The organism is Salegentibacter sp. BDJ18, assembly GCF_017579965.1.
In the GTDB taxonomy this organism is placed as follows: domain Bacteria; phylum Bacteroidota; class Bacteroidia; order Flavobacteriales; family Flavobacteriaceae; genus Salegentibacter.
In genome coordinates this window covers 287,717-518,402 of sequence record NZ_JAFLQX010000003.1, presented here as the reverse complement: position 1 = coordinate 518,402, position 230,686 = coordinate 287,717, and the positions used below count along the sequence as shown (strand labels likewise).

Genomic DNA, 230,686 nt, shown 5'->3' with positions numbered 1-230,686 from the left:
AAGATTTCTCAATCATACGCGCATAATCTTCCTTAAGCTGTTCTAATTCCTGCCTAAGACGGGAAATTTTATTTGTATTTGCACTAATTTGATTAGTAAGAAGGTTTGCTTGCTGGTTGGTTACTTTTATTAAATTCTCTGTGCTTCTAATTTGTTGATCCAGGTCTTCTACCTGGCTTAAAACTGAACGCTCTTTTTGTTTATTACTGCTTCGTAATTCATTTATGCGCGTAATTTCATTTCTAAGTTCTATCCGTTTTTTTTCAAGCGCCTCCCGGGTAGTTTGAGCTGATAGATTTCCCGCAGAAAGCAGTAAAAATATTAAGCAGAATAAGATGTTAGAAAATTTCTTAAACTTCATTATAGACTAATTTCTTCATAACCGGACGGAATATCAAAAGGAAAACTCAATTCTTCTCGATCAAATTCAAGAGAGCGGTATGTGAGTTCTATCCTGGTGCTGCTTCCAGCTTCATTAGCAATAATATTAATTTCTTCCGGAAAAATCTTTCCTTCTACTTCCTGAAAATCCGAATAAGTTACCGTTACACTTTTATTCTCCTGGGTTTGCGCCAGTTGCTGGGCAGCGGTTTTAAAATTTTTGGGATTCAACAGGAACATTTTCTTTATTAATCCTTCTTCAGCAGGCATAAATTGAAAGCCTTTGGCGGTTTGAGAGAATTCAAATTCTCCTTCCCTAAGATCGTAAATTGCCTGCCCTATTAGCAAATTTTGAAGTTTTTGAAAATCTAAAGGTGTCCCTAACAAATCACTTAGCAATCTAAAATCACCATCAAAATAAGTTTGACTCACTTTTTCGTAATAGCTCACTCGCGAAGGGGTAATGTAGGCTTTTGCCACCGGGAATCCCAGCACTGAAGCACTCATCCAAATCGCCTTATCTTTTTCCATTCTAAAACTAAGATTTACCGATTGGGTGCGTTCTTCGCTTTGATAAACCGTTCTTAATTTTCCGCTTAGGGTTTTAAAATCGGTTTCAGAATTATAATGACTTTCTATAATATTAGCGGCTTCGGCATTTTTAGTAGCAATCCCTTTTACTCCTTTTCGGCTTCCGCAGGAAACCACAAAAAGGCTTAACAATACCAATCCTAAAATCTTTCTATACATCTATTCAATTTCTTTAATTAATGCTTCGGCCTTCTTCAAAAATTCAACCGATTTTTCTTCTTCTCCCAGTGCTTCATGTGATTTGCTTAATTGGGTATAGAAGTCTACCTGCATTTTGGGACTATCTATTAAATAATCCAGGCCAAATGTAAGTATTTCTATGGCTTCCCGATATTCTTCCAGTTGATTTAAAGCAATTCCCTGTAATAAAAACAAAACAGGTTGTGCGGGAAATACTTCCAACATTTCCTTACTCAAATCCCGGGCCTCTTTATACTTTTCTAACTCTATTTGTAATAAAATAGTATTCTTAACTAACTGAAAATCTTCGGTACTTTCTGCCAGCCCAGCTTCAAAAAAATTAAGGGCCTCTTCAATTTCGCCTCTATTTAAATAATATTGTCCCAATTGGCCGTAGAGTTTTGGGGCGTTCTCACGTTCACTAAGCATTTTGCTTACCTCCATTAATTCCTCTTCAAATTCTGGATTATTATCTACAAAGAGCAGAAAATCGTTTAGTACTTTAAATTTAGATTCAGGATCTATTTCTTCACTTTCAAAAACAATTTTCATTGAATTTACAGCGTCTTCTGGTTCTTCCCTTTCCAGGTGAAATTTATAAAGTGCCAAATGTACAAGGCTTGATCCAGGATTTGCAGTTAATAATTCTTGTGCAATATTGTAAGCTTCTTCATTTTCCCCCAAATCACTGTAGATATAAATGAGGTTGAGATAATTCTGTTCGCTTTCAGGATTATTTCTAATACTTTCTTCCAGATTTTCTATTTGTGCCGCGGTATCACCGGTGCGGGCAAAAATTTGTCTTCGTAATTTATTTCGGTATGTGCTGGGGCCTTCCTGTTGGTCTAGTTCATCTATAGTTTGCAATGCCTCGTCATACTGCTGATTCAGTAAATAAATATTAGCAAGTTTTTCTTTATAATCACCGTCAAACTTTTGAAGTTTTACCAGGGTTTCTATAGCTGCATTATATTGCTTCGCCCTGGTGTAGCTTTTATAAAGTTCATTTAAAACATCTTCTCTTTCTGGGGCTAACTGATGGGCTTTTTCAAGGTTTGCAATCGCCTTATCATAATTCTCTAATTCATTATAATTTCTGGCCATTTCAAAATACACCACCGGATTACCAGGTTCTAACTTCTGGCATTCTTCTAATGCAAGTATAGCTTTTTCGTAATTTTCAATGCCTTTTTGTTTTAAAGCCTCAAAGAATTGCTCCTGAAATTCATCGGTTACATTTCCAAGATCATCCTGATTTACATCTTCAAGCACCACTTCTTTTTCCTGGGCAAAACTTTGTTGAAAGGAAAACAAGGCTCCTGAAAGCATAGCAATAATGAAGAAGTACTTTTTCATAAATTTTCAGGATAAAATTGAAATAAAGAGGTTGTTTGAAAAATCGGGTTTCATCAAGCTGAACTGGTTTCAGCTTCTAACATTTTTTGACGAACAATAAATTAGATCCTGAAATAAATTCAGGATGACGATTTTGAAAATTTTTCAAACAACTTCTTCAATAAGCTTATTCTAAAGTTGAATAATCACCAATGCTAATTTGGGTAAAGTTCCCGTCAAATTTCGCAAAATTACCTATCATCGCGTTATCCAGTTTTGCATTTCTCACTTCAGCAAAAGTTTGAATTAAACTATTCTTTACTTCAGCATCAGTAATTTTAGTTCCGTCGCCTACTGAAACATTAGGGCCAATTTTAGCATTTACCAGCTCTACATTTTCACCAATATAACAAGGTTCAGTAATTTCAGAATTAGTGATCTTTACAGAATCTGAAATCAATTTTTCACCATCCTGGTGAAGGAAATTCAGCATTCTGCCATTGGTTTCAACAGTTACATTTTTGTTTCCGCAATCCATCCATTCATCTACGGTTCCGGTTTTAAAGATCCTGTCTTCGGCCATCATTTTCTTGATACCGTCATTGATCTGGTATTCGCCGCCGTGCATCAGATTTTCATCAAGCACTTCTTCCAGCTTTTCTTTTAAAACAGCAATATCTTTAAAATAGTAAATACCAATTACCGCCTGGTCGCTTACATATTCCTTTGGTTTCTCCACCAATTCTATAATCTCGTTTTTCTCGTTAAGGTTTACCACCCCAAAAGCCTCAGGATTCGCTACTTTTTTGGTCCAAATTACCGCATCGGCATCTTTATCAAGTTTAAAATCAGCTTTTATCAAGGTATCGGCATAAGCTACAACTGCGGGGCCAGAAAGGGATTCCTTGGCACTCATAATAGCGTGCCCGGTTCCCAAAGGTTGATCCTGACGGTAAATAGAGGCTTTTGCATTTAAGCTTTTGGCCAGGCCTTCTAAACTTTCTACAATATCATCTCCAAAAAAGGCAGGATCGCCCAAAATAAAAGCGATCTCGTCTATTGGTTGGTCAAGAACCTTTGCAATATCTTCTACCAAACGATGCACGATTGGCTTTCCTGCTACAGGAATTAAAGGTTTTGGTATTGTTAACGTATGAGGACGAAGTCGTGAACCACGACCCGCCATAGGTACTATAATCTTCATTTATTTAGTTTTTGTGATCTTCAATCCTTGAAAATCGATATTCATATTAATTTTCCGCACAACCGGTGTTAACCGGTTAAATTATATTTTTATTTGTTTCCCGTGCTTCCAAAGCCACCTGCGCCACGAGTGGTTTCTTCCAGCGTATCGACTTCTTCCCAGGAAATATGTTCGTGTTTAGCAATCACCATTTGAGCAACACGCTCACCATTTTCTATGGTGAATTCTTCGTTAGATAAATTCACTAAAATCACCCCTATTTCTCCGCGGTAATCGGCATCTATGGTGCCGGGTGCGTTTAACACCGTGATTCCTTTTTTGGCGGCCAGGCCACTTCGTGGTCTAACTTGAGCTTCGTAACCTACCGGGAGTTCTATAAAAAGCCCGGTTTTAACGATGGTTCTTTCTAAAGGTTTTAACGTAACACTCTCAGAAATATTGGCTCTAAGGTCCATTCCTGCTGAAGCTTCCGTTTCGTAATGCGGCAGTTTATGTGCCGATTTATTGATGATCTTTACTTGCATAGTTAAGATTGTAAAATTTTAATAAGTTGTTTTCTTTCAGAAACATATACTGTTCCGAGAAAGACTATTAATAAGCTAATTCCTACGAAATAATTTCCGCGGAAAACATAAAATGAAAATACCGAAAATAAGACGGACAACACTAAGTAGCCTCCTATTTTTTTAAGGTTATATGGAATAGGATAATATTTTCTTCCGTAGAAATAAGAAAGCAGCATCATTACTCCGTAAGCAACCAAAGTTGCGATCGCAGAACCGGTATAGCTTATATACGGAATTAAAATAATATTGAGCGCAAGGGTAAATAGTGCACCTACTACTGAAATATAACCTCCAAACCGGGTACGATCAGTAATTTTATACCAAACGGAGAGATTATGGTAAATGCCCAGAAACAGATTTGCCAGTAAAATAAGTGGAACAATATGCATTGCCTCCCAGTAAGTACTATTCTGAATTAAAAGTTCTTTTAAAATATCTATAAAAACAATTACGGCTACGAGGATAAAACTTCCAAAAACCACGAAATACTTGGTGATAATCGCATAGGTTTCCTGGGCGTTTTTAGCTTCAGCGTGACTAAAGAAAAACGGTTCTATTCCCAGTCTAAAGGCCGTAGCAAAAAGCGTCATAAACAAGGCTAATTTATAGCAGGCCGCATAAGCACCAATCTCATCTCTGGCAATATCCTGCGGAAGCAGATAATCTAACATTATTCTATCAAAAACTTCGTTTATTGAAAAAGCAAGCCCGGCGATCAAGACCGGAAAAGCATAAGACATCATAGCTTTCCAGAGTTTGTTATTAAACCTGAAATCTATTTTAAAATAGAAAGGAAGCATCATTAACAGGGTAACACCGCTGGCCACCAGGTTGGAAATAAAAATATAACTGATCTCAAAATCTGGAATATAAATACTTTGGAAAACTGAATTTTTTAAAGCCAGATCTTCCAAAAACAGTAAAAAGAAAATATTTAACCCCAGGTTTATGCAAACATTTATAACCTTAATTACAGCAAAACGCATAGGTTTTTCAGCTGCTCGAAGCCAGGTAAACGGGATAATAACCAGGGCGTCCAAGAATAGTATCCAAATAACCAGTTGAATATATTTAACCGGGATATTCGCCATTTCAGCAATAAAATCCTGTGCTAAAAAAGCCACAGCGAAGAACACTAAAGAAGTCGTAACCAGAGACCAGCCCGAAGTGCTTAGAACCTCTTTCTTGTTCTTCATTTTATTGTAAAATCTAAAAAATGCGGTTTCCATCCCATAAGCAAGGATGACATTAAAAAACACAAAATAGGCGAAGATTATAGAAACTTCGCCATATTCTGCTTTTGGTAAAACGTGGGTATAAAGTGGTATTAATAAAACATTCAGCATACGCGGCAACACCGTGGCGAGGCCGTAAATAAATGTTTGCTGAAATAGTTTTTTAAAGGTACTCAACAGGAGAGAAAATTAGATTTTAGTTCTGTTCTTGGATTCCTGTTAACTTGTAATATTTGGTTTTCTCATTCTGAGAAAACACGAGAATGGCTTCATCGTCTTCAATCTCAAAAGGCATTTTTTCTGTTTTTTGTGGCACCCTATTTTTGTTTTCTTCAGCAGGATCAGAGCTCATAATATCCATACCATTGGTACCGAAATTAGCAATAAACAAGTTGGTTTGCTCGCTATCCTGAACCAGGGGAGATTTCATTCCTCTAAAATAAACACTTTTTAAATTCACTCGATTATCCTGAATAACGGCCACAGGAATGTGGAGATCTAACCCATTTTCACCCTGGGTATAATAAATATCCTGAAACTGTGCGGGTGCACGCTCCTGAAGTTCTTTATTGCTACCGCAACCTGTAATTAAAGTTAAAACAAATATACTGCTGAATAAAAAAAGTAGTTTTTTCATAATAGAAAGTTTGTTGTTTAAAAGTACAAAAACAAAACGCATACCAAATAAAAAACCCGTAGTTAACTTACGGGTTTTTAGAACGGAATTACTTCCGGAATATTATTTTTTGGTTTTATCCGTTCAATGCTTCAGCACCACCAACAATCTCCAGGATTTCATTGGTAATAGAAGCCTGTCTCGCTTTGTTGTAAGACAATTTAAGATCGTCTCTTAGCTCTTTGGCATTATCGGTTGCCTTGTGCATAGCCGTCATACGAGCGCCGTGTTCTGAAGCGAAAGAATCTCTTAATGCTTTAAACAATTGCATTTTTAGAGATTTAGGAATAAGCTCTTTTACGATTTCGATCTTTGATGGTTCGAAAAGATAATCCAACTGTTTTTCTTCTTCGGTATCAAATTGTTCAATGGGCAAAAATTGTTCGTGTTGTACAATTTGAGTAGCCGCATTCTTAAACTGGTTATACACCAATACGATTTTATCATATTTTTCGTCTAAGAACAACTGCATCAATTCTTCTGCGATTTCAGATACGTTTTCAAACGTTAGATCGTCGTAAATTTCGTTGTTATTCTTATATACTTCAAAGTCCTTTTTAAGAACATCGTTGGCTTTTTTACCTAAAGTATAAAGTGAAACATTTTTAGACTGGTAATCGTTTTTGGTTTTATACCTAACGCCTTTTACAATATTAGTATTAAAAGCACCTGCAAGACCTTTGTTAGATGAAATAGCAACAACCAATACGTTTTTTACCTCACGGTCTTCGGCGTATTTACTGCTGGTGTCATCATCCAGGGTTGCACTTAAATCCTGTAACAGCTGGGTTAATTTTTCAGAATAAGGTCTCATTTGCGTAATTGCATCCTGAGCCCTGCTCAACTTTGCCGCCGACACCATTTTCATGGCGCTGGTGATTTGCATCGTTGAAGATACTGAAGTAATCCTGCTACGTAATTCTTTTAAGTTTGCCATTTTATTTAGTATTGAGTATCGAGTATTTAGATTTTAGACAAAAATACTCGATACCTATAATTTATTTAAAGTTTAAATATGAACTTAAGTTTCTAACTACTCCAAGCTCAATACTCAATACTATTTTTTATACTTAGCTGAAAGCTCTTTTGCTACTGAAACTAAAGTATCTGTAACTTCATCGGTTAATTTACCGGCCTTTAGCGTATCTAAAACATCTCTATGCTTAGTATCTAAAAACTGTAAATAATCTCTTTCAAATTCTTTTACTTTCTCTACCGGCACATCCTTTAGCAAGTTTTTAGAACCTGCATAAATAATTGCGATTTGGTCTTCTACCGGGTAAGGATCGTTTTCTGCCTGTTTAAGGATTTCTACGTTACGCTTACCTTTTTGAATTACTCTTAAAGTTGTAGGATCAAGGTCTGAACCGAACTTAGCAAAAGCTTCTAATTCACGGTATTGTGCCTGGTCTAATTTTAAAGTACCGGCAACTTTTTTCATCGATTTAATTTGTGCTGAACCACCTACACGAGATACAGAAATACCAACATCAATCGCAGGACGAACCCCCGAGTTAAATAAATCTGAAGTAAGGAAAATCTGACCATCGGTAATCGAAATTACGTTGGTTGGGATATATGCTGAAACGTCTCCTGCCTGAGTTTCAATAATTGGAAGCGCGGTTAAAGAACCTCCTCCTTTTATTTTTCCTTTAAGAGAATCAGGAAGATCGTTCATATTTTGTGCAATATCATCATCATCAATAACCTTTGCTGCACGCTCTAATAATCTTGAGTGTAAAAAGAAAACGTCTCCAGGATATGCTTCACGACCCGGTGGGCGACGTAAAAGCAAAGATACCTCACGGTAAGCAACGGCTTGTTTAGAAAGATCATCGTAGATAATCAAAGCCGGGCGACCGGTATCTCTAAAATATTCCCCAATAGCTGCACCGGCAAATGGAGCATACACCTGCATTGGAGCAGGATCTGATGCGTTTGCAGCAACAATGGTAGTATAAGCTAAAGCTCCTTTATCTTCAAGTACTTTGGCAATACCTGCAACGGTTGATGCTTTTTGGCCAATCGCTACATATATACAATGTACAGGTTCTCCTGCATCGTAAAATTCTTTCTGATTAAGAATAGTGTCAATACAAACAGTAGTTTTACCGGTTTGACGGTCACCAATTACAAGCTCACGCTGCCCTCTACCTACCGGTACCATTGCATCAATAGACTTGATTCCTGTTTGTAAAGGTTCTGTTACCGGCTGACGGTAAATTACACCAGGCGCTTTACGCTCTAATGGCATTTGAAAAGTTTCCCCTTCAATATCACCTTTACCATCTATAGGTTGCCCTAAAGTATCTACTACACGACCAACAATACCTTCACCTACATTAATAGAAGCAATTCTTTCGGTTCTTTTTACTACAGATCCTTCTCTAACATCTTTAGAAGGTCCTAATAAAACCACACCTACATTGTCTTCCTCAAGGTTTAGTACCATTCCTTCAAGGCCGCTTTCAAATTGAACCAATTCTCCGTATTGCGCGTTGGCTAAACCATACACATTGGCGATACCGTCACCAACCGTAAGTACAGTTCCCACCTCGTCTAAAGAGGCTCCGCTTTCAAAACCTGATAATTGTTTCTTTAATATTGCTGATACTTCAGCAGGATTTACTTCTGCCATAATTATTTAAGATAAAATGCCACTATAATCTCGTGACTGTTTTTATTAAATTTTTCAAAGCCCATTATGGGCATTTTTATAAATAAGACCAAAAACGATTCGAGACTGCTTTTGGCCGACAAATTTTATATAGTAGAACTATATGAATTATCTTTTAATTCTCTTTTTAACCTATTGAGGTTTCGGGATACGCTGGCGTCATATTGTAAATCGCCAATTCTTAAAACAAAACCTCCTATAATATCTTTATTGATAACATTTTTAATCTTAGCGCCGGCTCCAGTTAATTCCTTTAGCTTGGCTAAAATCTTTTCTTCCAGCTCTGCTGTTAATGGAACTGCGGTAGTTACTATAGCTTCCTGAGACTTATTCAAGGTATTGTAACGTACTATATAATTTCTTGCTACAAGATCAAGAAGATTAATTCTTCCATTTTCAATAAGTACATCAAAGCTGCCCTGAGTAATTTCACCGGCATCTTTAAAGATTTCCTTTAAACTGGCTTTTTTAACCGATGAGTTTACAACCGGACTTTTAAGCATATCGGCAAGATCTGGACTACTTGCAATGGTTTGAGAAATTTGCTGCATATCTGTAAAAACAGTATCTGCTGTATTTTTCTCTTTTGCCAAGTCCAAAATTGCTTTGGCGTAACGTTGTGCTGCCCTGGTTCCTTTCATTACATCTTAGTTTAAGGTAGCGTCTTTCAACATCTTATCTATCATTTGATGTTGTTTCTCTTCGGTAGATAATTCTTTTCCAATTACTTTTTCAGCAATCTCAATAGAAAGTGTAGCTACCTGGTTTTTAATATCGGCCATTGCTGCACGCTTCTCCATCTCGATGTTTTCTTTAGCTTTGGCTACAATTTTATCTGCCTTTTCCTGGGCATCGCCTTCAGCTTCAGCAATCATCTTCTCCTTCAACTGGCGTGCTTCTTTAAGCATTTCGTCTCTTTCGGCACGAGCTTCCTGCAATAACTTTTCGTTATCTGCTTTAAGATTTTGCATCTCTTTACGCGCATCTTCAGCAGAAGCAAGGGCTTCGTTAATAGATTCTTCACGGGTTCTTACCGCACCAAGAATTGGCTTCCAGGCGAATTTGGCAAGAATAAGCATCAGCACTAAAAATACGATGGTTTGCCAAAATATTAAACCAACTTCTGGAGTAATTAAATCCATAATTCTTTATTTATATAATACCGTTAACATCATTTTTAAAAAAAAGCCCATTCGCAACCAACCGTTACGAATGGGTTTTTGAAATCTTCTTAGGTGGTCAATACACCTAAAAGCGCAGCTACAACTCCAAAAAGAGCAACACCCTCTACAAGTGCAGCAGCAATAATCATTGCAGTCTGGATTTTTCCAGAAGCTTCTGGTTGACGGGCAATAGCGTCCATTGCGGCACCGCCAATTTTACCAACGCCAATAGCGGCTCCAACAACTGCTAATCCAGCTCCTAAAGCTGCAAGACCTACGTGTAATAATTCCATAGTATAAAAATTAAAAATTAAAATTAATGATGTTCATGTTCCGCAACCGCCATCCCAATAAACAGGGCTGACAGCATTGTAAAAATAAACGCTTGAAGGAATGCTACTAACAATTCCAGTATTGTGATGAAAAGGGCAAAAGGAACCGAAATCCCGGCAACTCCAGCGCTTTCCAATATAAATATCAATCCAATTAAACTCAATATAATAATGTGACCCGCGGTGATGTTCGCAAATAAACGAATCATAAGTGCTACCGGCTTAATGATTAAACCAAGCACCTCTACCACCGCCAAAATTGGCTTCACAAAAGTAGGTATTCCCGGCATCCATAAAGTATGTTGCCAAAAATCTTTATTTCCGTTAATTAAAATTAAAGCAAGGGTAAAAAGACCTAAAGAAACGGTTACCGCGATATTTCCTGTTACGTTTGCTGCACCTGGCAACAAACCTAAAAGGTTAGTGATCCAAATAAAGAAGAACACTGTTAATAAAAACGGCATAAACTTCATATACTTCTTATCACCAATTTGAGGTCTTGCGATCTCATCGCGAACAAAAAGCACTAAAGTCTCTAATATATTATTGAAACCAGCAGGAGCTTTTTTATTCTTTTTGTGGTGACCGGCCAAACCGAAGAAGAAAATCAACATTAAAATAACCGTTAAAAACATAGCAGCTACGTTCTTGGTTATAGAAAAATCCCAGGGTTTACTGGCATTTAAAACGTTATGCTCTTCGTCAAACTCAACAGTTTCTGCACCTGCGTCTAATTTGTAAATATCTTCGTGATAATTTACAAAACGCATCCCATCTTTTTCTACCACGTGATGCCCTTCGGTATCGTGATGAAATTCACTAGACATAAAAGTTACAAAACCACCTTCCTCAGTAAAAAGAATTACCGGTAATGGCAATGTAAAAGAACTATCTCCTTCACCAAAGAAATGCCAGCCGTGAGAATCACCAATGTGGTGCATAATCATATCGGTAGGATTAAATTCTTTAGATTCTTCTGCCTCAGGATCTGCTTTGGCAAAAGCGTTAAAAGGAAGTAAGGCTAAGGCTAGTGTAAACGTCACTATAATCTTTAAAGATTTATGTGCTATCATAGTACCTGGTCTGCTTAAAATTATGGGCTCTAAATTCGGCTGCAAAGGTATACTTTTAATTTTTATTTGAAAGCACCCCAACTAAAATTTTAGCAAAAGCGTTATTTTTATCATTATAACTGATAAACAGTATTTTAAGTCTTGTTTATTAGTTTCACTGCGTACAGGGTCTCAAAGACCAAAAACAAAAAGTAAGGAATAAAAAAAGCAAGAACATTTACAAAGACTGCATTTACCTCGCTCAAGACTAATGGCAGCAAAAAAATTACCGCCGCTACCATTTTAAATAAGCTTAATCCCATAAATGCAAACCCCGTTTTATCGGTGAAATTCTTATAAACAAAAACCAGGCTTAAATAAATTAGAAATGTGGCCAGAAAATGAAAAAGATAAATACTAAAACTACTATAATAAAATTCTACTTCAAATACATACTGCTGTAATAGAAATTGAATAAGCCATAGTAAAATACTAAAAGGAAGCAATCTTCTTAGGAAAGCCAATAATTCATTTTTCATTTTTTTCGTCTTCTTCGCTCATTTTAATTACACTTCTATAAACCTGGTAAAGCGCTATAAAAACGCCCAACAAGGATAAGGATATAGTAAATGCCGAATATTTATTCGGAAATTTCCCGTCTAACCAGATCCCTAATAAAACACCCCCGGCAATAATAATTCCCATCTGGAAAGCTATATTCACAAAACCCAGGTATTTATTTAAATTATCATTTTTCATAATTTAAGCTGAAAAAATCTTAATTGATCGGTTGTGGGTATTCTTCTAAATTCTTTTGAATTTGTATAATTCTATAATTTTCTGATGAAATAGGCATTGATTCATTTTCAACTAAATAATCTTCATTTATTTGAAGTAATTCAGCAAAACCTTCTGCACGATTAAGATTTTCAAGGCCGTGTACCATTACAAACATCTCCTCTGGATTATAAACATCAATAGAAACTGAAAGATACTCGTAATTAATTTCTGAAATCGCTGTCTCTATCTTTTCTTTTAAGGCTGAAGCCGCTTCCTGTTCTGAAATATCAAACCTGTAAAGTAGTTTATAATTCTGCTGAAGACTATCGGTATTAAACTCCAAACCACTTAACTGGGGAATTGTTTTATTTAAAATTCCCTGGGCTTTTTTTCCTTCCTGGGTTTGCGGATAGGTTAAAGCCACGTGATTTAATGCATTTTTATAAGCTTCCAAACCTAAAAGTCTTCCGCTGGCCTGGGCTTTTAAAAGTTCAAGCTTTGCAACAATGGGATCTCCAGCAAATTCTGAAATATAGCGGTTTGTTTCAGCAATAACATTTTCAAAATTTTGTGCCTCAAAATTTCGGTAAAGTTCTGCATAAATTGCTTCCGGAGAATTTTCGTCTTCACTAATACTTTGGGGGTTCAAAATATAAGCTGCATAGCGGGAATTTGGGTAATTCTCCAAAATTTCCTGCTTCATTTCTTCAGCCTTAAAACCTTGATTTGTGGTTTGATAAATCTGATATAGATTATACATAGAAGGCAAAATAAGGCGCTCATCTGAAGACATTTCTAAGACAGCCTCCAATCTATCCTGGGCCATTTTATATTCCCTGAAATTCTCTTTATAAATTATTCCCAGTTGATAATACGCAAAATCCCTATCCCGGGTTAAAGTGTCCAACACCGCTAAATCTGTTGGAATTTGGTCTATATAGGTATAAGGATCAAGCCGCGGATCGTTGTCTAAAACCTGCTGTGAAAGCCCGGCTTCTTCTGCCACTGCATCTTCCCTTTCAAAACTAACTTCTGCCCATCGCCAATTATCAGCTAACGGCCTCTCTCCCCACTGATTCAAAAATTCCTGTCTCCCCTGTTGAACCCTCGCTTCACTATAAAAATAAAAAGTACGCGCAGAAGCTGGGGGCTGCCTGCTTTCTATGGCCGGTAAATTCACAGGCATAGTAGCTGCACTATTATCGGCTTCTAATTTAGCTCGTAAATCTGTGGTATAATTCTTAAAATAATCCAGTTGTTCAGCCGGCATTATGTGGCTTAATCGCAAGATGCTATCGTTTTTATAAGCTATGTCTTCATACTTAATAACATCTTCCAGGTTACCCCTTTTCTTTTTTATAGTTCTAAATTCTCTTAGTTTCGGATCCATTTCTGCCAGCGTACTATCAAAATATTTACTGGCGGCCAGATAATTGCTTCGATCAAAATTGATATTGGCCAGGATTTCATAATTAATAGAGCGTAAATAAATATCACTCGCAGGTTCACGCAGCGATTTTTTATAATATTCTACCGCAGTGTCTATTGAATCTAAACGATTGTAATATTCACCAATTTGGAAATAAATTTTATCTAAAAATGGTCGATTTTCGCGATCTTTTTCCAATTCACGAAACATTTCTCGTAATTGGTAATTATTGCCCTGCCCCATCTCAAAATTCCGGGCTTTTTGCACATAGGCATTAATCATATAAATTCTAGGGGATTTCCTGTTCAAATCTATCACTTCATCAAAAGCAGCGTTTGCTTCAGAAATTTCTCCCAAACGGTTATGAATCTGCCCAAGAATATAGAAATAGCGCCCTTTTTCTTCGTTATTTCCAGTAAATTCGGCTGCATTCTTTAACGGAACAACCGCGCTGTCTAAATGCCGTAGATTGATATAAGCCTGGGCCATAGTTGCACTGGCATCAGCAATATCCTGTTCTTCAAGATGTTCTAAATCCAGTATTTTTTTGAGATTATTTACTGCAAGACGGTTATTATCCAGGCGCATATGGGTTTTTTCTCGCCAAACCCGGGCGTGAATAATATTGTTACTGGCAGGATAACGCCTTAAAATATAATTGAAAGCTTCTAGCGCAGGAATAAAGCGTTGATCGAAATACCGGGCTTTTCCCAGTAATAAATAAGCTTCATCTATTTGCGGATTTCTTTCTTTCCCTTCTATCAGCATCGAGTGCCGCTGAATTGCTTTTACCGCTTTTTCTTCGGCGTAGCCAAAATTCTGATTTCTGATGCTATCTGGCAAAACGATATTCTCATCAATTTGCATACGCTCAATGGGTAGAATATCCCAGTAATTATCGGCGTAGTTTTGGTTAAGTTCCTCTTTACCCTGCTCCAGGCCTAAATTACCGTTATAGAGCGTATTATACTCTGTAGTAACGGCGTGCCAGTTTCGGTTTACAAAGGTGTTATTTTTGCGTGAACAGCCAGCGATGCTCCCAACCAGGAGCAGCAATAAAGTAAGTTTGGTAATTGTATTCAAAATTAACCGGTTCTCGATGGCTTTATAACTAAAAATCAGTTTGTTTAGTGTGCAAAAATACGCTTCTTTTTACAAACGCAAACCAATTTGCTATAGTTCTTCAGCCTGAGCCGCGCCTACTTCGCCAGAAAAATAACTTTCTAATTCGCTTAAAGTTGCTTCAGAAGTTTTAATATCTTTTACCGGTACACCTTTATCTAAAACCACAATTCGTTCACAAACTTCGGTCACGTGAATAAGATCGTGGCTGGAAATTAAGACGGTGGTTTCACGATTTTCGGTAAGATCTTTAATAATCTTTTTTAATCGAATTTGAGTTGTTGGATCTAAATTAGCAAAAGGCTCATCTAAAATCACCACTTTGGGATTTCCAATAAGCGCCGCAACAATTCCCACTTTTTTCTGATTTCCTTTAGAAAGGTCTCGTAAATATTTTCTACGACCAATAATTTCTCCGTGAAAAAAATCTTCAAAATTGGCTAAGAAAGCATCGATATCAGCTTTATTGGCGCCGCGTAAATCCCCTACGAAATAAAAATATTCTTCGGGAGTTAAATAGCCAATAAGGAAGCTTTCATCTATAAAAGAAGCGGTAAAAGGTTTCCAGTCTTCACTCTGGCTTACCGTGATCTCGTTATTAAAAATATTTCCCGTGGTTGGCTGAATTAAATCCAACAATAAACTGAAAAAAGTGGTTTTACCGGCACCATTGTTCCCAACCAGGCCAAAACTTTCTCCTGTTGGAATATCAAGATGATCTATATTTAGAACTTTTGTGCCGCCGTATATTTTACTAAGGTTTGTAGCAGTTATCATATTTATAAATTTTATTCGCCGGTTTGTTTAAAACCATTAATCATCGCGTATTTTCTTTTTTGGTAAACTCCGGCAATGTATTTCATTAAACTAGATCGCAATAGCAGACCCAGCACTCCCAAACCGGAAAGGCCAATTAAACCGGCTTCAAATCCTATGAAATAATCCAGAAGCCAGAAAATTAAAATTGGTAAAAACATTAAGGGTAGACCAACTATCCATTGAGCTGCGCCTGTGCCCTGGTAATTCATAAACGGACTTTTATCCAGGTCTATTCTCTTTTTATTAAAAGAGCCTGAATACAGCAAAATAGGAACATTTACGCCAATATTATATAAAGCGGCCACCATATTTATTAATAAGATATTCCAGCCAAAATAAATATAAGGCGTGCTTAAAATAGCCAGTATTATTACGCTAAAGCTAATTAACATTGCTTTGGAAGACAGGTAGTCTTTCAGGGGGATGTTTTGCGACATAATCATTGGGTAATAAGATGCATCCCACGAGGGCACAAATTGACCAAAATTGATCATAAAAATTCCGGTCATAAAAATACCTACAAAAACGTAAATAGCCATATGCTCGTACATATCGCTGGGATACACAAACAAACCGTAGCACAACAAAAGCAAAGACATATAAATTGTTGTTTTTGGCCTTTTATTTCTCCAAATTAGTTTTAAATCTAATTGAAGGAAAGGCGCAAGGGCTCCAAATTTTTTAGTCCAAACAAAATCTTTTGTATCGGCATCTTTTTGTTTTTCCTTTAAACCGGCATCGAGATAAAACTTGCTTTCCAGGTTAAGTTGGTTCCATTTATAAAAAGCAATTACCAAAATTATAGGTACAATAGCCAGGTAAGGGTTTAAAACCAGGTAATCCATCATTTTACCAAACCAGAAACTTATCTCAAAAACTTCAAAATATTCCAGTGCGCCCAAAATCACTACTAAAAGAATGGCGGGAATTAATGCTTTTAGATTATCGGTAAATTTCTTTTTAATAATAAAATTCAGAAAATTTATGCATTGGGTAATGGCAATCATCGCTACCATCCAACCCAGAATATTCCAGGTTCCATAATCACCTTTATAAATACAAAAAATTCCGAAGGGAATAATTATAAATAATGGCAAAAAGTTAAAAAAGGAATACATAGACTTAAGCAATACAAAATTCACCGCTTTTCGCCGTAGAATTGGCAAATTTAAAAGTGGTTTTATATCTAAAACCGGCAGTGTTTGCAGCATAAACCTAAAACCGAGTTCAAAAACCAGCCATAGTAAAACAAAACGGTTTACCATTTGAAAAGGATCCTGGTCTGGAAAAGTTTCCTGCAGCAAAGGATAAAGACCAATTCCCAAAGCGAGAAATGCGACAGAAAAATATAAAGCCAGGAAAATAAGCAGAACTTTTAATCCAATACTCTTCCCCACACTTGCAGAACGGAAAAAAGATTTCCATTCTAACCATAAAAACCGTTTAAACATAATTTAATAATTTAACCCATTACCGGGATTAAAAATGCTAACCCAAAATGATTAAATACCCGAAATAAACCACCAGTTTAATCAGGTTACGGGCATATTTACCTTACATGTATAGAAATTTAGGTATTTGTTACACTCTTTAATTTCACATACTTTGTATTTTTGCCAAAAATAAATTTTTGATGAGTCAGTTTTTTCCGTTAGAAATAAAAGAAGTTATTAGGGAAACCCCGCAGGCAGTGAGCTTGTCTTTTAATATTCCAGAGAACTTAAAAGAAGAGTTTAAGTTTGACGCGGGCCAATATATTACGATAAAAATAAAATTAGGCGACGAAGAATTAAGACGTGCTTATTCGCTTTGCTCGGCACCAAATTCAGGAGAATTCAAGGTTACCGTGAAAGAAGTTGAAGGCGGTAAATTTTCGGTAATTGCCAATAATAAACTTAATGCCGGCGATGTTTTGGAGGTTCACCCGCCAGAAGGGAAATTTATTTTAAAACCTACCGGTGAAGCTAGAAATTATGCAGCCTTTGCAGCAGGAAGCGGGATTACCCCGGTGCTTTCTATTATAAAAACTGTTTTAGCCGAAGAACCAAAAAGCCGGTTTGTGCTTACTTACGGAAATAAATCTCCAGAAGAAACTATATTTTTCAAGGAATTGCTGGAACTTCAGGCTAAATTCCCCGATAGACTTTTTATTGAATTTGTATATAGTCGTACCCGGGAAGACAATTCACATTTTGGAAGAATTGAAACCAGCACGGTGAATTTTGTGGTGAAAAACAAGTTTAAAGATCACGCCTTTGATGCATTTTACCTCTGTGGACCTGAAGAAATGATTAACCAGGTAAGCGATGTTTTAAAAGAAAACGGGGTTACCGAAGACAAAATTCTTTACGAACTTTTTACTTCTGAAGAAACGGGAGCTATAGAAACCAATGTAGAAGGCCAAACTGAACTTACCATTATGGTAGACGATGAGGAAACCACTTTCTCTATGGATACCAAAGAAACGGTTTTAGACGCCGCCTTAGAGCACGATTTAGACGTCCCTTATTCCTGCCAGGGCGGGATTTGCAGCAGTTGTATTGCCAGGATCGTAGAAGGAAAAGCCGAAATGCGTAAAAATCAAATTTTAACCGATGAAGAGATTGCAGAAGGCTTGATTCTTACCTGCCAGGCGCAACCGCTAACCCCAAAACTAAAGGTAGATTACGACGATGTATAGTTTCTTACCGGGAAAGTTTGAAAAGCTTACCTTGTAGGAACAAAAAATATTTATGCTGAAACTCAAAAATGTCTCCTTTGCCTATGCTGAAGAACCGGTTTTAAAGAATATCGGTTTTACACTGGAAAAAGGAGAAAACCTCTCTGTAATTGGGGAAAGCGGCTGTGGAAAAAGTACGTTACTAAAAATTATTTACGGCCTGCTGCATACCGATGGCAAGATTTTTTGGGGAGAAAAAGAACTTTTAGGCCCTAATTTCAACCTTGTGCCAGGCGAGCCGTTTATAAAATATCTTGCGCAGGATTTTGATTTAATGCTTCCTTTAAGTGTTGCTGATAATATTGGAAAATATCTCAGCAATCAATATCCTCAAAAAAAGAAAAAACGTATTAAAGAGCTGCTGGAAGTTGTGGAAATGACCGAGCTGGCCGATAAAAAAGCGAAACTCTTAAGCGGTGGCCAACAACAGCGCGTAGCTTTGGCAAGAGCACTGGCCAATGAACCCGAATTGCTTTTACTGGACGAACCTTTTAGCCATATAGATCATTTTAGAAAAAATAATTTACGCCGCAGACTTTTTGATTATTTAAAGGAAAACAATATCGCCTGCATTGTTGCCACCCACGATAGTACCGATGCACTTTCTTTTGCCGATAAAACCATTGTTTTAAAAAACACAAAAATTTACGCTGAAAATTCTCCTTCGGAATTATATCAAAATCCGCCCAATAAATATGTGGCTTCCCTTTTTGGTGATGTAAATGAGATAATGCTAAAGGAGCTGACTGAAGATGAAAGCAGCCGAAAAAAAGTAATTCTTTACCCTGAAGAAATTAAACTTACCCAAAAAGCCGGAATTAAAGCCGAAGTAAAAAAATCCTGGTTTAAAGGCGACACCTGGTTAATTGAAGTCCATTTAAACGGGAAAATCATTTATTTTAATCATTCGAAAGCTTTAAAGGAAGGGAAAAAGATAAGTCTAAAAGTTGCCGAAAAATTAATTAAATCAAGGTTGAAGTAGTTTAAGCTTCGCCACAAATACACGAATGTTTTTTGATCTTTTTTCCTTACTCTTTTTTGCTTTACTATCGTCATTACGAGCGACGCAGGAGCGCGGTAATCTTTAGAATGAGAGTTTGAGAGTTTCAGTTGAGCAGATTGCTTCAGTCGTGCCTTCTTCGCAATGACGAAGTATTCTTGGCTAAACATCTCATTCAACACCTCATTTTATAATTTTTAAAACACTTCCAAAATTTCAGCTGTTTTTCCATTAAAAATAATTTCCTCACCTGCTTTTTTATGCAGTAATAATTGCGCAATCGGGGAATTGGCGCCAATGGCAAAATATTCTTCGCCATCTACAATAATACGATCTGCCGGGATCGCAATAAAATAATTGGCCATATTGGTTTTTACCGCAGTTCCTAACTGAGCGGAACCGTTGTTAGTTCTGCTTTTTGCAATATTAATCGTATTTCTAAGATTTTTGAATTGCTGTAGCTGTTCGGCCAGTTTATTCCATTCCAGGTTTATCATTTCCCGACCGGTTTCATATTTATCGCCGGCACTACTTTTGGTTTCGTTTTCCAGATCGCTTTCAAGTCCGGCCATAGCAGCTTCAATACGCTTTATACGTTCTTCCACATAAGCTTCACAGGCTCTATAAAGTTTTTCTTTTATTGAATTCATAAATTATTCTCTTTTTGAAATATGAGAAGTTTGTAGAATCGTCATCCTGAATTTATTTCAGAGCTTGCTCCGATATTTTTTCGGAGATCTAAGCGTTTAATAATCTTCACAAATTAGAATCTGAAACCAGTTCAGATTGACGGTAATTTTTTTACTGATTTACTCTAAACTAAACTTCCCGTAATTCTGCATTTGCCTTACAATCCAGTTTTTTCTTTGATTTATATAATTACTGGCAGGATTTGCCCGGTATTCTCTAGGGTTCGGTAAAACAGCGGCAATAGCAGCAGCTTCGTATACAGAAAGATTTGCAGCCGATTTGTTAAACCAATGCTGCGCGGCTGCTTCTGCGCCGTAAATTCCGCGGCCCATTTCAATACTATTTAGATAAACTTCTAAAATTCTTTCTTTACTCCAAAAAGTTTCGATCAAAAAAGTGAAATATACCTCCAGGCCTTTTCTTAACCAATTTCTCCCCGGCCATAAAAATACATTCTTTGCGGTTTGTTGGGAAATTGTGCTGGCGCCACGTACCCGCTTTCCTTTCTGATTATCTTCAATGGCCTTTTCTATAGCTTCAATATCAAAACCGTTATGTTTTACGAAATTTTGATCTTCACTGGCAATAACGCCAAGTTGCAAATGCCGGGAAATATCTTGTCGTGGCACCCACGAATGCTGAATTTTCTCCTCAGGATTTTCAAAATATCGAATAGCCATTAACGGCGTAAACGGCACCGGAACCCATTTAAACAGCAATACAATAAAAAGCGAAAACAGGATTAAGCCACCCACCAGTTTTAGCAGAAATTTGAATATTTTTTTAATCATTTTATCAATTCTGAAAGTTCTTTCCCTACTAAACTACCAATAGCAACACCCATTCCCCCAAGGCGAACTCCGCAATAAACATTATCTGAAATTTGTTTAACGACCGGGTTTTTCTGCTTTCCAACGCCCATAATTCCGCTCCAGCGCTGGTCAATTTCAAAGGAAGTTTCCGGTAAAACGGTAGTTTTAAGCAATTCTTCCAGTTTCTGCTGAATAATTTCGGTTTGAGCGATTTCAGTGGTTTCTTCGGCTTTAAAATCCAGGTTTCTGCCACCACCAAAAAGAATGCGATCGTCAATATTCCTAAAATAATAATAGCCCTTATCTAAATGAAATGTGCCTTTGATCTCGAGATTTTTAATCGGTTTGGTGATCAACACCTGGGCGCGGGCGGGTTTTACCTGAGAAATTCCCAATTTTTCCGAAAAACCATTAGTAGCGATCAATAATTTATTTGCTGAAAAATCTAATTTATCGGTTTTAATCTTTACTGAGTCCCTTGTTTCTACAAATCCTTCAACTGTAATATTATTCAGGATTTTGATGCCAGCTTTTTGAACTTTATATAGTAAAGTTTCCATCATCTTGCCGGTATTTAACTGCCCTTCAAATTGATTAAAAATGAGTTTTTTGTGAATATTCTTAAAGTCAAAACTGTCTTTTTGAACACTAAAAACAGCGTCTCCAAATGTTGGTTTCAGCATTTTATTAAGCTGTGGTAAAGCCGCCCTACATTTTTCAAAAAGAGCTATATCCTGACTGGTAAAAAGTTCATAACCGCCATATTCTTTATAACGAATATTTTGATCTCCAAGATTCTTCCGAAGCAATTTTAAACCTTTTAAGCGTTTTTGCACTAATTGTAGCACTTCCTCTTCAGAATGTGAATTTAGATCGTCAAGAATCTCTGAAACACTTCCGAAACAGGCAAAACCGGCATTTTTTGTACTCGCGCCATTCGGTAGAATTCCGCGCTCCAAAATTAGAATTTTAGATTTTGGAAATCGTTCTTTTAAGCTTAGCGCACAATTTAAACCGGTGATTCCGCTGCCTATAATACAAAAATCTATATTTGAAAACCAGGTTTTGGTTTCCCAGTAAGAAAGGTTCATTGAAAGGATAATTTTCAATGAAAATACGAAATTAAAAAAGAGGCTGTTTGGTAAATTCTAATCAATCTAATTTGCGTTCGAAATATATTTAGATTTACAACTTGTTAGATTCTGAAATAATCCCGAAGCTTCGGGACAGAATGACGCCATAAGTCTTACAATAAAAAAGACCTCACAGGTTTTTGAAACCTGTGAGGTCTAATATTTAGATTTCTCCACGGAAAAACTAATCTTCCGCTTCCAATGGTTTCATTTTAAAATCTTCCATAAACTTGGTGGTGTAGTTCCCTTCAATATAATCGGGGTGATCCATAAGTTGCCTATGGAATGGAATAGTTGTTTTTACACCTTCTATCACAAACTCGTCTAATGCACGTTTCATTTTATTGATCGCTTCTTCCCTGGTTTGAGCAGTAGTGATCAATTTGGCGATCATAGAATCGTAGTTTGGCGGTATAATATAGCCGCTGTAAACGTGGGTATCTATTCGTACTCCGTGACCGCCGGGAGCGTGCAAATTCGTGATTTTTCCCGGTGAAGGTCTGAAACCGTTAAAAGGATCTTCAGCATTAATTCGGCATTCTATAGAGTGTAATTGTGGGAAATAATTCTTTCCAGAAATTGGCACTCCTGCCGCTACAAGAATTTGCTCTCTAATAAGATCGTAGTCTATTACCTGCTCGGTAATTGGGTGTTCTACCTGGATACGGGTATTCATCTCCATAAAGTAGAAGTTTCGGTGTTTATCTACCAAAAATTCTACGGTACCGGCACCTTCATACTTAATATATTCGGCAGCTTTTACTGCGGCTTCTCCCATTTTCTTCCGAAGGCTATCGGTCATAAAAGGAGATGGAGTTTCTTCGGTTAATTTTTGGTGACGGCGTTGTACCGAGCAATCCCTTTCTGAAAGGTGACAGGCTTTACCCGTGCTGTCTCCTACAATTTGAATTTCAATATGGCGAGGCTCTTCAATAAGCTTTTCCATATACATCCCGTCGTTTCCAAAAGCAGCGCCTGCTTCTTGGCGGGCAGAATCCCAGGCATCTTCAAGATTTTCTTCTTTCCAAACGGCTCGCATTCCTTTACCACCACCACCGGCGGTAGCTTTTAACATTACAGGGAAGCCTATTTCTTTCGCAAGTTTTTGGCATTCCTTAAAATCTTTCATCACCCCTTCTGATCCTGGAACACAAGGAACTCCCGCAGCTCTCATAGTGGCTTTTGCGGTAGCTTTATCTCCCATTTTCGCGATCATATCTGGTGAGGCACCGATAAATTTAATATCGTGTTCTTCACAGATTTTTGAGAATTTGGCATTTTCTGAAAGAAAACCGTAGCCGGGATGAATTGCATCTGCATTGGTAATTTCTGCAGCCGCAATAATATTTGAAATTTTTAAATAAGATAAATTACTGGGCGGCGGACCAATACATACGGCCTCGTCGGCAAACCTTACGTGAAGACTTTCAGCATCGGCAGTAGAATAAACCGCAACGGTGCTAATTCCCATTTCTTTACAGGTGCGAAGTATGCGCAATGCGATCTCGCCCCTGTTTGCAATCAATATTTTTTTAAACATACCTATTGTTTTTTTGGCCCGGGAAAAATTTCCCTTAAGCTAAATGGGCAGTAATTTATGATGGATCTACTAAAAATAATGGTTGGTCGAACTCTACAGGAGAAGAATCGTCTACCAATACTTTTACTATTTTCCCTGAAACTTCGCTTTCAATTTCATTGAAAAGTTTCATAGCCTCAATTACACAAAGCACATCACCTTCTTTAATTGAATCTCCTACTTCTACAAAAGTTGGCTTATCTGGAGAAGGTTTACGGTAGAATGTTCCAATTATAGGAGATTTTACGGTAATATAATTTGAATCTTCTCCTGCGGGTGCTTTTTGCTCTTCTTTACTCTGGGAATCACTTTCCTGAGAAGGAGCAGGTGCCTGTTGTTGAGGTTGCTGTTGAGGCTGTGGCTGTGCAGGCATTTGCTGCATTTGGCCGCCCATTGGCACATGTTGAACAATAGTTTCTTTCTCGTCTGAGCCTGTTTTAATGGTGATCTTTACATCGCCCGTTTCCAGTTTTACCTCGCTGGCACCAGATTTGGCCACAAACTTGATTAAATTCTGAATTTCTTTTAAATCCATAATAATAGGGTGTTGGTTTTTTTAAGAATTATATGCCCATTTTAAATAGGTCGCCCCCCAGGTGAAGCCGCCCCCAAATGAAGCAAAAACTAAATTATCTCCTTTTTTAAATTGCTTTTCGAAATCACTAAGCAATAAAGGCAAAGTAGCCGATGTAGTGTTTCCGTAGCGCTCAATATTCATAAGCACTTTTTTATCTTCAAGTCCCATACGGCTAGCCGTTGCTCCTACAATTCGTTTATTTGCCTGGTGCGCCACAAGCCAATCTACATCTTCATTGGTTAATTTATTGCGTTCCATAATATTAGCACTAACTTCTGCCATATTAGAAACTGCAAATTTAAAAACCGTTTTACCATCCTGTCTCACATAATGTAATTTATTGGCTACAGTCTCTGCCGATGGTGGCATTAAAGAGCCTCCAGCTTCAATTCTAAGGGAGTCTCTTCCAATAGAATCGCTTCTAAGAATTTCATCCTGCAAGCCAAAACCTTCTTCATTCGGTTCCATAAGTACTGCACCGGCGCCATCTCCAAAGATAATACACGTAGTTCTATCGGTATAATCAATAATAGAAGACATTTTATCGGCTCCAATTACCAATACTTTTTTATACCTCCCAGATTCTATATATGCTGATCCTGTAGACATAGCATATAAAAATCCTGAACATGCGGCTTGAAGATCGTAGGCAAAAGCATTTATAGCACCTATTTGGGTGGCAACGTGAACTGCGGTAGCAGCTACAGGTAGATCTGGGGTTACAGAAGCAAGAATAACAAGGTCTATCTCTTTTGGATCGAGATTAGATTTTTCTAATAAATCTTTAGCTGCTTCTATTCCTAAGTATGAAGTTCCTTTATTAGGGTCTTTAAGTATTCGGCGTTCTCGTATTCCGGTTCGGCTGAAGATCCATTCATCATTGGTCTCAACCATTTCTTCCAACATTTTGTTGGTTAACACATCTTCGGGCACATAGGCACCCACAGCGGTAATTGCTGCTGTGATTTTATTCATAGATTTGACTTTTAACCCCATTTACGTTCTAAAAAAACGTAAAAACTTAAAAAGAAAAGTACTAATTTTTCTTTGAACGGGGGTGCAAATTAAGGTCTTTTTAGCACTTATTCAACTTCAAACAAAAAACTCTCACGTGGGTGAGAGTTTTTATAAAAAGTTAAAGCTCTATGTTAAATTAAGCTTCTATTTCTTCGGTATTGTCAATTAATACCTGGCCTCGGTAATATAGTTTACCTTCATGCCAGTGCGCTCTGTGGTACAAATGCGCCTCTCCTGTTGTAGGATCTGTAGCTATTTTAGGTACCGAAGCTTTATAATGTGTCCTTCTTTTATCTCTTCTGGTTTTCGAGATTTTTCTCTTTGGATGTGCCATGGCTTGCTGTTATTTATCGTTTAATAAGTTTTTTAATTTATCCCAGCGAGGATCTATTTCATCCTCATCATTTTTATTCTCGTTATTATTAATACTTAATTCTTCAAGTTTATCAAGTACGTCAGATTCTAAAGTACCGTCTTCTACCCCGGGATGCACCCTTTTTAATGGTATGGACAAAACTATAAGTTCGTAAATATATTGCTGAATATTTACTTCAAATTCACCGTGTGGCAAAATAAGTAAATCTTCATTTTCGTCGTTAAATTCTTCCCCAAACTTAATTACCAAAAACAAACTGCCGTCTATAGGCTGATTGTATGGCTCGTTTGTAAGGTCACAATTTACGTTTACAGCACCCGAAGCTTTAAAAGTAAGCTCCATCATTGTTGTTTTCTTCTCTAACAACAAATCAACTTTAACATTGGCACTATTTAAATCGTCGTACTCAAAATGCTCAAAGAACTCATTATCAATATCGTATTCAAACTGGTGTTTTCCCAGCTTTAATCCCACAAAAGGAATTGTATACGCTGCTAATTTCCTCATCTCATCGTCAATTTCTTGCCCGGGCCGCTTCGGCTTAGGCGGGTGCAAATATATAAAAATTAATAAATTAGAGCGCTGTTATAAACAAATTTTTGTTTATAACTTTCTACCCTGTTTCTTTAAAGGGTTTTTGGTGAGTTCCTTATATTCTTCACGGCATTTATGAATTTCTATTGCTCGAAAAACAGCTTCTTTAAAAGAATTAATATTAGCCGAATTTGTTCCGGCTATTTCAAAAGCGGTACCGTGATCTGGCGAGGTTCTCACCTTACTTAAACCGGCGGTAAAATTCACCCCATTTCCAAAAGAAAGCGTTTTAAACGGAATTAAACCCTGGTCGTGATAAGAAGCCACCACTGCATCAAAATTTACGTAATTTTTTGAACCGAAAAAACTATCGGCTGAAAATGGGCCAAAAACCAAATCACCTTTATCACGTAATTTCTGAAGGGTAGGCTTTAAGATTTCTTCATCTTCTTTACCAATAACTCCATTATCTCCGCTATGCGGATTTATTCCTAAAACAGCAATTTTTGGTTTTTGCACCCTAAAATCCTGTTTTAAGGTTTCCTGAATTATGTTTAGTTTCTTTTCAATTAACTCTGGGGTAATTGTATTGGCAATATCTTTTAGGGCTACGTGATCTGTAAGTAAACCAATTTTCAAGGTGTCGGTAATCATAAACATAAGACTCTCCCCTTCAAGTTCCTTAGCTAAATAATCTGTATGGCCGGGAAAATTAAAATCAGCCGACTGAATACTGTGTTTATTGATAGGTGCCGTAACTAACACATCAATTTCATTTTCCTTAAGCGCTTTTGTTGCAGCCTGAAGTGATTTAAAAGCATATTCACCAATTTTAGGATCTTCTTCGCCAAAATTGATATTTATCCCTTCTTTCCAAACATTTACCACATTAATTTTTCCGTCTATAGCTTTTGAAGCCTCATCTATTCCCTGGTAGTTAAGGGAAAGATTAAAATGTTTCTTTAAAAAAGTGAGTACTTTGGTAGAAGCAAAGATTACCGGGGTACAGAAGTCTAACATCCGGGAATCATCAAAGGTTTTAAGCATTATTTCACTTCCAATTCCATTTAAATCTCCTATGCTTATTCCTAATTTCACCTTTTCTGCTTGCTTCATCTGCTTATAATTATTGGGAATATTTCTTGCTAATAAATTACCATTTTCAATCCAAAATTAAATCTGGATTTGTTCTGGGCTAATTCATTAAACTTCCCGTGTTTATTTATATTTTTACATCACAAATGTAAGAATAATCCAAAGATATGTTTACCGGAATTATTGAAGAAGTAGGAGAAGTTAGCCGTATAGAAACCGAAGGGGGAAATATGCATTTTCGCATTAAAGCAGCAATGACGCCCGAATTAAAAATAGACCAAAGTGTAGCGCATAACGGCGTTTGCTTAACCGTGGTATCTATTACAGATAATGAATTTACGGTAACTGCAGTGGCCGAAACACTGGAAAAAACGAATTTAAAGAATTTGGCTGAAGGCGCACCGGTAAACCTGGAACGTGGAATGAAGTTAGGTGACCGCTTAGACGGCCATATAGTACAGGGACACGTTGATCAAACCGCGATTTGCAAAAAAGCAGAAGAAAAAGACGGTAGTTGGGAATTTACTTTTGAATACGACCCAAATTTGCAAAATATTACGATTGAAAAAGGATCTATAACGGTAAATGGCGTGAGTTTAACTGTTGTAAATTCTAAGAAAAATGAATTTAGCGTGGCGATAATTCCTTATACGTACCAGCATACTACATTTAAAAACCTAACGGAAGGAGCTAGAGTTAACCTGGAGTTTGATGTTATTGGGAAATACGTTAAACGATTGCAGGATTTAAAGTAATTATTTCCTGTTTTTAATATGATGAATTCCAAGTGCTAACCCGGCAGCGATTAATGCAGAAATTCCAAAATCTATTGGGAGGCCCGGTGGCACAACTGGCCCTCCGCCATCATCCAGCATCTGAGGTTCCGGCATACTATGGGTCATTTGAGCCGATATTTCTCCCGACCCAAACATCAAAAAAAATATAAAAATAATTAAATATTTCTCCTTCATAATTCGTGCGTAATGTACTACATTAATAATATTCGCCAAAAATCTTTATGGGGGAGCAGATATCGTAAAAATCTGTAAGTTGGTTTTGTATGGGATATACATCATATAAAAATAATACAAATTTGCCATTCTTTAACTATTCCTAGAAATTAATCTGATTTTTCCTATTCGATTTTTACTCCAGGGCAAGTTATTTAACCTAGATTTTAATCCTTTTATCCCTGTATCCACTTTTCAACCTTTTCGAACAATTGTTTTTTCTGAAAAGGTTTGGCTAGATAATCATCCATACCAACCTCAGCACATTTTTGTCTTTCAGTAGCCATAAAGTTAGCTGTTAATGCTACAATAGGCGTTTTTAACCCCATTTCTTTTCTTAGAAATTTCGTAGTGTCATACCCATTTTTGACCGGCATTTGTACATCCATAAAAATCAGGTCATAAGTGCTTTTCCTCAAAAACGAAAGGGCTACTTCTCCATTAGAAGCAATATCTACTTCAAGACCTTTTCCTTTTAAAAGGGCCTTTACCAATCGCTGATTTAGTTCGCTATCTTCACAAATTAAGATTCTTCCTGAATACTTTTCTTCAAAATTATCTTTCGCATCTTCAACAAGCTGTTTTTTCTGAGTGGCTTTTTCAAAAGGAATTTCAACAATAAAATTGGTTCCTTTTCCTGGTTCACTCTTTACTTTAATTGTTCCTCCCTGTTTTTCTATAAGTTGCCTGGAAATATTAAGGCCTAAACCTGTACCTCCATACTTTTGAGATGTATTTGTATCTGCTTGCATAAAACGCTGAAAAACAGCATCTAATTTATTCTCCGGAATCCCAATCCCGGAATCTGAAACTTTAAATTTCAATATAATTTTACCAGCAGTTTCTTTGGTCACACTCAAAAATAATTTTACGCTTCCTTCTGAAGTAAATTTTATGGCATTGCCCAAAAGATTAATAAGTATTTGCGAAAGCCTGTTTTTATCTCCCACTAATAAAGCAGGAACATTAGATTCAATATGCGGTTCAAACCCAATTTTCTTTTGGTGCGCCTTCAAATGTAAAATTGAAAACACTCTATTTACGGCATCCCTAATATCAAAAACATCTTTATCTATTTGTAATAGGCCTGCATCCATTTTTGAAAGATCCAGGATATCATTTACAATAAATAGCAAGGAATCTCCTGCGATTTTTACCGCTTTTAAATAATTGGTTTTATGAGCGTCTTTTTCATTCTCCAGTAAAAGATCGGTAAATCCTAAAACTGCGTGAATTGGTGTTCTAATTTCATGACTAACATTTGCAATAAAGTTATCTTTCTGTTCATTGAGGCTTTCGGCCATTTCTTTGGCCTTTTCCAAAGAAATTCCTGCTTCAATTTCTTTAGTAATATCCTGTGAAATCTTTACCACTTTTATCACATTCCCATCCAGGTCCTGAATTGGATTATAAGACGCCTGTAAATAAAATTCAGATCCATCTTTATGGATTCTACGTACACGACCCGTTTTATATTCACATTTTCTTAAAGAATCCCATAGTTGCTTATTTTCAGCATAATCGGCCGGAGTAATAAACATATGATGATGACTCCCTAACAGTTCCTTTTCAGTATATCCTGAAATTTCTTCAAAATTTCGGTTTATAGAAATTATCCTTCCATCTGGTTTAAATTCTACAACTCCACTGGAGTTTTTAATCGCCTGCATTAAGGATCTATTCTCGCTTTCTTTGAGTTCGAGCTTCTTTTCTGTGCGTGCGATTCGTTTTTTGAGAATACTATTTAATTCCTTCCCAAGACTTTTATTCTTTTTCCTGGCTTCTATGAGGTGCATTGCCTGGTTGGTAAGTAATTTCAGAGCTTGTCTTTGCTGGGCATCAAGCGTTCTTGGTTTGCCATCTACAACGCAAACCGTCCCAATATTATGGCCATTTTCAGCCTTTAAAGGCATCCCGGCATAAAACCGAATTCCATTTTCTGAAGTAACGTGAGGATTGTCTTTTACCCTTTCATCTAAACGAGCATCAGAAATTTCAACCAGTTCATCCTGCTTAACAGTATATTGGCAGAATGTTTCTTCTAACGGTGTTTCACTACCATCAAGACCTACCTTGGCTTTATACCATTGTCTTTTATCGTCTATCATCGCAATAAAAGCAATGGGAACATCGCAAATTAAGGCAATAAGCTGTGCAAGCTCATTAAAATCTTTTTCGTAGGGTGTATCAAGAATATTATAGGAGAGCAGGGTTTTAAGCCTTTCTATTTCGTTATTTTCTTCAATTTTAGTGTTAATCATAGGGGGCATTATGGAGGGCTAAGGTATTAAAAAAGAACTCTCTGCAATTATGATTTTGGTAAGGTTTTGCTGAAATAATTTATAGAAAATTAGCTGGGGATTAAACTTCAGGTTTCCAACCAGGGGCGTATTCACGACCCCAAAGTTTCATGGCATCCCTGTCAAAAATTCTTCCGGTTTTATCGTTTATATCAAAGCCTCTACCCAATTGATCGGCAATATTGGTATAGTGTACCATGGTCATACTTATGTTTGCATCATCTATGGGCGCATTTAGTTTGGCTGTGCCGCGTATTCCATCAAAGAAATTAAGCATATGCGCTGTAGACATATCTCCTCCACCCCCTAAAGCTGTCCCGGCTTCATCAGATGCTGAATTGTATTCTTTAATTATTTCACCATTTCTATTGGTAAGTACATATTTCTCACGGTCTACAAATACGCCACCATCAGTGCCATAAATTATGGTACCGCGGCCGCCACCGTAGGTATCGTAGGCATTTCGGCTTTTACCATCCCACTGAATAACCTTATTGTCTGCAAACTTAAAAGTAGCCTCCATGGTATCGTACATTTCCCAGCCGTCATCTTTAAAATGTCGTTTTCCTGATTGTACATCGGTGCGTAGCGGGATTCCAACTTGTAATGCCCAACGTGCTACATCCATTTCGTGGGTTCCGTTATTTCCCGATTCGGCTGTACCATAATTATAACCATACCAGTGCCAGTTATAATCCCAGGTTTCTTCGGTATATTCTCTTCTTGGTGCTGGTCCCTGCCATAAATCCCAATCTAATCCCTGCGGAACAGGCGCTTTTTTCTGATTTGGCACCTCGCCACGTGCATTAGTATAAAATGCCACTGCTTTATAAACTTCACCAATCGCCCCGTCGTGAATATCTTTTATAATTTCAATCGTATGATTTGAAGAGCGTTGCTGATTCCCCATTTGCACCACTTTTCCATATTTCTTAGTAGCTTCTACTAACAGTTCATTTTCAAACATATTATGGCTGGAAGGTTTTTCAACATACACATGCTTCCCGGCTTTCATCGCCATAATAGAGCCCGGAGTGTGCCAATGATCTGGTGTAGCGTTAATAATGGCATCTACCTTTTTATCGTCAAAAACTTTACGAATATCGTTTTCAAGTTTTGGTTTGTAATCTATATGTTCTGAAAAACGCTCTAATGCATTTACCCGTTGACTTTCCATCACGTCGCATAAATACATGAGTTCTACATTAGAATCTTTGCGCGCAATAGGATCAAAATAAGCACCTAACCTTCTTCCCAAACCGGCTATAGCTACGTTAATCCTCTCGTTAGAACCTATAATTTTACGGTAGCTTTTAGCACTCATTGCCATTGCCGAACTTCCAACTGCAAGAGCAGTTCCGCCTAAAGCTGTTTTCTTTATAAAATCTCTTCTTGAATTCATATTTATTCTGCTTTGATCTTAATGTTTTTAAAACTCACTTTATTACCATGATCCTGAAGCAGGATATGGCCCTTGTCGGCTTCTCCAAAATTTGGCCAGTCTACATACTTGCTTTCAGAAACCAGCTGGCGGTACTCTTCACTTTTTCGTTCGTATTCCAGCACTTTCTCGCCATTTAACCAATGTTCTACTTTATTATCTTTTGAAACAATACGGGCGGTGTTCCATTCTCCTATTGGATTAACCGGTTTATCTGGATCGGCTTGAATTAAATCATATAAAGAAGCCATTGTTCTGCTTCCCTTATGGTTACCCAATTTGGCATCAGGATGACGTTCATCGTCAAGAATCTGGTATTCCAAACCTATTGAAGAACCGGGACCTTTATTTAGATCGGTATCCACAAAATATTTAATGCCGGAGTTGGCACCTTCGGTAATTTTAAAATCAACTTTTAATTCAAAATCGCCATAAAGTTCTTTGGTAACGATATCCCCACCGGCTTCAGATTCTCCGCCACCGCTTGCAAACACTGTAAGTACTCCATCTTCTATTTTCCATCCTTCTTCCGGAAATTCATCTAAACGTGCACCACGCCAACCTTCAGTGGTTTCACCATCCCATAACATTTCCCAGTCGTTATCTTTTTCATCTGTAGTTAAACTGTTTTTGGTTTTTACAGGTTCCAGGGGAGTTTCTTTGCTATATTTCTCTAAATCTTCGGTAAGAATTTTAATGTTTTTCCACATTACTTCGGTGCCTGCCTCAGCATCTTCGCCAATGCTGTGAACCTGTAGGGCAATAAAACCTTTTGAAGTTTTATCATCTATTAAATGCGAAGCGGGAACCCCATTTATCCAGGTTTTAATAGTGTCGCCAATGGCCTCAATTCTATAGGTATTCCATTCGTTTTGTTTAAAAGCCTGCTGAGCTTTAGAATTTTCGCCTAAGTCTACCAACCAGCCACGGCGCGCTTCATCATAAATACCACCGCTCCATGCACGGTCTGAGGGATCAATCTCCACCTGGTACCCATGCACCCGGCCATCCATATAATTGTCTAAACTATTGCTTCTAATTTGAATCCCGGAATTCATACTTGGATGGACTTTAAAATCCACCTCCAGAATAAAATCTTCGTAATCTTTATTGGTGGTAAGAAAGGTATTGGGCGTGTTATGTTGGGTAGTACCAATTATTGCTGAATTTTCAACCCGGTATTCGGCATCGCCACCTTTTTTAGTCCATCCATCCAGATTTTCTTCGTTAAATAATTGGGTCCAGGGTGTCTCATCTTTTTCTGAGTCGGCACAGCTTGTGAATGCCAATGCTGAAAACAAGAAAATAAAAAGATTTCTCATAAGGTAGGATTTAAAATATCTGTAAAATATACATAAATTATTAATCTCCAGCCAATTCATTAAAATAAAAGGCCAGCATACGCTACTGGTATGCCGGCCTTACTAAAAAAGGGGGTAATTTTTATTTATAAACCTTTACATAATCTATTAAAAACTGCTTCGGAAAAATAGAATCGTCAACTTCTGGCCCACCAAAATTACCGCCTACTGCAAGATTCAGTAAGAAATAAAACGGATGCCTGTATGGGTATGTTTCCTCATTCTTTTCTGAAGGAGAAAACGTATAGGTTTTTTCACCGTCAATATAAAAAGTGATCGCATCTTCAGTCCAATTCATTTTAAAAACACGAAACTTTGAAGTAGCGTTTTTAACCGGCGTGGTTTTAATATTTTCGGTATCACCGTGACTTGCAGGGGTGTGTAGTGCGTTATGGATAGTATCTGGTTGCCTGCCTACAAATTCCATAATATCAATTTCACCTGAAGCTGGCCAGCCTACTTCATTTATATTATTTCCTAACATCCAGATTGCAGGCCAAAGTCCGTGGCCATCGGGTAATTTTGCTCTAACCTCAACGGTACCGTATTGAAATTCAAATTTATCCTGCGTATTTACTTTTCCACTGTAATACTTATCACCAACCTTATCGGCGGTAAGGACTAAATTCCCGTCTTTTACCTCTACATAATCTTTGCTATAAATTTGGCGTTCGTTATTTCCCCAGCCGCAAAGATCGGGACAGCCGTCACCGGTTTCGTAGCTCCAGTTCTCCATATTTAGGGAATCACCTTCAAAATGTTCTTCCCAAATCAATTCCTGAGCAGAAACCTGCAAACCCGCCAATAAAACCGCGCTCAATATTATATTTTTTGTTTTCATCTTTATTTTTTTAAACTGAATGTAGCTTTTTGAAGATCTCTAGAATTTCCTCCTATAAAAACCTCAAATTCCCCGGCTTCAGCTTCCCATTTTCTATTGGCGTTATAAAACTGAAGCATTTCTTCATTAATTTCAAAAGTGACTGTTTTAGATTCCCCGGGAGCTAAACTTACCGCTTCAAACCCTTTAAGTTCCTTAACCGGGCGCGTAGTACTCGCTACAAGATCTCTTAAGTAAAGCTGAACAATTTCTTTTCCTTCTACGTCACCGGTATTTTTTAAAGTTATACTTGCCTGGATAGTTCCTTCTACCTCCATTTCTTCTGAAGAAAGTTGTAAATCTCCATATTCAAAATTGGTATAACTAAGTCCGAATCCGAAAGGATAAAGGGCATCTTTCTTTTCATCGGTGTATCCTGAATAAGTCACATGTGTGGGATTGGTTGGTCTTCCCGTACTTTTTTGATTATAATAAAGCGGTTCCTGGCCTACGGCACGTGGAAATGAAACCGGAAGTTTTCCTGAAGGATTGTAATCTCCCAGTAATACATCGGCAATTGCATTTCCGCTTTCTGAACCTAATTGCCAGGCTTCGACTATAGCCGGAATATTTTCTGAAGCCCAGGTAATTTCTAAAGGCCTACCGTTGATTAAAACCAAAACAATATTTCGATTCACCTTATAAATTTCTTCAAGTAATTCTTGCTGAACTCCGGCTAAACCAACTTCTACCTGACTTCTACCTTCACCGGTTTGAAATGCATCCTCACCAAGTGCCATAATTACCATATCGGCTTCTGAAGCGGTTTTAATAGCTTCCTCAAATCCAGATTTATCGGTTTTATTAATTTCCAAAGGCATTAAAAAACTTCGTTCTCCAACGCCAAGATCTGCGCCTTTCGCGTAAGTGACCTTTACATCTTCACTAATATTATTTTCTAAACCTTCTAAAAGCGAAATAGCTGAATTCGCTTCTCCCTGTGCTCTCCAGTTTCCTATTGGCGTATCTTTATCATCGGCCAATGGACCAATAACCGCAATATTTTGAACCGATTCTTTTATTGGGAGTAAGTTTTCTTCATTCTTCAACAACACAATAGATTTTTTAGCTACATCGCGAGCTACAGCTTTATGTTCTTCAAAAGATATCTGGTCTAAAAGATTGGCATTAGAATATAAATAAGGATCATCAAAAAGTCCGAGTTTAAATTTTACCCTTAGCACTCTTTTCACCGCATCATCTATATAATCTTCACTTACTTCTCCTTCTTCAACAAGGCTTACCAGGCTAGACTCGTAAGCGCCACCTTCCATATCCATATCACTACCGGCATTTAAGGCGATTTTAGCAGCTTCTTTTTTATCTTTTGCAACTCCGTGAGCAATCATTTCTGGAATAGAACCCCAATCTGAAACTACAAATCCGTTCCAGTCCCAATCTCGTTTAAGAATATCTCTTTGAAGGGTTTTATGACCGGTTGCAGGAATTCCGTCTATATCATTAAAAGCATTCATAAAAGTAGCCACTCCTGCATCGGCCGCTGCCTTAAATGGAGGAAGAATAGTATTATGCAATTCGTTCTCTCCAATGTGCACCGTATTATAATCCCTGCCTGCTTCACCAAAACCGTAACCTGCAAAATGCTTGGCTGTAGCGGCTATACTACGCGGATTTGCAAGATCTTCACTTTGATAGCCCTTTACTTTGGCTACCGCAACTTTGGAAGTTAAATAAGGATCTTCCCCAGAACCTTCCATAATTCTTCCCCAACGCGCATCTCGAGAAACATCTATCATAGGCGAAAAAGTCCAGTTCACCCCGTTAGCCGCAGATTCTAATGCTGCAATTTCTGCTGTTCTCTCCATTGCTTCAAGATCCCAACTTGCTGTTTCTGCCAGCGGCACAGGGAAAATTGTAGTATAGCCGTGAATTACATCATACCCGAACATTAAAGGAATTTGAAGTCGGGAGTTTTCCATTACCAGCTTTTGTGCTTCCCTGGTGGCATCTACCGAAAGTACATTAAGCATAGCGCCTACTTTTCCGGCTTTTAGATTTTCCTCCTTTTGTTTATTATTCATTTCAGAAGCAGGTCCCGTAAGATCCCAACTCCCGTTATATTGTACAAGTTGTCCTACTTTCTCTTCGAGGGTCATTAACGCTAAAACCGAATCTACTTTGGCTTCTACATTTTTAACCGAACTTTTTATAGTTGAATCCTGTGCTTTGACCATAAAACAGCCTAACAGGAAAAACCCTAATAAATTTAGTTTTTTCATAATTTGAAGTAATCTACCTCGGGAAAGACCCAGGAGGTTTAATTGGAAAATAAAATTTAATTGCGAGGCACAGCCCATCTAATAATTTGGGCAGGTCTCACCACTCCCGGCATTAAAGCGAGAACATACTATTAGCGAATAAAAAAACTGCCTGAAGTGTGTTTAAGAAGTTAAGTTTGTGACCTACAAACAAATAATCTTCAACCGTAAATTCAGAAAACAATAACAGTAATCAGGCAGTCTTATTATAAGTTTTGTTACTCTTGATAAACCCTTATGTAATCAATTTCCATGGAGCTTTCCTCAAATTCCGGATCAATTTCTCCGCCAAAAGTACCGCCCATCGCTACATTTAGAATAATAAAGAAGTCTTTATTAAATGGCGAATCGGGATTGTTCGCATAAGTATGATAAACTTCACCATCTACAAGAAACAGAATTCTTTCGGGAGACCACTCCATGGTATACGTATGGAATTCATCACTAACACCCTCAACTTCTATAGAGCCTCCATCTGCATTGCCACCAGAACGACCGGGATAATGAAGTGTGCCGTGAATTTCATTTTGCTGATTTCCCACGTGCTCCATAATATCTATCTCCCCGGTAGCAGGCCAGTCAACTTCTTCAAAATTAGCTCCCAGCATCCAAATTGCAGGCCAGGTACCGGCACCTTCAGGTAACTTAGCACGAGCTTCTACTCTTCCGTATTGAAATTCAAAATTGTCTTTTGTAGTTATTCTGGAAGACGAATAATCAAAGCCGTTGGTTTCTTCTGCCTTTGCAGTAATTACCAGGTTTCCATTTTCTATTATTACGTTATCCTCGGTATAATATTGAGATTCCTGGTTTCCCCAACCATTATTATTACCGATCTCAAAATTCCAGATACTGCTGTCTACAGGGCCATCGGTATCAAAATCCTGTTCCCAAACGAGGTTCTCATATTCGGTTTGAAATTCTTCAGGCTCTTCTTCTCCGCCTTGGGAAGTGGTGAATTTTAAATACCACGCCAAAGCAGGATCGTTACCCGGTATTACCCTAACATCCATTGTAGTTGGTGTAATATTAAGAACTTCGTAAGAACTTGAACCTACATAGTAGCTCATCGTTCCACCGCCAGCGATGTTAATTACCGTACCGGTAGTAGCATCTTCTGGCAATCCTGAAGTTGAAGGAGAAAGAGAAGCACTAAAGTCTCCAGTATTACTAAAATCAAGACACTGGTCTTCAGAACCATCTCCACCAAAATCACCGGTGTAAGCTACATTTACGAAGGTTAGCCCATTGTTATTGTAATTATAAACTATGTTATCATTTTCGTTCAGGCTAAACGTCATTTCATCGGTATAGAAACAAGAACTAACCTCTGCGCCAGCTTTTTCAAAAGGAGCAGCTGCGTAATATATAGGAGCCGTGAATCCTTCTCCAGCGCTTGGTCCCACACCCAAGTGAGCCGGCTGTGAAGCTGCTACATACCAGGTTTTTGAACTTCCGCCGGTAAGTAACTCCTTAGTTTCCGGATCGCTGAAATCACTAAAAACAGTTACGGTGGTGGTCATATTCGAGGAAGCTCCTCCTGTACCCGATGCCACAACTGTTACTGTATAATCATTTACACCGTTCTCGTTAAAACTATGGGTGGTTTCTCCAGAAGCAGAAACTTCTTCAAAACCATCGCCATAAATAAACTTGTAGGTCATGGCGTTATCGGCGCTGGCGCTAAAACTTACCGCTCCACTACCGTCGCCATTAGGCATCTCCTCAGTTTGCCCTACTACTGCAGCGGTAACACTAAGGTTAGAAGGTGTGGTAATATCACCTATATCATAATCGTCGTTGGAACAGGCGCTGAAAAAAACCAGCGAAAGTACCGCAAGACTTGTTTTAAATATATTTTTCATTTTTATGCTTTTTAATTACGAAAATAAATGTTGTTCACATAAACATTAACTCCTCCAGCTGGTAAACCAGAGTAAATAAGCTGTCCAATATTGGTCATCCCATCAAGGTTCTCAAATTCTGATAATGGAATATCCAAACTTACCCATTCATTCTGAGCAGGATTCTCTATAACAACTTCTGATTCGGAATCGTCTCCTCCTCCAAAAACACCATCAGGACCAAGATCCACCAACTTCACTCTAAAAACAGTAGCGTTATCGGTATAGAATTCGGTATGGAAATGCGTCATATTTGAAGCATCTATAGGACTGGCGATTGTTTCAATTCCAACGTAATCTAAGTTGAAATAATGTTTAGACAGTTTTCCGTCAAATTCTACTTCTTCATAGTCTGAAATAGACCAGCTAGTTCTCCAGGTATCAACTGCCACATCATCGGCAACATCACTAAAAAGTGAAATATATTCGGTTTGTACCTCGCCAATTGTTACATCATCAAAGTAAAAGCTAGTACCTTCACCAGGGCTGTTGAAGTCGTAGAATACGATCAAACGGTCATAACCTACACTTTCGTTAAAAGCGTCAAAAGTGCTTAGATCGAAAGAAAGTTCTTCCCATTGATTAGCAACCGTAGTATTTTGAGTTACCTCAACAAATACTGAAGGGTTTCCGTTATTGTCTGGTGCTGAATCTGAGTCTTCAAACTTCAACAGGATCGGCACTCCAGCTTCTGGAGACCAGGTTTTCATTTTAACCGTAGTTCCGTTCTCAAAACTTAGAGCTTCGTCCAGGTTTAAAGAAACCCCTGCCCATACTTCAGATCCATCTCCTTTAGAAAGTTCGGTAACTTTAGCACTGGTGTTTATTCCAGACATATCTGGGTTATCTATCACACCTGCGCCTGCGCCACCAAATCCGCCCCACGCATAGGTAAGGTTCTCAGATTCAAAATTTATAGGAAGTTTTAATGGTTCTAAAGTGGTTGTTTGAATATTATCGAAATAATACGTCTCATCATTTCCTGGAGTTCCATAGTTAAAGAATAGCACCAGTCTACCGTAATCAATGCTTGTATCTACCGCCGACATATCAAAAGTCAGGGTTTCCCAGGCATTGCCAACTGTAGTTTCTACAGTACTTTCAACAAAAAGATCGGCATCATCAAGATTTTCTATCTTAAAAATAACCGGAGTTCCGGCCGCCGGCGACCATACATCTACACTAATGTATTTATCTGAAGAAAAATCTATTGGCTCATCTAATCCAATAGTGGTTCCGGCCCATATTTCAGAACCTGCAGGTTTAGTATAAGAAGCTACTCTCGCACTGGTATTTATACCAGATGCATCTGGATTATCAATTACCGGTGCTCCTGTTCCTTCGCCTCCCCCAAAATTATTGAAAGTATAATTAAGCGTTTCTGATTCAAAATCTATAGGAAGGAAAAGCGGATCTGTAATACTGATTTCTTCAGTAACTTCAGTAGTCGCTACACCACCACTAAGGGCAACTACGCGAACATTGTAAGTACCTATACTACTGTAAGTATAAGAAACAGTTTCTCCCGGCATAAGAAGAGTTGCCTCTTCATCTTCGTTTTCACCAAAATAAACTTCGAACATTGCAGCATTTGTAGCGCTGGCTGAAACAGTTACCAAATAATTATTATTGGCATCTTTTACAATTTCAGTTTCCAAATTCTCTGGAGCAAGGAAAGAAACGGTTAAAGGCTGAATTCCTGAAGCCATTTTACCGTTAATATTAGTCCCGGTAACCTCTACTTCATATTCACCTTCTGCATAAACGTGTTCTACAGCTTCTCCTACTTTAATCCCTTCTGCAGGAGCAGAACCATCACCGAAATCTACGGTGTACACCGCAGCTCCTTCACCGGTTGGGGTAATCTCTACCAAACCGGAATTATCTTGAGTTATTTGAAATGTTGCACCCAAATTTGCCGGTGCCTGTACCTGCTCAAGATCTACAAGGGCATCGTCATCACTCTCGCAGCCAAAAAATGGGAGAGCAAGAAGGAATGCAAAAATTATTTTATAATGTCTTTTCATAATTCTAATGTTTTAGTATCCCGGATTTTGCTCCCAGTTACCCTGAGAAAATTCTATTTCTTCTAATGGAATAGGGAAAAGTTCGTTTTTCCCTGCAGTAAATCCTTCAATGTTATCTACGGCTCTGCCGGTTCTTACCAAATCAAAGAAACGGTGACCTTCGCCTACTAATTCTTTTCTTCTTTCTTCGTAGATAATTTCGGTAAGAGCATTTCCTGCGGCATCTACGCCATCTAATCCTGCTCTCTCACGAACTTCATTAAGGTAAGTTCTAGCCTCACTATCGTCTATCCCACCACGGTTCAGGGCTTCAGCAGCCATCAATAAAACATCGGCGTAACGAATAGAACGGTAATTATTAGGCTGGGTAAGGTTAGCATCACCTACATTATCGTTTTCTCTTGGAAGATATTTTCGGTTAAAATAACCGGTATGCTTGTAACCTTCAGCATAAGTTGCACCAGTTTCGGCTGCCCAGGCTTCTATATCTAAAATTGAAAGATCTCTACGAATATCATCTTCTGAAAACAAATCGTATGCTTCCTGGGTAGGAACATTAAAACTGAAACCAGGTTCAAAAACAGGACCCGAATAATTTCTTATTCCCTGGAAACCTACGGCAACATTACCTTCACTACATTGTAAACACCCAAAACCTGCTCCTTCCTCACCTGTATACTGTACTTCAAAAACAGATTCTTCGTTATTTTCGCCTTCCTGTTCAAAAAGTGTTTCAAAATCTGCTAAAGCATAAGGACCATTATTGATCAAATCTGTCAATACATCTGCAGCTTCATCAAATTCTTCCTGATACAAATGCGCTTTACCAAGTAAAGCCATTGCAGCTCCTTTGGTTGCGCGACCAGTTTCAGGTGCGGTATAATTAAGGTTTTCTATAGCAAATTGTAGATCGCTTTCAATTTGTGCGTAAACTTCTTCAGTAGAAGCTCTTGGTACAGAATTCTCGTCTCCCAACACAAAACGCTCATCTCCTTTTATTGGAATTGGTCCAAACCATTTTACCAATTCAAAAGTGAAATAAGCTCTTAAAAAGCGAACTTCAGCAATAATCATTTCGCGACCTTCAAAATCTGTTTTGTCCTGAAATTCCAGAACATAGTTTGCGCGTTGTACACCGGCAAAATTCCAATCCCAAACATCGTCCAGGTTATCGTTTACGGGAGTGTGCGTCATTTCATCTACTTGTTGAAAGCCTATAACGTCATTGGCGCTTTCACCTCCACTTAGTGTATTATCTGAAGCAATTTCACCCAGTAATACGTTTACGTAAGTAGATTGCAGAATATCATAAACGCCAATTAACGCGTTGTAATAATCTTCTTCAGAATTAAAATAATTCTCAGAATCTATATTGTATTCTTCGGTTTTTTCCAAATAATCTTCGCTGCAACCAAAACTGAAAGCCAGCAGGAGCAGAAGAAGCATTTTATTGAATATGTTGTTATATCTCTTCATTGTGCGATTTTTTAAAAGTTAAGGTTTAAACCTGCAAGGAAAATTCTTGGTACAGGGTAGAATCCGTAGTCAATTCCGCCACCAATAGCTTCACCGGTAGAGGCCGAAGGATCAAAACCTTTGTAGTTTGTAAAAGTGTAAAGGTTTTGTACCGAAGCATAAACTCTTAAGCGGTTTATACCTACCTGCTCTAAAAATGTTTCAGGAAGGCTATATCCCAACTGAACATTTTGAATTCTTGCGTAAGAAGCATCTTCTACATAAAAATCTGAGAAAGCAACATTAGAGGTAGCACCTGTAGTTACTCGAGGTACCTCATTACTGGTCCCCGGCCCTGTCCATCTTTCTAAATAATAAGCGTGACGGTTAACATTTGGCTGATTACGCTCGTAATTTCTTACCATATCGTTTCCTAAAGAAGCGTAGGTATATGCCGTGAAATCGAAATTTTTATAATTGAAATTAAGATTTAAGCCCATTGTAGCTGTAGGAATAGGATCGCCAATATTAGTACGGTCGTCTACATTTATCACTCCGTCCCCGTTTGTATCTACATAACGAATATCTCCTGGAGAAGCTGCTGCACCTAAAGTCTCCTGTGAAGGATGCGCATCTACTTCTGCCTGATTTTGGAAGATCCCGTCAGTTTCATATCCGTAGAAATAACCAATTGGGAAACCTTCCTGGAAACGTGCCGGTTGTGGTTGTCCCACACCAAACTGTCCGCCGGGAAGAAATTCGGTTCCATTTACCGCGGTTACTTCATTTCTTAAGAAAGTGGCATTGTAACCAATTCCAACGCGAATATCATCGCCAAAATTTTCTTTATAATTAATAGCAAATTCAAAACCTTCATTTCGGGTAGTTCCAGCATTTATAGTTGGAGCGCCAGATCCCGGTGCGCCACCACCAAAAATCCCCGAAACAGGAATTCCTGCTACCAAAAGATCTTTACGATCTTCTCTAAAAATATCGGCTGCAATATCAACTCTGTTATTAAAAAGCCTAAGATCTATACCAATGTTTGTTTTTTCGGCTTCTTCCCAGCCCGCCCCGGGATTTGCAATTCTACCTAAAGCGGTACCGTTTACTAAACTTCCATTTAAAACATAAGTAGCTTCACCATCTAATAATGATCGATAGAATTCTGCTCCACCGGCTTCATCATTACCAAGAATACCAAAACTTCCTCTTAATTTTAAGAATGAAATTACATTAGAATCTTCTAAGAAATCTTCTTCAGAAAGAATCCATCCAGCCGTTGCTGAGGGGAAATAACCTACACGGTTTTCGGGGCCAAATCTTGTAGAAGCATCTCTACGAAGCATACCAGAAACAAGGTATTTTCCTTGATAATCGTACTGTAGCCTTCCGAAGAAAGATAACTTTCTAATGTCATATTTATAAGCGCTATTGTTCAAACCATCGTTTGTTCCCGTAGTTAGACTAATATCAGCAAAGTCCCAGGAGTTATTAGGAACATCATACCCGGTAGCATATAAACCATCTCCCCAGTCTCTAATTACCGTCATCCCGGCAGTACCGGTTAAATGGTGTGTTTCATTAAAAGTATTCTCGTAAGTCCCAAAAAGGTCATAGGTATAAGAATTATCGTTAATTCGGTTTTGGTTTACCGTACTACGAACATTATTAAAAACCTTTCCCGGTCCATAATCTATAATTGGCGCAAAATCTTTTCCTTTTGAATTAGATAGACTGTAACCAATTCTGGAGGTGAAGGTCAATTCTTCTATCGGCGTATAATCCAGACTGAAGGAACCGTTGAATTTATTAAGATTATAGTCATTAAAAGTATTTTCAATTTGTGAAAGCGGATTAATAATCTCGTTTCCTAATCTTCCTTCCAAATCTTCCTGGTCGCGGCTAAATGTAGACGGAATATTCAAGGCGTTAAATAAAACAGAACCTAAGCCATTTTCGTTAATAGATCTGCGGTTTAGACTTGTATAAATTGAATTGGCGGTAAACTTAAATTCATCTGAAATATCTACCCCAATATTAAATCTCGCGGTGCTTCTTTGAAAATCAGATTTTTCAGCCCCAATTATTCCTTCCTGGTCAAGGTGTGAAACCCCAAAAGAGTAAGTAACTTTTTCGGAACCTCCATTTAAGGTAAGGTTATGACTCATAATTGGAGAAGTATCAAAAACCTCGTCCTGAAAATTTGTACCTCTACCTAAATCGCTAACATTGGGATAAGGCAAAGCCTGGCCATTGTTGGCATAACTTTCATTTAAAATTAAAGCATATTCTGTGGCATTCAATAGTGGTAATTTTCTTGAAGTTTCCTGCATTCCTACATAAGCATCATACTGTACGGTAGGAGCGGTATTCTTTTTACCAGATTTTGTAGTTACCAAAACCACCCCATTAGCTCCTGCGATACCATAAATTGCGGCTTGCGCATCTTTTAGGATAGAAATAGATTCAATATCGTTAGGGTTTATGGTGTTTAAATCGCCCTGGTAACCGTCTATAAGAATTAGCGGACCGTTCTCACTATTGGAAGCAATTCCACGAATATTTACATTAATTCCTGCTCCCGGTGCTCCAGAAGATGGAGTAACATTCACCCCGGCTGCAGTACCTTGCAGAGCCTGTTCAATTTTAATAGGATTAAGTTCTTCAATAGTTTCATTGGAAACCACAGAAACTGCACCAGTAATATCCTTACGCTGCTGGGTTCCATAACCAATTACTACCACTTCTTCTAAAGCAGCAGCATCTGTTTTTAATGTAACATCTATTACATTCTGATTTTCTCCCACAGTAACTTCCTGCGGAAGAAACCCCACATAAGAAAATACTAAAACGTCTCCGGCTGAAACGTTATTAATGGTGTAATTTCCATCAAAATCGGTAACCACTCCATTAGAAGTATTCTTTACAATAATATTTACACCCGGGAGTGGAAGTCCGGTATCAGCTTCATCTACCATTCCCGAAACAGAAAAGGTTTGTGCCTGCAAGGAAAAGGTTCCTATGCAAAACAAAATTAGTACGAGTATTTTATTCATTTGTTGATGATTTAAATTCGGAAATCAATGTATTAAGAAAGCATTAACAGCAATAATAAATCACCCTTACAAATAGTATACAGGAAAAATTATACGGGGAATTTTGAGAAATATGCATACAAAACCCACTAAAATCAATGAATACGCAGCCTATAATTATTTTAAGCTAAATATTGATTTTCTGTGGTTTATATAAAATGTTGTGGTAATGTTGAGGAAGAATGCGTTCATGTAAAGGCACTAAAACTTAAGGATGTATTCTACCAACCCCTGATCATGCTCTAAATCCATTTTCTTACGCAAACGATATCGTTTTATTTCTACACTTCTCACCGAAATATTAAGCAGTGGAGCGATCTCTTTTGAAGATAAATTGAGCCTTAAATAAGCACAAAGTTTAAGATCGTTAGAAGTTAGGTTAGGATGTTCTTTTTTTACCGATTGCAGGAAATCCTTATCGGCATTATCAAAAGCTTCTTTAAAAAGTTTCCAGTTATCTTTTTCGGCAATATTCTTATTAATAATAGAAATCACCTCCTGAATATCTTCCTTCTTATTGGCTTCTGCCAGTTTGTTTTTAAGCTGGGTAAGAAATTCATTCTTTTTAATAATATTCATTGTGGAGGCCGCTAATTCCCGGTTTTTAGAAGCCACATCAGATTCCAGTTTTTGATTTTGAAGTGTAATAATCTCCTGTTGCGATTCTAATTGCCGTATTTCCAGCTTCTTTTTATTCTGTTCCAATAATCTTTCCCGCTGTTTTCTGTAATATCCCGTGTAAATTTTATGCAAGATAAAAATGAGCAATAAGAAAAGTAAAATATAAACTACAATTGCTACCGTGGTGGCGTACCAGGGTAAAGCTATAGTGAATGCATAAGTGGCTATTTCACTTATACTGTTATTATATTTACCACGTACTTCAAATACATAATCTCCCGCCGGAAGATTTTCAAAAGTTGCGCTACCGTCGCGCTGCCACGTGCTCCAACCCGTACTAAAGCCTTTAATTCTATAACTATATACCGGTTTTGCAAGTTTGGAATAGACCGGTATACTAAATTCAAAATTGATATTATTAACCGAATTTGGTAATTCTAATTGATTAAGGTCTAACTTGTGACTTTTAAACTTCTCTTCCAACGCAGCAGTAGAAACCTTATTTATATTAAGTTGCTCCATAGAAGGCAAATCTAAAGGGGTAGAAAAAATAGTATAGCCGACATTAGAACCCACCAAATATTCACTTTCCCCAATGAGGGAAATATTTTCAAAACCCTTCGCAATACTCCTATATTCTAAGGGAATAGCTGCCGATTTTGCGCTTAACCTATCCTGAAAAGCATCTCGGGTAACATATAAAAGATTGTCTTCACCAAATCCCCACCAGGTATTATCGGGTAAAACGTGGGAAATTCCGCTAATTCTTTGCTCCTGAATTAAATTATTTAATTCATTTTCAAGGTTGAAGGTGTCAGTTTTTGATTCATATTTATAAATTTCATCTTCAGTAGAATAATAGATAGCGCCGTTAAACTGAAAGACTTTAAGCCCCATACCGCCATCGTAGGATACGCTGTAGTTTTCAAGGTCTAAAACTTCATTTACTTCAGCATTAATTTTCAATTTAAAAACTCCCTTATGATCGTGGCCCACCCAAAGAGTAGAATCGTTCTGTACCACTAAATTTCTCGAAGAAAGATCGAAATTTGCTAAATAAACGGGATCATTTTCAACATTTCCTTCTTCCCAAAAACTAATTCCGTCGTAATGCCCCTGCAGCAGTCCGTTTTTAAATTCCCTTATTTCCCAGACCCCGGGGCCATCAGAAATATGGGTTGCACTGTTCTCTTCAATTGCAAAAATTCCGCGGTCATGCCCTGCGTAAAGTTTACCTTTAATTTCATTAATACTCCATACCTGCCCGCTAGTGCCGGGAATGAGTTCATAAGTATTTGAAGTTCCAATTTTAAGATACAAACCCTGATTAGTACCTAAATACAAATTATCCCCAAATTGATGACTGCAATAAACCGTGCCTACTTTTCCCGAAATATCGGTGAATAACCTAAACGGACTTTTGCGATTAATAAGTACAAGCCCATTATCCAGCCCGCCCCAAATATTACCTGCTTTATCTTCTAAAATTGATAAAACCGTATTATTATTAATCACCGGTTGGAGCAATTGGTAGTTTTGTGAAGTTGCCAGGTTATAAACGTGCAGCCCATTACCAATACTTCCTAGAACAAGGGTTTGGTCTTCCAGCAATTTTGCGGTAAAAATACTTTCATTTAAAGGATAATCTTTAAACCGAAAAGGCTCCCAATTAGAATTTTCAATAGTGAAAAGTCCGTCATCACGGGTAACGGCAAGCATTTTATTTTCTTCAAAAGGAAATAGGCCTACAATAGGTTTGTCTTTAATTTTTGCATTAGAAATAACCTGTTCAATGCTTCCGTTGTCTATGGTGTAAAGTCCGTCTTCTGCAACCTGGTAGTAAAGTTTATTATTTACCTTAAATAAATTGGAGATAATATTACCGGCATTAATTGTATTAATTTCTTCGGTTTCCCGGTTATAGCTATAAAGCCGACGTAAACTTTGAAAAATAATATATTCTTCCAGCGCTTCAATATGCCAAAATTGTTCGCCGTCAAGGATTTTTTCGTCAGAAAGATTTTTTAGGCTGGTATAATTAAGTTCTCCTTTTTCGTCTGTGTCCCAATAACCAAAATCCATATAAGACCCGGTATAAATTGTTTTATCCTTGGCTAACACAGAGCGAACCGCACTGGCATTTGGCACCTTGTGTAAATTCCAATGTTCACCGTTAAAAGAGAGTAAGCCAAGGTTATTGGCTATATAAATATGATTATTATCTGCTTGCGTCATCATCCAGTTTTGATTGCCGGCATTGTAAATTCCGGGGTCAAAATTGGTAATTGGCGGCAGCTCCTGAGCAAACAGGCTAAAGCTAAAAAAGAAAAAGAGAGCAAGTAAACGCATAGTTTAGCAAAAAACGGAAATTACTAAATAATATGGGGTCTAACTAAATTTAAAATATAGAGGAATTTAGTAATTTTCAAGTATGAATCAATTTCACCTTTTCAATAGGGCATTCTGCTTATTGGTTTTCCTAAGCTTACAACAGCACTTATGTTCCCAGGAGTTGCAATTTAAGAAAGATACTGAGGGAGTGCTGTTGCTTGAAGATAGTAAGCCACGATATTTTTACCAGGTAAAAACAAAAAGCCTGGACGGTAAATATGGAAGAGCTAATTATATACATCCTTTATATAGCAATAATGGAAAAGTTCTTACGGAAGATTTTCCTCAAGATCATTTACATCATCACGGCATTTTTTGGTCCTGGCACCAGTTATATGCTGAAGGAAAACGCGTAGGCGATCCCTGGTTAAGTAAAGAGATTTATTGGGAAGCTGAAGTTATAGAAACCTTTGTAAACGAGAAAACCGCCACATTAAAATCTGAAATTAAATGGTTTGGCGCAACTGATAAAAAAGCTGTATTAAAAGAGCATCTTGAGCTGACTTACGAGCGATTTAATCAGGAAACCTATGCTCTGACTTTTAAAATAGAACTTACGGCTTTAAAAGATGGAGTTTCTATTGGAGGGTCTGAAGATGTAAAAGGCTACGGTGGGTTTTCACCCAGGTTAAAATTACCAGGAGATGTGGTTTTTGAATCTACAAACGGAATTGTCACCCCGCAAAACCTCCCGGTACAGGCCGGCACCTGGATTAACCTAAAAGGCAGCTTTAATAATTTAGGTAAAATTAGCGGAATTGTGATTATGGGTGAACCCGAAAAATCACCAAATTACCAGGGCTGGATTTTAAGAAGTGCCAACAGCATGCAAAATATGGCTTTTCCCGGGCGCGAACCAATAGCCATTAAAAACGGGGAAAAACTTGAATTTCGAAATCAAATTCTGGTGCATAAGAATTTAAGTATTTCTGAAATTGAAGATTACTATAAAAAATTCCAGGGAGGTAAATAAGATTCAAATTTTACCGTATAATTAAGAAAAGAATTATAACGGTACTAAGAAAATCGATCGCTTTTACTTTTAAAATTGTATTAAGCAGTTTATATTACCAACTTATCTAAAAGTTAAGTTATGAAAGAGCAGAAAGTGCTAAACTATATTGAAGAGGTAATAAAAAACGTACCCAATGATTGGTTGAAACTAACCACCCATAGATTAGATATTTATAATGAAAAATTGGCGAAAACTGAATTTCTTGAAAAGTTTGAAACCCTATTTGCTGCTAACAATGCTGAAACCTCATCACTTAAAGCATTACCCACTGCTTTCGATTATATTCGTTTAGGTCACCCCTTATCATCTGTTCTGGAATGGGGAATTGCTAAATTAAATAATCTCAAGCCCGAAAATATTATCAGTTTTTCTTCAAGAACGATGCCTGTTTTAGCGGTTTTAAGAAAAAATCTATTCGACAATAAAAATACACAGATCGTTTATACCAATTCGTTACCGGATTTTTTTGATACAGAAGCGCTAAAAAATGTGTACGGATATAATTTTGAATTAAAACAGGTAAAAAACGCTGAAGAGATTTCTGAATTTAACGGGAGCACTATATTTATTTCACAAAAAGAAGAAATTGGCAAAGTTGATCTGAACCCAAATATCGACTTTTGGCTTAATACTTATCCAAATACTGGAAGTATTTTACTGGTAAATGGCGAAGAAAATGAGTCGTATATTTCTGAAATACAACACGTAAGGAGAAGAGAAAGTATTGCTATGACCCCGGCAGATTCTTTTTCTGCTTTAAAGCAATTAGCAGGAAAACCTTCTTCTAACCACAACGACATTGAAAACAATAAAGCTAGTGTAATTGCGTCCATCCAAAAAATTACGGGAACAAATTCCAATGCGTTACTTGCCTCCTGCGGACTCTCAATGCAATATGCAATTATGATGGGACTTATTGATGAGGCCCAGGAGAAACATCCTGGAAAAACCATTAAAATTGTTGTTCCTCCAAATTGCTATGGTGGCACAAACGACCAGGCAAGACGGGTTGCTGCCAGCCTGGAAAATGTAGACATTGTAGATTTACCGGTAGACGGTGATAACGATATGGTACAAAGTACTGATATGGTTTTGGAGCAGGTTGCCAAAGAAGATGCCGTTCCTTATATTATTGCTGAAATCCCTACCAATCCCAGGGTTGAAGTTCCTAACCTGGAAAAATTAAGAGAGGCTTTAAGCAAAAAACGTAAAACCGCCAGTGGCGAAACGGCTATAGATCCTGTATTTATTTTGGATCAAACCTTTTGTCCTAACGTACAATTTTTAGCCGAAGATGGAATATTATCTTCTATTCGAACAATTTCATATGTTAGTGGATCTAAATTTCCAAGTGGCGGAAAATGTACTGCCGGTTACTGTGTTGCCAATCAAAAAGCTGAAAATTTATTGAGCAAAATAGATAAGCATCTTATACTTTGTGATAATGAAGCTACGACCCTTCAGGTTGAAATATTAGCAGAGCAATTACCCTCAATGAATCAAAGAATTGCAGATGCCTATAAGAATACACGTGAATTTGTAAACTTTATCAGGGAGACCTTACCTGCGGCGAAAATAAATTTTGTATCAGAAGAATTAGCTGAGCAAGGTTTTACTCCCTCTGTATTTTCATTAGATCTTCCTACAAAAGGAAATACCCACGAAGAGCGAGAAGTATATAAACGGGAATTAAATCAAAAGCTAATTAATATGATGATTAGTGAGATCCCTAACGAGAGTAAATATTGTGTAAGTTATGGACAGTTAAAAGGTTGTTACTGGACAATTCCTGCCACGTCTACCCAGGGAACAACTAAAGAAGCCGACAAAGATTATATAGCCCGGGTATCTGTCTCTCCAGATTTGGATCTTGAGCTTCATAAAAAAGTCTTTTTAGATTTCGTTGAGCAAATTTAGAATTAGGGGAGGTTTTTAAGACTTCCCTATTTTTTCTATTGTGAGTTAGCTAAAAACTGTGTATTTTCAATGGTTAAAGCGCCACGCTATAGGAAAACCGCTACGATGAAAAGAAGTACAATTTTACTAATTGTAGGCTTTGTTTTATTATGGAACTCCGGTTTTATAGGAGCTGAATATGGACTTCCTTATACCGGGCCTTTTACTTTAATCTTCCTAAGATATCTCGCAGTAACCGTATTATTATTGCTTTACCTTCTTTTCAGAAATAGATTGAAATGGGTAGGTTTTAAAGCGGTGTCCCTCAATATGCTTATTGGTTTCCTGGCGCATGGAGTATGGCTAACCTGCGTTTTACTTGCGCTTGCAGAAGAAGTGCCGGCTGGGATTGTAGCCCTCATCGTCGCATTGCAGCCATTAGCCACCGGTGCTCTCTCGGGTTATGTTACTAATGAAAAAACCAATAAATATCAATGGTGGGGATTAATATTAGGTTTTTTAGGTGTAGTATTAACCGTAGCTTTTAGAATAGATTTTAGCAATTCAAGTTCAATTTTTGGATATCTAATTCCTTTAGGATCTGTTATAGGAATCACTATTGCTACATTAATTCAGCGTAAAATGGAGATAAATGATAAGAACGAGAAACTACCACTAGACCAGACTCTTTTCTATCAAAGTCTGGCCACTATGCTGGCTTTAGCTATCCCTTCAATTTTTGTAGAAAAATTAGCTGTAGAATGGGTTTCTGAATTTACTTTTGCTATGATATGGCTCATTCTGGCTGTCTCCCTCGGCGCCTATATTCTCATGTGGCGGTTAATTGAACGACTTGACGCCACCCGGGTAGCGAGTTTATTTTACCTGGGGCCGCCGGTGACCATGCTCATGGCCTGGATAGCTTTTGGTGATACTATTAGGATTATGGATATTGTTGGCTTAAGCGTAGTATTTTTGGGTGTAATATTAACTTCCCGGTCAAACTAAAGTTTCACCAGCCTATATACCTCTCTCTTTATAAAATTGCTGAATAATTAAAATTCTCTTTCCACTAAAACACAACTCCGGTCTATTTTTTTAACTGAGAACCTTCTTTTTTCACTCATTAAATCTTCAAAAAAATTATTGCTTTTCCCATTCTTTTTAACTGAAAAATAATAAAGTGTGTATTTAACAATTATTTTATACTTTTATAAAAACTAAACACTTATGCATAGAAATTACTCAGTTCAGAATTGGTTACTCATTGTTTTTTGCAGCTTATGTACCGGCCAAATATTTGCTCAACTTGAGCTTAACGAAAAAGAATATTTTGAAACGCGGGGGCTCAATGTCCTTGTTTTTAGTAACGAGTATAACGGATTCTTTTTTGATGAGAAAAACGCAGGAATTGAACTAATTCATCACGGGATGAGAAGCAGTACCGGAGGTGCTGTAAGACTACAAAATACCCCCGAACAATGGGATCTCGTACCTTCACTTTTAGAACGAAAGGTAGATCGTAGTACCAATACCGTAGAAGTAACTACCAGGTATGAGCAATTAGAATTTACATCAAAAATCATTGTTAAACCCGAAGGAAAAAGAATAAATATTTCTGTTTATCTGGATGAACCTCTTCCTGAAAACCTGGAAGGAAAAGCAGGATTTAATTTAGAATTTCTCCCAGCTGCTTATTTTGAAAAATCCTACCTGGTAAATGGTAATCCCGGTATTTTTCCCCTTTACCCATCAGGTAATACTAAGATTAAACCCATTAGTGAAAAAGTACCGCAGTTTGCCGGGCATTCTACCCTGGACACCCGTGGGGAAGAAGAATTTATAGTACCCCAACCCCTTGCCAGTGGTAACACCATTATTCTGGCACCCGAAGATCCTTATCACCACGTAGAAATTACTTCAGAAACCGAAATTTCATTATTTGATGGAAGAAGCCTGGCTCAAAACGGCTGGTTTGTTACCCGCAGTATACTACCGGCAAATAAGACCGGAAAGGTGTTAGAATGGCATTTAGAAGCCAACACGGTATCCAACTGGTTACGCGATCCAAATATTGGCTTCTCCCAGGTAGGTTACCATCCAAGCCAGGAAAAGGTTGCCATTATAGAACTGGACGAAAATGATAATCAACTGCAAACTGCTTCCTTATATCAGGTAACTTCTGAGGGAAAAACAATCGAAAAATCTAGTAAAGAAGTGGCCGAATGGGGAAAACATTTTAGGTATAATTATGCTGAATTTGATTTTTCTGATATCACGGAAACCGGGATTTATTTTATTAAATATGGAGATCAAAAAACAAATACATTTCCTATTAGTGAGCAGGTTTATGAAACGGCCTGGCATCCAACCCTGGATGTATTTTTCCCCGTACAAATGGATCATATGAAGGTAAATGAAGCCTATAGAACATGGCACGGCAGACCATTTATGGATGATGCCATACAAGCCCCGCTGGATCAGGAACATTTTGATGGCTACAGTATGGGCTCTTCTACCGATACTAAATTTGAACCCTATGAACATATTCCCGGACTGGATGTAGGCGGATGGTTTGATGCAGGAGATTACGACATCCAAACGGGCACACATTGTCTCACTATTACCGATCTTGTTGCATCCTGGGAAGAATTTGGGCTGGAACGCGATCAAACCCATATTAATCAGGAAAATCGTTATGTAGATATTCATAGGCCTGATGGAAAAATAGATATCCTGCAGCAAATTGAACACGGCACCCTAAATCTTGTGGCTCAAATTAATAATATAGGGCATCCGGTACGTGGAATAGTGGTTCCTAACCTGCATCAGTACCATCATCTTGGAGATGCCTCTACAGAAACTGATAACCTACCCTACAATCCCGATTTGGAACCGTTTGAGAGCGATGGTTTGTCTAGCGGTACTTTAGATGATAGATGGGTTTTTACAGAGCGTTCTCCTTACCTGGATTACCGCACCGCCGGTGCATTAGCTGCAGCAAGCCGGGCGTTGAAAGATTACAATTCTTCTTTATCTAAAGAATGCATTGAATTAGCAAAGAAACTATGGGAGGAAAATGAAAATATGCCCACGCAGGAAGCCTCTTCCGGCTATTTTGCACGTTTTCTAAAGCTTAGTGAAATGAATGCTTCCAGGCAGCTTTACGTAAGTACTAAAGAGGAAAAATATGCCAAAGATTTTGAAGAAAAAATCTGGAAAGCGATGGATGAAAGTCTGGACAGAACCATAGATATTGCATTACATGCCGCGCCTCATATGGATGAGAAATTCAATAAAAAACTGAAAACTTATGTTCAAAAATATGTTGATGAAATTGACCAGTTAGAAAAAGACAATCCCTACGGTGTACCTATGTTTCGCAGACCGGGTTGGGGTGGAAATCACGGGATTATTGATTTTGCCATCGCAAATTACAGGGCGCATAAATTATATCCAGACCTGGTAGATAAAGAACATGTATTTAAGGGATTACATTATATTTTTGGAAGACATCCGCATTCTAATCTCTCTTTTGTTTCGGGAGTGGGGACAAAAACTAAAAAAGTTGCCTACGGTAGTAACCGGGCAGACTTCAGTTTTATTGCGGGAGGAATTGTACCGGGCATTTTATTGATGAATCCTGATTTTCCCGAAAATAAGGAAAACTGGCCTTTTTTCTGGGGCGAAAATGAATATATAGTAGATATTGGAGCAAGCTATATTTTTCTTGTTAATGCCACAAATGAACTCCTGAACGAAAAATAAGCTACTGATTCAAAAAGGAGGCTGTTAGTTAAAGTTAAACGGTCTCCTCTTTTTACTCCTATTATTCAAATGAATATTTAACTACTTATAATGTCCTAATATTCAGAATATAAACGCTTTGTTAGCTCTTCTTCCGTTTTTTCATTAATTTCAAAAGAAGAATAGCTTTTAGATTAAAATAAAGATCAAGAATTAAAAATTACCAACTAACCTATAGATCTTTTTCTATAGTTTATAGCCAAACTTCAACAATATGAAATCACTATTACTTTCCTTTCTAATTTGTTTTTCAATAACAACAATTTTTGCCCAAAACCAGGGAGACAGTTTAAAAATTAATGAGCAGGAATATCTTGAAATGCGCGGTCTCAACGTCATGCTTGCGCACGATTTTTATCCGGAAAGTCATCAGGGCGGTGTAGGAATTATTCAAAATGGAATTAGAGTTGCCACCAACGGAGATTTACGCCTGGAGCCTACCCCAGGGCAATGGCAACCGGTACCAAAAGTTGGGGAACGGGTTGTAAATAGGGAAAATAATAATATTAGTGTGAAAATGGCTTATCCCGATGAAGCCAAAAACCGAACAGGCTTTAATCCTATTGAATATCCCGATTTGGAATTTTCTTATAACCTGAAAATAATTCCGCAGGGAAAATCTTTTAAAATCGTAGTAGACCTGGATGAAGCTTTGCCTGAAGAATGGATTGGAAAAGTGGGAATGAATATCGAATTCTTCCCCGGTTACCTTTTCGGAAAATCCTATTATATGGATAATGAATTTGGTCTTTTTAACCGCCAGGCAAATGGCCCGGGATCTTATGATGATGACGATGAATATCAAATAAAGCCTATGGCTGCGGGAAAAGAATTGGTAATTGCCCCCGGGACGCCCAGGCAAACTTTAAAAATTGAAAACTTAAAAGAAAATAATTTAGAGTTAATAGATGGCCGTGCACAGCATAGTAATGGCTGGTTTGTGGTTAGGTCACTAGTACCTTCAGGAGCCACCAAAAATGCTATTGAATGGCTTATTACTCCAAACACCCTGGAAGATTATACATACGATCCCGTAGTTCAAATCTCCCAGGTGGGTTATCATCCCGCCCAGGAAAAAATTGCCGTGATAGAAACCGATAAAAATGATACTAACCTGAAAGAAGCGAAATTATTACGGATAAATAATGAAGGTGGTTTTACCGAGGTTCTTTCAGAAAATCCTTCAAATTGGGGGGAATTCCTCAGGTATAAATATTATCAGCTGGATTTTACCAAAATTAAAGAACCGGGAATGTATGTTGTAAAATACGGCGATTATACTACTGAAGCTTTTCAAATTAGCAAAGATGTTTATAAACGTGAGGTTTGGCAACCCACTTTAGAATATTTTTTACCGGTGCAAATGTGCCATATGTTGGTAAACGATAGATATAAAATATGGCATGGCCGTTGTCATTTAGACGATGCGAGAATGGCGCCGGTAGATACCAATCATTTTGATGGATACCTGCAAGGCCCTGAAACCCTTACCAATTTTGAACCTGGCGAACATGTACCGGGGCTAGATGCCGGTGGTTGGCACGATGCCGGAGATTACGATCTTAGAATAGAATCCCAGGCTTCTACCATCCACGGACTTTCACATATTTATGAGATTTTCCAGGAAGATTATGATAATACCACCATAAACCAGGAAACCAAAACCGTAGATATTTTACAACCCGACGGAAAGCCAGATTTTCTTCAGCAAATAGAACACGGCACCATACATATTGTAAATGGCTATAAATCTTTGGGCCGGTTTTATCGCGGGGTGATTGTGCCTACTTTAAATCAATATGTTTTGTTGGGCGACCCGGTAAACCATTCTGATGGTGAGATTTATAAAGAAACCAGTACTTCAAAAGAAATTCCGTTAGGCCAGGAAGGTGCGCCAGATGATCGCTGGGTGTTTACCGAAGAAAATCCGCGTAGGGAATTACAAAGTGCATCGGCCCTGGCTGCCACTTACAGGTCTCTAAAAGATTTTAATCCTGACCTGGCTGAAGATGCCCTGGAAATCGCAAAACAAACCTGGGAAACTACCTCTACAGATAATCCCGTGCACAAACTCAGCTTAAGTGTAGAACTTTTTAGAAGTACTTCTGACGCGAAATATGAAGATTTCATAAAAGAAAATACTAAAATTTTTGCTGAAAATATTGCGCAAACCGGCTGGGTTCTCGCACCCGTTTTTGATGAAATTCAGGATGAAAATTTCAGAAATAAAATAAAAGCTTCTGTAGAAGATTATTACCAGGAAGTAGAAAAATTAGGAGCACAAACTCCCTACGGAATGCCTTATGAACCCGATATTTGGGGTGCAGGATGGGGAATTCAGAATTTTGGGATGAAACAGTATTTTTTACATACCGCTTTTCCTGAAATCTTTCCGAAGAAATATATGCTAAACGCGCTCAATTTTGTTTTAGGGACGCATCCCGGTGTAAATACATCTTCTTTTGCATCAGGGGTGGGTTCTCGCTCCTTAACCCAGGCTTATGGAATGAACCGGGGCGATTTCTCTTTTACTCCTGGCGGAATTGGCTCAGGAACGGCATTAATTCGTCCTGATTTTCCTGAATTGCTGGAATGGCCTTTTCTTTGGCAACAAACCGAATATGTTTTAGGCGGTGGTACTACAGATTACCTGTTTTTAGTATTGGCAGCCGATAAATTATTAAACGAATAATTGGAAAACCCCACGGTAAAAAGCTTAGAACATTCAAATCTCAATTATCTAATAAATTACCTTTAAAGTGGTATTTTATAAATTATTTTCTGTCTCTATCTTAGCCTTGTCAAATTACTAATTGTAATAGCAGATTAGTTCAAAGAAGATTTGGTAGGGCTAACTTCTTAAATGTTTGATTTGGGGATTAACATTTATGAGTATCTAATTTCTAATACCATTAAAAAGTATTTGACGCAAAAACCTTCAGGATTTCCGTGGAGGTTTTTTCATTTATATAATTTTCTCTCACGAAACTTGAAAAGACTAAGGTAAATAAGGAAAATTCCTATATTTAATGTGATTAAACAATCGCACTTTATGCAAAAGGATTTCGAAAAAATCTCAGCTTACTGGCAGGAAATGTATTCCCGCCAGGTAAAAGAGTATCGGCCGTTTGAAATCTCTGAAGAATTTAAAAGATTTGCCGCTATTTTTGCCCCGGGAGACTCCTATTTATATATTGTAAACCTTCATAATTTTGGATTGGAATATGTTTCTAATTCGGTAGAACGTTTTGTAAATAAAAAGGCCGGAGAAATTACGCTACAGGATTTATTGCAAACCGTGATCCCCGAAGAAATTGAAATTATAAGCCTTAAGAGCAAAGTCATCAATAATTTTTATACCGAATTTCTTGATAAAGAAGATGTATTAAACTATAAAAATATGTTTTCTTATAGAATGAAAAATGCCTGTGGACAAACACGAACTATGTTGTACCAGGCATTCCCATTAAGTGTATTAGAAAATGGAACCCCAGAACATGTATTGTGCATTCCAACCGATGTTTCTCACCTTAAAGTGACCAGCACCAATACAGTTTCATTTATTCATATAAACGGCGGAAAATCTTATTATAATATAGATATTTCTAAAGGTACATTTGAGCCCGGCGAAAGTGCAGATACCTGTTTTTCAGAATTTCTCACCGAAAAAGAAAAAGCTATAGTTTGTAAATTATCCAGGGGCTTAAATGCTGAACAAATAGCCACCGAAATGAACCTCTCCCCGCACACCATTAAAACCCATAGAAGAAACGTACTACAAAAAAGCGGTTGCAGAAATACTACTGAACTTGTTGCCAAATGTCTTACTACCGGAATAATTTCCCCGGTATTGAGTTGAAAACAGTTTTACACAATTAATTTTTATATCAATAAAGTTCTCACAAACAGTTATTTAGTCTTATATTTATAAGGATATCTCAATATTACGATCCTTGATTCTGGAGAAAAAATTATTTTTAGCGCTTTTCTTTTTAGTGCTTTTTAGTCCATCAATTTATGGGCAAATCTTCGATTTTAGTAAACCCGATCCATACAAAAAGGTTTTTGTAAAAACCGATGATTTTGGCCTTTCTTACTTGAAAGAGCTAGAAGAATCTTTAGAGAAAATTGAATCAGATACTCTTAAGTTTGAAGTTTTAAACGATCTGGCTTATTACTGGCATACCAGGAACCTCAGCACTGCCCTGGAGTTTACCGAAAAAGGATTGGCACTTACTTTAGAAAATAATAATTCGCTTTGGAATGGAAGATTCCAAATCACCCAGGCTGCTATTCTATTGCGCCAGGAAAAATTAGATGAAGCAGAGGCAGTCCTCAAAGAAGCTGAAGCCAAAGTAACAGAAAGTGACCTTGCATTTCTTAATACACAATTAGGCTATGTTTACGAACGCCGTGGACAACTAGGAAGAGCTGCCGATTTTGCCCTCGAAACTTTGCGCCTGGGAGAAAAATTAAATAATAATAAAGCAATTGGAATTGCTTACAGCGATTTAAGCAATTTGTTTTGGAAGCAGGAAAAATATGAGGAAGGTTTGGAGTATGGCCTGAAATCACTTTCCTTTTTTGAAGAAAGAAATGTAGTAAATCTTGACTATGATTTTACGCTTTACGTGGTTGGAAATAATTATTTAAAACTTAAACAATACACCAAAGCAATGGAGTACTATACACGTTCTATAGAAATTGGTGAACGTTATGGTTTTTATAATAATCTAAGCGATGTTTACATTTCCCTTGTAGATCTTTATGCATTTTTGAATGAATTTAAAAGCGCTGAAGAAGCCGGTAAAAATGCCATAAAGTACGCCTATCTTCTTGATAATGCTTTTATGCTAATGCGTTCTTACCTTTCGGTTGGAGAGTTACAAATTCAGAACCAAAATTATCCTGCTGCAATAACTAATATTAAAAAATCTATCGAGGTGGCTACACCAAGCTTTGGAGATGGTTTCTTCTTAAGCAAAGCCTATAATAGTCTTGGGGAAGCTTATGCGAAAAATGAACAGTATCAGGAAGCGTATAAAGCATTTTCTGAATATGATTCCCTTAATAAAATTGTATTCACCGTAGAAGCAGATCAACGTATCTCTCAGTTAGAAACCGAATTTAATGTAGCTCAAAAGGAAAATACTATTCAACTTCAGGAAACAAGGTTATTACAACAGCAAACGAGTCAAAATCTTATTAGTCTAATTGCCGGCTTGTTGTTCCTGATTTTATTGGTGCTATTTGTTAGTTTTAGCAATAATCGAAAGAAAAATAAACTATTAAGAAAACAGAATAAGGAGAAAGAATTTTTACTAAAAGAAATTCATCACCGGGTAAAAAATAATCTTGAAGTGGTTTCCAGCCTTTTGGCTTTACAAACAGCACAAATTAAAGATCCTAATGTTGTGAGTGCGATGAAAGAGAGCCAGAACAGGGTATATTCTATGAGTATAATTCATCAGCGTTTATACCAGAATGATCATCTTTCTTCTATTGAAATGAAAGATTATTTCTTAAATCTTGGAAACCATATCCTGGATTCCTTTGGGGAAGAAGAACGTATTAAGATCAACTATAAAATGCCTGAATTGCATCTTGATGTAGACACTGCGGTGCCTTTGGGATTAATAGTAAACGAACTATTAACAAACAGCCTCAAATATGCTTTTCCGAATAATCAAGAAGGGGAGATTACTATAGATTTAGATAAAAAATCGGCTAACGAGTTGCAGCTGCTGGTAAAAGATAATGGTATTGGGCAAACCGAAGGTGAACCCGTTAAAGGAACCGGATTCGGAAAAACACTCATCGAGTTGCTTACCCGACAATTAGATGGGACGATGCAGGTAATTTATACTTCTGGCACTCAATATTTATTCAATTTTAAATCGCACAGGTTTCCTTGATTTGCCGTAGAAAAAATGTTTTAATTACTATTTGCTCATAGCATCATTTAATTTTTTGGTATCTACATATTGCTGAAAGGCACTAACTTTTCCATCTTTTAAAGTCCAAAGGTGAGCAACTTGTGCATTATAAGTTTTTCCGGTTTCTTTAACTTTAGCATTATATCGCAAGGTAGCCAATACCTGATTGTTGCTCATTTCATGTAGTTGGATGTCTTCAAGTTTGAAGTATTCGTGTTCTGCTCCAACTCTTGCAAAAACTCCATTTAAAATAGCCTCCGGACCTATATATGGGTTGCCATCGGCATAAGCATTACCTTCGGCTTCGTTCCATATAATTTCTTCGTCCATTGCTTCCAGAACAGATGGAATATCACCCTCGCCAAAAGACTTATAGAGCCCATCAATAATTCCTGTATTTTGATTTGTACTTTCAGGTTTCATTTCCACCCGGATGAGACGTATTGGCTTTGTCTTGCTAAGATTCACGACAGAATGCGGTGCTTCCGGTTCTTTGGTCATGGTGAGCGGAAAGCTTAATGGTTCCGGAAGTTTTTGAGTATTAAAAATAACCTTATCATTACTATCATAGTCAATAAAGTCGGCGGCTTCCTGGATATATAAAACGCTTGGCCATTTGTGATGGTGAAGCGGTTCTTTTTCTTCCGGAGCCAAATAAACTTCAAGTACCCTTACCTGGTCATTCTCTAATAATATTTTATGATTATTTGGAGCAGCTATCACAGCATCCAGTTCAGCTGGCCAATTAGCCGGATTACCTGTTTTATAATCTATTTTTTGACTTTCTTCGTATTCCTGTCCGAAAGCGGTAATGGTCGCTAAAAATACGGCCAGTAAAATAGCCTGGTTTTTAAGTGTTTTCATAATTAATATGTTTTAAATTCGGTAATTTTTCATTCAGAATAACTTCTTAGGGTTTCTCTTACGGGCCTGAACTGAATTCCTAAATCTGTTTTTGCGAGATCGTTTTTATAGACGACTTGTGCTTTTTCTTTGGGTTCTTTATGATTCAACATTTGGTGAATATCCCACACTTTATATGTTTCACTCGTTAAAAGATAATCTTTGCAGTGTAACCCATTTTTCGTGGCCGCCTGGTAGGTGGCATTAGCCACATCTTCAACATCTACCACGGCAAAAGGAACATTATTATCGTAGAGTCTTTGAATAAAATCATCTGGCGCTAATTTGTTTTTTATAAGAAATTGCAGGCCTGTAGAGGTGGAGTCTTCTCTATTAGACAAAGATTTGCCCATAACCATTACGGGGGAAACAGAACAAATTTCAAATGGAAGTTCTGGGTTGTCTGCGATGAATTTCTCAACGACTTGGTTGGCAATAAATTTGGCTTGAGAGTATGGATGGCTATCTTCACTGGTGTACCTGGCCTCTTTTTCATCAAAAGTATCGGAAAAGCTTTTGCCGCCTGCTGGCATTGGGAAATTGGTGTTCCAGGCTGCAACAGATGCAATAAAAACTACTTTTTCAATATTTGAAGTTTCTCTTATTGCTTCAAGAAAATTTTGGGTTCCTTTTATAGTAGGATCAAAAAGTTCAGCTTGCGGGTCTTTTACATCCAGTTGAAAGGGAGTGCCACTGTGAATTACGATCTCGCAATCTTTTATAAAATCTTTTAACGGATCCAGGTCTTCCAACTTAAAAGCCCTGATGTTGAGGTTTTCTGAATTTTGAAGATCAAAAAGATGCTGATATTTTTCGCTTTTATGAATATTAGTTACCGAGACTTTTACCTCGTAACCTTCTTCCAAAAATTTCCTGGTTATGTAGCTTCCAATAAAGCCTGAACCGCCTATAATTCCCACCGTTTTCATCATCATAGCATTTTAGTAAGTCATAACTGTATTAACAGTTAATTCCCCGTTCTTTCTTCTGAAGAACTTAATTCATTTCCCTGCTGGATATCCTTTATAATTTTTGAAACATCCCAGTAACCAAATTCTCTTACAATTTTCCCGTTAACAAACCGGGCAGTAATATGAGTGGGAATTTGATACACTTTATTATTTGTTTTATAAGTGCCCTCCCAAAGGCCCCAAAAGTTCACCCAGGTTTCGCCTTCATCGTTTACAATCATTTCATATTCTGACGCATCGTCTACAAAATCCCAGCTAGAAAATTGAGAGGCATCTTTCTTGTTTTCCGCTAAGAATTGTGTCAGGTTTTTTCCTTCTTCCTCTGTTACATTGTTCATTATTTTAGCGGTATCGGCATAATGCGCTACCATAGCGTCCCAATCTCTATCTTCATAATCTTCCAGTACTTGTTTGTAAGTCTCTATTTCGGGTGATTGCTGAGTGTAGCGTGTGGTTTGTTGGCTACAGGCTATAAATATGACTATTGTAACTCCTAATGACATTAACTCTTTCATGACTTTATATTTTTAATTATTCCAGGAAACCTATTATTTTACCTTGCTTTAAAGACCAGGAATGTTTAAATCTTGTATAGATATATTCACATTCTGATGCTTTGCGACCCTTCACTATTCCGGTTACCAAAACCTTATTTTTACCAGATACCTGAAAATTGAGGTCCTTAAATAGAATGCTTTGCCATTCATTTTTTATAATTCCGCTAAGCGTAATATTGTAATTGCTATTCTTTACACTTTCTATTTCATCCCAATCTATACTGTTCGTTAGTGCGGCAATTTCATTTGACGTTGCATTCTTATTTTGCAGAACTTCATAGAGTTGTTTTACCAAATCCTGATCAATATTCTCCTGCCCCATCAAGTAGTTTGAAGTAAACAAACCAATAAGTAATGAGATGAAATAGAGGTGTAAGATTTTCATAGCTGTTTATTTAATTAATTGGAGGTGTAAGCCAGATCTGGACGCATACGGCCTGTTTTAGATTCATATTTATGCACGTATTGCATGAGATCATTAAATAATTTCTCACCTTCTTCTCCCAGTAGTTTATCTGTTTCTTCAGAAGTTTTAGCATAAGATTGCGCATCTTTTGCTGAAATTACCACGAGATAATAATCTCCAGTACTTCCAAAACCATTGCGATAAATTCTAAAATATTGTTTAGCACCTTTTGTTTCGTAAAGAGATTGAATCTCCTTCATCTTGTTTCTAAGGTTTGCAACATTTTGTGGTGTCACGTGAAAGAAATGCCATTTCCTGTAATCTTCTCCCTCGGTATTTGTGGTAAGGCCGTTGGGCATATAAGACATATCGTTTATTAAATGCACCATATAATTGCGGTGGGTATCGTAGCATTTATCAAACCGACTAAATATGGCCCTGAAGTTTTCTTCTCCCATTTTTTCGGCTAAAGGCGCCATAGGATTTTTGTCAAAATCGGCCATACTATTAATGGGAGCAATAGTTAAATAGGTTCCTCCGTCAATACGCGCTGTAGTCCAGTCTGCATCTTTAAGATTGTGTTTCTTGCAGGCTTTAATAAAATCTTTGGTAACGGCTTCATATTCTTTTAGCATAGAAGGTTTTACCTGATCTTCGTGTATCCAGAATGCCTGAGTAGTGCTTCCATTTTGTGCCAATAATTCATTGGTGTTCAACAATACAATTGCTACAAAAAGGGCAATAAATTTTACGGTCTTCATAATTTCTTGATTTTAAATTAATTACAAGAACAATATACTACCGTAAAAAACTGAAATAAAGCAAGTTAGGATGAGCATGCTAAAAAACTGTCCTAAACGCCATTATTTTTGATCAAAGGTCTAAATGGTCTGCAGTCTTTTTAAAAGTTCTGGCCGTTTATCTTTGGCCATAGGAATAGCTTTTTTAGAAATAACCACGTGAGTGCCTGCTATTTCATCTATTCTGGAAAGGTTAATAATATAGGACCTATGGATTCTTAGGAAATGTTTTGGAGGAAGTTTTTTATCCATTTCTTTAAGGGTTGTGACCAGTAAATATTCTTTTTCAGCCGAAAAAATACGGCAGTAATTACGCTCTGCCACTATGTATTTAATAGCTTTAATATCTACCTTTACCATAGTATCCTGGTGCCTTACAAACAGGCAATCTTTGAGAATAAAAGTAGCATCTTCAACCTTATTTCCTGGCGAGGTGACGATATTACATTTTAACTGACTTATGGTGAGTTCTATACTTCGCTGCAGATCTAATTTTTTAAAGGGTTTAGATATAAAAGCAAAGGGATGGGTTTCTTTTGCCCTGTTGAAATTTGCTTCATCGGCATTTGCGGTAAGATAAATAATGGCAAGATTAGAATGCAAATCCTGCATTTTTTGGGCGGTTTCTATGCCATCTAATTCCCCTTTAAGCTGAATATCTATCAAGGCAATATCCAGGGGATTGTTTTTAATAAATCGCAAGGCGTCTTCTCCCTTCGGAATAATCCCAGAAACCTCATAGCCCATTTCGGTAAGCTGCAGTGAAATATTAGCTGCAATGATCATTTCATCCTCAACTATTAATATTTGTATGGGTTGAATCATTGACCACCAGTATTTACTCGATATTCGAGATTAAATGCTCCGCGGCTTGTCTCGAAATCAAATTGTATTTTTCAATCCTATTGCTTCGTGAGCTTGCTCTGAAGTAGTTTACTTTCTCACAAAATTATGCGATAGGTATAATTACCAGAATTGAATTAAGATTGTGCTTCTTTTAAATCTTTTCTAGCAAAAGGATATTTGTGTAGGTTTTGAGGGGGTAGGCCTTAATAAAAACTGGGGACAGGAAATTATTTCTATAATGGCATGATCTTAAAAGATCCTAAGTCTCTAATTTAGTAAAAAACTACTAAATACCGATTTTATTTTTTCTAGTTTTGACGTAAAATCATATAGACCAGCCTTTTCTTCAAATTAAAATGATTGATCGGAATAGAAAACATTACCTCTTTATAAAAGATTGGATGATAAAAATCAATCTATTAATTGTTAGACCAATTTAATCTAATAATTCTGTCTCTAAAACTAGTATTGTTTAAAGAATGAATTGCTAATTCTGAATTTTCCATATTATTCAATTGAACAAACGCGAAACCTCTTCCCTTTTTGCTTCTGTAATCCCTAGGGATATGTATTTTTTCGACTTGACCATATTCACTAAATAGATCTATCAATTCTTCTTTGGAAGTTTCATAATCTAAATTTTCAATATAAATATCCTTAACATCTATACTGCTATTTTTTGAGTTATTTTTGCTATCCTCGAAACTATTCTTTATTTGAGTAGTTCTATTCTGTTTTTGTGGTAATGAATCTTCCTGTTTACTATTATCACCCCAAATTCTCTTTAATATTAAGGTAGGAGCACTAGAATTATCTATAAGATTTAAAGTTTTCAAAAGATTAACATACATAGCACTTGAACTTAGATAGTAAACTGAATCCTTATTCAAGGTTTTTCGAATTGACGATGTATAGTCTCTATTAATTTTATTTGTTTTCCCTATATTATTAAGTACTTGAAATAACTCTCTCAAACCTTCTTCGCATTCTTTCGGTGTTCTAATTTTTAGTCTTTTAACATCTCTTTTTGAAATACCCTTTTTACTCGCAATTTGCGTTTTCTCCCTTTCATTTAATGCATTATATACGATGCCCTTAGTCATGGCATTCTCAATTATTCTTCTGTAATTATCCCAATCAAGAAGTTCTAAGTAATCATGTATCATCTGAGGGGACAATAAATCACCATTTTTACCTAACAATATTAAAAGCATTTCTTCCCTAGTGGGACTTAGGAATTCAAACGCCTCTATGTACCGCTGGTCCTCTTTTGAAAAAACTGATTCACTATATAGAACTATAGTAAACTGATTTGTTTCATTAATGATTTCGGGCTCTACTAAGTCATTCTGTTTCATTAAATGGTAAATTCTCCTTATACCTTCTCCCATCTCTCTCATATAACCAATCTCTTTTAATACTCTGGCTATTAAGGAATTTCTAGATTGGTGAACACCATCTAAACGTTTTAAATCTTTAACCCGAAGGTTGGATAATAATCCAACTGGAGATGTTACCTCCATTCTATCATTGAAAATTTTTATTTCAATATTTCGCCCTTCATTACTATAATCTCTATGAGCAATAGCATTTATTAGAGCTTCTCTACAAGCATCCTCAGGATACATTACCCTTTGTCTAAAAAGAGCATCTTTTGCAAATTTTGTTTCTACTAAATGAGGTTTTAGTAACTCCCAAGAATTACTTATTAATTCAATAATATTACCTCTTGCAATCTCATCATTAATTACATTATAATTTTTGCCAGTTAAAATTTCAGTACCATGTACCCTCATCACCCGAACTTCTGCTCTCGGATGCCACAAGCTTACATCTTTACCAAAAAGTAATAATGCACTCTTTCCAAGTTTTACTTGTTGAATATTCAGCTAAACCTAAGGTTTGCAAAACCTTTTCATTAGAAAACCCAGGAGCTACAGTTTCTCCCACACTTGCAATTAGCGATTCATCTAAGTTTTGTAAAGTGGCTCCATCTACAAATTTTCTATCATATTCCCGAGAGATTTGTTCTTGTCTCTCAAACCTTAATTGCTCAACAGAAACTGGAATAGTTTCTCTATCTGACCTTTGTAAACATCTACCATCACTAGTTAAATGAATATATTTTGTACTCTTATTGATTGAAAAAAGGATTACAACCTTAGAATCGATAGTTATACTTTTTGCTAGCACATTCGTTAGAGGTGTATCCTGATGTACATAATCATTATAGCTATTTATCATTCTTTCCAGGATTGGTTCTTTATAGTCCAAACCAGAAATTACGCCATTATCCTCTACACCAATTAAGAGATCGCCACCATCAGCATTAGCAAACCCTACTAAAGTCTTCCCGATATCTGAACCAATCTCTTTAGGAGTTCGCTTCATCTTAGAAGAAGGATGTCCTTTATAACCACTTTTAAACTCTCTAAAATGACTTTCTCCTAATTCAATTATATTTTTGATTTTTTCGGGTAAATGAAGTAGTTCCATATAACAACTATTTTTTTAAGATGGTATTTTTCCAAATTTAACAATTCCAGTAAAAATTGAATGATAAAACATACCTATTTTATTTGTTCCCTCATTCGTCCCCTAAAATAAAAAAACCCTACAAACGTACTGTCTGTAGAGTTTAAGATATCTATTCTGTGGTCCCACCTGGGCTCGAACCAGGGACCCCTTGATTATGAGAATTTTTTTGGGGTAATCAAACGGTTCAAATACACACATATATTATTGATTATCAGTATTTTAATAAATTTTGATATCAAATGAAATCAGGTGATTTCATCGAATTATGTGCAAATTATGTGCAAATTTTTTTAGTATATTTACCTGATGCAGACCAGTTTAACCCTCAGTTTGGACAAAAGAAGGAGTCGGAAAGATGGCAAATTTCCGGTTATAATTCGCCTTGGTCACTACCAAAAAACCACGTCAATAGCGACTGGACAAGCAATTCCGGAGGAATGCTGGGACGATAGAAAGAAAAAAATCAAGGGGTCCTTTAAAGGAACCGAAGCACTCTTTCATTTAAACAACCTTTTGCTTAAAGAATTAGTCCAATATCAAGATAAAATAAATCAGCTACGTGAGAGTGGAGAACTAGAATTCCTATCCATTAAACAATTAAAGAATCGTCTTGTAGGTAAAAATAAATACGATTCTTTCTATGAATTTGGTGAAGCAAAAGTGGTTGAGTTAAAAGCTACTAATCGATTTGGAACTGCAAAAAATTATCAGCATTTAATTAATGTCCTAAGAAAATTCACTAAAGGGAGAGATGTGAAATTTAATGAAGTTAACTATGAGTTTCTAGTCGATTTTGAACGGTATCACCTATCAAAACCCGGAAATAGCATAAATGGAGTAGCTTCTTATATGCGCACCCTGAAAGCCATATTTAACAGGGGAATTAAAGCAGGAATTATAAAGCGGGAGGCATATCCTTTTTACAATTATCAGATCAAAACAGTGCCTACTGCAAAAAGAGCGATAAAGCAGGAATCTGTTAAGAAAATATTGGAGATGAAGATTGATCCTTCGGACTTTATGGTTCACTACCGCAACTACTTCATTCTTTCTTATATGTTATTTGGAATGTCTTTTATTGATATGGCATTTCTAAAAGTAGAAAACATTAGGAATGGACGTATTCGATTTCAGCGAAAGAAAACTTCAAAACTTTATGATATTAAGATAACCGAACCCTTAAAGGAAATTCTTAATTTTTATACCAAAGATAAAAGTTCGGATGAGTTCATTTTACCCATTATCAAAAGGGAAAAAGTAGAGTTACAATACAAAGATGTTAAGGACGCTCTCCACCGTTACAATGATGGTTTAAAACGTCTAGCAAAACGTTGTGGCATTGACGAAAAACTAACCTCTTATGTTTCAAGACATAGCTTCGCTACTCACGCTATGTTGAAGAATATTCCACTTATAGCCATATCTGAAATGTTAGGACATAGTAAATTGAATACTACCCAGATTTATCTAAAATCTTTACCTTCGAATCTGATGGATGTGTACCAGGAAGAGTTGAATAAGTTTTAAATTTTCTTCGTAGTCAAATATAAATCAAACAAAAATGCAGTGTATTTATCCTAGCGTTTGCTTACTTTAAGTTAAGCAGAACCCTCGAATTAAGTATTTTCTCAACATTAATAAATGTAAAAATGATATTAATTGTTGAAAAAATCATACAAATAACTGTTAGTTAAAAGCTTTAAATTAGCTTTAAAAACCTCTATGAATAGATTTCTACTTTTCCTTATTTTAATTGTTTGTATTTCAAGTTGTAATATATCAAAAGATAAATCCCGGAATTCCTATAGTGTTTCCACGGAGCTAGTTTCCACATCAGGCAGAACTTCCGAAAAAAAGGACTCCAGCGTAATTTTGATTAATTCTGCTTCAGCTATTCATTTTAAAGCAAAAACTGATACTTTAATTGTTGATTTTGAATTACCTGAAACAGATCACGCTTATATTAATCTTGAAATTAATGATACTTATAAAGGCCGTTTTAAGGTAAAAAAAAGCCTCCCCTTAAAGTTCCCTTTAAACGATAGGACAGGTTTTCACGACATTTCCATATTTAAAGCTACTGAAGCCTCTAACGGCGCAGTTATTGTCAAAAAAATTGAAGCGTTTGAAATCGATAAATTAGATCTTCCCAAAAGGCCGGAAATTGAATTTATTGGAAATTCTATTACGTGTGGAATGGGTGCAGATATTCTAGAGATTCCTTGTGGTAATGGAGAGTGGTACGATCAGCATAACGCTTATATGGCTTATGGCCCCAGAATTGCGCGGGCACTAGATACTGATTTTAAACTGAATTGTGTTTCAGGAATGGGAATGTACCGAAACTGGAATGATGAAGACCAGCCAGTAATGCCTGATGTCTATGAGAATCTCTATTTAAATTCTGACTCGAAGGAAAAAGCAAATTTTGAAAATGCTCCTGATATAATTAGTATTGCCCTCGGTACTAATGATTTTTCGTTAGGAGATGGGGAGAAAAAGCGTACAGAATTTAACCGGGAGAAATTTACGACTGCTTATATTGACTTTGTTGAAATGCTTTTTTCAAAATACCCAAATGTAAAAATTGCTTTACTTGATAGTCCCATGCTTAACGCCGAACAGAAATCTATCCTTTCTGATGTTTTTAAGGAGATCAAAAATGAATTCTTAGAAAAGGAAATCACAATTTTTCAGTTTAAAAATATATCTCCAGGAGGTTGTACAGGGCACCCTGATATAGAAAACCATGAAGCAATGGCAAAACAACTTATTCCCTTTTTTAGAAATCTTTTAAAATCATAACGAATGCAGAAATTATTAATCCTTTTTAGCCTTTGCTTCCTATCTCAAGCGCCAGCTTTTGCAAATGTCAGTCTGCCAGGTGTTTTTGGAGATAATATGGTATTGCAACGTGAAGCCAATGTCAACATTTGGGGTTGGGCTAAACCAGGGGAAGAAATAGAAATAAGTTCTACCTGGAGTGATAAAATATACACCACCAAAGCCAATAAAAATGCTATGTGGAGCATAGAGATACAAACGAACGCAAAAAAAGGACCCCACCAATTAACTATTACCGGCTACAACCAGGTAAACCTAAAAAACCTTTTACTAGGTGAGCTGTGGCTAATTTCGGGGCAGTCTAATATGGAATGGAGTGCTTCAGCAGGGATAAACAATGCCGAAGCTGCTATTAGGAATTCGACAAACAAAAATATTCGGTTTTTTAGCGTTGACCACAGAACAGCCGATTCACCACAAATAGATTTAGAAGGGAATTGGGTAGAAAGTTCACCGGAAACGATGAAGTATTTTAGCGCAATAGGCTATTTTTTTGCTAAAAAATTACAGGAAGATTTAAATGTACCAATTGGAATTATAAATGCCAGTTGGGGAGGTACACCGGCCGAAGTATGGATGCCTGAAGTGTTATTTAATAAGAATAATACTTTAAAGAAGGCTGCTAAAATGCTAGAGGAAAATGAATGGGGACCAATAAAACCTGCTCTTTTATACAACGCTATGATTTACCCCATAAGTTCAATGAAAATTAAGGGAATACTTTGGTACCAGGGAGAATCTAATACCATAAATGCTGATTATTACGAGGAGATTTTTACCAGTTTGATTAAAAGCTGGAGAAGCAAATGGGAAGAAGATCTTCCTTTCTACTATGCTCAAATTGCTCCATATGATTATGGAGAGGGGTTTGCGGGGGTAAAGGTAAGGGACGCGCAACGAAAGGTTTTAAAATTATCAAAAACAGGAATGGTGATGACCAGTGATGTAGGAAATATTCACGACATCCATCCTCAAGATAAACTCACACCTGGAATAAGATTTGCCAACCTGGCTTTAGCTGAAGTTTACGGAAAAAAGATTAAAGCCCACGCCCCTCAGTTTGATTATATAACTACTGAAGGAAAAATAGTGAAAGTACATTTTAAGTATTCAGAAGGTTTAAAAATTGGTCGGGAAAATCCCGAATCTCAGTTTGAGATTGCCGGATCTGATAAAAAATTCTATCCTGCCAGAATGGAAATTAAAAACAATATAATTCATTTAAAAGCCAAAGCAGTTAAGAACCCTGTTTTTGTAAGGTACTCCTGGCAGAATACAGCAAGCTCCAATATTTTTAACGTAGCAGGCTTGCCAGCTTCAAGTTTTACAACACAGAATTAGTTTGGAAGAAGACTGTAGAAATCGTGCATATCATTTAATAATAATGGTTCATCCTTTGCTACAAAGTCTACAAAATCTTCTTCGCCATCCATTCCCGGGAGCGGTACGGTATAAGAATCTTCGTAGTTCTGCCAAAACATCATAAAACCAATATTCACATCATTATTCGTAAGTACCCCATAAAGGTTTTCAGAATAAAACTTCTCGGCAAGGCTGGTTTGGGAAGGAGTTACAAAATAGCCCGTTTCTGTAAGGGCAGCTACTTTTACCCTCTCTTTGGCAAGATCTGAAACTACTTGTAATTTTTGGTTGGCAGCATTTAAACCAGAACCATCCTGGGCAATAAGATCGCCATAATTATCCATTCCCAAAATATCTACATATTCATCGCCGGGGTATCTCTCCAGGTAAGCAGATTTGGTTAAGTAAGAATTATCGGGAGAAAATGCATAAAGTAGATTATGAACATTTTTTTCATTCTTTAAATAATCTACCGTAAAACGCCATACAGTTTTAAATTCTTCTGGGGTACTGTAAGCAGCCCCCCACCAGAAAAAGTTCTTTTCAAACTCGTGAAATGGTCGGAAAATAATGGGAGAAAGCGTACCGTCTTCTCCTATCATATTTAGAGAAACTTCAGCAACCTTATCCAGTTTTTGCTTATAGTAGTCGTGATTTGCACCACCGGGAAGAATACTTTTAAAAGCATTTTGCCTTTGAAATTCGGTCATTTCATCGGAATAAAAGGCCTCTCCCTCATAAGGTTCCCGAAGATGCCAGGTAAAAGCATTAATCATTCCGCTATTATAAGCGCGTAAAGCATTATTTATAATTATTTGCTCCTGCTGATAAAACCAGTTCTGTGCAGTACCATCGTTTTGATCATCGGTTATAAACATAAAGTCTGACCCCAACAAGCCAGGATCGCTTAGTGTAGTTTTTTTCATATCAGAAAAACCATCATTTCCATCAAAGAACGAGCTGAATGCATCCTGCTGGCCTACTATAAAATGATTATCTGAAACCGACTTTAGGTTATAAAATAAAGCAACCGTTTCAGCAGTAGCCGATGCATCTACCATATAACTTAGTGTTTCTTCCGGCGCAAAAGCATAAGTTTCTGGAGATTCTTCTTCAGGTTCTTCCGGAATTTCTTCTTCAGGGTTTCCCTGTTCCTCGTCTGGTTCGTTAATTATCTCATCATCCTTACTACAGGCTGTTAAAAGCACAAATACCAATAAAAAATAGCTAAGTTTTTTCATCTTTTTTCTTTTAAAAGCATCATTAGCGCCCTGGAATTATGGTAAGGTGCTTTCCACATGCTTAGTTTATCTTCTTGTATATAAGGTTTATTGGCCTGGTCTATTCTAAAAAACCATTCGCCATTTTGCCTGTCTATTAAATTGTTTTGGGTAAAATCCCAGATATCCAATATCGCAGCTTGGTATTTCTTATCTCCCGAAATATTAAAAGCATATTGTAAACCCAACATAGCTTCAACTTGTGGCCACCAGTGCCTGTCTAAGTCGGTTTCCCCGGTTTCTTCATTTTTTTCATTAATAACACCCTTGTTTTTTACATAAGCTTCTTTCAGAAAAGTATCTGCTACAAGAATTGCAGCCTCAGTAGTTTGAGTGATCAACAATGAATTCCCACTTGTTTTGGCAGCTTCAATTAGTAACCAGGCAGCTTCAATATCGTGACCGTAAGAAATTACCGCATTTTGCAATGCCCATTTTTCGTTGAAAAACAATCCGAAATGGCCGGTTTTATTATTTAAGAAAATTGATAAAAATAGGTTTATCAAATTCTCTAAAGCTTCTTTAACTTTGATATCACCAGTAATTTGCAATAAGGTGGTATACGCTTCCAGAATATGCAAGTGGGTATTCATTGTTTTTGGAGCGTTTTGATCCTTCTCACTAAGTCGCATATCCTCTATAGGTTTCCAATCTGCCTGAAAAGCTTCCAGGTAACCGTTATCAACTAAATCCCGCGCGTGTTTTTCAATAAACCGAAAAGTTTGCAATGCCTTTTCTTTGGCATTTTCCTCTCCTGATAACTTGTAGTATTCAGCATAAGAATAAATACTAAAAGCCTGAGCATAGATTTGTTTTCGAGTATTTACGGTATTTCCCAAATAATCTAATTCCCAGAAAAATCCCTTATTTAAATGATCATAAAAATTTGCTTCCAGGTAATTGTATGCACGATAAGCCAGAACTTTTAATTCAGGATCATTATTAAAGTTACATGCTGCAGAAAAGCTCCATAACAATCGGGTATTTAGAATAACACCTTTATTTGCCTTTTCAATCAAATTATTGAAGTGGTCCCTTTTTCCAACAAACCCGTTATGCATTTCATCTACACCATACTCCCTCCAATAAGATAGAATATTTTGAAGTTCAGCTTTTAGCTGATGTTGAAACTTTTCCGCTTCTACCTGCATTCTATTATCCTTCTGTAATTGTCTTATTACTTTCCACCTGCTGAAGAATTGCTTTAACAGATTCTAATGAAGTATATTTATCCTGCCTAGTATTCATCACATAATCCAACAATATCTCTACAGATGAAACTGCTACATGAGACCTGGTATCTGAAGAAGCATAATAAATAAATACTTTCCCATCATCGTCAGTAATCCAGCCGTTACCAAAAAGAACGTTGGGGACGTCCCCCACTGTTTCTTTATAATTCGGCGCCATAAAATAACCTGCAGGTTGGCAAATCACCTTATCAATATCCTGAAGATCAGTCATAAAAAGATATAGTGTATAGCGTAATCCTCCCGCAGTATTTCTTACACCATGGGCTAAATGCAGCCAGCCTTTTTCAGTTTTAATTGGTGCCGGACCTAAACCATTTTTCATTTCATAAACCGTATGATAAGCTTTTTGGTTAATGATCTTCTCATCTTCTAAAACCGGATTGGTAATATCGCGGATATAACCTAGTCCAATTCCACCTCCTTTTCCCACTTCAATAAAACCATCTTGCGGACGGGTATAGATTGCATATTTTCCGTTAACAAACTCAGGATGTAGCACAACATTACGTTGCTGTCCAGAGCTAGAAATAAGATCTGGTAACCTTTCCCAATGAATTAGGTCTTTTGTCCGAACTATTCCGGCATTTGCAACCGCAGCAGTAGTATCTTGAGGTGCATTGGTATCCTTTCTTTCTGTACAAAAAACACCGTAAACCCAACCATCTTCGTGTTTGGTTAAGCGCATATCATACACATTGGTATCGGGAATTTCAGTCTGTGGCAATTCAATAGGCTTTTTCCAAAACTTGAAATGATCTATTCCATTAGGACTTTCGGCAATAGCAAAGAAAGACTTGCGATCATTACCTTCTACTCTAACAGCTAAAAGATATTTTCCGCCCCATTTTATCGCACCTGGATTAAAGGTTGAATTTATCCCTATTCGCTCCAAGCCAAAAGGATTGGTAGCCGCATTAAAGTCGTACCGCCATTCCAGAGGAGCATGGGCTCCTGTTAAGACAGGGTTTTGATATCTAATAAATACTCCATTTGAATCATCTACCGGCATATTTGGAGTTTCAAGTAATTCTTGATGCTTTTGCCGAATTTTATCGTAACCAGGTATTTTACAGGTTGCTTGTTTTTTCTGCATAGGTTTAAACTTATTTTCTGGTAATATTTGGTTCATTCTTAATATAATCCCACCAATTTTTCTTCAGTATTATCACACATATAATGAGAATTACAATAGACACAATCATTGAAATATTTTTGTGCATTATTAAGTATAATGGAATAATCACTAAAAGGGTTTGAGCAAGTGTGCCTATCACTACATTAAACATATCACGCTTAAATGCTGTGTTCTTCTCGAACCCGGGTTCTGAAGCCTTAATTTTACTATAAATAGGTTTCCAGAAACCCCATGGTCTTGTCTGTTTATAGAAATTAATTAAAACTTGCTCATCAGTTGGAGGTGCCGAATAGGTTCCGATTATGCTTCCTGCAACTGAAATTAAAAGGATTATGGGGAAATAATATAAATCTAGCGTATCCGTAAAAATTGGAAAAATCAGTGCAGGAATAATCCCAGAGAGCATTCCCCAAAAATATCCCTCACCGTTAAACCTCCACCAGTGCCATTTGAGAACATTAGAAACTACGTAACTACCAAATAGAGCGGAAACTATCCATTGTAGAATTGAGTTGACATCCTGTACAAAAAAGCCTAGCACTATGCTTATTAATACAACAACAATTCCGCTGCTGTAATTCATTACTTTCACTTTTGATGATGAAGCTAGCGGATTTCTGTACTTTAAATAAATATCATTTACAAGATAAGCCTGGGCTGCATTTAAAGTTCCTGCAAATGTAGACATGAAAGCAGCTAATAAACCAGCTAATAAAAGTCCCAATAAACCTACAGGAACAAATTGTTGTATTGCAGCTGGAAGTACCTTTTCAAAATCAATAATTCCAGCAGTGGTTAAGTTTAATTCTTCGTAAAACAACAAACCTAATATTGAAAAACCGCCTACCATTAAATATCGTGTAGGAATTAAAGCCGCTATTGAAAAGGCGCTCATTTTGGCCGCTTCTAAAGGTGATTTTGTAGATAAAATTTTCTGCATATCATAATTCGGGGCGGGTCCAGCAATACTCGATAGAATTCCCTTAAACAACATAAGCATGAAAAATATTCCAAAAAGCGAATATCCATCTGAAGCTATCTTAGTATTAACTTCACTGATTATTCCAGACCAATCCATATTAAGTTCCCAACCAAAAAAGGGATTTGCCCATCCTTCGGGAACATTAAGTGTATTCTCGCCCATAGCTTGCCACGCAATTACTGCAATAGCAATAGAAGAAATTGTCATTATTGAATATTGCAATAAATCGGTCCAGACGATTCCAGACATACCACCTAAAACTGAATAGAAAACTGCAAAAAGAGTGAATATAGTTCCATAAAAATGAGGTATATAAGCCGGAGGAACATTAAATGGCACGTAGGCTGAAATAATTTCCCACGGGATAAATATTTCTACAAATTTTCCCAATCCAATAAATCCATAGGCTAGAAAACCAAGACAACTTAAAATAGCAAAAACTACAATAATTGTATGCGACCATCTCCCGCCACGTCCACTATCAAATCGAAACAAAATCCATTCTGCACCGGTAGTTACATTAGATCTTCTGAGCCATGCTGATAGGTAAACCATTAAAAAAACTTGATTAAACACAGGCCATAACCAAGGAATCCAAATACTTTTAAAACCATATACAAAGGTTAATGTAACTAACCACATAGTCCCGGAAATATCAAACATTCCAGAAGCATTAGAAAGACCCATCATGTACCAGGGCAGGTTTTTACCACCTAATAAATAATCATCTTTACTTCTTTGGGCCTTTTTTCTCAAGGCAAGGCCAATAACTATGGTACCAATTAGATATAATAGTATAATTAGGATATCAAGCTCCTGTAGCATTCTTTATTTTTTATTAGTAATCGATTTTTTTAACTTCAGGTAGAAATAATATTTCTTTCAATTCCTCGAAATCTTTAAAATCCTCTTTAGCAACATCTTCTTTAAATGAAGCAAAAAAATGATTGGGGCGCGCATTTCTCCATACTAGTACCCAAGATATTCCTGTGCCTTCAATTCCTGGATACAAAGCTTCTGTCCACCAATTTGGGTTTTCGCCGAATTTAGTATTACCAGTTTCGGTTAGCGCATAAGGCTTGTTTGAATTTCGTGCTTTATTTTTTAGTATCTCAATGTTGGAAATTAAACTTTTAGTAAAAGCTTCATCTCCATCGTGATTATAAACATCTACACCTATAATATCAACAAAATCGTCTCCCGGATAGTACGTATCAAATTCTTCCTTTGAACTCAGAGTGTTTGGTGAAAATGCGAATAATAAATTGTTAACCTTTTGTTTCTTTAGAAGACTATAAGTTTCCTTCCATAATTGCTTGTAAGCTTTTGGTGTAGTATTCTCTCCTCCCCACCAAAACCAAGAACCATTCATTTCGTGAAAAGGTCGAAAAACTATAGGTATATAGTCCCCTTTTTCATCTTGAAGCGATTTTAAAAAACTGGAAAGTCTCCCTATCCATAATTCATATTTTTTTCTTTGGTTTCCACCCTCTAGAATCGATGCTACAGCTGGAATTGAGTCCCATGAACTACCCCCAGAAAGCGGATTATTAAGATGCCAACTTATGGTAATCATACCCCCTTCTTTATGAATTTTCTTAATATGGTTTTTCATTAATTCAAAAGAAACTGTATCTAAATTGTGTGATCGTCCTAATTCAATATGTCCTACATCAAAGCCGTGTACCGCTGGAAATTTACCGGTTACTTTTTCTACATCGCTTTGTATTTTCCCGCCATCATCTTTCCAACCCACACCGTAGGCCGTTGCATCTTCGTGACCAAAAGCTATTCCTTGCTTCGAAATTTCCTCTATTTTTTTGTAGAGAATTTTGGTTCCTATCGTGGCTTTTTCATTTGCAGTATTAATATTGCTTAAATCAAGGTTTGAAGAGCTTCCGCAACTAATTACACTCAAATAGAGAAGAATAAGTATTACTGATATAAAAATTTTCTTCATTAGGATTTAATTTAAAGGCAAGAAAAATGACAAAATATTTTATTATTAAAAAAATGTTATTTTATATTTAACCTCAGTTTTTTATTAAAAACTATTTTGAAGCAGCTATTAATTATTAAAAATCAAAAATAGCACGATTGTTAATATCAAATTAATAGGATTTTGTCATTTAATGATGAAATTTTTTCCAATTCTAACAAAATCAAATTTATGACAAGAGATGTTCATCGAGAAATCACGCCTTTAGCTCCAGAAGATAGTTTTCTTGTTTTCGACCGAATTAAAGATGATTTTGACTTTCCCATTCATTTTCATCCCGAATATGAGCTAAATTTTATTTTGAATGGCAGAGGAGTTAGAAGAGTTATCGGTGACAGTCTTGAGGAAATTGAAAACATAGAATTAGTACTGGTAGGCCCCAACCTTCAACACGGCTGGGAACTTTATAATTGCACCAATGACAAAATTCACGAAATTACTATTCAGTTTCACGATGACTTATTTGATACTAGGTTGTTGAGCCGAAGAATTATGAAGCCTATTAAGGATATGTTTGAAAGATCTGCTCACGGTATTTTATTTTCAGAAAAAATCGCGAATGAAATTAAACCTAAAATTCTTCAGCTATCTAAAATTGATAGTATTGATTATTTTCTCGAGTTGATTTCTATTTTGCACGATTTAGCTACTTCTAGAAACCAACGTCTCTTATCTACATACACTTCTAATAACAAAGATTTTGAAAATAGTGAGCAGATAAGGATTATATACGATTATGTACAGGAAAATTATCATAATAAAATCTCCCTCGCTGAAATTTCTGAATTGGTAAATATGAGCCAGGTATCTTTCAACCGTTTTATTAAAAAAAGAACTGGGAAAACTTTTATTGAATATGTAAATGATACCAGAATAGGATATGCAGCCAGGTGGCTAATAGAAAAGGAGCTTAGCGTTGCAGAAATTGCTTTTAAATGCGGCTTCAATAACATTGCAAATTTCAACCGGGTCTTTAAAAAAAATAAAAATTGTACACCAAGCCAGTACCGGGAAGAATTCCGTGGAATAAAAAGAGTCCTCTAAACTATAAATAAAATGACAAAGAAAATCATCTTTTTCCTCTGTGCTATTCTAATCTTTAGCAGTCTTCAGGCACAACAAGACCAGTCCCCAGTTAAGCTCAACGGCCAGCTAAAAATTGAAGGCACACAGCTGCTTAATGAGAAGGACGTAACCATAGAACTTAAAGGCATGTCTTTATTTTGGAGCCAATGGCAGCCTCAATATTATAATTATGAAACTATAAAAAATCTGAAAGAAGACTGGGGAATAAATGTTGTAAGAGCAGCAATGGGCATAGAGCATGAAGGTTTTTTGAAAAACCCAGAACGAGAAAAACAGAAAGTCTACCGCGTCATTGATGCTGCTATTGAATTAGGGCTTTATGTTATTGTAGACTGGCATGACCATAATGCCGAAAACCATTTAGACGAAGCAAAGCGGTTTTTTAAAGAAACTGCAAAAAAATATGCAAATCACCCTAATATAATCTACGAATTATATAATGAACCTTTGGATGTTTCCTGGAATGAGGTTTTAAAACCTTATCATACTGAAATTATAAAAGAGATTAGAAAATTTGACAAAAACAATATTATCGTTTGTGGCACACCAAACTGGTCGCAGGATGTAGACTTAGCCGCAAAGAACCCAATAAAGGAAGATAATATTGCATATACCCTTCATTTTTATGCTGGTACACATCAGAAAGAATTGATGCTCAAAGCAGAAAAGGCAATAAAAGCAGGATTGCCCATTTTTGTGACTGAATTTGGCACAACAGAAGCAAATGGAGATGGTAAAGTCTATAAAGAAAATACCCAGAAATGGTTCGATTTTATGGATAGATATAACATATCTTGGTGTAACTGGTCTATCGCCGATAAAGATGAAGCCTCTGCCGCTTTAAAACCTGACTCCCTTCCAAAAGATATTGGGAAAAAAGAATCCTGGTCAGAGTCTGGTGCTTTCATTAGAACTATACTTACTACAACCGATCATTAATAGTTCAATTTTTAAGAAATTGTAATTAGATTTTAGCAATTTAATTGTTTCGAATTATTAATAACAAAATTTTGAATCGGTTTCCTTTGCACATTCATAATAAATGGAAAAATATTATTAGCAAATGATAAAATAATATTAACAGTAACTTAACTTTTAAGCTATTTTTGAGTATGCTAAAAAATTAGGTCTGATTTTATAGATGCCTCAATACAGGTCTATCAAAATCTCTAAAACCTTAATTGTTTAAACAATATTCAAACAATAGTCTTTATGTACAAAATTCTACTAAAACGATGGAGTGGTTTTATAAAATACCCTCCTCTTTTTTTAATCTTTTTTCTTGGGGTCTCATTTCAACAAATTCAAGCACAAGAAACAGTAAGCGGAACAGTTACCGATGAAAACGGAATGCCATTATTAGGCGTAAACGTTTTAGTAAAAAATACCAGTAACGGGACCACCACTGACTTTGACGGTAATTTTGAAATTAATACCGGTGAAAGCGCTACTTTAGTTTTTAGCTTCCTTGGTTTTATAAGCAAAGAGATTGAAGTTTCAGGTGGAGAACAATTAAGTGTTACTCTAAGCGAAGATTCGGAGAGTCTGGATGAAGTCTTGGTTATCGGTTATGGCTCTCAATTAAAAGAAGAAATTAGTGGTTCGGTCTCAAGAATCGATTCGGAATCCATTAAAAATATTCCGCAGGTTGGAGTGGATCAACTTATGCAGGGAAAAGCAGCCGGTGTAATGGTTACGCGCAATTCTGGTCAGCCAGGTAGTGCAGTTTCTGTAAAAATTAGGGGTGTAAATACTATTACGGGTTCAAGTGAGCCTCTATATATTATAGATGGCGTACCTGTTTCTGGAGATTCCAGAAATATTGCTACAAGTGGGCGTTCAACCGCCGATGGTGGTATTGGCGCAGGAACCGGAGCAACAGATGTTAGCCCCCTAGCTTCTATAAACCCTAATGATATTGAATCTATTAACATTTTAAAAGATGCCTCTGCCACCGCAATATACGGCTCCAGAGGGTCAAACGGGGTGGTTATTATTACAACTAAAAAAGGAAAAAAAGGGCAAGGAAGACTTACCTACAACACTTATGTTGGAGTTCAGGAACCTACAAATAAAATAGATGTTATGAATCTTCAGGAGTATGCCACCTTACAAAATACTATTGGAGAAATTTATGGATTAGATGAACAAGTTGAGTTTTTAAATCCAGAATTATTAGGGCCGGGCACAGACTGGCAAGCAGAAATTTTTGATAACGCCTTCCAGATGAATCACGAGCTTTCATTCTCCGGAGGATCAGAGAATATTAATTATTTCCTTTCAGCCTCCCATACTGATCAGGAAGGAACGGTGATTGGGTCCTCATTTGATAGAACAACGGTTCGAGCTAACGTAAATGCTACCGTAAACGACTGGATCAAAACAGGAATTACATTAACAGGTAGCCGCACGAACGATCAAATTACTTTAAATAATGCCAGTAATGGTATCATTTCCCTTTCCCTTTTAAATAATCCTGCCACTGCAGTTTATAATCCCGATGGTTCGTTTGCTGGACCTGTTACAGAACAGGAAATCGCTTACGGTATAAGAAACCCAATAGCAGAAGCATTAAATATAGATAATACTCTTACTAGAAACCGCTTTTTTGGTAACCTCTTCGCAGAATTCACGTTTCACGAAAACCTGACATTCCGAACAGAATTTGGTGGAGATTTCGGCAATAATATTAGTGATAGATTCCAACCAACATTTACATATGGAGCTTTGAATCGCGGAGAGAATCAATTAAATGTAAGAAGAGAAAATAATGATTTCTGGATCATAAAAAACCTCCTTACTTACAACAATACCTTTGGAGACAAGCATGATATTACCGCTTTGTTTGGACAGGAAGTGCAGGAGTCCAAATGGGAAGGTGTTATCGCCCAAGACGGAAATTTTGTAGGTAATGAAATGCCGGTTTTAGGAACAGGTAATGCTAACGATTTTACAGATCAATACAGGGGAAGTTCTGCTTTGGAGTCTTATTTCACACGTTTTATTTATTCATTTGATAATAAATATAATCTTACTGCATCTATACGTGCTGACGGCTCCTCAAAATTCGCTGAAGGAAACCGATGGGGATATTTCCCTTCAATTTCTGCATCGTGGAGATTATCCAACGAAGATTTTATGCAGGATTTTGATGCAATTCAAAACATCCGTCTTTATGGAGGTTACGGAGAAGTTGGAAACCAGGCTATCCCCAATTTTGCTTATGGGGTTAGGTTAAATACCATTAATACAGGCCTTGGAACTGGATTCGAATTCGCTAATTTTGAAAATCCTGAGCTTACCTGGGAATCCTCTACACAAACTAACTTAGGTTTAGATTTCTCCCTTTTTGATCAAAGGTTAAATACTACTGTAGAAGTCTATAATAAGGTTTCTCGTGACTTTCTGTATCAACTAGCAGTAACAGATTTTATTACCGGCGGAAATTCTCCAGGTGCTATTACTGCTCCCTGGGTTAACCTTGGAGAGATGGTAAATAGGGGTCTTGACCTTACAATTGCTTATAGTACTGCTCCACAAGCCGAACTTCAATGGAATTCCACCCTAACTTTCTCTCATTATAAGAATGAGGTAAACGAGTTGCTCGGAGATTTGACAATAAATGGGGACATAAGCCTAAATGACTCTAACCAAAATATAACGCTGACTAGAGTTGGTGAACCTGTAGGGATGTTCTATGGTTATAAAGTAGAAGGCTTATTTAGAACGACTGAAGATTTCCAGGGAGCGGCAATACAATTTGGAAGACCATTCGAAGATGCCCTTTTTGGCACTACTTGGTTGGGGGACATTAAATACCAGGATATTAATAACGATGGGTTAATAGATAATGATGACCGAACGGTTATTGGAAATCCTCATCCGGATTTTACCTTTGGTTTTCAAAATAGCCTTTCCTATAAAAATTTTGATCTCTCTGTTTTTCTACAAGGATCTTATGGTAATGATATTTTTAACGCAGTAGACAGGACTTTAACCGCGGCAAATCTTTACTATGTCAACCAATCACCTTCGGTTTTGGATTATTGGTCCATAGATAACCCAGATGCTTCTGCGCCGCGTCTAGCCAGAAATGATACCCCAAACATCAATATTTCTGATCGATATATTGAAGACGGCTCCTATTTAAGGATTCAAAATATAACCCTGGGCTACAATTTATCTTCAAATTTCGCAGAAAAAATAGGGCTAAACAACCTTAAAATTTACGGTAGTGTCCAAAACCTATACACCTTTACAAATTACTCTGGTTACGATCCCGAAGTTGGCGCCTATAATCAAAATGCCTTGTTACAGGGATTAGACAACGGGCGTTATCCATCGCCAAGGACATATACCCTTGGATTAAATGTTGAATTATAAAATTGAAGATGATGAAGAACCTTATAAATAAAAAATTAACTGTACTTTTTGCCGCAATCATATTATTCACTGCTTGTAGTGAAGATTTCCTGGATCGTCCGCCAGAAGATTCTTATAGTGCAGATACTTTTTACAATACCGAGGATCAGGTAACAAATTCTACGAACCATTTATATTCCAAACCATGGTTTAATTTTATATCGAATGTAGCCTGGGCTATTGGAGAATTAAGTTCTGGAAATGGTCGTACCTGGGATGCGAGGAACTCAGATTTTGTCAACTTCGCTATTACGGGCGAGCACGGTACACTAACGCAATCCTGGGAATCTTTATATGCCGTAATTGCACAGTCAAATACCCTTATAAACACCCTACCTAACGAAGTGGGGCCAGATGTTCCCCAGGAGGTTGTAGATAATGCGCTTGGAGAAGCCCGTTTCATAAGGGCTACAGCTTACTTTTATCTGGTAAGGATTTTTGGTTCTGTTCCAATTATAGCTGACAATACTGAATATGTCCTGGAGCCTGTAGTGCCTCGTAATCCAGTTGAGGACGTATATGAATTTATTAAACGTGATTATCAATTTGCAATTGATAATTTACAAGAAAAAACAAGAGGTTCTAATTATGAAAATAACGGAAGAGTCTCAAGTGGCTCAGCCAAAGCGATGCTAGCAAAAATATACCTCTACGAAGAGAACTATTCAGAAGCATACAGGCTAGCCAATGAGGTAATAAATTCTGGTGAATTCAAATTATATGGAGGTGATGCTGAGGATGGTGATCCTACCGGGAGTTACTATGATTTATTTTTGACTGCAAATGATAATAATCCAGAATCTATTTTCTCTCTGCAATGGTCAACTTCAGGACAGTATGCAGAAGGGAATGCTATACAATCCCTTTTTGCTCAGGCAGGTATTACTGGTTTTTCAGATGGGTGGTCTGCAATTGGACCTTCCATAGACCTCCAGGAAGCTTATGAAGATGAGGATTTACGCTACTATGCTACTATTATGGATCCGGGATCGTATTACCCTGATCTAAACGGAGGATATACGGTTTCAGAGAATGTCAATCATCAGGGTACAAATGTTGGGATTAAAAAATATGTCGTGGGAAATGCGGAAACTAATGGCGGTGGCCAAATGCAAAGTTACCCTAATAACACTTACATTATGCGTTATGCCGAGCTTTTACTCATTCATGCTGAAGCAGCATTGATGGGCGGAGGTTCAGTTGCCGAAGGAAAAGAATCATTAAATAAAGTAAGAAGAAGAGCTGGCCTCGAAAATATAGAAAACCCTACGATAGAAGATATATTTCAAGAAAGAAGGATTGAGCTAGCTTTTGAATTTGAGTTTTGGTATGATGTAGTTAGAAGGGGACCAGATTTCGCTCTAGATTTCTTAGCTCAAACTGAGCGAGGAACTTTTAATAATGATACGACACCACCTACTGTAACTTCTGAAATGTTTACTCCAAATATGGAAGATTTAACATTTCCGTACCCAAGTAATGAGACTCAAAATAATCCAGCTTTACTTGAGGCACCGGCACCCTATGATTTTGATGACGAACAATAATTTTAAAGACTAAATTATGTATATAAAAAATATAAAAATCGGTTCGCTTTCTTTCACGCTATTAATTTTACTTTTAGTAGTTACCTCTTGTAGTGACGAATTCGACACGCCAGATATTGAGAATAACAATGCGCCGCCTGTAATTACCAGTGTTAGCGAAGCAAGAGAAGATGTTCCAGTAACACAAGGTACTTTAGAAAACACCTATATTATAAGAGGTGAAAACCTAAGTTCTATAATAGGCATATATTTTAATGGGGAACGAGCAGGTTTCAATCCGGCCCTGGGCACAGATGAATTGGCTTTTGTTACAATACCAGAGACAGCTCCTTATGTTGGTCAGGATAACATTATGATGGTAGAAAACCTTAGTGGTACTACAGAATATGATTTTTCTTTATTGACGATCACTGATTTCACGGAGAGTACTACGGAGGAAGGTATAAAGACCGTAACACTTTTGGGTGGTGATTTTTCGGAAACATCCAATGTTATTTTCACATCAGGAACAGAAGAAGCTGGAAACCTGGTAGAAAGAGAAGCCGAAATTCTTTCAGTAACTGAATCCGAAGTTACCGTTGCCGTTCCATCTGGAATTGAACAGGCATTTATTAACATACAAACTTCAAGGGGGGCTTCCGCACAATCAGATTCTTATGGGTTTAGTTATTCAATTTACATAGACGATCTAAATCCAGATTGGGAAATGAGCCAATGGGGAGGTACTTTTGAACTTCAATCCGAAGAACAAGCTCTCGGACAGTATTCTATAAAAAGTGTTAGAGAAGCGTGGGCCGGATTAACATTCCTACCACCTAGCATTGCCTTTGATGAATACGAATCCATCACGGTTTCCTTGTACGGAACAGGAGACCCGGGAGATTCAGTTAATATTGCAATTAACGATTTCGCAGGACAGGTTACAGTAGAACTCATTCCTGGAGAATGGACCAAATACGTTATTCCGCTTTCGGAATTCTTCCCTAATGGAGGAGCACCTGCGGTAATTAATCGCATAGACTTTCAGGAATCTTCAGGCACTGGTAAAGCTCAGTATATTTTCTATATAGACGACTTTGGCTTCCTGTAGCCTTTAAAAAATGGGCTTTACTGAAATTAAATCTCTGTAAAGCCTATTAATGCTTTTGAATTTAAAACCCATAGAAATGATAAAAAAATACTACCTGGTTATTCTAGCTGTTATTGCAGGGTTGGTTTCCTGCGATAAGGACGATGAGATATACCCGCAACTCGGTGATGATCCAAGAAATTTAAGTGAAATTATAGGTGAGACACAGAATCTCTCAAGCCTTTACGGAGCTTTAGAAAGTTCTGGACTAGACTCAACACTTAGAAGTACGACCACCTACACCGTATTTGCTCCTAATAACAGTGCTTTTAATGAGGTTGAGATCTCAGGATTAAGTGAAACGGAATTAGAAAATATTTTACTTAATCATATTTTAAGTACTACTACTGCCGATTTCTCCTCCACTTTATCAACAGGCTATACTGCAACAATGGCTATAGGACCGGAAGAGAACAATCTAAGTTTATTTTTAAATACAGAGGGTGGTATATCTCTTAATGGAACTGCTTCGGTAATAGCAAACTCCTCAGATATAGGGTCTACGAATGGTGTTTTACATCAAATAAATGGTGTTCTTCCACCCCCCACTGTTTATGATCATACCCAGGCGAACCCTAATTTCTCAATGCTTTCGGAAGCTATTGAACTAGCTGGCCTTGATGAAGCTTTATCAACCACAGCTACTGATAATGAACTTTATCCATTTACGGTCTTTGCCCCTACAAATGCAGCTTTTGAAAATTTCATGATGCAGCTCAACGGAGCTTTTGGTTGGGAAAACCTTAGCGATATCCCTGCTGACATCCTGCAGGAGGTTTTAGAACATCATGTGGTTTCCGGAGCTAATACCTTATCAGCGGTAATCGCCGAAACCGAGCAAACAACTCTTCAAGGAGAAATTCTAACAATTAGTGCTGATGCAGTGATATCTGATGCTAGTTACACTAATACCAATTTTACCACGACCGATATCCAAGGAATAAATGGCGTTGTACACGGTGTAGATAAGGTGCTATTGCCAGAAGATGTGTTTCAACAAATTTTAGGAGCTACGCTTAACCTTAAAGAACGTAGTGAAGACAGGGGATATTCTTCCTTTCTAGCTGCCGTTGAAAAAGCTGGTTTAACCAGTATTTTAGAAGATGAAGAACAGGAATTAACAGCTTTTGTTCCAAATAACGATGCGTTTACAGCCTTGTTTGCACAAATCACAAATTTTGAAAGCTTGAATGATTTTGAATCTGAAGAAGAATTGGAAGCGCTTTCAAACCTTTTAATGTACCATTTACGTGAAGGTGTTTTAATGAGCAGCCAGCTTACCGATGGCGGGGAAATAAACACCTTGTTTGAAGAAGAAATTATAACTGCCGACTTAACTGGGGAAAATGCAAGGCTAAGACCCTCTTTTGAAGACGCTATACCCTCCGGAATTGTAAATTCCAACATAGGTGCAACAAATGGCTTAATTCACGAAATAAATAGAGTGCTTATTCCAAATAGCCTTGTTCCTGTTTTAGGAATACCTTCAGACGAAGGAGGAAAGTGCCCTGTTGGAGATGAAGAACTTGTTTTCTTCAACTGGGATGATAAAGGTATTTATTGGGGTAACGTAACCTCTGAAAATGACGCGTCTCTCAGCCCAGATGGAAGTAGCTATGGAAGAGCCAATTTTCAAACCGGTGGAACCGGTTGGCAGGATCTGTTCTGGAGAAATGATGATACTTTTTACGGCGCTGATGTGGTAAGCGATAACCTGGAGGATTATGTATTGAAGTTTGATATTAATGTAATAGAGCCTATTAGTGAAGGAATGTTTAGAATTAGGTTTAATGATTCAGACGGAGTAGATGCATTTTATGATTGGCAGCCTTGGAACGATACCGGGGAACCTTATACCACAGATGGTTGGGAAACTGTTGAAATCCCTCTTTCAGTGTTAGGTGTCCCAGATTTTAGTTTGGTAGATGCCGAATTTGGGATGGCTTTTGAAGGTGCCGATGTTTTACTGAATTTCGCTATAGATAATGTGCGTTTCGATACCCCGGGTTGTGGCGGGCCAGAGCCGGTAGCAAATAGTGAAGCTGTCTTTTTTGACTGGGATGGTAAGGATCCATACTGGGGAAATACAACTGTAGAGAATGATCCATCCATTAGCTTGGACGGAAGCAACTACGGAAGAACTAATTTCCAGACTGGGGGAACCGGCTGGCAAGATCTGTTTTGGAGAAATGATGATACCTTTTTTGGTGCAGACATGGTGGGTTCAAATTTAGATGATTACAACCTTAAGTTTGATATTTATACTTTGGAACCAATAAGTGAGGGAATGATAAGAATAAGGTTCAATGCTACATCAGGTGTTGATGCATTTTACGATTGGCAGCCCTGGAACGATACCGGTGAAGCTTTTGATACCGGTGGAAGCTGGACCACAGTCAGCATTCCCGCATCTGTATTAAACCAGCCTGATTTCAGCCTGGTAGATGCCGAATTTGGGATGGCCTTTGAAGGAGCCGATACACTTCTAAATTTTGCCATAGATAATGTGCGCTTTGAAGAACACTAAACCATACAAATTTAATTAGCCATATTCCCTGGGATCTTTTTTTCAGGGAATTTTTTTTAATCAAAAAAATCAATAATAATGATAAGAACAAACACTTATATTTTTTTAGCATTACTTTTAAGTTTAAACAGCTTTGCCCAAAAATCTGAAGACCTGGCAGATACCCCGCCAATGGGATGGAATACTTGGAATACCTTTGCCTGCGACATTAATGAAAACCTCATAAAAGAAACAGCCGATGCCATGGTGGCAAGCGGAATGAAAGATGCCGGGTACGAATATGTAATTATTGACGATTGCTGGCATGGAGAAAGGGATGAAAAAGGCTTTATTCAAGTGGATCCTGAACGCTTTCCCTCGGGAATGAAAGCACTAGCTGATTATGTTCACTCTAAAGGACTAAAATTAGGTATATATTCTGATGCCGGAACAGAAACCTGTGCGGGGGAACCAGGAAGTCGCGGTTACGAATACCAGGATGCCATTACTTATGCTGAATGGGGAATAGACTATTTAAAATATGACTGGTGTAATACTGAAAATATTAACCCAATTGGCGCCTATAGTACCATGAGGGATGCTTTATATTCTGCAGGAAGACCAATTCTTTTTGCGATGTGCGAGTGGGGCGATAATCAGCCCTGGGAATGGGCAGAAGATGTTGCACATACATGGAGAACAACTGGAGATATCTACAATTGCTGGGATTGTGAAGAAGATCATGGAGACTGGTCATCCTGGGGAGTCCTAAAAATTCTAGATATGCAGGAGGGACTGAGAAAATATGCCGGCCCCGGGCATTGGAATGATCCAGATATGATGGAGGTTGGTAATGGGATGACCACTAGTGAAGACCGTGCGCATTTCACTATGTGGAGCATGCTTGCAGCTCCTTTAATTGCAGGAAATGATTTGCGCGAAATGTCTCCTGAAACAGTAGATATTCTGACCAATGAAAAAATGATTGCTATCAACCAGGACTCTCTTGGAGTGCAGGCATTCAAATACAATACTGAAGATGGTCTGGAAACCTGGTTCAAGCCACTCTCCAACGGTGAATGGGCAGTAACTTTCCTGAATCGTGCTGATGAAGAAAAGAACGTTGAATTTGACTGGGAAAAACACAAAATTCAAGACCCTGATTTTGATTATGCTGTAGATTTCAACGAAACAACTTTTAAAGTTGAAGATATCTGGAGAGATAAAAATCTGAAGGATACAGACAAAAAATTAAAAGCACGAATTTCCGCACACGATGTGCTTACTTTTAGGCTTAGCCCAAAGGAATAGAATAAATATTATCAGTAAACTACTTCGTAGTAAGTTCACGAAGCATTAAGATTGGAAAATATAATTTAATTCTATCTAAAGGCAAGCCTCGGAGCACTTTATCTCGATTATCGAGTAAAAAAGAAGGGCACTTTCCCGTAAAGTATGTAAAATTAAAATAACAGGGGTTAGACTTTTTTAAAGTCTGACCCTTTTTTCATAGAACCTAAGGAACTGATTTAAGATTATACCCCAACTCCTGATAGGGTTTGACCGAATTATAGTGGCTTCCTTTAGGCACGTAACTTTTTTAATCAAAACAATAGAGGCTATTGGAAGTATTGGACTTATGGCTTATATCTTAGAGTCTAAATAACCATCGAATTCCGCTTCACACATTTTCTGTATGCCACGTTTCTGCAATTGTTTTAAAAAACCATGGCGCTCATCACCACTTTTTTGAACTACTTCAAAAATTCAACACTGAATAAATCTTCTTTATTCAAACTGTGTAACATTTAAAATTATACAAAGAATAACAGGGACGGCGCCCCCTGTTATTTTTCTATTTACACAGCTTATGAGATAGTCTAGGTAATTTATCTCATTTCCCTCAACCTATCCGCCACGTGACTTAAAGCTCTGTAATTATGGTACGTTGCTTTCCAAATATGACCTTTTTTTGCCGTTTTGGCATCTGGGGTTTTATCTATTCCCCATTCATACCAGCCTCCTTGCTCCTGGTCCATCATATATGTTTTAGTATAGCTCCACAATTCGTTAAAATATTTGCGATAATTAGTCTCGTCTTCAGGAAATTTTTCAGCCATAATCAATAAAGTGTTTAAGCCTTCTGCCTGTGCCCACCAATTCTTTTTATCATGCACAGTAGTAATTTCATCTTCGCCTTCAAAATAATAACCGCCATCATAAAAGCCACCTACTTCTTTATCCCAACCGGTTTCTAAACTATGATCAACCATTTTTTTCGCGGTTTGCAAGGTAAGGCTATCATTTTTCAGTCCTAAAGCTTCAGAAGCATCTAACATTAAAAAAGCAGTTTCCACATCGTGACCCGGAGAAATGTGATCTAAATAGTAATGCTTCTTAATTTCTTCTTTAGAGTTTTCTTTAAAGGATACTGGAGTCCAGTCCCGCTCAAAAAATAGGTTCATGTAATCATCGTCATTCACGATAGTATCCCGAATGATCAAAAGTAATTCTTCTAAACGCTCACCCACAAGATCATTAGGCCACACCCTGTACAATTCAGTAAATGCTTCCAATAAATGAATGGAACTGTTCTGATCTTTATAACCAATATCTGATGTCGAAGCCATTTCGGCAGTTCTTATAACTGGTGTACCATTCATTTCTAAATGCTGAAAATACCCTTTGAATTTCTTATCATGACTATGTTCTTCAAGCCACCTAAAGGTTTTCTTCGCTAAATCAAGTGCTTCTTCATTTCCAGAAGCGTCATAGTATGCTGCCAGACCGTAAATGGCAAAGGAATTTCCGTAGGCGGTTTTAGCTTCTCCTTTTTTAATAATAGGCTCTCCGCTTTTATTCACTAGGTTATGAAACCCGCCATTTTCTTCATCCCACATTATATCTCTCATAAACTCAAAACCATGGGCCGCATTCTTTAGATAAGAAGAATCTTCTTGATTTCGTTTTGAAGCTTTAGCGTTTGTCCAAATATGGCGCGCCTGAGTAACAACCATTTTATTATGCTCTTCACCTAGTTTAAAATCGTGCGTTACCTGACTGTAATACCCCCCGTCTTCTTTATCTATTACCAATGGATACCATTTTTTTAATAAATCTTTATCTGCAGCAGTTTCAAATTCAGCAATTAATGCCTGGTTTGAATTTTCTGTTTCTACTTCATTATTATCTTTTTTCGACTTATTTGAATTGCAGGCATACAAAAGACTAAAACAACTCACTAATAGGATAATTTTTTTCATTGTTAACTTTTAATATCGTTAAATTTCATTTTTGATAATTTAAAGATAAAAGAAAACCATTGCCTTATTCACTTTTGAAAAATTCATATAATGAATTGATAAAATAGTATAAATCCTTATTAACCTATCTCCATAGTTTTATAGCTAAATCTTATAAGAATGAAATTGAAAACATACACCTTTCTAATGTGTTGCTTTTTAACGAAAGTTTGTATTGCACAAAACCAGGGCGAAAGTTTAAGGATTAACGATGAGGAATACCTTGAAATGCGCGGATTAAATGTGATGCTTGCGCACGATTTTTATCCTGAAAGCCATCAGGGCGGGGTTGGAATTATTCAAAATGGAATTAGAGTCGCCACCAACGGAGATTTACGTCTGGAACCCACTCCCGGGCAATGGCAACCGGTACCAAAAGTTGGAGAACGGGTCGTGGACAGAGAAAAAAATATAATTAGCGTAAAAATGGCTTATCCCGATGAAGCCAAAAATAGAAAAGGATTTAATCCTATTGAATATCCCGACCTGGAGTTTTCTTATAATCTAAAAATTATTCCTCAGGGAAAATCCTTTAAGATTGTAGTCGATCTTGATGAAGCTTTGCCCCAAGAATGGATCGGCAAAGTAGGTATGAATATCGAATTCTTTCCTGGTTATCTTTTTGGAAAATCCTACTATATGGACAACGAATTTGGTCTTTTTAACCGGCAGGCAAACGGTCCGGGATCTTATGATGATGAAGGTGAATACCAAATAGCACCTATGGCCACGGGAAAAAAACTCGTTATTGCTCCTGGAACACCCAGGCAAACTTTAAAAATTGAAACCCTAAAAGAAAATAATTTAGAGTTAATAGATGGCCGTGCACAGCATAGCAATGGCTGGTTTGTGGTTAGGTCACTAGTACCTTCAGGAACCACCAAAAATGCTATTGAATGGCTTATTACTCCAAACACCCTGGAAGATTATACATACGATCCCGTAGTTCAAATTTCCCAGGTTGGTTATCACCCCGCTCAGGAAAAAATTGCCGTAATAGAAACCGATAAAAATGATACTAACCTGAAAGAGGCGAAATTGTTAAGGTTAAATAATGAAGGTGGTCTAACCGAGGTAATTTCAGAAGATCCTTCAATATGGGGTGAGTTTCTTAGATATAAATATTATCAGCTGGATTTTTCCAATATCAAAGATCCCGGAATGTATGTGATACAATATGGTGATTATATCACTGAAGCTTTTCAAATTAACGAAAATGTCTATAAGCGTGGTATATGGCAACCTACTTTAGAGTATTTCTTACCGGTGCAAATGTGCCATATGTTGGTAAATGATCGCTATAAAATCTGGCACGGGCGCTGCCATTTGGACGATGCCAGGATGGCACCGGTAGATACCAATCATTTTGACGGTTACCTGCAAGGCCATGAAACCCTTACCAATTTTGAACCTGGCGAACACGTACCGGGACTTGATGCCGGTGGTTGGCACGATGCCGGAGATTACGATCTTAGAATAGAATCCCAGGCTTCTACCATCCACGGACTTTCCCATATTTATGAGATTTTTCAGGAAGATTATGATAATACCACCATAAACCAAAAATCCAAAACCGTAGATATTTTACAACCCGATGGAAAGCCCGATTTTCTTCAGCAAATAGAACACGGCACCATACATATTGTAAATGGCTATAAATCTTTGGGCCGTTTTTATCGTGGGGTGATTGTGCCTACTTTAGATCAATATGTTTTGTTGGGAGACCCGGTAAACCACTCTGATGGAGAGATTTATAAAGAAACCAGTACTTCAAAAGAAATTCCGTTAGGCCAGGATGGCGCGCCAGATGATCGCTGGGTGTTTACCGAAGACAACCCGCATAGGGAATTACAAAGTGCAGCGGCCCTGGCTGCCACTTACAGGTCTCTAAAAGATTTTAATCCTGAACTTGCTGAAGATGCCCTGGAAATTGCTATAAAAACCTGGGAAACTACCACTTCAGATAATCCCGTCCACAAACTCAGTTTAAGTGTAGAACTTTTTAGAAGTACTGCTGAAGCGAAGTATGAATACTTTATAAAAGAAAATACTAAAATTTTTGCTGAAAATATTGCGCAAACTGGCTGGGTTCTGGCCCCAATTTTTAATAAAATTCAAGATGAAAATTTCAGAAATACTATAAAAGCTTCCGTCAAAGACTATTACCAGGAAGTAGAGAAATTAGGAGCGCAAACTCCATACGGAATGCCTTATGAACCCGATATTTGGGGTGCAGGATGGGGAATTCAGAATTTTGGGATGAAACAGTATTTCTTACATACCGCTTTTCCTGAAATCTTTCCGAAGAAATATATGCTAAACGCACTCAATTTTGTTTTAGGGACGCATCCCGGTGTAAATACGTCTTCTTTCGCATCAGGGGTTGGTTCTCGCTCCTTAACCCAGGCTTATGGAATGAACCGGGGCGATTTCTCTTTTACTCCTGGCGGAATTGGCTCGGGAACAGCATTAATTCGTCCCGATTTTCCTGAACTTTTAGAATGGCCATTCCTTTGGCAACAAACCGAATATGTTTTGGGAGGAGGTACTACAGATTACCTATTCTTAGTACTGGCGGCAGACAAGCTATTGAATAAATAAACTAAAAAATAAATTACATGAAATTCGCTGTTACGCTTATCAGTCTTATCTTTTTTAGCAATGTATTTAGCCAAAAAGCACCGGTGAACAAAAATGCCACCCAGGAAGCTAAGGAATTATTGCATTATATATATTCTTTAGACGATAATATACTATCCGGACAGCACAGCTATAATGAGGAACCTGATAAGTTTTATAATCACGTTGAAGCCATTACCGGAAAATTCCCTGCGGTTTGGGGAACTGATTTTTACTGGAACGGAGAAAACGATCCAGGAGAAAGGATTGTAGAGGCGGCTATCAAAAAACACCGGGAAGGAGCTATAATAACACTAATGTGGCATGTAGGAAGACCTCAGGATACTCCTCCATATGGCTGGGCTAATAGTGTACAAAACGAGATTAGCGATGCCGATTGGGAAGAGTTAGTAACTCCAGGCACTACACTTCACGAAAAGTGGTTGGATCAAATTGATAATGTTGCAGACCATCTAAAGAAACTTAAGGAAGCTAATGTTCCGGTTTTGTGGAGACCATACCATGAAATGAATGGTGTATGGTTTTGGTGGGGAAATAAAAGAGGTCCCGAAGGTTATCAAAAATTATGGAAACTAATGTACGAACGTTATACGAATCACCACAACCTAAATAATCTTATCTGGGTGTGGAATGCTAATGGTCCAAGGGATATACCACAAGACGAGGCTTTTGAATATCAGGAATTTTATCCTGGTCATGAATATGTTGACATCCTTGCCACTGATATTTATCACTTTGATTATGAGCAAAAAGATTATAGAGAGCTTTTAAAACTTGCAGACGGGAAGCCAATTGCTCTTGGCGAAGTGGGTCAATTACCTAAACCAAATATACTGGAAGCTCAACCGCAATGGAGTTGGTTTATGGTATGGTCAAATTGGTTACAGACCGCAAACTCAGAAGAAAAAGTAAAAGCTATTTATAATTTCGAAAAGACTATTTCAAGAGAAACAGATAAAAGGAAATAAAATCAAACAGCAATTCAAAAATTCAAATGAAAAAATGAAAAATCTATTTACCATCTTATTTATATTAATTGGGGCGCCTTCTATTCTTGCACAGGCCGAATTTACAACCTGGGGAAATATGACAGGCATCAGGGTCGACAATCAATTAATGGAATTTAATTCCAGCCTTGTTTTAATGAAATCTAATTGGGATAATGCTTGGATTACCAGAAAAGAAGGCCAAGATATAGATTTTAAAAGGAATCAGGGTATCAAAACATTCAGCTATCAAATGGATAGCATCAACTGGAAACAAACCATTAGCGATGTTGAAGAAGGAAAAGCTAATATAAAAGTTGAGTTCAGTTCTCCCGATTCTCTATATCTCAATGGGGCGTTTTTTCGAATAGAATTGCCTGAAGAGTTTGGAAAGGAAACTCAATTTGACTTTATAACTCCATCATCACTTTCAAGTAATGATCTTTCTGGAAATTTGGATGGTTTATATAATGCACCAGCCGAAGGTTTAGTGGTAAGTGTTCCTTCAAGAGAATTTGTAATTGATTTTAAACATCAAACTAAGGTTATAATCAGAAAAAATTCAGAAGGTTTTTATCAGTTAAATTTTGAGATTGCCTCGGGTGAAATTTCGCCAAAGAAAAACTACAGCAATACCTTTAGCATTAAAGCTACTGGAGAAATTGATAATTCAATTGTAGAACTAAAAGTTTTCCCTCAACAGGAAGGGAAGAAATTCGATGGAATTGGTGGTAATTTCAGGTTGCAAAACCCTGAGACAGATCCTCAGGTAATCGACTATAGCCTGAAAAATCTTAGAGTTGCCTGGTCACGAGTTGAAATGCCCTGGAGAGAATGGCATCCTGATTCAAGTAAAGATCCTATTGAAGAAGCCAGAAAAGGTAACCTTGATCCAAAGGTAGAAGCTGCTATGGAAATGGCGCAACGCCTGGCTAAAAAAGGAATCCCAGTAATTCTCGCTGCCTGGTTTGCTCCCCGTTGGGCAATAATCGGAGAACCTTCAAGCGGATTAGATATGAATGGAAATCGGGGTAATTTGCTCAACCTTCAAAAAAAGGAGAAAATTTATAATTCTCTTACTTCCTATATTAAATATCTTAAGCAAGAATATGGTGTAGAGACGGTTATGTTCTCTTTTAATGAAGCCGATTTAGGCATTGATGTTCGCCAAACAGAGGAAGATCACAATGAAATGATTAAAGAATTGGGAGCCTATTTTCGGGAAAATGGACTGAAAACTGAATTTTTACTGGGAGACACTGCTGATGCCAATGGCTGGGATTTTACAACCAAGGCTTCTACCGATCCTCAAAGCCGACCTTATATTGGTGGGGTTTCATTTCATTCCTGGCGTGGATGGACGGATGAGAACCTTCTAAGATGGTATGATATTTCAAACCGTGTAGATAAGCCACTCTTTATTGGGGAAGGGAGCATAGATGCTGGAGCATGGCGTTATCCTCAAATTTTGGAAGAACCTACCTATGCTTTAGATGAAATTGATGTCTATTTAAAGATATTAAACAAAGCCCAACCTTTAACAATACTACAATGGCAGCTTACCGCCGATTATTCACCGATGTCGGGCGGTGGTATTTTCGGGAATACTGAAGAAGAATTACATCCAACTCAAAGATTTTTTAATCTTCAGCAATTAGGTAATACGCCAAAAGGCCTTTACGCACTTCCCATCACCACTAGCAATGATGCTATAACTGCTGCTGCATACGGTGATAAAGAAAAAGGCATTTATGCTATTCACCTGGTAAATAAAGGTGCTACCCGAAAAGTAACAATAACAGGTTTACCTAAAGAAGTGAGCAAAATGAAGGTGTTCCTTACTAACAAAGAAAAATCAAACGAATTAATGGAAACATTATCGGTGCGAAATGGTTCGATTACATTGCAATTACAGGGAGCAGGATTTACAAGTTTGGTAACTGAGTAATTATATCTAAAAGTTTAAAGATTTCACATACCTATGAGCAGACTACTTCCTTTTCTTCTTTACTTCCATTTTGCGATAGTCCTTTGCAACGCACAGGGCTTTAAAAATCCCATTATTGAGGGGTTTCATCCAGATCCCAGTGTTTGTAAAGTCGGGGATGATTTTTATTTGGTAAATAGTAGTTTCGCCTATTTTCCAGGGGTACCAATTTTTCATAGTAAAGATTTAGTAAACTGGGAGCAAATAGGTCATTGTTTAACAAGGGAATCACAGCTTAATTTACAAAATGCAGGGATCTCAGAAGGTATATATGCTCCAACCATCCGTTACCATAAGGGTGTCTTCTATATGGTCTCTACAAATGTTTCCCATAAAGGTAATTTTTTAGTTTATACTGAAGACCCAAAAGGTGAATGGTCAGAACCAATATGGCTAGAACAAAAGGGAATAGACCCATCCCTCTTTTTCGAGGGGGGAAAATGCTATCTTACCGTAAATCCAGATAATCAAATATACCTCTCTGAAATAGATCCTAAAACAGGTGAGCAACTTTCAGAACCTATACCAATTTGGAGTGGTACCGGAGGAAGATATCCTGAAGCCCCTCATATCTATAAAAAGGACGATTGGTATTTCCTTTTATTATCGGAAGGAGGTACAGAATATGGACATACAGTAACCATAGCCCGCAGCAGAAATATTGAAGGACCATATGAACCTAATCCTAAAAATCCAATTTTAACCCATATCGGTGTAGAAACCCAAACAAGTCCAATTCAGGGGACCGGACACGGCGATTTTGTTCAGGCAGAGGACGGAAGTTGGTGGGTAGTTTTTCTGGGCTTCAGACCTCAATCAGGGAACCACCATATGCTAGGTAGGGAAACTTTTTTAGCTCCGGTATCTTGGAATAATGACAACTGGCCGGTAATTAATAAAAGTGGAACAGTTAGCCTTGATATGAACGTTCCAACTTTAGCATTACAACCATTTGAAGATTCAAAGGAGCCAGCAAATTTCACTAAAAAAGAACTCGGGCATAAATGGAATTACATTAGAAACCCTATTATGAATAATTATAGTATCAACGATGAGGAAGGATCTATAAACCTAAAAGTATCTCCCGTTTCTTTAAACGATAAGGGTTCACCAACTTTAATTGCACGACGCCAGGAACACATTAATTTCACTTCTATTGTAAAGTTGAATTTATTAGATGCAAGGAAAAAAGATGAAGCAGGAATAACAGTTTTTATGGATCATAAATCACACTACGACCTTTTTCTTAGACAAAAAAATAATTCTAAACAACAGCTAGTGCTACGCTATATTTTGGGAGAATTAAATCATGAAAAAGTTATAACTGAGCTTTCTAACGAAGAAGTTATTTACCTAAATGTTGGAGGTAGCAATGATTATTATGATTTTTCATATTCTCTTGATGGAAAAGAATATAATTTTATTGATAAAATGGATGTAAGATACTTAAGCTCTGAAACTGCAGGGGGATTTACAGGTATAATGCTAGGGATGTTTGCAGTCTCTGATGAGCATAAATCTAAAGGATTTGGGAAATTTTATGAATTTGATTATTCTTCTTCCGAAGAGTAAATCAAAAAAATACTGAATATGACCTATTGTCTCTATAATTAGACTAATTCTCCATTTTGATTCTACAATTTTTATAATCATAAGAATAAATCAGTAATTATTACTGATTTCTCAAGTTAAATATAACTTTTCCCAATGCTTCCGAAAAGTAATAAAGCCGAACACGGCTATGAAACCTGGCAAAAAAACCAGTTCTACTCTCCCCTCTTTTCTATCTTTAAACAATGGGTAAGAACGAGGTTGAAATGCAATGTATTTATTCATTTTCTATTCTTAGCATCAGTACCTTCTATGGTCAACCATAAATGGACCCCGTAGCTATTTGGTTCTAATTATTAATTTAAGACTAGTACCTTACGGTTAACGTCACTTTATGATCATATGCATAAAAAAGGCTCCAGTTTAGCTGGAGCCTTTACCCTGAATTTAACTTAATGGTTTAATTAATATCCTGGGTTTTGAGATAAATTTGGATTTATGTCAATTTGTTGTTGCGGAATGGGCATTAAATCTTTTCCCTCTGGAATGGCAATATCAAAACGATCTTGAATATACTCAATATGGTCACCAGAGCGTCTTAGAACCCACCAGAGTGAAAATTCACCGGCTAATTCGTGCCTATACTCTTCAAGTATTGAATTCATAAGTTCACCCTGGGGTGGTTGTTCCAATCCAGCTCGGTTTCGAACTCTCATTAAATATTCCATAGATTTTGAATCGTTGCCTATTTTATGGTAAGACTCAGCAAGGCTTAAAAGCACTTCCCCGTATCTCAAAAATATTAAGTTTTGACCTCCAAAAATATTAGGTCCTGACCAACCGTCTACAATAGGATTTCTCCATAATTTGACTGCATAATACCCTTCTCTCCCCGGAAGGCCGTCAATACCCGTCCAAGGATCTTCTTCTGTACCTAAGGTATTGATACCTCCAAAATTTTGCTGTATATTTTCATACATAGCAATATCTATAATGGGATCTGGATGTTCCTCCCCAGGTCCAATGAGAGTAGCAGGCCTTCTTTCGTCCCCATCTTCAAAGGAATTGTATAAAGCTTCAGTTGGAACTGCGTATCCCCCACCATTTCCAATTTCATTAGGCATCGTAAAAGATTGAATAAACGTTTTATTATCGTCACGTCCCCAACCTAGATCACCAGATTCGTCATATAGCTGAACTTCAAAAATTGATTCGTTATTATTTTGATTATCATTTGCATGAATAGCAAGAAAGTCGTCCTCAAGCGTATAATGTCCTTCTAACATTTCGAAGGCTTCAATTGCATTCTGATATTCTCCAAGCCACATATATGCACTCCCCATATAGGCATAAGCCGCTCCCTTAGTAATCCGACCAGTTTCTGATTCAGGATATTCCCAGGGCAAATATTCTGCTGCCATCTCCATATCCTCAATCACCTGACGAAAAACTTCTTCCTGTGTATTTCGAGGAGCTTCAGGGTTTTCTATCCGTTCAGCTGTTTGGGTTACAATTGGTACACCTCCAAAATTAGACGCCATAATAGAATATAGCACACCTCTTAAAGCTCTTGATTCTGAAATTAATCTATTACCATATTCAGCATCAATATCTCCTTCCTCAACCATTAAATTTATATTGTAAATAGCATTATTTGCTCTACCAATACCAATATAATTCTGAGTCCACATATTATTAAATGGCACAAAGGTTACAGGAATTTGAAAGGTTTGGAAAAATGCATCAGAGCCTATATTCTTAAAATCCTGAGTTAAGAAATTAGCCGGATAAAATACCGCCTTTGTTAAATATTCTACCGGCCCACCTTGAAAGGTATCATAAACACTTGTGACGACCGCTGATGCGGTTTCGGGATCATTAAATACTATTTCATCAGTTACTCCGTCATATTGCTGATCAATTAAATAATCATCAGAACAACCTAACATTGTTAGAAAAAGACAAATACTGGTTATTTTTAGCTTTTTTAAATTCATACTTTTAATTTTAGAATTGTAAATTAACACCTACTGTGAAAGTCTGAGGAGATGGATATGCGCCAAAATCTACTCCTCTTGATTGAACCCCTCCGTTACCATCAATATCAGTCACACTACCTATTTCAGGATCCATCCCGCTATAGCCGGTTAACGTGAGTAAATTCTGCCCACTAACGTATATCTTAGCATTTGTGAGACCTATGTTTTCTATGACATCAGGCGATAGGTTATAGGCGAGTTGGATGTTTCTTAGTCTTAAAAAAGAACCATCTTCGACAAAATGATCAGAAACCCGGTTATTCTGGTTCACATCCTCTACCACCGCTCTAGCGTAAGTATTAGATGGGTTTTCCGGGGTCCACCTATTTTCATAATACTCCTGACTTACGTTGGTGTAAGCACTGTTTATACCATAACCTCCGGCAGTTTCTTGCTCCACTCTGGTAAAGTTTAAAATGTCATTTCCATAAGAACCATAAAGGGCTATTCCAAGTTCGAAATTTTTATAAGAGCCATTGAAATTTACACCTCCATAAAAATCTGGAAAAGGGCTCCCGATAACTTCGCGGTCTGCCGCCGTTATTTCTCCATCATTATTTAAATCTACAAAACGCCTATCTCCGGGAGCGATAGGATTTGCCCCGGTGGATTCTTGATAAGTACCATCTGGTGCTTCAGCGTTTAATTCATCAATTTCTGCTTGTGTTTGAAAAATTCCGTTTGCCCTATATCCATAAAAGGTACCTACATTACCACCGACATAAGAGCGGGTGAAACCTAACCAATTGTCCACAAAATTTGGAACAAAGTTGGTCTCAAAAATCAAAAAATCTTGGTTTCTTGTTAGTGCTGTAATTTCATTTTCAATTTTTGTGAAATTCGCAGATAGATCAAATTGAAAATCTCCTTGATTCTTGCGATATCCTACGAGTAATTCAAGACCTCTATTTTCAACATTTCCGGCGTTTACAGTTCTTGAAGTAAATCCTGTTTGCGGTGGTGTTGTTTCCCTTAGCAAAAAGTCCTCTGCAGACTTATGAAAATAATCCACAGTAAAATAAAGCTGTCTATTAAATAATTCAGCATCAATACCTACATTCGTTTGAACTTGAGATTCCCAACCTAAATTAGGATTTCCCAAAGAGGCAGGAGCCAACCCGGAAACGGGTTGTCCACCAAAAACATATCCATTATTATCATTGGTGGGACCACCGGTATAAGAAGTAAAGAACTGGAAAGGCTCAATCCCTTGGCTATTTCCTGTTTCACCCCAACTTCCTCTTAATTTTAATAAGTCAAAAGTAGAGTTCTCCATAAATGCTTCTTCATCTATATTCCATCCAGCCGCTAAAGAGGGAAATGTTCCATATAAATTATTTTCTGAAAATTTATTTCCTACCCCATCCCTACGCAAGGTTGCCGTAAGGGTGTATCTATCTTTAAAAGTATAGTTGACTCTGCCGAAGGTACTTGCAAAAGTAGCCGTTCCCCAAGTACCAGATCTATTAGTTACTTCTTCGGCAGCAGCAAGATCTCGAATATCATCACTTAAAAACCCTCTTGATTCTACATAAACATTCTTAAACTTATTCTTTTGTGCAGAAACTCCAAGCAAGACTTCCACTCTATGGTCTTCAAATGTCTTTTTGTATTCTAATAAACCTTCAGCGAGATATTCATTAAAGGTGCTTTGGTTTATAGTATAGGTTGCTGAAGGATTATTATCAGCATTAGAATTACCACGATTATATCTTGGGAGGAAAGACCATCCAGCATAATTCTGAGATTGAAAACCAAATTTACCCGTGGCCTTGAATCCATCAAGGAAGGTATATTCCAAAGCAAGATTACCTAAAAGATTATTGGCACCATTATCATTGTCGTTTTGCAAGGCACTAGCCAAAACATTATTTGTGGTTGAAAGTAAACCAGTATCAGGAAAAGCGCCATAATTACCATTCCCGTCATAAGGTTGGTTAGTACCTGTTCGGTCATCAAGATACGGAACGTTTGTAAACAGCTTTGTAAATCCATAATAACCCTGAGATAAATTCTGATAACTCTCAGAATAAGCATATTTCATATCTGCTCTGGCGGTTAAATTATCCAGAATATCATAATCAGCATTTAACCCAATATTGTAGCGTTTATAAGAGGAGGTTAAAATAACGCCTTCTTCATCCACCATTCCGACACTCAGAGCAGCTCTAGCTTTTTCACCTCCACCCCGAATACTAATATTATGACCTTGCCTAAAACCTGTATCAAAAGCATAATCCTGCCAATTAATATTACGCAAGTCTCCCGGATTTCTCCATTCATCCAAAACTTGCTTATCTTGATTTTCGGCAATTTCGAGTGCAAATTCGGTAAATTGATTAACGTCTAACATACCAATTTGCTCCGGCTCCAGCTGAAACCCGGCCCAGGAATCGATACTAACCGTAACTCTATCCCTAAGACCTTTTTTGGTTTCAATAATAACAACCCCGGCATTTGCCCTAACTCCATATATTGCGGCAGCCGAAGCATCCTTTAATATCGACATGGACTTTATATCATTAGGATTTAAGAATGAAATATCCTGGGTAGGGAAACCATCCACAACATATAATGGATCGTTATTTCCAAAAGAACCTACACCTCTAATATTTACCGAGAGCCCAGCTCCTGGCCCTCCTGAATTTTGAGTTATTTGAACACCTGCAGCTTTACCTTGAAGTGCCTGACTAACAGAGGTAGCAGGAAACTTTTCAATATCTTCACTTGATACGGAACCCACAGCTCCTGTTAAATCTCTTTGGGTGGAACTCCCGTAAGCTACTAATACAACTTCTTCCAAGCCATTGGCATCATTTTCAAGAACAACATTAATGGTAGTTTGCTCATTTACTTCAACTACTTTTTCCTGCATTCCAACATAAGAAAAAACCAATTTATCATTAGAATTGACATTATCAATACTATAGTTGCCATCAAAATCTGTAGTTACCCCCGTAGTGGTTCCTTGAATCAAAATTGATACACTTGGCAATGGCATACCATTATTATCGGTGACCGTACCAGTAATAGTTTTAGTTTGAGCCATTACAATCTGTGTACACAACATCAATAATAACCCAAGAAGACCCTTGAATTTACTCATAATTTCACTTTTTATCTTATTATTTCTAAAATCAAAGCCAAAATTAGAGCACTTAATATGCTTTAGTTAATATTATTTTATCAATTTCTAATCAAATAATTTAAGAATTGATAATTTTTATCAAACAGAAAAGAAATATTGAAACAAAACCTGATAATGTTATGGACGGTCTGCAATACAATTCCATATATCATACAACCTTGATATGTTCAACGGGTTCGAATTACAAACACTTATTTATCATTTCAAGACATAATTTTATTACTCGAGTTTTCTTCTATTAAAATCTAGAATGATGGATGCTTTAAATTGGAAATGAAAAGATTTTATAAAACCGTTTGTAAAATGTAGTGAAATCGTATTACCAATATTGGAATAAATATCATGTCTTCTTCTCAAAATCTGCAGAAATTCTCCAAATTTCAATTTTTTTCATAGAAATTAACAGTTTAAGAAATTTCTATGAGATATGTCATTTGACCACAAATGATAGCTCTTACCGTTAGGTTTAAAATTAACCTATATGAAATTGCACTATTCGCAATCAAAATAAATTTTTTATATTTTTTATTCAATTATTGTCAGTTTTAATTAATTTTAAGTAGCTATTTGTCACTGATATAAATAATTTTTTAAAAAACAGGAAAATGGATCGGCAAGGTTCTTATATCAGAGTGGGAACTCAATATTACAAACTGGTAAAAACACCTAGTATTTCCGGCCAGGTTAATGAATCCCTTGTTTCCTGGAATATTGAAACCATTAGGCAGGATCACGGAAAAACTTATCTCGCCGGGATCCCTAAATACGATGGATTTACCTGTATCCCTGATCATATCAACTTTAAATATTCCCACTTTAATTTCTATAACACCTATGCCCCACTTAGTCATAAGCTACTTGATGGAGAATGTCCGATATCACTGGAATTTGTCCGGCATATCTTTGGCGATCACTATGAACTGGGCCTGGATTACCTGCAGCTCCTATTTATTAAGCCAACGCAGATCCTACCTATTCTGTGCCTGGTCTCCAGGGACCGCTCTACAGGAAAAAGTACTTTTTTGAAATGGTTGAAGAAAATATTCGAAAACAACCTTACCTATCTTACCAATGATAATTTTACCAGCCAGTTTAATTCTGATTGGGCAAATAAACTCCTGATATGTATCGATGAAGTCCTATTCAATAAAGAGGAGCTCACCGAACGGATCAAATATTTGAGTACCACCAATATTAATAAGCTAGAAGCTAAAGGGAAAGATAAACGGGAAGTAGAATTTTTTGGAAAGTTTGTGCTATGCAGTAACAATGAAGAGAATTTTATCAAGATAGACCATCACGAAACCCGGTTCTGGGTGCTAAAAGTTCCTGGGATCAAAAAAGAACAGACTTCATATTTAGAAATACTTACTGAAGAAATTCCGGCCTTCCTTTATTATCTGAAGCATCGAAAACTTCATTCTACTCATCAAACCAGGATGTGGTTTAGTGCCAGTCAAATTGAAACCCCGGCTTTGCGCAAACTGGTCCAGCATAATAAAAACCGGATCGAAAAAGAACTGGCCAATATTCTAATGATGGTGATGGAAAACCACGACCTGGAAACAATTGACTTTTGTCCGATGGATATTCTAAATGCGATCAGTAAAACCAGGCTTCGCACCGATCTTACCCAAATCCGGAAAATCCTAAAAAAGGACTGGAAACTCTCAAGCCAGCCTAATTCGAATAAATACCAAAGGTTTATCATCTGGGGAGATGGCAGCACTAACCTTACAGGTGCCAAGGGACGCTATTTTACTGTAAATAAAATGTTTCTGGTCGAAAATTTTCCAGAGCAATCAACATAGCCAAAAGCGAATTTCAGCGAAAAACGATGAATTGATGAGAAAATGATGACAGGCAATAGCTAGTGTTTGCTGGGGGTTCGGACTGCTGTCATCGTTTCATCAAAATCGAAGCTGCTTTTGAAAGAAAAAGGTTTTTAATACTTCTATTTTTTGATGATTGATGACAGAATACTATTAGCTCAGTGATAGCAATGGTTTCGGCTGTCATCAAATTGTCATCAAACTGTCATCAAAAAATAATGATGACATAAAATAGGCTTAAAAACACAGAACTATAAACAGGATCAATACACACTAAATAAATACTGATGAAAACAGGAAAATTAAGCTGTGAAAAAGCCCGCAACATTTGCATCGTCAAAAGCCTCGCAAAGTTGGGGCACTTTCCCAGCAGAACAACGGAAAAAGAAGCCTGGTTTCTGAGTCCCCTGCGGTCAGAAACGCAGGCCTCTTTTAAGGTTTCTAAACAACTCAACAGGTGGTATGACTTTGGAATAGGAGAAGGAGGTAATGTAATTGATCTAATATGCCTTATCGAAAATTGTGAGGTTAAAGAAGCTTTGCGCTTTTTAGATCAAGAATCCATCACACCTACTTACAGCTCACCAAATAACCACAGGCCTAAAAAAAGTAAAATTCAAATTACGGCTGTGAAACCATTAGACCATCCAGCCCTACTCTACTATTTGAAATTTCGAAAAATCAATGTAGCATTAGCCAAGCATTTTTGTAACGAGGTATGGTATCAATGGAAGGAGAAACAGTATTATGCCCTGGGACTTAAAAACAAACTTGGAGGCTGGGAACTTCGAAATAAATATTTTAAAAATTCTAGTAGTCCTAAGACTTTTTCTCTTGTTGAAAATGACTCCAAACAACTACTCATTACGGAAGGAATGTTTGATTTTCTATCCCTGGCTACCATTGATAAAGATTTAGTACAAAGTTCAGATAGTATCATTTTAAATTCCCTGGCTTTTATAAAGAGGATCGAAACTTTGATTCCAAAATATAAGCGGGTTTTACTCTTCCTGGATAATGATTTCGCTGGTGAAAAAGCAACAGCTTTGCTTTTAAACCAATATGACCATATCACCGATCGCAGTGATTTTTATAAAGATTATGTAGATCTCAATGAAAAATTAAAAGATGAAAAAGCCTGGAAAAAATAAGGAGCAAGGAGGTAAAAGTAAAATAAGCTGGGAAGAAGCTTTGACTAATACCAAGAAACAACACGATAAAATGTATGGCAGAATAGATCAAAAAGCTGAGCTGGAAAAGAAGGAGCTTAAACTATCTGTACCGACTTTGGAAGGGAATGCAAGATGTGTGCCTGTGGGCACAATCTTGATTGCTCCCGGTGGTCGCAATGAAAAAAAAGAGAGGTTTAAGGGGAAAAGTGAATGGATAAAATTCAGATGTTCTATATACGAAAAGAAGATTCTAAGGATCAAAGCAAAACAAAGCGGACTTACTTTAAGTGAGTTTTGTAGAAAGGCTGTGTATGAAAAAGAGATCAAGGAACGGCTTTCTGATGATCATATCGAGATCTATAAAACCCTCCATAAGTTTCATAATAACTTTAAATCTATCGGGAATATGTACCGACGGAAAAATCCTAAAATGACCAGGGAGGTTTACGAACTGGCCAATTTGATCAAAGCTCATCTTGAAAAATTGAGAAGATGATCGGGAAAGGAAAAGCGATATCGCATACCCAGGCTTCGATGGCCTATGGCTGGAACCAGGAGAAAGATGCCGAGGTGGTCTATTCGCAAAATATTACCGGGGACACGCCTAAGGAAGTAACGGCAGAATTTAAACTTACCCAGGAACTTAATGAAAACTGTGAAAAGAATACACTCGCTTTTGTATTAAGCCCTACTATAGATGATGGTAAACATTTGGAGAAGAAAGAGCTGTCCAGGATCTGTGATCAATTTATGAAACAGATGAACTTGAAAGACCGGCAAGCCATTGCCTTTATTCACCGGGATAAAGCGCATAAGCATATTCACCTTTATGTAAATCGTATTGATTTTAAAGGGGTAGCCTACAATGATAGCTTTATTGGAAAACGAAGTCAACTGGCTGCAGAGAAAGTAGCTGAGAAAATGCAGCTGACTACCGTGAAACAAGTGCAATGGGAAAAGCAGCATAATCTTTCTGCTATTCGTTCTGAAATCAAAAGGCGGCACGATCTGACGATGCAGCAGTTTAAACCAAGAACGTTCCAGGATTATATAAAGGGAATGGAAACGAATGGCGTGAAGGTGATTCCCTCGATCAATAAAGCGAATAAGCTGCAGGGCTTTCGGTTTGAGTTTGATAATTATAATCTCAAAGGTAGCGAAGTACATCGCTCGATGACGGGAGGCTATATTGGAAAATCCCTGGCTTCAGAAAAGAGTATGTCTAGCTTCCTAAAGGAAAATACCCAGCTCAAACTTGCCGGGAAAACGGTAGAGCTTTCTACCGGGATGGCTAAGGCAATAGCAAAACAGGTGATCAAAAAAATAATCTCTAAAGGTATGGATGCCGGGATGGGATTCTAAAAATTCGTATTATGGCAAAATTAGAACAACTTAGTGAACTGCTGGTTTCAGAAATCAGCCAGTTTGAAAAGACGGTGCAAAGACTGGAGAAAATTCAACAAGAAAAGATCGGTCTCGATAGTGAAGCTTTTGAAAAGCAGCTCTTAGAGCACCAGGAGAAAATGAAAAAGGATCTTTCTCAATACGCTACAGAAATGAAAGAACTTGGTGGAAAACTTGAAGAAGCCAAGGCCTATCCGATTTGGGTATTGATTGTTTTTGGAGTTTCCATTGTGCTTAACGCAGTTTTAATAGTAATGGTTTTTCGAGACTTTGCGGGATAGTTTCTCTTACTTAGCCTCACAAATTCTTAGCTTATAAAAATATAGTTTGGTTTAATGGCGAGATATAAGATTGACTATCACTTTGATCATCATTTCTTTATCGCCTGGAGAGTGTTTTACGGTTTGATTTTACCCGGTACCCACTGAAATAATCCCGTGTAAATTATAGTAATATAAATTTCTTGAAACCTTTCTTACTATACTTTTTAACTGTCAAGTAATCCTTGACAGTTGAACTCTCCTCCAATTGTTGAAGCAAGTAATCTGGACTAACATCAAAAAAATAAGAGCCCACGCCGTTGTATATGCTAAACGCATTTAGTGAGTGTGATTTTCAACCTCACCTTGCGGGTGTACAAGCACCCTCATTGTTAATTATTTTATTTTTTTCTATTCAATTCCTTCAAATAAGCTTCTGCATAAATAATTCCCTATTCAATAAAAGTGAGATGACACGCCGTTGTATATGCTAAGTGCATTCAGTGAGTGTGACTTTCAACCTCACCTTATGGGTGTACAAGCACCCTCGTAATTTCAATTCAATCTGTTATCAGTTCAATACCTGCCTTCTCAGCCTTGTATTTTATCTTAGCCATCAGTTCATAATAGCTCCAGTTTCTAAGTACAAACTCCTCCTCTTTCGCAATCCCGATCTTATCTTCCTGGTTTATTAAAATAAGCGTCTCCGCCTGGTGTTTAATGCAAAAGTCGATTAATTTCCGACTGTAGAGATGTAACCGATTAGTCACGTAATTCTTTTCCAGTTCGTGGAACCTTTGCACTGCTTTGGTTTTTCGTTTTCGCCCTTTACCCGATCTTGCATAGGTTACCCCATCCTGTGCCCTTTTCCGGGCAGCTTGTATCGCAAGCCTACGATATAGAAATTCTTCCCGGGAGCCAATATTGAGTTTTGACTTTCCGGTCTTTACTGTAATAGGATATTCCAGCGATAAAGAAGCTTCTGCGATCACATTGGACTTTAAGAAATGTTTCTCTTTTTCAATTTCAAATGTGGCCAGCAAAAATGTTTTGTCATTTTTCAATTGAATGTGGGAAGTACAAAGCTTGGTCTCCCCTGCTACTACCCGCTCCAGTAGCTTTCGTTTATCGGTATAATCCTTACCTAAATAGGTTTTTAGCGGGATGGAAAACAAACGAAAACAAAAGGCTTTTTTATCTTCATCATAACATAAACCTTTAACGCCCTCCATATCAAATGGAAAAGCCATATCCCTTTTAAAGTTCATAAGCGAGCGTTCCCCCTTCCAGTATTCCACCTTATTTTTCTGGAACGTGCTCATTAAATTATGGTTGATGTTGCCTAAAATATTGGTCGGGATTTCCCCTTTATAGCGATCGGACACTACCCGATAGGTGGCATTGATGCGAGAGCGGTTCAGGATGCCGGCTTCATCTTTCTTTTCATCGGCGAGTTTATATTTTATCCCTTCGGTTAAATAAAAGAATTCCTGGATCATTTCCTGGACGTAGAGATGGCTAATGATAAGATTGGCGGCCTTAAAGCTGCGGTTGCGCCACTGGTAGAGTTTATCCAGGGCCTCCTTTCGTTCTACTTTGGTAGGCAAATCAACCAGTAACTGGATTTTTCGAGTGAGTTTTAGCGTATCTTTTCCCATCATTAAGCCGATTGTTGTTGTTCGTATTTGAGCTGCAGTAGCTTATAGGCGGCCATAAATTCCTTATGGACTTCCTTTTGAGAAAGGTTCAATTCTTTGGCAATTGCAGCAAAGGAATACTGGCTTTCCGTACGCAGCTGCAAGACCTTTTCCTGTTCCTCGGTCATTTTCCTCTGAATCTTCATTGCTACCATCGGTTCAGGTTTTGTTTCCAAACTGCTCCCCTGGTGGATGATATTTTTAATATCCTCTATTGCCCTTTTTACCTCATTGCGGGTATAGGTGATACTGGTTCCCATAAGCTGCGCAATCTTCTTATACTGAAACCCGTATTTTAAACAGAGTTCTATCAGGCGCCTTCTTTCAGGGCTTAGTAGGGGAAAAACACGGCTTACCCGATCAAAGGCTTTCTGCTGGGTCTCGCAATCCAGTAGATGTTCATCCTCCTTCTCGGGGTCATAGCCGTGCATGTATTCCTGGTAGTTCTCATAATATTCCAGGCGGTTGATATTCCGGTAAAAATTATTCTTAGGGCGGGCATAGTAGTAGGTACAATCTCTTTTCATCACATAGCGAAGAAAAAAGAAAATATGTTCGGGTCGTTCAATGCCATCCTTTTGCTCCCATAGTTTTAAGAAAGTATCCTGAAGTATGGTTTCTATGACAAATTCATCTCGTATTAGTTGCTTCCCTATCCAAAAGAGCTTGCGGTGGTACCTGGCGTAAATAAACTCCAAAGCATCGGGATGGCCTTGTTGTAATAATTCAAAAATACGCTGTAACATAAGCAGTCGCTTTTAATTGGAGGTAAATACCACCAGAATTAAACTGAATTTAGCTTATGCGAATTCTTATAAGATATAAAGAGAAGGTAGCTTTGAAAACAATTGAGAAGAAAGCCTGTTTTCTACAAACAAAAAAGGCGTGGAGACTCAACTTATCGAACAGAGGCACTGGTATACCTTACCACGATCAAGTAAGCCCACGCCCGGGTCGTGAGCATTTACACTTATCATCTTGTGGTTTGTTGAAAATTACCAGTTTTCTGTTCAAGACTCAAAGCGAATGCTTCTAATATTTTACTTTAAGAAGTATCGCAAATATAAAAATTAAATCATTTTGACCTAACTATCAGCTAAGTAACAAAAAATATCTTTTTGTTACAAGAACTTGTAACAATTTTTAGTTAAAAATTTCTTGTATTTACTTTCCAAGTAAATAATATGGAAGATTTAGACCTTAAAAGACAACGTATTTTCGGGCGGCATGTTAAAAGGCTTCGTGAAGAAAAAGGTCTAAGTCAGGATGATATTGCCGCACGATGCCGAGTTACAAAAGGAAGTTTAAGTGTTATTGAGAATGGCAATAGAAACTTTTCCTTTACTACATTATTAGCATTAGCAAAAGCTCTGGAAGTTGAACCAAAAACGCTTCTCAATATTGATTTTGAATTATTTTCTGAATAAATTCCTTTAACTCCTCTCTTTTTACGGTTTTCCTCATTTTTTTCTTATTTTATTCTTTTATATTTAGCAAAACTGCGTTTATCCCAACATATTTGTTCTTGAAAAGCTATTTTAAGTGGTGCAAAACGAGTTGTGAGATATGCCGAAATCAAAATTATGGCTAAAAAATATTTTAAAACACCTTTAGAAAAACTTAGAACCAAGATAAGCAGAATTACTAAAGAGCCAGAAATTGAGGAAAATGATAATATCATCCGTGTAAGAGGCACTAAGTTCTTTTCCTATACGAGTCAACAAATTAAATATAACAACAAGAGATACTATCCTAGTAAAGTTGATGATATAATAGAAGAATATTTCAAAGTTAGAATTCCAATAAATCACGAAAACCTAAATATTCTAGGTTCTAATATTATTAATCCACCATTCGGCGCACGAAAAATTATCGATTTATTTAGAAATTTTAATACCCAGCCATATAATTCGATTGTAATTGGATATAGGGAAAATAAGATTACCGGTAATACAATATTTATTACGAAGGAACTATATGATACGATTCTAAATATTGACAAAGAAGAAGGTAAAGGAAAAAAAGCCAGATTTACTGCTCGAATAGCCCCTTTTTTAAATTCTGAATATAATTTGTCAGTTTCACAAGATGAAGTTGGTAGAAACTATTCCCTACTTCTGAAGGAAATGATAGCAAGTGGCGAACTAAAAAGTTCTGATTTGATTAATTTATCAGACAAATTAGATTCAGGAGAAACTAATCAAATTATTATAGAGAAGCAGGTAAATAAACAAGTAAGATGGCTAATAGACACAATTGAAGATTTATTAGAAGATTCAGCATTAACTACTCCGAAAGCTAAGAATTTTGGATTTTTAAACTTCGGATATAGTAAGTCAAGTATTACGGGGCCGGAGCATTTAATAGAAAAAGTCCTATCTGATTATGGGCAATATACATTGTTTGGAGTTCCTGCTCTTTTAAATACTGATAAATATGTTATTAATCCCGGCTCTCAATCCAGATCACAATTTGATTTGATATTAATAACACACCTCGGAGATGTTGAGGTTGTGGAACTAAAAAGAACTGATGAAACTATTTTAGATTATGAGAAAGGACGAGATAAATTTTATCCTTCTAAAAATCTTTCTATCGCTATAGCCCAGGCGGAACGATATATTTCCGCAGTTCAGAAAGATAATGACGAAGAATATTTGATAGAAGGTAAGAAAATTAGAGAATACATTAATGAACAAATTGGCGGAACTACATATGTCGAAAGTATTAGACCAACAGCATTAATATTAATTGGCTCTTGGAAAACGTTGACTAAAGATTATGAAAATTTAAGCGCAGAAAGGAAAAGAAAAGTAAGCGAAATTGATTATAATGAAAATGGATTAAGAGCATATAGGGAAATAAAAAACAGTTATCGTAATATTAAAATCATGAACTATTCCGAATTGCTAGAGCACGCAAGAACAAGATTAGAAATAATGAAAAGCGAATAGGCACTACTCACAACATCGATAGCAAATAGCGTTTTGCCGAAAAAGTTTAATTTAGAGGCCAGGAAAGAATATTCTTAAGCCGTTTAATCAGCGACTCTGCTTCGATATAAAATCGTTTAGGTAATAGCCATTTAAAGTTAAATAATATTGAGAAAAAAGATTGAAAACCTAAGTAAGTTAATTCCTATATGTTATCCGTTACTTATTTTTCTAGGTTTCTATAATTATTTGAGTTATTATAGATTTTTTGATATTGAAATTTTCCCCTATTTAACTATTTACGAATTACTGTTTTCGATAATTTCAAAAATAACTCCAATTTTTATAACTGGATTTTTAATAATTTGTTATGTAATATTCATGGTGATATTGCCACTTTCAAAAAAGGAGAAAAGAACCAAAAAACCTACAAAAAAATCTGAATCGGAAATTGAAATAGATCCTAAATTTGAAAGATTAAGACGTTTTAAGAAACGGCAGGTAAGTACAAGCTTTATCTATAATAATTATCACGATTTAACCCTCAAAAGAGGAATTTTATTTTATAAAAAGTTCTTCTTTTTTAAAGAATATAATAAAGCTTTTTCCCATTTATTTTTATTCCTATTTAATATTATTGGCGTTTTATTTAAAATTGGTTTATGGATATTCTTCTTCGTTTTTACTTGTGCTGGAATGCTAATAATTTTTTCTCCACTTCAATATGATTTAAATTATTATAGCCCCTTTTTTATAAATAATACCTCCACGATAATTTCAATATTAATTTGGTGCGCTTTAATTTACGCTATGATAAGCAGGACGAAAGAAAATAACCCCAAATCTTCGGTAAGGACTATGCAATCTATTCCTTTAGTATTCTTAATATTTTTATTCATGACTATTTATCAAAAAGAAAAAGCCGAAAAAACTTTAAATCACGCAACTTATGATGTGAATTTTCAATATGATGGAAGAAATATTAAGAGTACATCAAAAAAAGTTTTCGTAGGTAAAACAACCGATTATATATTCCTGCGAGATTTAGATAAACAGAAAAATTTTATTTATCCGATTTCTGATGTTAAAAGCCTGGAAATAACGAAAATTAGTCAATAATCACAGTCCCTCCCGATTGATCAGGGAAAATAACAGGTTGAGAAGATAAAGTAAAATTAAATTCAAGTGTAAATCAATTCCTTGCTAATGGAAGGCTGATGTAGAGCATTATTTAGAGAAATGTGTTTAATTAACTAAAGAAGATAATGGATATATTACAATGGATTTTAAACCAGTTCGATAAACCTTTTAAAATGTTTATGTATAGGTTCAGTATTGATAAGTGGTCTTGTCGACATTGTGATGGAAGCGGAGTTTGTCTGAGCGGATGGAACAATCTGGGAGATAAATACAGTTGTAAAAGTTGTATTAATGAATTTAATGAAAAAGAAATTGGTGAACGATTAAGGGTTAAATGTGCGATTTGTGGTGGAACTGGTCGTGAATCAATTTATATTCATAAAAAGAGGTGAAATCCTCTCATAAAAATGTATGTAATTTTGATAAGAGGTAGGACCTGTTTAGCCAAACGTTACATCGTTTAACCCATTTCCCTTATATTTGTAATATTCCCACCCTACAGGAATATTTAATCGCAGTCAAATCATTATATTCAGGCTGTTTAAATAAAAACTACTAGACCCAACCTACCATACATGGCAAAAGCTGATATTGATTTTGAAAAGGAACTCTGGGACGCGGCCAACGAACTTAGAGGTGCCGTTTCAGAAAACAATTATAAAAACTACATTCTTCCCCTGGTATTCCTTAAACACCTTAGCGAACGTTACGAGGTGATTCGGGAGGAATTAAAGGATTTAATAAACGATCCTTCTTCAGATTATCACACTACCGATACCGAGGAAATAAATTATGTGCTGGAAGACCGGGACGAATACCGTTCCCGCAATACCTTTAAAATTCCGGGAAAGGCGTCCTGGCAGTATTTAAAAGATAATGCCGAGCAGGATGATATCAAGGTAAAAGTAGATGATGCTTTTGATGAAATCCAGGGATTGCTTACCGAATACAACCCACAGCTTCAAAATCTATTGCCGCGAATTTTTGTCCGTAGTGAATTGTCACCAAAACAAACCGGCGGTATTATCAACCTGCTTTCCAAACCTAAATTTTCTGAAAAGGAAAATCCCGAAAGCGATGTTTTAGGGCGTATTTATGAATATTACATCGGCCGTTTTGCGATGGCGGAAGGTTCGGGCGCGGGACAGTTTTTTACGCCTGGCAGTATTGTACGTTTGCTGGTGGAAGTGTTGGAACCCTACAAAGGAAGGATCTTTGATCCTGCCTGCGGAAGCGGGGGAATGTTTGTACAAAGTTTAAAATTCCTGCAGGAACACGGCGGCAATAAAAGCGATATCGCTATTTACGGACAGGAAATGACCGCACAAACTTTACGATTGTGCCTGATGAACCTGATGCTCCGAAATCTTTCTTTCGATATCAAACTCGGGAATTCCCTTTTAGACGATAAATTCCCGGAACTGAAAGCCGATTATATTATTGCTAATCCGCCATTTAATGTAAGCAACTGGCACCCGGAAGATCTACCCGATGGTGATCCCCGCTTATTTGGCCCCAGGGAGGAATTCACTACCGATGGCAGCGCCAATTATATGTGGATGCAAACCTTTTGGCATCACTTAAGCGACACCGGGACTGCCGGGATCGTGATGGCCAACGGGGCGATGACTTCCAATAACAGAGGAGAGAAAAATGTACGCCAGTATATGGTAGATAAATCTATGGTTGATGCCATTGTACGTTTACCCGATAAATTGTTTCTCACCACCGGGATCCCTGCCTGTATTTTTATTCTCAGCAAAAACCGTAACGGCAACGACGGCACCCACCGGGAACGAAATGATGAAATTCTATTTATAGACGCCTCCAAAATGGGCCAAATGGCGAGCCGAAAGCTTCGGGTTTTTGGCGATGAGGATGTTAGCCGAATTGCAGAAACTTACCACAACTGGAGAAACCGCGATGGAAATTACGATGATCTGGAAGGATTTTCTAAAGCAGCAAATATTACTGATGTACAAAATCAGGATTATAAATTAACGCCAGGAATCTACGTAGGAACAGAAGCCGAAGAAGATGATGGAGTCCCTTTTGAAGAAAAAATGGAGGGTCTTAAGGCGCAGTTGCTGGAGCAATTTGAAAAAGGGGAAGAGTTGAAGGAAAGGATTAAAGTTAATTTTGAGAAAATAGTTTAAAATAAAATAGAGGTCCTATATAAATATCCTCAATTGTTCATTTTTAATGGGGTAAGGGCTGGCATAAATAAACCACAGATAATAAAAAAGACATTTATAGCATTGTTAGCTAAAATTAAAAACATTTTTAGTAATAAATGAATATTAATTACATAGAAAGTGAATCAATAAGCGATGATTATGTTTCATATCAAATCACCAATGAAGCTGGAGAGGATATTGGTACAGCAGAAGGTTCAGGAAATAAAAATGGTGAGTTTGTAAGCATAATAAAAATTTATAATCCGAAATTTCAAAGAGCTGGATTGGGATTTCATTCCTTTAAAAAAGTATTTGATGAAATAAATTCAAATTATCCAATCTCTTTAATTAGAGCAAGTTGGCATAAAGGAGGTGAATTTAAAGACTTTGAAGAAGGAATGTCTACCAATTTATTGATTTTCCAAAGGAATTTAAAAACAATGAGTGAAGAGGAAAGTGTCTTTTCAACTCCAACAGGAAAATGGGTCAAAAACATAGGATATAAAAATTATAATTTATTGAAAAATACTGATGAAGAGGTCATTCTAAATTTCACTAAATAACTGCAGCCAAAAATGCTTAAATAACACTTTGATTATCAAAATAACACCGCCAAAAGAGAATAAATTAATATGTCAGACAAAGGAAGCGTTTTTCAAAAAGGAGGTGGTGGGACAAACTTTGAGCAACTCGTAGAAACAGCATTTATAACAACGCTAATTATGCGAGGTAATGTTCCTGCTCTAGTAGATTCAGCACACCTTTCAGAGGTTGCTATGCAAGTAACTAATAGAGGCTATGAGACTGACGATTTTATGGCTACTGCAAAATCCAAGAGAGGAGAACATCGATTATTGGTTCAAGTAAAACACGACATTTCGTTTACTGCTGACAATCAAAAATTTAAAGAAGTAATTGGTGCTTTTTGGAAAGATTATAATAATACTTCGATTTTTGACAAAACAAAAGATAAACTTATAGTAGTAAAAAATGGTTTAACTAAAGACGAACGAAACCATCTTAAATCACTTTTTAATTGGGCCACAACCCACGCTACAGAAACTGATTTTATTTCGGAAGTAAACAGAATTAAGGGAAAAAAGAAGCGATTAGATGTTTTTCGTGAAGTATTAAAAGAAGCAAATAAAAATATATCCTTAAGTGATAAAGAATTATGGGAATTTTTAAAATGTATTGATGTTCTAGAATATGATTTCTCAAACGAAGGTAGTATTGATAAAACATATTTTCTTAATCTCATAAAACTATGCAGAAGTAAAGATTCAACTGCTACCGAAAAAGAAATTTGGGATAGTATTTTTGCTTACGTTGGAACACTTAACCCAAATGGTGGAAGCGTAACGGTTGAAAGCATTAAAGACAAAGAGTTCTTTATTCATTTTGACAACACACAGATAAGTCCATATTTAAAAACAGTTGAAAAACTCAATTCAGACAGCAGAGAGATATTACGACCAATAAAAATTTCAATTGGATCTGGCGAAAACCAAGTTCAATTACCCAGAACCGAAGTAAGAGAAAAAATCCTAGAGGCATTAAGCCGTAATCAGATAACGGTTGTAACAGGAAAGCCTGGTGTTGGTAAATCAGCAAAAATTAAAGAAATTCTTGACAAAGATTTTCAAAATTCAAGCGTGTTCGTTTTCAGAGCTGATCAATTCAATGAATCTACACTTGCAAATGTGTTTTCAAGGCAGGGCGTGAACGAAACGATACAAGATATTTTCTCCTGTATTTCTCTAATCCCTGAAAAAATTATTTTTATTGATAGCTTGGAAAAATTATTAGAAGCAGACCCCGAATGTGCTTTCAAACAATTAATAGGATTGATTACAGAACATCCTGAAATCAAGGTTATTGCTTCATCCCGGAGATATGCGATTGACTTAATTACCTTAAAATTCGGAATTGATAAAAACGACATAGACATAGTTGACGTTCCAAGTCTCAATGGAGAAGAATTAAAACTTGTAGCTGAAAAATTTCCACAGTTAAATAAAGTTCTGAAAAATGACAAAGTCAAAAAATTACTTCGAAGTCCAAAATATCTTGATTTTTCAATATTAGCAATTGGCAAAACAAACGAAGATTATGCTACGGTTTCAATAACTGAATTCAAAAATAAGTTGTGGAATTCATTGGTTGTAGATTCGACAAATACAAAAAACGGACTGCCAATTAAAAGAGAAAAAGCGTTTCAAGAAATTGCAGTTAAAAGAGCAAAAGAGATGAAACTCTTTACTACACCCGATAAATCGGATCCGGATGCAATTGTTTGTTTAGAAAATGACGAAATTGTATTTCAGGAAAACAACAATAGAAAGTATGCGCCCACTCACGATATTCTAGAAGATTGGGCTTTAGTAAAATATGTTTCCTCAACCTTCGAAGATTTTCCTGAACCAAAAGATTTGTTTGTTAACTTGGGCAACGAACCCGCAATCAGACGAGCATTTCGCCTATGGGTAGAAGATTATCTAATTGACAACAATAGCACTATAAGAGAGCTGATTAAGACGACAATTTCAGACTCAACGATTGAAAAATATTGGGCTGATGAATTGCTGATTGCTATTTTTAAATCCGAAAACAGTAATTCGTTTTTCCTTAATTTTGAAAAAGAACTTCTTGAGAACAATGCTGTTTTCTTCAACAGATGTTTGCATATCATAAAAACTTGCTGCAAAGAAAGCGATCAAAAAGCCAATAACAATTTTCTTTTACCTATTGGATCGGGCTGGAAAGAAGCAATATTTTTTATTCAAAAGCACATAGTTCAATTGGACACAATTAAACTGTCAATACTAAATTTTCTTACCGACTGGTATTACCGATTACTTTTTCAATACCACAAAATTGAAGATTTAGAATTAGAATCGGCAAATTCTATTATCCTTTTTTATCTTAAAGAAGTTGAGGAAGAAAAAGAGTTTTGGCAAGAAGAAAGCGCCAGAGATAAATCTTCAATCTTGATTACAATTTTGTTCGACTTGGCTACAATTGCAAAAGAAGAAATTATAAAACTTCTTTCTAGAGCATTTGACAATAAGGAAAATCGTGATTCTTGGAGATTGAATACTTTTTACGAGAACGTAATTGAGAGTTGTCTTTCAGGTATAGGAAATCAACGTTTAATAAAGGAAGTACCTGAATTAATTGTTGAAACAGCTTGGAAAAATTGGAAGTACATTCCACCGAAAAAAGAAGACTTTCCTAATGGTTTAGGATTTTTAGCAAGCCGTTTACGAGACGAAGAATGTTGGGGCATTAGAGATAAGCATTCTTTTTTTCCTTCAGGAATCTACAAGACACCATTTTACAATTTATTGTGGGTTCACCCAATCATTGGATTAAAATTCATCATTGATTTTATCAATTATTCAGTTGATTTTTACGTTAACGCTACTTGTGATTACAAACACAAAATCTCACAAATAGAAATTGAATTGAAGGACGGGACAGTAGTGAAACAATATGCTGCCTGGGAATTATGGGCTGCTTACAGAGGTTCAAGCGTAACAAATTACGCTTTGGAATCCTTACTGATGAGTTTGGAAAAATACCTATTGGAAACAGCAAAATATAAATCAAATGTAAGTAAGAAAAACATAAAATTTATGTTTGATTATGTTCTTAAAAACAGCAATAATATTGCCCCATTATCAGTTTTGACAAGCGTAGCAATTGCATATCCTGAAGAAGTTGAAGAAGCAATGTTACCACTATTATCTATTCCTGAATTTTATGATTGGGATTCAAGCCGGGCACTTCAGGAACATTCAGTACTTTCTCCTATGGACAATCGTATTGCATTTGCACAAAAGGAGCGGGGGGAATCAAATCAATTACCACATAGAAAACAATACACACGTGGATTAGTAGACTTTATTGTGAATTATCAATTCAATGTTAGAAAACTGAATCCAGAATTACACAATCTATTTGATAAACTTAAAGGAGAATTTAAGGAAGATGATGTAATGTGGAAAAAGCGATTGAATGAAATTGATATAAGAACTTGGGAAATTCAACCATACGATCAAAAACTTGGAGGATTTATTGTTCAGCCCAAATACGAACAAGAAGTCGTTGAACATTTGGCTTCATCACAAGATTATTTTGAAAAGCAAAATACCTCAGCTAAATATTCAGATATAATTTCAAAAGCTCACAAAAAAGAAGAACCCATTAGTTGTGAAAAATGGTTAGAGTGCTATCATTATTATTCTGACGATGATAATTTCGATACCTTTTTCAGTAAACCTATAACACTTTCTATTCTCGGATTACGTGAATTTTCAAGTTCTATTGGAGGAGAACAGAAAATTTGGTGTATAGAAACCATTGAAAATTCAATAGGCTCTATTCTTCAAGATACGTTTAGCAGAAATTACAATCTTAATAAGAGCATTAATATAATGGAAAAGGAAATGGCATTATCTTCTTTCCATTTGCTGATGCAAAATGCAAATAATGATGAAGATAAAAATGGAATAATAGCAACAATGATTTATATGCTATTTGCACCGTTTCACGACCACGAAATTGATAAAATCACTAAGTACATTAGAGAGGAGTTTTTTCAACAATTTCCGGATGAGGCAAAAAGAGTTTGGCTTGGGCTTATCAAATATTCCAATTACAAAAAAGCTCATCCACATTTAAAGGGTTACCAAGATGAAGAAAAGTTAAAGGAAGCACAGGAAAATGAAGAAAATTTTGTTCAACGGATATCATCTAACAAAAATTTAAAGTTAGACCTGGCTGAAATAAATTTAGAAAAAAGCCAAGCATATCTATTGGCAAGAGCTTTTGTAATTACCCCTTACGATAAAGCTGATAATGATTTTACAGATTTCATAAACCATATATTACCAATTGTTCTTAGTGATTTAATTAAAAAAGAAGATTATTCTTATAATAGAAGAGGAGAATCACGTCAATTTCCTCACGAATCGATTTCTGATATTCAACAATATCTTGCCAATTTATTTTTGGACGCAAATTTTAGTTTTTCAAAATCTGTTTTAACTACGTTAGTTAATTCATTATCAAACCAAACTCAAAGTCATAAGTTTGGTAGAAATGACTTGCTTGAATTTGTAAACACAACTTTAGATTACCTTGTATTAAAGTTATATGACAACGGGAATTTGAAAATAGAACAAAAGAAATACTCTAAACAGCAAGCGAACTTTTGGAATCTTTGGGAAATTCTTTTTGATTTAATTCCAAGCAACGGAAAACATCCGCTAATCAAAAAACTTCTGTTGGACATAAGATATTTGCTATGGGATTACCAAGGTAATCCGAACGAAAATAATTGGAATGTTTTGGATGGCAAAAAAGATTTCTACAAAAAAATATTTCTTGAAAAGGGTCAAGACAATACTTCCTCGGCAATTAATGTATTTTCAACAGTTGGAGAGAAAGAATTTCTACCACATGGCATAAGTTGGTTAACAAAAACATTTAAAACAAATACTCTTGCTACACGTACTTTGGCAACAGGTTCGGCAGAAAGAATGATAAAACGACTTTTTTACAACCATATTTTTAAAATCAAGAACAACAAAACGTTAATAGATGATTATGTTTGGATTTTGAACCGAATGGTTGATTTAGGCTCATCAGAAGCATATTTATTCAGGGAAAATGTAATTACATATAAAAAAATTGAAAACTAAAAAAGCCCATACCTACCATATTGGCGATAAGCAATTGACCGAAACTGATTGAACGAAAGTGTTTACATAACCCAAAGGTCTGTGCAAAACGTAAAAGTTTGGGATGAAAACGATAAAAGCTCATAGCTGAGATGTTGAATGAAATAACAAACAACTAATGCCAGAGAACTGGAAGAAATATAATTTAGGAGATTTAAGTGACGACATTTCTTATGGCTACACTGAAAGTGCTTCAAAAGAAGAAATAGGTCCGAAATTCCTGAGAATAACAGATATCCAAAATGATTTCATCGATTGGAAGGAAGTTCCATATTGTAAAATCTCAGAAAAAGATTTGATCAAATATCAGGTTGAAATCGGTGACATTGTAGTAGCCAGAACTGGAAATTCAACGGGCGCGACGTCAATGATTAAGAATAAAATTAATGCTGTTTATGCTTCCTATTTAATTCGGTATAGATTAAATAAAAAGATTGCCTTTCCAGATTTTATTGATTTTGTTTTAAGGTCCAATAGTTGGAAAAATTATGTTGATGCGATTAAAGGAGGATCTGCCCAACCAGGTGCTAATGCAAAACAGTTTGCTGCATTTGAAATTAACCTACCTCCTCTCCAAGAACAAAAATCCATCGCCTCCATACTCTCTGCCTTAGACGATAAGATCGGGCTCAACCTCCAGATGAACAAAACCCTGGAAGAAATGGCAATGGCATTATATAAACATTGGTTTGTTGATTTTGGGCCTTTTCAGGATGGGGAATTTGTAGCTTCTGAAGTGGGTGAAATTCCGAAGGGATGGGAAGTGAAGCCAATAGGTAAGGTAATAGAAACTTTAGGAGGAGGAACGCCTAAAACTAAAATTTCTGAATATTGGGAAAATGGAACAATAGACTGGTATTCTCCAACCGATCTTACTAAATCAAATTCATTATTTTCTTTAGGCACAGCCAAAAAAATAACTGAAAAAGGTTTAGCAAAAAGTTCGGCAAAAGTATTTCCGAAGAATTCACTTTTAATGTCAAGCCGAGCTACCATAGGAGCTATTACAATCAGTAGAAATGAAGCTTGTACTAATCAAGGCTTTATAACAATGATTCCGAACAAAACTTTAAGTTTATATCAATTACACGGTTGGACAGTACATAATATGAATTTGATAATCTCCAAAGCAAATGGAAGCACCTTTAAGGAAATTAGTAAAACAAATTTCAGGAACCTACCTATTGTAGTAGGTAATGAAATAGATGAATATAAAGTAGAAGCTAAAAATTACTACGACCAAATAGAAAATAATATCCTTGAAAACCAAACCCTCACTCAACTTCGAGACACCCTTCTTCCAAAACTCATCAGCGGGGAAGTCCGGGTAAAAGATGCTAAGAAAACCTTATCTGAAGTCTTATGATAGAAATTACGGTTCAAAATGCGGCAATTGAATACCTAAAAGACCTGGGCTACCAGCACCGGGAGGGAAATTCCCTAAACCGGGACCTTAAAAAGGTAGTGCTGGAAGACGAGCTGAGCAATTTCCTGGTTTCCACCTATCCCGACGTTCCTGCCACGGCTATTAATGAAGCACTGGCGAGTTTTACCCAGCATTCCGGGATGGATTTAGACCACCGCAACCGTGATTTTCATCGTAAACTTACCCAGGGCATTTCAGTTTTTTGGAAAGATAAATCAGGCAAAGAACTGGCTAAACATATTTACCCTATAAATTACCGCGAACCGGAGAAAAACCAGTTTATCTGTTCCGATGAGGTAAAAGTGATTGGTAAAAACAGTCGACGTGCAGATTTGGTCATCTTTATCAATGGCCTTCCGCTCATCGTTTTTGAGTTCAAAAATATGTTTGATGCCGAAGTTGGGGTAGACAACGCACACCGGCAAATTGGCCATTACCTTCAGGATATTCCACAATTATTCGATTTTAATGCTATTAGCATTGTTTCAGACGGGATGCAAACCCTGCACGGGATGTATAATTCCTCCTTAAAATGGTTTGCCCCCTGGAAAAGTTTAAAGGGCGATGATATAAAACAGGAGACGGAGTTTCAGCTGGAAACTTTACTCAACGGTCTTTTTCCAAAAGCCCTTCTGTTAAACTATATTCAGAATTTTATTTTCCACGAAGACCATAACGGAAAAATCATTAAAAAAGGTGCGAAATACCATCAATATTGGGGTATTGAAAAAGCAGTGAAAAGTGCGGTGGAAAATATAAAACCTCAGGGCGATGGTCGGCTGGGAGTAATCTGGCATACCCAAGGATCGGGAAAAAGTATTTCAATGGCGATTCTTACGGGTATCCTACGGCAAATGCCGGAAATGAAAAACCCTACCATTGTAATCCAGGTAGACCGTTCCGATCTGGATCAGCAGTTATACGAAAATTTTGTGTTGGCAAAAGACCTGGTAGGCGATGTACAGCACGCTGATACTACAGAAGAATTAAGGAATCTGTTACATTCAGATGGGGGCGGGGTAATTTTTACCACCATTGAGAAATTCCGTTTAAAAGACCTGGAAACAGGAAAAGAAACCCGGCACCCGGTACTTTCAGAAAGATACAACCTAATCATTATGGCCGATGAAGCCCACCGTACCCAATACGGGTTTCAAGATGGCGGCTTCGCACAAAATATACGGAGAGCTTTACCCAATGCTTCTTTTATTGGGTTTACCGGTACGCCGGTAGACAGTAAAGATGCCGATACGCAAATGGTGTTCGGTCCTACCCTGCACAGTTATGATATAGAACAGGCGGTGAAAGATGGCGCTACGGTGCCCATTTATTACGAGCCAAAAATGGTTCCTTTAAATATTAAAGCCGCCTACAGCGCACAGCTCGATGAAATTGAAGACGATGCAGATAATCCCTCAAATGCGGTTTGGGCCGCCATAGAAGATGCCGCAGGAGCGCAGAGCCGGGTAGAAAAGGTGGCCGGGGATATCCTGGAGCATTTCCTGGCAAGAACAACTACGCTGGAAGGAAAAGCGATGGTGGTTTGTATGAGTAGGCGTAATTGTGTAAAAATGTATGACGCACTAACTGCTTTGGATGGCTGCCCTGAAATTGCGGTGATTATGACCGGAAATATCAGCAAAGATCCACCGGAATGGAATAAGCATATACGAACCAAAGATGCTATGGAAGCGATTAAAAAGCGCTTCCGAAATCCGAAGGATCCTTTAAAGATGGTGATCGTCCGTGATATGTGGCTTACCGGGTTTGATGCGCCGATTATACATACGATGTATGTAGATAAGATTATGAAAGGTCATAATTTGATGCAAGCCATCGCCCGGGTGAATCGTGTTTTTGAAGACAAACCCAGTGGTTTGGTGGTAGATTTTATTGGAATTTCCGGCTACCTGGCAGAAGCTACCAAGAAGTACACTTCCGGAGGAGGAAAAGGAAAACCCGCAGTAGATATTGAACTTGCCGTAAACTTATGTTTCGAGCAACTGGAAACCGTAAAAGAGTTGATGGGCGATTTTAGTATGGATGAAATCGACAAAATGGATGATCGAGAAAAACTGCGGTGGTCTAAGAAAGTGATAAACGATCTACTTCAAACTGATCCTATAACCGATAACTTTTTACGGGAAGAAAGAAAACTATCGGAATTGGTGTCGATGACCAGCTCAGATAAACGTATTTGGGAAATTCAGGATGATGTGGCCATTATTCAAAAAATAAGGAAAACCATCAGGAAAATTAAATTCCCACCGGGCCCACAGCGAGAGAAAAACGAGCGGATCAAAGACCTTATCAGTAAATCATTGGAATCCCAGGAGATTGTAGACCTGGCAAAAATGTATGACCTGGATAAGATAGATATTTCCATTATCGACGATCGTTTTCAGGCTACCGTGAAAGAAAAAGGCGACGAGAATGTAAAAATCGAATTGCTGCGAAGGATCATCAATGATGAACTTAGGGTAAGAATGCCCAAGAATATTAAAAAAGCACGGCGACTTCGTGACGAGCTGGAAAAGGTCCTGAGTAATTATCATAAAAACAGCCTGGATTCCATAGCCGCGATTAAGCATTTACTGGACATCGCTGAAGAATTTCAGCAAGATGATATTAGAACCAAACAACTCGGTTTAACCGAAGATGAACTGGCATTTTATGATCTTTTGTCTGCCAGTCAAAAGATCATCAATGAAGCTGGACCTATTCAGGATTTAGTGCACAAAGTTGTAGCATCGGTAAAGAAAAACCTGCAACTCGACTGGACCAAGAAAGAAGATGCCAGAGCTGCCATACGCCTGGCCGTAAAAAAAGAACTCCGCGGAAAAGTACCATTCTCAGAACTGGATAATTTACTCAAGGAAGTAATTGAACAAGCCGAAGGGCAGTATAAGGATTGGCCGGTGGAGGCTTAGTTAGTAAGAAAAAGAAGTGAAAGAGCTTTCTAATCAAAAATGTCGAAATAAAATATTGAATTTATGGACGAATTACTCCTGAAATTATCCGAAAGAATGGAAAGGATTGAAGCTAACCAAGAATTAATCCTACAACGCCTGACTGAAGTTAATTTTTATCCAAAACTTAAAGGGAAAACTCCCAGCTCGAAAACCAGAAAGGAAAGGAAAAAGGATGAAATTGAAGAAATGGTAACCATAATAATGCAGGGAACTCGAATTCGGAATGAATTTAACCTATGGCAGACTCCTTCGCCAGATAGAATTAGGGCATATTTAAAAAGTGGAAACCCAGCAGCCTTTGATGGTTTAAAAAGAAAAAGTTGAGAATGATGAGCGAATCAATGCGTTACCAGCGCAAATTAATTGGTGTAGAAAAAAAATTGGGATTTTTATATGTCCCGGCGGAGGTAAGAGCAATGTTACCGAATGAAAATGCAGAAGTAAAGGTTTTACTTGCCGGTGAAAATAAACCAAAGATAAAAAGCTACAATTCAGATCATAATAGGATTTTTGGCTTAACACCATTCTATAGAAAATACGATTTATCGGCAGGCGATATGATTTCCGTAGAAGTTTCACAGGAATTAATCAACATTACGTTAAAGGAAAAAACGAAAATTGAAGATTCAGAAGAAAAGGAAGATGACAACTTTATAGACGTATCCGGCCTGTCTTCTCAATCGAAAGGGAATATTGGAGAAGATAGAATTAAGGAAATAATTCTGCTTTATAGCCAGGGACTTTTGAATGTTTATAAACCTGTAATTGATGATCGGGGTATTGACTTGATAGTTTTGAAAGAGAAAATATACAATCCGGTTTATATTCAGGTTAAAACTCGGTTTAATGTTCATAAACGGAATCGCTTGATACTTACTATCAATGGTAACACATTTAAGCCACATCATTCATACTATGTGATTGGACTTTCTTTTAATCAGGAAAAAATGGAAATGGATGAAAATATATTGTTCATTCCTTCTAAAGAGATACCCGAATTAGCAAGCCAATTAAGCGATGGCAGTTGGAGAGTAACTGTATCTTTAACTAATGGAAAGACTACGGGAAAATACAAGAAATATTTTGTGTCCAAAGAAGAACTCGTAAACCGCCTTCTTGAACGAATTGATTTAGTGAATGAGATTGTGAATTGAACAGTTCAATGGAATTGAAACACTAAATATTATATGTGTATTTTAGGTCCTAATTAATTGGAAGTTGGATAAAATTTACTACACTTATTTTACTAATGGAGTGTTTTAAAAATTTATTTGTAAAATGATTAAATAATACATGTGACTAGGATGTGACTAAACTAGTTTGATATAGCCTAAACCCTTGAATATAGGGAAGAAACTATATGATATAGATGTGACTTTAGTATGAATAATGAAGAATTAAAATTGTTAATAGAAGAACTCAGAGCATTACCTCAGGAGAGTGAATGGGTTGAATTTAAAACTAATAACAGTGATCCTAAAATGATAGGGGAATATATATCTGCACTTTCTAACTCTGCTTGTCTCGAGAATAAGGAGTTTGGCTATTTAGTTTATGGAATTGAAGACGATACTCATAAAGTTGTAGGAACTAATTTCGAGCCACGTAAAGAAAAAATTAAGCAACAGGAATTACAAAATTGGTTGTCAACTTTGTTAAATCCCAGGATTGACTATCAAATTTTTGAATTTTCCCATCAAGATAAAAACTTGGTGGTATTCCAAATTGAGGCTGCCAATAATCAACCAGTAAAGTTTAAAGGGGAGGCATTTATAAGAATAGGATCTTACAAGAAGCCTTTGAAGGAGCATCCTGAAAAGGAAAGTAAAATTTGGCAGAAAGCGAAAAATGTAGTTTTTGAAAAGGAGTTTGCAAAACGTAATATCTCTGCTGATAAGGTTTTAGAGTTAATAGATTATCCGTCAGTTTTTAAACTCTTAAAAATTCCTCTACCCCCAAATAAGGAACAAATACTTTTAAAATTAGAAGAAGAAAAACTGATTTTCAAGAGACTTAATAAATATCATATTACCAACTTAGGAGCTATTCTTTTTGCCAATGACTTAAACGAATTTGAACATCTGGCACGAAAGGTTCCGCGGGTAATACTCTACGACGGAAATAACAAATTGAAAACAATAAAAGAGCAGGAAGGTAAATTAGGCTACGCTGTTGCTTTTGAAAAATTGGTTAATTACGTAAATGATAAGCTTCCTTCAAATGAAGAAATTGGCCGTGTATTCAGAAAACAAGTTAATATCTATCCAGAACTTGCAATTAGAGAACTACTTGCGAATGCTTTAATCCATCAAGATTTCACCGTAAGAGGAACGAGTGTTATGGTTGAAATTTTTGACAATCGAATTGAAATCAGTAATCCTGGTAAACCTTTAATTGACGTAAACCGATTTATAGATCATAGTCCTGAGAGCAGAAATGAATTGTTAGCTAGCCTAATGCGAAGAATGAATATTTGTGAGGAAAGAGGAAGTGGGGTCGATAAAGTTATTGCTCAGATTGAAGTATACCAATTACCAGCTCCAGAATTTATTGCGGGAGACAATTATACCAGAGTCGTAATGTACTCTCCAAAATCATTAAGGCAAATGTCTAAACCAGATAAAGTAAGAGCCTGTTATCAGCATTGTTGTCTTAAATATGTGTCAGGGGAATATATGACGAATCAAAGTTTACGGGAAAGGTTTGATATTGATAAAAAGAATTATTCAATAATATCTCGGTTAATCAGAGAGGCTATTGGAGCTGGAGTTATAGCAGAATATGACACATCAAGGATGTATGTTCCTTATTGGGCTTCCTAATTATGTGATCAGGATGTGACTAAAGAATAATATTTATGTCTAAAAACCACAATTTTCGGGCTATCAAGTAGGTTGCAGGATGTGATAAAGGGTAATTTAAATTCTTAAATAATTTGCTAATTTATTGAGCAGGATAAAATTACAGGAGTAGATCCTTTGAAGCATCCTTTAAAAGGAATCGATAAGGCTTAGGAAATCTAATGATATACAGAAATTACTTTTGATCTCAATTGAAGTGTTTTGATGTTAAAATCAAGTTAAAGAAACTATATGTGCAAATTATGTGCAAATGAAAAAAGGCTTCACAGGTAAAACCTTGTGAAGCCTTTGTTTATAAGTGGTCCCACCTGGGCTCGAACCAGGGACCCCTTGATTATGAGAAGTCTAAATTAGACTACCCGTAATTTTCATTTACTTTCATTTACCTGATTATCAATGTTTTATGAATATTTATTTTTATTTTGGTTTCTTTAAATTACCTTTATTTGTCAATTTGTTGTACATATGTTGTACATAAAATCGATGGAAATTTAAAAGATAAAGCTATGGCTTCAATTAAAACCATCCTTCGTAAAACTTCACTAAGAAACGGAAAATACCCAGTCTTATTAAGGGTAACCAAAGATCGTAAATCTAAATTTTTCGGAACTCCATTCGAAGCTAATTTAAATGAATGGGATTCTAAGTTGGGACGCTTTAATAAGAAATTCAGTCAACAACTTAAGTCTAATCGATTAATAGGAAAATTTGAAGATCGTGCTTTAGAAGTCATTAGTGAATTGGAAATGAACCATGATTTCTATAGCCTGAATGATTTTGAAAGGAAATTTAGAACGCAATCAAATCCTGAAGCTTCAAATATATTCGCGTTTTGGCAAGAGCAAATTGATGAATTTAAAGAAGCAGGGAGAATGAGCAATGCAGCCATTTATCACCACACTAAAAATTCGGTACAAAGATTCGTGAAACAAAAGTCTTTACATTTTTACGAAGTGACCCCTACCTTTTTAGATAAATATGAAGTACACCTTCGCAATAAAGGCGGAACCGGTGGAGGTATTGGGGTTAAAATGCGAGCTATAAGGGCTATTTTCAACGTGGCAATAAAAAGGGGAATAATAGACGAAAAACTTTACCCTTTTAAACATTATAAAATATCCAAACTAAAAGGCAAATCAATTAAAAAAGCCCTTAATATTGAAGAAGTTCATAACCTACAAAATTTAGATCTGAGTGATAAGCCTCATTTAGTCAATAGTAGAAATTATTTTATTTTTAGCTTCTATACCCGGGGAATGAATTTCGCCGATATGATGAGACTCAGATGGGAAAATGTTTCCGGCGACAGAATTCATTACACGCGAGCCAAAACCAAAGGAAACTTCATTATAAAAATTATGCCCCCGGTAAAGGACATACTTGACTATTACCGCAAAAATAAAAGCCCGTACATTTTTCCAATACTCCTTAGGGAAAACCTCACCCCCACTCAATTAAACGATAGAAAAAGAAAAACCCTCAGCAAGTTTAATAAGGATTTGAAGGAATTAGCCAGTCTTGCCGGAATTGATAAACCGGTTACGAGTTATGTCGCCAGGCATAGCTTCGCCAACTGCTTAAAACAAAAAGGTGCGGGAACAGACATAATAAGTGAATCCCTGGGCCACCAGGATATAAAAACCACCAAAGCTTATCTTAAAGAGCTCGATACTGCCATACTGGATGAAGCAAGTGAATTATTGTTGCAATAAAAAAGTTTTTTAAGAACCCGAATCACATCCCCGTAACATAAGCAGATAGTCTCAAAAAAAAATGAGAAAATTGTTTAAATGTTTTAGGCCGCTGAGATTTTAAAAAAGTAATAAACTAAGGCTAACTATCTGCAATATAAATTTATCAGTATAGGCAGTTGACTGTAATTCTGTATAGGAATACTACATATAAGAAAGGGAAGTCCTTAAGAGTTACAAGAGAAAATTATTTGGAAGATCCTAAGAATTCACTTTTGGATTAAAAATTTTTTACGCACTATAAGATATGCAGTCTTGAAATTAAGAGTTTAGGATTTTCTTGTATTTCCTTTTAACTGATCTAGAATTTTTTAAACACTCCTTTAATTCGGTAAATAAATCTTCTATCATTTCACCCCAGATTTCGTAATCGGAGTTTTCAATAGGGTAGATTTCTTTTAAAAAATCAACCTCATATACATCGATTTGATGTCCGTAAATATGAGTTTTGAAATCAAAAAATTTACCACAATTAGTAACTTTTTTATCAGCGGAAATTACGAAACAGTTTAAATTAATTTCAGGTAAATCTAAGCAGCCATTATCAATTTCGCTTTTAGTAGGTATGGAATCTGTTCTTGTAGGGAGTGAAGCAAGCACATTTTGGTCATTTTGATTCTTTAAAACAACAAAATATTTTGGTTTTGCTTTATTACCATTTTTAAAGTAGAAAGGATCAAAGTAGATAATGTTACCTTCTTTAAACATCTTATTAATGTGATTCCTGAAACTCGTTGTAGATCATTTTTTTTCTTTCGTCGTGGTTTACCAAAGATCCCATATCAATTAAAAGTTCAGTATTATTAATTTCCTCACTTTCTAATAATTCAAGGACTGAATTTTCTAAAGCAGTATTATGCCACGGAGAGTTTTTTCTATGGGTGTAAAAAACTAAATTTTTAGCAGTTTTATTACCAAATTCTTCAATAACAAAATCCAATAAATCGATGTCGTTATCAGAGAACTCATCATCATTAAATTCAGAGATCGGATTAATGACAGTAGTACCTTCTTCTGAAGATCTTTCAATATATTTCTTAAGCAACGTGGTTTCAGACGAAAGATCAATAAAGATTTCTTCAGAAACTGGTCCAAACTTCCAAACTTTATACTTTAGGTTAAAGTATGGAATGCCGCTCTTTTTTATAGATAACTCATCTAATATATAAATAAGCTTTAGAGCTTTTGTTTTAGACAAGTTCGGAATTTTGTTTGAGAGATAAATAATAGCATTTCCAACTTTATCTATTTGGGTACTGGATAATCTTATGTATGAAGTTTTTTCCACACTGCGAAATTAATCAAAAAACCTGATTAAACAATACAAATATTTGTTAAGCAATCAGATGACTTTATCTTCTTAACTTCGTTCGCGGTACCCAATGGTTCTTTTTAAAATCGGTATCTGTTTTGCTATTTGGGTAGGTTTATCAGGGACTCTATAAGCTATATGTTGGCTTATCTGCTATAAAGGACAGGGCAAAAAATGGAAGCCAGTGAATTATTGCTGCAGTAAAATAGAAAATGAGTGTCAATTATACCAAGTCCCTCTAAAAGGCATTTAGGTTTAACACTATTAATTTAATAATATAAGATGAAAAGCATGGGAGGTTGCCCGGGCCAAGCTAATGCCCATTTTTCCTTTAGTCCATCAGTTACTTACTAGTTACATCTTAAGGCTGCTATTTTCCTGGGTTAACAGTTAAGAATTAAAGCTTAGTTACATCTGTGTTACATCGTTTTATTTTTTACAAACAATTGCCTAAACATCAGAACTAAGACTCAACTCAAATTAGTAATCCATTCTAGATCAACTTACTCCCTTTTAAGCTCATATATCTTCCCGCCCTGTTCCAACATCATCTTTTCCTCTTTAGGAATAAAAGTAAGTTTAAGCATCAGCTGATCGGCCTTAAAAATATTTTCTCCAGCGACATCTAGTGGAACCGGCGGTTGATCAGTACCCTGTGCATATAAAATACCTTCCTTATGAAAAATGGCAACATCTATGGGAAATTCAGCACTTCCATAGGTTCCCTTATATTGATCAAGTACTTGAGGGTCAAGTGCCGTCGGAGGTGCGAAATCGGGAATTTGATAGGGTAAACTAAGGGTGATTTTCATCGCTTCGATAAAGATACTATTAAGAGGATAATCCGAGGCATTCGCAATGTATGATGCCGTTATTTTTTCTTCTGGAAAGTGGACTGCAATAGATGAGAATCCATCTATCCCACCGCCGTGACCATAGACTTCAAAACCATTAAAGGTTAATTTCATTAATCCCAGTCCTGTTCCATCATTTGTTGTTTTCATAGCTTCCAGCGAAGCTTTTGACATAAGATCGCCCTCAAATAAATTGTAATAAAATATATTTAGATCTTCGGGTGTAGAAACAAGGCCTCCAGCACCCATTGGGACACTCATATCTGTCTCGGGGGTAACCTTCCAATTACCTTCGGTTTTTACATAAGATCTGGCCTGGTTATCTTCAGCATTAATTTTTCCTCCATAAAACGTATTTTTTAAATGAAGTTTATCTATAATTCTTTGCTCTACTATTGCAGCGTAATCTTTCTTCTCAACAATTTCGGCTATATAAGAAAGTATTAAATAGTTTGAATTTGAATAGCGTGTTTCATCGCCGGGCTCAAATAGGGTTCCATTTTTAATTATTCTTTTTAGCATCGCTTCCCGGGTTTGTGGTTTTTTCATCCAGGTAGTGAAATCTTTATCATCCGTTACATTAAATATTCCGCTTTCGTGTCGCAATAAATGCTCTAATGTTATTTTTTCTGAGTTGGGTACATCCGGAAAAAAATCACTTAAATAACTATCCTTCTTCAGCTTATCTTCTTCAACAAGCTGCATAATAACTACGGCGGTAAAGGTTTTAGTAATGGATCCAATCCGATACTTTGTAGTTGCATTTGCTTCAAAATTCTTTTCTACATCGGAATACCCGATGGATCGCTGATAAAACTCCTTTCCGTTTGAGAAAATGGAAATACTTCCCATTCCTTTTTCCTTTGAATTAACGATATCAAATAAGCTGTCTAATGTTTCCGTTCGATGATTTTCCTGCGCTTTTAAGAGGTATCCCGATAAAACCAGAAGTAATAGTAAGATTAATTTTTTCATAATATATCTTTTTTAAAATTGGAAGATTAATTAGACTCTTTAGAAAAGACGGATTTATCCTCTTTTTCCTGAAAGGGTTTTATCCAATGGAGTAAAATAGTAGACAATCGTGTAAACAGGAAAATAAAAGCTCCGAATAAAGTCGGTAGCATTGTTGTTTTTAGGCCATCGGCGAAATCCCGTGGGGTGGTTCCTTCAAAGGAGCTGAGATAATCCAGGGTATTGATTAATTGAATTAACTGTCCAAAGACCCCCAGCACCAAAGCAAAAAGTCCCAGAGAGTTTATAATAATAATCGTTTTCTCTATTCTGGGGTTTCGATTGCGAACTAAATAAATTCCTCGCACCAGAAGAAATAAACCTATAATTCCAACGATTAGGATAAGCATCATTATAAAAAATCCCCCTTCCTGAAACCTTGCAGCAAGAACTTCTAATATACCTCTGTGCGCTCCTTCTTGTAGTGCTAATTGCATAATTCAATTTTTAAATTGTCCTTATACAAATCTACAGTCTTTTCACGGCTATCGATTCAAAAGTCGATGGACAACTGTTTCCTTTCTGTTTTTAGCAGAATTTGTTCTCATTACGGTTAAAATAAACTGCAACAGTTAAAAGCAGCTAAAAAGGTGTTATTCATCGCAATTAAGTAAATTTCACTAAAATAATTTGGATATTGTACTGGTTATGAAGCTTAACCGATTTGCATATTTCTGCTCGAGGAAAATTTTGTTGCACAGCATTTTTTGGATTCTTGTGCTCCTGTTTTTCTCCTATTTTTTGGGTGCTCCCAATGAGAATATCTTTTTTTCCGGTTCTTTTTCGGTATTTCTTCTACCGGTAACAATCATCACTACCTACACTATAATTTACTATCTCATTCCTAATTTTTTGCTTAAAAAAAGGTATCTACTTTTTACTCTTTATAGCTTTTACACGCTGGTTTTATCTGCTTTTGCCATTGTACTTTCTATCTTCTACGGACTTGTTTTTGTCTTGAATATGAACTACAGTGAAATGCCACCTCTTAGCCGAAGTCTTTTATCTATGATGTTACTGGTGTATCTGGTTGTATTATTAGTGAGTTCATTTACCTTGCTAAAACAGAATTATGCAGCTATAGCAAAAAATAGATTATTAGAGAATAAGATTCTTGAAGGGCAGTTGAAGCTTAAAGAACAAGAGCTGAACTATCTTAAATTGCAGGTTCATCCTCATTTCCTTTTTAATACACTTAATACCCTTTATGGCCACGCATTAAAAAAGTCTGAGGAAACACCAGATATGATCCTGAAGCTTTCAAACCTTCTTGATTATTTGTTGTATCAGGCAGATAAGCCCTTGGTAAGCCTTAGTAGTGAAATAGAACACATAAAAGATTATTTGGCATTGGAAAAAATGAGATATGGCAGTAACTTATTAGTTGATCTTGATCTTCCGGAAAATATGGAAGATATTAGCATTGCGCCCATGTTATTTATTCCGCTCGTGGAGAATAGTTTCAAACACGGACAGCTTATTGAAGGGAAAATGAGCATAGCTATTCGACTAAAAATAGATGGGTCTATTATAAATTTCACTATAAAAAATTCGATTAAAAGTATAGAAAACGATGAATTAGAAAATGGAATAGGATTAACAAACCTGGAAAAGCGATTGGAATTATTATACCCAGATCATCATTCCCTATCTATAAAGAGAAACAGCAATTCATTTGAAGTGCAACTCTTTTTAATGCATACAAAAGTTTACCAACATGTCTGAAAAAATATCTTGTATTATAGTTGACGATGAGCCTGTAGCAAGAGAGATTATAGAGTCTCATTTATCTAAAATAAAGAGTGTAAAGATAATCGGTAGCTGTGGAAATGCCAGTGAAGCATTTAGTTTGCTCAATGAGCATAATGTGGACCTAATATTTTTGGACATTAATATGCCAGAAATTTCAGGATTATCCTTTGCTCGTTCGATCAATAGTGATATCAAAATCATATTTACTACCGCATATCGTGAATATGCTATTGATGGGTTCGATTTGCAAGCTGTGGACTATCTTTTGAAACCCATTTCTTTTGAAAGGCTTTTAAGGGCAGTAAGTACTTATCATAAAATTCATTTTACTAAAATAGTACAGCAAACGGGAGAAGAAAAAGAGGAGCTAAAGGATTTTATATTTGTACGCGCAGACCGTAAAATGATTAGGATCAACCTAGATGAAATATCCTATATCGAAAGTTTAAGTGATTACTTGAAGATTCATACCTCCAGTGGCCCCGTGGTTATAAGAGAAACCCTAAGCAATATCGAAAAGGAACTCCCGGAATCAAAATTTATTAGAACACATCGTTCTTTTATTGTAGCACTTGAAGCGTTGAAGTCTTATACAAATGAGTACCTAGAAGTTAACGGAAAAGCGATTCCTATAAGCAGGAGTTATAAATTCTCAGTCCTGGATAAGTTAGAAAAATGGTCTTTACAATAGATCTTATTTTCTTTTTTAGCGTTCTTTCAATCATATTCAGGGATTGTATTCCCTAAATATTATGTTTTTTGGGGATCGTATTCCCCAAATATTAAATTTTAATCCCTGTAACTATAGGTTTAGAAAAAATTAATCTTGGGAAAAATGTAGTTCTTATAATTATTTTCAGAACTATTATTATTCACCTTTACTCTTAGTACCTAACATTTTTATTGGTGAAATTACTGGAAGTATCACACCCTGAAAGTTTGTATTGGCCAAACGCTCATAAAGCATTCCTCTAGCCGTGGAGAAACTAATACCTAATAAGGTAGCGATTAAATTTCCAGAAAAGCGTGGAGTATTATCCTCATTAATATCATAGAAATTTTTCAAATTTTGTATTTTAAAATGAAAATCTGTTTCAAAGTCCAACTGATTACCGTCTTCTTTTTTTTGCTGATCAGATAAATTTATTAATAGTTTTATTCTAATCCTTTCATCTTTTAAGTTATGAGCAGTTTTATGGGCTACATCAATATCGTATGATGGTTTCTGAGGTTTTTTCCCTTCTTTGATCTTACTATTTAAAATCTCTATATGGAAAAGCTCAATTTCCTCCGGAATTATAGGAGAGTTATTACTCATTATATTGCTTCTTGGTATTCTGAGGTTTCTTCATAATCATTGATATCTTCTTCCAAACCATCACCCTTTACAGATCCTAAATACACATATCTGTATTCTGTTACCGGTTCAATGCTTATTAGATCTATATCTAAAGCAACCTCCATTTTGGTAATACTTTTTAATGTAAGATTATGCAACCCCGTTAACCACTTAGAGACTTCGGAGGGTTTTTTACCTAGCATTTCAGCAAACTCTTTTTGCTTAATACCCCTTTGGTCTAAAATGGCTTGAACTTTATTGGAAATTGCCAGATTACGCTCTGTCAACTTTTCTATTTCCGGATCGCCGTTCTCTTCTAACCAGTTATCAATAATATTATTCTTAGGAAAACTCATAATCAAAGCTCTAGTTTAAAGTCTTGTTCAAATTCAATTTGTGTGAAGTCTTCAATCCAACGGATTTCTTTTTCTTCTAATGCTGATTGTATTGCGGCAGTTAATTTATTTGCCAAATTGAAGTGGGAGGATACATTTGGGCAATCTTGAGCATAACGCGAGGTTTTAAGGTCTCCACTAAATAAAAATACAACGTTCTCATTAAGTCTGAAGGTGTACAACCTAAGCATATTATTGGACTTCTTTCCTTTTTCAATGTATGCCGGTTCTCGTCTAACTCCTTTAGGAGGTAATGCAGAAGTATCTGCAATTGCTGCTTCAGATCTAAAATGATGGGGTTGTGCACCATATTTAACTCCTATAATTTTAATCCAGGAAAGGATATGATTAAGCTTACTCTTGTTTGATTTCGTTTGAACTGCTACAAATTCTTCAAACAGAGACAGATTATTATCATTAATCACAAGAGAATAATAACTCACTTTATTATATCTTGCTATAGGTTTTATACGTGCAAATATATTCACTTATAAGTTAATTTTAAAATTTTTATTCACTTTTAAGTTAATTTTAATTTTTTCAAAAGTAATGTTTATTACATTCTTACGATAGAATTAATTTTAATCGACCCGTTAAACTAATATTACAAACCAAAATTCTAAGAAGTTTATTTTCTAATTCACCTTTTTAAGTACTAAGCCTCAATCGACCAATCCTTATCCCGCCCTTCGGCTTTTTCAATAACTTCCTTCAACAAATTATCCAATTCAGAAAATGGCACCTTGCCACGCAATTCTTTTTTCACTGCCAGGCGAATGGCGGTACGGCGTCTTTTTTTGGTCCAGTCGTGTTAGAATAATCTGAGAAAATTTAGGTGGCATCCTCTTCCAGAGATTGCATTTTTTGAAGGTAGCGAGAGAGCATCTTACTTGATTCCTGCTGGACCTTAAGTTTCATCGATTTGGTCCATCCTAACAAAAAACCTTTAAAGCCAAGAGCCTGCCGGGACCATTGCCAAAGGTCAAAATGATCTGTATGTTGCAAGATCTTCCCGTTTTGAATGTAAAAGGTTCCTATCCCATTATTTGTCACCTTGCGTTTTTGCGGTCCGAAATAATAGCTGGCGCTCCATTTGGCACTTGCGTTATGATCATTGGCCTGTATATCGCTAAACCTTACCTTTAGATCACCACTGCTTTTTTCCAGAAGCATATACCACATGGCTCTCACCCGGTCTCCCTTTATATGTCCAAAAGCAGGATCATAAAAGACTATGTTCTTATGGTAACAGGCGTTCATAGCTTTTGGATCTCCGTTTTGGAAGGCCCGGTAAAAATCAATAATAAGCTTTTCATTTGGATGCTGCATAGCCTAAAGATACTTTAAAAGTGCTGAATATAAGATGGACATAATTTTATACAAGAGATTGGCCCATTGTAGTTGGTATATCAATATTACGCGCTTTCAGGGCTCCACCCATCGTTCAAATATATAAAAAATAAGCCCTGAAAGGGCGTTATACATTTAGCATTCCGTATAGCAGGATGCTGAAGGGGGCGCAATATCTTCACTAGGCCTCCAAAGGCCAATCCCTATACTGCCCCTCAGCCTGTTCGATCACTTCCTTCAGCAAATTATCCAGTTCCGAAAACGGCACTTTGCCGCGTAATTCTTTTTTTACTGCTAACCGAATGGCGGCGCGGGCGTCTTCTTTTTTGGTCCAGTCGAGTTGGAGGTTTTTCTTTACCGAATCTACTACTTTGTGGACCAGATCCTGGATGGGGCCGGTTTGGTTAAGTAGCTTTTCGTTGGCAGATAACAGGTCATAGAATGCCAGTTCATCTTCAGTTAAACCGAGTTGTTTGGTCCTGATGTCATCCTGCTGAAATTCATTTGCGAGATCGAGAAGGTGTTTTATTGCAGCAATGGAATCCAAAGAATTTTTGTGGTAGTTGCTCAGTACTTTCTCCATTTCTTCTTTTAGCTTGCGCATCCGGCGGATGTTCTTTGGCATTCGCACTCTTATTTCATCATTGATTATCCTGCGCAGCAATTCTACTTTGATGTTCTCGTCGCCTTTTTCCTTTACAATGGCCTGGAACCTGTCGTCTACTATGGAGATATCGATCTTATCAAGGTTGTACATTTTTGCCAGGTCTACAATATCCTGCGATTCCAGGGACTTGCTTATCAGGTCTTTTATCTTTTCGTTCTTCTCCCTGCGCGGACCGGGAGGGAATTTGATCTTTCTTATGAGTTGCCTGATCTTCTGAATGATCGCCAGCTCTTCCTGTATCTCCCAAACCCCCGGATCTGAACTCGTCATCGCCACCAGTTCTGCCAGCTTCCGCTCTTCGAGCAAAAAGGCATCAGTAACAGGATCAGATTTCAGAAGGCTATTCACTTTACTGTTACACCATTTCAATCTGTCCATTTCGGCCATTGAATTGACTGTTTCCGCAGAAAATTCACCAATCAATTCCTTCACTTTCTCCAACTGCTCCAAACAAATTTCCACTGCGACTTCAAGATCCAGAGTGGGTTTTCCTTCCCCGCCTCCGGCGGTGTATTTTTTGGTGGCTTCGGCAAGAAAGCCGGAAATGCCTATAAAATCTACTACGAGTCCGTTGGGTTTGTCTTTAAAAACTCTGTTCACCCTTGCAATGGCCTGCATCAGGTTATGGCCCTTCATTATCTTATCCACATACATCGTATGGGCGCAGGGGGCATCAAAGCCCGTGAGCCACATATCGCGAACGATCACAATCTGCAGCGGATCCTCGGGCGTGCGGAAACGCTTTTTAATGGCTTCCATCGCATCTTTGGTGCGTATGTGAGGATTCCATTCCGGCGGATCTTTGCTGATGTTTCCGGTCATTATCACAGCTATTTCAGGGCATCCTTCCAGCGCGCTGAGGGCGTTGTACATTTTTACGCAGTTCTTGCGGCTCATACACACGATCATCGCCTTGCCTTCCAGGCTTTCGGTTCTGACCTTGAAATGGGTAAGAATGTCTTTGGCAACCCTTTCCACGCGGTCCTCAGCACCGGCGGCATCTTCTATCGCGGCCCAAACGGCATTGTTTTCCTCGTCCTCATCTTCCTCCATTTCATCCAGCTCCTTATCGTATTTGGCTTTGATGTTGAGCGGAACCATTTTTGGCTCGTAATAAATGGGCACCGTCGCGCCGTCTTCCACGGCCTGTTTGATATCGTAGGTGTGAATGGTGGGGCCAAATACCTGTTGGGTATCGGCATCTTTGCCATCTACGGGAGTTCCGGTGAAGCCTATAAAGGAGGCATTGGGCAGGGCGCGTCTTATGTTCTGCGCAAAGCCGCCGCTATGAAACCCGTACTGGGTGCGGTGGGCTTCATCTGCCATCACGATAAGGTTGGTACGTTCAGAAAGTACAGGGTGGGAAAGCTCTTTTCCCGAAGCCAGTTCTTTTAACCGAAATTTCTCAATGGTGGTAAAGATCACCCCGCCGCCATCGGTGCTCAGCAGGGCCCGCAGCTCATCTGTGGTGTCGGCGTGTTGTACGTGGCCCACCAAGTCTTTGCACAGCACAAAATTCTCATAGAGTTGCTGGTCCAGGTCATTGCGGTCTACCTGAATGAGGATGGTGGGATTTTTCATTTCGGGCATTTGCCGCAGGATCCCGGTAAGGATGGCCATCGAAATGCTTTTGCCAGATCCCTGCGTGTGCCATATCACTCCCAGCCGGCCGTCACCATTGGGTTTTATATTTTCTACCGCAGAGTCCACCGCTTTTTTGATGCCCCAGTACTGGTGATATTTTGCGCCTTTCTTGATTATTTTCCCGTTGTGGTCTTCGTGGAAAATGAAGTTTTGCAGGTAATTTAATAAGGTTTTCTTCGGAAATAATCCCTTCAGCAAAGTCTCCAGCTGAAGTTCCTGTTGCTGCTGAAGGTCGTCGGCGTGCAGATTTTTCCACGGAGCAAACCACTTTAGGGAAGAATTGTACATCCCGTGCAGGGTTTCCAGCCCATCTGAAACTACCGTGATAGCATTGTAATCAAACAGCTGCGGAATATCCTGAAAGTAATGCCCAATTTGCCGGTGCGCATTTTCAACGCCCACCTCGGGATCAAACATATTCTTGAATTCAAAAACAATGAGCGGAAGTCCGTTGATAAAAACGAGCAGATCTGTACGCCGGCTGTTCTTGCCAATGATCTTTACTTCATCTGCACACACAAAAGTATTTTTCTCCGGTTCCTTGTAATTGATAGGGTAGAGGTGCCGGGCCTGTTCTTTGCCCGAAGCATCTTTCCAGGTAATGGAAACCCCCTGGGTCATTTTAAGATGAAAATCGCGGTTGCGGTGATCGAGATCCATTCCCTGGTGCTGCGTGAAAGCTGAAAGTGCTTCATTAATGGCCGTTGCCGGAACGCCGGGAGAGGAGCTTACTAAGAATTCCCGAAGATCCTCCTCCAAAACCACTTTCTTGAGATCCCGCTGCAGGGAATTGCCTTCTTTATAGGTGTACCCCAACTCCTGAAGGCACTCTATGGCAGCCTTTTGCACCGTGATCTCGATCATTTGCGTCATAAGACTTCGCTTAAGGTTTTCTCCGCATCTTTCACGCGGACTTCCCCGCTGATGAGTTTTGGTAGTAGGGTGTCGCGGAGTTGAGTTAATGAATCATTTTCGACTTCATTCAAGGAGATTTGGTTCACTAAATTAGATACAATTTGATGAAATTTGTCCATCTCTTCTTTTAGAGGAACAAGAATAGGAGTGTTATATATAAGGTCTGGGGAAATATTTGCCTGTCCCCCTGAACTTGTAGAATTTGAGATGAAGTAATACTGAAAATCATCTGTGGCAAGCATTGTGCTTAGGTAAAACTTTGAAATAGAGCTTTCAGGTTTTACCTTTAAAATGCTTACTCTTTGGTTAAGATAATATTCCCCATTTCTCAAGAACAAAGCTGCTTTACCGACCCAAGTATCAGGATTTCCTCCTTGCCTATTCCCAGTCATTGTTATAAGAATATCTTCGTATTCAATTTTTGCTCTTGAAGCTTTTTTTGCTATTTCTTCAGAGACATAAGCCAAATTTCGGAGTAGAATTTTTCCTGCTTTTACGTTTTTGATTTTAAGTACAGGAATTCCCTCTTCCTGAAAATCCTTGCCTTTAAAAGCATAACCGTTTTTTACCTCTACAAATTCATTTAATGTTTTCACTTCCCATCCCTTCGGAATTTCCCCCAATTCTGATTCTACAAACTCCCCATCCTGAAAAGGCCCAAAATCAACAAACCAATGCTTGTATAAAACCATCGCCATTTCTTCCAGCGTTTTGTTCATCTGGAGGTTGAGCTCGATCTTATCGTCTAAAGTTTTTAGAATTTTACCGATTTGGACCTGTTCAGCAAAAGGTGGAAGAGTAACAGATAAAGAACTAATAGAAGTATTATTCAAGCTTGCCCTTGTAGTCATCGTGGCGTGCTGAGAAACTTCATTCCTAAAGCTATTTGATCTTAAAAAGTAACCTATAAACTCCGGATGAATTTTGACTGCTGAACCTTTTTTTTGCCGCAGCCTTTTACAGAATCCATTAAAAGTCGAATTAGGATAATCTTTCAGGGCGACTGAACTCATTCCCAGTTCGTGCAGCGTTTCACTTGTCCTTGTCAAGAAAATATCGCCACGTTTTACTGAACCTCGAATTTGCTCTTTTTCAGATGTATTGGCTAAATCCCCAAGTTTAGACGGAATAAAATAATTGTAAAATACATCTTTGAATGTCAAAAAAGGGCTTCCAAAACCAAATTGATCTCTTGATTTAGAAAGACCAGAAGCAGTTTCAAAAAGTTCTGAAAATTTATATGTTTTCCAATTCTCGGGCATTAGTTGTTGTTTATTTTTTCACATTTTGAGCTACAGGCAAGCCAATTCATCTTGAGCCTTGTTGTGCACAATGCTTTATTCTTCCTCTTCTTTTTTATTAGCATTCTGCCAATCGTCTGCCAATGATTTCCAATCTACATTTCGTTCAGATTTTCCAGTCCACACATCCCAAAAATCCGGATCTTCTGATTTAGGCCGGTGTTCCTCTTTAAGATTATTTATTTTCACTAGAATTGGAATTGGAGTTGCCCAACCTAATAAAATTGCTTTTCTGGTGGGTAAAATCGGAAGTTCTTTTAATAATCCCCCGATATTGTCAGGAACTAGTTTTTTCACAAGTTCTTGGTCTCTGTCGTTTACTATTCTATGTAGCAAAAATGTATTGCATTGCGACAAAACTGTTGGTGATAATTCTGATGGTCGTTGAGATGAAAGTGTAAGACTTAAACCAAACTTTCTTCCTTCTCTTGCTATTCTCTCAAATGATTCCGTACAAAGTTGAGAAGCTGAAATCTCTTCACCACCTTCATTATATCTTTTAATAAAATTATGAGCTTCTTCCATTACTATGTTGGTGGGAAGAAGTTTATTATTAGTTCGTCTGTATCTTTGTAAGGAGTCAAATACAACTCTTGATATTACAGAAACAACAAGATGAGTAATATCTGAAGGAACTAATGAAAGATCAATGATCGAGATACCATCAACATAGCTTTCTAGCCAATCTTCAAGTGTGATATTATCATTCTGAACAACTATAGAATTCATTCTTGTTTCGGCGAGCATAGTCCTCATTCTCATTACTAAAAAATCAATAAATTGAATAACACCAGCTTCTTGTCCTAAATGTTCAATATGGTCAGGTAAATCGGTAATGTTAAAAGGAACAGGTGTATCTTCGTTAGGTCCAGTATATGCAAGAACTCCACCTAATGGCTCAAGTAATTCTTCTAGTAACTCAATAGCTTCTTCTACATCTGCAACATCAAAATCTTCGTAATAAGTAATAGTTTCACCGGCTTTCACAAAACTTTTAAAATGCCTATTAATTATCGCTTCAAGTGTTTGAGAAGTATTTTCTAGTGGTTGCTTTAGTTCATCTTCTGCTTGGCTAGAAAAATGTAAAGCATCATTTGATATGCTATTTAATTTTTTTCCAAACTTTGTAGATTCAGTTTTAAATGAGGAAGCACCAATTTTTAAATCTAGTTTTACGGTAGTTAAACAGCTTGAAAAATAGCTTCTAATTTTTGTGTTAAATTCATCCGTATTATCTGAATGACCAGAACGTAAATCTCGTAATGCTCTTTTCAATATTGGCTTTTGCGTTCTGCCACTAGCATTTGAAAAAGAACTCCATTCATTGCTATTCCATAACCAGGCAGGGACTTTTAGTTCCTTAAATACTTCTGCCTCTTCTTCTGATATTTCTACTTTAAATTTTTTTACTTCACAATTTAAATCATTAAATGCATCCGTATATTCTCCATTTGGGTCGAGAATAATGAACCTTGAATTTAATTTTTTTCCAGCCTCTAAATTTTTTGAGGCTTCTTCCAAAGACCATCGTATTACTCCTGCAACACTGCAAGATTTTCCACTTCCTGTATTACCCAATATTGCTATATGTCTTCCAAATAGCTTATCAGGGTTTATTTTGACATTAGCATTTCCCGCAATTGGTGCGATTCCAATTTTTACATTTGCATTTTTCTCTTTGTTTTCTACGATAGATTTAAGTTGTGTATCTGATGGCAAAATAACACTATCGCCAACAGAAGGGAAGCTATAAACACCTCTTTCGAGTTGATATTCTTTGTTTTCAATTTTGCCAATTTGTTTTAGAGTTCCCATTGGTGTAATTGACATTTTTCTTAATGGAAAAGGTAAATCAATCAAGTCAAAATCTCTGAATCCTTTACGTTTTGGATATTGACTATGTTCTACTCCAAGCCAACTTATTAGGCCAACCAAAGCTCCATTTTCATTTGGTATAAGAACAAAACCATTAATTCTAGGAAATAACGTAGGAACACCAGTATTCAATGCAGTATTTTGAGGTGCTGATAAATCTAATACAACTCTAATTTCATTGGGTGAAACATAGTCTACTGTACCGATAGTTAAATTACGTAAATGGTCAAAATCAAATTGCTGTAATTTCATTAGACTTGGGTTTTTTGTTCGGTTTCGCCTTCTCCAAATCCAGCATTGTTGTCTCCTCTATTATCTTTTATTTTTTGCATTTTCACCGTTAATCTATCAATAGCTGATTTCGGCAAATAGTGTTCAACTAGATTTTCCAAACTCCCAAAATGTTCACCAATCATTAAGGTACATTGGGCTGAATTTTTGTCTTCTAAAAATTTAATGATTCTATCTCTACCTGAACCATAATTAGGTGTTTTACCTTCTTTAGCATTATTTTTATCCCAAGCAATAACAACTAAATGAGTTGAAGGAATGTTCATCATATCTTCAATAACTCTGTTAATATGACTATCGCCAAAACCATAGCCATAGGTGATAATAACCGAATTTGGTTGACAAATTGAAGAAGAAAAATCTCTAAAAAGCTCTGCATAAGGATAAAAAGCAGTTTCTAAATCTTTAGATGAATTAGGATAAATTACTACTTGGTCAGTTACATTTTTTGGAATAGCAGGATGACTATCGTCAGCCCCAAATGGCAATAATGTTTTAATTATTCTATCACTATCAAAACACCAATCAATGGAACCGTGAAGTTTGGTAATTCTTGCAACACCTTCTGCATATCTGGGTTCTCCTCTTATACCTGGCGGGTTATAATGATAATCTAATTCTAATCGTGTATTTCTGAAAATCGGTTGTATTTTCCCTTTGAATCTATCAAGTAATAAAACACCTGTTTCATCACAAGCTAATTCTATGAATCTATCATAATTTGTAGTAAATAGATTTAAACGTTCGCGAGAAGCTGAACGACTTGTAAAGCTTAAAACAAAACTTTTTAATAGGTTAAATGCCTTTATCGCTCCTGCTTCTTCTTTATGAAGTTTATCAAAAAATTCCTTTTCAGTTGAAAGTATTGAAGAAATAAAAACTCGAAGTTTATCATTTAATTCTTTTGCTAATGTAATAGCTCTAGGGTCATCAATTATACTAAGTCCATTAATTAACTCTAGGGTAACTCTAATATCGTCTTCAATGTTAGCTTCTCCACGTTTCATTTCAACCGCAGATTTATCAGCTTTTGCTTTTATTTTATCCTTGAGTTCGTGTTCAAGAGAAAGCCGCCACATTTCTTGGGGCTTAACACCTGCTGCAAATGAAACTGAACTAGTTAAACCAGAACCAATCAAAACGGACAAATGCTCGCTTTGAAATATGGCTGATAGCCAAGGTTCTACTTCACGTCTTAATTCATCAATTGATAAATCTTCTTCTTCGGAAGTACAGATAAGTTTCGTGCTAGTCTTAAGTATGTGTTTTTTTGTCCAATCTATTCCGAAAAATTCCATTTATTCTAATTATTTAGTTCGTGTTCGTTTTTTCAGCATTGGCACCACGTCTCCTTTGAAAACAGTGCGAGCTTGCGAGTGTAATTGGCCGTAGGACATCGGCGAAAAAAAAAGTAAGGGGTTTCGACGTATAACGGGTCCTAACATTTTTCTATATATTTGTATGTTGGGCTTAAAATTTTTTACGGTATTTACTAAATAATTCTCCTCCTTTATAATATTCAAAAAAGACTATTCGATTTTCTATATCTACTTCATAAAAAACTCCGAGCAAATACCCACAGACATTTTCAGGAAATGTTCTTCCGTCCATTGAATACGTGTTAGAATCATTACCGGATTTTGTTAATGCCATTAATCGCTCTTTATCCTTCTGTTTATCTTCTTCTTTCCCGTTTGCTTTTTTCATTTCGACCGCTAACAAGTTATCTTGCTTTTGTATTTCTCCTCGGCTATGGATTATTATATCACAGGTAACAGGAATAGTCTTCATTTCATTATTAATTATTGTTTTGATCCTTCCGTCAAAATTCCTGTTATATTCTATATCAGCATGATATTCATTGAAAATTGAGTTATCCAAGTTATATCTCATCTTTGTCATTAGAGAACCGCACAGGCATCTTTCGCTTACATCACTCAATATTAAATCAACTTCAGACCTTAAAAATTCTTCACTCGATTCGATAAATAATTTAAATAATTGCTTAAACATAGTTTCAATTCTGAATTTTTTCTGCCTTGTATGTGACGAACCCTATAAAGATTCAGTATCGTTTTTATACTATTACACTATGGGTTTAAACAGTTACACGATGATAAATAATCGATGAAAGAGCAAACGATAAAATCTTCTGATGCCCAGCCTCCATTTCATCAAAATTTAGTTGACCAAAATTTATGGCAGCCTTAATTCTTCCTGCAGATGCTTTTACTAAATGGCTTTCATTGACATCTCCGAAACCTCCTTGCTCTAAAAGTCTTCCATAATCAGGACAATTCCATCTATTTCCAACCTTTTGTATGTTCCAGTTCATTTTTTCTTTTAGATATTCAGCTAGCGCATCTTCATTATCGTGATAACGTTGTGGAGGATCGGTTTTCCCTATTTCTTCAATTAAATTATTGAGATCATCAGCTAAACTATCTCCTTCAGTCTCGTACGTCATCATTTCTTTATTCCATCTTAGTTCCCAGTTAGTGGCAAGGTGGCTTAATGGTTTCAATACCATTCTATCAAGATATTCGCTATTATTAAAAAAATTATCCATCTGACTGTTTTACTTTCTTAATTAAAGTATGAATGTTTATTCGGACCGGCCGTTACTTCACTGTTCAATTTTCCTGGTTGTTCACAAATTATGAACGCTTTAGAAAAATAAGCAGGTGAAGCTGTTTTATAACCCACTTTATTTCTAGACTATTCTGTCAAAATTCGCTTTAATCTTTTCCTTCAATTCTTCCCCTTTTTCAAACTGCATTAATAATTGGGCTTTAAGCCCCTCCATTTTCTCTTCAAAAGGGATCCCGTCGTCTTCTTCAGCTTCAGTTCCTACATAAATACCTGGAGTTAATTTATAATCTTGCTTTTGTACTTCCTCCAAAGACGTCGCTTTGCAGAACCCATCAACATCCTCATAAATTCCGTCGCGGTTTCTCCAATTGTGGTAAGTTTCTGCAATTCGGCTAATATCATCATCACTAAAAACCCGCAATTTTCGGCTGGCCATCGTGCCCATTTTTGAGGCATCAAGGAACAGGATCTCGTTGTTTCGCTCGCGGTGGGTGCCGTCTTTTCCGTCGCGGTTTTTGCTCAGGATGAAAAGGCAGGCGGGGATTCCGGTGGTGAGGAACAGCTTATCGGGCAGGCGAACAATGGCATCTATCATAGAATTGTCTACCATATGCTGCCGCACGTTTTTCTCTCCTTTGTTGTTGGAGGTCATCGCGCCGTTGGCCATTACAATTCCGGCAGTCCCGGTGTCGCTTAAATGCTGCCAGAAGGTTTGCATCCACATATAATTGGCGCTGCCATCTGTAGTGAATTCTTCTTTGGGACCAAATAACCTGGGATCGCCATCGGGCAGGTCCTCCGGGTGCCAGTTGCTCACATTAAATGGCGGATTGGCAATAATATAGTCGGCTTTCAGGTTTGGGAATTTATCATCCAGCAAGGAATTTCCCAGTTTAATATCAAAGGAAAGGTCCCGCAGCATCAGGTTCATCAGGCACAATCTCAAAGTTTGTGCAGTCATTTCCTGCCCATAGATTGCGATGTCTTTTTTGTTTCCGCCGTGTTCTTTGATGAACTTTAAACTCTGGACGAACATTCCACCACTTCCGCAGGCAGGATCAAAGATCCGCCCCTTGTAAGGTTCCAGCAATTCCACCAGCAGCCTTACGATACTTCCCGGCGTAAAGAACTGCCCCGCACCCGAACCTTCAGCCATTGCAAATCGGCCGATGTAATATTCATAGATACGGCCCAGGATATCGCTTTCCGGATTTTCCTTTTCCGAAAATTTGGGTTTGGAAAGCAGGTTTATAATTCCGCCGGTTTGTTTTGGCGATAGTTCACTCCGCACAAAAATTCGCGGCAAAATATTCACCAGTTGGGGGTTATAGCCCGTTAAAAGCTCCTGGATCACATCAAAGGCATCATCCACCTTCACCTTGATATCATCCTGCTCGGCATTGTCCTTCAAATATTGCCAGGAAGCGGTTTCAGGAATTTTAAAGGTATTTCGGGAGCGGTATTCATCCCGGTCTTCAAGAACGTAATTGATCTCTTCTTTATCTGTAGTGTAATAATCAGATTCAGGATCATTAAGCTGCTCCTTCAATTCCTCGCGCACCACCTCATAGCGCTCGCTAAGGTGCTTTACGAAAACAAGGGGAAGGATGTAATTTTTATAGTTATTCTCAGATACCGCGCCGCGTAATTCGTTCGCTGCATCCCAGAGTTCTTTTTCAAAATCAATGTCTGCTTTTGCCATTAAATGGGGGTTGTATTCTTGGTCATGAAAATCAGGATCCAGTAGGGAAGAAACTGAACGGGAAAGTTAGTTAAATTTTTTAACATAGTTAAGCACGACATCTTTCTTTTGCGGTACCTTCAGATACTGGTAATCCAAAGATAAATTAAAAACTATATGACTTTTACGGGAAACCGTAAGGGGTGAGGAGCCAACTCGTGCACTAAACGTTAGTTCGATTGTTTTTGCGAAAGCGATAGTGAAAACAAAAAATGTATCGAGACCAAGTTGAGAGCAAAGAACTTCTTTATGTGTGGGGAGCTTTTTTATTTTGATGGCGATGATTTGCACTCAACCTATCAATCCCCTAAATAGAAATATGGGGTTAAAAGCCAATATGAATATCAACCTTGCCCCATATCTACCATAACCTGCGCAGGATCCTATGCTGTTTTTATAGTGTACGGGAAGTTAAGCGTAAAGTAAAAACAGCATAGGGCGCAACCTACTTATTTTTACAATACCAGTAAATTTTTGCCTGTTTTCAGGGTCTTTCAAGCCATTTACTGGTAATCTCCTCTCATTGCAACAACGATTTAAAAAAATTGCACTAAACTTTACTAATTTTTTGCCGCAAATTTCGACGGTTTTACTGGGGGTTTCAGGGCATTTGACGCAAATTTACTAATTTTTGCTACAGGCCATTTGTCATTACAAACCCTGGTATCCCTGTAGCCACTCGCAGTATGCCTCCTGGATTTCCGGATATGCTGCAAAATAATCTTCATAATGTTTATTCTGAGATTCCATAATCGTCTGGTAGACTTCAAAATTTTCTTCTACATTTTCTTTCGCGATATACCCGAAATACCCCACTGAACCCAGACCAATAATTCCAGAGATTCCAAAAAGGATTAGCAAATAGTTGGGTATAACTCTGGCGTTTTTTAATTTCCGATCTATCTCCTTTTGTATTTCATCTGTTTTTTCCTTTTCCAATTCCTGTTTTTGCAGGAATGTGTTCAGGTTCTTTTCCAATGCTTCCGTGCTGATGGGGATGCTCATCTTGACCAGTTGTCCTGAAAGCTTTTGAAGCTCCAGTACTGCCGTTTTGAAATCCTTCATTTCATCGGCCATCAGTTCCATAATTTCATCTAGTTTTTTCATCTCTTAAAATTTTAATATCCCATACCTATACCGGTATCTCTTACTGTTTTTACTATTCCTTTTAAAATCTCTTTAGCTATTTTGGTTGACAGGTTACCGCTTAATTGTACCGTTTTATTTAAAACTTGCAGGTCTTTTGGTGCTTCCATAAGCCTTCTTAAACCCTGGTTTTGCGAGATTGTTGGGATTAACCTATTCCCGTTCATCGACCGGTGTACTTCACTAGCTTTAAGGTTTACTCCTTTGTATTCCACCCGAAACCCCTGTAGTTGATTCGCTTTATTGATGGTGGGAATTACATCTACTTTTTGCGCTTTCATTTTACTGATATATTCATCCATGGATCTTGGTCTTGACTGAAGTACCCGATCATGTATATTTTTAATTTCTTGTCGCAAGTGCTTTAATTCATTAAGTCTTTCCTTTTGTACTTCCCGAACCCTTGTAAGTCCTAATTCTTTAGCAACATTATCGGCAGCTATCTGGCTTCGTTTTCCGATAAAGCTGTCGTTGTATGCTTTGCCATCAAAACCAATCCTGTTAGTATAAATATGAACGTGGGTATGGGCTTTATCTCTATGTACAAATCCAATGGATTGGTTGTTTTGCAGGTTCATTTCTTTTAAAAACCTTTTAGCAAGATCTTCCAGTTCTTTTTTGCTTAGGTCCTTTCCATCTTCAATAGTTGGGCTTAGGATAAAGCTTAGAGTGTTTTTAATGCAGCGCTCATTTTGCGACTGTATAATCCGAAACTCTTCGGCTATCTCTGCGGGAGTATCTCCGGCCAAGTGTTCTCTGAGCACAACTTCAGCCTCTTTATCCTGGTTCCAGCCATAGGATATGGAAACCCTGGTACCGGAGACGGCGTGTCCTTTACCTATCATTTTTTAAAGTTTTTTAAATGCGTCCTGATTTCTTTCGCCAGGTCTTCCACTTCCCTGGTAAGCTTCTGATCCCGTTTTTTAAACATATTCCCAATGCGGGTAAAATTGTTCTTGTACTGTACCAGCATCTTGTAAGTCTCTAATTGTTCCGGGGTTATTCGTTCTACAATATTTCTATCAAAGGCCGTAGCTCGAATGTATTCTGAAAGGGAAATTCCTGCCCTAGCCGCCCTTCTTTGGAGCAGCTTCTTCTCGTAGATTGAGCATCGAACCTGGATGTATTCCCTTTTCATTTTTTTCTTTTAAAACCTTTGCAACCATCGGGCGCAAAGCAAGATTGTCATTACAATGACACATCTTGCTTTTCCCTTTCAACTGAAATTATCTGAAAGGCATTTACTACTTACCCACTTAACTTTCTTTTTAAATTTTGTGTTTTTTTCAGATTCCTTCATTGATTAATTTTTCATTGAGATCTACATATCCGGAGTAGGAATCACTACAGTCGATCACATTATCAAATTGATTTCGAAGTAAACTAGTGGCTTTTTTACCTGCCGTGTCATTGTCCAGGTACAGTAAAACCCGATCATATTTCGGCATCAAAGTTTCCATCCTTTTTATAAAAGTCAGGGAATTTAAAATGATGCAGTCTGAATTTTGTACTAAGTTTTCTTCGAGGGTTACCAGGGACAGGAAGTCAAATATCCCTTCCGTAATTATCAACTGTCTTGAACCGTTTTGAATAAAGCAATAGGTTTTTGGACTGCTGGAGGTTTTAAAGTATTTATTTCGAAGCTCCCAGCCCCCCAAATGGTTTTGTAGTCCGATTGCAAAAAATCGTTTTCCTTGACATCCATACCAAATCTGGCTGCAGTATTTCCTACCAATATCCAGAGGAATATTGCGGGATTTCAGATAATCAATTAATCCCTGGAGGTAAATAAGCTCAATATCCAGAATTCCAATTTCTACCCCTCTCAACCGAACTGCAGTCTTTGGTGGGGTAAAGGAAAAAGCCACCGTATCGTTCTTTAAGTATTCCAGTGCTTCATTTACAGTGCAGGATTTCATTGCCATAGTAAGGTCTATGATAGAACCACCTTTTCCAATTCCGAAGTCATACCATAAGTTTTTAACTAAAGAGACGCTAAAAGAGGCTTGCGTTTCTGACCGCAGGGGACTCAGAAACCAAGCTTCTTTTTCCGTTTTCCTGCTGGGAAAGTGCCCTAATTTTGCAAGCGTTTTTACGATGCAAATATTACGGGCTTTTTCCCAGGTTTTTGATGTTTCTGAGTTTTCCATTTTTTTCAGTTTTCGTTTCAAATTCCATCAAATCAATTCAAATTTCAGCATCGTTTTATTTTTGATGACAAAGTGATGACAAAACGATGCGGGGCAAAACCTTTGCTATCACTGGGCTATACTATTATCTCTCATCATTCATCAAAAAAAGAATAAATAATAAAAGTATATCCTGGAGGGTTTGTTTACTGTTCTAGCTAAGTTCCGGGCTAATCACGCCTAAAGCCTCTGGGTTAGCAGCTTTTCGGCGTCATCATTTACGCATCAATTCATCACTCTACATCTTCCCTAAAATATTGCAGTAAGAATGATTTCTTGACTGTGTAATAGCGCCCCTTGCCATCGATAAGCCCGAGGCCACCTTCCTGCCACATATATAGCTTTTGATACTTCAGGGAATTATTCTGGTTAGTGAGCTTCCAGTCCTTCTTTAATATTTGCCGCAATTGGGTCAGATCGGTTTTAACCCTTGTCCTATTTAAAATCTGCAAGGCATCCAACGGACAAATTTCAACTTCCTCCAGGTCAAAAGTTTCCATAACGTCCAGTATCATATTGGCCAATTCTTTTTCTACGCGGTTTCGGTTGTTCTGCATCAGGTTCTCCAGTGCATTGGTCCTAATCTGCTCAGGGGTGAACCACATTCGGGTTTTATGGTCTGTAGACAATTCTCGATGTTGCAAATAGTGCAGAAAAGCGGGTATCTCTGATTTCAGGTGGTCTAAAAAATGAGTCTCTTCGGTTTTTAAACTGGGAATTTTCAGTACCCAAAAACGGGTTTCCTCACTATCGATCTTGATGAAATTATCTTCGTTATTGCTACACAGGATAAACTTCCCAAAGAATTCCACCTCCCGCTTATCTTTACCTTTAGCCTCCAGTTTATTAAAGTCGGTTGTACTTAGGTATTTAATTCGTTCGGTGAGTTCCTCCCTGTTAAATAAAACCTCGTCAATACAGATAAGGAGTTTGTTCGTCCAATCAGTGTTAAACTGACTGCTAAAACTATCATTGGTTAGATAAGTCAGGTTATTTTCAAAAATAGCTTTGAGCCATTTTAGAAAAGTAGTTTTTCCGGTCACCCGTTCTTTAGAAACCAGGCATAGTATGGGCAACATCTGGATGGGCTTTGTATACAAGAGTTGCAGGTAATCAAGGCCTAATTCGAATTGGTTGCCGAAAATGTGCTTAACGAACTGTAGTGAATAATCTACTTTACCGGTACTGGGCAAAGTAGATAAGGGAGCGTATGTATTATAAAAACCGTGATGTACCTGTTTAAAATCCAGATGACTCGGAATACAGGTAAAGCCTTCATATTTTTTAATACTTCCAACAAAACTTTTACCGTGATCCTGTCGTAAGGTCTCGATATTCCAGGGGATTAAAACTTCATTGAAGTTCCCGGCAATTGTGGGCATCACTACTATTTTGTAGTAACTGGTACCCACACGGATATAGGATGAATTTTTCATTATAATGTTTTTTAAAGGTTGAGTAAATAGCAAGTGGTTACTTGCGGTTCTTCAATAGGTTCTTGTTGAACTGATCCTCCAGGTAGGCATCGGATAGGTCCGGTTCCCCCAGGAGCCAGACGTCGATCTTTTCCTTATCAAAAAACTTCTGACGGATGTTTGGATTATTGCCGGTAGGGATTAGTTTTAAATGCGTAAGCTTATAGATCTTACTTTTGGAAAGGCCTGTATATTGAGCCAGGTCTTCCACGTTCATTACTTTTTTGGTGTGAGACAGAAGTACTTTAATATCCTCCAATAAACCCACTACTTGTTCCTGCTCATTCATAACTATATGGTTAAAATTAGAAATGAGTAAAAGGCCTTTTACATTTTTGTACAGGACAAACTTAAGAAAGCAAATACTTGTAAATCAATAGAGTAATTCAAATAAGAAGAGAGTTATGCTATAATTATTCTTTATTCAGCATCTGACGGATAAATTTTCGCTGGTTTCGAGAATTTATTTTTTCCTGGTCGTTTTTCCAGGCGGAAAAACTGGTTTTTAAAGTGTTTTCTTTAAGCGGTTCATTATTCATTAAAAAGGAATTCATCAATAATTGGAAAAAATCACGTTTCCTTTCTCCAGAGAAATCCTGAACTCCACCAACTAACAATTCATCAAATAAAACAAACAGAATTCTGTGGTTTGCGGAGTCTCCGCTTTTATTCCCAACAGTGAAATTGATCTTCTCCTGAACTTTTCGGCCTTTGAGTAATCTAAAGAATTGCTCTTTAGAATCTCTATCGAGATTGATGTATTCAAACCTTATTCGAAATTTATTAATAGGTTCCACCTTAAAATTATGCCGATCGGTCTCCAGATGCTTATTTGATTCGTAGAATATGGCGGCCCAAACTAAAACCACCACCAAAATTAAAAGAAGGATCAGAAAATAGATGTAACCATCTATTATAGTTTTGAGACCAAAAATTAAACTAAAACTTAAAACGAAAAGGATAAAAAAAGAAAGGATAAAAAGAATTAAATTAGTAGTACTGCCCTCTATTTTATCTTCAATGAAATCATTTATTCCAGATCTTAGTCTAGCCAGTGCTTTTCCAGATTCAAGAATAAATTTATCCATAGTCTTCAATTATTCAGACTATTAAATATAGCTAAAAGAAAGATATTTGAAAATTTGGTAATAGATAATAAAAAAATAATCAAGCATTTATTCGTTTCAATTTTTCAAAATGTCTATTTATCTTTTAAAGATAAAAACTATATTACCCTAAAATAATTAGGAACTTTTTATTTGTTAATTGTTATTAGTATAGAAACTTTATTCATTCGAAAACATCTACAACAAAATCGGAAACTTTTAAAAAACGATAAAATAGTTGATATTTCCCTATTGAAAATAGACAAATCCATATTTTTTGAATAAAATCGAATAGAAATGAAAATTCAACCAATACTTCTGGGAATAATTTGGCTATTTTTTTCCTGCCAGGAAAGAAAATCTGAAAACAAACTGCAAGATATTACAAAGAATAAAATTTCAATAAATCAAGAGACTTTGAATTTATTGAAAGAACCTCCAGCTAACATAACTTCTCCAAAAGGGATGGTATGGATACCCGGAGGAACATTTGAGCAGGGTGCAGAATCATCAGATGATATGGCGATGAAACAAGAAAAACCTATCCATCCCGTGGCTGTTGATGGTTTTTTTATGGATGAAACTGAAGTAACAAATGCTAAATTCAAAAAATTTATAGAAGCGACGGGTTATATAACCGTGGCAGAACGGGAAATTGATTGGGAAGAGATGAAAAAACAACTTCCTCCCGGCACTCCTAAACCCCACGATTCTATTTTACAGCCAGGCTCTTTAGTTTTCAAAAAAACAAAAAGTAGTGTGCCCAACCTTTATGACTATTCACAATGGTGGGAGTGGAAAATAGGAGCTAATTGGAAACATCCTCAGGGACCAAAAAGTAGTATTGAAAATAAAGATGAATACCCTGTTGTTCACATAACTTACGAAGATGCAGTAGCTTATTGTGAATGGGCTGGAAAGCGTTTGCCCACCGAAGCGGAATGGGAGTATGCTGCTAAAGGAGGATTTACAGATGCTCGCTTCTCCTGGGGTGATGATGAAACCGAACTGTCGAAAAAAGCCAATACTTGGGAAGGAGAATTTCCAAACGAAAATACTGTTGCAGATGGTTTTGAAAATAAAGCTCCGGTGAAATCCTACCCTCCAAATAACTATGGCCTTTATGATATGGCCGGAAATGTTTGGGAAATGACTCAGGATTGGTACAATGCGAATTATTATAAGGAACAATCAGAACAGGAATTAGCCAAAAACCCATTGGGTGCTGAAAAACCTTATAATTCAAATAATCCACAAATACAGGAGAAAGTAATAAAGGGGGGTTCATTTTTATGCAACACCTCCTATTGTGCAAGCTATCGCCCCACAGCAAGGATGGGGAATTCTTTGGATTCATCTCAAGAACATCTTGGTTTTAGAACAGTAGTAACGGCAGAAATGATTTCTGAGAAAGGGTAGAAATTCAATTTATTACTACTTCCATATGAATTTAAACCAAAGAAATTTAACTGAATTAAAACGTTTTTATTAATATTTTAAAAAACAGAAATGAAAAAAATAAATTTACTGCTACTGTTACTGGTGCTGCTCATACAACCGGTTATTGCCCAACAAAATTCTAATAAAGAGTTGGATTGGAAATTGGGTGCGCAGGCCTATACATTTAAAAATTTCACTTTTGCTGAAGCACTGAATAAAATCAGCAGCATTGATTTAAAATATGTAGAAGCTTACCCTGGGCAAGAAATAGGTAATAGCATAGAAGGCACCATGCATTACGGAATGAATGCCAACACCAAAAAAAAAGTGAAGAAACTGTTAAATTCAAAAGGTATTCAATTAGTTGCTTATGGTGTGGTTTCGGGGGAAAACGAAGCAGATTGGAAAGAGCTTTTTGAATTTGCGCAGGATATGGGCATTGATATTATCACCTCTGAACCAGAAAAAGAAGACCTGGATATGGTTAATAGATTGGCAAGAGAATACAATATTAAAGTTGCTTTACACAATCATCCTAAACCTAGCACATATTGGCACCCTAATACAGTACTGGAAGCTTTGGAAGGCAGAGAAAATATTAAAGCTTGTGCCGATGTGGGACATTGGATACGTTCTGGATTAAATCCAGTAGAAAGTTTAAAAAAGCTGGAAGGCCAAATTGCTAGCTTACACTTTAAAGATCTAAACGAAAAAAGCAGAGACGCCCATGATGTGCCTTGGGGAACTGGCATAAGTGACGTAGAAGCGATGCTGAAAGAGCTGAAACGCCAGAAGTTTGGGGGACTATTCTCTATTGAATATGAACATAACTGGGATAATTCCTTACCGGAAATCGAGAAAAGTGTAGATTATTTCAAAAAAATGGTAAAATAACTATAGGATTATGAGTGTAAACTTTCAATATAAAAAACTTCTGAAGGTTTTTTTATATCGTTTCCATCACATATAGGATCTCTGGCTTAGATCCTTTACGGATTCAAAAAGATTACTACTTTCTATATGAAGTACTTTTCTAATCATAAGCCTAGAAATTGGTGATTAAAATTTTTCGATTTAAAAAACCTCCCTAACAATCTAACTTATTGATTTTTATATACTTAAACTTTACACTCTGACCTTCTGTCGGTTGGATATCTCGGATCAAAATGTGCCAGTGATTTCGGTCGGTTAGTGCCACTTTTATCAGGTCAAGGTTATAACCATTCACCATACCGCCTACTATCTGTAGTTTTTGTATATTTAAAATTGTGTTCCCAATGACCTTGTGGATAATCAGAAAATGCGCATACACAATCATCATGCCCATCACCCATTCGCCCCATTCATCGGTGTTAGAAGAGTAGCAGGGGAACCCATATTTCTGGTGGACCTGAGATTCCAGTCCCCTGCATCAGCTAACATTTGGTATTCTACAGAAAAGGCCAATCCCGCTCTTTCAAAAATGTGTTCGATCTTGGAATAAAAAATAATCCCGCTATTGCTTTAAGGAACCTAGGCGCATCTTGCATCCATTGATCTGTAAATTTATTTATAAACTTGAGATGATAGGAGGAAAATTGTTCTTTGTAAAATTATGTCAATAGCGTTCATTATATTCATTTTAATCTTCATAACTAATAGGTACCCCACATCCATTACTCGAAAAATATAAACATAATAATCTCCCGCTTAATGATGGTTAATTTTGACGATCCAGTCGTTCAGTTCCTTTCCATTAGAATGTGTCCCCCAATCACCCTGGTTTTCAGTTTTTAGAATTTGAGCCATAGAAAAAAAACAATACTAAAATCAGGGATAAAATATTTCTACTTTTTTATCTCATTAAGATTTTGCACTTTATTGTCTAATTGTAAACTACACCTGATTTTTTTAAATGTGAAGATTTTAAAATTCACCTATTAGAGTTATCAGAAGATAATTGATTTCTGAAAGTAGTGCGCAATTGTTTTAGATTGCGCACTTTCTCATTCTTCAAACAACATCTGTTTCACCTGGCGTTGGGATAGGATATAATCCATCTTCTCCCGGTGCAGTAGGAGGAGTAGACTTCCAAGTCACCTCTTTTGGCATTAAGACTTTATCTGATTTTAAGGCTTCTTCCCAGTTAATTATTTGACCCGAGTAGGTAGCCATTCTTCCCATAATGGCGGTCATGGTACTTTTTGCGCCATTTTCCGCATCACTAATTACTTCGTTGTTTCTTATAGAAGCGAATAGTTTATCGTGTTCTACCTGGTATGGATTGGGATCCCTGCGGTTTCTATATTCAAAAATGTTGTTTCCTTCCAGATCTGTGATGCTGGCTGCTCCTGCATCATTCATATCAATAGTTCCTTTGGTTCCCTGGAAGGCTTCTCCCACTTTGGACCAGGTTCCAGGTTGATGACGGCACTGGCTGGATATCACAGCACCACTTGGATATTTAAATTCTACAAAATGATGGTCAAAAATCTCCCCGTGCTCCGGCCCTGTTCTTACAAGACGACCACCCATACCCTGGGCAGAAACGGGATAATCGCCAATAAACCAGTTAGCAACATCTATATTATGTATGTGCTGTTCTAGGATATGATCTCCGCAAAGCCAATTAAAATAATACCAGTTTCGCATTTGGTACTCCATTTCACTCTGACCCGCCTTTCTGGGATTTACCCAAACCCCAGCACTGTTCCAGTACACCTGACCAGAAAGTATCTTCCCAGCTTCATTCTGTTTAATCTTATCTGCAATTGCCAGATAGTTGTTCTGATAACGGCGCTGTAAACCTACTACTACATTCAGCTTATTTTCTTTGGCAACCTTTGCCATTTCCAGTACTTTTTTTATTCCTGGTACATCGGTAGCCACTGGTTTCTCCATAAATACGTGTTTCCCTGCATTAACGGCGTACTCAAAATGATACGGCCTAAATCCCGGTGGAGTAGCCAAGATGACCACATCGGCCTGATCTATGGCCTTTTTATAAGCATCAAATCCTACATACCGATGTTTATCCTGAACGTTTACCCTTTTACTTCCTTCAAATTCCTTTTGAAGGCTTTGTAAACTTCCGCTCAACCTGTCTTCAAAAGCATCGGCCATAGCCACCAGCTCCACATTCTCATCGGCTTTCAAAGCCTGGTTAGCCGCTCCTGTGCCCCTACCTCCACAACCTACCACCGCAAGCTTTAAGGTTTTATCATTAAAGACATTGGCCATTGCGCTCATTTTCATACCAGGTAACAACATTCCCGCTGAAAAAAGGGCTGTATTTTTACAAAAATCTCTTCGGGAAGACTGTAAGATAGATTTCTGTTTATTTTTAAAATTATTCATGATTCTTGTTTTAAAGTTAAAGGGATCTTGGACCCCAAAATGTTTCATAATCAGTTATTTCAGGCGGATGTGGAACTCTAATAACCCTGAACCCCACATAGGGAGCATCTGTATTCCACCATTTACTTTTAGGGAACTGGGGATCACGCATTTTCCAGTTTTCAATTGACCCCAAGCGTGCTGCGCTTCTAAGAAATTCAGCATCATCATAATAGGATCCTCCCCTGACAGATCGCGGATATTCCTTTACAGGAATTTCCAGCGGATTTTCTGTAATGGACTCTCTGTTGCTGTAGGCCTCGGGCAGGTATTGATCCAAAGTCCATTCCGCCACATTTCCATACATATCATAAAGTCCCCAGGGATTCGGTTTTTTTTGACCTACCTTATGATAGGAATCATCGCTATTTTTATAATACCAGGCGTATGACTCCAACTCCTCCACATTATCTCCAAAATGAAAAGCTGTGGTGGTCCCGGCCCGGGCAACATATTCCCACTCGGCCTCAGTGGGCAGTCGATAAAAATGGCCTGTTTTTGCTGAAAGCCATTCACAGAATTTAGAAGCTGCATAATGGGTAACATTACCAACCGGCATATCCTCCCCGGTACCCATACCCAGGCTCATATCTACATAGGGAATAGTAGCACCAGAAACAGCATCTATCTCTATATCCACATCAGTAGCTTTTGAAGATGAAGCAACATTATCTATCGCCCTGTTCACAAATAAATTGTATAACTCCCAGGTGATTTCATATTTAGACATCCAAAAAGCATCTATTTTCACTTTGTTCGCAGGACCTTCATCTTCAAAGCGATTTTCTTCTTTCTTGGGACTGCCCATTATGAATGTTCCGGCAGGAATGGCTACCATCTCGATAACCAAATCAGATCCTGATATTTCCTGGGTGTAATTTTCCAGGTCTTGCTGTTGGGAAAATCCTACTGTTGTAAAAAACAGAAGTAGTACAATCAACAGCTTATCTCTAAATTTCATTTTTGTATGTTACGATTTTTTTAAAATAAGCAATAGGTTGGTATTCTTGATTTATATTATAAGTGAGTCAATTCTACTTTTTTGAATTCTACTTCTGCTCCTTCTGCCTGCAAGGCGATATGACCGCTTTTTGCTGTTGAATTAAAACCTTCATTGACCAGGTCACCATTAACCCACACTTTAATAGTATCTCCACGGCATTCAACGACCATATTATTCCACTCCCCCAAAGGGTTCTCAGAATCATCGGTTAAATTCTTTATCCGCCGCTCCTTACCTTCGGTGATGCCCCAGTTTTCTTTGGGACCCCGACGCTCTTCCATATTGGGCACTTCAAGGTTTTCTACAATACACCAGAAATCACCCGCATTCTCATGCATCATCTGTACTTCAATTGATTGTGGGAACATATCATATAAAGCACGTGGGGTAGATGCGTGAACCAGTACACCACAGTTTCCAGGTTCACCTGGAAACCGGTATTCTATATCCAGTTTATAATTTTCATATTCAGCATCTGTGATTAAATGCCCCCGTGGATCACCAAGGCTTACCAACATTCCATCCCGAACAATAAAGGGATTTTGAGCCTGCGGCCCCTCATCCATTTCAGGAACATCCACATGCCAGCCCGAAAGGTCTTTCCCATTAAATAAACTATAGGTGCCCGAGCTTTTCTGCTTCTGGCTTTTGCAGGAGAACACTAAAAAAGAAAGAATAAAAACTGTTATAAAATTTTTCATTGATTAAAAATTTCTAATTATATACAACTCTTTTAATGACTATGATTTTTTTGCATAATCTATATTAGCTTCTTGATTTTATTTTTTTTTCAGCCATAAGTTTTTCCACAACTGTATGTAATTTCTCAGGGTCATTTTTATACTTCTCAAGATCCACAATCTCTACCTTTCTAAAATCGGTTGGATGACTCTCACTTTGAAGTGAAATAGTACCTCGATCCAGTAATTTTCCATCATCTGTTTGTGGCTTTTCATAACGCATTACTTCTTCTCCATTTACATAATGCACAATGAGGGAATCCCTTAACACCAGAACTTCCGCCCTAACCCATTGGTCACCGGGGAAGGTTTTGGAAGTTGAGTTTGTACAATGTATTTTTATTAATTCCCCATTCATGACAAATTGCGTTCCCGGTGTGCACAGGTTTACTGTAGGACGTTCATTTTTACCATTACCTCCCAAAAGCTGCACTTCAATAGAATTTGGAAAATCCTGATCCCTCTCCATTGTTTCGGGATCCTGTCCGTGAATCATAATTCCGTTATTACGATAGGCCCAAGCCCCGGGGTTATTCTTTACCTGATCCCCAACAAAACGATACTCCACTCCAATTAAATAGGAAGAAAATGGCTTTTCGTAAAATATGTGACCGAATTTACTATCAAACCCATTTCCGTATTCATCATATCTAATCTGAAGAATGCCGTCCTGAACTTTAAACGTATTAGCGAAATTATCACCAAGCTCATGTCCCCGCAATTTAACCCTCCAATTATCAATGTCTTCTCCATTGAATAATTGTTGCCATTTCGGTAAATTTTTGGATGCGCATCCAAAACAAATAAAAGCTGTAGCAAAAATTAAAATTGCTGAAAACTTATGGAATTGAATTTCGTTCTTCATTTTATTTTTTAGTTTTCAATTTGAATTAAAGATTTTACGTTTTTCTATATCTATCCGATTTTTACTTAAAAATAACCTTCTCTAATAGCAGCAGCCATAAAAGATTATATTGTTTACAGAATAATTTTATTCTCTCTCGATATAAGCTTTTAGGAATAAAGGATTTTTATCTTAACCACATCATCTGATGATTAAAGACTTGGCTCTATACCTTCCTAATTTGTCCTGGCAAATTCATAAGCAGTGTTTTTATTCGTTAATTGTAATTTTTAAAAATATACTGTTATAAAAGAAATTTACAAATTATCAATTTAATAGTATTATGATAGTTATTCATTAAACACATTTAATGAAACAACTGTTCAGAATTCAGTAATTTCTGAGAAAATCCCGGACCGCTCCAATGTAATTCTAAAGAAGAAGCACCTTTCTTCCCACGAGCATAAATAACCTGAATAGGATGAAAACCCTTCTCCAAATAGATCTTGGATGATATATCGGATCCCGAACGATATCCTTTACCAGCATCAATCACAGTAGCTTCGTGAATCCTCAACAAGGCCCCACGGTCGGTTTGCAATGTAAAGCTGTATTCACCAGTTTGCGGTACTTCAATTAAACCACTATATTCAATAACTAAATCGACCGGACTAGTCACTTCAAGATGGATACCCTTACTTGTGCCCATTTTTACAGGACTTTCTTTTATTGTATTTATATCAGGTGTCCAGGGAGTGGCAACCTCAAAAACACGATAACGAAGACCCGGATTAGCCCCATAAGACGATGCCAATGCCGGCATAGGAACATCATCATAAGGACGCATCGCCGTGGAATTGGGACGCCGAATCCGTAATACACGATCCTGCATTCTTTGTTGAAGTTTTTCAAAGTATTCACTATTTTCTGCCAAGTCATTTGTTTCCCCCGAGTCTATCCGAGTATCATAAATACGGAACTTATCCTTTGCAGATTTTATGTCATAACGAATACCCTTATATCCATCAAGATAGATAACCTGCATCTCTCCCCGAAATTCGCTTTGATGGCTGGAATAAAAATCCGAATAAGCAGGCGTATACCCATCCTGTTGGTATTCAATATATACAACGCCAGCTTCACGATTACCACTCCTCGTTAGGATTGGCAATAGTGAATGACCATCAGTACGGGCAGGCGCAGGAATTCCTGCTAACTCCGCAAAAGTTGGCATCCAATCATAAAAAGCTGATGGGGTATCATTTCTTTTGCCAGCAGGAATATGATTGGACCATTTAACTATGGTTGGCATACGTATCCCACCTTCCCAGGTATCCCGTTTTATTCCGTCAAGGACACCATAGCTATCAAAAAAAGTAGGATCATAATCCCCATATCCATAAGACTCTTTATGAGGTCCATTATCTGAAGTAAAGACTATTAAAGTCTCATCAGTAATATTCAAGTCCTCGAGGAGCTTCATTATATCCCCAACGGCATTATCTATCCGGCGCACCATACTCGCATGTCGCTTTTGTTGAACAGGCCAATCCTTTGCGGCATAATCAGGATGGAAATAATCATCAATGCTTTCTTCCGCAGTATTAATAAAATGTCCCGGTTCCCCAATCCACTGAACTCCCCCCTCAAGTCCTCCTCCTTCAGGATATGGGGAAGGTGCTACTTGTAGACCTGCATGTGGCGTATCATAAGCCAAATACAGGAAAAAGGGTTGCTCTGGCTTATTTTGTTCCTGATTCATAATCCATTTTTTTGCCGCAGCTGTAAATAAATCGGTGGTATAGGATCCCTCAAGCTGATCAGAAATCTCAATATTGCCATGGTACAATTCCATTGGAGGCCGCTCACGTACCTTGTGGGCAGGATAGTGATTATGCCCATCTCTATGCCGCACATATCCAAAAAAATGATCAAAACCCCGTTTTGTAGGATAAGCCTCCCAGGATTCAGGACTGTCTCCCTCTAGCCCCTGCAACCCCCATTTCCCCACCAAAGCGGTAGCATAGCCAGTTTGTTTCATCACAGAAGACAATGTGGGATTATCCGATAGAGCCTTATCGAATTGGTTATTTCTAACATTGGCATGGCCTTGGTGTACGCCTAACAGCAACGAAGCACGTGATGGAGCACATACCGGCGCAGGCGCATAATGCCTTGTAAGAAGCATCCCTTCACCAGCTAAACGATCTATATTTGGTGTACGAAAATATGGAAATCCTTCTTTAGCACGCTGGTTCTGAAACGTAACCCCTAGGTCCCCATAACCAAGATCATCGGTGAGGATAAAAATGATATTAGGCTTTTTCTTTCCTTCAGGCTGTAACTTATTTTGACAAAATGATTTCGTAGCATTAAAAAGAATAATTATCAGAATTATGTGTGCTATTTTAAATATCATTGATTGTTTATTATGTGAAATAGTACAGAAAATAATCATTCAATGTGCAAATATTCGAACCTGCTTTAAACTTGAATGCTAATGGTCTCCTTTGATCCCTCATTTATTGGCTTAATCTTTTCGAGGACTTTTACCGCTCTTCCTTCTCCCACTTCTATGGTGAAAGGGCCTCGGCTATAAACTTTTGGACTGTAAACAAAGCCTTTTATCCTAAGGATACTAACTAGTTCGTCTGTCTCCTCATCAATTATCCTTACTACCTGGTCAGATCTATTTATCTCCAACTTTGCCAGGTATGCAGCAGGCTTTCTCCCATCATTCTCGGTTTGGGAAATCGTAAGTGGCCAGCCAGGGAAGTGATCATCCGGCTTTGGATTATCTTTATCGGCTAAAAACCTATATGCATCCATTTTAATAGTCCTATCCTTTGGGTCGAATGTAATGATTCCAAATCCCGAAGATTTATTCTGGGCTTGTCGATATCTGTTTTTATCCTGATAATTATCCAGGGGATTCCCTACCGCATAAACGAAATTAACATTCCCAAAACCATCTGGGTAAATCCCGGTATTGGGCAAGCCATGTTCGGGTCGGTTAGTATAAGGAATATTTATTAAGTCGGGCTGACCCCAACGGATATAGCCAGTAGAAATAGCCGGGGTACAATAGGTCCAACCACCATCTTTAGGTTCATCAATGCCATATTGCACGATATATGGTAAGTGTTGGTCACCGTTGATATGAAAGGTGCACGCCTTTCGCACCAGCCGGAGCACCCCGTCCCGCTGTTTTTTCGGCCAACCACCGGAATCCATATCCCCATGCAAAAACATTTTCTCCGCACCATGGTGGGTGCTCACATTACAGAACAGGGTCTGTGACAATAATACTTTCATGCTGGCCCCCTGCCAGTCTCCCACCCAATGCTCCAGAAACTGCATTTGGTTTACACCCAAGAGGGTTAAATTCCGGTCTTCCAGTTCACCCTCTGATACAGGTTCAGTAATATGGTCCAACCGACCCTCACCCGACCGAACTAAATCCGGCCCGGATTTAAACATGCGGTCACTGATTATGGCAAAACTCACCTGCCCATAAACCAGATCGGTATACCAGGTTTCCATACCTGTGTATAAAGGTTGGGGATGAAAAGGGGCGGGCAAATGACCGCACTGGGTTTTTGCTACAACATTTAGCATCTGCGGGGTCTGGACATAACCTCCATGATCATCCTGACTTTTTTCCCAATTTTCCAGGGGCAGGGTTTTACCGCCTTCGCCCCAGATATTCCCGTGGAATACATCATGATCGTCTGGCGTGCAAATGGTAGGACGGTCACGCATCATATTTCCGAATGCCCAACCAAACATATACCATTTTCCCAGGTAACTCAAAACAGAGGTCCGTTCAGGGGCACGTTTGATAGGATACCCGCCATTGCCCTCGTACAACTGGTCTCCCGAAAAATACAACATGTCCGGGTCATGTTTTTTTAAGTTAACAAGCAAAGGACTGTAGGGATAACCGCCCCACTCCTGGCAGGTGAGTCCACCAAATCGCAACGGCCTCCCATCAGGCTCCTGCCTTACCGTTCCACCGTAGGTATAGGTTTGACCATTATTCCTATAGACCAACTGGTAAGGAACTGCCTTCCCTGCATCCCAATTATTTATCCTAAAATGAGCCGTATAGGCATCCTTAGAGATATTCTCCGTGGCCGCCTCCTCCCATACATTACCATTCTTGAACTGCAGCCCTACCTCTTGGCTATCACCTGCACCTAATGGCGGCATTTGAGCCATTAGATTAAGCGTCCCTTTTGACAAGGTATGCATGGCCCACAAAATTGGGCCAAAACTGTTTTCCGGTCTAGAGGCCAATTTCGAGCCGGTCAGGCTAAAATTCTTGAACCAAAAATTGGCACCTCCTTTTTCATGAAAATTGTTTACCAATGCTACCAGGCCTTCTAAGTTTGCCTTTAATTCATAGGCAAGACTGGTAGATTTGCCGTCCTTGCCCCTACAGGTCAAAGTCAATTGAGTGGTAGTGCCATTCCCAGCACCTTCAATCGACAAAGAAAAAGTTGAAAAGTCAAAACCTTTGGGAAGTGACTTGGTTTTTTCTCCAATAAACAAACCTTCTTGCAATGAAACACCGGCTCGTAATCCTTTCCCATAATAACAGGCAGCCTTGATGTCAGGGTCAATTTCATCTTTGATGCCAAGGCTGAAGCCAGCCGATCCGGTTTGGTTCCTATTGGGGGAGGTGGCCAAGAGACCCAAATCCGTAGTGGCTTTAAATTCTCCATTGCCCCCATGGAGGATGGTCGTCAATAAATTGACCCTAGAGTTGGGGACATTACCAGTACACTCAATTCGCCCTGCCTTTAATTGCCAATCCTCCATTGGGATAGACCAATATTTTTCTCCGATCCAAATTCGGTCCGGTGTGTTTGCAAAATCATTTACCAAACCTTGCTCCAGTTGACTAACAGGCTTAATGGCGGCTAACGCAGCAGGACCACCAGCCAAAGCCAAAGAGGCCGATGCAACTGAAATACCAAATTCCCTTAGGAATTTTCTTCTATCATTTTTTTTCATTACTGTTCTAAAATAATTAATTTCCTAATAATAATCCAGTGGAAAATCCAACATGAATGGCTAAATCTAATACACAAATTCTATTTACTAAACCTCCAAAATTTTAAAGGATTAATGGCATTTTTTTTACTAGACACGGATAAAAGTGTATGTCTCGTTTTTTTCTTATTTACTTCAACTCAAGTTGTTCAATTTGACCATAATCCACACCTCGAATTTTTTCAAAGGTTAAGATCATTTCTTCCAGTTTCTCTGGGTTCTGCTCAGCAAGGTTTGTTTTCTGCCCTTGATCATATTTTATATTGTAAAGTTGATATCTGTCTGAATTGCCCAGTTCAATATCCACCTGCTTATTCACTGCAGGCCCTTCATAAGGAGGGATCATTATCCAGTCATCCTTTATTAAAGCTGTTCTGGAAGTAGCTTCAATAATAAGAACTTCCCTACCCTCTTCTTTTTCTCCCTTGAAGACATCCAACATTTTTTTGCTATCTGTGCCTTGAACGCTTTGACCAACAAGTTCACCTAAGGAACTTAATAAATCCACCTGGCTTACAAGAGCATCAGAAACCCCAGGAACAATCCTGCCTTTCCAATATGCTATAAATGGAACCCGCGTACCCGCCTCAAAAAGGCTGTATTTCCCGCCCCGGAATGGCCCAGAAGGGGTATGATCCCCAATTTTTTCTACGGCGTCATCACGATAACCATCATTTAGTACAGGCCCATTATCACTGGAGAAAATGATAAGTGTGTTCTCTAATACCCCTTCCTCTTCCAAAGTCTTCATAAATTCACCGATAGCCCAATCGGCCTCGACTACTGCATCACCCCTGGGACCCATACCAGAGGAACCCACAAAACGAGGGTGCGGAGTACGTGGCACGTGGGGCTGCTGCAAAGCATAGTAAAGGAAGAATGGTTCTTCTTTATGTTCTTTCACATATGTCTGGGCCTTCTCCAGAAAGTCATCCGCCATATCAACATCGCTCCATTTAGCACTTTCGCCGCCCGTCATATATCCAATTCGAGGAATCCCATTAATTATACTGTTATTATGGCCATGATGCCAATCCATTGTAAGCAATTCCGGATTCTCTTTCCCGGTCGGCTCTCCAGTAAAATTATCTCGATAATCAACCTGAATAGGGTCTTCGGGATCTAACCCTACAACAAATCTGTTTTCAATATAAACCGTAGGCACTCGGTCTTGAGTTGCAGCCATTATATACGAATAATCGAAGCCGACTTCATTAGGGCCAGGCGACACCTCCTCATTCCAGTTTGTATTGCCGTTGCCCAATCCCAGATGCCATTTGCCAACAATTCCCGTATGGTAACCTTTGCTCTTAAGAACCTTTGGTATAGTCACCTGATTGGTGTCAATTAGCAATGGTGCGGTACCTGACAGTATCCTTGCGTTTTTATTCCGCCAGGGATAAACTCCGGTTAATAACCCATAACGGCTAGGCGTGCAGGTAGCTGATGCAGCATAACCCCGTGTGAAGCGCAATCCTTCCCGAGCTAAATTGTCCATATGGGGTGTCTTCAGCTCGGTGGCCCCATATGCCCCAACATCCCCATAGCCTAAATCATCCATGTAAATGATAACAATATTTGGTTTTTCCACCTGTTTATCTCCTTTTTCATCTTTATTTCCGGCAAGAAAATTACAGGAACAAAGAGATAGAAAGAAAAGAAAGAAAAACGAATAATCTATTCTGAAAAAGTTCATGTTTTTTAAAATTAATTTTGGGTGTTTAAATTTTGAAGTGGAACTTTGGTCAAAATTATATCAGTACCCAGGATTTTGTTCTAGGTTGGGATTAATACTCACCTCATTTTGAGGAATAGGCCATAAATAGTCGACCTGTGCCCTAAAATTCCTGGTCATTACATACCACCGATCAAAAGGATGCGGTTCTCCATCTTGTGTCTGCATCCTTTCGGCATCTGGAAACGGAGCTCCATAAAAAGCTCCACTTAATTTAGTTTCGGCGGTTCCCCAGCGAAGCAAGTCCCAGTAACGTAAGCCTTCAAAAGCTAGCTCAACCCGACGTTCATTCCTTAAAATTGTTCTTAATTCATTAGGATCAGTGGTTGTAATAGGTGGCATATTCACAGAAGCCCTCCCTCTTACTTGGTTAATAGTTGCATCAAGCAAACCTTGATCAATTGGATCTCCAGTCTCCAATTTAGCTTCCAAATAACTCAACAGCACTTCTGCATAACGAATTATGGGCATATTGGCTCCTGAATTTCGCAGTCCCCCGGTAAAATTAAAATCCATCATCTTTTCAATTCCGTACCCTGTTTGGGTTGCTTGCTTACCAGCACCCAATTGATCAGGTGAAGAGGTAGAATCTGGATGGGTTATATATCTGGTAGTTGGTGTAAGTCCTTCCCCGTTGAACAAAATGGTATAGTCCAAACGCGGATCCCTATTGGCGGCTTCATTTTTTGGATCGTACCTGGGATCTGTATGTGAAAAAGGAGTACCGTCTATAAACTCATATGACATGACTAAATCACCCAACGGATTGAAAATATGCCACCCACCTAGTACGGCAGGCCACATATGTTGAAACATTGAATTTGAGGCCTCATTTTCCACATATTGAGCACTAAAAATTATTTCATCACTATTTTCATTTGCTACTGTAAAAATAGAACTATAATCAGGATCAATAATATTCTCGCCCAAATCAATTATCTCTTTGTAAACAATAGCAGCTTCAGGAAATAGGTCTTCAGCAAGAAGAGCTCTTCCCAAATAACCAAGAACCGCTTGGCGCGTCAATCTACCCATTTGACCACTAGGAAGTTCCCCATGCGTTGGAAGGACGGAAGCAGCGGATCGTAATTCATCTATAACAAATTGCATCACTTCATCTTTGGACGTACGAGTAATAGTATTAGCTTCTTCTGGAGTGATTGTCCCTGTCACAAAAGGTACAGCACCCCAATATTGAGCTAAATTGAAATATTGTACGGCCCGTATAACCTTAACTTCACCAGAAAATCGTGCCTTTTTACTTTCCTCCATAGAAACGCTTTCTATATTTTCCAAAAAATCATTGCTTCTTGCAATCTTTCTGTAGCTGGCTTGCCAGGCAGAACTAACAAAACCATTAGTCGCTGTATTTGTACCGTTAGATAATCTGTGAGTAGGTGCGTTAACGCCCCTCCTATCAAAAGCGTTGTCAGATGCAAATTCAAGGAACATTACACCTGTATAGGACCACCAATCGGTTAAATTGACAGACGGGCTGTTAATGTTCATCGTTCCACGATAAACACCAGTCAAGGCTAATAATGCATCGTTTTCATCTTGCCAGAACGTTTCGGAAGCGAACTGATCTAGTGGATCTTTTTCCAATTCTGCTTCGCAAGAAGTAAGGATAACTGCCAGTAACAGAATAATTATATAATTATTTTTCAACATGATTATTATATTATTTTTCAACATGATTTTGATCTTTTAAAAATTGACATTCAAACCAATAGTATAATTAGCAAAAATAGGGTAGAATCTTCCATTGGTATTTATTTCCGGATCCCAACCTTGCCTATAATTATTCCAAGTGTAAAGGTTCTCACCTGAAGCATATATCCGTAAATTTTCGATTCTTAAATTTTCAAGTATATTTGAAGGAAATCTATACCCAACCTGGACATTCTTTACTCGTACATATGAAGCATCAGGTAGCCAGAAGGTAGATAACTCAGTATTAGGCGTACCTGAATTAGGGATTAATTCATACCTTGGGTACGCAGCATTAGGATTAGGATTTTCAGGTGCCCAACGATCCATCATCCATCTCTGAACAGATGCCGTATTGTTGAATGCATATCCTGCATATCCTTGAAGTCTACCCACTGCATCTGCAACACCTTGTAGTAAGACACTGAAATCAAAGCCTTTATATTCTGCCCCAAAGGCCATCCCAAAATTATATTTAGGAATACGGCTTCCCAATATACGTCTGTCATAAGTGGCATCTACTTGTCCGTCTGGTACTCCTTCAGGACCGCTTATATCCCGGTATCTTATATCTCCCGGCTGTGCATTCGGATTAACTCTTGACATATCAGGCCAAGAGGCTACATCATTCTCATTCCCAAACAACCCATCGGCAACATACCCATAGTAGGTTTGCATTGGATGCCCAATAAATAAATCAGTCCCATTACCAACCAATCCATTCTCTTGTTCAATGTTACCCACTCCTAAATCCAGAACTTCGTTGTTAATTATAGAAAAGTTGGGGCTTATACGAAAACTAAAATCGTTGAAATATTTACGATAATTTGCTTCAAACTCCCAACCTGAATTACGTAAGCTACCTGTATTGGTTTCAGACATGTCTTTTCCCAAGACCATAGACACACTAGAAGAAGGTTGATATAGGATATCGTATGTTTTCCTATTGAAGTAGTTTACGCTAACGTCTAAATCGCCATTTAAGATGCTAAGATCAATTCCGGTGTTGAAGGACCTCGTGGTTTCCCAATGCAACAGGGAGTCGGTTAATCTTGTAGCTGCAACTCCGGTTTGATATGTGCCGCCAAAAGGATAACCATAATCTGCAGATAAAATGTTTTGATATGGATAATTTCCTATATTCTGGTTTCCTACTTCTCCAAAGGAAGCCTTCAGTTTAAGGTCAGTAACTCTAGGTACAGAAAAGAAATCCTCTTCCGAGATTCTCCATCCAAGGGCTACTGACGGAAATAACCCGTATTTATATTCAGTCGGAAATTTTGACGATCCATCGTACCGCACAGTACTTTCAAATAGATATTTATTAGCAAAGTCATACCTAACCCGTCCAAAGACCGACTGTAGAGCCCATTCAGTGGCAGTTCCATTTATCCATTGACCATCCGTATCACCCGTATTAATCTCTTGCAAACTATTCCCTTGAAGATATCGGAATCCACTCATAGTCTCCCAATGGCTCGTTTCGAAGGAATAACCACCTAAGACGTTAAAAGTATGATCTCCAAATACCTTATCATATTCCGCAAATGCCTGAACCGTTGCATAATAAGAGTTATCGTTTATTTGAGTCAATTCAGTAGGACCTAGTAGAATTTCTTCATTGAGTTGTTGTGAGGCTAGAAACCTTTTTTGGAGCCTTGTTTCCCGATTATAACCTCCTATGAGGGATAATTTTAAATCGGATAGCACCTGCCAATCAAGACGCATGTTTGCATTTAAAGAATAAGGTTTATCATAGTAAAAGGATTCACTTCCCATATAGGAAATAGGCGTTCCCATTGCCGCATGTCCAACTCCAAAATAGCCGTTGGAAAGTCTTCCTGCATAAATAGATGGCACCCTTACAACTTCACCGATAATTTGATCCATTGTAGTAAACTCTATACCTGCAGGAGGTGCGGGTTCATTAATTATTTCATTTGCTCCGGATAACCGGGTAATAAGCGTTAGATTTTCACTAAGTTCATTAGTTAGGTTCAGCCGCAAATTATAACGGGAGTAATCATTTCGCTCTAAAAGGCCCTTCTGGTTAAGGTACCCCAATGAAACCACGTATTGGCTAGTTTCATTCCCCCCACTAACTTGCAGATTGTGAGAAGTCTGAATTGGATCTCTTGAAAAAACTTCTCCTATGAAATCAGTATTTGGAAAGTTGTCTGGATTATTTCCCTCTCTAAAGTTCTGGATATCTTCAGGAGTGAAAACAGTATTCCCAATTGCTTCATTATAAAGTTCGGCATATTCCCAGGAGTTCACAAGATCTGGAAGCTCTGTCGCTCTCTGGACCCCAACATAAGCATTATAAGTAATACGGGTTCTACCTTCTCTACCAGATTTTGTTGTTACCAAGATAACCCCGTTAGCTGCCCTGGAACCATAGACAGCAGCAGTTGCAGCATCTTTTAAAACAGATACACTTTCCACATCATTGGGATTTATATCATTCATACTTCCTGGAATACCGTCAATTAACACCAAAGCAGACGGATCGGCCCCAAAGGAACCAACCCCACGAACAGAGATATCTCCAGCACTATAACCGGGCCTGCCTGAGCGCTGAATAATTGTAACCCCTGGCATTTGTCCTGTTAAAGCTTCTGATAGCCTTGTAACGCTACGGTTCTCCATATCTTCTGAATTTACTTGTGAGACAGCCCCTACAACGCTTCCTCTTTTTTGAGTTCCATACCCCACAACCATTACTTCATCCAATGCCTGTGCGTCCTCCTCCATTTGGACGTTCATAGTTGTATTGCCTTCAGCAGTTTTTCTCGTAGTTTGCATACCTACATAGGAAAAGATTAAAACGGCATCATCTGAACTTACTTCAATATTAAAATTTCCATCAAAATCTGTCATTACCCCATTATTTGTTCCTTCTTCTTGAACAGTAACACTTGGCAGCGGCATCCCATTTGAATCTGTAACATTTCCTTCTATATTCATTTGAGGTTTAGATTTTTTTACCTTATCCCTGTTTACCGGTAAGTCCTCAGTAATTGCAATATTATTTCCCAAAACCTCAAAACTAAATGGTGTCTCTGTAGATAGTGACGTTAGTATTTTCGCTAAATCTTCATCCTGAAAAGTATACTTACCGGTAAGTTTAGTTTCAACATCTATTTCATTTCCATAAGCAAATTTAAAATCACTCTGAGACTCTATTTCTAATATTAATTCCTTAAGACTGGGATTGTCCAGAACGAAAGATATTTGGGCAGAATTACCAATTATTGGGAGGCAAAAAAACAATGTAAATAATAGTCTTTTCATATTAAATTATTTAAATTTGGAAATTAAAGTAGCCGCTCGATTTTTTACATCGATGTTACTTCTTGATTATAAAAAAGAGTTCTCTATTTGATCGTGGCGGACTCTTTTTTTATTTTTTTAAAATTTGTACTTCTTTAGTCTTAGGATTCATTTCATATTTAGTGTTATTTATAATTGATAAAATATTTAATACTTGTTTTAGGGAATCAGATTTATTTACCCTAAGAGTTATGCGCTTATTTTTTGTATAGGTGTTTTTCTGAAATTCACAATTAAATCTATCTTCAAGGAAATCCAGTAATTTTTCGAGCTCAATATTATTTACATCAATAAATTCATTCCCTGTTTCAAAAGAGAGGTCAGTTTCAAATTTCTCTATAAAAATTTTGTCCTTTTCATACACAAAGCTTTCACCAGGAATTATCGCCCAGGACTCTAATCTTCCCTTTACAGAAACCAAGACTTTCCCTGTATATAGCGCAATTTTAGCATCTTTTAAACCGCGTTTTTGGTTAACGGTAAAAGAGGTTCCCAAAACTGTAGTAGTAGTAGTGGCGGTCTTTACTTTAAAAACCTTCATGCTATCTTTTACAACCTTAAAAAAAGCTTCTCCAGTTAAACTTACTCCCCGAGTATTTTCAAACCTTTCTTTATAATGAATTCCTGAATTTGGTTTTAAAAGCACCAGGCTTCCATCGGGTAAAGTAATCTCTTTATCTAAAGAAGAATTATTGACCACCTGAATGTTTGGATTGTAAACATTAAGAAAAAAATATCCAGTAAATATAACCGCCAAAACAGCAGCTGCTCCGAAAACTTTATAAGAAAGGGTTCTCTTTCTTTTCCAGCTTCTTTTGGAAATACGTTTTTTAAACGCCTTCCATGAAACTTCAACTTCAGTTTTGGGAACCTCCTTACAATCGGCTTCCCAAGACACTTCCATTTTATTCTCTATGTCAGATTCGTAATTATTCACCTTTTTTGGTAAGGGTTTGTATTACTATAACAATTGAGATTTTATAAGTTCCTAATATTTTTAAATATTTTTTAGGATTCACACAACTCTTCTTTAATATAATTATGAGCGAGATAGATATGATTTGCTATAGTTTTCTTAGATATTCCAAGGGAAACGGAAATCTCCTCATAAGTAAGGTTGTCTATTTTGTGTAGTAAAAAAATGTTTTTCCTTTTAGGGGGAAGCTTTTCAATGATAAGTCTCAACTTTTTTATATTAGTGTTTTTAAACTCCACCCCCTCTGTTTCTTCATTTTTAGGTAGGTAGATCTCTTCAATTTGGGCTACAGTCTTAGCTTCCCGTTTTAAATGGTTAAGAATAAGATTTTTGCAGATGATGAAAATTTGCTGATCTAGGGAAACATTATCCTTCAGCTGGTCTCGATTCTCCCAAATTTTAAGGAAAGTTTGTTGTACAAAATCATCAGATTCCATAGTAGCAGAATCAAATTTTTTAGAAAACCAATAAAGTTTTGAATAATAGATTTTATAAACCTTTTCAAGTGAATTTATATCCCCACTCTTGAGAGCTCTCACTAAAAAATAAGTATCCCCTTTTTCCATTGGAACTGAAAATTAACTAACCATTAATTTTATAAACTTAACAAAAAATTAGTGAAACGGTATATTATTAGGTTATATTTTGTGACCTTAATTAAATTTTCACGTTATATTCTAAAATATATAATTCAGATCCGACGTTGTTAAATTTGTCTAAAGAAGAGAGAAACTTATTTTATAATAAATGCCGGAGGGGAAAAAATAATAACAATCATTCTTCCAACATACATAAATGCAACATAATCCAAACCAAATATGGACATAGTAGGTTAAGGGAAAGATTTTAATTCAATCACTAAAAAAACATATCTTTTTTAGTGAGTTATTACAATTAAAATAGCTGAGCTAAAAGAGTGGCAGTGGTTGTAACTAAGACTAAAAAATATTAATTTTACCGGACTCCCCCTCCAATACTCGAAAATCCATTTTAACACTCCAAATTTGGTTCTTATCACAGCCAATTTTCTAAAGATCTAATTAAAGGTTTCTTTGGAAAGTTCTTATCAACCTTGTTTATTTTTTTTTTAGTAATTCAAATTGATGCAATTCGTCTTTTAGCTCCATTGAAAAACAAGAAATTCATTCGCTGCCTTTTAATTTGTATACGATTAACGACAAGAAATTACTGCATCAGTATAAAGATTATCTCAAACCTTAAATTATCTAGAATTGTTGTACATATGTTGTACCCAAGGAGAAACAAAAAAGCCTTACATTTCTGTAAGGCTTGATTTTGTTGGTGGTCCCACCTGGGCTCGAACCAGGGACCCCTTGATTATGAGTCAAGTGCTCTAACCAGCTGAGCTATAGGACCAATTCAAGTATTTCAACAATACCCGAATTTTAGGAGTGCAATATTATGATATATTTTTAACTCCTGCAAGGTGAAATGCAATTTCTTAATCGCTAACTCCCTCTCTTTTGGGGAGGGCCGGGGAGGGGCTTTTTTCCTGGCATAACTCTACCAAAACCCCGTGGGAACTTTTAGGGTGCATAAAAGCAACCAGCTTATTATCGGCGCCCTCCTTTGGTTCGGTATTTATAAGCTTAAAACCTTCATTTTCCAGTCGGGCAATTTCAGCTTTAATATCATCTACCGCAAAAGCTATATGATGAATTCCCTCACCGCGTTTTTCAATAAACTTAGCAATAGGACTTTCGGGATTCGTAGCGGCAAGCAATTCAATTTTACTTTCCCCAATTTTAAAGAAAGAGGTGCTCACGCCTTCACTTTCTACCCTTTCGGTTTTATAATGTTCACTGCCTAAAACCGCGTTATAGGTGGCATTGGCCGCTTCAATATCTTTTACTGCAATCCCAATATGCTCAATTTTCTTCATTTTTCATTTTTTAAATAGATGCAGCAAGTTAAACTTCTAATTTTATAAATTCAAAATCGGTAAACTTCTATAAATTTAAAAAGAAAACACAACATCTTTACTCCAATAGGTTCGGTATTACTTAGGTTGCTTTTGAATAAGTTCATTTTGGCCTATCGAAAATTTATGGTGAAATTTGAAGTGAAGTTTCCGTAAAATTTTAGGCTGTTTGAGCCAACATAAATTTTAATGTAAGCAGCAGCTTAATTGGCGAGTTCCTAAAATTTAGGAAACGAGCATAAAAATTTAGATAAAGATTCGTAAGCCTGGATTTTTTTGGTTCGTTTTTTCATCAATGGAAAAAATGAACAAGTCAAATAATTAAGAATAGTATAATTCAAAATTAAGACTTGTACGCATAGTTTTTTACATTTAGGAGTATACCAATTTATTATAGTATTTTTGCCTTATGGAAGAGACAAACAGACAAAAGAAAATAGGAGGAGTTTTGCAGCGCGATCTAGCCGATATCCTGCAAAAGAACCTTAAAGATGCCGGGAGAACAGGAGTAATTATTTCGGTCTCTAAAGTGAAAGTAACTACAGATCTTTCTATTGCGAAAGCTTATATCAGTATTTTTCCGCAAAAACACGCGCAGGAAGTTATAGAGGAAATAAACCTTGGAAAGTCTAAGATAAAACACGAAATGGCACAGCGCACCAAAAACCAGTTGCGAAAAATGCCGGAAATCAATTACTACCTGGACGATTCCCTGGATTATATAGAAGGTATAGAAAAATCTATTAAAGGCGAAGAAAACCCAATAACCGATCCCGATCTACTGGAACGCCGGAAAAAATCTTAATTTGAAGTTCCCCTTCTACATCGCCAGGCGCTATCTTTTTAGCAAAAGCAGCAATAATGCTATTAATATTATTACCATTATTGCCGCCATAGGCGTTTTTGCAGGGGCTTTTTCATTGTTTATCGTACTCTCGGGTTTCGCCGGATTGAAGGATTTTAGCCTTTCGTTTTCCAATAAATTTGACCCTGATTTAAAAATTCTCCCGTCAAGCGGAAAAACCTTTCAGTTCCCTGACAACAAAGCCAATCAGCTCGCTGAAATTGAAGGAATAGCCAATTTCAGTAAAACCATTGAAGAACGAATTTTTCTCGATTACCGAAATAAAAATCACACGGCATTTATAAAAGGTGTTGATGACAATTACCGGCAGGTAACCCAAATAGACAGTGCGGTTTCGGGCTCCTGGTTAACCAATAGTGAGGCCCAGGTGGTGGTGGGAAACAGGATTTCCCGAAAACTGGGACTTAGTATTTTTAACTACCAAAACCTCTTAAATGTAATGGTGCCGCGCCCAGGAAAAGGGCAAATTACCGGTTTGAACCCTGGCCAGGCGTTTAACCAGGAAAAAGTGATTGTTAGCGGAATTTATAGTGTAAACGAAGAACTGGACGATAAATATGTATTCTCCAATCTTAATTTTGCCCAAAATCTTTTAGAATTAGATGAAAACACATTTTCTGCCATAGAAATTAAAACAATTCCAAATGCAAATACCGAAGTCGTCACTGCTGAAATAATAAACCTTTTTGGCGAAGAGATTATCGTAAAAAACAGAGCGCAACTCAACGAGACGCTTTATAAAATGCTGAACACCGAAAATCTTGCGGTATATCTTATTTTTACGCTGGTTTTGATAATCGCACTTTTCAATGTAGCCGGTTCTATTATTATGGTGATCCTCGATAAACGGGATAACATTAAAACATTATATAACCTTGGCGCTTCCGAAAGTCAGATCAAACAAATTTTCTTTACCCAGGGAATCCTTATGACGATTATAGGTGGGGCCATTGGTTTATCAGCTGCAGTTTTATTGGTTTACCTACAACTGCAATTTGATCTTGTTATGATCACGCCCAGCCTGCCCTATCCCGTAGCCATTACTTTTGAAAACATTCTTATAGTGATATTTACCATAGGAATTCTAGGACTTATCGCTTCTTTTATCGCGGCAGGAAGTAGTAGAAAAGCTTTAAAAGCAGTTTAAATTAAGCTTAGTGTTTCCGCCACAAATTCACGAATATTCGTCATCCTGAACTTGTTTCAGGATATAAGATGTTGATATTCAGAACATGTTAGAAGCTGAACCAAGTTCAGCTTGACGAAGTTACTCCTTTCTTTACCATTGTTGAATTCACTCCCCTCCCTGGGAATGAGGGGAGTTTTTAAGAATATTCGTGAATTCGTGGCTTAAATTGATTAAGCAAACTGAAAATCGGCAAAATCGCGTTCTACCTCATCAAATGCAGCAAAGACATCTACAGCATCATCGCTGGTTACCATTTTCATGCGGTGTTCTTTGAAATGTGGTATTCCTTTGAAATAATTGGTATAATGGCGGCGGGTTTCAAAAACACCCAGCTTCTCCCCTTTCCAGTCAATCGCCATTTGTAGGTGACGCCTTGCAGCATCCAGGCGTTCCAACATATTTGGCGGCGGTAAATGTTCTCCGGTTTCAAAGAAGTGTTTTACTTCTCTAAAAAACCAGGGATAACCAATACTGGCACGACCAATCATCGCACCATCAAGTCCGAATTTATCACGCATTTCTACCGCTCTTTCGGGCGTATCTACATCGCCGTTCCCAAAAACAGGGATATGCATTCGTGAATTATTCTTTACCTCGGCAATTGGCGCCCAGTTAGCTTCGCCTTTATACATTTGCACACGGGTTCTCCCGTGAATAGAAATAGCCTTACAGCCTACATCCTGAAGTCTCTCGGCAACCTCAACGATTTTAATAGAATCGTTATCCCAACCCAGACGGGTTTTTACGGTAACGGGTAAATTGGTATGCTTTACCATGGCTTCGGTAAGCGAAACCATAAGATCTATATCTTTTAAAATACCGGCGCCGGCACCTTTAGAAACCACTTTCTTAACGGGACATCCAAAATTAATATCAATAATATCGGGGCCAGATTTCTCTACAATTTCTACCGATTGCAACATAGATTCCAGGTTGGCTCCAAAGATTTGGATGCCTACCGGGCGTTCTTTTTCGTAAATATCAAGTTTCATGGTACTTTTCGCTGCATCGCGAATAAGCCCTTCTGAAGAGATAAATTCGGTATATACCACATCTGCACCCTGCTCTTTGCAAAGCGCACGGAATGGCGGGTCACTCACATCTTCCATCGGTGCCAACAGCAACGAGAAGTCTCCTACATCTATATTTCCTATTTTAGCCACTTCAGTTTATTTTGGAGTGCAAAAGTACAAAAAAAGTCAGCCCACCCCAACCCTCCCAAAGGGAGGGAGTTAAATCGCTTTTATTAAAATTATCGGAGTGTGGAGAGTTCCCCCTTTGGGGGTTAGGGGGCTTTACAACCTATCCCTTTCGGCAGCATCTATGCTGCGTTGGTTGTCTTCCAGTCTAAAGTTTCCGAAGTTATATTTAAATCCAACCCGCACATAGCGCATTTCTTCTTGCGCGAAATAGGAATTATCCTGGTTTAGATATTGCGAAGTTAACCTGGTATTGGTATTATTAAAAATATCGTTGATATTCAGGCTTAATTCTGCGCGATTATTCCATAAAGTTTTTCTTACTCCAAGGCTTAAAGTTGAAAACGGGTCAAAATTATAAGAACCGGTAATATAATCTGAAACGTAGGTAAAGCTTAAATTTCCTGAAAAAGTTCCGTCTTTTGACAGCGTAAATGAATTATACAACTGTCCAAAAACAGCATCAATTTCGTTGGTAACTTCTGCATTACTGCTTTCTACCGCTAAAAATGTATTCTCTTCGTGAAAAAGGGAAGCATATAATTGTGCATACCACCAGCCGGTAATTGATCTGCCGTGCAAAATGTCGAGTCCGTAGCTTTTACTTTCCAATAAATTGGCCTGCAACCTTCTAATGGTTAAGTTCTGATTGTCCTGAAAAGCTAAACTTGCAGGTGATCTTCCATTATCACGATAATACACATCGAAAAAATACTGCCCTAAAAGCGTATAATTCAGATTAATATTATTGCTAATTGCCGCACGTAAATTCGGGTTTCCGGCGTTAAAATCGTTTTCATTTAAAAAATATCTAAACGGGTTTAAACTTTCATAACGTGGGCGTTCAATTCTTCGGCTATAATCCAGCGTAAAACTATGATTATCTGAAGCTCGATATTGCAAATATGCCGTTGGGAACAATTCAAAATATTCCTGACGGTTTCGCTGATTTGTTGATAAAGACACTCCCAAAAGATCGGTATACTCTCCTCTTAAACCAACTTGCGCACTCCATTTTTCCCAATCCCTGGAGGTATTAATATAAACCGCAGAAACTGTTTCGTCATAATAAAAATCGTCTGAAAGATTATCATACAAATCGTCCAGGCTTTCTGCATTAGAAAAGTTGATCCCACTGTTAGAATTTATATTTGAAACCTTTGCCCCGGCATCGAAACTCATTTCGCCTAACGAACTATTAAAATCCAGTTGACCGGTAAAAATCTCTATATTTTGTCCCGAGGAAGTATTGAAATTGATATTTTGAACATTCTCACCGGCTGAATCAAAATAATTAGTGGCGACCTTTTGGTCACGCTCCTGGTTAAACCTGGTATAATGTGCCGCTGCCGAAAAACTACCTCCATTTTCAAGTTTATGGGTATAAGTTAGATCTAAGCCAATGTTATGTTCATCGGTACCAACCTCACTATCGGTCATAAAGTTTGAAAAAGCCGTATTTCCCTGTGTAGTAATATCGGTTCGCACCGAATTATCAAAAGTCTTGTCGGGTGAGAAAAAGAGGTTCGAAGAAAAACTTAGTTTATTTTTTTCATCGAAATCATAATCCAAAATCACATTCGCATTATGTGCCTGCGAGCGCGTAACTCTTTCAAAATCGCTTTCCCATCTTTGACCAAATTCTTCATTTGGACTAAAATTTATATAACTATCGTCTCGTTTTATCTCTTTCCGCGGACTAAAAGTATAATTCGCAAAAACGTTAAGCTTATCGCCTTTCCAATAGTGACTGGTTCCAAATTGGTATTTTGGAACAATTCCCTGCGTGTAAGCACCTTCTAAACTTCCCTTATAACCGGGTGAAATGGCAGATGTGGTATTGATATTTAGAATAGCACCACCTTCAGCTTCGTAACGTGCCGGCGGATTGGTAATCACTTCAATAGACTTTATATTTTCTGCCGAGTAACTTTGTAAAAGGGTTTGTAATTCATCTGCAGTAAGTTGCACTTTTCTGTCATTAATATAAACCGTAACTGAAGAATTTCTAACCTGTAATTGGCCTTGCGCTATAATCACCCCCGGGGTTTGTCTTAAAATATCCCAGCTGCTTCCACTGGAAAGCGTAGAATTTTCAACATCAAAAGTAATGCGGTCTATGCTTCGGGTAATTTTTGGTTTACGGGCGTTAATGGTTACTTCCTCTAAATTTGAAGCGCCCTCTTTTAAGGTAATCTTTCTTATTTTTTTATCTGAATTGACAAAAATTTGCTGAAGATATTCTTCATAGCCTACAAAACTTACTTTTAACAAATAATCGTTTGATGCAATTTCCTCAAACAAAAACTCACCATTATCTTCTGAAATAGTTCCCTTATATACCGATGTAGAATCTTCGGCATTTAATAATATAACATTCGCAAAAGCAATAGGCTCATTGGTTTCGGTAACCAATTTACCCTGTATAGTGTGCTGGGCAATTAGAGAATTTGTAAATAAAAAAAGTAGGGTAACTGGAAGTGGGAAAAAAGTTTTGGTCATATATATTGAATGGTCTTTAAGGAAAAATCAAACAAATATATACTTTCTTAAATAAAATGTAAAAGTTTTAAAGAATCTATTCGCTAATTCAGAATTATTCTCAATGGCAGCAATAAGACTGGGAGATTTATTCTATCGCATCATACAAAACCTGCTGAATATTGGTTCTGGTATTTAATTGGTAAAGCCTTGTGTTTTCCCGTGAAGGCAAAACCCTGTTTGAAAGAAAAAGATAGAGTAAATCTTCTTCGGGATCTACCCAGGCGTAAATTCCGGTAAATCCGGTGTGTCCAAAACTGGCTTTGCTGGCATCTTTTGCAGTGTTGCTACTTTCTCCCTTGTATTCTAAATATGGCTTGTCAAAACCTACCCCACGGTGATTATCATTTTCTGGAAATTGTGCCGTACTCCATTCTTTTAAAGTTTCTTCTTCAATATAGCGCTCTCCGGCATATTCGCCCATGTTCAGGTACATTTGCATCAGTTTTGCCAGGTCGTTGGCATTAGAAAATAGCCCGGCATTAGCCGAAACTCCACCCATCATAATCGCACCTTCATCGTGTACCATCCCATGAATGGTTTTTTTTCTGAATAAATAATCGTGTTCTGTAGGTACAATTCTACTTTTTTCAAAGCGTTCCAGCGGATTATAACCTAGAGTTGTAGCGCCAAGTTTATCGTAAAAATTTTCATTGATATATTTTCTGAAATCTTCTCCACTAATTTCTTCAACTATAGAAGGAAGCAGGTAAAAAGTTAAACCCGAATATTTATATTTTGCCTCGTCTTCCAGCTCAGATTTCTTGATGGCTTTAAACATCTTCTTTTGGTAATTACGATGTAGCCAAAGATCTTCACTCACTTTAATAGGAAACCTGGCAGAAGAATCTTTCTTAAAAGTATACCATTTAAAGCTTCCATTTTTGCGCAAGGTGTTTTTCCAATAAGGAATCCAGGGTTTAAACCTGGCCTGGTGCGTTAGAATTTGCCGAAAAGGAACGCCCGCTTTATTCGAGTTTTTGAAGTACGGCAAGTAGTCATCTATCCCGGCCTCTAAATCAAATTTTCCCTCGTCCTGTAATTTCATTAAAGCCGGTAAAGCCGAAGAAATTTTTGTTACCGAAGCCAGATCGTACAAATCGGTTTTCTTAACTTTTATGGTATCGCTGTATTCGTGGTAACCGTAAGCTTTGTGTAAAACGATTTTCCCATCTTTAGCGACTAGAATTTGCCCTCCCGGCGTCGCTTTTTTTTTAATAGCTTCCTGCATTAAGGAATCTACACCGCCAAAAAGTTTTTCAGAATTCATCCCTGCATCTTCGGGCAGGGTATATTTAAATCTTATTTTTCCTTTAACATCCATCCCGTCTCCCGACTTGAATTTCTCACCAATACTCACCGGAAGTCTTCCGTTTGCTCCTACTCCACCAAAAATAAGTTGGGCTGCGAGGTCTTGTGTGGTTTTGGTATCCTGATAAGTTAAAATTAAACCGGCTGCATTTTCAATTTTATCCAGTTTATTTATGGAATATGGATTTTTAAAATAGCTGAAAATTGTAAGTTCTTTTGCGGCAAGTTCTGCAATGAAATCCTGTACAGGTTTCGAAAATTTCATGGTGTTTCTAGGAAAACGGCTATCGTCGTGAATTCCACCAATTACAAGGTTATATTCTGAAAGTTTTTCTTTGATTTTTTCGATTTCCGAAGCTTTTGCATCAGCTTTTAACTGAAAGTTTTTTACTTCGGTATATAAATTCAGCGTTTTCTGAAATTCGGTTTGTTTGGAAGCTCCAAAAGAGACTGAAGCTATCTTTAAAGTATCAAGCTTTCTTAAAGGCAGTATACTTTTTTCGTTTTTCAATACGGTGAGTGAAGCTTCAACCAGTTTTCTGTTAAGAAAGTTAGCTTCCGCTGTATTGATCTCTTTCAGGATATTTTTAGGACTTTGCGCTTTAAATTCATTCAAACCAACCCATTGTTTTACCGCCAGAATTTTTCTTACCCGTTCATCTAACTGTTTTTGAGAAATTAATCCTTGCTTAATGGCTTTATTTACTTCCTCAATAGCTTTTGGAACATCTTCTGTAAACTCTAAGAGATCGTTACCCGCTAAAATAGCGTCTTTATCTACAATCCCGGGTTCGTTTCCCTTGGTTACGCCTTTCATATTCATCGCATCGGTCACGATTAAACCTTCAAAACCTAAACTATCTTTTAAAATTCCGGTGATGATAGATTTTGATAAGGTAGAAGGAACCCCGGTAGAATCCAGTGCCGGAATATTTAAATGCGCCACCATTACGCCGCCAATCCCGGCGTCTATCAATTCTTTAAAAGGGTACATTTCTAAGGAATCCAATCTTTCAAAAGGATGATTTATCTGCGGAAGCGCATAATGGGAATCGGTATCGGTATCTCCGTGGCCGGGAAAATGTTTAGCTGTGGTTAGCAGATTCGCATCCTGCATCCCACGCATATAAGCGATTCCTTTTGCGGAAACATTTTCTTTATTTTCCCCAAAAGAGCGGTAATTAATCACCGGGTTATTCGGATTGTTATTTACATCTACTACTGGGGCAAAATTAAGATGAAGCCCCGTACGCTTTATTTGGCGGGCCACTTCCTGCCCTAAATCGTACACTAAACTATCGTCACGAATTGCACCGAGGGCCATTTGATAAGGATAACTAATGGTATTGTCCAGTCGCATTCCAAGTCCCCATTCGGCGTCAATCGCTCCCAATAATGGAACTTCGGAAGCTAACTGGTAATCGTTCATCAACTTTAATTGAGTTTCAGGATCACCCTGGAAAAATATTAATCCGCCAATTTTTTGTTCGTTAATCAGTTTTAGAATTTCTTCTTTATGAGCATTATCCCGGTTAGAATAAGCCGCCACCATAATAAGTTGCGCAATTCGCTCTTTTGGAGTAAGCTCTTGCATTATAGAGTCAACCCATTTGCTGTTGGTATATTGAAGAAATTCCGGAGATTTCTTAACCTTTTCCTGGGCCTGAAGTGTAAGCCCGAAAAAGGCCATTAAAAAAATGAATAAGCGTGATATTTTATTTCTCATTATTCAGCAATTGAATTTATACTTTAATATAGATACGTTTTTTATGTAACCAGTAACCCAACAACCACATAAGCAGCATATAAGAAATGGCAAACAGCAGCGAGGCGTTATAATTGTTTAGCCAGCTAAGATATAAGTTTTCATAAAGCCAGGGTTTGAGTGCCTGCCCATTAACATAAATAATATTCATAAGCATTACTACCAGGCCAGACATTACAAAAACAAACAAAGGATTTTTTCCAAAAGCCTCGAAGAAAGTCGTCCATTTCTTAAAATTGAAAATTTCAATGATCAAAATTAAGGCCGAAAGTATTAAAAGCGTCCACCCCGTACTGTAAATTACGTAAGAGCTGCTCCAAATAGGTTTATTTATAGGAAACCAAATATCCCAAATTTGCGCTATAATCAATAGCACGACTCCGTAAACACTTAACTTGATTACCGTAGAAATATTATTTCCTGATCTTTGAATAAAAACGCCAGCCACATAGCCAGCAATTACATTCACAATTGCGGGAAGCGTACTTAATAAACCTTCAGGATCAAACGAGAGGCCATAACCTTTATAAAGATTGGCATCGTTAAATATTAATCGGTCAAACTTCAGCGCAGCATTATGCTCTAAAGAAAGCGGATTAGGCTGATCGCCAAAAAACCACATAACAGCCCAATAGCCAAGTAAAATTAGGCTTCCAAAAATGATAGATTTTTTCAGTTTTAAATAATGAAGAATTAGCGAGCCAAAAAGATAGCAAAGAGCAATGCGCTGCAAAACTCCCATAATTCGCATATTCGCCAAATTCTTAAAAACCAGTTCGCCTTCCTGTCTAAATACAAACGGAAATGCGTTTAAAAATAACCCGATAAGAAAAATAAGTGCCGCCCTTTTAAAGACCTTTCTTAAAAATACGCTTTCAGAAATGCTTTCATATTTACGTAGGCTAAAGCTCATCGCGTTGCCAATTACAAATAAGAAAGAAGGAAAAACCCAATCGGTTGGGGTAAATCCATCCCAGGGAGCGTGTTTAAACGGCGCATAAATATGTGACCAGCTCCCTGGCGTATTTACCAGTATCATTAGCGCTACGGTAAGTCCGCGCAATACATCTAAAGCTAAATAACGCTGGTTTTTTCCGGTTTTTGCTTCCTTAAATAGTTTATTGACTTCAGTCATTCTTCTTTATGGTACTCCTAAAAGCTGAGGTTTAGATTTAAAAATTCAAGTTTATAATACCCTATAAAAGTATAAATTTCGATTAAATAATCAATCTTTTATAAAAAAATCGAAAAAGTATTTTTAAAAATAATTTTTTTATATACTTTTAAATTCAAAATAAATTCATTTTTTTAAAAGCTTAAAACAAACTATTAATGCTTTTATTTTAAAATATGACAACTCAAACTATGCCAACAGATCTACATGACTTTTTTATAGATGAAAAGAAACTATCTAATATTAATAATGTAGAGCGAAAGAAATTCCTTCAGAAATTAAAGATTATAAAACATCTATTTCTGAATGGTGAAACCTCAAACGCCGAAGTTTGCCAGCGCTTTAATGTAAGCCTACCTACTTCCATGTCTCTGCTCAATCAACTTATTGAGGAAGGCATAGTGATAAAAAAAGGTAGGGGGAAATCTGAAGGTGGCCGTAAACCAGACCTTTACGGACTTGTAGAGAATTCGTTTTTTGTGGTGAGTATTCATATAGAACGGTTTAGAATTAAGTTGGCAGTAATTGATAATAACCATACCATTCTACACGAACAATCCTGGCCCGCAGAGATTTCTACAGATTCTAATATTGTAGATCTCTTATTTGAGTGGACCCAGAAATTATTAAAAGAAGCTAAAGTGAAACTGGACCAGGTAATGGGTGTTGGTATAAGCATGCCTGGACTGGTTTCGGCTGAAGCGGGCAAAAACTTTACCTATTATCTAAGCGAACAGGAGCCCGAATCACTTAAAAATAAGTTCGAGAAAAAGTTTAAAAAACCCGTTGCTATTTTAAACGATGCAAAAAGTGCCTGTTTAGCTGAATTTCGATTTGGTACCGCCAAAAACAAGAGTAATGTTCTGGTAATTTCTATGGACTGGGGTATTGGCCTGGGAATTATTATGGGTGGCAGGATGCACAGCGGGGAATCTGGTTTTGCAGGCGAGTTTGGACATATTCCAATGACAGAAGATGGGCTGCTTTGCCACTGTGGTAAACGCGGTTGTTTGGAAACAGAAGCATCGGGACTTGCCCTGGTTAGAAAAACCAAAGAAGGTTTAAAAGCGGGTCAAACTTCGGTATTAAATAAACTTAAGAAGGAAGAGCTAGAAAAACTGGAGCCAGAAACTATTATTGATGCCGCAAACCGTGGCGACCAGTTTGCGATAAATGTACTTTCTGAAATAGGAATAAATCTTGGAAAAGGTATCGCAATCCTCATTCAAATCTTTAATCCCGAATTAGTGATTTTAGAAGGAAAAATAGCCGAAGCTAAACAGTTTATCACCACCCCAATTCAACAATCAATGAACACTTACTGTATGATGCAGCTTAAGGAACGCACCAAAATAGAACTCTCTACCCTGGGTGCAAATTCCAGTTTATATGGCGGTACCATAGCAGTAATGGACGATATTTTTAAAGACCAGGTTAGCCTGGTGAAATCCCAAATTAGTTAAAAAATTATGGCCAGATTAAATCTTTTAGAAGAAACACGTTTTGAAAAACTACCGGTAAAAGTTTATGAAGATGAACATATTGCCTCAAAAAAGGTAGCTAAACGAATTGCAGATCTTATTAGACGTAAACAAGACAAGCATGAAAATGCCGTGCTGGGCCTTGCTACAGGCGCCACCCCGGTAGAAGTTTACGAAGAGCTGATTAGAATGCATAAAGAAGAGAAGCTTAGCTTTAAAAACGTGATTACGTTTAACCTGGACGAATATTACCCCATGCAGCCTGATGCTAAACAGAGCTACGTGAAATTTATGGACGAAAACCTTTTTAACCATATAGATATAAAAAGGGAAAATATTCATATTCCAGATGGAACCCTGGCCAAAGAAGATATTACCGATTATTGTCTCGCTTATGAAAATCAAATAGGTGCTGTGGGAGGTTTAGATCTTCAATTACTGGGAATTGGTAGAACCGGTCACATTGGTTTTAACGAACCGGGTTCTGCTCCAAACTCAGGAACGCGTTTAGTAACATTAGACGATCTTACCCGAAGGGATGCTTCGCGAGATTTTGGTGGTAAAGAAAATGTGCCTACCAAAGCCATAACTATGGGAATTGGCACCATTTTTAAGGCAAAAGAGATTATTTTAATGGCCTGGAGCAAGAAAAAAGCTCCAATTATTAAAAAAGCGGTTGAAGGAGAAATGTCTGGAAATGTCCCAGCAACTTACCTTCAGCTTTCAGATAATGTAGAATTTATTTTAGATGAAGATGCGGCTTCAGAGTTAACAAGATTTAATACGCCGTGGTTAGTAAAAGACTGTTCCTGGAATAAAGCGCTTATTAAAAAAGCGGTAATCTGGCTTTCTTCCGAAGTAAAGAAACCAATCCTAAAACTTACTGACGAAGATTACAATAATAACGGAATGGCGCAACTTGCCACCGAGCAAGGCCCCGCCTACGATATTAATATAAATGTATTTAATCAGTTACAGCACAGTATAACCGGTTGGCCGGGAGGAAAACCCAATGCTGATGATACCCAGCGCCCAGAGCGCAAAAGCCCTGCAAAAAAACGTTCTATTATTTTCTCCCCACACCCAGATGATGATGTGATTTCTATGGGCGGAACTTTTATAAGACTGGTAGACCAGGGTCACGATGTTCACGTGGCTTACCAAACTTCAGGGAACACCGCTGTTTGGGATACCGATGTATTACGTTACGTAGAGTTTGCCATAGATTTTAAGAAAAGTACCGGGGAAGATACCGAAAAGCTGGAGGCTACTTACGAGAAAATGCGTGACTTTATCGATAAAAAAGAGCCTAACGAGATAGATTTAGATGAAATAAGAGATGTAAAAGCTTTTATTAGAAAATCTGAAGCGATTGCAGGTGCCCGTTATGCCGGCTTAAAAGATAAAAATATTCATTTTATGGCCCTACCTTTCTATGAGACCGGGAAAAAAGTGAAAAATCCTGTAACCGATAAGGATGTTGAACTTACCATGGAATTATTGAAAGAGGTAAAACCTCATCAAATATTTGCCGCCGGCGATTTTGCCGATCCTCATGGAACTCATATTGTATGTTTCAGAATTATCCTGGAAGCTATGAAAAGGCTTAGAAAAACTGAATCCTGGACCAAAGACTGCTGGTTATGGATGTATCGTGGCGCATGGCAGGAATTTGAAGTGCACGAAATTGAAATGGCCGTACCGCTTTCTCCCAAAGAAGTACAACGCAAAAGAGACGCTATTTTCCAACACCAGTCGCAAAAAGACAGGCCGGTATTCCCTGGCGATGATGAACGGGAATTCTGGGTAAGAGCAGAAGAAAGAAATCGCGAAACAGCCGAAAGTTATGATAAACTGGGATTAGCGAATTACGAAGCAATGGAAGCTTTTGTAAAATGGAAATTCGAATAGATCAATGAAAAAATTAATTCCTGTTTTTTATTTAATAATGGCTATGGCTATTATTTCCTGCGGAAGTAACCCTTACACAAAAACCAATCGTTTACATAAAAAACAGGCAATGGCTTACAGTAAACAGTTACAGCAGTTCCCCACCCCCGAAAACCAGAAAGAATCCGCACTCAATTATGGTGACTACTGGGTGGGAACTACTAATTTTAACCTGAGAAAACCCAATTATGTTGTAATTCACCATACCGCTCAGGACTCTGTTGGCCAAACATTAACCACTTTCACCCTTCCCAGAACCCAGGTAAGTTCACATTATGTAATTGCCAAAAACGGTGAAATTTTTCATATGCTGAATGATTACTACCGCGCCTGGCACGGTGGAATTGGGAAATGGGGAAATAATACCGATTTAAATTCAACTTCCCTGGGGATTGAAATTGATAATAATGGGAAAGAAGAATTTACCGACCTTCAAATAAATAGTTTAATTGAATTGCTTAAGGAAATTAAGGAAAAATACAGTATTCCTGCAGAAAATTTTATTGGCCATTCCGATATTGCACCCTCAAGAAAAGTAGACCCCAATGCTAATTTCCCCTGGAAACATTTAGCCGAAGAAGGTTTTGGGTTCTGGTATGATGAAGCTGAAGTAGAAAATTTAAAACTGGAAGCCGAATTTTTTAAACCGAATCCATTGGCGATTAACCTTAACAGCCGGCTTAATACCCGAATTCCTTTTATAGATAAATTAGTTTTCCCTGAAGTAATTCCCGCCGATTTTAATATTGAAAATGCATTAAAGATTATAGGTTTTAATACTTCAGAGCTGGAGGCCGCAAAAAGTGCTTTTAAACTTCATTTTATACAAAAAGATTTAGACCAGCCTTTTAGTAAGTACGATCTTAAAGTACTTTACCAGCTACATAAGAAGTATTTGTAAGAAAGTATTTCGTCAAACTGAACTAGATTTTAGTTCTAACATCCTATATCCTGAAACAAGTTCAGGATGACGATTTCATTAACACAAGCACAATCCCTTCTATTAATAGCACAGTTATCTATAAACTACATCTTCACTTCTTCAGCTTCTGAAGTAGTAAAAAGATCGGTGTTTTTAAGATAGATTAAACCTTTATCTTCTTTATTTAAAATTCGCTTGGTTCGTAAGTAACGATTGTAGTTATATTCATCAAAATCTTCGGCTTCGGTATCAAAATTACTAATATGCACCTCGCCCATTGAATGAATAAACTTCTTGTCCCCAATCCACATTCCTACGTGAATTACGCGTTCTGAAGTAGAATCGGTTGCCGGTTTTCCAAAGAAAAGCAGGTCTCCTTTTTCAAGATTTTCAAAGTTCTTATCGGTATCCACAACATCACCGGTGTGAATTTGCTGGGAAGCATCCCGCGGAATTATCATCCCGTTTAGGAAAAATATGGTTTTGGTGTAACCGCTGCAATCTACGCCTTTAGGAGAAGTACCACCCCATAAATAAGGTAATCCCATTAATTTATGCGCCGTAGCTACCAGGTCTTCTTTGTTCTGTTCCAGGGATGACACCCATTCTTTATATGGCTGCGCATAGGCTTTCTCTACAAAAGCTTTTTTACCATTTGGGTATTCTACCTTATAAAAGTTATTTTCCTCGCTTAGAAGCTCTAAAATATTCCCCGCCACCAGATCTGAAACTGTTTGAGAGTCTGAATTTGCTTCGGTATAAGAATTACCCGTAGGCTCGGTAAAAATTAATTTATCCTGAGATTTCCAATTAGCAAATTCTTCTTCAGTCATATTTTCAATTCCGCCGTAATCTACCCAGGCCAAATAGCCTTCCGGAGTTTGAACAAAATACCAACTCCCTTCTTTTTTGTAAACTTTAAGCGGCATTCCCAGGGTTGCCTGGGTTACCAATTGTGCCGAATGTTTTGGCTCATCCCTTAAATTTGCCACTGAAATCTTTACAACTCCACGAATTTTATCTTCCAAAGCTTCAGTATCTGGAAGTACCTGAATACTATCGGTAAACTTGATATTTTCTGACTCTAGCTTTTCTTTTAATGAATTTACCGCTTCAGGATCGTTAGATTCTCCTTTAAGAATATAAGTTTCTCCGTTTTTTTCAGCTGTAACTTCAAAGAGGGCTACCCGGCCATCTGGCGCGTAGGTTTTTTCTACTTCTTCTATTTGGTTTTGAAGCGGATTCTCCTCTTTTTTTTCTTCCTTCTCCTCGCAGGAAGCGAATAAGAAAAGTGTTAAGAGGAAGGGTAAATAAGATTTTGCAATTAGTTTCATTGGTAATTATTTTTACTTTTTAAGAAGCTTAGATTCTGAAACGAGTTCAGAATGACGTGATTTTCTAATTTTCGTATAGCTCAACCCCAGTGCCATTTCTTTCTGGGAAATGTACTTTTTCATCATAAACTTTTACACCATCGGCGATATCATTTTTAATTAAAAGTCCACCGTCCATATCTACATAATCCAAGAGCGGCAATAATTGTGCAATGGCTGAAATTCCAACCGTAGATTCAGTCATACAACCCACCATTACTTTTAAACCAAGTGATTTTCCTTTTAAAATCATTCTTTTCCCGGGCGTTATTCCGCCGCATTTGGTAAGCTTAATGTTTATTCCGTGAAAATAGCCTGCGCACTTTTCAACATCACTTTCTTCAATACAACTTTCATCGGCAATAAGTGGTAAAACCGATTCTTTATAAAGCCTTTCCATTCCCTCCCAATCATTTGCTTTTAAAGGCTGCTCTAAAAATTCAACATTCAATTCTTTTAAAATTTTCGCATTTTCTATAGCCTGATCTACCGTCCAGGCGGCATTAGCATCTACCCGAAAAATTGAATTTGTATGTTTTCGCAGTTCTTTTACAATAGCTACATCATCTTCGGTTCCGAGTTTGATTTTATAAAGCGGCCAGGGAAATTCTTTAATTTTCTGAACCATCTTTTCTACAGAATCTATCCCTATAGTATAGTTGGTAAGCGGAATATTCTTTAAATCCAGCCCCCATAATTGATAAAGTGGTTGCTGATTTCTTTTTCCGTGGAGATCATGCATCGCCATATCCAGTGCACAAAGCGCAAATGGATTCTCTTTTAAATGCGGATAAGTTAAATCCCATAGTTCTTCTGGTTCCAGGAGAATATTTTCAGCAATTAAGTCTTCAATCTTAAGAATATCGGCCTGCATTTTTTTAATCGTAACTCCGTAATAGGAAGTTGCCGTAGCTTCCCCATAACCCGTAAATCCGCGGTCGCTTAAGGAAACGATTAAAGTTGGCTGAACATCTCTGGAACCGTGACTTATGGTAAAGGTGTTTTTTAGTTCCAGGTTGTATGGATGAAATTTTAGCTCCATTTTCTTAGAATTTTAGTCAATAGAAACCTCATCGGTTTTAGCTCTGTATAGGGCGAAAAGTCCTAACATAGTAATTGCGGCGTTAACCAGCAAAATTTCAAAACCGAACTGATAGCCGTTTAACCAGGCTTCAGAATTGAAATCTAAAATTACTGAAATTACCGGTGATAAAATGCATACCACGGGTACCCATTTATCCCTAACCGGATTTTTACTCAACAAACCATAAACGAATAGACCCAGAAGTGGGCCATAGGTAAAGCCAGCGACTTTAAATACGGCGCTTACCACGCTGCTATCATTTAGCGAATTAAAGACTATAATTACAATGAACATTAAAATGGTAAACCCAATATGAACCAATAACCTGGTCTTTTTCTGATTTTTTTCTTTTTTCTGAATATCTAAAATATCCACACAAAATGAAGTGGTAAGTGCTGTTAATGCTGAATCTGCACTGGAAAATGCCGCGGCGGTAATTCCTAAGAGGAAAACAACACCGGCAAGAATTCCAAAGTGATTTAATGCCAGTAATGGATAAAGATCATCTGTTCTTTCGGGAATGGCGATTCCCTGGTCCATCGCGTATTTATAAAGCAGAACTCCCAGAGCTAAAAAAAGCACAGTAGAAAAGAAAAACACGATAGAAAACCAGAAAATATTCTTTTGTGCTTCGCCTTTACTTTTACAGGTTAAATTTTTCTGCATTACGTTTTGGTCAAGCCCATTCATCGCAATGGTAATAAATATTCCCGCCAGGAAACTCTTGAAAAACGCATTATTAGAGCGCCAATTCCAGTCGAAAATTGTAGATTTTTCACTGTTAGCAACGGTTGCGAATACATCGGTAAATTTAAGTCCCATATGGTCTACGATCATAAAAATACTGATCACCACAGCTAACAACAAGAAAGTAGTTTGCAGGGTATCTGTCCACACGATGGTTTTGATCCCTCCTCGAAACGTATATAACCAAATTAAAGCAATGGTGATCATTACCGTAACCCAAAACGGAATTCCAAAAGCATCAAAAAATGCAATTTGCAAGACTAAAGCCGCTAAAAATAATCGAAAAGAAGCACCTATTGTTTGGGAAATAAGGAAAAACGAAGCCCCGGCATAATAGGAATTCTGCCCGAAGCGATCTTTTAAATATTCATAAATAGAGATCAATTTCAATTTATAGAATAACGGAATTAAAACTAATGCAATCACCGCATATCCTACCATATTCCCCATCACGAATTGCAAATAAGTCCAGTTAGAGTTACCAACTTCCCCTGGAACAGAAATAAAAGTAACGCCAGAAAGGGTTGCGCCAACCATCCCATAGGCTACCAGGAACCAGGGCGATTGCCTGTTTGCAGTAAAAAAGGTATTGTTATCGGCTTGCTTGGAGGTAAAATGACTAATAGCCAGTAATAAAAGAAAATAACCGGCTATTACGCCAAAAACGAGAATAGGGCTCATATATGATTAATTTACTCGATAATCGAGATTTATTGTTCCGGGGCATGCCTCGAAATCTAAAATACTTTTCATTTTTTACATCGTGGGCTTGCCCCGAATTAATTTACTTTAATTTCTATAAACTCGCTCTGATTACCGGTACGATCTACCGCGGTAACTCCAATTTTTTGAAGTTTAGTTTTCTTCTCTCCTACTTCTTTCTGCAAATCCTGACTTCTTTTTTCGGAATTTAAAATTTTATAATCCCAGTTTCCGGTTTCGTATTTAAAGTATAGCACCCATTTGTGAATATCCTCATCATTTTCAACGCCCCAGGTCATTTCAATCTTATCAAGATTTTCATTCACCGTGACATTTGGAATTTCCGGTGGGGTGTTATCTAACCAGGGACTTGGTGGAACCAGGGTTTTCTTTCTGTAAGGTCCTTCTTTTATTGCTTTTGCCAATTCCTTATTTTTCAACAAGGGACCAATACTCCAATGCACGGCACCTTTACTCTGCGGAAGCATTCCGCGGGTAATCATAATTTGATTGATAACTTCGGTAATATGCATTTCATCACCTTCCCCACCAACATTCATTCCCGGCCATAAATGGCGTTGTTTGGTGTTTTCACTTTGCCACCACCCCAATAATTCCGGAAAACTCTGCCCAAGCTGACTTATTTTCCAGTACAATTGCGGGGTGTAGTAATCTATCCAACCTTCATTTAACCAAAGTTTAGCATCGGCATATAATTTATCATACTGGTCATACCCCTGAACAGATTCAGGATACCCCGGGCGCCAAATCCCAAAAGGACTTAATCCGAATTTTACATGAGGTTTTTCTGCTTTAATTTCCTCGTAAATCCTTTTAATAAAAACGTTTACGCTTTCTCTACGCCAATCGCCACGAGAAAGTTCACCCCCAGCAGCCTGATAGGCTCTCCAGCTCTTATCATCTGGAAAATCTTTACCATTATTATAAGAATCGTAGGGATAAAAATAGTCGTCAAAATGAATCCCGTCAACATCATAGCGCTTTACAATATCCATCACTACTGCTGAAGATCGATCTTGTGTTCCTTTTTGGGCGGGATCCATCCACCACATTCCATTTTCCAGTTCCACGACAAGACCAGGATTGGTTTTAATAACCGATTTTTCGCTGATTTCTTTTCCTGTGGTATGATGAGCGCGATAAGGATTTAACCAAACATGCAACTCTAAACCACGTTCATGAGCAGCATTTATCCAAAATTTAAGCGGATCGTAATAAGGATCAGGGGCTTTTCCCTGTTCTCCGGTAAGATAATAAGACCACGGCTCTATTTCACTGTCGTAAAGAGCATCGGCCTGCGGACGTACCTGGAATACTACTGCATTAAAATTATGTTCTTCTAAAAAATCGAGCAATTCCAGCGCTTCTTGCTGTTGTGCTGAAGTTGAAAGACCGGGTTTGCTGGGCCAGTTGATATTGGCAACGGTGGCCACCCAGGCTGCCCGGAATTCTTCAATATTTTTTGGAGTATTTGGATCCCATTTTACCTCATCTTCTTCTGGAGTTGCTGGAGCTTCAATTTCCTCTGGGATTTCTTCAACAACTTCTTCAGATTCAGGTTTTTCCTGGGGTTGGGGTTGGGGTTGTGGGGCATCTTTTGTTGTTTTACAGGAAAAGAAAAACATAAATAGCACAAGGAGGGAAAGAATTGATTTTTTCATCGTGTAGAGTTTGAATAATTAACGGAAGATGCAAGCTTAAATTGAATATACAAAATTAAGCTTTTCGATAAGCTAAAACAGCCTCCCGAACACTTCCGTATTTCTGAAGCAAGCGAGCAGCTTCATTTTCTTCAACATTTAATTCTTCCATAATCATTCGGGTACCGCGGCCAACTAATTTTTTATTAGAAAGTTGCATATCTACCATTTTGTTACCTTTTACGCGGCCCAATTTTATCATTACCGAGGTAGAAATCATATTTAAAACCAACTTTTGAGCGGTTCCGGCTTTCATTCTTGTGCTTCCTGTTACAAATTCGGGCCCGGTAACTACTTCAATAGGAAATTCACTGGCGTCTGCTAACGGACTACCGGAACTACAGGTAACGCAACCGGTAATAATTCCTTTCTTTCTGGCTTCTTTAATTCCGCCTATTACATAAGGGGTGGTTCCAGATGCAGCAATTCCCACCAATACATCTTTTTCAGAGATTTGATATTCCTGAAGATCTTTCCAGGCCTGTTCGGTGTCGTCTTCAGCATTCTCCACTGCATTTCTAAGCGCGGTATCACCACCGGCAATTAAACCGATAACCATTTGATCTGAAACTCCAAAAGTTGGTGGACATTCTGATGCATCTAAGACTCCCAGCCTACCACTCGTGCCGGCACCAATATAAAAAAGTCTGCCGCCCACTTCCATTTTTAAAACTATCTCATCTACCAGTTTTTCTATTGCCGGAATTTGTTTTTCAACACTTTGGGGTACCGTTTTATCTTCCTTATTTATATTACTTAAAAGATCTGCAGTACTCATTTTCTCCAAATCGTTATAATTTGAAGTCTTTTCTGTATCGGGATTATTATTTTCCATTTTAAATTCAGTTAAAAATTACCACCTGGATTCCGGCATATATTCCGAAAAAACACCTTTATTTCTATCGCTGTTCCATTCTACCTCTGGAGTTCTAAAGTAATGCACATCCATAAGGTCCAGTCGCAATCCATGTTCACCTAATCTTTTTATAAAATTTTTGTAATCTTTATTTTCATCTTCACTCCAACCCACTTCTGCCATCGCAATTGTTCGCGGCCAAAACCTATCATCGGCAGCTTCATTAGAAAGTACTTTTTCGGTCCAAACCGGCGCTTCTACTCCTATAGTATTCGGATTTTCTGCTTTAAAAGTATAAGCATCCTTCAAAGAAACTCCTCTTTCCTGGCACCAGTTGTTTGTAAACTCCTGTCCGGGAATATTAGCATGATCAAAATAAAAACTTGAACAAAGGGACTCAATAACGCGTGTGTTCACTACACTTTCGGTATTCCAGTTCCAACGTTGATTAATAAAAGTGCTATCTACTTCAGCCTGGGTTACTTCTTCCCAGCCAATAGTAGTTTTTCCCAGCCCGCGAACAATAGAGTCTGCTTTTACAACAAATTCTTTGTATCGTTCATCTTTAATTTCATCTCCTCCAATATGTAAATAATCGCCGGTGGTTATTTTAGCCATTTCTCCTAAAACCGCTGCAACAAAATCGTAGATCTCTGGCTTATCCAGGCATAGTTTGCTCCAGCCTACTTTGTATTCATGAAAAAGTTGTGGCGGAGTTGCCAACCTGGGTTCAATATTTGCAAATTCGTCGCAATTTAATTCAGGATAAGCCATTAGTGCTGAATAAATATGGCCGGGCATATCAATTTCAGGGACAATTACAATATTTCTAGCAGCTGCATATTCCTGGATTTCTTTATATTCTTCCTGGGTTAAATATCCAGATCTACCGCCTTTAACGGCACCTTTACTTCCTAATTCAGTTAATTTAGGTTTTTGTTTTATTTCTATACGCCAACCCTGGTCATCGGTTAGGTGCAAATGAAGTCGGTTTAATTTATAAAAAGCCATTCTGTCTAGATGCTTTTTAATATAATCTGGGCCAAAAAAACTACGGGCAATATCCAGCATGGAACCACGCCACTCATATTTTGGACTGTCGGAAATACTACCCTGCGGAAGTTTAATTTCTTCTGAAACTTTTTTATTTTCAATTTCAGCCGGGAACATTTGTCTTATGGTTTGAATTCCATAGAAAAGTCCTGCCTCTGAAGCTGCTTTTAAACTAACCACACTGGAAGCTATATCTAAATTATAACCTTCTTTCCCCAGGGTTTCTTCTAGATTTGGATCAAGATTAAGGCTAAAACCGTTACAGTTTTCGCCTTTCATAGTATAACTTTGCGTGTAAGTATTTTTCAACAATCGCTGCAGCCAGGCAGCCGATGCTTCGGCACCGGAATTAAAACAAACCACTGTTCTTTCCTGGAGTGTAAAGAAACCTTCTTTCCACTCAATTTCTGCCGGCTGCGGAATGATTGCCGGTTTTTCAGTTTGGGATTCTTGTGCGGATAAACCCCACTGAAATAACACTAAAAAAACTAAACTAACACTTAACTTTAAACTTTTCATTATAACAATATTTTACTCGATAATCGAAATTTATAAACTTCAGGACCAACCCAGAAATTAGAGATTATTTCTCCGAGGTCGTTTACTTTATTTTATGCCCTTTTGCAGCAAAAAACCAGATATAAAGGTAACTTGGGATTACTATCCAGTAAGCCGATTGCGGATCAAAAGTATCTGCCAGGTAACCATAAATTAGCGGTAAAATAGCTCCACCGGCAAGGGCCATAATTAAAAATGAAGATCCCATTTTAGTAAATCTCCCCAGGCCGTGAAGTGCTAAAGGCCAGATAGCCGGAAATACCAAAGCATTTGCTAAACCTAAAAGGGAAATACAAAGCACTGAAATATACCCATCTGTAAAAATTGCAGCTAACCCGAGTAAAATTCCAAGTATACCTGAAATTTGCAAGGCTTTCTGCTGACTTATATATTTTGGAATAGTTACCGTACCAATTAAGTAACCTACAATCATGGCAATTAAAGTATAAGTGGTAAAATACTTAGCCACATCTGTGGCAATATCATGCCCATCACGTGCATAACTTATTACAGTATCTCCTGCAATTACCTCTACTCCCACATACAGGAACATCGCCAGAGTTCCTAATAATAAATTTGGAAACTGAAGCACACTGGTCTTGCTCTTATTAGCAGCAGCAAGGGTATCATCTTCTCCATCGGTTTCAATTTCAGGCAATGCTGAATAATAAATAAGCACCGATAATCCTACCAAAATTACAGCCATAATTATATATGGTGTAATCACGAGTGAAGCGAGTTCATCTAATTCAGCAGCTTTTGCGGCGGCACCCATTCCTTCAAGCCTTGCTTCTACCGCGTCCATATTTTTCAGCAAAATTGCACCGAAAATAATTGGAGCTAAGGCACCTGCAACTTTGTTACAAATTCCCATAATACTAATTCGCTTCGCTGCACTTTCAATTGGCCCCAGAATAGTGATATACGGGTTGGCGGCAGATTGGAGTAAAGCAAGCCCGGTTCCCTGAACAAACAATCCAAAAAGGAACATCGCGTAGGTTCTGGACATTGCAGCGGGAATAAAAATTAAAGCCCCTATGGCCATAACTATAAGTCCCAGGGACATTCCGTTTTTAAAACCTGTTTTCTTTAAAACCCAGGCTGATGGAATTGCCATTACAAAGTAAGAAATGTAAGATGCAAAAGCGACGAGGTAAGATTCAAAATTGTTTAACTGGCTGGCTGTTTTTAAAAAGGGAATAAGCACAGAGTTTAGCCAGGTAACAAAGCCAAAGATGAAAAATAACACTCCAATTATAACAATAGATCTACTGGTGTTGTTCTGGTTGGTTGCGGTTTCAGCTGCCATAGGTATTTATCTTATATAAGTTGAGAATTTATTTTGGGTTAAACTTAACGCCTTTTAGCAAAAATCTAACATAATTGTTTCTTACAAAAAAAAGAAACTTTTTTACAACCACTACACACTTAAGTAAGTTTTTTTATAATTAACTAAAAGATTAACCATTTTTTTATTTAAATGAATTATTCGAAAAGCGATAATTTCTAAAATCGGTTTTCCATATTCTTATTATCTATCTTTCTTTTTAGGACTATGAAATAAACTATATTTGTAAACTTAAATTTGTTGATTACCTTTTAAGGAATTCAATTATTAAAAATACCCGATGAAGCATATTAGAAACTTCTGTATAATCGCCCATATTGACCACGGAAAAAGTACCCTGGCAGACCGTTTACTGGACTTTACCGGTTCTGTAACCGATCGTGAAAAGCAGGAACAGCTCCTGGATAGTATGGATCTTGAACGCGAACGTGGCATTACCATTAAAAGTCACGCCATACAGATGGATTATGAATATGAAGGTGAAAAGTATGTTTTAAACCTAATTGACACACCGGGACACGTAGATTTTTCTTACGAAGTTTCCCGTTCTATCGCAGCTTGTGAAGGTGCATTATTAGTGGTTGATGCTGCTCAAAGTATCCAGGCACAAACCATTTCTAACCTTTATTTAGCCCTGGAAAACGACCTTGAGATAATTCCGGTACTTAACAAGGTAGATTTACCAAGTGCAAATCCAGAAGTGGTAAGCGATGATATTGTAGATCTTCTGGGGTGTGAATATGAAGATATTATTCCTGCAAGTGCAAAAACTGGATTGGGAATAGAGGAAATTCTAAAAGCGATTATAACCCGCGTTCCGGCACCAAGCGGGAAAGTAGATGCTCCTCTAAGAGCGCTTATTTTTGATTCGGTTTACAATCCATTTAGAGGTGTAGAAACCTATTTTAGAGTTATCAACGGATCGATTAAAAAAGGCCAGAATATTAAATTTGTAGCAACCCAGAAGAATTATTTCGCCGATGAAGTAGGAACTTTGCGTTTAAAGCAATTTCCGCGGCAGGAAATAAAAACGGGCGATGTAGGTTACCTTATCACAGGAATTAAAGATGCCCGCGAAGTAAAAGTTGGGGATACTATTACCGATGCTAAAAATCCTACTACCGAAGCTGTAGCAGGATTCGAAGATGTAAAACCTATGGTTTTTGCCGGTATTTATCCTGTAGATACAGAAGATTATGAAGAACTAAGAAGTTCTATGGAGAAACTTCAGCTTAATGACGCTTCCCTGGTATTTTTACCGGAAAGTTCTGCTGCATTAGGTTTTGGTTTCCGTTGTGGATTTTTAGGAATGTTACACCTGGAAATTATTCAGGAACGGTTAGAACGTGAATTTGATATGACGGTGATTACTACCGTCCCCAACGTATCTTACCACGCTTTTACAAATAAAAACCCAGATGAATTAATCCTGGTTAATAACCCATCTGATCTGCCGGAACCTTCGTCACTTAACCGTGTAGAAGAACCTTATATTAAAGCTACTATAATCACTAAAGCTGATTATGTAGGGAATGTAATGTCACTTTGTATTGAAAAAAGAGGTGAAATTACCAACCAAACATATCTTACTACAGAAAGGGTTGAACTTTCTTTTGATATGCCTTTAGCTGAAATTGTTTTCGACTTTTACGACAGGTTAAAAACTGTCTCCCGAGGTTATGCTTCCTTCGATTATTCGCCAATAGGAATGCGCCAGTCAAAACTGGTTAAAGTGGATGTTTTATTAAACGGAAATGTTGTAGATGCGCTCTCTGCCCTACTCCACGTGGATAATGCTTACGATATTGGTAAGAAAATGTGTGAAAAACTGAAGGAGTTAATCCCAAGGCAACAGTTTGATATTCCAATCCAGGCCGCAATTGGTGCAAAAATTATTGCCCGTGAAACCGTAAAAGCACTTAGAAAAGATGTTACCGCTAAATGTTACGGTGGAGATATTTCCCGTAAACGTAAACTTCTGGAAAAGCAGAAAAAAGGTAAAAAACGTATGCGCCAGGTAGGGAATGTAGAAATTCCCCAGGAAGCTTTTATGGCGGTTCTAAAGTTAAATGATTAGAAAATTAACTATAAGCTAATTTTGTATCTTTAGTTTAAAATAAAGGACTATGGATCTTGTTACCAGAAAATATAACTTAATTCAAGAGCTCACTAAGGTCAAAGATGAGCATGTTATAGAAGTTATTGAAAAAATTCTATGTCCAGAAATTACAACTTCTCAAAAAGAAGAACTGGATAAGAGAATTAAAAGTTTTGAAAAAAATCCCGAAAATCTTTCAGATTGGGATAGTTTTAAAGAAACCTGGTAATGGCTTTTTCGGTTAAATTCTTACCTGAGGTTAAAACCGATCTGGCAGAAGCCAAAAAATACTACTTTAAAAAAGGAGGAAATCTACTTTCAGAAGATTTTAAAGCAGAAATAAATTCTGAAATCGATCATATCCGCAAATTCCCAGAACATTATCAGGTTCAATACCAAAATCTAAGGCGAGCTTTGGTTACAAAATTTCCCTATGCAATTTTCTATCAAATTTCAGAAAATACATTAATTATTTTCGCAGTTCTTCATACAAGTCAGGAGTATAAAAAAGTTCACAAAAGAAATGATTAATTTCAAATCTTCCTGAGATCAGGGATGTTTTTCTGTTTTCTACATTTTCTTAATTTTGTAAGTCTACCATCTAAAAACTAAAAAAAATGGCCGGACATAGTAAATGGGCAAATATAAAACACCGCAAAGGTGCACAGGATAAGAAACGTGCAAAGCAGTTTACCCGAGCAATTAAAGAGATTAGTGTGGCTGTAAAAGAAGGTGGCGGACCCGATCCTGAAGCCAACCCGGCCCTGCGTAATGCCATTTCTAATGCCAAGGGTGTGAATATGCCCAAAGACACCATAGAACGCGCTATAAAGAAAGCCAGCGGCGCTGATGCCGATAATTATGAACTCGTAACCTTTGAAGGTTATGGACCCAACGGAATCGCGTTCTTTATTGAATGTACTACCGATAATACCAATAGAACTGTAGCTTCAGTTCGGTCTACTTTTTCTAAAAATGGTGGAAACTTAGGTACCAATGGTTCATTGGAATTCCTATTTGATAAAAAAGGAGTATTTACCATTGAACGGGAGAAAATAGAGATGAATCTCGAAGAATTTGAACTCGAACTTATTGAAGGTGGTGCTTCAAAAATTGAAAAGGAAGATGATTATATCACTATTTATACCGATTTTAATGATTTCGGCTTAATGGCTTCTAAATTAGAAGAATTGGAAATTGAAGTAAAATCTTCTGAAGTTCAAAGAATTCCTATGAATACTGTAGAATTACCTGTGGAAGACGCCAAAAAAATCCTGAACCTCGTTGAAAAATTTGAAGACGACGACGATGTTCAAAACGTTTATCACAACATGGAAATTACCGATAATTTAATGGAAGAAATGGAAAAAGAAGCTTAATTATTTTTCCTGCTCCTGTTCTTCTCTATCACCCTCTAAAGCGTCAACCGTTTCCTCTTCATCTATGGTTTCGTTGTAATCTTCTTCTCCTTTTTCTTCACGCTGAATTTTCTTTCCTAGGTAAACTAACTGAAATCCTTCCTCAATCTCCACATCTGAGCTGTGCGAAGGTATAATAGTTAACCCTCCCTTGTTATTTTTTACAAATAGCGGAATAATATCAGGATCGGTCTTAGAAATTTCAATTAAGCCTTCATAATGTTCCTTACTGTTAAGTACTAATTCATGGATCTTAGGATAACTTCTGGAAACTTCGGTTAGCTTTATATAATCATCGGTATGAGAAAATAAACCTTCAGCCGGGTTCTTCTCGGGATTATTCATTTCATCGGCAGTAATAACCCTAAACGACCCGTTTTCTCCAAACTGCTTTTTAAATTTTGTTATCGCCGTTTTATTAATATCACTGTTTCCTGTCATGGCCATTAAATAACCAATATCATTCAGTTCAACATTATTCATTAGATCATCTGAATAAACGCTGCCTTCAATGGCATCAATCCCCAAATCCCGGGCTTTCTTTACATTATCAGAATTATTATCCAGGAGCACTACGTGCCGCTCATTATCGTGTAAATATTTTCCTATTAATCTTGCTATAGATGAAGCTCCAATAATTAAAATTCCCTGTGAATCTTTTATAAAAACGCCCACCAAACGTGCAAAAAGCCTTGCTGTGGCTGCATTTAATAAAACCGAACAGAGGACGATCATAAAAACTAACGGAGTTATATATTCGGCGCCTGCAATACCTTCACGCGCCAATCGTAAGCCGAATAAAGAGGCAATACCGGCGGCTACAATACCACGAGGTCCAACCCAGCTAACAAATGCAATTTCATTAACTTTTAAACCTGAACCCAGAGAACTTAAAATTACTCCCAGGGGCCTAATTAGTAAAACCACCACTCCAAAAAGAATAAGCGAATTCCAGTTAAAAACCAGTAAAAGCTCTTCAATTTCAATATTTGCAGCTAATAAGATAAAGAGTATAGAAATTAATAAAACACTTAGTGACTCTTTAAAATACAGCAGTTCTTTTATATTGGGTAATTTTTGGTTTCCCATAACCATTCCCATAATAACCACAGCCAAAAGTCCGCTTTCGTGGGCAAATGTATCAGCTAATACAAAAACTCCCAGTACGGTTGCCAGGATAAAAACATTGAGTAAATAGTGCGGAATTATCTGCCTTTTTATTAAAAAAGCCAACAAGTGGGCGAAGGTGAACCCAAATGTAAATCCAAAAAGTAAAATCTTACCAAATTCAATTAACGCTGTTTGAGTAAAATCCTGTCCTCCTTCAACCCTAATAAATTCAAACATTAAAACCGAAATAAGCGCACCTATAGGATCAATTAGAATTCCTTCCCATTTTAGAATCGAAGAAACGTGTGATTTTAAAGGAATATTCCGAAGAATTGGGGAAATAACCGTAGGACCGGTTACAATAATTAAGGCTGAAAATAAAAAGGAAATTTGCCAGGAAAGATCAAATATAAAATGCGCGGCTAAACCTGCACCTAAAAAGGTGACCACTGACCCAACGCTGATAAGTTTTAAAATTACCGGACCAATATTACCAACTTCACTTCTTTTAAGAGTTAATCCTCCTTCAAAAAGAATAACTGAAATAGCAAGAGAAACGAAATAAAACAAACTTTCCCCAGGGAATAAGCCTTCAGAGCCATTCCAAATAGGTTCTACCCATTTGGTACCGTCTTCACTAATTAAAGTTGAAATAGGACCAACTAAAAGGCCAATTAAAATAAGTGGTAAAATTGCCGGGGTTTTAATCTTCCAGGCTAACCACTGGGCCAGGATTCCCAATATTACCAAACTTGCAAGTTCTAACATGCGTTAATTATTTGAGCTATAAATTGCTATTTACAAAAATAGGTTGATTTAATGGCAACTCTCTAAGGATTTCAGGCTTTTTACTGAATAATTGAGTTTTAAATGTTTCAATTCCTTCCTCAATCTTTCAATACTTCTTGCTTCAAATCAGATTATTTTTCTTTGAATATTTCTTAGACGTACTCCGTTTAGTTTAATTTCAGAATATCTAATAAATACGATTTATAGTCATTTAACATAAATAAATATCTGTAATTAGTGAAAATATTGATATTTTGTAGGTTCAACCACCAAAATATTCTTTATGGAAGAATTAAATATCCTTAGTCTCCTAATTATTTTATTCAGTGCATGGTTAGGGGGCTCTGCCGCAAAAAAATTAGGGTATCCCGCAATTCTGGGAGAGCTGATTATAGGAATTTTACTTGGTCCCGCCCTGTTGGGAATCATGGAAACTTCTGAAATGATTAACGTCTTGGCCGAAGTCGGTATTATTCTGCTTATGGTTTATATAGGGATGGAAATTAATTTCAGGGATCTTGGAAAAGCTTCCTGGCCCGGGCTTTTAGCCGCTATTGGTGGTTTTATCGTGCCTTTTGCCCTTGGTTATTATTCCATAATTTATTTTGGAGGGACCCAAATGGCAGCAATTTTTGTAGCAATTGCGGTAGCCGTCACCTCACTCGCAACTAAAAGTAGAATACTCGTAGATTTAAAACTTCTCAATACCCGAATTGCTTACGTTCTTATGGCCGGTGCCCTTATTTCTGATACGCTCGCACTGGTAATTTTCGCGGGAATTGTAAGTTATGTAGACGCCGGGAGTATTGATACTCTTGGCCTGGTTTGGGTTGCGGGGAAAGCAATCTTATTCTTTGTTTTTACCGCACTTGCAGGAATTTATTTATTGCCGCTATTGGGTAAATTTTTAATGAAGTCTAACTATACCAGTAGAACGCTTCATTTTACCTTAATTCTAATTATTGTACTGGGTTTTTCTGAATTAGCAGAAGTAGCTGGATTACATAGTATTCTTGGAGCTTTTATGGCCGGTTTGTTTATTCGTGACGGTGTTTTTAACAGGCAAATTTCAAAAGATATTAACCATATATTTCACGATATTTCTATAGGTTTTCTGGCGCCTATCTTCTTTGTTTCCGCAGGGTTTAATGTTACCCTTGAGGTCTTTCAAACCGATTTACTTATGCTTATAGTTGTAACAGTGGTTGCTATGGTAGGTAAAATCCTTGGTACTGCACTTTTTTACCTTCCCAGCGGTTATGGTTGGCGAGAAGGTATTGCCGTTGGGACCGGAATGAATGGGCGTGGCGCCGTAGAAATTATAATTGCAGGAATTGGTTTACAAATGGGCATTATTACAAGCGAAATTTTCTCTATACTCGTTTTTATGGCCATTTTCACCACCCTTACCGTCCCACTTTTCTTAACCTGGACTACAACCTGGCTAAGAAATAGAAACGAATTAGTACATCAGGAATCAAGATCAGGTTACATAATTTTAGGTGCCAATCCGCTTGGTTTGTATATGGCGAAACAACTTCAGCAAAAAGATGATGATGTGATTATTATAGATGCCAACCGCGAAATGGTTGCCGAAGCTAAAAAACAGGGCTTTAACAGTATGTACGGTAACATTTTAAAAGAAGAAACCCTGGAAGATGCCAAAGCCATAGAAAAAGGCACTTTTATAGGACTTACCGGTAATAGTGAAATAAACTTCCTGGCCGCACAACTGGCAGACGATGCTTTTTATATCCCAAATAAAATTGTTTTGGTTTCCCCTAGTGAAAGCGGCACCGATGTAGATATGCTTGATAAAATTAATGCTACTTCCCTGTTTGCCAATAAAACCGAATTAAAACCCTGGGCAGCAAAAATTAGCAATGGTAATTTTGAAGAAAAAACATACACGGTAGAAGAAGAAATTTCTACTCGGGAATGGGTAAAACAGCATAAAGACGATAAAAACTTTATTCTTCCATTTTTTATAGTTAATACTGAAGGAATTAAAAGACCTTTCCATTATAACGATACTATAGATGAAGGAGAAAAAATAATTTACCTGGAATAGCATTAATTTTAACCTCTTAAATTTTTGAAACATGCCTGCTAATAGAAATTTAGCAGCGCATGTTTTTTGCTTTTAGTAATTTGCAGAACCTAAACTGAATATTATGAAATTATACCCTATAGAATCTGGAAATTTTAAATTAGATGGTGGTGCTATGTTTGGTGTAGTCCCAAAAAGCCTGTGGAGCAGAACAAACCCAGCTGATTCTAATAATATGATAGATATGGCAGCCCGTTGCCTGCTTATAGAAAACGGTGATAAATTAAGTCTTATAGACACCGGAATGGGCGATAAACAAAGCGATAAATTCTTTGGTTTTTATTATCCCTGGGGTGAACATTCTTTAGATAAATCGCTTAAACAATACGGATTTCACCGAGATGATATTACCGATGTTTTCCTAACACACCTTCATTTTGACCACGTTGGAGGCGCCATAAAATGGAATAAAGACAAAACCGGGTATGAACCGGCTTTTAAAAATGCAAAATTCTGGAGTAATAAAGATCACTGGAAATGGGCAATAGAACCTAACGCCCGCGAAAAAGCTTCGTTTCTTCCTGAAAATATCCTCCCTATGGAAGAAAGCGGTCAGCTACATTTTTTAGATCGAACTGAGAACAAAAGTTTTATACAATCTCAGGAATTTGATTTTGGCGTGCTGTTTGTAGATGGACATACCGATAAACAAATGATTCCGCATATTCAATATAAAGACAAAACCCTTGTTTTCATGGCAGATTTATTGCCCACAGCCGGTCATATTCCTTTACCATACGTGATGGGGTTTGATACCCGGCCGTTACTAACTTTAACCGAAAAAGAGAAGTTTTTAAAACAAGCGGCAGATAAAGGTTATTATTTGTTCCTGGAGCACGATGCTCACAACGAAATTATCACTTTAAAAAACACCGAAGGAGTTAGGTTAGACAAAACCTTTACTTTTAATGAACTTTTTAATTAAGTTGAATTCTGTATAAAATCAATTAAATTTTCAGATAAATTAAATTCAATAGAATAAATGAAAATACCCTTTTTAAAACCAGCATTACTAATGGGAAGCGCCCTTGTTTTAGCTTCCTGCGGAAGCGGCTCCCCAAAAATTGTTTCTACCCCAATTGCGAATATAGATTCTATTCCGCTTAAAATTACAGATCTTACTGAGACTCAACTCCAGGGTTGGGGCGGGGCCGATCTTGTAAATGACACTATTCCGGGAATGAGCGTTGATAAAGCTTATTCAGAAATTATTAAAAACAACAAAGGTCAAAAAACTATCGTTGCTGTTATAGACAGCGGCGTTGATATTGAGCACGAAGATCTTGATGGTGTAATCTGGACTAATACCGATGAAATTCCCGGGAATGGAAAAGACGACGATAATAATGGCTATATAGACGATATGCACGGCTGGAACTTTCTTGGTGATGCCGTAGAAGAAAATATGGAATACACCCGTATTTATAAGCGTTTAAAACCAAAATACGAAGGTAAATCGGCTAGTTCTATAAGTACAGCAGATCGTGCCGAGTATATATACTACCAGGAAGCTAAAGAAGAATACGAGAAAGAATACGCTGAAACAGTACAGAACAAAAACCAGTACGAGCAAATTAAAAAGCAATTGGTAGCAGCCCACCAGGCTGTTTCTTCGCAACTTGGTAAAGAAGATTATACTAAAAAAGAGCTTAATGAAATGGAAGCTACCGGGCAATTGGCGCAGTATAAAGCCATGTTGCAGCAAATTCAAAATAATGTAAACGAAAATATTCCGGAAGCCTTAGATGAATTGGATGAAGGTATTGATTACTATGCCGGTCGTTTAGACACTCATTTTAACTTAGAATTAGATGGCCGCGCGCCGGTAGGTGACGATCCATATGATATTACCGATACAAACTATGGGAACGCCAATGTTATGGGACCTTCACAAGATAAAGAAGATCTTAAGCACGGTACCCACGTTGCGGGAATTATCGCTGCAGAAAGAAATAATAATATGGGTATTAACGGTGTAGCCAATAATGCTGAAATTATGGTTTTACGTGCCGTACCCGATGGTGATGAGTACGATAAGGATATTGCCCTGGCAATTCGTTATGCCGTAGATAATGGCGCAAAAGTGATTAATACTAGTTTCGGAAAATATTTTTCTCCCAATCCAGAGTGGGTTACAGAAGCCATTCAATATGCTGCAGAAAACGATGTTTTAATAGTAAATGCAGGAGGAAACGAAGGTCTTAATTTAGACGAAAACACCGTTTATCCCAACGATCAAACCCCTGAAGCACCTCAGGAAATTTCCGATAATTTCCTTACCGTTGGTGCTCTTAATTTTGATTATGGTTCTCAACTGGTAGCCGATTTTTCTAACTACGGAAAAACAAATATTGATGTTTTTGCTCCGGGAACTAAGATATGGTCTACAACGCCAAATAATGAATACGAATATTTACAGGGTACCTCTATGGCTTCACCAGCCGTGGCCGGGGTAGCCGCAATTATTCGTTCATTTTATCCAAAATTAAGCGCTGCGCAGGTTAAACAAATTATTATGGACAGTGGTTTAACCACTAATGCCAATGTAATTGTAGGTGGCGATAGAAGCAATACCAAAGATTTTAAAGAATTATCTACTTCAGGTAAAATGGTAAATCTTTACAATGCGCTTATTTTAGCCTCACAAACCAAATAGAATTCAAGTAAACTACCTCTGTGCAAGCCACGAGGCATAAATAGGAATAAATATTTTAATTTCGATTATCGAGTAATATTTTGATCATAAAAACCACAATTAAATGAAGAAATTATTATTAAGTCTGGCCCTTGTTGCAACCTCCCTCGCCAGTGCCCAAAACAACACCAACTACTGGCAACAGCACGTAGATTATAAAATGGAGGTAGATATGAATGTTGAAAACTTTCAATATACCGGTACACAGGAATTGGAATACACCAATAACTCACCTGATACTTTAGATCGCGTTTTTTATCATTTGTATTTTAATGCTTTTCAACCCGGAAGTGAAATGGATGTCCGCTCTACAAGCATACAAGATCCAGATAGAAGGGTAGGAGACCGCATTTCTAAATTAACCGAAGATCAACAGGGTTATTTAAGAGTTTCAAGCCTTAATCAAAACGGAAATGAGCTTTCTTATGAAGAAGTAGGTACCGTTCTGGAAGTAGAACTGGACGAACCTATTTTACCGGGAGAAAAAGCTACTTTTAATATGGAATTTAAAGGCCAGGTGCCCGAGCAAATTCGCCGTTCCGGTAGAAATAGCTCAGAAGGTGTAGCGCTTTCTATGAGCCAGTGGTTTCCTAAAATGGCAGAATATGATTTTGAAGGCTGGCACGCAGCGCCTTATATAGGTCGTGAATTTCACGGAGTTTGGGGCGATTTTGATGTAAAACTTACCATTGATAAAGATTATACCGTTGCCGCTTCGGGATATCTTCAAAATCCAGAAGAAATTGGTCACGGCTATTCAGATGAAAAAGTAGAAGCAAAAGGCGATACCCATACCTGGCATTTTGTAGCACCAAAAGTGCACGATTTTACCTGGGCCGCAGATCCTGAGTATATTCACGATAAAAGAACTGCTGAAGACGGAACTGTACTTCACTTTTTTTATAAAGACAATGATGAAATAAAGGAAAACTGGAAAAATCTTCAGGAAAAAACCGAAGATTTACTAATATTTTTCAATGAAAATATAGGCCCTTATCCGTGGGATCAATATACCGTAGCACAAGGTGGCGATGGCGGAATGGAGTATGCCATGCTAACCTTAATTACAGGAGAACGTAATTTTGGAAGCCTTGTAGGTGTAACCGCTCACGAACTTGCACACGCCTGGTTTCAGCATTTAATGGCTACAAATGAGAGTAAACACGAGTGGATGGACGAAGGTTTTACCAGCTATATTTCCAGCCGTGCAATGAACCAGGTTATGGAAACCTATGCTGAAAATCCGCATACCGGTTCTTACCGCAGCTATATGGGCTTAGCAAACTCGGGGATGGAGCAACCACAAACCACCCAGGCAGATCGTTATGCTTTAAACGCCGCTTATGGCGCATCTGCATATTCTAAAGGTGCGGTATTTTTAGCGCAATTAGGCTATGTTATTGGAGAAGATAATCTTGATAAAACTTTAAAGCGTTATTATGACGAATGGAAGTTTAAACACCCAACGCCAAACGATTTTATAAGAGTTGCCGAGAAAGTTTCAGGTGCAGAATTAGACTGGTATTTAAACGACTGGACGCGTACTACTAATACTATAGATTACGGAATTAAAGAAGTTACCGAAGCAGATGATAATTCGACTAAGGTAACTTTAGAAAGAAAAAAATTAATGCCTATGCCTATAGATCTTACTGTTCGTTATACCAATGGCGAAGAGGAAATGATCTATATCCCGTTGCAAATAATGCGTTGGGAAAAATCTGCAGAACACGAAAACTGGACCGTAGCAAAAGATTGGGCCTGGGCCTATCCAACCTTCGAATTGAACATAGATAAACCACTTAGTGAGATTGAAAGTATAGAAATAGACGAATCTCAACGAATGGCCGATGTAAACAGGGATAATAACCTTTATACTGCCGAAGAATCTTCAGAAGAAGTACAGGAGTAGTTTTTCGAAATTTTTAAATTAATAATTAGACCTCACAGTTTTATACCTGTGAGGTCTTTTTTTATGAGAGCTTTTATCAGTACTTGGTACGTCATTCTGTCCCGAAGCTTCGGGATTGTTTCAGAATTTAAGCCTCTTAGAACTCCGAACAAATTTCGGAGCAGGCTCTGAAACAAGTTCAGGTTGACGTATATAATTTAACCCCTATAGCTTATTAATTCCATTTATTTCCGCTTAAATTTTTCATAGAGAACTTAAAACTATGCTTACTTTTGAACTATGGATGAAAGTTTTGGAAAAGACGAAAAATTAAAGAGCAAAAAGCTCATAGATATATTATTTCAGGAAGGAAAATCGGTTAAAAAATATCCGCTAAAACTCATCTATCTCCCCATTACCAATCCTGAAATTACTACTTTTAAAACCGGGGTTTCAGTACCTAAAAAACTGGTAAAAACTGCTGTTGGCCGCAACCGTATTAAACGTTTGATGCGGGAAGCTTTCAGAAAAAATAAGTATCTTGTAACCAGCAACTTCACACAACCTTATGCTTTGATGTTTATTTATATTTCCAGGGACGAAATTAGTCTGGAAGACCTAAATAAAGCAATGATAAAAGTAATGGAGAAGTTTAATGAATCGGAAAATAAAATAAGCTGAATTTCTATAAATCGGCTTAAATCACCTCGGAAAATTTAATCTCGATTATCGAGTAAAAATATTGAAAAATGAAAAAGAAACTCGCCAAAAAAATTGCGGTAGTTACGCTGGGCGCTACGTTAATTTTCAGCAGTTTTGGCTTTAAATCTGATTTCTTTGAGATCGCCAAACAAATTGAAATTTTTACCACGCTTTTTAAGGAAATAAACATGAACTATGTTGAAGAAACCAATCCTGCCGCTTTAATGGATACCGCGATTAAAGCGATGCTGGCCGATTTGGATCCTTATACCAATTACTGGAACGAGCAGGATGTTGAAGCCGCAAGAATCAATAATTCCGGGGAATACAGCGGTATTGGAGCCACAGTACAGGTAATAGAAGATGCTTTATTGATTATGGAACCTTATAAAGGTTATCCCGCCGATGAAGCCGGTTTAAAAGCCGGGGACGAAATTATTGAAATTGAAGGAATAAAAGTAGCCGATTATACCGATGATGTTGGAGAATTACTCAATGGCTCTCCAGATTCTCAAATTAATATTAAATATCGTAGACAGGGAGAAATAAAATCAACCGAGCTTACCAGGAGTGCTATCAACTTAAAAGCAGTGCCTTTTTATCAACTTTTAGACGAAAAAACCGGGTATATAGTGCTTTCCCGCTTTAATGCCAAAGCTTCTTCAGAAACAATTAGGGCGCTAAAAGATCTAAAAAACCAGGGTGCAGAAGAAATTATACTGGATCTTAGAGGAAATCCCGGCGGCTTATTAACTGAAGCTATAAACGTGAGTAATATTTTTTTACCAAAAGGGGAATTGATTACTACCACAAAATCGGTTATAGAAAAATATAACAAAGCTTACCAAACTCAAAAAGAACCCATAGATACGCAAATTCCGTTGGTGGTTTTAGTAAACGGACGTAGTGCTTCGGCCAGCGAAATTGTAGCTGGCGCTATTCAGGATTTGGATAGAGGAGTGGTTGTAGGTGCCAGAAGTTTTGGAAAAGGTCTTGTACAACGCCCAAAAGAACTCGCTTACGGTACGCAGCTTAAGATTACTATTTCCCGTTATTATACGCCTAGCGGAAGGTGTATACAGGCTTTAAACTATGCCGAAAGAGATGAAGAGGGGAAAGCGATAAAAAGAGCTGTAGAAGATTATAACGAATTTAAAACCAGGAATGGACGCAGCGTTTTTGATGGCGGCGGAATTTCTCCCGATGTAAAACTGGAAACTTCTGAATACAGCAATATTACCAATGCGCTACTCGCACAGAATGTTATTTTTAATTTTGCTACCGAATATTATTATAGAAATGACTTGAAAGATCCTGAGTCATTCGAGTTCACCGATACAGATTTCAACAGTTTTAAATCCTTCTTGAAAACCTCTTATTTCGACTATAAAACCGCTACAGAACAGGAACTTGAAGAACTACTTGCCATTGCTTCAAAAGAAGGTTATGAACAGGATATTCTAGGTCATTATAAAAGTATTTCTTCTGAAATTGAAGCTCAGAAGAAGAAAGAATTAGACGAGAAGAAACACGAAATAGTAAGCATTTTAACCGATGAGATTATAAAGCGCTATTTCTACAAAGAAGGCTTGTATGAATATTACGTTGAACACAATCCTGAGATCTTAGAGGCTAAATCTATTTTAAACAATAACCAGCGTTATTCAGAAATTTTGCAATAATTATTTTACCATCGCGATATGCGGAATTCCATCTTCAAGATAACCTTCGCCTATTTGCATAAAGCCATGGCTTTCGTAGAAATCGGTTAAATATATTTGAGCAGAAAGTTTAATATTATCGGTTTTAAAACGTTTTTTAATAGCTTCTACAGAAGCTTTTAGAATAAGATGTCCATAAGCATTTTTACGTTCCGATTCTTTTACCACAACCCGGCCAATAGCGGCTTCGTCAAAATAAAATCCTTTATCAAAACAGCGAGTATAGGCAATTATATTCCCATCTTTAACCCCTATTACGTGCAGCGCGTCGCTGTCTTTTCCATCGATATCCTGGTAAACACAATCCTGTTCTACTACAAAAACTTCAGACCGAAGTTGTAATACCTGGTAAAGCTCTTCAAGACTAAGTTCATTGAAATTTTTAATAAGGATTTCCATATTTTTCTAATGAATATTTTGTTCAGAAATAAGAAAAGAAAAGACTGTTTGAAAAGTTTTAAATCATCATCCTGAACTTGTTTAAGGATCTAAGATGTTAATAATAAACACAAGTTAGAAGCTGAAACAAGTTAAGCTTGACTAAGCTATACTTTTCAGACAGTCTCGATTATAATAAAATATTAATTTTCAACCGGAATCTTATCTACTCGTTTTTGATGTCTTCCACCTTCAAAAGAAGTTTCCAGAAAAATTTCAACCATATCTACTGCCTGGTGTTCTGAAACAAAACGAGCGGGAATACTCAATATATTTGCATTGTTGTGTTCTCTGGCCAGTTTAGTGATCTCACCCGTCCAGCACAGAGCAGAACGCACACCCTGGTGTTTATTAGCAGTCATATTTGCACCATTACCACTGCCACAAATAATAATTCCAAAATCTACTTTTTTGTTTTCAACATCATCTGCTACGGGGTGCACAAAATCTGGATAATCTACACTATCGTCACTGTTAGTACCATAGTTAATAACTTCTATCCCCTTGTTTTTCAGGTAATAAACAACCTTTTTCTTGTATCCGGTACCTGCGTGATCGTTTCCTATTGCAATTTTCATAATTAAGTTTTTAGCTGTCACAAAGGTAAAAAAACCACTTAGTAACAAGGTTATTTTCAATTGTTAATTACTTTTTAAATATCCTTTAGTATCAAGGCTTTAGTATTGACATAGCATTGTGGATAAGCATTGATGAGAAACTGAGAAACTTATTTGCGGTATTCAAATTAAATTTCAATAGCAAAATATCTACGAGTAAATCAAATTATAAGTCTGTTATTTTTAGCAAAGTTATCAGCATATAAAAACAGGTTGTGAACACTAAATTCATTTTCATTTATCCCGATTAGATATTAAGATTTGGTTATCAACTTTTGTTAAGTAAATATTAAAATAGTAAGATTTCCAGTCTTTTAGAACTTTAGAAGTATGTTAATAAGTTGTTATCAAACTAAGCTAACTTAAAAACCAAATAAACCTCAAAAAAATTATTCTACAAGTTAACAGCCTATAATAATCATTAGTTTTAATTTTTATAAAAAGAAGAAAAAAGAATAATAATATATAATGTTGATAACATTGAATGCTATCTGTAAAAATTGAAATTTGAATTTGGAATTTTAAAGTTTAGCCTTATAAAATATAAGCCTCTGAAAATGAGTTCAATTAGAGATTTGAACTTATAACTTTTAAAATAAAAAAGTTTAAAAAACTAAAAATCAGTGATTTAAATATATTTTGTATAGGATCTAGTTTCTTCTGAAACACTTATTTTTTCATCCGTATAGAGCTTGGTAGATTTAATATCTACCTGGCTTTTTTTATTTAGGGAGAGGTTTATAGAAGCTATGAAACCTATTAATCCAAGTAGAAAAATTAAAACGAAGAAGAGCGATATTTTATGGGCTTTTTTCATAGCAACTTGATTACCAGATGTTGCAAATATCTCGAATATGTATTGCAGCAACTTTAAATTAAAATTAAGAAAAAATTAAGATTTGAGGTATGTAATTTGTTTGAAGTAGTAAAAAACGGGGGATTTTACCCAGTACGAAATTTATGTTAAGGAAATGTAAAAATATTTTGTAATAGAATAATTTTCAGAGCGCTTAACAAAACTTTAATCGCAAATAGATGTCATTTAATGCAGAAGCCGTAATTTTATACTTTAAATATTGAAATGAGTAAAAAGAATAAAAATAAATCCCAACACCAGGGTGACCTTGCCAAAAGTATAATAGATATCCTTAGAAAGGAACCTGGAAAAACCTTTAATCATAAGCAAATTGCCGCTAAACTTGGAGTTAATGATGCTACAAGTAGAAATAATATTATTAAAAAATTAGCCCAGTTAACTGCAAAAAAACAGATTGAAGAAGAGGAACGCGGAAAGTTTAAAATTAGTAAGAAAAGTAACGATTATTACCACGCCGTGATAGATATGACCACCAAAGGTTATGCCTACGCCCTGGTAGATGAGTTAGAAGATGATGTTTTTATCTCTCCCAAAGATCTTAATACGGCTTTTAACGGTGATGAAGTAGAAATATATATTTATAACAGAAAGCGAAATAAAAAATCTGAAGGAGAAGTAACCCAAATTTTAAAGCGTAAAAGAACCGAATTTGTTGGTGTGCTTGATATGCAAAAAGATTTTGGTTTTGTTGTTATTGGCGATCCTAAGATGTATACCGATGTTTTTGTGCAGAAGAACAAAATGGGTGATGCTAAGAACGGCGATAAAGTAGTTGTTGAAATTGAAGAATGGCCAGAGAAAGCCGATTCTCCTTTTGGTAAAATTATTCAGGTTTTAGGTACTCCCGGTGAACATCATACCGAGATACATTCTATCCTTGCACAATACGGTTTGCCGCACGAATTTCCGAAAGAAATAGAAGATTTTGCCGATGAAATTGATACTTCAATTCAGCCGGAAGAAATTAAAAAACGTCGCGATATGCGCGATGTTTTGACGTTTACCATAGATCCCGGAGATGCAAAAGATTTTGATGATGCCCTGAGTTTTAAAAAATTGGATAATGGAAATGTGGAAATAGGAATTCATATTGCCGATGTTTCGCATTACGTACAACCGGGAACCATATTGGACGACGAAGCATACGAACGTGCAACATCGGTGTATTTAGTAGATCGCGTGGTGCCAATGCTGCCCGAAGTACTTTCAAACAACGCCTGTTCTTTAAGGCCAAACGAAGAAAAATATACTTTTTCGGCAGTTTTTGAAATCGATAAGAGTACAAAAGTGGTGAATGAGTGGTTCGGGAGAACCGTGACATATTCTGATGCGCGGTTTGCTTACGAAGAAGCTCAACAGATTATAGAAACCGAAAAAGGAGAAATTCCTGAAGATATTTCTATCCAGGATAAAGCTTATACGGTTAACAATGAAATTGTTGATGCTGTTTTAACTATGAATTCAATGGCTAAAAAGATGCGTTCCGCAAGAATGCGTCAGGGTGCAATTTCTTTTGATAAAGTGGAAGTTAAATTTCAATTAGACGAAGAAAATGAACCTGTAGGTGTTTACTTTAAAACAGCCAAAGATGCCAATAAACTTATTGAAGAATTTATGCTTTTAGCCAACCGAAAAGTGGCTGAATTTATAGGAAAACGAGAACAAAAGAAGACTTTTATTTATCGTTGTCACGACGAACCCGACGAAGAGAAACTTGTTTCTTTAAATAGCCTGGTTTCCAGGTTTGGTCACGGTTTAAATCTTAAAAACAGGAAAACTGTTTCTTCTTCATTAAATCAGTTGCTACAGGATGTTCAGGGTAAAAAGGAGCAAAACTTAGTAGATACACTGGCCATTAGAACTATGAGTAAAGCTTATTATGGCACCGAAAATATTGGTCATTATGGTTTAGCTTTCGATTATTACTCGCATTTTACTTCGCCAATTAGAAGATATCCAGATGTGATGGTGCATCGTTTATTACAGCGTTATTTAGATGGGCAACCTTCAGCAAAAGAAGAAGAGTATGATGAAAAATGTCATCACTCCAGCGAGATGGAAAACCTTTCTTCTAATGCCGAAAGGGATTCTATTAAATATATGCAGGTGAAATTTATGATAGATCACCAGGATAAAGAATTTGTGGGTGTAATTTCTGGAGTAACAGACTTCGGTATATTTGTGGAAATTATAGAAAATAAATGCGAAGGAATGATTCGTCTTCGCGATATAAAAGGCGATCATTATGATTTTGATGCCGATAATTACGCTATTGTAGGTAGAAAAACCAAAAAGTCTTACCAATTAGGAGATGAAGTGATCGTAAAAGTGAAAAATGCCGATTTAGTAAAAAGACACTTAGATTTTACACTTATCGGAAAAAATGAAGAGTAAATAAATTTCAGAAAAAATAGAACGTCATCCTGTTCCGAAGTTTCTTATTATTTCAGGATCTAAGTTGGTGAACAACTTAGAATTTAAAAATAAATTCAGGATAAAGGCTGAAAAGACCTTCGGGCAGACTTAACTATAAATTTTTTAAAGATGAAAAAATATCTTTTTATACTGTTTTTAATGAGTGTTGGTATGCTAAGCGCCCAGGAACTCACCCAGGATTTAGAAGATTTTAATGAAATTAAAGTCTATAATGGTTTGGATGTTATTTTAAAAGAAGCAAACCAGAATAAAGCCACCATAACCGGTGAAAACCGCACCGATGTAAAATTCAAAATTGATAATGGCATTTTAAAAGTGCGAATGAGTATTGATGAAATTCTGGATAATGATAATACTCAGATCACTATTCAGTTTAAAAAACTTGATAAAATTGATGCCCGCCAGAATGCTTCCATAAAAGTTGATTCTAAATTAAAGCAGGATCTTCTTAATTTAAATGCTTCAGAAGGCGCCGATATTTTTGCTGATGTAAAGCTTAATAAACTATATGTTGATTCAAATACTGGAGGTGAAATTGAAGTTGAAGGTAAAACCGAAGACCAGGAAATAGACATTAATACCGGTGGAAAATTCTTCGCAAAAAATTTAAAGTCTGTAAATACCAAAATTAGTATCAAAGCCGGTGGCGTTGCAGATATTACTGCCAGCGGAAATGTAGAAGCAAAGGTTAGGGCAGGAGGTACCGTAAACGTATATGGTAATCCTAAAACTTTAGATCAAAATACACTGTTTGGCGGCAAAATAATTAGAAAAAACTAAAAAGTCTACATTTGTAAAATAATACAATTGTATGTTTCAGGATGTATTAGCAGCCCTACCCTTAGGTCTTTTTTTAGCATTTTTACTTGGTCCGGTATTCTTTGTGTTACTGGAGACTGCTGCTATTAAAGGCTTTAGAGCCGCTTTTGCATTTGACTTAGGTGTTATTTTAGCCGATATTGTATTCCTTTTTGTCGCTTATTTAAGTACTACTAAACTACTTGCCAGCATAAAAGACGATCCTGCACTGTTTATCTTTGGTGGTATGATTCTAGCCACTTACGGGGTAATGAGCTTTGTACAGACCAAAAAAGTACTTAGGCAAGAAGATGATACCCCAGAGATAAGAAAACTCAGTAAAAGCGATTATATGGGTTTGGCAGTAAAAGGATTTCTGTTGAATTTCATCAATATTGGTGTCCTCGGTTTTTGGTTAGGATTAATTATCGTTTTTGGGCCAAAACTGGATATGGAACAGGATCGTATAATGGTTTTCTTCGGAAGTGTTTTAGGAACTTATCTCGTTTTAGATGTTTTTAAAATTTTACTTGCTAAAAAATTAAACCGAAAATTAACCCCAAACCGAATCTATCTTATGAAAAAGGGGATTAGTATAATGCTTATCGTTTTTGGCGGAATGCTAATTTTCCAGGGACTTTTTCCCAACCAGGTGAACGGAATTAAAGATCAAATTGAAACGATTACTCCAAACGATACCATTAAGAATTAAGTATAAACCTTGAATTTTGCGTATAAAAAAAGCCCCTTAGAAAAGGAGCTTTTTTTGAGGCATCGAGCGGATTCGAACCGCTGTACAAGGTTTTGCAGACCTCTGCCTAGCCACTCGGCCACGATGCCCTGTTTTATTTAAGGGTTGGCAAATGTAATAAAAATTTATAGTTTAAAAAATAAAACTAATTAGTGGTATTCAGGAAGATTTAGTAGACTAAAATTAATAAAATTTAGTTCTTTAAATCTTTTCTAAATATTGAAAGCCAAAAAATTAACGCGATTTACTTCTAATTACACTAACCATTGCCACATTTCCACCAATAGGCGGATTTATTTTTGAAACTTCAACCTTTGCTTTTTGTACTAAAATTATTTCATCTAAAACTCTTTTTAAAATACGTTCGGCTACGTTTTCCAGAAGCTTAGACCTAATTGCCATTTCTTCTTTAACAATTTTGTTTAAATGTACATAGTCTATGGTATCTCCAAGAGAATCGGTCTTTGCAGAATGAGATAAATCGCCTTTCACCTTAAGATCTACCCGATAATCACTTCCTATTTTTCCTTCCTCATCAAGACAACCGTGATAGGCAAAAACCCTGATGTTTTTTAATTTTATACTTCCCAAAAGATTATTTTTTACTCAATTATAGAGATTATCTTATTTAAATTATTCCTTAAATTCAGGGATCCTCAGCTTGCGCGGTGGAGTTTACAAAGATAAGCGGGTAGGTGCTTTAATTCAATTTTATTGCCCTGGATTTTATTATTTTCCTCAAAGATTTAAATTTGAGTTCTACTTAATCAAAATATATTATTTCTTGTCTGGTAAAGCTTGGGTGCGGCGACCTATTTTTTGGTAACTTTGCGGCTTATTCCATGTAGGGTTTAATATTTTGAACCCGGCGCGAATCTAAAAATAAATGTCTGATTTTAACCTCTTTTACGAGGTTTTTGATTTTAATAAATTATGGCTGAAGAAAAAAGATCGCTCAATTTTATTGAGCAAATTATAGAAGAAGATCTTCAAAATACCCACAAAAAAGAAGAATTAAAATTCAGGTTTCCGCCTGAACCTAATGGTTATCTTCATATTGGGCACGCGTCTTCTATTTGCTTAAATTTTGGTTTAGGCGAAAAATACAATGCGCCCGTAAACCTTAGATTTGACGATACAAATCCTATTAAGGAAGAGCAGGAGTTTGTAGATGCTATAAAGGAAGATGTTTTGTGGCTTGGCTTTAAATGGGAAAAAGAATGTTATGCTTCAGATTATTTTCAGCAGTTATATGATTGGGCTGTAGAAATGATAAAAAATGGGGATGCTTATGTAGATAGCCAGACATCAGAAGAAATTGCGCTTCAAAAAGGAACTCCAACCGAACCAGGGAAGGAAAGTCCATATAGAAATCGTTCTGTAGAAGAAAACCTGGACCTATTTGAGAAAATGAAAGAAGGGGAAACTCCAGAGCGAGGTCACGTTTTACGCGCAAAAATAGATATGGCTTCCCCAAATATGCTAATGCGCGATCCTGTGATGTATCGCTGTTTGCATAAAAATCATCATAGAACAAATGATACCTGGAAAATTTACCCAATGTACGATTGGGCACACGGCGAAAGTGATTTTATAGAAAATATTTCACACTCTTTTTGTACGCTGGAATTTTTACCACACCGCGAATTATATAATTGGTTCGTTGAAAGAGTAAGTAAAGAAGGTGAATTAAAGCCTAAACAAAGGGAGTTTGCCCGTAGAAACCTTAGCCATACTGTAGTTAGTAAACGTAAATTGATGCAATTGGTGGAGCAAGGCGTGGTTAACTCCTGGGACGATCCCAGAATGCCAACAATCTCAGGTTTAAGAAGAAGAGGTTATACGCCAAATTCAATTAGGAAGTTTGCCGATTCTATTGGGGTTGGAAAGCGTGAAAATATGATAGACGTTGCACATTTAGAATTTTGTGCTCGAGAAGACCTTAATAAAACAGCACCAAGGGTTATGGGAGTTTTAGATCCTGTAAAATTGGTGATTACCAATTATAAAGAAGGAAAAGAAGAATGGTTGGAAGCAGAAAACAACCCGGAAGATGAGTCGGCCGGAAGCAGGGAAATTCCTTTCTCAAGAGAACTTTATATAGAAAAAGAAGATTTTAAAGAAAGTGCAAACAGAAAATTTTTCAGGTTAACACTTGGGAAAGAAGTGCGATTAAAGAACGCTTATATTATTAAAGGTGAGGAAGTGGTAAAGGATTCCGAAGGAAATATTACCGAAATTCATTGTACTTACGATCCTAAAAGTAAAAGTGGTAGTGGCACCGAAGAATCTAAGCGAAAAGTAAAAGGAACCTTGCATTGGGTTTCTGCCAAGCACGCTTTAGAAACTGAAATAAGGCTTTACGACCGCTTATTCAGCGTAGAAAATCCCGATGGCGATAAGGAAAAAGATTATATGGAATTTGTAAATACGGATTCGCTGGAGGTAATTAAAGGTTTTGTAGAACCTAGTTTAAAATCGGCAGGAATTCAGGATAAATTTCAATTTCAACGCATAGGATATTTTTGTGTAGATAAAGATTCAAAAGAAGGTGAACCAATATTTAATCGCACCGTAGGCCTAAGAGATTCGTGGGCAAAAATTAAATAAGCTGTAATCCATTTGGTTAAGTGGCTTTTTAAGAATATTTTAGTAAAGCATTTTAACATATTAACCGGTTATTAACAGCATAGCCTTAACCCATCTTGTATCTTTGGGTTTAGTATTAACTTAACTAAAAAACTATTATGGCAAATACAGGAAGTACACTATTAGCATTAATTACCGGAGCTGCAATTGGAGCAGGAGTAGGTTTATTATATGCTCCAGATAGCGGTGAAAAAACCCGTAAAAAATTAAAAGACGAGTCTAAAAAAGCTCAGGATAGATTAAATAAAAAGTACACAGAGACTTCTTCTAATCTAACCGAAAAAGCCAAGCAGGCTCGTGTAGACTTTGAAGCAAGATTAGAAGAAACTCTTTCTTCGGCAAGTCATAAAGCAGATGATATTCTTACTGCAATGGAAACTAAATTAGAAGAGCTTAGAAAGCAAAACGCCAAATTACAGAAAGATGGTAAAGGAGGCGATTCTAAAGACAAACCAAATAAAGCAGTAGTATAGAAATAATTTTATGGCATTTGAAAAACTATCCAGAAGTATTGACGAGCTAAATTATAATTTGAAGGCATTTGCCCACAGCAATGCTGAATATTATAAACTTGAATTCTTTAAACAAGCCATGAAAGGGGCCATTGGTCTTGTTCAGGGGCTTTTGCTGGGTATATTTTTCATCTTTGCCTTAATTTTACTCTCAGTAGCTGTCGCTATTCTTATTAGTGAAGCTATTGGTACACCAAGTTCCGGTTATTTTATTGTAGGCGGATTCTATTTTCTATTATTCCTGGGAATATTATTCTTCGGAAGAAAACCAATTGAGAAGATTCTGTTAGTAAAAGTTTCAAGAAAATTTTTTAACGATTAAGCACTATGAAGGAATATAGTTCATTCAAAGAAATAGATCGGGATTTAAAAATTCTGAAACTTCAAACCAAAATAGACCAGGAGGAGATCAAATTGAATATAGAGCGTACTAAAAGTGCTATGTCTCCCTTATCTATTATGGGAAGTATGGCAGGATCTATTTTACAAAAAGCCTTTATTCTTAAAGCTGTAACAAAGCTTACCGGGTTAAAAAAGGTAACTGCTAAAGTAAAAGGTTAGAAAACTTCTTATAGATATTATAAGGGTTTGAAAGTTTGTTTTTGAATCATACGTCATTCTGAATTTATTTCAGGATCTAACATTTTAGATCCTGAAACAAGTTCAGGTTGACGGAGATAAAATACAAACTTTCAAACCTTTTTTATTTAGGCAGGAAGAGGTTTTAATTATTTCCTTCTCGAATCATCCTGATTCTTTTTCCCCTGTTCAATTTCTTCATTTTTCTTGCGCATCGCTTCTCCAATTTGATTGGAAGCAGTAAATGACGCCACCATATTATTCAGCATATCGCTTCCTGCCTGGGGCGAATTCGGTAATAAAATAAGATTACTGTTGGTTTCTTCACCAATGGCTTGCAGTGTATCGTAATGCTGCGTTACCACAATTAATGCTGAAGCTTCCTGGGAGTTTATTCCCACATTATTCAATACATCCACACTTTCTTCAAGTCCGCGGGCAATTTCCCTTCTTTGGTCGGCAATTCCCTGTCCCTGTAAACGTTTACTTTCGGCTTCCGCGCGTGCTTTTGCAACAATTCGTATTCTTTCGGCTTCTCCTTCGTATTCTGCAGCCACTTTCTCGCGTTCTGCCGAGTTTATTCTGTTCATAGCATGTTTTACCTGCTCATCTGGGTCAATGTCTGTTACAAGCGTTTTAATGATGTCATAACCATAATCCTGCATAGATTCGTTAAGCTCACGATTAACGGCAATGGCAATATCGTCTTTTCGTTCAAAAACATCATCTAAGATCATTTTTGGGACTTCAGCCCGAACTACATCAAAAACATATGAAGTAATCTGATCTGACGGACTTTCAAGTTTATAAAAAGCGTCGTAAATATTAGTTCTAATTACCTGGAATTGCACCGATATTTTCAGTTTAACAAAAACGTTATCCTTGGTTTTGGTTTCTACCAGAACATCCAGCTGTTGTACTTTTAAATTGATTCTACCGGCAATTTGATCTATTATAGGAATCTTTAAATGAAGTCCGGAATTTTTAATGCTTTTAAATTTTCCAAATCGTTCAAGAATCGCCGCCTTTTGTTGGCGAACAGTGAAAATTCCGCTGAAAAGAATCAGCAGAAATAATACAATAATGATGGGGATGAAGACGTAGCTAAGCATAATTTTTAGGAGATATAAGTTGATTCTCCCAAGATAGTGAAAGTTTGCTCGATAATCGAGATTAAATGCGCCGAGACTTTACTCGAAATCAAATTGTATTTTCCAACACTAATGCTTAGTGAGCTGGCTCTGATGTAGTTTAGTTAGCTATGTAGTACAAGGTAAAAACAACAAATAGGCTTTATCGTCATTGCGAACCCGATTGTTATCGGGAGCAATCTCTTCAACTGAAAAGATTGCTTCACTCGTACCTCATTCGCAATGACGTAGACAGCCTATTTTGTTCTAAATTGTTATCCCAGCGTTTTTATCGCTTTTTCCAGGCGGGAAATGGTTTCTTCTTTTCCAATCATTTCAGCGATTTCGTAAAGGTCTGGGCCTTGCATAGCCCCAACTAAGGCTAATCTAAAAGGCTGCATCACTTTTCCAAAACCAACTTCTTTTTGCTGGATCCAGGCTTTTACTTCGGCCTGAACGGTTTCTGCTTTAAAATCTTCCTGTTTTTGTAAAACCTGAATTAATTCCTGCATTAGATCGGCTGTATCATCCTTCCATGCTTTTTTTGCATTTTTAGGATCGTAAGAAGTAGGAGCGAGGAAGAAAAAATAACCCTGATCCCAAATATCGTTTACAAAAACAGCGCGTTCTTTCATCAAACTAACTACCTTTAAAACGTAGTCTGAAGAAACTTTAATTTCTTTTTTCTCAATTATTTTTTCCAGTTTTTCGGCGACTACTTTTTCATCTGCCTCGTGCATATAATGTTGCTGAAACCACTTGGTTTTTTCGGGATCAAATTTAGCTCCACCTTTATGTACACGATCTATTTCAAAAGCTTCCACCAGTTCGTTCAGTTTAAAGAATTCCTGTTCTGTTCCGGGATTCCAACCTAAAAAGGCCAGCATATTGGTAACGGCTTCAGGGAAATATCCATCTTCTCTATAACCTGCAGAAATTTCTCCAGAATTAGGATCTTTCCATTCCAACGGAAATACTGGAAAACCTAATTTGTCTCCATCTCTCTTGCTTAATTTTCCTTTTCCCTGTGGCTTTAAAATAAGTGGTAAATGCGCAAATTTAGGAGCATCCCATCCAAAAGCTCTGTATAACATAAAGTGTAGTGCCAGCGAAGGCAACCACTCTTCACCACGAATAACGTGGGAGATTTCCATTAAATGATCGTCTACAATATTTGCCAGGTGATAAGTTGGCATCCCATCACTTTTAAACAAAACCTTATCGTCTAAAGTGCTGGTGTCAATTTCCATTTCACCACGAATTTCATCTTTTATATGCAGATTTTCGTCTTCAGGAGATTTAAACCTGATCACGTAATTCTCATCGGCATCTAATTTTTCTCTAACCTCGTCTTCAGAAAGTGCAAGGGAATTTTGCAATTTCATTCTATTATGCCAGTTGTAGATAAAAGTTTTTCCCTTCTCCTCGTGGTTTTTTCTATGTGCGTCTAACTCTTCAGCAGTATCAAAAGCGTAATAAGCCTGATCTTTTTTCAGGAGTTCTTCGGCATATTTTCTATAAATATCTTTGCGCTCGCTTTGGCGGTAAGGGCCGTAATCACCTTCTTTCCCGGGCCCTTCATCAAAAGGAATTCCGCACCAATTAAGGGATTCAACAATATAATCTTCGGCACCTTCAACGTATCGGTTTTGATCGGTATCTTCTATACGCAACACAAAATCTCCCTTGTGTTTTTTGGCAAATAAATAATTATATAAAGCTGTTCTTACCCCGCCAATATGCAAAGGGCCGGTTGGACTTGGCGCAAAACGCACGCGAACTTTAGCAGACATATCTAGTTTTGTTTTTAACTGCAAAGATACAATCTTATTAAACGAAACCTAATGAGAGTCGCATCAATACTACGGAAATCACTCCGCCAAAATTGTTGTATTTTTAAGCTTCAATTATGGAAAATTACAATCAAATAAAAAGAAAGCTGGCGGCCTTTATCAGGAAGTTTTACCTGAATAAATTGCTGAAAGGAATTATCTTATTTCTGGCTATTGGCTTACTTTATTTCCTAAGCGTTTTAGCGATAGAATATTTTCTATGGTTAGAACCTTCAGCAAGAACATTTTTATTCTGGATTTTTGTTGGAGTAGAGGTGATGCTGTTGGGCTACTTTATTATAATTCCGTTGACGAAACTCTTTAAATTTTCTAGCGGAATAAATGATGAAGAAGCTTCAAAAATAATCGGCGCGCATTTTCCTGAAGTAAACGATAAATTGTTGAATATTCTTCAGCTTAAAAAAGATTCACAACAATCTGAATTATTGTTAGCCGGGATCGAACAAAAGTCGGCCGAACTAAATAAGGTTCCA

176 protein-coding genes and 2 tRNA genes (2 of these 178 cut by a window edge) are annotated in these 230,686 nt (G+C 37.2%); 68 read left to right on the top strand and 110 right to left on the bottom strand.

The features are described from left to right. From J0871_RS04715 to J0871_RS04630, 18 genes are all read right to left on the bottom strand, one after another. A protein-coding gene (locus J0871_RS04715; RefSeq protein ID WP_208223830.1) for a peptidoglycan DD-metalloendopeptidase family protein crosses the window boundary here: on the bottom strand, nucleotides 1-361 show its 5' portion. Its footprint begins 863 nt before the window's first position; the window shows 361 of its 1,224 coding nt (coding positions 1-361); the start codon lies at nucleotides 359-361; its stop codon lies beyond the left edge, outside the window. After that, nucleotides 361-1,131 (bottom strand): DUF4292 domain-containing protein, encoded by a 771-nt coding sequence (locus J0871_RS04710; protein WP_208223829.1) that lies wholly within the window; start codon nucleotides 1,129-1,131, stop codon nucleotides 361-363. Before J0871_RS04710 ends, J0871_RS04715 begins: the two co-directional genes overlap by 1 nt. Next, entirely contained in the window at nucleotides 1,132-2,508 is a 1,377-nt protein-coding gene (locus J0871_RS04705) for a tetratricopeptide repeat protein (RefSeq protein ID WP_208223827.1), read from the bottom strand. Between the two features lie 166 nt (nucleotides 2,509-2,674). Beyond that, nucleotides 2,675-3,691, bottom strand: a complete 1,017-nt coding sequence (locus J0871_RS04700; protein ID WP_208223825.1) for a sugar phosphate nucleotidyltransferase — start codon at nucleotides 3,689-3,691, stop codon at nucleotides 2,675-2,677. 89 nt (nucleotides 3,692-3,780) lie between these two features. Beyond that, entirely contained in the window at nucleotides 3,781-4,215 is a 435-nt protein-coding gene (dut, locus tag J0871_RS04695; RefSeq protein ID WP_208223822.1) for a dUTP diphosphatase, read from the bottom strand. Nucleotides 4,216-4,217: 2 nt separating this feature from the next. Next, nucleotides 4,218-5,669 (bottom strand): oligosaccharide flippase family protein, encoded by a 1,452-nt coding sequence (locus tag J0871_RS04690; protein ID WP_208223820.1) that lies wholly within the window; start codon nucleotides 5,667-5,669, stop codon nucleotides 4,218-4,220. A 19-nt stretch (nucleotides 5,670-5,688) separates the two neighbouring features. After that, entirely contained in the window at nucleotides 5,689-6,129 is a 441-nt protein-coding gene (locus J0871_RS04685) for a hypothetical protein (RefSeq protein WP_208223818.1), read from the bottom strand. 115 nt (nucleotides 6,130-6,244) lie between these two features. Further along, a complete protein-coding gene (gene atpG / locus J0871_RS04680) occupies nucleotides 6,245-7,105 on the bottom strand; it encodes an ATP synthase F1 subunit gamma (protein ID WP_093304528.1) in 861 nt (286 codons plus the stop codon). A gap of 120 nt (nucleotides 7,106-7,225) precedes the next feature. Continuing rightward, a complete protein-coding gene (gene atpA, locus J0871_RS04675) occupies nucleotides 7,226-8,806 on the bottom strand; it encodes a F0F1 ATP synthase subunit alpha (protein WP_208223816.1) in 1,581 nt (526 codons plus the stop codon). Between the two features lie 125 nt (nucleotides 8,807-8,931). Further along, entirely contained in the window at nucleotides 8,932-9,486 is a 555-nt protein-coding gene (atpH, locus tag J0871_RS04670; protein ID WP_208223814.1) for an ATP synthase F1 subunit delta, read from the bottom strand. Between the two features lie 6 nt (nucleotides 9,487-9,492). Next, nucleotides 9,493-9,987 carry a F0F1 ATP synthase subunit B gene (locus J0871_RS04665; RefSeq protein ID WP_075325466.1) on the bottom strand — a complete coding sequence of 165 codons (495 nt, stop codon included), beginning with the start codon at nucleotides 9,985-9,987 and terminating at the stop codon, nucleotides 9,493-9,495. Between the two features lie 89 nt (nucleotides 9,988-10,076). Beyond that, entirely contained in the window at nucleotides 10,077-10,301 is a 225-nt protein-coding gene (atpE, locus tag J0871_RS04660; protein ID WP_037318413.1) for an ATP synthase F0 subunit C, read from the bottom strand. A 23-nt stretch (nucleotides 10,302-10,324) separates the two neighbouring features. Then, nucleotides 10,325-11,413, bottom strand: a complete 1,089-nt coding sequence (gene atpB / locus J0871_RS04655; protein ID WP_075325465.1) for a F0F1 ATP synthase subunit A — start codon at nucleotides 11,411-11,413, stop codon at nucleotides 10,325-10,327. A gap of 134 nt (nucleotides 11,414-11,547) precedes the next feature. Then, nucleotides 11,548-11,931 carry a hypothetical protein gene (locus J0871_RS04650; protein ID WP_208223812.1) on the bottom strand — a complete coding sequence of 128 codons (384 nt, stop codon included), beginning with the start codon at nucleotides 11,929-11,931 and terminating at the stop codon, nucleotides 11,548-11,550. Then, on the bottom strand, nucleotides 11,921-12,151 hold the full coding sequence (locus J0871_RS04645; protein WP_057482400.1) for an AtpZ/AtpI family protein: 231 nt from the start codon (nucleotides 12,149-12,151) through the stop codon (nucleotides 11,921-11,923). The genes J0871_RS04650 and J0871_RS04645 overlap by 11 nt, the downstream gene beginning before the upstream one ends. Nucleotides 12,152-12,170: 19 nt before the next feature. After that, the gene (locus tag J0871_RS04640; protein WP_208223810.1) at nucleotides 12,171-14,684 is read right to left on the bottom strand and encodes a hypothetical protein; all 2,514 of its coding nucleotides are present in this window, start codon (nucleotides 14,682-14,684) and stop codon (nucleotides 12,171-12,173) included. Between the two features lie 90 nt (nucleotides 14,685-14,774). Continuing rightward, a complete protein-coding gene (locus J0871_RS04635) occupies nucleotides 14,775-15,500 on the bottom strand; it encodes an ABC transporter ATP-binding protein (RefSeq protein ID WP_208223808.1) in 726 nt (241 codons plus the stop codon). An 11-nt stretch (nucleotides 15,501-15,511) separates the two neighbouring features. Next, nucleotides 15,512-16,993 (bottom strand): DUF5687 family protein, encoded by a 1,482-nt coding sequence (locus tag J0871_RS04630; protein WP_208223806.1) that lies wholly within the window; start codon nucleotides 16,991-16,993, stop codon nucleotides 15,512-15,514. A gap of 182 nt (nucleotides 16,994-17,175) precedes the next feature. Between J0871_RS04630 and J0871_RS04625 the strand changes: the two genes are divergently transcribed. Next, entirely contained in the window at nucleotides 17,176-18,222 is a 1,047-nt protein-coding gene (locus tag J0871_RS04625) for a ferredoxin--NADP reductase (RefSeq protein WP_208223805.1), read from the top strand. 52 nt (nucleotides 18,223-18,274) lie between these two features. Beyond that, the gene (locus tag J0871_RS04620) at nucleotides 18,275-19,243 is read left to right on the top strand and encodes an ABC transporter ATP-binding protein (protein WP_208223804.1); all 969 of its coding nucleotides are present in this window, start codon (nucleotides 18,275-18,277) and stop codon (nucleotides 19,241-19,243) included. Between the two features lie 215 nt (nucleotides 19,244-19,458). Here J0871_RS04620 and J0871_RS04615 read toward each other — a convergent pair whose 3' ends face one another. From J0871_RS04615 to pdxA, 9 genes are all read right to left on the bottom strand, one after another. Then, a complete protein-coding gene (locus J0871_RS04615; protein WP_208223803.1) occupies nucleotides 19,459-19,911 on the bottom strand; it encodes a transcription elongation factor in 453 nt (150 codons plus the stop codon). Nucleotides 19,912-20,070: 159 nt separating this feature from the next. Then, the gene (mtgA, locus tag J0871_RS04610) at nucleotides 20,071-20,742 is read right to left on the bottom strand and encodes a monofunctional biosynthetic peptidoglycan transglycosylase (protein WP_208223802.1); all 672 of its coding nucleotides are present in this window, start codon (nucleotides 20,740-20,742) and stop codon (nucleotides 20,071-20,073) included. Further along, the gene (locus J0871_RS04605) at nucleotides 20,739-21,854 is read right to left on the bottom strand and encodes an FAD-dependent oxidoreductase (RefSeq protein WP_208223801.1); all 1,116 of its coding nucleotides are present in this window, start codon (nucleotides 21,852-21,854) and stop codon (nucleotides 20,739-20,741) included. The genes mtgA and J0871_RS04605 overlap by 4 nt, the downstream gene beginning before the upstream one ends. 226 nt (nucleotides 21,855-22,080) lie before the next feature. Further along, nucleotides 22,081-23,436 (bottom strand): acetyl-CoA carboxylase biotin carboxylase subunit, encoded by a 1,356-nt coding sequence (accC, locus tag J0871_RS04600; protein WP_208223800.1) that lies wholly within the window; start codon nucleotides 23,434-23,436, stop codon nucleotides 22,081-22,083. Between the two features lie 55 nt (nucleotides 23,437-23,491). Beyond that, nucleotides 23,492-24,010 carry an acetyl-CoA carboxylase biotin carboxyl carrier protein gene (gene accB / locus J0871_RS04595; protein WP_075325454.1) on the bottom strand — a complete coding sequence of 173 codons (519 nt, stop codon included), beginning with the start codon at nucleotides 24,008-24,010 and terminating at the stop codon, nucleotides 23,492-23,494. A gap of 21 nt (nucleotides 24,011-24,031) precedes the next feature. Further along, the gene (locus tag J0871_RS04590; protein ID WP_208223798.1) at nucleotides 24,032-25,027 is read right to left on the bottom strand and encodes a beta-ketoacyl-ACP synthase III; all 996 of its coding nucleotides are present in this window, start codon (nucleotides 25,025-25,027) and stop codon (nucleotides 24,032-24,034) included. A gap of 178 nt (nucleotides 25,028-25,205) precedes the next feature. Then, on the bottom strand, nucleotides 25,206-25,403 hold the full coding sequence (gene rpmF / locus J0871_RS04585; RefSeq protein ID WP_037318365.1) for a 50S ribosomal protein L32: 198 nt from the start codon (nucleotides 25,401-25,403) through the stop codon (nucleotides 25,206-25,208). Nucleotides 25,404-25,412: 9 nt separating this feature from the next. Further along, entirely contained in the window at nucleotides 25,413-25,952 is a 540-nt protein-coding gene (locus J0871_RS04580) for a DUF177 domain-containing protein (RefSeq protein WP_075327882.1), read from the bottom strand. A gap of 96 nt (nucleotides 25,953-26,048) precedes the next feature. Continuing rightward, nucleotides 26,049-27,095, bottom strand: coding sequence for a 4-hydroxythreonine-4-phosphate dehydrogenase PdxA (gene pdxA / locus J0871_RS04575; RefSeq protein WP_208223796.1), 1,047 nt, complete (start codon nucleotides 27,093-27,095; stop codon nucleotides 26,049-26,051). A 146-nt stretch (nucleotides 27,096-27,241) separates the two neighbouring features. Here pdxA and J0871_RS04570 point away from each other — a divergent pair, with 146 nt between their 5' ends. Then, the gene (locus J0871_RS04570; protein ID WP_208223795.1) at nucleotides 27,242-27,829 is read left to right on the top strand and encodes a riboflavin synthase; all 588 of its coding nucleotides are present in this window, start codon (nucleotides 27,242-27,244) and stop codon (nucleotides 27,827-27,829) included. Here J0871_RS04570 and J0871_RS17365 read toward each other — a convergent pair whose 3' ends face one another. The 11 genes from J0871_RS17365 to J0871_RS04520 form a co-directional block, all read right to left on the bottom strand. Then, entirely contained in the window at nucleotides 27,830-27,964 is a 135-nt protein-coding gene (locus tag J0871_RS17365; protein ID WP_262897378.1) for a hypothetical protein, read from the bottom strand. Between the two features lie 296 nt (nucleotides 27,965-28,260). Next, complete coding sequence (locus J0871_RS04565; RefSeq protein WP_208223793.1) at nucleotides 28,261-30,345, bottom strand: ATP-binding protein; 2,085 nt, start codon at nucleotides 30,343-30,345, stop codon at nucleotides 28,261-28,263. Between the two features lie 100 nt (nucleotides 30,346-30,445). Continuing rightward, on the bottom strand, nucleotides 30,446-31,786 hold the full coding sequence (locus J0871_RS04560; RefSeq protein WP_208223792.1) for a Gfo/Idh/MocA family oxidoreductase: 1,341 nt from the start codon (nucleotides 31,784-31,786) through the stop codon (nucleotides 30,446-30,448). Nucleotides 31,787-31,788: 2 nt separating this feature from the next. Continuing rightward, entirely contained in the window at nucleotides 31,789-33,147 is a 1,359-nt protein-coding gene (locus J0871_RS04555; RefSeq protein ID WP_208223790.1) for a DUF1080 domain-containing protein, read from the bottom strand. Between the two features lie 121 nt (nucleotides 33,148-33,268). Next, the gene (locus J0871_RS04550; protein WP_208223788.1) at nucleotides 33,269-34,027 is read right to left on the bottom strand and encodes a glycoside hydrolase family 16 protein; all 759 of its coding nucleotides are present in this window, start codon (nucleotides 34,025-34,027) and stop codon (nucleotides 33,269-33,271) included. A 2-nt stretch (nucleotides 34,028-34,029) separates the two neighbouring features. Further along, complete coding sequence (gene bglX / locus J0871_RS04545) at nucleotides 34,030-36,306, bottom strand: beta-glucosidase BglX (protein ID WP_208223786.1); 2,277 nt, start codon at nucleotides 36,304-36,306, stop codon at nucleotides 34,030-34,032. Nucleotides 36,307-36,563: 257 nt separating this feature from the next. After that, entirely contained in the window at nucleotides 36,564-38,210 is a 1,647-nt protein-coding gene (locus J0871_RS04540; RefSeq protein WP_208223784.1) for a family 16 glycosylhydrolase, read from the bottom strand. A gap of 11 nt (nucleotides 38,211-38,221) precedes the next feature. After that, nucleotides 38,222-40,276 carry a hypothetical protein gene (locus J0871_RS04535; protein ID WP_208223782.1) on the bottom strand — a complete coding sequence of 685 codons (2,055 nt, stop codon included), beginning with the start codon at nucleotides 40,274-40,276 and terminating at the stop codon, nucleotides 38,222-38,224. A 12-nt stretch (nucleotides 40,277-40,288) separates the two neighbouring features. Then, nucleotides 40,289-41,752 carry a RagB/SusD family nutrient uptake outer membrane protein gene (locus J0871_RS04530; protein ID WP_208223780.1) on the bottom strand — a complete coding sequence of 488 codons (1,464 nt, stop codon included), beginning with the start codon at nucleotides 41,750-41,752 and terminating at the stop codon, nucleotides 40,289-40,291. Nucleotides 41,753-41,763: 11 nt separating this feature from the next. After that, the gene (locus J0871_RS04525; protein ID WP_208223778.1) at nucleotides 41,764-44,790 is read right to left on the bottom strand and encodes a TonB-dependent receptor; all 3,027 of its coding nucleotides are present in this window, start codon (nucleotides 44,788-44,790) and stop codon (nucleotides 41,764-41,766) included. Between the two features lie 240 nt (nucleotides 44,791-45,030). After that, entirely contained in the window at nucleotides 45,031-47,799 is a 2,769-nt protein-coding gene (locus J0871_RS04520) for a triple tyrosine motif-containing protein (protein WP_208223776.1), read from the bottom strand. A gap of 82 nt (nucleotides 47,800-47,881) precedes the next feature. Between J0871_RS04520 and J0871_RS04515 the strand changes: the two genes are divergently transcribed. The 7 genes from J0871_RS04515 (at nucleotide 47,882) to J0871_RS04485 (ending at nucleotide 60,474) form a co-directional block, all read left to right on the top strand. After that, nucleotides 47,882-48,814: a DUF6807 family protein gene (locus J0871_RS04515; protein WP_208223774.1), complete on the top strand. Its 933-nt coding sequence runs from the start codon at nucleotides 47,882-47,884 to the stop codon at nucleotides 48,812-48,814. Between the two features lie 120 nt (nucleotides 48,815-48,934). Then, nucleotides 48,935-50,773, top strand: coding sequence for a PLP-dependent transferase (locus tag J0871_RS04510; RefSeq protein ID WP_208223772.1), 1,839 nt, complete (start codon nucleotides 48,935-48,937; stop codon nucleotides 50,771-50,773). A gap of 105 nt (nucleotides 50,774-50,878) precedes the next feature. Next, on the top strand, nucleotides 50,879-51,760 hold the full coding sequence (locus J0871_RS04505; protein WP_208223770.1) for a DMT family transporter: 882 nt from the start codon (nucleotides 50,879-50,881) through the stop codon (nucleotides 51,758-51,760). A gap of 222 nt (nucleotides 51,761-51,982) precedes the next feature. Next, nucleotides 51,983-54,520 (top strand): glycoside hydrolase family 9 protein, encoded by a 2,538-nt coding sequence (locus J0871_RS04500; RefSeq protein WP_208223768.1) that lies wholly within the window; start codon nucleotides 51,983-51,985, stop codon nucleotides 54,518-54,520. A gap of 253 nt (nucleotides 54,521-54,773) precedes the next feature. Then, complete coding sequence (locus J0871_RS04495; RefSeq protein ID WP_208223767.1) at nucleotides 54,774-57,251, top strand: glycoside hydrolase family 9 protein; 2,478 nt, start codon at nucleotides 54,774-54,776, stop codon at nucleotides 57,249-57,251. Nucleotides 57,252-57,611: 360 nt separating this feature from the next. Further along, entirely contained in the window at nucleotides 57,612-58,418 is an 807-nt protein-coding gene (locus J0871_RS04490) for a helix-turn-helix transcriptional regulator (protein ID WP_208223766.1), read from the top strand. Nucleotides 58,419-58,512: 94 nt separating this feature from the next. Next, the gene (locus J0871_RS04485; RefSeq protein WP_208223765.1) at nucleotides 58,513-60,474 is read left to right on the top strand and encodes a histidine kinase dimerization/phosphoacceptor domain -containing protein; all 1,962 of its coding nucleotides are present in this window, start codon (nucleotides 58,513-58,515) and stop codon (nucleotides 60,472-60,474) included. Nucleotides 60,475-60,501: 27 nt separating this feature from the next. Here J0871_RS04485 and J0871_RS17270 read toward each other — a convergent pair whose 3' ends face one another. The 8 genes from J0871_RS17270 to J0871_RS04445 all read right to left on the bottom strand — a co-directional run bounded on the left by J0871_RS17270 (nucleotide 60,502) and on the right by J0871_RS04445 (nucleotide 67,474). After that, nucleotides 60,502-61,359: a nuclear transport factor 2 family protein gene (locus J0871_RS17270; protein WP_243870384.1), complete on the bottom strand. Its 858-nt coding sequence runs from the start codon at nucleotides 61,357-61,359 to the stop codon at nucleotides 60,502-60,504. A 29-nt stretch (nucleotides 61,360-61,388) separates the two neighbouring features. Continuing rightward, nucleotides 61,389-62,327, bottom strand: coding sequence for an NAD-dependent epimerase/dehydratase family protein (locus J0871_RS04475; RefSeq protein ID WP_208223764.1), 939 nt, complete (start codon nucleotides 62,325-62,327; stop codon nucleotides 61,389-61,391). A 38-nt stretch (nucleotides 62,328-62,365) separates the two neighbouring features. Further along, nucleotides 62,366-62,884 (bottom strand): nuclear transport factor 2 family protein, encoded by a 519-nt coding sequence (locus tag J0871_RS04470; protein ID WP_208223763.1) that lies wholly within the window; start codon nucleotides 62,882-62,884, stop codon nucleotides 62,366-62,368. Nucleotides 62,885-62,900: 16 nt separating this feature from the next. After that, nucleotides 62,901-63,311 (bottom strand): hypothetical protein, encoded by a 411-nt coding sequence (locus tag J0871_RS04465; protein ID WP_208223762.1) that lies wholly within the window; start codon nucleotides 63,309-63,311, stop codon nucleotides 62,901-62,903. Nucleotides 63,312-63,325: 14 nt separating this feature from the next. Beyond that, the gene (locus tag J0871_RS04460; RefSeq protein WP_208223761.1) at nucleotides 63,326-64,093 is read right to left on the bottom strand and encodes a hypothetical protein; all 768 of its coding nucleotides are present in this window, start codon (nucleotides 64,091-64,093) and stop codon (nucleotides 63,326-63,328) included. 120 nt (nucleotides 64,094-64,213) lie between these two features. Beyond that, the gene (locus tag J0871_RS04455; RefSeq protein ID WP_208223760.1) at nucleotides 64,214-64,957 is read right to left on the bottom strand and encodes a response regulator; all 744 of its coding nucleotides are present in this window, start codon (nucleotides 64,955-64,957) and stop codon (nucleotides 64,214-64,216) included. Nucleotides 64,958-65,397: 440 nt separating this feature from the next. Further along, a complete protein-coding gene (locus J0871_RS04450) occupies nucleotides 65,398-66,774 on the bottom strand; it encodes an ATP-binding protein (protein ID WP_208223759.1) in 1,377 nt (458 codons plus the stop codon). Nucleotides 66,775-66,814: 40 nt separating this feature from the next. Continuing rightward, nucleotides 66,815-67,474: an ATP-binding protein gene (locus J0871_RS04445; RefSeq protein WP_208223757.1), complete on the bottom strand. Its 660-nt coding sequence runs from the start codon at nucleotides 67,472-67,474 to the stop codon at nucleotides 66,815-66,817. Nucleotides 67,475-67,846: 372 nt separating this feature from the next. On the opposite strand from J0871_RS04445, the gene J0871_RS04440 reads away from it, so the two are divergent. The 3 genes from J0871_RS04440 (at nucleotide 67,847) to J0871_RS04430 (ending at nucleotide 71,701) form a co-directional block, all read left to right on the top strand. Then, a complete protein-coding gene (locus J0871_RS04440; RefSeq protein ID WP_243870383.1) occupies nucleotides 67,847-69,043 on the top strand; it encodes a site-specific integrase in 1,197 nt (398 codons plus the stop codon). 195 nt (nucleotides 69,044-69,238) lie between these two features. Continuing rightward, entirely contained in the window at nucleotides 69,239-70,321 is a 1,083-nt protein-coding gene (locus J0871_RS04435) for an SGNH/GDSL hydrolase family protein (protein WP_208223752.1), read from the top strand. Nucleotides 70,322-70,324: 3 nt separating this feature from the next. Then, nucleotides 70,325-71,701 carry a sialate O-acetylesterase gene (locus tag J0871_RS04430; protein WP_208223750.1) on the top strand — a complete coding sequence of 459 codons (1,377 nt, stop codon included), beginning with the start codon at nucleotides 70,325-70,327 and terminating at the stop codon, nucleotides 71,699-71,701. Here the strand turns inward: J0871_RS04430 and J0871_RS04425 are convergent. From J0871_RS04425 to J0871_RS04405, 5 genes are read right to left on the bottom strand one after another with little or no spacing between them, the layout of a single operon-like run. Beyond that, nucleotides 71,698-72,963 carry a glycosyl hydrolase gene (locus J0871_RS04425; protein ID WP_208223748.1) on the bottom strand — a complete coding sequence of 422 codons (1,266 nt, stop codon included), beginning with the start codon at nucleotides 72,961-72,963 and terminating at the stop codon, nucleotides 71,698-71,700. The two genes, J0871_RS04430 and J0871_RS04425, sit on opposite strands and share 4 nt — an antisense overlap. Further along, nucleotides 72,960-74,153 carry an AGE family epimerase/isomerase gene (locus J0871_RS04420; RefSeq protein ID WP_208223746.1) on the bottom strand — a complete coding sequence of 398 codons (1,194 nt, stop codon included), beginning with the start codon at nucleotides 74,151-74,153 and terminating at the stop codon, nucleotides 72,960-72,962. Before J0871_RS04420 ends, J0871_RS04425 begins: the two co-directional genes overlap by 4 nt. Before the next feature lie 4 nt (nucleotides 74,154-74,157). Further along, the gene (locus J0871_RS04415) at nucleotides 74,158-75,348 is read right to left on the bottom strand and encodes a glycosidase (protein ID WP_208223744.1); all 1,191 of its coding nucleotides are present in this window, start codon (nucleotides 75,346-75,348) and stop codon (nucleotides 74,158-74,160) included. 10 nt (nucleotides 75,349-75,358) lie between these two features. Beyond that, nucleotides 75,359-77,197 carry a sodium:solute symporter family protein gene (locus J0871_RS04410; protein ID WP_208223742.1) on the bottom strand — a complete coding sequence of 613 codons (1,839 nt, stop codon included), beginning with the start codon at nucleotides 77,195-77,197 and terminating at the stop codon, nucleotides 75,359-75,361. 13 nt (nucleotides 77,198-77,210) lie between these two features. After that, on the bottom strand, nucleotides 77,211-78,332 hold the full coding sequence (locus J0871_RS04405) for a glycosyl hydrolase (protein WP_208223740.1): 1,122 nt from the start codon (nucleotides 78,330-78,332) through the stop codon (nucleotides 77,211-77,213). A 210-nt stretch (nucleotides 78,333-78,542) separates the two neighbouring features. On the opposite strand from J0871_RS04405, the gene J0871_RS04400 reads away from it, so the two are divergent. The 7 genes from J0871_RS04400 (at nucleotide 78,543) to J0871_RS04370 (ending at nucleotide 90,372) form a co-directional block, all read left to right on the top strand. Next, complete coding sequence (locus J0871_RS04400; RefSeq protein ID WP_208223738.1) at nucleotides 78,543-79,415, top strand: AraC family transcriptional regulator; 873 nt, start codon at nucleotides 78,543-78,545, stop codon at nucleotides 79,413-79,415. Nucleotides 79,416-79,427: 12 nt separating this feature from the next. Next, entirely contained in the window at nucleotides 79,428-80,396 is a 969-nt protein-coding gene (locus J0871_RS04395; protein ID WP_208223736.1) for a glycoside hydrolase family 5 protein, read from the top strand. A gap of 273 nt (nucleotides 80,397-80,669) precedes the next feature. Further along, on the top strand, nucleotides 80,670-83,840 hold the full coding sequence (locus J0871_RS04390; protein ID WP_208223734.1) for a TonB-dependent receptor: 3,171 nt from the start codon (nucleotides 80,670-80,672) through the stop codon (nucleotides 83,838-83,840). A gap of 11 nt (nucleotides 83,841-83,851) precedes the next feature. Next, nucleotides 83,852-85,426, top strand: a complete 1,575-nt coding sequence (locus J0871_RS04385; protein ID WP_208223732.1) for a RagB/SusD family nutrient uptake outer membrane protein — start codon at nucleotides 83,852-83,854, stop codon at nucleotides 85,424-85,426. Nucleotides 85,427-85,442: 16 nt separating this feature from the next. Beyond that, nucleotides 85,443-86,516 carry a hypothetical protein gene (locus J0871_RS04380; RefSeq protein WP_208223730.1) on the top strand — a complete coding sequence of 358 codons (1,074 nt, stop codon included), beginning with the start codon at nucleotides 85,443-85,445 and terminating at the stop codon, nucleotides 86,514-86,516. A gap of 76 nt (nucleotides 86,517-86,592) precedes the next feature. After that, nucleotides 86,593-89,082, top strand: a complete 2,490-nt coding sequence (locus tag J0871_RS04375) for a glycan-binding surface protein (protein WP_208223728.1) — start codon at nucleotides 86,593-86,595, stop codon at nucleotides 89,080-89,082. Nucleotides 89,083-89,160: 78 nt separating this feature from the next. Next, the gene (locus J0871_RS04370; protein ID WP_208223726.1) at nucleotides 89,161-90,372 is read left to right on the top strand and encodes a glycoside hydrolase family 27 protein; all 1,212 of its coding nucleotides are present in this window, start codon (nucleotides 89,161-89,163) and stop codon (nucleotides 90,370-90,372) included. Nucleotides 90,373-90,950: 578 nt separating this feature from the next. Here J0871_RS04370 and J0871_RS04365 read toward each other — a convergent pair. After that, the gene (locus J0871_RS04365; RefSeq protein WP_208223724.1) at nucleotides 90,951-92,324 is read right to left on the bottom strand and encodes an AGE family epimerase/isomerase; all 1,374 of its coding nucleotides are present in this window, start codon (nucleotides 92,322-92,324) and stop codon (nucleotides 90,951-90,953) included. Between the two features lie 159 nt (nucleotides 92,325-92,483). Here J0871_RS04365 and J0871_RS04360 point away from each other — a divergent pair, with 159 nt between their 5' ends. From J0871_RS04360 to J0871_RS04345, 4 genes are read left to right on the top strand one after another with little or no spacing between them, the layout of a single operon-like run. Then, nucleotides 92,484-94,964 (top strand): glycoside hydrolase family 9 protein, encoded by a 2,481-nt coding sequence (locus tag J0871_RS04360; RefSeq protein WP_208223722.1) that lies wholly within the window; start codon nucleotides 92,484-92,486, stop codon nucleotides 94,962-94,964. A gap of 17 nt (nucleotides 94,965-94,981) precedes the next feature. Then, the gene (locus J0871_RS04355) at nucleotides 94,982-95,971 is read left to right on the top strand and encodes a glycosyl hydrolase (protein WP_208223720.1); all 990 of its coding nucleotides are present in this window, start codon (nucleotides 94,982-94,984) and stop codon (nucleotides 95,969-95,971) included. Between the two features lie 34 nt (nucleotides 95,972-96,005). Further along, complete coding sequence (locus J0871_RS04350; RefSeq protein WP_208223719.1) at nucleotides 96,006-97,937, top strand: hypothetical protein; 1,932 nt, start codon at nucleotides 96,006-96,008, stop codon at nucleotides 97,935-97,937. Nucleotides 97,938-97,970: 33 nt separating this feature from the next. Next, on the top strand, nucleotides 97,971-99,548 hold the full coding sequence (locus J0871_RS04345) for a glycoside hydrolase family 43 protein (RefSeq protein WP_208223717.1): 1,578 nt from the start codon (nucleotides 97,971-97,973) through the stop codon (nucleotides 99,546-99,548). Nucleotides 99,549-99,991: 443 nt separating this feature from the next. Here the strand turns inward: J0871_RS04345 and J0871_RS04340 are convergent, their stop codons facing one another. Both J0871_RS04340 and J0871_RS04335 read right to left on the bottom strand, forming a co-directional pair. Then, nucleotides 99,992-101,524, bottom strand: coding sequence for a RagB/SusD family nutrient uptake outer membrane protein (locus J0871_RS04340; protein ID WP_208223715.1), 1,533 nt, complete (start codon nucleotides 101,522-101,524; stop codon nucleotides 99,992-99,994). 10 nt (nucleotides 101,525-101,534) lie between these two features. Beyond that, entirely contained in the window at nucleotides 101,535-104,672 is a 3,138-nt protein-coding gene (locus tag J0871_RS04335; protein WP_208223713.1) for a TonB-dependent receptor, read from the bottom strand. 647 nt (nucleotides 104,673-105,319) lie between these two features. On the opposite strand from J0871_RS04335, the gene J0871_RS04330 reads away from it, so the two are divergent. From J0871_RS04330 to J0871_RS04310, 5 genes are all read left to right on the top strand, one after another. Then, nucleotides 105,320-106,525, top strand: a complete 1,206-nt coding sequence (locus J0871_RS04330) for a primase-helicase family protein (protein ID WP_208223711.1) — start codon at nucleotides 105,320-105,322, stop codon at nucleotides 106,523-106,525. Nucleotides 106,526-106,833: 308 nt separating this feature from the next. Further along, nucleotides 106,834-107,697, top strand: coding sequence for a toprim domain-containing protein (locus tag J0871_RS04325; protein WP_208223709.1), 864 nt, complete (start codon nucleotides 106,834-106,836; stop codon nucleotides 107,695-107,697). Beyond that, the gene (mbpA, locus tag J0871_RS17265; RefSeq protein ID WP_243870382.1) at nucleotides 107,675-108,214 is read left to right on the top strand and encodes a mobilization protein MbpA; all 540 of its coding nucleotides are present in this window, start codon (nucleotides 107,675-107,677) and stop codon (nucleotides 108,212-108,214) included. Before J0871_RS04325 ends, mbpA (J0871_RS17265) begins: the two co-directional genes overlap by 23 nt. Beyond that, a complete protein-coding gene (locus J0871_RS04315; RefSeq protein WP_208223707.1) occupies nucleotides 108,211-109,080 on the top strand; it encodes a relaxase/mobilization nuclease domain-containing protein in 870 nt (289 codons plus the stop codon). Before mbpA (J0871_RS17265) ends, J0871_RS04315 begins: the two co-directional genes overlap by 4 nt. Nucleotides 109,081-109,091: 11 nt before the next feature. After that, nucleotides 109,092-109,403, top strand: coding sequence for a DUF6730 family protein (locus J0871_RS04310; protein WP_208223705.1), 312 nt, complete (start codon nucleotides 109,092-109,094; stop codon nucleotides 109,401-109,403). A 539-nt stretch (nucleotides 109,404-109,942) separates the two neighbouring features. On the opposite strand, the gene J0871_RS04305 is transcribed toward J0871_RS04310, so the two are convergent. After that, nucleotides 109,943-111,040 carry a transposase gene (locus J0871_RS04305; RefSeq protein ID WP_208223703.1) on the bottom strand — a complete coding sequence of 366 codons (1,098 nt, stop codon included), beginning with the start codon at nucleotides 111,038-111,040 and terminating at the stop codon, nucleotides 109,943-109,945. Nucleotides 111,041-111,042: 2 nt separating this feature from the next. Further along, nucleotides 111,043-111,825: a sigma-70 family RNA polymerase sigma factor gene (locus J0871_RS04300; protein ID WP_208223701.1), complete on the bottom strand. Its 783-nt coding sequence runs from the start codon at nucleotides 111,823-111,825 to the stop codon at nucleotides 111,043-111,045. 438 nt (nucleotides 111,826-112,263) lie between these two features. Between J0871_RS04300 and J0871_RS04295 the strand changes: the two genes are divergently transcribed. The 12 genes from J0871_RS04295 to J0871_RS04240 all read left to right on the top strand — a co-directional run bounded on the left by J0871_RS04295 (nucleotide 112,264) and on the right by J0871_RS04240 (nucleotide 132,047). Further along, complete coding sequence (locus J0871_RS04295) at nucleotides 112,264-112,506, top strand: helix-turn-helix transcriptional regulator (protein ID WP_208223699.1); 243 nt, start codon at nucleotides 112,264-112,266, stop codon at nucleotides 112,504-112,506. Between the two features lie 156 nt (nucleotides 112,507-112,662). After that, nucleotides 112,663-114,033, top strand: a complete 1,371-nt coding sequence (locus tag J0871_RS04290; RefSeq protein WP_208223697.1) for a Shedu anti-phage system protein SduA domain-containing protein — start codon at nucleotides 112,663-112,665, stop codon at nucleotides 114,031-114,033. 147 nt (nucleotides 114,034-114,180) lie between these two features. After that, a complete protein-coding gene (locus J0871_RS04285; RefSeq protein ID WP_208223695.1) occupies nucleotides 114,181-115,131 on the top strand; it encodes a hypothetical protein in 951 nt (316 codons plus the stop codon). Nucleotides 115,132-115,727: 596 nt separating this feature from the next. Beyond that, nucleotides 115,728-117,308, top strand: a complete 1,581-nt coding sequence (locus J0871_RS04280) for a class I SAM-dependent DNA methyltransferase (protein ID WP_208223693.1) — start codon at nucleotides 115,728-115,730, stop codon at nucleotides 117,306-117,308. A 137-nt stretch (nucleotides 117,309-117,445) separates the two neighbouring features. Continuing rightward, nucleotides 117,446-117,892: a hypothetical protein gene (locus tag J0871_RS04275; protein WP_208223691.1), complete on the top strand. Its 447-nt coding sequence runs from the start codon at nucleotides 117,446-117,448 to the stop codon at nucleotides 117,890-117,892. A gap of 69 nt (nucleotides 117,893-117,961) precedes the next feature. Then, nucleotides 117,962-123,037 (top strand): hypothetical protein, encoded by a 5,076-nt coding sequence (locus tag J0871_RS04270; protein WP_208223689.1) that lies wholly within the window; start codon nucleotides 117,962-117,964, stop codon nucleotides 123,035-123,037. A 157-nt stretch (nucleotides 123,038-123,194) separates the two neighbouring features. Then, nucleotides 123,195-124,442 carry a restriction endonuclease subunit S gene (locus J0871_RS04265; protein ID WP_208223687.1) on the top strand — a complete coding sequence of 416 codons (1,248 nt, stop codon included), beginning with the start codon at nucleotides 123,195-123,197 and terminating at the stop codon, nucleotides 124,440-124,442. Beyond that, the gene (locus J0871_RS04260; RefSeq protein ID WP_208223685.1) at nucleotides 124,439-127,432 is read left to right on the top strand and encodes a type I restriction endonuclease subunit R; all 2,994 of its coding nucleotides are present in this window, start codon (nucleotides 124,439-124,441) and stop codon (nucleotides 127,430-127,432) included. The genes J0871_RS04265 and J0871_RS04260 overlap by 4 nt, the downstream gene beginning before the upstream one ends. Before the next feature lie 63 nt (nucleotides 127,433-127,495). Then, complete coding sequence (locus tag J0871_RS04255; protein WP_208223683.1) at nucleotides 127,496-127,798, top strand: hypothetical protein; 303 nt, start codon at nucleotides 127,496-127,498, stop codon at nucleotides 127,796-127,798. A 2-nt stretch (nucleotides 127,799-127,800) separates the two neighbouring features. Beyond that, nucleotides 127,801-128,628: a hypothetical protein gene (locus tag J0871_RS04250; protein WP_208223681.1), complete on the top strand. Its 828-nt coding sequence runs from the start codon at nucleotides 127,801-127,803 to the stop codon at nucleotides 128,626-128,628. Nucleotides 128,629-128,856: 228 nt separating this feature from the next. Next, on the top strand, nucleotides 128,857-130,296 hold the full coding sequence (locus J0871_RS04245; RefSeq protein ID WP_208223679.1) for an ATP-binding protein: 1,440 nt from the start codon (nucleotides 128,857-128,859) through the stop codon (nucleotides 130,294-130,296). 545 nt (nucleotides 130,297-130,841) lie between these two features. Then, nucleotides 130,842-132,047, top strand: coding sequence for a site-specific integrase (locus tag J0871_RS04240; RefSeq protein WP_208223677.1), 1,206 nt, complete (start codon nucleotides 130,842-130,844; stop codon nucleotides 132,045-132,047). 300 nt (nucleotides 132,048-132,347) lie between these two features. On the opposite strand, the gene J0871_RS04235 is transcribed toward J0871_RS04240, so the two are convergent. The 4 genes from J0871_RS04235 to J0871_RS04220 all read right to left on the bottom strand — a co-directional run bounded on the left by J0871_RS04235 (nucleotide 132,348) and on the right by J0871_RS04220 (nucleotide 135,703). Continuing rightward, entirely contained in the window at nucleotides 132,348-132,794 is a 447-nt protein-coding gene (locus J0871_RS04235) for a hypothetical protein (protein ID WP_208223675.1), read from the bottom strand. Nucleotides 132,795-132,798: 4 nt separating this feature from the next. Beyond that, nucleotides 132,799-133,374 carry a Panacea domain-containing protein gene (locus tag J0871_RS04230; protein WP_208223673.1) on the bottom strand — a complete coding sequence of 192 codons (576 nt, stop codon included), beginning with the start codon at nucleotides 133,372-133,374 and terminating at the stop codon, nucleotides 132,799-132,801. Between the two features lie 527 nt (nucleotides 133,375-133,901). Further along, complete coding sequence (locus J0871_RS04225) at nucleotides 133,902-135,227, bottom strand: serine hydrolase domain-containing protein (RefSeq protein ID WP_208223672.1); 1,326 nt, start codon at nucleotides 135,225-135,227, stop codon at nucleotides 133,902-133,904. A 26-nt stretch (nucleotides 135,228-135,253) separates the two neighbouring features. Next, nucleotides 135,254-135,703, bottom strand: a complete 450-nt coding sequence (locus tag J0871_RS04220; RefSeq protein WP_208223671.1) for a MotA/TolQ/ExbB proton channel family protein — start codon at nucleotides 135,701-135,703, stop codon at nucleotides 135,254-135,256. Nucleotides 135,704-136,118: 415 nt separating this feature from the next. On the opposite strand from J0871_RS04220, the gene J0871_RS04215 reads away from it, so the two are divergent. Both J0871_RS04215 and J0871_RS04210 read left to right on the top strand, forming a co-directional pair. Next, on the top strand, nucleotides 136,119-136,991 hold the full coding sequence (locus J0871_RS04215; RefSeq protein ID WP_243870381.1) for a histidine kinase: 873 nt from the start codon (nucleotides 136,119-136,121) through the stop codon (nucleotides 136,989-136,991). Then, complete coding sequence (locus tag J0871_RS04210) at nucleotides 136,984-137,709, top strand: LytTR family DNA-binding domain-containing protein (protein WP_208223670.1); 726 nt, start codon at nucleotides 136,984-136,986, stop codon at nucleotides 137,707-137,709. Before J0871_RS04215 ends, J0871_RS04210 begins: the two co-directional genes overlap by 8 nt. Nucleotides 137,710-137,886: 177 nt before the next feature. Here J0871_RS04210 and J0871_RS04205 read toward each other — a convergent pair whose 3' ends face one another. From J0871_RS04205 to J0871_RS04120, 18 genes are all read right to left on the bottom strand, one after another. Then, a complete protein-coding gene (locus J0871_RS04205; protein WP_208223669.1) occupies nucleotides 137,887-138,336 on the bottom strand; it encodes a hypothetical protein in 450 nt (149 codons plus the stop codon). Continuing rightward, nucleotides 138,336-138,713, bottom strand: coding sequence for a helix-turn-helix transcriptional regulator (locus J0871_RS04200; protein ID WP_208223668.1), 378 nt, complete (start codon nucleotides 138,711-138,713; stop codon nucleotides 138,336-138,338). The genes J0871_RS04205 and J0871_RS04200 overlap by 1 nt, the downstream gene beginning before the upstream one ends. 2 nt (nucleotides 138,714-138,715) lie before the next feature. Further along, nucleotides 138,716-139,240 (bottom strand): hypothetical protein, encoded by a 525-nt coding sequence (locus J0871_RS04195; RefSeq protein WP_208223667.1) that lies wholly within the window; start codon nucleotides 139,238-139,240, stop codon nucleotides 138,716-138,718. A gap of 343 nt (nucleotides 139,241-139,583) precedes the next feature. Then, complete coding sequence (locus J0871_RS04190; RefSeq protein WP_208223666.1) at nucleotides 139,584-140,081, bottom strand: nuclear transport factor 2 family protein; 498 nt, start codon at nucleotides 140,079-140,081, stop codon at nucleotides 139,584-139,586. 202 nt (nucleotides 140,082-140,283) lie between these two features. Next, nucleotides 140,284-143,286 (bottom strand): type I restriction endonuclease subunit R, encoded by a 3,003-nt coding sequence (locus J0871_RS04185; RefSeq protein ID WP_208223665.1) that lies wholly within the window; start codon nucleotides 143,284-143,286, stop codon nucleotides 140,284-140,286. Continuing rightward, nucleotides 143,283-144,590 carry a restriction endonuclease subunit S gene (locus tag J0871_RS04180; protein WP_208223664.1) on the bottom strand — a complete coding sequence of 436 codons (1,308 nt, stop codon included), beginning with the start codon at nucleotides 144,588-144,590 and terminating at the stop codon, nucleotides 143,283-143,285. The genes J0871_RS04185 and J0871_RS04180 overlap by 4 nt, the downstream gene beginning before the upstream one ends. A gap of 75 nt (nucleotides 144,591-144,665) precedes the next feature. Further along, the gene (locus J0871_RS04175) at nucleotides 144,666-146,756 is read right to left on the bottom strand and encodes an ATP-binding protein (RefSeq protein WP_208223663.1); all 2,091 of its coding nucleotides are present in this window, start codon (nucleotides 146,754-146,756) and stop codon (nucleotides 144,666-144,668) included. After that, on the bottom strand, nucleotides 146,756-148,093 hold the full coding sequence (locus J0871_RS04170) for an SIR2 family protein (RefSeq protein WP_208223661.1): 1,338 nt from the start codon (nucleotides 148,091-148,093) through the stop codon (nucleotides 146,756-146,758). The genes J0871_RS04175 and J0871_RS04170 overlap by 1 nt, the downstream gene beginning before the upstream one ends. Nucleotides 148,094-148,265: 172 nt before the next feature. After that, nucleotides 148,266-148,808 (bottom strand): hypothetical protein, encoded by a 543-nt coding sequence (locus tag J0871_RS04165; protein ID WP_208223659.1) that lies wholly within the window; start codon nucleotides 148,806-148,808, stop codon nucleotides 148,266-148,268. Nucleotides 148,809-148,893: 85 nt separating this feature from the next. After that, nucleotides 148,894-149,325 carry a hypothetical protein gene (locus tag J0871_RS04160; protein WP_208223657.1) on the bottom strand — a complete coding sequence of 144 codons (432 nt, stop codon included), beginning with the start codon at nucleotides 149,323-149,325 and terminating at the stop codon, nucleotides 148,894-148,896. Nucleotides 149,326-149,508: 183 nt separating this feature from the next. Next, the gene (locus tag J0871_RS04155) at nucleotides 149,509-151,089 is read right to left on the bottom strand and encodes a class I SAM-dependent DNA methyltransferase (protein ID WP_208223655.1); all 1,581 of its coding nucleotides are present in this window, start codon (nucleotides 151,087-151,089) and stop codon (nucleotides 149,509-149,511) included. A gap of 690 nt (nucleotides 151,090-151,779) precedes the next feature. Continuing rightward, nucleotides 151,780-152,235: a DUF6730 family protein gene (locus J0871_RS04150; protein ID WP_208223653.1), complete on the bottom strand. Its 456-nt coding sequence runs from the start codon at nucleotides 152,233-152,235 to the stop codon at nucleotides 151,780-151,782. A gap of 11 nt (nucleotides 152,236-152,246) precedes the next feature. Further along, nucleotides 152,247-153,119: a relaxase/mobilization nuclease domain-containing protein gene (locus tag J0871_RS04145; RefSeq protein ID WP_208223651.1), complete on the bottom strand. Its 873-nt coding sequence runs from the start codon at nucleotides 153,117-153,119 to the stop codon at nucleotides 152,247-152,249. Further along, a complete protein-coding gene (mbpA, locus tag J0871_RS04140) occupies nucleotides 153,116-153,412 on the bottom strand; it encodes a mobilization protein MbpA (protein ID WP_208223649.1) in 297 nt (98 codons plus the stop codon). Before mbpA (J0871_RS04140) ends, J0871_RS04145 begins: the two co-directional genes overlap by 4 nt. Nucleotides 153,413-153,560: 148 nt before the next feature. Then, nucleotides 153,561-154,424 (bottom strand): toprim domain-containing protein, encoded by an 864-nt coding sequence (locus J0871_RS04135; protein WP_208223647.1) that lies wholly within the window; start codon nucleotides 154,422-154,424, stop codon nucleotides 153,561-153,563. 272 nt (nucleotides 154,425-154,696) lie between these two features. Further along, nucleotides 154,697-155,899: a primase-helicase family protein gene (locus J0871_RS04130; protein WP_208223645.1), complete on the bottom strand. Its 1,203-nt coding sequence runs from the start codon at nucleotides 155,897-155,899 to the stop codon at nucleotides 154,697-154,699. Nucleotides 155,900-155,936: 37 nt separating this feature from the next. After that, on the bottom strand, nucleotides 155,937-156,227 hold the full coding sequence (locus J0871_RS04125; RefSeq protein ID WP_208223643.1) for a helix-turn-helix domain-containing protein: 291 nt from the start codon (nucleotides 156,225-156,227) through the stop codon (nucleotides 155,937-155,939). Nucleotides 156,228-156,351: 124 nt separating this feature from the next. After that, on the bottom strand, nucleotides 156,352-157,026 hold the full coding sequence (locus J0871_RS04120) for a hypothetical protein (protein ID WP_208223641.1): 675 nt from the start codon (nucleotides 157,024-157,026) through the stop codon (nucleotides 156,352-156,354). Between the two features lie 315 nt (nucleotides 157,027-157,341). Between J0871_RS04120 and J0871_RS04115 the strand changes: the two genes are divergently transcribed. Both J0871_RS04115 and J0871_RS04110 read left to right on the top strand, forming a co-directional pair. After that, nucleotides 157,342-158,463 (top strand): formylglycine-generating enzyme family protein, encoded by a 1,122-nt coding sequence (locus J0871_RS04115; protein WP_208223640.1) that lies wholly within the window; start codon nucleotides 157,342-157,344, stop codon nucleotides 158,461-158,463. A gap of 90 nt (nucleotides 158,464-158,553) precedes the next feature. After that, nucleotides 158,554-159,378, top strand: coding sequence for a sugar phosphate isomerase/epimerase (locus J0871_RS04110; RefSeq protein ID WP_208223638.1), 825 nt, complete (start codon nucleotides 158,554-158,556; stop codon nucleotides 159,376-159,378). A gap of 1,098 nt (nucleotides 159,379-160,476) precedes the next feature. Here J0871_RS04110 and J0871_RS04105 read toward each other — a convergent pair. From J0871_RS04105 to mce, 13 genes are all read right to left on the bottom strand, one after another. Then, nucleotides 160,477-161,820 (bottom strand): Gfo/Idh/MocA family oxidoreductase, encoded by a 1,344-nt coding sequence (locus J0871_RS04105; protein WP_208223637.1) that lies wholly within the window; start codon nucleotides 161,818-161,820, stop codon nucleotides 160,477-160,479. 16 nt (nucleotides 161,821-161,836) lie between these two features. Beyond that, nucleotides 161,837-162,820, bottom strand: coding sequence for a formylglycine-generating enzyme family protein (locus J0871_RS04100; RefSeq protein ID WP_208223635.1), 984 nt, complete (start codon nucleotides 162,818-162,820; stop codon nucleotides 161,837-161,839). 56 nt (nucleotides 162,821-162,876) lie between these two features. After that, entirely contained in the window at nucleotides 162,877-163,563 is a 687-nt protein-coding gene (locus J0871_RS04095; RefSeq protein WP_208223633.1) for a DUF1080 domain-containing protein, read from the bottom strand. Nucleotides 163,564-163,627: 64 nt separating this feature from the next. Continuing rightward, nucleotides 163,628-164,467: a DUF1080 domain-containing protein gene (locus J0871_RS04090; RefSeq protein ID WP_208223631.1), complete on the bottom strand. Its 840-nt coding sequence runs from the start codon at nucleotides 164,465-164,467 to the stop codon at nucleotides 163,628-163,630. Between the two features lie 346 nt (nucleotides 164,468-164,813). Next, complete coding sequence (locus tag J0871_RS04085; RefSeq protein ID WP_208223629.1) at nucleotides 164,814-166,865, bottom strand: sulfatase-like hydrolase/transferase; 2,052 nt, start codon at nucleotides 166,863-166,865, stop codon at nucleotides 164,814-164,816. 65 nt (nucleotides 166,866-166,930) lie between these two features. Next, complete coding sequence (locus J0871_RS04080) at nucleotides 166,931-169,465, bottom strand: alkaline phosphatase D family protein (RefSeq protein ID WP_208223627.1); 2,535 nt, start codon at nucleotides 169,463-169,465, stop codon at nucleotides 166,931-166,933. 169 nt (nucleotides 169,466-169,634) lie between these two features. Continuing rightward, nucleotides 169,635-171,200, bottom strand: a complete 1,566-nt coding sequence (locus J0871_RS04075) for an arylsulfatase (RefSeq protein WP_208223625.1) — start codon at nucleotides 171,198-171,200, stop codon at nucleotides 169,635-169,637. A 60-nt stretch (nucleotides 171,201-171,260) separates the two neighbouring features. Further along, on the bottom strand, nucleotides 171,261-172,934 hold the full coding sequence (locus J0871_RS04070) for a RagB/SusD family nutrient uptake outer membrane protein (protein WP_208223623.1): 1,674 nt from the start codon (nucleotides 172,932-172,934) through the stop codon (nucleotides 171,261-171,263). Nucleotides 172,935-172,946: 12 nt separating this feature from the next. Then, nucleotides 172,947-176,222: a SusC/RagA family TonB-linked outer membrane protein gene (locus tag J0871_RS04065; RefSeq protein WP_208223621.1), complete on the bottom strand. Its 3,276-nt coding sequence runs from the start codon at nucleotides 176,220-176,222 to the stop codon at nucleotides 172,947-172,949. 130 nt (nucleotides 176,223-176,352) lie between these two features. Beyond that, nucleotides 176,353-177,219 (bottom strand): FecR family protein, encoded by an 867-nt coding sequence (locus J0871_RS04060; RefSeq protein WP_208223619.1) that lies wholly within the window; start codon nucleotides 177,217-177,219, stop codon nucleotides 176,353-176,355. A gap of 71 nt (nucleotides 177,220-177,290) precedes the next feature. Then, nucleotides 177,291-177,824 (bottom strand): sigma-70 family RNA polymerase sigma factor, encoded by a 534-nt coding sequence (locus J0871_RS04055; protein WP_208223617.1) that lies wholly within the window; start codon nucleotides 177,822-177,824, stop codon nucleotides 177,291-177,293. Between the two features lie 734 nt (nucleotides 177,825-178,558). Continuing rightward, nucleotides 178,559-178,635, bottom strand: a tRNA-Ile gene (locus tag J0871_RS04050). An 85-nt stretch (nucleotides 178,636-178,720) separates the two neighbouring features. Continuing rightward, nucleotides 178,721-179,161 carry a methylmalonyl-CoA epimerase gene (mce, locus tag J0871_RS04045; protein ID WP_208223615.1) on the bottom strand — a complete coding sequence of 147 codons (441 nt, stop codon included), beginning with the start codon at nucleotides 179,159-179,161 and terminating at the stop codon, nucleotides 178,721-178,723. A gap of 448 nt (nucleotides 179,162-179,609) precedes the next feature. On the opposite strand from mce, the gene rbfA reads away from it, so the two are divergent. Both rbfA and J0871_RS04035 read left to right on the top strand, forming a co-directional pair. Beyond that, nucleotides 179,610-180,005: a 30S ribosome-binding factor RbfA gene (gene rbfA, locus J0871_RS04040; protein WP_037318333.1), complete on the top strand. Its 396-nt coding sequence runs from the start codon at nucleotides 179,610-179,612 to the stop codon at nucleotides 180,003-180,005. A 1-nt stretch (nucleotide 180,006) separates the two neighbouring features. After that, nucleotides 180,007-181,212: an FtsX-like permease family protein gene (locus J0871_RS04035; RefSeq protein ID WP_208223613.1), complete on the top strand. Its 1,206-nt coding sequence runs from the start codon at nucleotides 180,007-180,009 to the stop codon at nucleotides 181,210-181,212. A 212-nt stretch (nucleotides 181,213-181,424) separates the two neighbouring features. Here the strand turns inward: J0871_RS04035 and dusB are convergent, their stop codons facing one another. The 4 genes from dusB to J0871_RS04015 all read right to left on the bottom strand — a co-directional run bounded on the left by dusB (nucleotide 181,425) and on the right by J0871_RS04015 (nucleotide 189,205). Continuing rightward, nucleotides 181,425-182,417 carry a tRNA dihydrouridine synthase DusB gene (gene dusB / locus J0871_RS04030; protein ID WP_208223611.1) on the bottom strand — a complete coding sequence of 331 codons (993 nt, stop codon included), beginning with the start codon at nucleotides 182,415-182,417 and terminating at the stop codon, nucleotides 181,425-181,427. Nucleotides 182,418-182,549: 132 nt separating this feature from the next. Continuing rightward, nucleotides 182,550-184,955, bottom strand: coding sequence for an outer membrane beta-barrel family protein (locus J0871_RS04025; RefSeq protein ID WP_208223609.1), 2,406 nt, complete (start codon nucleotides 184,953-184,955; stop codon nucleotides 182,550-182,552). Nucleotides 184,956-185,082: 127 nt separating this feature from the next. Next, the gene (locus J0871_RS04020; protein ID WP_075325403.1) at nucleotides 185,083-188,031 is read right to left on the bottom strand and encodes a glycoside hydrolase family 3 N-terminal domain-containing protein; all 2,949 of its coding nucleotides are present in this window, start codon (nucleotides 188,029-188,031) and stop codon (nucleotides 185,083-185,085) included. Nucleotides 188,032-188,047: 16 nt separating this feature from the next. Further along, nucleotides 188,048-189,205, bottom strand: coding sequence for a heparan-alpha-glucosaminide N-acetyltransferase domain-containing protein (locus tag J0871_RS04015; protein ID WP_075325402.1), 1,158 nt, complete (start codon nucleotides 189,203-189,205; stop codon nucleotides 188,048-188,050). A 215-nt stretch (nucleotides 189,206-189,420) separates the two neighbouring features. Here J0871_RS04015 and J0871_RS04010 point away from each other — a divergent pair, with 215 nt between their 5' ends. The 3 genes from J0871_RS04010 to J0871_RS04000 are packed head-to-tail and all read left to right on the top strand — an operon-like array spanning nucleotide 189,421 to nucleotide 193,576. Further along, nucleotides 189,421-190,707 (top strand): ROK family transcriptional regulator, encoded by a 1,287-nt coding sequence (locus J0871_RS04010; RefSeq protein WP_243870380.1) that lies wholly within the window; start codon nucleotides 189,421-189,423, stop codon nucleotides 190,705-190,707. 6 nt (nucleotides 190,708-190,713) lie between these two features. Next, complete coding sequence (gene nagB, locus J0871_RS04005) at nucleotides 190,714-192,636, top strand: glucosamine-6-phosphate deaminase (protein ID WP_208223607.1); 1,923 nt, start codon at nucleotides 190,714-190,716, stop codon at nucleotides 192,634-192,636. A gap of 4 nt (nucleotides 192,637-192,640) precedes the next feature. Continuing rightward, nucleotides 192,641-193,576 (top strand): N-acetylmuramoyl-L-alanine amidase, encoded by a 936-nt coding sequence (locus J0871_RS04000; RefSeq protein WP_208223605.1) that lies wholly within the window; start codon nucleotides 192,641-192,643, stop codon nucleotides 193,574-193,576. A 125-nt stretch (nucleotides 193,577-193,701) separates the two neighbouring features. Here J0871_RS04000 and J0871_RS03995 read toward each other — a convergent pair whose 3' ends face one another. The 7 genes from J0871_RS03995 to J0871_RS03965 all read right to left on the bottom strand — a co-directional run bounded on the left by J0871_RS03995 (nucleotide 193,702) and on the right by J0871_RS03965 (nucleotide 203,000). Further along, nucleotides 193,702-194,931, bottom strand: coding sequence for an NlpC/P60 family protein (locus J0871_RS03995; RefSeq protein WP_208223603.1), 1,230 nt, complete (start codon nucleotides 194,929-194,931; stop codon nucleotides 193,702-193,704). Between the two features lie 64 nt (nucleotides 194,932-194,995). Then, nucleotides 194,996-196,012, bottom strand: a complete 1,017-nt coding sequence (locus tag J0871_RS03990; RefSeq protein ID WP_208223601.1) for a dipeptide epimerase — start codon at nucleotides 196,010-196,012, stop codon at nucleotides 194,996-194,998. 12 nt (nucleotides 196,013-196,024) lie between these two features. Beyond that, nucleotides 196,025-197,482, bottom strand: a complete 1,458-nt coding sequence (locus J0871_RS03985; RefSeq protein ID WP_208223599.1) for a sodium:solute symporter — start codon at nucleotides 197,480-197,482, stop codon at nucleotides 196,025-196,027. A gap of 98 nt (nucleotides 197,483-197,580) precedes the next feature. Beyond that, the gene (locus J0871_RS03980) at nucleotides 197,581-199,185 is read right to left on the bottom strand and encodes a family 10 glycosylhydrolase (protein WP_208223598.1); all 1,605 of its coding nucleotides are present in this window, start codon (nucleotides 199,183-199,185) and stop codon (nucleotides 197,581-197,583) included. Between the two features lie 55 nt (nucleotides 199,186-199,240). Then, nucleotides 199,241-200,059: an N-acetylmuramic acid 6-phosphate etherase gene (murQ, locus tag J0871_RS03975; RefSeq protein ID WP_208223596.1), complete on the bottom strand. Its 819-nt coding sequence runs from the start codon at nucleotides 200,057-200,059 to the stop codon at nucleotides 199,241-199,243. 18 nt (nucleotides 200,060-200,077) lie between these two features. Beyond that, complete coding sequence (locus J0871_RS03970) at nucleotides 200,078-201,652, bottom strand: beta-N-acetylhexosaminidase (RefSeq protein WP_208223594.1); 1,575 nt, start codon at nucleotides 201,650-201,652, stop codon at nucleotides 200,078-200,080. A gap of 82 nt (nucleotides 201,653-201,734) precedes the next feature. After that, nucleotides 201,735-203,000: a sugar MFS transporter gene (locus tag J0871_RS03965; protein ID WP_208223593.1), complete on the bottom strand. Its 1,266-nt coding sequence runs from the start codon at nucleotides 202,998-203,000 to the stop codon at nucleotides 201,735-201,737. A gap of 319 nt (nucleotides 203,001-203,319) precedes the next feature. Between J0871_RS03965 and lepA the strand changes: the two genes are divergently transcribed. From lepA to J0871_RS03945, 4 genes are all read left to right on the top strand, one after another. Next, nucleotides 203,320-205,116, top strand: coding sequence for a translation elongation factor 4 (gene lepA / locus J0871_RS03960; protein ID WP_208223591.1), 1,797 nt, complete (start codon nucleotides 203,320-203,322; stop codon nucleotides 205,114-205,116). 49 nt (nucleotides 205,117-205,165) lie between these two features. After that, nucleotides 205,166-205,366 (top strand): addiction module protein, encoded by a 201-nt coding sequence (locus J0871_RS03955; RefSeq protein WP_075325387.1) that lies wholly within the window; start codon nucleotides 205,166-205,168, stop codon nucleotides 205,364-205,366. Beyond that, entirely contained in the window at nucleotides 205,366-205,668 is a 303-nt protein-coding gene (locus J0871_RS03950) for a type II toxin-antitoxin system RelE/ParE family toxin (protein WP_208223581.1), read from the top strand. The genes J0871_RS03955 and J0871_RS03950 overlap by 1 nt, the downstream gene beginning before the upstream one ends. An 86-nt stretch (nucleotides 205,669-205,754) precedes the next feature. After that, nucleotides 205,755-206,516 (top strand): YebC/PmpR family DNA-binding transcriptional regulator, encoded by a 762-nt coding sequence (locus tag J0871_RS03945; protein WP_075325385.1) that lies wholly within the window; start codon nucleotides 205,755-205,757, stop codon nucleotides 206,514-206,516. On the opposite strand, the gene J0871_RS03940 is transcribed toward J0871_RS03945, so the two are convergent. Further along, nucleotides 206,517-208,433 (bottom strand): sodium:proton antiporter, encoded by a 1,917-nt coding sequence (locus tag J0871_RS03940; RefSeq protein ID WP_075325384.1) that lies wholly within the window; start codon nucleotides 208,431-208,433, stop codon nucleotides 206,517-206,519. A 304-nt stretch (nucleotides 208,434-208,737) separates the two neighbouring features. Here J0871_RS03940 and J0871_RS03935 point away from each other — a divergent pair, with 304 nt between their 5' ends. From J0871_RS03935 to J0871_RS03910, 6 genes are all read left to right on the top strand, one after another. Continuing rightward, complete coding sequence (locus J0871_RS03935) at nucleotides 208,738-210,525, top strand: cation:proton antiporter (RefSeq protein ID WP_208223579.1); 1,788 nt, start codon at nucleotides 208,738-208,740, stop codon at nucleotides 210,523-210,525. Between the two features lie 103 nt (nucleotides 210,526-210,628). After that, on the top strand, nucleotides 210,629-211,489 hold the full coding sequence (locus J0871_RS03930; protein ID WP_208223577.1) for an MBL fold metallo-hydrolase: 861 nt from the start codon (nucleotides 210,629-210,631) through the stop codon (nucleotides 211,487-211,489). A 57-nt stretch (nucleotides 211,490-211,546) separates the two neighbouring features. After that, nucleotides 211,547-213,220: a S8 family peptidase gene (locus J0871_RS03925; protein WP_208223575.1), complete on the top strand. Its 1,674-nt coding sequence runs from the start codon at nucleotides 211,547-211,549 to the stop codon at nucleotides 213,218-213,220. A gap of 103 nt (nucleotides 213,221-213,323) precedes the next feature. Then, nucleotides 213,324-215,171 (top strand): M1 family metallopeptidase, encoded by a 1,848-nt coding sequence (locus tag J0871_RS03920; protein WP_208223573.1) that lies wholly within the window; start codon nucleotides 213,324-213,326, stop codon nucleotides 215,169-215,171. 279 nt (nucleotides 215,172-215,450) lie between these two features. Continuing rightward, a complete protein-coding gene (gene rnpA, locus J0871_RS03915; protein WP_208223571.1) occupies nucleotides 215,451-215,831 on the top strand; it encodes a ribonuclease P protein component in 381 nt (126 codons plus the stop codon). Nucleotides 215,832-215,899: 68 nt separating this feature from the next. Then, complete coding sequence (locus J0871_RS03910) at nucleotides 215,900-217,534, top strand: S41 family peptidase (protein ID WP_208223569.1); 1,635 nt, start codon at nucleotides 215,900-215,902, stop codon at nucleotides 217,532-217,534. On the opposite strand, the gene J0871_RS03905 is transcribed toward J0871_RS03910, so the two are convergent. The 3 genes from J0871_RS03905 to J0871_RS03895 form a co-directional block, all read right to left on the bottom strand. Further along, a complete protein-coding gene (locus J0871_RS03905) occupies nucleotides 217,535-217,972 on the bottom strand; it encodes a GNAT family N-acetyltransferase (protein WP_208223567.1) in 438 nt (145 codons plus the stop codon). Nucleotides 217,973-218,154: 182 nt separating this feature from the next. Next, nucleotides 218,155-218,589, bottom strand: a complete 435-nt coding sequence (gene rpiB / locus J0871_RS03900) for a ribose 5-phosphate isomerase B (protein ID WP_208223566.1) — start codon at nucleotides 218,587-218,589, stop codon at nucleotides 218,155-218,157. 667 nt (nucleotides 218,590-219,256) lie between these two features. Beyond that, nucleotides 219,257-219,445 (bottom strand): hypothetical protein, encoded by a 189-nt coding sequence (locus tag J0871_RS03895; protein ID WP_208223565.1) that lies wholly within the window; start codon nucleotides 219,443-219,445, stop codon nucleotides 219,257-219,259. 264 nt (nucleotides 219,446-219,709) lie between these two features. Here J0871_RS03895 and rnr point away from each other — a divergent pair, with 264 nt between their 5' ends. The 3 genes from rnr to J0871_RS03880 all read left to right on the top strand — a co-directional run bounded on the left by rnr (nucleotide 219,710) and on the right by J0871_RS03880 (nucleotide 223,451). Continuing rightward, nucleotides 219,710-221,899: a ribonuclease R gene (gene rnr, locus J0871_RS03890; protein ID WP_208223564.1), complete on the top strand. Its 2,190-nt coding sequence runs from the start codon at nucleotides 219,710-219,712 to the stop codon at nucleotides 221,897-221,899. A gap of 150 nt (nucleotides 221,900-222,049) precedes the next feature. Beyond that, on the top strand, nucleotides 222,050-222,721 hold the full coding sequence (locus J0871_RS03885) for a head GIN domain-containing protein (protein WP_208223563.1): 672 nt from the start codon (nucleotides 222,050-222,052) through the stop codon (nucleotides 222,719-222,721). Between the two features lie 31 nt (nucleotides 222,722-222,752). Continuing rightward, on the top strand, nucleotides 222,753-223,451 hold the full coding sequence (locus J0871_RS03880) for a LysE family transporter (protein ID WP_075325372.1): 699 nt from the start codon (nucleotides 222,753-222,755) through the stop codon (nucleotides 223,449-223,451). 57 nt (nucleotides 223,452-223,508) lie between these two features. On the opposite strand, the gene J0871_RS03875 is transcribed toward J0871_RS03880, so the two are convergent. Both J0871_RS03875 and folB read right to left on the bottom strand, forming a co-directional pair. Next, nucleotides 223,509-223,579 (bottom strand) — tRNA-Cys (locus tag J0871_RS03875). Between the two features lie 145 nt (nucleotides 223,580-223,724). Next, the gene (gene folB, locus J0871_RS03870) at nucleotides 223,725-224,081 is read right to left on the bottom strand and encodes a dihydroneopterin aldolase (protein WP_075325371.1); all 357 of its coding nucleotides are present in this window, start codon (nucleotides 224,079-224,081) and stop codon (nucleotides 223,725-223,727) included. Nucleotides 224,082-224,423: 342 nt separating this feature from the next. On the opposite strand from folB, the gene J0871_RS03865 reads away from it, so the two are divergent. The 4 genes from J0871_RS03865 to J0871_RS03850 all read left to right on the top strand — a co-directional run bounded on the left by J0871_RS03865 (nucleotide 224,424) and on the right by J0871_RS03850 (nucleotide 227,212). Beyond that, entirely contained in the window at nucleotides 224,424-226,100 is a 1,677-nt protein-coding gene (locus tag J0871_RS03865; protein ID WP_208223562.1) for a glutamine--tRNA ligase/YqeY domain fusion protein, read from the top strand. Nucleotides 226,101-226,237: 137 nt separating this feature from the next. Further along, nucleotides 226,238-226,612: a YtxH domain-containing protein gene (locus J0871_RS03860; RefSeq protein WP_075325369.1), complete on the top strand. Its 375-nt coding sequence runs from the start codon at nucleotides 226,238-226,240 to the stop codon at nucleotides 226,610-226,612. A 10-nt stretch (nucleotides 226,613-226,622) separates the two neighbouring features. After that, complete coding sequence (locus J0871_RS03855; RefSeq protein WP_075325368.1) at nucleotides 226,623-226,973, top strand: phage holin family protein; 351 nt, start codon at nucleotides 226,623-226,625, stop codon at nucleotides 226,971-226,973. Nucleotides 226,974-226,978: 5 nt separating this feature from the next. Further along, nucleotides 226,979-227,212 carry a DUF6327 family protein gene (locus J0871_RS03850; RefSeq protein WP_208223561.1) on the top strand — a complete coding sequence of 78 codons (234 nt, stop codon included), beginning with the start codon at nucleotides 226,979-226,981 and terminating at the stop codon, nucleotides 227,210-227,212. A 167-nt stretch (nucleotides 227,213-227,379) separates the two neighbouring features. On the opposite strand, the gene J0871_RS03845 is transcribed toward J0871_RS03850, so the two are convergent. After that, nucleotides 227,380-228,342, bottom strand: a complete 963-nt coding sequence (locus J0871_RS03845) for an SPFH domain-containing protein (protein ID WP_208223559.1) — start codon at nucleotides 228,340-228,342, stop codon at nucleotides 227,380-227,382. A gap of 293 nt (nucleotides 228,343-228,635) precedes the next feature. Further along, nucleotides 228,636-230,153, bottom strand: coding sequence for a glutamate--tRNA ligase (gene gltX / locus J0871_RS03840; RefSeq protein WP_208223557.1), 1,518 nt, complete (start codon nucleotides 230,151-230,153; stop codon nucleotides 228,636-228,638). A 116-nt stretch (nucleotides 230,154-230,269) separates the two neighbouring features. On the opposite strand from gltX, the gene J0871_RS03835 reads away from it, so the two are divergent. Next, nucleotides 230,270-230,686, top strand: partial view of a DUF4175 family protein gene (locus tag J0871_RS03835; RefSeq protein WP_208223556.1) — the 5' portion only. Its footprint extends 2,844 nt past the window's final position; only the first 417 of its 3,261 coding nucleotides appear in the window; its start codon is at nucleotides 230,270-230,272; its stop codon lies beyond the right edge, outside the window.

What these genes read in the sequence shown, in the direction of transcription:
- J0871_RS04450 (WP_208223759.1), bottom strand. Translation starts at nt 66,774, where the DNA reads ATGAGGGTACATGGTACTGAAATTTTAACTGGCAAAAATTATAATGTA.
- atpH (WP_208223814.1), bottom strand. Translation starts at nt 9,486, where the DNA reads ATGAAAGGAACCAGGGCAGCACAACGTTACGCCAAAGCAATTTTGGAC.
- J0871_RS04330 (WP_208223711.1), top strand. Translation starts at nt 105,320, where the DNA reads ATGGATCGGCAAGGTTCTTATATCAGAGTGGGAACTCAATATTACAAA.
- J0871_RS04300 (WP_208223701.1), bottom strand. Translation starts at nt 111,825, where the DNA reads ATGTTACAGCGTATTTTTGAATTATTACAACAAGGCCATCCCGATGCT.
- J0871_RS03905 (WP_208223567.1), bottom strand. Translation starts at nt 217,972, where the DNA reads ATGGAAATCCTTATTAAAAATTTCAATGAACTTAGTCTTGAAGAGCTT.
- J0871_RS04090 (WP_208223631.1), bottom strand. Translation starts at nt 164,467, where the DNA reads ATGAAGAACGAAATTCAATTCCATAAGTTTTCAGCAATTTTAATTTTT.
- J0871_RS04630 (WP_208223806.1), bottom strand. Translation starts at nt 16,993, where the DNA reads ATGTTTAAACGGTTTTTATGGTTAGAATGGAAATCTTTTTTCCGTTCT.
- J0871_RS04540 (WP_208223784.1), bottom strand. Translation starts at nt 38,210, where the DNA reads ATGAAAAATATATTTAAAACAAGTCTTGCGGTACTTTCGCTGGTTTTT.
- J0871_RS04145 (WP_208223651.1), bottom strand. Translation starts at nt 153,119, where the DNA reads ATGATAGGTAAAGGACACGCCGTCTCCGGTACCAGGGTTTCCATATCC.
- J0871_RS04400 (WP_208223738.1), top strand. Translation starts at nt 78,543, where the DNA reads ATGACAAGAGATGTTCATCGAGAAATCACGCCTTTAGCTCCAGAAGAT.
- J0871_RS04385 (WP_208223732.1), top strand. Translation starts at nt 83,852, where the DNA reads ATGAAGAACCTTATAAATAAAAAATTAACTGTACTTTTTGCCGCAATC.
- J0871_RS03920 (WP_208223573.1), top strand. Translation starts at nt 213,324, where the DNA reads ATGAAGAAATTATTATTAAGTCTGGCCCTTGTTGCAACCTCCCTCGCC.
- J0871_RS04455 (WP_208223760.1), bottom strand. Translation starts at nt 64,957, where the DNA reads ATGATTCAACCCATACAAATATTAATAGTTGAGGATGAAATGATCATT.
- J0871_RS04470 (WP_208223763.1), bottom strand. Translation starts at nt 62,884, where the DNA reads ATGAAAGAGTTAATGTCATTAGGAGTTACAATAGTCATATTTATAGCC.
- J0871_RS03965 (WP_208223593.1), bottom strand. Translation starts at nt 203,000, where the DNA reads ATGGCAGCTGAAACCGCAACCAACCAGAACAACACCAGTAGATCTATT.
- pdxA (WP_208223796.1), bottom strand. Translation starts at nt 27,095, where the DNA reads ATGAAGCAAGCAGAAAAGGTGAAATTAGGAATAAGCATAGGAGATTTA.
- J0871_RS04150 (WP_208223653.1), bottom strand. Translation starts at nt 152,235, where the DNA reads ATGAAAAAACTAGATGAAATTATGGAACTGATGGCCGATGAAATGAAG.
- J0871_RS04535 (WP_208223782.1), bottom strand. Translation starts at nt 40,276, where the DNA reads ATGAAAAGACATTATAAAATAATTTTTGCATTCCTTCTTGCTCTCCCA.
- J0871_RS04615 (WP_208223803.1), bottom strand. Translation starts at nt 19,911, where the DNA reads ATGAATTCAATAAAAGAAAAACTTTATAGAGCCTGTGAAGCTTATGTG.
- rnpA (WP_208223571.1), top strand. Translation starts at nt 215,451, where the DNA reads ATGGATGAAAGTTTTGGAAAAGACGAAAAATTAAAGAGCAAAAAGCTC.
- J0871_RS04355 (WP_208223720.1), top strand. Translation starts at nt 94,982, where the DNA reads ATGAAATTCGCTGTTACGCTTATCAGTCTTATCTTTTTTAGCAATGTA.
- J0871_RS04415 (WP_208223744.1), bottom strand. Translation starts at nt 75,348, where the DNA reads ATGCAGAAAAAACAAGCAACCTGTAAAATACCTGGTTACGATAAAATT.
- J0871_RS04295 (WP_208223699.1), top strand. Translation starts at nt 112,264, where the DNA reads ATGGAAGATTTAGACCTTAAAAGACAACGTATTTTCGGGCGGCATGTT.
- J0871_RS04430 (WP_208223750.1), top strand. Translation starts at nt 70,325, where the DNA reads ATGCAGAAATTATTAATCCTTTTTAGCCTTTGCTTCCTATCTCAAGCG.
- J0871_RS04305 (WP_208223703.1), bottom strand. Translation starts at nt 111,040, where the DNA reads ATGGGAAAAGATACGCTAAAACTCACTCGAAAAATCCAGTTACTGGTT.
- J0871_RS04665 (WP_075325466.1), bottom strand. Translation starts at nt 9,987, where the DNA reads ATGGATTTAATTACTCCAGAAGTTGGTTTAATATTTTGGCAAACCATC.
- J0871_RS04380 (WP_208223730.1), top strand. Translation starts at nt 85,443, where the DNA reads ATGTATATAAAAAATATAAAAATCGGTTCGCTTTCTTTCACGCTATTA.
- J0871_RS04390 (WP_208223734.1), top strand. Translation starts at nt 80,670, where the DNA reads ATGTACAAAATTCTACTAAAACGATGGAGTGGTTTTATAAAATACCCT.
- gltX (WP_208223557.1), bottom strand. Translation starts at nt 230,153, where the DNA reads ATGTCTGCTAAAGTTCGCGTGCGTTTTGCGCCAAGTCCAACCGGCCCT.
- bglX (WP_208223786.1), bottom strand. Translation starts at nt 36,306, where the DNA reads ATGAAAAAACTAAATTTATTAGGGTTTTTCCTGTTAGGCTGTTTTATG.
- J0871_RS04245 (WP_208223679.1), top strand. Translation starts at nt 128,857, where the DNA reads ATGAATAATGAAGAATTAAAATTGTTAATAGAAGAACTCAGAGCATTA.
- J0871_RS04360 (WP_208223722.1), top strand. Translation starts at nt 92,484, where the DNA reads ATGAAATTGAAAACATACACCTTTCTAATGTGTTGCTTTTTAACGAAA.
- J0871_RS03930 (WP_208223577.1), top strand. Translation starts at nt 210,629, where the DNA reads ATGAAATTATACCCTATAGAATCTGGAAATTTTAAATTAGATGGTGGT.
- J0871_RS03990 (WP_208223601.1), bottom strand. Translation starts at nt 196,012, where the DNA reads ATGGAGCTAAAATTTCATCCATACAACCTGGAACTAAAAAACACCTTT.
- J0871_RS04235 (WP_208223675.1), bottom strand. Translation starts at nt 132,794, where the DNA reads ATGTTTAAAGAAGGTAACATTATCTACTTTGATCCTTTCTACTTTAAA.
- J0871_RS03885 (WP_208223563.1), top strand. Translation starts at nt 222,050, where the DNA reads ATGAAAAAATATCTTTTTATACTGTTTTTAATGAGTGTTGGTATGCTA.
- atpG (WP_093304528.1), bottom strand. Translation starts at nt 7,105, where the DNA reads ATGGCAAACTTAAAAGAATTACGTAGCAGGATTACTTCAGTATCTTCA.
- mtgA (WP_208223802.1), bottom strand. Translation starts at nt 20,742, where the DNA reads ATGATTAAAAAAATATTCAAATTTCTGCTAAAACTGGTGGGTGGCTTA.
- J0871_RS04015 (WP_075325402.1), bottom strand. Translation starts at nt 189,205, where the DNA reads ATGACTGAAGTCAATAAACTATTTAAGGAAGCAAAAACCGGAAAAAAC.
- J0871_RS04205 (WP_208223669.1), bottom strand. Translation starts at nt 138,336, where the DNA reads ATGAGTAATAACTCTCCTATAATTCCGGAGGAAATTGAGCTTTTCCAT.
- J0871_RS04515 (WP_208223774.1), top strand. Translation starts at nt 47,882, where the DNA reads ATGAATCAATTTCACCTTTTCAATAGGGCATTCTGCTTATTGGTTTTC.
- J0871_RS04590 (WP_208223798.1), bottom strand. Translation starts at nt 25,027, where the DNA reads ATGAATAAAATCACAGCAGCAATTACCGCTGTGGGTGCCTATGTGCCC.
- J0871_RS04405 (WP_208223740.1), bottom strand. Translation starts at nt 78,332, where the DNA reads ATGAAGAAAATTTTTATATCAGTAATACTTATTCTTCTCTATTTGAGT.
- J0871_RS04200 (WP_208223668.1), bottom strand. Translation starts at nt 138,713, where the DNA reads ATGAGTTTTCCTAAGAATAATATTATTGATAACTGGTTAGAAGAGAAC.
- J0871_RS04110 (WP_208223638.1), top strand. Translation starts at nt 158,554, where the DNA reads ATGAAAAAAATAAATTTACTGCTACTGTTACTGGTGCTGCTCATACAA.
- rnr (WP_208223564.1), top strand. Translation starts at nt 219,710, where the DNA reads ATGAGTAAAAAGAATAAAAATAAATCCCAACACCAGGGTGACCTTGCC.
- J0871_RS04270 (WP_208223689.1), top strand. Translation starts at nt 117,962, where the DNA reads ATGTCAGACAAAGGAAGCGTTTTTCAAAAAGGAGGTGGTGGGACAAAC.
- J0871_RS04055 (WP_208223617.1), bottom strand. Translation starts at nt 177,824, where the DNA reads ATGGAAAAAGGGGATACTTATTTTTTAGTGAGAGCTCTCAAGAGTGGG.
- J0871_RS04020 (WP_075325403.1), bottom strand. Translation starts at nt 188,031, where the DNA reads ATGAGAAATAAAATATCACGCTTATTCATTTTTTTAATGGCCTTTTTC.
- J0871_RS04520 (WP_208223776.1), bottom strand. Translation starts at nt 47,799, where the DNA reads ATGCGTTTACTTGCTCTCTTTTTCTTTTTTAGCTTTAGCCTGTTTGCT.
- J0871_RS04165 (WP_208223659.1), bottom strand. Translation starts at nt 148,808, where the DNA reads ATGTTTAAGCAATTATTTAAATTATTTATCGAATCGAGTGAAGAATTT.
- J0871_RS04160 (WP_208223657.1), bottom strand. Translation starts at nt 149,325, where the DNA reads ATGGTATTGAAACCATTAAGCCACCTTGCCACTAACTGGGAACTAAGA.
- J0871_RS04120 (WP_208223641.1), bottom strand. Translation starts at nt 157,026, where the DNA reads ATGGATAAATTTATTCTTGAATCTGGAAAAGCACTGGCTAGACTAAGA.
- J0871_RS03940 (WP_075325384.1), bottom strand. Translation starts at nt 208,433, where the DNA reads ATGTTAGAACTTGCAAGTTTGGTAATATTGGGAATCCTGGCCCAGTGG.
- J0871_RS04560 (WP_208223792.1), bottom strand. Translation starts at nt 31,786, where the DNA reads ATGAATTCAAGAAGAGATTTTATAAAGAAAACAGCTTTAGGCGGAACT.
- J0871_RS03895 (WP_208223565.1), bottom strand. Translation starts at nt 219,445, where the DNA reads ATGAAAAAAGCCCATAAAATATCGCTCTTCTTCGTTTTAATTTTTCTA.
- J0871_RS04080 (WP_208223627.1), bottom strand. Translation starts at nt 169,465, where the DNA reads ATGAAAAAAAATGATAGAAGAAAATTCCTAAGGGAATTTGGTATTTCA.
- J0871_RS04645 (WP_057482400.1), bottom strand. Translation starts at nt 12,151, where the DNA reads ATGAAAAATGATAATTTAAATAAATACCTGGGTTTTGTGAATATAGCT.
- J0871_RS03845 (WP_208223559.1), bottom strand. Translation starts at nt 228,342, where the DNA reads ATGCTTAGCTACGTCTTCATCCCCATCATTATTGTATTATTTCTGCTG.
- J0871_RS04425 (WP_208223748.1), bottom strand. Translation starts at nt 72,963, where the DNA reads ATGAAAAAACTTAGCTATTTTTTATTGGTATTTGTGCTTTTAACAGCC.
- J0871_RS04395 (WP_208223736.1), top strand. Translation starts at nt 79,428, where the DNA reads ATGACAAAGAAAATCATCTTTTTCCTCTGTGCTATTCTAATCTTTAGC.
- J0871_RS04190 (WP_208223666.1), bottom strand. Translation starts at nt 140,081, where the DNA reads ATGCAGCATCCAAATGAAAAGCTTATTATTGATTTTTACCGGGCCTTC.
- J0871_RS04580 (WP_075327882.1), bottom strand. Translation starts at nt 25,952, where the DNA reads ATGAGGAAATTAGCAGCGTATACAATTCCTTTTGTGGGATTAAAGCTG.
- J0871_RS03860 (WP_075325369.1), top strand. Translation starts at nt 226,238, where the DNA reads ATGGCAAATACAGGAAGTACACTATTAGCATTAATTACCGGAGCTGCA.
- J0871_RS04280 (WP_208223693.1), top strand. Translation starts at nt 115,728, where the DNA reads ATGGCAAAAGCTGATATTGATTTTGAAAAGGAACTCTGGGACGCGGCC.
- J0871_RS17365 (WP_262897378.1), bottom strand. Translation starts at nt 27,964, where the DNA reads ATGCCGGAACCTCAGATGCTGGATGATGGCGGAGGGCCAGTTGTGCCA.
- J0871_RS04170 (WP_208223661.1), bottom strand. Translation starts at nt 148,093, where the DNA reads ATGGAATTTTTCGGAATAGATTGGACAAAAAAACACATACTTAAGACT.
- J0871_RS04340 (WP_208223715.1), bottom strand. Translation starts at nt 101,524, where the DNA reads ATGAATTTAAAAAAGCTAAAAATAACCAGTATTTGTCTTTTTCTAACA.
- J0871_RS04085 (WP_208223629.1), bottom strand. Translation starts at nt 166,865, where the DNA reads ATGATATTTAAAATAGCACACATAATTCTGATAATTATTCTTTTTAAT.
- J0871_RS03880 (WP_075325372.1), top strand. Translation starts at nt 222,753, where the DNA reads ATGTTTCAGGATGTATTAGCAGCCCTACCCTTAGGTCTTTTTTTAGCA.
- mbpA (WP_208223649.1), bottom strand. Translation starts at nt 153,412, where the DNA reads ATGAAAAGGGAATACATCCAGGTTCGATGCTCAATCTACGAGAAGAAG.
- lepA (WP_208223591.1), top strand. Translation starts at nt 203,320, where the DNA reads ATGAAGCATATTAGAAACTTCTGTATAATCGCCCATATTGACCACGGA.
- J0871_RS04315 (WP_208223707.1), top strand. Translation starts at nt 108,211, where the DNA reads ATGATCGGGAAAGGAAAAGCGATATCGCATACCCAGGCTTCGATGGCC.
- J0871_RS04685 (WP_208223818.1), bottom strand. Translation starts at nt 6,129, where the DNA reads ATGAAAAAACTACTTTTTTTATTCAGCAGTATATTTGTTTTAACTTTA.
- J0871_RS03970 (WP_208223594.1), bottom strand. Translation starts at nt 201,652, where the DNA reads ATGAAAAGTTTAAAGTTAAGTGTTAGTTTAGTTTTTTTAGTGTTATTT.
- J0871_RS04180 (WP_208223664.1), bottom strand. Translation starts at nt 144,590, where the DNA reads ATGCCCGAGAATTGGAAAACATATAAATTTTCAGAACTTTTTGAAACT.
- J0871_RS03980 (WP_208223598.1), bottom strand. Translation starts at nt 199,185, where the DNA reads ATGAAAAAATCAATTCTTTCCCTCCTTGTGCTATTTATGTTTTTCTTT.
- J0871_RS04095 (WP_208223633.1), bottom strand. Translation starts at nt 163,563, where the DNA reads ATGAAAAATTTTATAACAGTTTTTATTCTTTCTTTTTTAGTGTTCTCC.
- J0871_RS04635 (WP_208223808.1), bottom strand. Translation starts at nt 15,500, where the DNA reads ATGATAACTGCTACAAACCTTAGTAAAATATACGGCGGCACAAAAGTT.
- J0871_RS04375 (WP_208223728.1), top strand. Translation starts at nt 86,593, where the DNA reads ATGATAAAAAAATACTACCTGGTTATTCTAGCTGTTATTGCAGGGTTG.
- rpiB (WP_208223566.1), bottom strand. Translation starts at nt 218,589, where the DNA reads ATGAAAATTGCAATAGGAAACGATCACGCAGGTACCGGATACAAGAAA.
- J0871_RS04210 (WP_208223670.1), top strand. Translation starts at nt 136,984, where the DNA reads ATGTCTGAAAAAATATCTTGTATTATAGTTGACGATGAGCCTGTAGCA.
- dut (WP_208223822.1), bottom strand. Translation starts at nt 4,215, where the DNA reads ATGCAAGTAAAGATCATCAATAAATCGGCACATAAACTGCCGCATTAC.
- atpA (WP_208223816.1), bottom strand. Translation starts at nt 8,806, where the DNA reads ATGGCAGAAGTAAATCCTGCTGAAGTATCAGCAATATTAAAGAAACAA.
- J0871_RS04700 (WP_208223825.1), bottom strand. Translation starts at nt 3,691, where the DNA reads ATGAAGATTATAGTACCTATGGCGGGTCGTGGTTCACGACTTCGTCCT.
- J0871_RS04550 (WP_208223788.1), bottom strand. Translation starts at nt 34,027, where the DNA reads ATGAAAACAAAAAATATAATATTGAGCGCGGTTTTATTGGCGGGTTTG.
- J0871_RS04240 (WP_208223677.1), top strand. Translation starts at nt 130,842, where the DNA reads ATGGCTTCAATTAAAACCATCCTTCGTAAAACTTCACTAAGAAACGGA.
- J0871_RS04410 (WP_208223742.1), bottom strand. Translation starts at nt 77,197, where the DNA reads ATGCTACAGGAGCTTGATATCCTAATTATACTATTATATCTAATTGGT.
- J0871_RS04135 (WP_208223647.1), bottom strand. Translation starts at nt 154,424, where the DNA reads ATGGAAAACTCAGAAACATCAAAAACCTGGGAAAAAGCCCGTAATATT.
- rbfA (WP_037318333.1), top strand. Translation starts at nt 179,610, where the DNA reads ATGGAAGAGACAAACAGACAAAAGAAAATAGGAGGAGTTTTGCAGCGC.
- J0871_RS03865 (WP_208223562.1), top strand. Translation starts at nt 224,424, where the DNA reads ATGGCTGAAGAAAAAAGATCGCTCAATTTTATTGAGCAAATTATAGAA.
- J0871_RS04100 (WP_208223635.1), bottom strand. Translation starts at nt 162,820, where the DNA reads ATGAAATTTAGAGATAAGCTGTTGATTGTACTACTTCTGTTTTTTACA.
- J0871_RS04705 (WP_208223827.1), bottom strand. Translation starts at nt 2,508, where the DNA reads ATGAAAAAGTACTTCTTCATTATTGCTATGCTTTCAGGAGCCTTGTTT.
- J0871_RS04555 (WP_208223790.1), bottom strand. Translation starts at nt 33,147, where the DNA reads ATGAGAAATCTTTTTATTTTCTTGTTTTCAGCATTGGCATTCACAAGC.
- rpmF (WP_037318365.1), bottom strand. Translation starts at nt 25,403, where the DNA reads ATGGCACATCCAAAGAGAAAAATCTCGAAAACCAGAAGAGATAAAAGA.
- accB (WP_075325454.1), bottom strand. Translation starts at nt 24,010, where the DNA reads ATGGATTTAAAAGAAATTCAGAATTTAATCAAGTTTGTGGCCAAATCT.
- accC (WP_208223800.1), bottom strand. Translation starts at nt 23,436, where the DNA reads ATGTTTAAAAAAATATTGATTGCAAACAGGGGCGAGATCGCATTGCGC.
- J0871_RS04350 (WP_208223719.1), top strand. Translation starts at nt 96,006, where the DNA reads ATGAAAAATCTATTTACCATCTTATTTATATTAATTGGGGCGCCTTCT.
- J0871_RS04345 (WP_208223717.1), top strand. Translation starts at nt 97,971, where the DNA reads ATGAGCAGACTACTTCCTTTTCTTCTTTACTTCCATTTTGCGATAGTC.
- J0871_RS04420 (WP_208223746.1), bottom strand. Translation starts at nt 74,153, where the DNA reads ATGCAGGTAGAAGCGGAAAAGTTTCAACATCAGCTAAAAGCTGAACTT.
- J0871_RS03935 (WP_208223579.1), top strand. Translation starts at nt 208,738, where the DNA reads ATGGAAGAATTAAATATCCTTAGTCTCCTAATTATTTTATTCAGTGCA.
- J0871_RS04475 (WP_208223764.1), bottom strand. Translation starts at nt 62,327, where the DNA reads ATGAAAACGGTGGGAATTATAGGCGGTTCAGGCTTTATTGGAAGCTAC.
- J0871_RS03955 (WP_075325387.1), top strand. Translation starts at nt 205,166, where the DNA reads ATGGATCTTGTTACCAGAAAATATAACTTAATTCAAGAGCTCACTAAG.
- J0871_RS04155 (WP_208223655.1), bottom strand. Translation starts at nt 151,089, where the DNA reads ATGGCAAAAGCAGACATTGATTTTGAAAAAGAACTCTGGGATGCAGCG.
- J0871_RS04325 (WP_208223709.1), top strand. Translation starts at nt 106,834, where the DNA reads ATGAAAACAGGAAAATTAAGCTGTGAAAAAGCCCGCAACATTTGCATC.
- J0871_RS04710 (WP_208223829.1), bottom strand. Translation starts at nt 1,131, where the DNA reads ATGTATAGAAAGATTTTAGGATTGGTATTGTTAAGCCTTTTTGTGGTT.
- J0871_RS04530 (WP_208223780.1), bottom strand. Translation starts at nt 41,752, where the DNA reads ATGAAGAGATATAACAACATATTCAATAAAATGCTTCTTCTGCTCCTG.
- J0871_RS04185 (WP_208223665.1), bottom strand. Translation starts at nt 143,286, where the DNA reads ATGACGCAAATGATCGAGATCACGGTGCAAAAGGCTGCCATAGAGTGC.
- murQ (WP_208223596.1), bottom strand. Translation starts at nt 200,059, where the DNA reads ATGGAAAATAATAATCCCGATACAGAAAAGACTTCAAATTATAACGAT.
- J0871_RS04570 (WP_208223795.1), top strand. Translation starts at nt 27,242, where the DNA reads ATGTTTACCGGAATTATTGAAGAAGTAGGAGAAGTTAGCCGTATAGAA.
- J0871_RS04435 (WP_208223752.1), top strand. Translation starts at nt 69,239, where the DNA reads ATGAATAGATTTCTACTTTTCCTTATTTTAATTGTTTGTATTTCAAGT.
- J0871_RS04250 (WP_208223681.1), top strand. Translation starts at nt 127,801, where the DNA reads ATGATGAGCGAATCAATGCGTTACCAGCGCAAATTAATTGGTGTAGAA.
- atpB (WP_075325465.1), bottom strand. Translation starts at nt 11,413, where the DNA reads ATGATAGCACATAAATCTTTAAAGATTATAGTGACGTTTACACTAGCC.
- J0871_RS04255 (WP_208223683.1), top strand. Translation starts at nt 127,496, where the DNA reads ATGGACGAATTACTCCTGAAATTATCCGAAAGAATGGAAAGGATTGAA.
- J0871_RS04075 (WP_208223625.1), bottom strand. Translation starts at nt 171,200, where the DNA reads ATGAACTTTTTCAGAATAGATTATTCGTTTTTCTTTCTTTTCTTTCTA.
- J0871_RS04115 (WP_208223640.1), top strand. Translation starts at nt 157,342, where the DNA reads ATGAAAATTCAACCAATACTTCTGGGAATAATTTGGCTATTTTTTTCC.
- J0871_RS04000 (WP_208223605.1), top strand. Translation starts at nt 192,641, where the DNA reads ATGAAAAAATTAATTCCTGTTTTTTATTTAATAATGGCTATGGCTATT.
- J0871_RS04445 (WP_208223757.1), bottom strand. Translation starts at nt 67,474, where the DNA reads ATGGAACTACTTCATTTACCCGAAAAAATCAAAAATATAATTGAATTA.
- J0871_RS04335 (WP_208223713.1), bottom strand. Translation starts at nt 104,672, where the DNA reads ATGAGTAAATTCAAGGGTCTTCTTGGGTTATTATTGATGTTGTGTACA.
- J0871_RS04070 (WP_208223623.1), bottom strand. Translation starts at nt 172,934, where the DNA reads ATGTTGAAAAATAATATAATAATCATGTTGAAAAATAATTATATAATT.
- J0871_RS03995 (WP_208223603.1), bottom strand. Translation starts at nt 194,931, where the DNA reads ATGAAACTAATTGCAAAATCTTATTTACCCTTCCTCTTAACACTTTTC.
- J0871_RS03925 (WP_208223575.1), top strand. Translation starts at nt 211,547, where the DNA reads ATGAAAATACCCTTTTTAAAACCAGCATTACTAATGGGAAGCGCCCTT.
- J0871_RS04460 (WP_208223761.1), bottom strand. Translation starts at nt 64,093, where the DNA reads ATGAAGACCGTAAAATTTATTGCCCTTTTTGTAGCAATTGTATTGTTG.
- J0871_RS03855 (WP_075325368.1), top strand. Translation starts at nt 226,623, where the DNA reads ATGGCATTTGAAAAACTATCCAGAAGTATTGACGAGCTAAATTATAAT.
- J0871_RS03950 (WP_208223581.1), top strand. Translation starts at nt 205,366, where the DNA reads ATGGCTTTTTCGGTTAAATTCTTACCTGAGGTTAAAACCGATCTGGCA.
- J0871_RS04370 (WP_208223726.1), top strand. Translation starts at nt 89,161, where the DNA reads ATGATAAGAACAAACACTTATATTTTTTTAGCATTACTTTTAAGTTTA.
- J0871_RS04500 (WP_208223768.1), top strand. Translation starts at nt 51,983, where the DNA reads ATGCATAGAAATTACTCAGTTCAGAATTGGTTACTCATTGTTTTTTGC.
- J0871_RS04275 (WP_208223691.1), top strand. Translation starts at nt 117,446, where the DNA reads ATGAATATTAATTACATAGAAAGTGAATCAATAAGCGATGATTATGTT.
- J0871_RS04175 (WP_208223663.1), bottom strand. Translation starts at nt 146,756, where the DNA reads ATGAAATTACAGCAATTTGATTTTGACCATTTACGTAATTTAACTATC.
- J0871_RS04490 (WP_208223766.1), top strand. Translation starts at nt 57,612, where the DNA reads ATGCAAAAGGATTTCGAAAAAATCTCAGCTTACTGGCAGGAAATGTAT.
- J0871_RS04225 (WP_208223672.1), bottom strand. Translation starts at nt 135,227, where the DNA reads ATGAAAAAATTAATCTTACTATTACTTCTGGTTTTATCGGGATACCTC.
- J0871_RS04220 (WP_208223671.1), bottom strand. Translation starts at nt 135,703, where the DNA reads ATGCAATTAGCACTACAAGAAGGAGCGCACAGAGGTATATTAGAAGTT.
- J0871_RS04620 (WP_208223804.1), top strand. Translation starts at nt 18,275, where the DNA reads ATGCTGAAACTCAAAAATGTCTCCTTTGCCTATGCTGAAGAACCGGTT.
- mce (WP_208223615.1), bottom strand. Translation starts at nt 179,161, where the DNA reads ATGAAGAAAATTGAGCATATTGGGATTGCAGTAAAAGATATTGAAGCG.
- J0871_RS03850 (WP_208223561.1), top strand. Translation starts at nt 226,979, where the DNA reads ATGAAGGAATATAGTTCATTCAAAGAAATAGATCGGGATTTAAAAATT.
- J0871_RS04290 (WP_208223697.1), top strand. Translation starts at nt 112,663, where the DNA reads ATGGCTAAAAAATATTTTAAAACACCTTTAGAAAAACTTAGAACCAAG.
- atpE (WP_037318413.1), bottom strand. Translation starts at nt 10,301, where the DNA reads ATGGAATTATTACACGTAGGTCTTGCAGCTTTAGGAGCTGGATTAGCA.
- J0871_RS04465 (WP_208223762.1), bottom strand. Translation starts at nt 63,311, where the DNA reads ATGAAAATCTTACACCTCTATTTCATCTCATTACTTATTGGTTTGTTT.
- J0871_RS04565 (WP_208223793.1), bottom strand. Translation starts at nt 30,345, where the DNA reads ATGATTAACACTAAAATTGAAGAAAATAACGAAATAGAAAGGCTTAAA.
- J0871_RS04510 (WP_208223772.1), top strand. Translation starts at nt 48,935, where the DNA reads ATGAAAGAGCAGAAAGTGCTAAACTATATTGAAGAGGTAATAAAAAAC.
- J0871_RS03985 (WP_208223599.1), bottom strand. Translation starts at nt 197,482, where the DNA reads ATGAGCCCTATTCTCGTTTTTGGCGTAATAGCCGGTTATTTTCTTTTA.
- nagB (WP_208223607.1), top strand. Translation starts at nt 190,714, where the DNA reads ATGGCCAGATTAAATCTTTTAGAAGAAACACGTTTTGAAAAACTACCG.
- J0871_RS04105 (WP_208223637.1), bottom strand. Translation starts at nt 161,820, where the DNA reads ATGAATAATTTTAAAAATAAACAGAAATCTATCTTACAGTCTTCCCGA.
- mbpA (WP_243870382.1), top strand. Translation starts at nt 107,675, where the DNA reads ATGAAAAAGCCTGGAAAAAATAAGGAGCAAGGAGGTAAAAGTAAAATA.
- J0871_RS04625 (WP_208223805.1), top strand. Translation starts at nt 17,176, where the DNA reads ATGAGTCAGTTTTTTCCGTTAGAAATAAAAGAAGTTATTAGGGAAACC.
- J0871_RS04605 (WP_208223801.1), bottom strand. Translation starts at nt 21,854, where the DNA reads ATGAACCTTTCTTACTGGGAAACCAAAACCTGGTTTTCAAATATAGAT.
- J0871_RS17270 (WP_243870384.1), bottom strand. Translation starts at nt 61,359, where the DNA reads ATGAAAACACTTAAAAACCAGGCTATTTTACTGGCCGTATTTTTAGCG.
- J0871_RS04125 (WP_208223643.1), bottom strand. Translation starts at nt 156,227, where the DNA reads ATGAATGAGCAGGAACAAGTAGTGGGTTTATTGGAGGATATTAAAGTA.
- J0871_RS04265 (WP_208223687.1), top strand. Translation starts at nt 123,195, where the DNA reads ATGCCAGAGAACTGGAAGAAATATAATTTAGGAGATTTAAGTGACGAC.
- J0871_RS04505 (WP_208223770.1), top strand. Translation starts at nt 50,879, where the DNA reads ATGAAAAGAAGTACAATTTTACTAATTGTAGGCTTTGTTTTATTATGG.
- J0871_RS04010 (WP_243870380.1), top strand. Translation starts at nt 189,421, where the DNA reads ATGACAACTCAAACTATGCCAACAGATCTACATGACTTTTTTATAGAT.
- J0871_RS04495 (WP_208223767.1), top strand. Translation starts at nt 54,774, where the DNA reads ATGAAATCACTATTACTTTCCTTTCTAATTTGTTTTTCAATAACAACA.
- J0871_RS03910 (WP_208223569.1), top strand. Translation starts at nt 215,900, where the DNA reads ATGAAAAAGAAACTCGCCAAAAAAATTGCGGTAGTTACGCTGGGCGCT.
- J0871_RS04650 (WP_208223812.1), bottom strand. Translation starts at nt 11,931, where the DNA reads ATGAAAAATGAATTATTGGCTTTCCTAAGAAGATTGCTTCCTTTTAGT.
- J0871_RS04260 (WP_208223685.1), top strand. Translation starts at nt 124,439, where the DNA reads ATGATAGAAATTACGGTTCAAAATGCGGCAATTGAATACCTAAAAGAC.
- J0871_RS04025 (WP_208223609.1), bottom strand. Translation starts at nt 184,955, where the DNA reads ATGACCAAAACTTTTTTCCCACTTCCAGTTACCCTACTTTTTTTATTT.
- J0871_RS03945 (WP_075325385.1), top strand. Translation starts at nt 205,755, where the DNA reads ATGGCCGGACATAGTAAATGGGCAAATATAAAACACCGCAAAGGTGCA.
- J0871_RS04130 (WP_208223645.1), bottom strand. Translation starts at nt 155,899, where the DNA reads ATGAAAAATTCATCCTATATCCGTGTGGGTACCAGTTACTACAAAATA.
- J0871_RS04365 (WP_208223724.1), bottom strand. Translation starts at nt 92,324, where the DNA reads ATGAAAAAAATTATCCTATTAGTGAGTTGTTTTAGTCTTTTGTATGCC.
- J0871_RS04525 (WP_208223778.1), bottom strand. Translation starts at nt 44,790, where the DNA reads ATGAATAAAATACTCGTACTAATTTTGTTTTGCATAGGAACCTTTTCC.
- J0871_RS04310 (WP_208223705.1), top strand. Translation starts at nt 109,092, where the DNA reads ATGGCAAAATTAGAACAACTTAGTGAACTGCTGGTTTCAGAAATCAGC.